The sequence below is a fragment of the Salinisphaera shabanensis E1L3A genome, from assembly GCF_000215955.2.
Lineage (GTDB): Bacteria > Pseudomonadota > Gammaproteobacteria > Nevskiales > Salinisphaeraceae > Salinisphaera > Salinisphaera shabanensis.
In genome coordinates, this window is sequence record NZ_AFNV02000001.1 from 1 (window position 1) to 230,686 (window position 230,686).

The following is a 230,686-nucleotide window of genomic DNA, read 5'->3' on the forward strand; positions in this document are numbered from 1 at the left end:
CCAATTTACAGAACGAATGGTGCACTCCCCATTACCGACCACCTCGAGGCCAAGACCGAGCGTTACTACAGCGAATTTCGTATTCGGGCCAAAACGGGTGTCTGGGTCTGGTATGCCAATTACGGCAAGATCCTCGACCGCGAAGGCGCCGAACCCGGCCATCGCTTCTGCGGGGTGAGCTTCAACCTCGATATCAAGAAACGCCAGGAACAAGAGCTACAGGCGCTCAATGCCAAGCTGCGTGAGCAGAACGCGCTGCTCGAACGCATGAATGCGGAACTACACACGCTGGCCACCAGCGACTCGCTCACCGGTATTCACAACCGTCGCCATCTATTGAAAGCCGGAGAAGATGAGTTTCTTCGCGCGCGCCGTCTCAAGCATGAACTGGCGCTGTTGCTGATCGATATCGTTTGGTTCAAACGCGTTAACGATACGCTGGGACATGTGGCCGGCGACCAGGTCATTTGTGCGGTCGCGGCTTGCTGCGCGCGTAGCACGCGTGCCCATATCGACACGGTCGGACGTATCGGCGGCGAAGAATTCGCGATCGTGCTGCCGGAGGTCGGCCTCGATGAAGCACTCGATCTGGCCGATCGGCTGCGACGCGAAGTTGCACAAAGCCGGTTGCCGTATCGGCCGATCACACGGTTGATGTCACGATCAGCACCGGCGTCGCGACGCTATCGCCGACATGCCAATCGTTTCATGACCTGATGGTGCTCAGCGACCGCGCGCTCTATCGCGCCAAGGACGCAGGCCGCAACACCGTCCGCGCACCCGCGGCCTGAACCGGTCTGCATCCTATCGGCCCCGGGTTGCCGCCCGAGCACAGACTATCGTCGAGGCTGAGCGGATAGCGTCGCGGCCAGCACAATTCAGCCAATCAGCACGAGCCAAAGCGGTAACGTCAGCATCGCAAGGGCAGTCTGTACGGTGATCAGAGCGGCCATGAGTTCTGCGTCGCCACCGAGCTGACGAGCGAGAATATACGACGAAGTCGCCGTGGAGACGCCAGTAAATAACAGCGTGACATCGCGGCTCACGGCATCCAGCCCGCATACGAGCGCAAGTACCATTGCAATCGCCGGCACGACCGCGAGCTTGACCAGGCTCGTTAGCCAAAGGGCACGCCCGCCTCGAAACAGATGCCAGGGGCGTAATGCAACGCCGACTGCAATGAGCCCCAGCGGCAATGCCGGGCGCCCGATCAGGGCCAGTATCGGGTCACTCCAACCCGGCAGGCCGATACCGGTACCATTGAGCGTGATGCCAACGATGCACGCCAGAATCAACGGATTGCGCAGCAGTTCGAACAGGCTGCGCGCGAGACTCGTTCGACCCAGCGCGCCCACGCCGATGAAACAGGCCACGCTCAGCAGATTGACCGTGGGCACGAGCAAGGCGATGACCACCGCCGCTGTGGCAACACCCGCTTGCCCGTGCAACGCACCGGCGCCGGCAATCGATACATAGGTATTGAAACGCAGCGCCCCCTGAAATACCGAGGTGAACGCGGCGTCGTCGCTTGCAAAGAGATATCGCGTCAGCCATAACCCGATCGCCACGGCAACAGTCGCACCAAGACACACGACCGCCAACCGCACCAGCGGCACATCGGCGACATCTGCCGTGGCCAGCGTATGCACCAGCAGCGCCGGAAAGAATACGTAATAGACGAAACGCTCTGCGCGTGGCCAGAAATCACCGCCCGGATAGTTGATCCGGCCCAGCACAGCGCCGAACAAAATCAGTGCAAACAAAGGGCCGAGTGCATTCTGGATCGCGAGCATGGCGCGTAGCCTAATTCAAAACGGCTGGTGTCGCGTCGTGTCTGTAGGCCACGCGAGCGCGAGGCCACCATTCGGTTGTCGCTTGCCTGCTTACTCTGCGCCCAGCCATTGCTGCGCGAACACATCGGCCGGCGCCGGCATGCCGAGATGAAAACCCTGAACGCAGTGCACCGGGTATTGTTTTAGCGCCGCAAGCTGCGATGCCTCCTCGACCCCTTCGGCAACCACTTTCAACCCGAGTTCGTGGGCCAGGCCGCTGATCGCGGCCACGATTGCTCGGCTGCCGTGTGCGGTCTGCATACGCGCAATAAAGCTGCGATCGATCTTCAACGTGGTGACCGGCAGATCCTGCAAGTAGCGTAGCGACGAGTAACCGGTGCCGAAGTCGTCGATCGCCACGCCGCACCCCAGTTCACGCAATGCCTGCAGTATGCCGGTCGCCTCCTGGCTTTCGTCGAGCAGCGTACTCTCGGTCAGTTCGACATCGATCAGACCCGCGGGCAGATCGTGCTCGGAGAGTATGGTCTTCAGGCGTGTTGCCAGATCGTTCTGCCAGAACTGCTTTGCGGACAGATTCACGGCAACCGGTACGACCTGCCGACCGGCTGCAAGCCAATGCTGCTGCTGAGCGGCGACCGCACGAATCAGGCGACGTCCGAGCGGCAGAATGAGGCCCGAACGCTCCGCCACCGGGATGAAATCCACTGGCGCGACGTGGCCGAAATGCGGGTTATACCAGCGTAGCAGCGCCTCGGCACCGCGTAGCTCGCCGCTTTGCGTATCGAAGATGGGTTGATAGTGCACATCGAGCCCGTCGCCGGTTTCCGCGGTATCGCGCAGCGCGCTTTCCATCGCCAGGTGATGGTTCTCCTGGACGTGCGTTTTCGAGTTGAACAGGCGGTAGGTATTACGCCCTTCCTGCTTGGCGCGATACATCGCGGCGTCTGCATTGCGCATCAAATCGTCGATGGTTGCAGCGTCGTCCGGATAGAAACTGATGCCGAGGCTGCAGCCCACACGGAATTCGTGGCCATCGATCTTGAACGGCGTACTGATGGCGCCGATCAAACGCCCGGCGATGAGTGTGGCCTCGCCCGGCTCGTCCAGACCCGGCAACAGCGCGATGAATTCGTCGCCGCCCAGACGGGCAAGCGTATCGTCCTCACGCATGTGCACGGCCAGACGCTGCGAGACTTCCAGCAACAGCTCGTCCCCGATGGCATGGCCCAGCGAATCGTTGACCTGTTTGAAGTGATCCAGATCGATGAAGATGACCGCCAGCCGTCGCTGCTGCCGGTGGGCATGGCGCATGGATAGCGACATCCGATCCTCGAGCAGCCGGCGATTGGGCAGACGCGTCAACGCGTCGTAGTACGCCAGACGCCGGACCTGCTCTTCGTTTTCGCGGATATGGGTGATGTCGCTGAACAAGGCCGCATAGTTGGTGGTCTCGCCGGCCTCGTCGCGGATGGCGGTAATAGTAAGCAGCTCGAGATACAACTGACCGTTCTTGCGCCGGTTCCATATCTCACCGCGCCAGTAGCCGTTGTTCTGCAGCGAGTGCCACATACGGTCGTAGAAGTCTGCGTCATGGCGCCCGGACGAGAGCACCGCGGGCGTATAGCCGATCACCTCTTCCGGGCGATAACCGGTCATATGAGTAAAGGCCGGATTGACGAATTCGATCTGAGTTTGCGCATCGGTGATGATGATGCCTTCGAGCGAGGCATCGATGACCCGCTCCGCCAGCTCCAGATTAAAGCGCGACTGCGACAGGGCCCGATCGCGTTGATCGAGCGCTTGACGCAAGTCCTCAAGATAAAACTGCTCGTTACCATCGAGCATCTCGCGAAAGCCCAGCAAGCCGATGACCTGTTCGGCTTTGTCGACGACCGCTAGATGACGCACGCGATGTGTTATCAGATAGTCGCGCGCATGAATCAGCGTGTCGTGCGGCCCGACGCTCAATAACGGCCGCGTGGCCAGTTCTCCTATCGTGGCCTGCCCGGGATGGCCGGCAACAAAGCGCACGAGATCCCGTTCGGTGATGATGCCCAGCGGCTGACCCGGCTGGGTGATCACGGCCGCATCGCTTTGGCTAAAACGCATGCGTGACGCCAGTTCGCTGAGTGTGAGCGTGCCCGGTAGAACAAGCGGTGTGGTGGACATCGCATGATGCACCTCGCGCAGCCGTAAATAGCTTTCGAGACCCTGATTGAGTACGGCATCGCTTCGTGACAGTACGCCCAGCGGCGCCCCGTCGCCCCCGACCACCAGAAAATGATGGCGATTTTCGGCTGTGAAGCGCATGACGGCTTCGCTGACCGGCGTATCTTCAGCAATCTTGGCGATCGCCCCGCTCATGAGTTCGCCAATCGGCTGGCGCAGAGCGCCCGGATCGGCGAAGTCGAGATACAGGCAATCATGCTCTGTCCATATGCCCACCGCTTCGCCGTTTTCGATCACCAGCATCGAACTGCAACGGCGTTCGGCCATGCGTGCGGCGGCAACGTCCAACGGCGTATACCGGTCGCAGGCCAGAAGCCCCGTCTGCATGATGCGTCCTACGGGCAAGTCTTGGTTCATCGTCAATGGGTTTGAATCGAGGCGTGATAAGTCATAGCGCCGTGGGTTGAACAATACGTCGGCCGCGCATCGTCAGACCGCACTACCAGTACCGGCCGGCGTGCGAATTTCTGAAATGGCACACGCGCGTATACCGGCCTGGTGAGGTCACTCAGCTGCGTATTATCGGCACCGTGAGGGTTCGGTGCGTGTCCTGGATCAAAGCCGACGCGTCAGTGACCGCTTCAGCCGGGCGAAATGCGCCACGCGAGCGCAGCCGCGCGTGGAGCCAGCAGGTGCGATATTGCGCTATCACGACCGATCACCGCGGACGGGCCGCCATCGCGTAGATCAGCGATGCACGATATCCAGTTGCTTGAATGCCCCAAGCGCGTGATCGGCACGAAACATCTCGTGATCACGACGTACACGATCAGCCGCTTCCATCGCGAACTCGACCATGTCGTGGGCGAACAGATCCGGCGGGCCGATGGCATTCATGATGGCCGGCTCAATATCGTAATCAATCTTGCCGGATTCGTCGGACAGCGCATGCACGCGCGCCAAGACACGCCCGCAGATGCCGGCGTAATCCTTCCATTCGCTCTTGGAGAGATCGTCCAGATCGATATCGTCGCGAAATGGCGCGCGCTCACGCGACATATAGCTCAGGCCATCGAACTCGATATGGCCGTAGAAAACGTCGCCACGTACCAACTGTACGGTCTGGGCGTGGCTGATGCGGGCCGCCCGTTCGTCCATCTCATAGGCCGAGGGGGGAACCAACCCCGCCAGCGCCGAACGCCGTGCCTGCTTGTACTCGATAATCAGATCGTCGGAGCCATCGGCCTGCGGACCTTCGATAAGCACGTAGTAGCGATTGAGCCCGAGGGAGGCGGTCCCCTGGCCGCGACGTATCGCGACATCCTTGACCCGCATACCGGTCGCACGATGCGGCACCTCGATCTCGTTCTGCTTGACCAGCCGATCGGTGATCGCCTGGAAATCGTCGCGCCGCGACGAGATTGGCACCAGTTCTTCGGTGGACCGAAAACCGCTTTTCGTTTCGTCCAGGTAATCGTCCATGAGCCACTCGGCACGCTCTTCGTGGGCATCCTTGAAGAGCTTGCGAATGAGCTTCGGCGCGTTGTCGAACCGCATTTCCTCGTTCTGTTCCGTACCTTCCTTGGCCAGTCGCTGCATATCTTCGATATAGCCTTCAACGAAACGGCGCACGATCTTGATCTGGTGTTTGCGCTTGAGTTCGCCTTCGGCGCCTGCCGCGATCATGAAACCCACCGCGCCGCGTTTGATGTCCCAGGTAAACGGGGCGTAATACGCCTCGTCAAAATCATTGACCGAAAAAATCGGCACGTTGTTGACATTGGGCATCACGCCGAAATTTTCAGGATGCACATCGCCGAGCGTGAGCACGGTCGGCATCCATGCGTCTTCACCCGCCATATCGCGATAGAACAACAAAGCGGTGCCGCGAAAGAACGAGTACAACGAGTCCGATAACTCATCGAACTTGATGGCCGCATCTTCCGACGAATCCGCGATACGCGTTTCGTGATCTTCACGCAGACATTGGCGCACGTGGCGACGCCGATCGTGTCCGGTCAGGATCCGCGGGCGCAGTACGAACTCGCCGGCGGCCACCGACTCGGCCAGCCGCCGGAACGCATCGAAACGCGTGGCCACCACGGGGTGCCCATCCTCGAAAGACTCCCGTTCAAGGGCCGCGGCCAGTTCGGCTTTGCTCATGGACGAGCGTCCTGCGATGTCCTGTTGCTGTGCCTGCTCGTACAACGCTTTGTGCGTTTGCTGCGATTCTTCCGTCATAGCGACCCCTCGCCTGATTGGATGGCGCTCGAAATGCCGATGAATACTGAGACGTTCAGCATGCCCGACTCGCTGGCCCGGCGCATGCCCGCACAGAATTCGTTGCCCTCGTTATACCAAGCAACGATCGGGCCGCCCCGTTCAAGCGCACAACGCCAGCTCGGCAACAGCCCGCGCCGAAACCAAAACAGGCGCCAACGCGTATCAACACACTGGCCTGGATCGTTCGCACGCCTGCGTCGGCGTCGGTCGCCGACGGGGCAACGCGCGACAGAGCGCGGCCTGTACACGAGCGATTACATCTTCGGCACCGTTCATGCGATCGGTATAAATACTTTATTCACGGCTCGCCACGGCGACTAGACTGACTTGAACAGATCCCGCGTTGGGAGAGCGCCGGCAACCTCGCTGGCCTCCCGATGCCCTAAAGGAGTTTGCTTTGACCACGACTGCTGCACGACCGTACCGCAGCGGGATTCACCCGCTGCACGGATTACTTCTATCCGGAAGCTTCCCACTATTTCTCGGCGCTGCGCTAAGCGACTACGCCTATGCCACGTCCTATCTCGTCCAATGGAGCACCTTCGCATCCTGGCTGATCGCCGGCGCGCTCGTGTTCACGGGCTTTGCCATGCTGTGCGCGCTGATCGGCCTGTTCCGTGCCGAGCACCGCGCCCCCTATGCCATTTACTTTGGTGTGCTGCTGGTCACGTGGGTGATCGGTTTCGTCAACGCCCTGATTCATGCCCGAGACGTTTGGGCCATGATGCCGACCGGTCTTGTGCTATCGGTCATCGTTGCGGTGCTCGCATGTGTTGCAACGCTGCTGGGTTTTTCCCGTCTCGGCGCCGGAGGCCGGTCATGAAAAAACAAAGCATTCTTTACGCCAGCGCCGTCTCGATAGCACTGGTTGCCAGTGGCGCCCATGCGGCAGATGCCGAACAGCAATTCGGCGCCAACCCGAACCTGCCGGAGCCGCAGCGCGGGCTGCTGCCGAACATGACGATTCCCGAGCCCGCACCGTGGGACGGCGAAAAACCCACCGTGCCCGACGGCTACACGATCACCGCGATTGCCACCGACCTGAAGGTGCCGCGGCAGACGCTGGTGCTGCCGAACGGCGATATTCTGGTCGCCGAAGGCAAAGGTGGCAGCAAGGCGCCCAAGAAACGCCCGAAGGACTTCATTGCCGGCGTAATCAAATCGCGGGGCACCACCTCGGTCAAAAGCGGCGATCGGCTCACACTGCTGCGTGATGCCGATGGCGACGGCACCTATGAGCAACAGACGGTCTTCGCCGAAAATCTCAACGCACCTTACGGCCTCGCCCTGATCGACAACAATCTCTACGTGGCCAATCAGGACGCCCTGGTGCGCTTCGATTACGAAGAAGGCCAGACGCAGGCCGACGGCGCGCCTGACGTGGTCACGCCGCTACCTGCCGAGATCAATCATCACTGGACCAAGGCGATGACCGCGAGCGCGGATGGCGAGCATCTCTATGTCGGCATCGGCTCCAACAGCAATATCACCGAACGCGGCATGGAAGCGGAAGTCGACCGCGCCGAGATATGGGAAATCGACCCGGAAACCGGCGCACATCGTGCCTATGCCACCGGCCTGCGCAACCCCACAGCGCTGACCATTCAGCCCGGCACCGATCAGCTTTGGGCGGTCGTTAACGAACGCGACGAACTCGGCCCGAACCTGGTGCCCGACTACCTCACCACCGTGCGCGAAGGCGCCTTCTATGGCTGGCCGTACAGCTACTGGGGCCAGAACGTCGATCCGCGTGTGCGGCCCAGGAATCCGGAGAAGGTGGAATCGGCGATTGCGCCCGACTACAGCCTCGGCTCACATCACGCCCCGCTTGGCATCGCCTTCTCGAACGATCAGGTCGGCGGCGAGTTCACGAACGGCGTGTTCGTGGGCGAGCATGGCAGCTGGAATCGCGGTGATCCCGTCGGCTATAAAGTGGTGTTCGTTGCCTTCGAGAACGGCCAGCCGGCCGGCGATCCGGTTGACTTCGTCTCCGGCTTTCTCACCGAGGACAGCAAAACCCGAGGCCGCCCTGTCGGTGTAAGCATAACCCCGGACGGTTCGGTGATTGTCGCCGACGATCTGACCAACGCCATCTGGCGGATCACGCGTGATGCCGCAGAGCCACGGCCTGCTTCTACCGAATCCGACCCGGCAGCCGACAGCTAGCCGTCGCGGCCTTTGCCGCTTCGTGCCCATGTCCCGGCCACCTCGGCCGGGATATGGGGTTTCACCGCGGCAAGCCGATCTGCCTGCCGCCCCGTTGAGTCAGGCTTTGACACTCTGCATAGAGCGATGTCTGGCCCGCCAGGTATATATATTCACCGCGATGTCCCGCGCCAACCCCGCTATTGGCCTCGACTAACGCTCGATCGTCGCTGAAGCATCTCTTCGGTTTGATTTAGATCAAACACACCGCCCACACATGCCACTAGCGTAAAAATTACGTACTTCCTAAAAAGGAATCGGCATGTACCGCTTTTATACTCACATGATCAGCACGGCGCTCTTACTGGCCAGCGGCGCCAGCGCTTGGGCGGCAGAAGACACCGAGCAGCTGCGCCGCGACGCCAACCGGCTGTTCGATCCGATTCCGACACAGCATCCGCGTATTGAAGACGGAGAGATAACGTCAGCGCAGATCGAACTGGGACGAAAGCTCTTCTTCGACCCCCGCCTGTCGCGCAGTCAGATCATCAGCTGTAACAGTTGTCACAACGTCGGGACCGGCGGCGCGGACAACGTGCCAACGTCGATCGGTCACGGCTGGCAAAAGGGTCCGCGCAATTCGCCCACGGTGTTGAACGCCGTATTCAACGTCGCCCAGTTTTGGGATGGGCGCGCCCAGGATCTCGCCGCCCAGGCCAAAGGCCCGGTTCAGGCCAGCGTCGAGATGAACAATACGCCGGAACGCGTAGAACAAACCCTGGAAAGCATGCCCGAATACGTGGATGCGTTTGACCAGGCTTTTCCCGACAGCGATGCGCCAGTGAGCTTCGACCATATGGCGAGCGCTATCGAGGCGTTCGAAACCACCCTGGTTACACCGAACGCGCGCTTCGACCGGTTCCTGCGCGGCGAAGACACCCTCGACGCCGAAGAGCAGGAAGGCTTGTCGCTGTTCATGAGTTCCGGTTGCGCGGCCTGCCATAACGGGATGAATGTCGGCGGGCAGGCGTACTATCCTTTCGGTGTCGTTGAGAGACCAGGCGCCGATATTCTGCCCGAAGACGATAAGGGCCGCTTCGCCGTCACCCAGACCGCAACCGACGAATACGTCTTCCGTGCCGGGCCGCTACGCAACATCGCGCGCACCGCACCGTATTTTCATAGCGGCCAAGTCTGGGATCTCGAACAGGCCGTGGCGATCATGGGCAGCAGCCAGCTCGGTGTCGAACTCGACGATTCGCAGGTATCGGCTATCACCGCGTTCCTGCATACGTTAACCGGCGAACAACCCGAAGTGGCCGTCCCCATACTACCGGCGAGCACGCAGGATACGCCGAGGCCTGAGTAATCGCGCCAGTTAACGCCACGCCCAGGATCCGGTGAAACAGGGCTTCCTGCGAATCGACGGCCAGGCCACGACCGGTCGGCGCACCTTCGCGCCCCGCGAGTAAGCGACCAAGCTAAACGGGTTTTAGCTTGGTCGCCTTCGCATGTATCGGCTCACCCCACCCTTCAACGGGTTTTCTTTTTTCGATGATCTACAAAAGATCAGGGGTTCTGGAAAATTCGTAGCCCCTTTGCACAACCGCGCCGGGAGTGCGGCCTGTCCAAAGAACAGGCGTGAAAAACCACCACTCAGTTTTGATCGGATAAGACCGCCGCCCTACATCGCAGCTGCTCGATAGAGGCCGCTCCTTTCATTGCAGCTGAATGTTTTCGTGTCGGCGAGCCACCTCGGCAGAACGCCGCCCAAACGCCACCCAGTGGTCGCGCGCTTTTACACCGCAACGCGGCCTGCGTTCTGTCCTGACGGGCTCCCGGTGCCACATCGCACGCATGGCCTCGAACGATCGTTAAAGAACCGGCGGGCCGGGCCGATTTTCACCAAGACTCTTATATAGAACCCCGTCGACTTCGCGCCGCGCTGAGGCGGCGTCGAAAACGCGTTGAGGAAATAGGCCCACTAGAGGGTTGAGTGCCACCAGCGGACGCCAACGCCGTATCAACTCAGCGGAGGCAATGTGCTTACCCGCCGGAACGGCCATGACCGAGACGCAAACCGCTACCGCATTCAATTCCGTGCAGCTAACGCCCCAGGACGCCGACATTGTGCGTGGTCGCGAGATTCACGCAGCCGAGCAGAATATCGAGCGGGCGCTCACCAGTTTTTTTGTTCCTGCCATCGTTACGGCGCTTTTGTTCTATCGGGACTGGGGCATCGTCGCGCTTGTATGGGGTGTGAGCGTCATTACGACGTGCACCATCCGTGTGTTTTTCGCCCGCTGTACAACCCAGCGACCGCCCGCGCCGATGCCGGCCCGAAGTATTCGGCCATTGATCGCATGGAGTGTGGTCAACGCGATCGTGCTCACCAGCTTTCCGGCCTGGGTCACGCTGAATGCAAACGGCTTTTCGCTGGCTTACATGATCGCGCTTTACATCGGTACGTTCTGGTCGGCATCGTTTGCACAAGCGCCGGTTTTCCCGACCGCGGTTTTATTCATGCTCACCCAGTTCAGCCTTACCGCGGCATTTGCCGCGCTACTCGGCCTGAACTGGGAGCGCACAGCGCTTCTTGCGCTATATGCCAGCGGCGTCGCTGCGGCACTGCATATCGTCCGTCAGCATTCAGCGCTATTCCGCGAATCCGTCGTTCAAAAACTCGATCTGGAAAGGAAAACCGAAACGATCGGCCTGCTCTTGAAAGAGCACGAGAACCAGTCGAGCGACTGGCTCTGGCAAACCGCCGCCACGCTACATATTGTCGAGCCTTCACCACGCTTTGCGGAAGCAATTGACCTAGGCGAACAGGCCCTGGCGGGAAAGACAATCGTCGAAATCCTCGCGGATCGAACCGTGGAGGGCAATGCCGAGGTGCTGGCCCAAGTGGAAGACAAGCTCGCCCGGCGGCGCTCGTTTCGCGACATCGCCATCCCACTGTCGGTTGCCTCGCAAACCGTCTGGTTCTCGATCTCGGGCCGACCACTCTACGACCGCAAGAACCGTTTTGCCGGTTATCGCGGCGTGATGGCGGATATTACCGAAGCAAGACTCGCCCAGGCGCGCGCCGCACACCTGGCCCATCATGACGCGCTCACCGACCTGCCCAATCGTGCGAAGTTTGGCATCTTGCTACGCCGGTCGTTGGCCCGCGGCCGGTCTTTCGCACTGCTGAGTATCGATCTCGACGGGTTCAAAGCGGTTAACGATGGGTTCGGGCACGCCACCGGCGATGCAATGCTCGTGGAAATTGCGCGGCGGCTGCAGGAGGGCATCGACTCGAAGGATGTCGTAGCTCGTCTCGGCGACGACGAGTTCGTCGTTCAGACATGGCGATTGGAGATGGCGTCGGTAGAAACGCTGTGCCGTCAACTGATCGAAGCGGCAAGCCAGCCCATGTTCGCCGGTAATGAACCGGTGGTTGTCGGTGCAAGTATTGGCGTTGCGTTTGCGCCCGCCGACGGCGCGACAAGCGCCGACATCTTGAACAGCGCGGATGCGGCACTCTACCGCGCCAAGAATGATGGCCGTGGCACGTTCCGATTCTTCTCACCCGCGATGGATCGCAAGCTTCAGGTCCGACAACGGCTGGTACAGGGTCTACGCACCGCACTCGCCCGCGACGAAATGATCCTGCATTACCAACCCGTTATTGACGCGAAAAGCGGCGCAATCACCGGCTGCGAAGCGCTGCTCCGTTGGCAACACAGCGAACGCGGCATGATCTCACCCGCCGAGTTCATACCCGTGGCCGAAGAAAGCGGGCTGATCGTGCCGATTGGCAACTGGGTCATCGAGCATGCCTGCCACGTAGCCACAAGCTGGCACAAGGAACGGCGCATATCGGTCAACGTCTCACCGATGCAGTTCAGCAACGGCAACCTCCACGGCCACATTAATTCGGTGCTCAAAAAGACCGGGCTTGCTCCCAACCGGCTGGAGATCGAAGTCACCGAAACCGTGCTGGTAAAAGATCCGCATGTGGCCCTCGATACATTGCGCCGGATACGCGCGCTCGGCGTCCGCGTCGCACTGGACGATTTCGGCACCGGCTATTCATCGTTGAGCTACCTGCGGCTTTTCCCTTTCGATCGAATCAAGATCGACCGCTCGTTCGTGCAAGACCTCGGGCAACGTCAGGACAGCCAGGTGATTGTGCATGCCATCGTCGATATTGCAGCCGGACTCGGCATGACAATTACCGCAGAAGGCATCGAGACAACCGAACAAGCAACGTATCTGCGCCAAATCGGCTGCCACGAATTTCAGGGCTTTCTGTTCGCGCGCCCCGCGCCGGCAAACCAGTTGGTGGGCGTCAAAGAGGAAGCCCTCGCCGACAACGCCACAGATCGGCGCCGCCTGTATCGACGCTCCTCACTTGACGTATGACGCAAGCCCCAATCCAGCGCTGAGCGTTATTTCACAAGCTATCCAGGCCCTAACCTCTGGCAGCGAAGCAGTAGTAATTCGAAGTGCCGGAGCCGACTACGTGCTGTTCGTCAAGCAGGTTGCGGACGTTGACCCCCAAGTCGATTCCTTCGGCGATGGCGTAGGTGAACGCGGCGTCGAACAACGTGGCCGCATCGCTTTCCGACGTGTTGTCGGCGTCGAAGTAGTAGGAGCCGATATAACGAGCGCCCAGACCGACGCTCATGTCCAGGCTCGGAAAACTGTAATAGGTCCACAGCGACGCGGTATGTTCCGGCGCCACGGTGAATTCCTTGCCTTCGAGTGATGTGCCGTCGCGGAGCGTGCCGCGGACCACTTCCGAATCGAGATACGAGTAACCGCCGGTCAGGCTCAGATTGGGGGTCAACTCGGCCTTGGCTTCGAGATCCAGACCACGCACGCGGGATTCCCCGATGGTTTCGCGCTCGATCGTGCCGTTGTCCTGAACGACGGCGATGGTGACGTCTTCCTTGTTGAGATCGTAGATCGCGGCAGAGAACAGCGCGTTCATGCCGGCCGGCGCGTATACTGCTCGCCGCGTTCGGGCTTCACCCCGATCGACGGCGGCGCGACCGATTCGACCTGGCTGATATAGGTCGAAATTTCGTCGTTGACGATATAGGTCAGCGCACCCCGGACCGAGGTTTCGGAAAAGTCGTCGGACTCGGTAACGCCTGTTATGTCCGTGCTGGACAGATCCAGCGAGTCGTTGCGTACACCGGCGGTCACGACGAATCGATCGTAGAAGGACAGGTTCTGGGTCAGGAAAACCGACTTGGTCTCGTAATCCTGGTCATTACCCATGTAGACATTCAAACTGCTCGGCGCCCCACTGTAGTCCGGGTTGGCGATATCGATCGGGGCAGCATCGCCGTAAAAGGAGCTGTCATCGCTCGACGCGTCCCGGTACTCGACACCCGCCAGCGTACTGCTATCGATGTGATCGAAACTCATGTCGTATTGCAGAATCGCGTTGCCGATCAGTTCCTGGGCTTCGCTGTCGGTGCCGAAATAATCGCGATCCACCACCGTACCGGCTCGGGCGGGCGAATCCGTCAGGTACACGTAACCGAAGTCATCGGTCAGATCGCTATAGCGTGTGTTCGCTGCAGGGTCAGACCGTTATCGAAATCGTGTGTCAGCAGGCCGGTGATACTGGTGCGCTCGACATCGTGATAATTGAAATCGGGCTCACCGAAGAAGTCGCTGCGATCGTATTCCCGGTCGAGCGGATAGCCTCCGCTATTGGGGGTGTTGTCCTGGTCCAGGTAGTCGAAGATCAGGGTCGCTGCCGTATAGGCCGTGGGCTCCCATGTGAGCCCGCCCAGAACGAACTGATCGTCGTCTCTGGAGTAATCGTATTCGCGCTCGCTGTCCTTGAATTTGCCGACGAAGCGATAGGCCAGCGTCTCGTCTTCATCCAGCGTGTCGCCCACATCGACACCGGCCTCGACATGGTGAGACGAGCCATACGACAAATAGCCTTCGCCGAAGCGCTCGAACTTCGGTCGTTTGCTCACGAAATTTACCGAACCGCCGGGGTCGGCCGGGCCGAACAGGGTCGAGTTCGCGCCACGTAGCACCTCGACGCGCTCATACGCATAAGGCTCCTCTCGAACGCCTCGCATCGAGCCCAGCGTCAGGCCGTCACGGTAGGTTGTGGCCTGAAAACCGCGAATCTTGAAATAGTCGTTGCGGTCATCGGTGCCGTAGTAGTCGGTGATGACGCCCGGCGTATATTGAAGAATCTCTTCGGTGGTGTCGGCGTCGCGCTGCTCGATTTCCTTTTCCGTGATGACGGACACAGACGCAGGAGTGTCGAGAATGCTGGTGGCGACCTTGCCCCCCCATCCAGAGCTCGCGCGCCACAGTAGTCGCCGAGTTGTCGTCCGGCGCTGCTTGCGCGTTGACAATGACGGGCGCGAGCCGATACATCGACTGATCGCTGTCGTTCTTATCGTTCGCCGGCTGGGCATGCCCGCTCATGGGCACGGCAATCAGCGCCGTGCCATAAATAAGCGCAGTCGTGCTTCGCGGCCAGCGCGCCCATAACGACTTGAGCGCCGTCTTATCTTCAGCCATACCAGACATCCTCCATGGTTCGAAATCTCGTTTAACCGGGGGATGAGCGAGCAGCGGTCAGTGGCGGTCTACACACGACGCGCCGAGGCATGTCCTTTCGCAAGGCTCCCTGACTCTGCATCGAGCACGCGTGCCCCCAAGGCTCGATGGTGTCGTGAACTATAGGTAGCGGATTTCTCGATTGCAATACTAATGCGAACTATTCGCATTACCGTGCATATGTTTTCGCATCGCTGCTCTCAGTCCGACTAGGGCAATCAAGCCGGTACGCCTCCAGCCCGCCGGCACCGATGTGCACGGCTGCACCTTGCATCTGCCCCTGCTCACGCTCGCGCATGTCGATGAAGCCGAATGCACGGCGCTGATTGCGCACGAGCTATCGCATGTCGCCAACGCCGACATCGAACAGGCCCGGGCGCTCGGCGCCGAACAACGCGCCATCGCCCACAGCTATGATGCGCTTCAACACACTGCGGCCCGCGCCCAGCTGAACGGCCTGCTCACGCAACCGGTGTTCTGTATTACCGAAAGTGTGATGGCGGCGCTGGATCGCGCCGTAGCTCGGGATCGGCGCACGGCGGAATACCGCGCCGACCGGGCCGCCGCCGATGCAAGCTCGGCGTCGATTGCCGCCGCGACCATCCTGCGTGCAGCCGCCAGTCAGGATGTGGCGCAGCAGGCGGTCGTCGCCGGCCAGAATCGAACAGGCACCGCTACCGCGCTGTCGGCGTATCACTCTCGGCGCCGCGCAGTGCCTTCCGCGTTCGCAGCACGTGGTGCTGAAGTTTGGCCCGTTACGCACCGCAGCCGGCCGCCTTACGCACGAACGCTTCGCCGAACGTTTCACCGCGGCGATTCAGGGCCGGGCCTCGGGCGTCGTACTCGATACGCTCGCCGCTGAAAACGACAAAAGCATTCGATGAACCGCGACCACCGGCGTCGACGAATAGGCGTAACTCGTGACCGGTCGCCTGGCGGTATATGAACAACGGATCGCCGCAACAGGCGGCACGTCATAACCTGACTGCAAGCGCCGACGCGCGAGCACCGCGCCAGAGGGTCTTCACCACAAGCGCTTGGCTGAACGGTTCACTACAACAATTCTGCCCTGCAATAGGGCGGTACTCGATACGCACGCGTCGAAGCAGACAGTCGTGATTCAAATCGCGGCCTCGACGCAACTATGCTCGGGCGATGGATCTTCCGCCTCTGCAGAGCCCACTCCGGCGCAGCTAAACGTCGAATTCGCCACGGGCTATACACACTGCAAGCCCTCGTATGTTGAAGATGCCGCGCGGGCATTGGGGAGAGACCATGTTTTCAATCGCTCAAATGGACGAGCCTACGGACTGGCGCAAAGCACATGTAGTCTGGCTTCTATTGTCCATCGGACGCCATGCCGACCCGCGTACTGGACAACCGCGGCGGCTACCGACAGGCTAGCTGGAACGGGTCCTGCGCCGCTAAAGCTATTATCGAAATACGCGCCAAAGCAGCACCGCTCGACTTAAAAGCAATCGCGTCTGAACGCGATCAATAAAAAGGAGCAGCCATGACCGAGGAGATAGGGCAAGTTGCGATCATCGGCGCCGGGCCGTCCGGTATCGCCGCGGGCAAGAACTGCAAACAGACCGGGCTGGATTTTGTAATCTTCGACCAGAACAGCGCGGTCGGTGGCAACTGGCTCTTCAGCGAGGACGAAGGGCACTCGAGTGTGTACGAGGCCAGCCACATCATCAGTTCCAAGACCTGGTCACAATACGAAGACTTTCCGATGCCCGCGGACTACCCGGATTATCCGTCGCATCGACAACTGCAACGGTATTTCGCCGACTACGCCGATCATTTCGGCGTGACCCCGCATATCCGCTTCCGGCACTACATCAGCCACGTGCAGCGACGCGACGACGGGCTCTGGCAGATCGATTACAGCGACGCCGAGGGCGCCCCCCACAGCGAGGTCTACAAATACCTCATGGTCGCCAACGGCCACCACTGGGCGCCGAACATGCCGGAATACCCCGGCACCTTCGACGGCCGGCTGATGCACTCACACCAGTTCAAGCGTCTTGACGAGAGCTTTCGCGACAAGCGGGTGCTGGTGATCGGCGCCGGCAATTCCGCCTGCGATGTGGCCGTGGAGACTGGACGCATATCCGCCAAGACCTGCCTGAGCGTACGCAGCGGCCAGTGGTTCTTTCCCAAGTTCATCATGGGCCTGCCCGGCGATCTACTGGTCGCCAAGATGCGCAGGCTACCGGTCAAACTGCAGCAGAAGATGTTCAAATGGACACTGTTGCTGCTACAAGGCCGCAACAACAACTATGGCCTGCCCGAACCCAAGAGCGACCCGCTGGCGCACCATCCGACGCTCAACAGCGAACTGTTCTATTTCATTCGCCACGGGCGCATTTCGGCGCGCCCGGCGGTCGAGCGTTTCGACGGCGACAGCGTGGTGTTCGCCGATGGCACCCGCGAGGCATTCGATATCGTAATCGCGGCCACCGGCTATCGCACGATCTTTCCCTTCTTCGACCGCTCGTTCATCGATTTCGAACATGCGCGCAAGGTGCCGCTGTATCGCAAGATGATGCATGCCGACTACGACAAGCTGTATTTCATTGGCCTGTTCCAGCCGATCGGCTGTATCTGGCCGATGTCGGATTTTCAGGCACGGCTGGCCTGCGAAGAAATCCGTGGCAACTACCAGCGGCCGGCCGATATGCAGGCTGCGATCCAACACGAAATTGACAATCCGCATGTCAATTTCGAAGGCGGGGCCCGACACGCAGTCGAGGTCGACTACCACAAATTCCGCAAGGAGCTGTCAGATGAACTGCGCAGCGCTGGGGTGGATATGGGCAAGGCGCCGCCCGATCGTAAGGGCTTTCGCTATGTCCCGCCGCCCCGCGTTGATATGAAGAACAGCGCATGAGCACGCAGCACCCGGTGGTGATGATCCACGGTATGTGGAGCAGCCCGCAGGTATGGGACAACTTCCGCTCCGCCTACACAGCGCGCGGCTATACCGTGCATACGCCCACGCTGCGTCATCACGACATCGCCCCCGGTGACAAGCCCGACCAGGCGCTGGGCACGACGGGCCTGGGCGACTACTACGCCGACTTGGTGGCTTTCATCAACACGCTGGATTCCACGCCGATACTGGTGGGCCATTCGATGGGCGGCCTGCTCGCCCAGATGCTGACCGCTCAGGGCCACGCCCGCGCGGCCGTACTCCTTTGCAGCGCCTGTCCGCGCTGTGTGTTTCCGATGCGCCCCATCATGCTGCCGGGCACCGCACGCATATTCAGCACGCCGGGCTTCTGGAAAAAAGCCAATCGGCTGACCGCCTGGGAGGCCCGCTACCTGCTCTTCAACCGTTTGCCGGAGACCGAAGCCGCACAACAAACCCGACAACTACTTTGGGAGTCGGGACGGGCCGCATCGGAGATCGTATTCGCCGCCGCCATGCCCAATGGGCCGGCTACCATCGACTTTCAGGCCAACGATATCCCGCTGCTGAGCCTGGCCGGCGACGCCGACCGGATCGTGCCGGCCGGGGTGTGTGCCGCCAACGCCCAACGCTATGGTCGACGCTGCGATTATCGCGCCTATCCCGATCATGCCCACTGGATAATCGGCGAGCCCGGCTGGGAACAGATCGCCGCCGACAGCCTCGACTGGCTGGCCGACCCGTCTTTCAATCCGAGACCTGACGCCTAGGCGCCAGGCCGACAGATCGAGGGCGCCGCCGCGCGCATTGGGAACCAGCCATGTTTTAAATCACTCAAGTCGGCGAGCCCACAGACTAACGCCGAGAAAAGCTGGTCTGCTTCCTATTCTTCATGGCATCGGTCAGTCGACCGATGCCGATCAACTCGTGCAACGCCTACCGTGGCGGCTTAGCGGCAAAGTGCGAGTCGTTGGGCCGAGTAGCCAGCTGCCCGCCTCCAATGGCAAGGCTTCGACTCTTGAGGCACAACGCAAGGTCTGGCCGTCACTGTCTTTCAATCGAGTGATGCCATCGGCGTACGTACACCCGCAGGCCCGCCCGCCAATACTCATTCAAGAAATTGATACCGATGTGCTGTCGTGCGCATATCTAGTGGGTGGCATGCCGACGTGGCGCGTGAAGGCAACGCTGAAGGTGCTGGCCGAACTGTAGCCGACGCGCTCGGCAACATCCGTAATACGGCTCTGCTCGTCTCTCAGCAGCCGCTTGGCCAAGGCCATGCGCCACGCCAGCAGATACGCCATCGGCGCAAGGCCGACCGTTCGATTGAATCGCTCGAAGAAAGCCGAACGGGACATCGCAGCCTGACTCGCCAGTTCGGCGACTGTCCATGCGCGCGTCGGCTCGGCGTGCATGGCGCGTATGGCACTGGCCAGGCGACTATCCGCCAGCCCGCGTACCAGACCAGACGAGGCGGCCGTTTCGCCGCTGGCACGCAGGGCTTCGATCATCAGCACCTCAAGCAGCCGCGAGAGCACCATGTCGCGCGCCGGCCGATCGGCACGGGATTCCTCCCCGAGGAGTTCGACCAACATCGCTAGCCGCTGCTGACCACGCACATGCACGCGTTGCGGCAACAGCGAAATCAGCAATGCCGCGTCGGGCGATTCGAAATGGCAATGGCCGATCAGCATGCGCACATCGGGCGCTGCATCCGCCGCCCCGAGCCGGAACGCGCCGCCGCCGAGTGCCACCGGCAGGTCCTCGACATCAGCTGGGGGTGGCGGCTGGCTCGACGCCACGATATGCCGCGCCATCGGCGCCAGCAGAAAATCGCCGGCCGTGAGACGGATCGGTTCACCGGCGCCGGGCGAGTTCAAGCACTCGCCTTCCAACACCACGCAATAGAACAGATCGCCGGGGTCGCTACGATGCACGCGCCAAGGCCCCGCGCCGACGATCAGCTTGGAGAACCGCATGCTGGGCTGCAAAAGCGAAACAACCTCGGCCAGCGGATCGATCAAGGCCGGACTCTCGCGAATGAAATAAGGACTTTCTATTGTAGCGAGTTCATCCAACCATTCGAGCTAACCGAGCCAGACCTGGCGCGAACACTGTTCGAGACGAATACCCTCGGCACGATGGCGATGACGCAGGCCGTACTGCCGCAATTTAGGGCCCAGGGCGCCGGCACCATCGTCAACATCACGTCGAGCGTAACGTTCAAGGCGCTGCCGCTGGTCTCGATGTATACGGCCAGCAAGGCGGCAGTAAATGCGTTCACGGCCTCCCTGGCGATTGAGCTGGCACCGTTCGGCATCAACGTGCGCATTGTGTTGCCCGACCGTTCGCTAAAGACGCGTTTCAGCGCTAACGCGAAGCGCGCCGGCCTGGACAATGCGGACTACGCCGACATGATCCAGCAGACGGTGACGCAAATGACCGACGAATCCGGCCCGGTGACAAATGCCGCGGATGTGGCCGAAGCGGTGTGGCGTGCTGCGACCGACCCGACCGCGCCGATACGTATTCCGGCCGGTGCCGATGCTATCGAATGGGCACAGGAGGCGGGCTTGTGGGCCTGACGACGGGTCGTCTCGCCACGCTTATCGCTATCTCAAGAGACAGCAGGTATCGAACAAAGCCGGCATCACTCGCAGCAGGCGTGTACCAGCCATTTACCCGACCAGCGACCTCGGCGAGCACGGCCAGAAACGGGAGACGACCCCCATCGTCTTCGTAGGTCGCTCCCTGGCCATAACGCGTGCGGTGCCGGTACACGCCAGCGAATTCGAGACGTAACGGACGGGCCGTAGCTCTCCTTCCGTTGCGATCTCGAATTGAGTTTGACCGGGCTATGCACCGTGCAAGATCTAACCCTCGCATCCGTACGCACCCCGAGCGCCTGTTTTGACACCGCAACGCCTTGGCCATAGGCTCTAATAGGCTAATACCCGCGATAACCGCATCTTGAGCCCATGCCGCAGGCGTGTGGATCGGTGCCGGCGCGGCCATTTATTTTTACGGGGGTGCCAATGGATACGGGCAAACGGGTCGACGAACTCGAAGAGCGCTACGATTTTGATTACGAGGTGGGCGAAGACAATATCCACCCGTGGGGGCTGGAGCTACACAATCCTGTCTTCATCTGGAGTGCCGTGCTGATACTGATCTTCGTGATCGGCTCGATGCTCTACCCCGATATTGCCAAAAGCGGCTTATCCGGCGCAAAGACCTGGGTCATCAACAGCTTTGACTGGCTGTTTCTCAGTGCCGGCAACGTATTCGTCCTGTTCAGCCTCGCCCTGATCTTTCTCCCCCATGGCCGCATTCGCCTGGGCGGCGAAGATGCGGTGCCCTCGTTTTCGCGTCTATCCTGGTTTGCCATGCTCTTCGCGGCCGGTATGGGCATCGGGCTCATGTTCTGGAGCGTGGCCGAGCCGGTGGGCTATTTCACGGAATGGTCCGGCACGCCGCTTAATACACCAGGCGGCGACGAGGCCTCCAAGACCGCGGCCATGGGCGCGGTGATGTACCACTGGGCGCTGCATCCGTGGGCCATCTACGGCGTGGTCGCACTTTCGCTCGCATTCTTCGCCTACAACAAGGGTATGCCGCTGTCGATCCGCTCGACCTTCTACCCGCTGTTCGGCGAGCGCGTCTGGGGCACTTTGGGCGACGTCATCGATACGTTGGCCGTTGTGGCCACCATCTTCGGGCTGGCCACCTCGCTTGGCTTCGGCGCCCAACAGGCGGCAGGCGGCATCGAGTTCCTGTTCGATATTCCGTCCAACCTGCCGCTTCAGATCGGCATTGTCGCCGGCGTGACCGCAGTCGCGCTGGTGTCGGTCATCCGCGGTATCGACGGCGGCGTCAAACTGCTCAGCAATATCAACATGGGCCTGGCAGGTCTGTTGTTGCTGTTCGTCATTGTCGCGGGTTCGATCGTCGCATTCGCGGGCAACCTGCTGACCACTTATACCGGCTATGGCGAGTATCTGCTGCCGCTGAGTAACCCGTTCGGCCGTAACGACGAAACCTTCTACCACTCCTGGACCATCTTCTACTGGGCCTGGTGGATTTCCTGGTCGCCGTTCGTGGGCATGTTCATCGCCCGCGTCTCACGTGGCCGTACCGTGCGGGAATTCCTCACCGCAGTTCTCATCGTGCCTACCGTGGTCACCGGCATCTGGATGAGCGCATTCGGCGGCGTCGGCGTGGACCAGGCCTTGAACGGCGTCGGTTCGCTGGCCGGCGGTATTCAGGATTCGTCGCTCACCCTGTTCCGCATGCTCGAGAACCTGCCGCTCACCAGCATCACCTCGTTTCTCGCGATCGTACTGGTCCTGGTGTTCTTCGTGACATCGTCCGACTCGGGCTCGCTGGTCATCGACACGATCACCGCCGGCGGCAAGACCGAAGCCCCCACCTCGCAGCGCGTCTTCTGGTGCGCCGCCGAAGGCTTCATCGCCGCGGCGCTGCTGGTGGTCGGCGGCTCCGACGCACTCAGCGCGCTCCAGTCCGCCGCCGTCACCACCGGCCTGCCCTTCACGCTCATCCTGTTGCTCATGTGCTATTCCGTACTCAAAGGCCTCAACCACGAGTACAAGCTGCTCAAGCTCAAGGACGCGGAAACGGCGACCGGCTGAAGCTTGCACGCCAAGGTGAAATGAAAAACGGGGCAGGTGCTTAGCGCATCTGCCCCGTTTTAGTTTGTAGCTCTGTCACCGTTCGAACTATGTCGAATGCGAGCGCTGGCCCTGGAGCCCGTTCTGCGGCATCGCGATGAGCATACTGTCACCTGATCCGCGTCACCTGATCCCCACCTGATACCGCTAGTAGTGCGCCTATTAGTACGACGCATTTTGCGCGCTTCCAGCGCATACCCGTCTCCGGCACTCTGCGTTACGACCGAATTGTGGGGCCGAGTGATTAAAGCAACAAATCACTGCCATTTACAGGAATCTTGCGAGACGACCACAGAAATCGTTTTCCTATTTTTATCGAAGCGCATGAAATTTAAAATTTTTACGCGCGCCCTCTTTTTCTGCTGCAAACCAGAACGAACTAGCACATCGCTCATTTGGTGGACTCGCTAACAACTCAACCGAAAATTAATTTATAAATCTTCTTGCCATGCCTGAATCGCCATGGCAGCTTTTTAAACAACAAAAATAAGAAACGGCAGTCGTCATGCTTTTCATCACGAATCGCTTTCCGACCCAAAGTATTCGCACTCGAAAGGGGCGACGCTTTACCTTCGATTTGTCGAATAACGCCCCCAGCAATTCGGTGTTCTTTTGTGAGCGAATTGCTGCCGAAGAGCACGAAGAAATCGGCGGGCTCGCGTTATTGCAACGCTTGAAAGAGGCCGAGTACCGGCAAGTGATCGTCTATATCCACGGCTTTTCGAATCTGCCGGAAGACGTGTTTGCAGGGGCCGAAGAACTGCAAAGACTCTGCGACGAGGCCAAAGCGAAAGAAGCCATTGTGCTGCCAATTATCTGGCCCTGCGATGACGACAGGGGCATAGTCCAGGACTACTGGGACGACCAGAAAGCCGCCGATATGAGCGCGGCCTCCATCGCCCGCGTACTCGACATCTTTGTCCAGTGGCGTAACTCCGAACAAGCCAATCCGGTCAATGCGCCCTGCCTGAAGCGCGTCAATATCCTCGCGCACTCCATGGGCAACCGCGTGCTGCGTGCCGCGCTGGCCCACTGGCGACGCTACGACATGCCCGGCGGACTGCCGTTGCTGTTCCGGAACACGTTTTTGGTGGCCGCCGATATCGTCAACGAATCCCTAGAATTCGGGCACGAAGGCGAACACATCTGCAACGCCTCGCGAAACGTCGCGGTCTACTACGCATCCGACGACTTGGCGCTACGTGCAAGCAAAGCCGCCAATCTGCGGGCAAGAATCGCCTCTCGCCGCCTCGGCCATACCGGCCCGGAAGATCTCGACGCGACGCCGAAGAATGTCTATTCGCTGGACTGCGACGACCTCAATACGCGTTACGACTACCCCAAAGGACATACCTACTTCCGATCGGCCGAGGACGGTGTACGGCCCGGCGTTGTGTTCAACCACATTTTTAACGCGATCCTGACCGGCCGAATATTTCCGGGGGACGAGTTTCGGCGACAAGCGATACTAACGGACGAGTTCAGGCCTAGCTAAGCGCTCAACCGAGCTCGCCATTGAAGGACACACTCCGTTTTTGAGTACTCGAAAGGACCGACCCACCGACTAACGCGAAGAAAACCTAGTCTGTCTCCTATTATCGCGCAAATGCTGTTTCAGCTGTGCATTGGCAGAGGTATTAGTAATGGGGCATTTCTCCAAAAACACGCCTTTTTGGGCGGCTGCCTTGTTGGCTTTAATCGGCGTCTTCGGCCAGTTGGCTGGCGTTTGGGAGGCATTGGTCGATTGGATCCGAAGCCAGCAACAGCGAGAGTACTACCAACTTCAAAGACTCGACGGGGACCGAACAGTTCAGGTAAACCAAAATGCCTCGTTCGTAGCAGTAATAAACCAAACCACCTCAACGAATGCGATTACCTATCGCTGGATGCTAAAAAAGCCGTCAGGAGATTTCGAACCCCTCCTTGATAACAATAGTTCTATTTCTATTAACTTACCATGTTCGTCATTTTCACCGGGAACCTATGCAATAAAGGTTGAGACGACACTATCTGGCGGCTCGAACTCGCAGGAGAAATCGGTTCAGTTTCGGGTTGATCCATACCCCAGCGACCAGAATGAAAATTCTGCTTGGAATATCAATGATCCGTGTGCAAACGTAAAATTGCCCAAGAATGTCGTTGTCGGTGAAACAGGGTTAAATATAGTCGCAGCTCGAGTGTCCGCTCATGTGGAGGGAACACATATTTCCGCACGCAATGACATGTCTGCTCGCGCACCTGATGGAGAAAATGGTTCTCGAGGTATTAGCTACAACTCGAAAGCTGGCCGGGGCGATCACGGGCACGCTGGTGGGGATGGCAGCGACGGTCTGCCTGGAACTCAAGGCGCAACTGCTCCCGATGCGAGTATTAGCGCGACGACGCTCTCCGGCGCTTTTAGTTTTGATTTGCGTGGCCAAAACGGGGGGTATGGCGGGGCTGGAGGTGCCGGTGGAAACGGGCAAGACGGGGGTGATGGGCGCAATGGCGTAAGTGGCGCTTTAGGCTGCAACAGAGGGCCTCAATCAGGCCGCAACGGCGGTCTTGGCGGAAGCGGCGGAAATGGCGGTGCTGGCGGGCCCGGCGGAAACGCTGGAGATGTCCTCATAGAGGTGGGTACTTTAGCCGACGTATTCTCAATTGAGGCAGATCTTGAAGGGGGCAGAGGCGGTTTTGGCGGTCCTGGTGGGCCAGCGGGTACTGGCGGCGCGGGCGGCGCTCGAGGCTCAGCACCGGGACATTGCGATTCCGGCGGCCGCGGATCTGGCAGTCCAGGCAGTGCTGGTCAACGCGGTACAGATCATAGCGCTCAAAGGGCGGAAGATGGCATAGGTGGCAGTTGTAAAATCAGAACTCAATCTGGTGTGGTTACTTCCTGCCACGAGGAAAACATCGGCTTTCCAGAAACGAAAGCGGGAAGATAAGGGATCGACATAAATGGGCAAAAATCCGGGAGCAGTATCAGGTGTCCCGGCTATTTCCCAATACCCGGCCCTGACGTATCTCAGGATCTGGCGGTTGAGTTACGTGTCACTGATAACAGGACCAACTCAGTTCGGCCATTATAGCCCGATCCTGAGCTTTCCTAGAGTAAGCCTTGCCTGAGGGTCAGAAGCGTCTATGGAGCGGGCGAGTCCAGCCTGACCCCAAAATCACCTGCTATTGCCATCTAATCTATGCTCAGGAATGAGCCTCCCGAGTAAATCCTGACAGTATTCTTCAACAAATTTCGTCCCCTCGACACAGAAGCCCTCCTCTTCCCTCAACGACATATTCAAATCGCCTTTGAAGGAAAGCCAGTTGAAACTCGTTGAAACTGCGAATTTTCTATCGCTAACGAGCACTTTTGCATGCACCTTATTGTGGCGAATGAGACGAAAATTCGGATACTGAGTATCTAGACGCTCTAATGACTCGCGGGCGTACTCGTCGTGTTCCCTTTCGCCGCGATCCTTTCCAAAACCAAAGACAATAGTGACGCTTACACCCTTTTTCGCGAGCGTCTCTAGATTGCCCAAGAATTCATGATCCACCACTTTTGCCCGAATCCACACAGATACGATGACCAAACGCTGCTCAGATTCAATAATCGCCCTTTGCAGCAGAGCCGGATGCTTGCACAAATTAGGGTCAGGTCTTGCATGGTGCGCAAAATGCAAGACCTGATCCAATCCGGCCAGACCCAGTACCGACACGCTGCGCTTATGGACGTTCCGCAATGACGTGTTCGGTTCCGTTGGAAGCTGAATCCAAGTTTCCAAAGCTAGAAAGTTTGCTCTGTCATCTCACCCAGCGCCGCACCTATAATCGGTACACGCCATTCGGGTCCTGCTGAAGCTGTCCAAGGCCGACCAGCGTGTCCAGAATTTCGGCTACGCGATTGCGGCGGGCGCCCTTGAACGCGGCGGCCACGCCTTCGGTCTTCGCGCCCTCTGGCATCTGCGCCAGCGCGGCGCGCACGGCGGCGAAACGCCCGGGTAGGTCGTCCGGCAGTTTCTGTTTGCTGGTTTTCGCGGCGTCGGCTTGCACGGCGACTGCAATCTCGGCCTGCGCTCCCTGGCTCTTGCCGTCCGGGTTCTGATAATCCGGGCGCAGCCAGCGGATATGTCCGGCGCGTTCCTCCGCCGCGCGTTCCAGATTCAGCGCCAGCAGGCGTTCCAGAATCTGTTCATCTGTCAGATCGGCCGGCCAGCCGTAGGCATCGGCCACGGCGGCATCCAGTTCGTCGTGCAGTTCGGCCAGTACCGACACCAGCCCCTGTTCGTGGATGGTCTTGTCCTTCGCCGTCAGCGTCTCGCCGGCGCGCAGTTTTTCCAGCACGTTGTACATGCCGGTGAGCGTGAGCTTCGGGTGCGCGGCCAGCTGTTTCTTGCGATGGGCATCGAGCTGCTCGGCCAGCTCGCCGATGCGCTGTTTCTGGCTGTCGGTGGGAGCGGGGAAGGGGAATGTTTCGAAGCTCTTAGACTTAACGTAGGTGGGATCATTACCGACCCCTAGTTTCGAACCAGACGCAAGAGCCCAAATGCAGTGAATATTGGACGATAGGATACCCAGAAAATGAGGCGTGCTGAGACCAAATACAATTAGTTTGCTATCTGGCAGCGTTTTACTATGAAGCGAAACGAAGGTTCGATGCTTTGAAGTTTTAACGGTCACAAAGTAGCTTTCGAGGCCCTCAAGGAAATTCCGCAATTCGGTATTTCGTCTTCCGAATTTCCACCAGAATTTTTTTCTCTCAGGAGTTCGATTCTGCTCTCTTGCTGGTTTGACGTGTGCTGAAAGGTGCTGAAACAAGCTCGGAAAATCGGCGCGAAGAGATTCGAGGCTTAGGTTGTCAACGTCAATGATCGCCAAGTTGCGATTGCGTTGGTTGATGTCAGCGCCATTTCGATACGGTCGTATCCGCGCACCCGCTGCGTCATGAGGATAGGTCGTAAGTGTCGTTTTAGTAGCACTATCAACAAGAAAGCCCTTGCCATGAGGTTTTATGCCTTCAGCCGACAGTCCGCTGTTGGCGATGAGTGGTACCGCTGAATCAATGTCTAACCCAGCGCTCAAATTGGCGTGCAATTTACCCAGTTCATCGGTGAAGGCAAAAGTACGTAATCCGTTTTCATCCTTTCTCTCATTCGCCACTGTTTTAAGTCGGCCGTGATGTTCTCCGCCGGCGCCCACAGTCATCGAAATCCGCACGGCCGCGCCTTCGCCGGCATCGACCCAGGGATGATCGGGAATTGCCCAGAGGATCGACAGCGGTTTCTTGTGCGCCAGATGCGGTTCGATCACGCGACGGTTGAAGGTCTGGCGTAGTGAGTTGGTGGCGATGAAGCCGAAGCGGCGGATATCGCCGTTCCGGGCGAGTTCGGCGGCCTTGTGCCACCAGTACATGACGAAATCGCAGGACTCCGGCAGCGCTTTATAAGTCGCGCGTACGGCTTCGGTATAGCCGTCGCCGAGCGCGGCGCGCATCCGCGAAGTACCAATGAACGGCGGATTGCCAATGATGAAATCCGCCGCCGGCCATTCGGCCTGGCGCACGCCGATATAACGCTGTTCGGGCCGGCGCGCGGTTTCGTCCGGCACTTCCTTGCCGGTGACCGGGTGCGGTTTGGTGGTGCGGCCGTCCCAGTGGGTGACTGGCTTGCCGTTTTCGTCGAGCACGGGCTCGACCGCGTCCCATTCGATCAGCGCGTCGCGGTGCTGGATATTGTGGAAGTTCTTGAGCACCGGCTCGGGCGGCAACACGTTGCCGTGGGTGCGGAAATGCCATTGCAGATAGCCGATCCAGAGCACGATATCGGCAATGGCGACGGCGCGCGGGTTGATCTCCAAACCGAGCAACTGGTGCGGGTCGACGGTGACGCCGGCCATTTCGAAGCTGGTCTGGGTCGCGCCCAGGCCGTCGAGCGCGTCCAGCACTTCGCCTTCCAGACGCTTGAGATGTTCGAGTGTGACGTACAGGAAGTTGCCGCTGCCGCAGGCCGGGTCGAGCACGCGGATCTGGGTGAGGCGCTTGAGGAAATCCTCGACGGTGGCGACAGCCTGTTTGGTATCGCCGGCGTCTTCGAGCTGGCTGGCCGCGGCTTCGACGTTGGCCCAGTCTTCGCGCAGCGGCTGAACAATCGTAGGCAGCACGAGGCGTTCCACGTATTCGCGCGGGGTGTAGTGGGCGCCGAGCTTGTGGCGTTCGGCCGGGTCCAGCGCGCGTTCAAGCAGGGTGCCGAAGATAGCGGGCTCGACGTTCGTCCAGTCCGCCTGGGCGGATTCGATCAGCAGTTCCAGCTGGTCGCGGTTGAGCGGGAGCGCGTTCTGTTCGGCGAACAGACCGCCGTTGAAGCGCAGCAGCTTCTTCTTGAGCTGGATGGAGTTGCCGCCGGCGTCCATGGTCTTCCAGAGTTGTTCCAGGCTGGGCGGCAGGAAGTCCAGATCGTCGCGCAGCGAAGTGAGCAGGTCGGTGAAGCTGCGGTGCGGCAGCAAGCCGACGTCTTCGCTGAACATGGTGAACAGGCAGCGCATCAGGAAACTGGCCACCGCTTCGGGCGCGTGGCCGTCGCGTTCCAGCGAGCGCGCGAGGCGGCCGAGTTTTTCGGCGATATCGCGGGTGATCGCTGCGCTGATGCGGGCCGGGTCGAGCGAGAGCGGATCGGTCCAGATCGCCCGCAGGCGCTCGCGAATGCCTTCGTCGCGCAAGTCTTCCAATCGGATGCGATGGCCGCGCACGTCAGGATAGGGCGTGTAGTTGCCGCCGGTACGGGTGAATTCGGCATACACCTCGATCACGTGGCCGACGTCCACTACCAGCAGGAACGGCGGACGGCCTTCGCGCGCAGGCAGGGCGCGGATATAGCGTTCGCCCTGGCCTCGGGCGCGTTTCATCATCTTGTTCCAGGCCGGCGTGCCGCGTTTGCCGTGGCCTTGTTTCAGGTATTTCGCCTGTTCTTCACCCACGCGCGAGAGCAGATCCTGGCCGCCGGGCTGCTCGACGCCCTGCTTGGTCTCGCAGACGAAACAGTCGCGTTTGTAGAGATCGATGAAGTTGGTGGTCTGCGCGCCTTCGCTGTCCGTGAAGCGTAGGCTGCGCTCGAAGACATAGGCGTTTTCCAGATTGTCCGGCCTGGCGGGATCGGGACGCGGCACGTCGAGCAGGTCGCACAGCTCGGCGAGAAACGACTGGTAGTTGGCTCGCTCGGAGCCCCCGGAAACGCTCCAGCGCTCGATGAATTGTTCTACTTCGGGCTGCGAGGGATAGGACATTGATCTCAAGTGCTCGATATTCAACCGAGACACTGTATCGCACCCTCTTCCGGCTCCGAGCACCTTTCTTGGAAAGCAACAGCCTCGAGGTACGGGCCTCGCCTTAGAGCATTGCCTCAGTCGCGTACCCGACATACCGCGCGGCCTGATCAGCCAGGAAGTCGACCTGTTGGGGCGTTCCGGGGGCGTTCCGGGGACAGTATACCTATCTCGCGTGCATTGCTTGCTACACTCGCGGTTCTCGCTGTGACGTTTTGCATTGCCACATCTGCATTGTTTCTCGACAGAATTTCAGCTCATTGGATCGTCGATCGAGTAACCGCTTTCCCGCTGATGCCGTATCGACAGAATGGCGACCAAGTCCCGTACCGGAAGAAAGCGGTACAACGCGACATAGCCGGTTCGGCCTCGGGAGATAACGAGTTCGCGAACATCTGCCGAATAGGCCCGCCCGATTAATGGGTGATCTTCGAGCGTTTCAATTGCCGTCGTGATAAGGCCGATCGTTTCCACCGCCGCGGCCGGCTCGGTGTCGAGAAGAAATTCGGTCACGCGCTCGAGATCGGCTAATGCCCTTGCGGCGTAGATTATTCGCGCCACGGTTTCGGCTGCGGCCGTTCTAGCGATTCACCGCGCGCACGAGCCTGGATGTAGCGATGCACGTCGCCGGCCTCATAGCCTTCTCCGCTTTCGCACATCTGTTCGTATGCGGTTTCCGCATCCGCTAGAAAAGCCAGCTGCTGTTCGGCCGCCACTACCGCATTCTGGAGAGACTCAACCATAAACGCATGGGCACTGGTATGGCGCGCTTCGGCAACCGAGCGTAGCCGCGCTTTGAGCTCATCCGGCAGTTTCAACGAGGTGGTGGACATGGCTGACACCATAGAACGCGTGGTGCTAATAAAGTAACACCGCAGTGCGTACTCGTCAGTACCGCCCTTGCCGATTCGCGAGCCCATAGGCCATCAAATCGTCCAACTAATCCGGCAGCACTTCGACCAGTTCGGCGTTATCGACCGCTTCGCGCACGTCGGCAATCGCGCTTTCGAGCGCTGCCGTCGCACTTTCAGCCTCGCGCGCAAACGCAAGCGCCAACCTCCCCGATTGGCCGATGCCCGGTAGTGCATCATCGCAGCCGGCCTCGAACAACCGATAGATTAGCGCTTCTTCATCACCGTCGTGGTCGTACAACCGGTATTTGAGCGTGAAGGTGTATTCCATGGCCGACTCCGCTGAGTTAGTCCGCCCCGCGCGTGCATTCATCGACGGCGCGACGAATCTGGGGGCATGAGCGTTCGGGTTTCTCGGCATGCTCAAAAACCTGAGTGATTAACGCAAACCGCGATTAATACGTCGAGATCACTTTTCCACCAAACTACCGGCTATCAAAAAGATACTCTTCCGGCGTCACAGCGGGTACCAGTGAGTCACGGAAATCTCGGACGTTCCGAGTCACGATATTCGTGCAAGAAGACGACTCCGCAGCTGCAGCAACAACCGCGTCTTCGAAATCATGCCAATCCAACGTTCTAGCTCTTTTCAACTCGCGATCGGTAGTGCCGGCGACCTCGAAATATCGGAGCAGCCAATCCACTACGCGGTTGGCAATCGCTGCGGTTTGGTGTCGCGACACCAGATAATGAAGCGTGGTGAAAGCGTGAGCCGGCAGGCACGCAACAACGCGGCCGTCCGTCACTCGGCCGATCACGGTCGCCGATGCTCTATAGTGCGGTTCCCTCTTCTGTACCACGTCGAGTACGACGTTCAGATCGATAAGGATCACTGGCCGTGCTTGGTCGATTGGCGCTCACGCATTTCGGCCTCTGCATCCATATCCGCCGGTAGCAGGCCCGTTATTTCATCCAGGGCGGCCGGCAGCTCTTCTTCATCCAGCAACCGCATACGCCGCAGGTAGCGATCGATGACTTCGGTCACACTCAGGCCGTTGGCTTTCGCATACCGTTTGACGAATTTCACGTCCTCGACCGGCAATCGAATCGTGAGCTTGGATGTTTCTATAGCCATCGCAAATTCCGTACGGCCTATGTCAATAAACTGTACGGCATTCCGTAATGCGATGAAACTCAGTGCGAGTTCGAGGACGAACTTCTTGCTGGCTAGTCCCGGGACTGAAAGCCCGAATATCGCTCCTCACAAAGAAACCGATTTTTAACAGGAGCGCCTTCGGGTTAACCGCCGGATAGCCCGCCTACTCCCACTCAATCGTCCCCGGCGGCTTGCCGGTCACGTCGTAGACCACCCGCGAGATGCCGCTCACCTCGTTCACGATTCGCGAGGAGACGTGTTCGAGCAGTTCGTACGGCAGATGGGCCCAGCGTGCGGTCATGAAGTCGATGGTTTCGACGGCGCGCAGGGCGATGACGTGTTCGTAGCGGCGGCCGTCGCCGGTCACGCCGACGCTGGAGACGGGCAGATAGACGGCGAAGGCCTGGCTGACCTTGTCGTACCAGCCGGATTCGCGCAGTTCGTGAATGAAGATGGCGTCTGCCTTGCGAAGCTTGTCGGCGTATTCCTTCTTCACCTCGGCGAGGATGCGCACGCCGAGGCCCGGGCCGGGGAACGGGTGGCGCATGAGCATGTCGCGCGGCAGGCCGAGGGCCAGGCCCAGCTCACGGACTTCGTCCTTGAACAGTTCACGTAGCGGCTCGACCAGGCCGAGCTTCATGTCTTCCGGCAGGCCGCCCACGTTGTGGTGGCTTTTGATGACATGGGCCTTGCCGGTCGCGGAGCCGGCGGATTCGATGACGTCCGGGTAGATGGTGCCCTGGGCGAGCCAGTCGATATTGGTGAGTTCGGCGGCGTGGGCGTCGAAGACTTCGATGAAGGTATTGCCGATGATCTTGCGCTTGGCTTCCGGGTCGGTCACGCCTTGCAGCTTGCCCAGGAATTCGTCTTCGGCGTCGGCACGGATGACGTTCAGGCCCATGTGCTCGGCGAAGGTGGCCATGACTTCGTCGCCTTCGTTGAGGCGCAGCAGGCCGTTGTCGACAAACACGCAGATGAGGTTTTTGCCGATCGCTTCATGGATGAGCGCGGCGGTGACGGAGCTATCGACCCCGCCGGACAGGCCGAGCAGCACGCGCTGGTCGCCCACCTGGTCGCGGATACGCTCGACCAGATCTTCGATGATGTGTTCGCTGGTCCAGAGTTCGCCACAACCGCAGATGTCGTGCACGAAGCGCGAGAGGATGCGCTTGCCCTGGGTGGTGTGGGTGACCTCCGGATGGAACTGGATGCCGTAGTAGCCGCGGTCTTCGCCGGCCATGCCGGCCAGCGGCGCGCCGTCGGTCGTGGCGATCACCTTGAAGCCGTCAGGCAGCGTTTTTACACGGTCGCCGTGGCTCATCCAGACGTCGAGCAGGCCGTGGCCTTCGTCGTTGACGTGGTCCTGAATATCGGTGAACAGCCTGGAATGGCCGCGAGCGCGTACGCGCGCATAGCCGAATTCCTTCACCTCGGAGGTTTCTACCTCGCCGCCGAGCTGGGCGGCCATGGTCTGCATGCCGTAGCAGATACCCAGCACCGGCACGCCCAGTTCCCATACCGCGGCCGGCGCACGCGGGCCGTCCTCGGCCGTGGCGGATTCCGGCCCGCCGGACATAATGACGCCGTTGGGGTTGAAGTCGCGCACGTAGTGATCGGCCACGTCCCAGGCATAGATTTCGCAGTAGACGTTGGCCTCGCGTACACGACGGGCGATGAGCTGGGTGTACTGACTGCCGAAGTCGAGGATGAGGATTTTCTCGGCGTGGATATCCTGGGTCATGCGCGGTATCGGGCTCGGCTGATGGGCGGGAGGTACGACCATTGTTTCAAGGTGCGCAGGATACCGAATCGTCGCCCGCTCGGCAGCGCTCGCACGCCTGCACGGCAGCCCGCTAGAATGACCGCCTGATGACAGGCGGCTTGTGAGCGACGCCTTCGCTGCTTGGCCGGCCGCTCGGTCACGCCAGCGCAAGAAGCTGCGCAATCCAACGACACCCAATCCGACGGTAAACGCGCGCCTTACACGGGACGCCTGCGCCGCCATTTAAACCACGCCCACGGAACGATCCATGGCCGATCCCGATTCCACCACCGCAGACGCCAATACGCGCAGCGGTTTCGATTACCGTTCGTTTCTGCGCTTTGCGATTCCCTCGCTTCTGGGCGTGCTCGCGTTTCTGACGCCCATTGTCGATGACGGCGAAATCACGATCGGGCTGGCTATTCTTTCGAACGCGCTGGCATCGCTGCTGGACGGCTGGCTGGGCCCCATCGCTGGCGTGGTGCTGAGCGTGTCGGCTGTGCTGACGCTGGTCACCAGCCTCACGCGTACCGCGCCGGACGAGCCCGGCCTGTTCGATCAGCTGTTCAACGTGGGCATGGGTTATGCACTGCTGCGCGTGGTGGGCGCCGTGTTTGCGTTGATGACGCTGTTCGGCGTGGGGCCGGAATTCGTCATCAGCGAAGACACGGGCCAGATCGTGCTGTTCGACGTGATCGCCGCGCTCGTGGCGTTCTTTTTCTTTGCTTCGTTCCTGTTGCCCCTGCTGACTGATTTCGGCGGTATGGAATTCGTGGGCACCCTGCTCCATCGCTTCTTTCGCAAGGTCTTTGGCCTGCCCGGCCGTTCGGCGGTGGATGCCACGGCGTCATGGCTGGGCGATGGCACGGTAGGCGTGGTGATCACCTCGCGCCAGTATGAAAAAGGCTATTACTCGGCGCGCGAGTCCGCGGTGATTGCGACCAACTTTTCGATTGTTTCCATCACCTTTGCATTGCTGGTGGCCAACTTCACCGAGATTGGCCATCTGTTCATTCCGTTCTATCTCACTGTAACCGTGGCCGGGCTGATTGCGGCTGTCATCGTGCCCCGCCTGCCGCCGCTATCGCGCAAGGTGGATAGCTACTGGCCGGAAAGCGGCCGTCAGGCGCCGGCCGATGAACCCGGCGAACGATCGCTGTTCCGATGGGGGCTGGATAGCGCCATGCAGCGAGCGGCCCACGCGCCGAGCCTGGGTCGACTGCTACGCGACGGCGCCACCACCTATGCCGAAATTCTGTTCGGCCTGCTGCCGCTGATCATGGCCATTGGCACCACCGGCATCGCCATTGCGGAATACACGCCCATCTTCAATTGGCTCACCTTCCCACTCGTGCCCGTGCTGGAAGCCATGCAGGTACCGGAAGCCGCCAAGGCCGCGCCCGCCCTGCTGGCCGGCTTTGCCGATATGTTCCTGCCGTCGATTCTGGCCAGCTCGATCGAAAGCGAATTCACCCGCTTCGTGATTGCTGCCCTATCGGTCACACAGCTGATTTATATGTCCGAAGTGGGCGCGGTTATTCTCAAGTCGAAAGTGCCGCTCAATATCTTCGAACTGGGCGCGATCTTTTTGATTCGTACGGTGGTGACGTTTCCGATCATCGTGGCGATCGCGCATCTGTTTGTGTTCTAGATTTGGGCGGAAGATCTGGGCTGCCTCGATTGCAAGCTCGGATGGTTTGAATCTTGAGGCCTTGGCGGGCTCGCGAGTTTGTCGAACCTTTGGTTTCGCGCTGCTGCACGACCCACTTTCGTTTGCTTTTCCAAACGAAAGTGGGCAAAGGAAAAGACGCCCGGGTTACGCGTCGGCTGGCGCCGTGCCGTACGAGGCGAGAAGCGGGGCCTTACCAGCGCAGCTGGGATGCGCCCCGAGGCGACAACTCGTACGATTCGCCGCGCGAACGGGACTTCAATACAGGCACGCGGTTTCGAACGCCGAGTCGACGTGAGTGCGCAAGCAATAGGAAGACAGTCGCCTGCGTTCCTGTCGGCTTACGCTTCGCTAAGCCGACCTGCGAAAGATGTGATCTTGAGCGAGCGACAGCGACGCTTGCCTGTATTCACCCCCTTGGGCGTAGCGCCGAGCAGTGGAGGCGGCAAGCGGAATAGACAGCCGGATGTTTGAGCGAAGCGAGTTTCCGGCTGGCCCGCTTGACGCCGGAGCCGCGCAGGGCATCGGCGCGCAGCGTCGACGCAAGACAGGGCGCCCTTTGTGTTGGGTACTCATATTTGGGCGAGCAAATATAAGTACCTCGCACATCAGTGCGAAACCCCAGGCGCAAATCAACCCGCATAGTTGATTCAAAAACTCAAATGGTTTGAACCATCGGGCTTTCGAAGCTCACGAGCATGTCGGACCTTCTGTTTCGCGCAGCAGCGCGAAACCCCAAGCTTAAATTCGCCTGCACCGTCGATTCTGAATACGCCAGCACCAACGCCAAATCAAGCCGAACGCCCTATCCCGTCGACATCGTTCCCAACACCCGCAGACTTAACCTGCCGGATGCCGAGGCCGCCGAGCCGCGTGGATCAATCCACGCGGTAGTTCGGCGCTTCCTTGACGATATGCACGTCGTGGACGTGCGATTCCTTCACACCGGCCGAGGTGATCTGCACGAAGGTCGGCTGGGTCCGCATCTCCGTGATGTTGTGACAGCCCGTGTACCCCATGGAGGCGCGCAACCCGCCGATGAGCTGGTGCACGATGCCGCCGAGCGGACCCTTGTAGGGCACGCGGCCTTCGATGCCCTCGGGCACGAGCTTCTGGATCTCTTCGGAAGGGTCCTGGAAGTAACGGTCGGCCGAGCCGGAATCGCCGCTCATCGCACCCAGCGACCCCATACCGCGATAGGCCTTGTAGGAACGGCCCTGGTAGAGCTCGATATCGCCCGGCGCTTCTTCGGTGCCGGCGAACATGCCGCCGATCATCACTGCATAGGCGCCCGCGGCAATCGCCTTGGCGACATCGCCCGAGTAGCGAATACCGCCATCGGCAATCAGAGGTACGCCAGTGCCTTCCAGCGCGGCAGCCACGTTGGCAACGGCGGAAATCTGCGGTACGCCAATACCGGCGACGATACGCGTGGTGCAGATCGAACCCGGGCCGATGCCCACCTTGACCGCATCCACGCCGGCTTCCACCAGCGCTTTGGCGCCTTCGGCCGTGCCCACATTGCCACCGATGATCTGCAGATCGCCGAAGCGCTGCTTGAGCTGGCGTACGGTATCGAGCACACCGGAGGAATGGCCGTGGGCAGTATCCACCACCACGACATCCACGCCGGCTTCGGCCAGCGCCTGAACGCGGGCGAACGTTTCCGGGCCGGGGCCGACCGCCGCGCCCACGCGCAGACTGCCCTGGGCATCCTTGCAGGCGTTGGGAAAGTCAGAGGACTTCTGGATGTCCTTCACGGTGATCATGCCACGCAGCTCGAAGGCGTCGTTGACCACGAGCACCTTCTCGATACGGTGCTCATGGAACAAGCCGAGGATCTCTTCGCGGCCCGCGCCTTCGCGTACCGTAATCAGCTGCTCCTTGGGCGTCATCACGCTGGTCACGGGCGCATCGAAACGCGTTTCGAAACGCAGGTCGCGGCTGGTGACAATGCCGACGGGCACCCCTTTGTCCACCACCGGCACGCCGGAGATGCGGCTGCGACGGGTCAGTTCCAGCACTTCGCGGATGGTGGCATCGGGACCGGTGGTGATCGGGTCCGAGATGACACCGGATTCGTATTTCTTGACCGTACGGACGTGCTGCGCCTGTACTTCCGGCGGCATCGATTTATGGATGATGCCAATTCCGCCTTCCTGGGCCAGCGCGATCGCCAGGCCTGCCTCGGTGACCGTATCCATCGCTGCCGAGATCAACGGTAGATTCAGCGTGATGTCGCGCGTAAGGCGCGTAGACAGGTCGACGTGGCGCGGTAGAACGTCGGAGTAGGCGGGCTGGAGCAGGACGTCGTCGAACGTCAGGGCTTGCTCGCTGATTCTCAGGGTCATAGGCTCGCCGGCAGTGGGCGGCTTTACGTGACCCGTATCGCCGCCGCAAAGACTGCGGATTATAAAGCAAGACCTGCGCCTTTCATACACGCGGGCGCCCGAGCGATGCCTGTATGAAGGTGCTGGCGCCAGGCGTCGAACGGTTGGCCAGATGCGCGATGAGCGGTGTAACGTCGCGTTGTCTTGCGCACAATGAACCCGAGCCGCGACGTGCGGTCCATGCCCTAACCCGGATAATCGATATTTCATGAGCCGCCCCGATTCCGATTCGCGCATCGTGTTCAGTGTCAGCGAGCTGAATGCCTCGGTACGCCAGCTGCTGGAACACAGTTACGGGCTGCTCTGGGTCGAAGGCGAGATCTCGAATCTGGCACGGCCACGCTCGGGGCATCTGTATTTCAGCCTCAAGGACGGCGACGCCCAGGTCCGCGCGGCACTGTTTCGTGGCAAGGCCCGTCTGATGCGCACGCCGCTGGCCGACGGCGATCAGGTGCGCGTACGGGCACGCGTGAGCCTGTACGCAGCGCGCGGCGACTACCAACTGATCGTCGAGCATGTCGAGCCGGCCGGCGATGGCGCCCTGCGCCGCGCCTTCGAGCAGCTCAAGGCCCGGCTCGACGCAGAAGGGCTATTCGCCGTCGAACGCAAACGCGCCCTGCCCGCGGCACCGGCACGTATCGGCGTGATCACGTCGGCCACCGGCGCGGCGATCCGCGATGTGCTCAGCGTGGTGTCGCGACGGTTTCCACTGGGTGCGGTACGAATCTATCCCGTACCGGTTCAGGGCGATGCAGCACCGCCAGCCATCGTGAAGGCGCTCACGCTCGCTAGCGCGCGCGCCGATTGTGATGTGCTGCTACTCGTACGCGGCGGCGGCTCGCTGGAAGATCTCTGGGCATTCAACGACGAAAACGTGGCGCGTGCGATCGTGGCGAGCCGCGTACCGGTGATTTCCGGCGTCGGCCACGAAGTGGACGTCACGATTGCCGATTTCGCTGCCGACGTACGTGCGGCCACGCCTTCGGCCGCGGCCGAACTGGTCTGCCCGGACCTGGGCGCCCGCGCGCAGGCACTGCCGCGACTGGCCAACCAGCTCAACCGCCGCATGGCCGCCCGCCTGCAGCATGCGGGTCAGCGTCTGGCCACGCTCGATGCGCGGCTCGCGCGCCAGCATCCGCGACGCCGCCTGGAAGTGCCCATGCAGCGGCTGGACGTGGCAGACCAGCGCCTGCAGCGCGCGCTGCGCCAGCGCCTCGGCCTGGCCCGGAATCGGCTGTCGGCACTCACCCAACGCCTGCAACTGGCCTCACCGCAACGGCATCTCGTCGCCCATGAACATGCGCATGATCAGCGTGTAAAACGCCTGCAACGCGCCATGCATAAACGTCTCGAACAGGCGAATCTTCAGCTGCGCAATGCCGGGCGCGCCCTGCATGCAGTCAGCCCGCTACAGACGCTCGAACGCGGGTATGCTATCGCCCGCGACGACCATAACCATATTGTTCGATCGGCCGATACAGTCACCGCGGGCGATGCGATCCATGTGGTTCTGGCCCGGGGTCGACTGGACTGCGAAATACGCGAAATCCATACCGACTCGGGAGAACGTTCTACCTGAGCCATGCCGCACTGCCGGCGGCGCGTGACGCGAGGGGTACGTGCAAGCCGGCATCTCTCATAACGACCCAATACCAAGAAGGGGTTCTCGATATATGCTGCTACCTTCGCAAGCCGCCATCCGCGGCCGATCCATCGTTCTTGCTGCGTTTGTCGCGGCGCTATTCCTGCTGGGCGGCTGTGCCATCGGCCCGCGGGTTGTCACCCCCGAACCACCGCCGATCCCCGAAGGCGGCGATGCCGTACCGGAACAAAACGAAATCGTACTCACCGACGGTACACAGCTCGTGGCCAACGCGCCCTGGGGCCGCATCAAGATCGAAGCCGGGCCCGGTCTACGCCGTGTGTACACCTGGCGAGACAACCGTCGCGGTGTAATCCTCGAGCCCCGTAACGAGCGCTTTGCCGGCAGCATGGGCATTCATTACGAAGGCAAACCGCCGGTCTGGGAGGCTGCCGAAGGCATTACCCAGGTGGATCTCGAAGAAGGCCAGCGCCGCTTCGAAACCGTCGATGACGCCATGATCTGGATGCAGATTCGGCGCCTGCGCTACAGCTACACCAACGACGGCCTCGTCGTCGGCTGGAAGCCCAAGGGCGATACGCTGGTTGTGGAGCTCTGGCAGTTCTATATCGACGGCAAGAAGCCCACCAGCCTGCCCGGCGCCGAGGACTCGCGTTTCGCCCTGGGCCCGGTGGAAGTCGTGCCGCAGCGCATGAGCCCGGTGCTGGTGTACTCGGACGGCCGTACCGAACCTTATATTCCGCCCACCACGCCCACGAGCGACGGCAACGACGACAGCTCGCGCACCGCTTCTTCATCGCAGGCGAGCAACTGCAACTGGTTCAAGAACCTGTTCGGCAACTGTGCCGATGACGCCAGCGCTACCGATGCCGCCGACAGCGTGACCGCACAGGGCGACAGCGAAGCGGCGTCGCAGGCAGCCACTGCTGCGGCGGCCCCCCACCCCCGCTGCCGCCAGTGCGGATGCAAACAGCGCGGAGGCCGCCGAACAGGAAGCCGCCGAAGCAGAAGACAAGGCCCCGAAGGCCGAGATCTCGGCCAAGGTCGTCAACGTGCGTAGCGGCCCGGGCACCAGCAATGATGTGGTCACCCAGGGCAAGCAAGGCGATAGCGTTGTCATTCGCGACGAAGATGGCGATTGGCGCTACGTCGAGTTCTCGGACGGCCGCAAGGGCTGGATAGCCGACTTCCTGCTCGACCACGAGGACTAACGGCCTGCTGGATCGCGCCGCGATCCCACGTCGTACAAGACCAGGAGCCGGGCCTATGCCCGGCTCTTTTCGTTTCAGGTATGCCTGACAGCGGACGAAAGCCGGATGGCCACGGCCTTAAGACCGTTGTGTTATCTGCCGGATGGGCGTTGGCCCAGCACAGAGTGCGGGATACCCAAGTCGACCCTACCGTTGGAGGTGAAATAGCCGATCTCAGCCTGAGCTTGCGAAACGCTTGGGCTTTGCCAAACCGTCGCCTGGCGCAACATCGCGGGCACGCCCATGAAATGGAATGGCCAAGCAAGCCGAGAGCGTCGCCGCCCTGCCCTATGACAGCAGGGCGCTGGCATACCGAAAGCCGCGACCCAAAGGCCGGGCGGCCGTTTTCTCAGGAATGGGTATCAGCGCAAACAGCGCTGCCACGGCTGCGCCGCTACGAGCGGCGCTTGCGTGATTTGCCGACGTAGGGGTTGTCGCTGTTCTTGAACACCAGATGGATGGGCGTGCCGAACAGGTCGAACTTCTCGCGAAAACGGCGCATGAGATAGCGCTTGTATTCGTCGGATACACGCTGGGTCTGATTGCCGTGAATGACGATCGTCGGCGGATTGCGGCCGCCCTGATGGGCATAGCGCAGCTTGATACGTCGACCATGAATCGCAGGCGGCGAATGGCCGTCCACGGCGTCTTCCAGCGTGCGCGAGAGCGCATTCGTGCTCAACTCGGCAAACGCGGCCTTGTGCGACGCCTGGATGGCGTCCATCAGATCGCGAAGCCCCGAGCCGTGTAGTGCGGATATGAACAACAGCGGCAGATAATCGAACGCGCCGATGCGCTTGACCAGTTCGGCATGCAGTTTTTCGCGCTGCTTGCCCTCGAGGCCATCCCACTTATTGACCGCGATCACCACGGCGCGGCCGCGTTCGACCGCCATGTTCAACAGACGAATGTCCTGCGCCGACAGGCCGCTGGCCGCGTCGAGCATGACGATGACCACCTGCGCGGCTTCCATCGCCTGCATCGCCTTGACGACACTGACCTTTTCCACATCGTCGTCGATACGCGCACGCCGGCGTATACCGGCGGTATCGACAATGACATAGGGTTTGTCGTCGAAGCTGAATTCGCTGGCCACGGCATCGCGCGTGGTGCCGGGCGCATCCTGCGTGAGCATGCGGGTTTCGCCCAACAGACGATTGACCAGCGTGGACTTGCCGGCATTCGGCCGGCCAAGCAACGCCAGACGGATCGCGCCGCGCTGGTGCGGCAATACCTGCGCACGCGGTGCCGGCAGATGCTCGAACACATGCGCGAGAAGAATGGAAATACGATCGCCGTGTATCGCCGAGACGGCCCAGGGGTCGCCGAACGCCAGCGCATGAAACTCGGCCACGGCCGTCGCGCCTACCTGGCCTTCGCTCTTGTTCACCACGACGTGGACGGGGCGATCGATACGCCGCAGCTGTTCGGCGATCATCTCGTCGCCGCCCATGAGGCCCTGGCGCGAGTCGACCACGAACAGCACCACGTCGGCCTCTTCGAGCGCGGCGCGGGTCTGTGCTAGTGCCTGGCTGTCGATGTCTTCATCATCCTGGCCGATACCGCCGGTATCGACCACGATATAGCGCTGACCGTCGTAGCTGGCAAAGCCGTAGTGCCGGTCGCGGGTGACACCCGGCTGATCGGCCACCAACGCATCGCGCGTACGCGTCAGGCGATTGAACAGTGTGGACTTGCCCACGTTGGGCCGGCCCACGAGCGCAAGCACCGGCAACACCGTTGGCGTTACCGGCTCGTTTGCGCTCTCGAAATCGGACGCGTCTGTATTGATGGCTAGCGCTCGTCGCTTGGCGTGAAGCGCAGTGCCGCGACTTCGCCGTAAGCACCGACCACGATGACACGATCGCCCACGATCAGCGGCTGGGAGCGGATCGGCTCGTCGAACGGCCGGCCGCGCGCGATAACACTGCCGTCATCGGCGGAAAGCCAGTGCACATAGCCGTCGTAATCGCCGACTACGAGATCCCCGGCCAACAGGGCCGGACCGCTGAGCTTGCGATACTTGAGACCGTCCTGCTGCCAGCGTTCACTGCCGGTCAGACGATTGACCGCCCAGGCCACGCTGTCGCGGTCGACGGCATAGACATTACGGTCGTCCAGCGCGAGCGCTTTTTCGGACGCCAGTTCATGCCGCCAGCGCACGCGCCCGGACGTGGTCGCCAGCGAAGCCAGCTGTCCGCCCGCGCTCACGGCATACAATTCGTTATTTACGACGAGCGGATCGGCATCGATATCGACAATACGTTCGAGTTCGGAGCGCCCGCTCGGAAAGGCGACGGTCTGCGACCAGCGCTCTTCGCCGGTGGCGAGATCCAGCGACAGTACATTGCCGTTGTCGAGGCCGGCATAGACCGTATCGCCGACGATCACCGGCGACGACGTCCCGCGCAGGGTCAACGTCGGGACGTTGCGTTCGATCGTCCAACGCCGCTGGCCGTTGGCCATATCGAGTGCGACCAGACGACCGTCGAGCGTGCGCGCGACCGCAATCTCATCATTGGCCGCCGGGGCCGCGATGATTTCGCTCGATAGCGAGGCCGTCCATTCACGCTCGCCGGTTTGCGCCGACAGCGCCACGACCTGACCGTCGCGCGAACCGAGCAGCAACAGACCGCCGGCCAGAGCCGGCCCCGAGATCAATCGGTCGCCGGTACGCGAACGCCAGATCTTGCGGCCCGTGGCCAGATCCAGCGCCATCACATAGCCGTCGCTGTTGCCGACATAGACGCGTTCGCCGTCGATGATCGGCTTGAAACCGCTGACATATTCGCCCGCGCCCTCGCCTGCGTCGGTCTTCCAGACCGTTTGCATGCGATAGGCCGGCGATTCGAGCGTGGTCAGCGGTGTGGGCTCGGCAACATTCGCTGCGCCGCCACAGGCGGTGAGTACCGCACTACTGGCGGCCAGCAGAATCGCGGCACCGGTGGCCCGAAAGAACGGTTTGTTTCGTTGATTCATGATGAAGCGCTGTTCGAGTCGGTCGGCGCGTCGGCGGCATCGGCCGGCGCGTTGTCGGCAATCTTGGTTTCGAGCGCGCGGCTGGCAATATCTGGCGGCAGGCTTTCCAGAGCTACCTGATAGGCCTTGTAGGCGCCTTCGCGATCACCGCGGGCCGCCAGGATATCGCCACGCGTTTCTGCGTAAAGCGCATCGAACGCCGGTGGATGATCGGTATCCAGCAGGCTCAATGCTTCGTCGGGCTTGTCCTGGGTCCAGAGCAGACGCGCTGCCCGCACCCTTGCGATATGGCCCACGCCCTCGTTGGCGGCGTTGTCGCTTACCCAGACCAGCTGCTCGCGGGCCTTGTCGTAATCCTGCTGTTCGACGTAGTAGCCGGCCAGGCGCAGCGCTGCGTCGGCGGCATACGGCGTACCGGAATAATCGTTCTTCAGGCGGTCGACGGTTGCGAGTACGTTGTCGTCAACGCTGTCGCCGGCCATGCCCTGTTCGACCTGCTGGTAGATATCGGCGGCCTGGACGGCCTGACGGTTCTGATACCAGTTCCAACCTTGCCAACCGATGATCACGGCCAGCCCGACGATCACACCGATCACCAGCGCCGAACCGTTCCCCTCCCACCATCGTTTGAGGCGGCTCATCTCGTCGTTATCGAATTCGGCCATGCGTTGCGCTTTGCGTTGTTATTGATCGAAAAGATGGAAATACAGACTGCGAATCGGCCGCGTCGTTCCCGTCTAGGGTTCCAGCAGTGCCGCGATACGCCCTGCAGCGGCCTCGATGGCGACGCGTTCTTGTTCGCGCGCGTCGGTCAGCGGCTTGATCTGGATCTCATCCGCGGCGGCTTCATCGTCGCCGAATATCAGAGCCAGCGTGGCGCCGCTCTTATCGGCCCGTTTGAACTGGGATTTCATGCTGCCACCGCCGGCATGCACACGCAGGCGCAGATCCGGCAGCGCATCACGCAGCGCCTCGGCCAGCGCCGGCACGCGCGCACCGGTCGTATCGCCGGTGTGGATCAGATAGACCTGCGGCTTGAGATCGTCCAGGGGCACGTTCTGGTCGAGCATGAGCGCAATCAGGCGCTCCACGCCGAGCGCGAACCCCATGGCCGGCGTAGCGCTTCCACCCAGCTGTTCAACCAGGCCGTCGAAACGCCCGCCCGAACAGACGGCGTCCTGCGCGCCGAGATCGGATGTGATCCACTCGAAAACCGTGCGCGTGTAATAGTCCAGGCCGCGCACGAGCCGCGGGTTGATCGTGTAATCGATGCCCAGGGCATCGAGACCGCGGCACAGCCCATCGAAATGGGCCGACGACTCGGCGCCAAGATATTCGCGCAGCGTCGGTGCACCGGCGACCAGATCGGCCATGGCCGGGTTCTTGGTATCCAGAATGCGTAGCGGGTTGCGATCCAGCCGGCGCTTGCTGTCCTCGTCGAGCGTCTCGGGATGGGCGCTGAAATAGGCATGCAGCGCGTCGCGATAATCCGCGCGTTCGTCCGGCGTGCCGAGCGTGTTGATCTCCAGCCGCATTCCGGTCACGCCGAGTGCGGCGAACAGGCGTGCTGCCATGGCGATCTGCTCGATATCGACATCCGGGCCGGTCTGGCCGAACGCTTCGACGCCGAACTGGTGGAACTGACGATAACGGCCTTTCTGCGGGCGCTCGTAACGGAACATCGGCCCGGTATACCAGAGCCGCTGCGTGGCGTTATGCAACAGACCGTGCTCGATACCGGCACGCACTGCGCCGGCCGTACCTTCCGGGCGCAGCGACAGCGACTCGCCGCCGCGATCCTCGAACGTATACATCTCTTTTTCGACGATGTCGGTCACTTCGCCGACGGCGCGCTTGAACAGCCCCGTGCGCTCCATGATCGGCAACCGGATCTGTTCGTAACCATAGCCGGCGAACACGCGCGCGGCGACACGCTCGAGCGTGGCCCAGGCGGCGTTGTCGGCCGGGAGGATGTCGTTCATCCCGCGGATGGACTGAATACGCTGGCTCATGAATCGAAACGAACTTCTTAGCTGTCGCGGGCTTCGACCGTCAGTCGGGCGGTGCTGTTGCTGGTGGTCTGGGCCTGGATATCGACATCTTCGCCGCCGATGGTCATGGACACACCCGGCGCATAGCCGAGCGTGATGCGATACGGCGCCTCGGCATCGAATTCGCGGCTGTCGCCGGCATCGTAAATACCGGTGAGCAGACGCGAGCCGTTGGCATCACGAATATCCACCCAGGAGCGGTCGGTAAAGGTCACGACCAGATGATTGGCGGCCACCTGCGGCTCTGGCGGCGCTGCCGCTTCTTCGCGCCGCTCGCGTTGCGCCTCGCGGTCGATACCCAACGTATCGTTGACGTTGCGCCCGCCCATGCGCTGGCCTGTGCCGGAAGCAGCGCTCGCGCCAGTACCGGCGCCGTTGCTGGCGTCGCCGGATCCGCCCGGCGATACGCGCAGACTGGTGCCGGAATCGCGTGAGTTGCGCGTGGCCGCCACCCCGCCGCCGGTCGCGCTGCTGTTTCCGCTGCCGATGGTCGGACTACCGGCGCTATCGGAAATGCCGGCCGTGCCCGTGCCGGCGGCGGCACCGTTTTCGTCGGGCAGATCGGCATCGGGCATGAATACGAATACAGCGCCAATCACCGCGAGCAGCACGACCAGACCGATCGCACCGAACGCACGCCAGTTCGGTGGTGTCACGTCCTGCGGCACCACTTCCACCGCCGCCGGCTGCGCCGTCGGCGATGATGTTTTCTTGCCACCCCAGGCAGCGTACGCAGCCATCATGCGTTCGGTGTCGATATCCAGCACCTTGGCGCACTGGCGGTAATAGCCACCGGCAAAAATCGGCTGCGAAAGCTCGTCGAACTGGTTGTTTTCCAGCGCGTGAACGGCTTTCTCGGAGAGCTTGGTCTCGGCGCACAGGTCCTCGACGGACCAATCATGCGCTATACGCCCCTCACGCAGGATCTCGCCGGGCGACTGCATGTCCGAACGGCTACGGCCGGCGCGCTCACCAATGCGTTCTTCAGAAGACTGTGTCGATTCGTTCATCAGCGCGATTGCTCCAGTTGGCGCAGCGACAACGTCGCACTCGGTTCGCGGGCGTTATGGCGCTCGACATAGGCAGCGGCCGCATCGCGATCGCCCAGTGCCAGTTCGATACGGGCGCCCAGCAGAAGCTGATCGGCATTGAGCTGGGCCACGGAATCGGCGCGCTGGTTGAATGCGCGCGCGCGCAGGAAATCACCCTGCTCGAATTTCAGCCGGGCCATGCCCGTGAGCGCGGTCAATTGGCTGGAATCCATCGCGAGCGCCTGACGGTAATGCTCCTCGGCGCTGTCTACCTGTCCTGCACGATGCAGACACAGGCCGGCATTGGCCATTGCGTCGCTACGCCCGGGATAGCGCTCGTCGTTTGCCGCACGTTCGAAATACCGAACCGCCCGGTCGACATCGCCTTCCTTGCAGAGAAAGGCGGCATAGCTGTTGTAGATCGCGGCGCTCGGCTGAAGATTGATCGTCTTCTCGTAGTAACGGCGTGCGTCCTCGACTTCGCCGAGTCGATCGCTAACTACTGCCATGCCCCAGTTCGCCGTCGTATTGCTGCTGTCGTAATCCAGAGCACGGCGAAACCGCGACAACGCATTTTCGTTATCTTCCTTGCGCAGGAAATCGGCGCCGAGATTGGCGTTGGCTTCGGCCGCGCGCTGATTGTCGACTGCGTTGGCGCCACCGGCACAGCCAGCCAGACCCACAAGCACGGACAGCAGCAGTAAAACCGCCCCCCAACGCAGCGTGCTCATACCGGTGTGGCCCGCTTGCTCTCGACCCGAATGGGCACTTCGCGAAAGTGTCGCTTCTGTTTGCTGCGTACCCGCCCGACCAGTTGGCCACAGGCGGCGTCGATATCGTCACCACGGGTGCGTCGCACCGTGGTACGCAGACCCTTGTTGTGCAGGATATCCTGAAACTGGCGAATGCGTGCTTCGTCGGGGCGCGTATAACCGCTACCGTCGAACGCATTGAACGGAATGAGGTTGATCTTCGCCGGCCGGTCAGCCAGCAGTTTGACCAGACCCCGTGCCTGTTCGGGATTGTCATTCACGCCGTTGAGCAGGACATACTCGTAGACGACATGCGCACGGCGCTGCTTGCCTTCCACGTAGCGATCGCAGGCGCCCATGAGTTCCGCTAGCGGATACTTACGGTTGATCGGCACGAGTTCGTCGCGCAGATCGTCGGTGGGCGCGTGCAGCGACACGGCCAGGGCGACATCGACTTCTTCTCGCAGGCGATCCATGAACGGAACCATACCCGAAGTCGAGACCGTAACCCGCCGTTTCGACAGGCCAAACCCATAATCGTCGAGCAGGATACGAATCGCCGGCACCACCGCCCGGTAGTTGGCCAGCGGCTCGCCCATACCCATGAACACGATATTGGACAGCGCCCGTTCGCCGTGGACGAGACCTTGCGCGCGCAAGTCGTGCTCGGCCATCCAGACCTGACCGACGATCTCGGCCGTGGTCAGATTGCGGTTCAGCCCCTGCTTGCCGGTGGCACAGAAGGAGCAATCCAGCGCGCAGCCGATCTGCGACGAAATACACAGCGTCGCGCGATCAGCTTCCGGGATATATACCGCTTCGATCGCGTTGTCCGGGTCCAGATCCTCGGTGACCGCGAGCAGCCACTTGCGCGTGCCGTCACTGGCTTTCTGCTCGCGGATCTTGGCCGGCGGGCGAATCTCGGCGATATCCGGCAGGCGCTCACGCAGCGCTTTCGACAGATCGGTCATCGCCGAGAAGTCGGTCACGCCGCGGGCATAGATCCACTGCATGACCTGCTTGGCCCGAAACGCCGATTCGCCATGCTCACGAAAGAAGGCCGACATGGCCTCGCGATCCAGGCCGAACAGGTTCACGCGCGCGGTTTTAGCCGGCGTTGTGGCAGATTCGGGGGTGTCGCTGACGATCGTGCTCATGAGCGAATAATGCGGTTGCGAACTAGCGCGGGCAGAGGCCGTCCTGCCCGAAGAAGAAAGCGATTTCCTGCTCGGCGGTTTCCGGCGCATCCGAGCCATGAACGGCATTGGCGTCGATGGATTCGGCGAAGTCACCGCGGATGGTGCCGGCTTCAGCTTCCTTGGGATTGGTCGCGCCCATCAGGTCACGGTTCTTGGCGATGGCGTTCTCGCCCTCGAGCGCCTGGACCATGACCGGGCCGGAGATCATGAAGGAGACCAGATCGTTGAAGAACGGGCGCTCCGAGTGCACGGCATAGAATTTTTCGGCGTCCTCGCGGGACAGCTGAACCATGCGCGCGCCGATGATGCGCAGGTCGGCCTTTTCGAACCGGCTGAGGATCTCGCCGATTACATTCTTGGCGACGGCATCAGGCTTGATGATGGACAGGGTGCGCTCAACGGCCATGGGTTCTCCCTACTGGAAACTTCGAAATCGTTAAAAAAGAGTCACACCAGCAACACGCTGGTGCGATAGCTAACCTCCCATTGTAGCGGTTCGAAGCGCGCCTTGTCAGTGGCAAGGCGTACCAGCGTGCTAGACCGTGAACGACTCGCCGCAGCCGCACGAGTTCTTCGCATGCGGATTTTCAAAGCGGAACATGCGGTTAAGCCCTTCCGAACGGAAGTCCAGCGTCGTGCCTTTAAGCACGGCCATATGCTTGCGATTCACCACGACTTTGGCGCCGTAGCCTTCGAAGACATCATCTTCAGCGTCGACTTCGTCCGCATAGTCCATGGTGTACATATAACCGCTACAACCGGACTTGCGCACACCGACGCGCAGACCGATGCCGCTGCCACGCTTGGACAGCTGAGCCTTGATACGCTCGGCGGCGGCCGGCGTAAGCGTTATCTCTTCGGGTTCGACTAGCGTTTCACTCATGACGTCATCATCCCAGATAAACGAAGCGTTGTTCTAGTGCGGCCAGCGCGCCAGCGCATCGGCGAGCGCATCAAGCACTAGAAGTGCCGCATAGCGCTCGGCCGGTGCCAGGCACAACGCCTGTTCGAAATCTCTACTACTGAGACTTCGTGCCGCTTCGATCGTTCGGCCCTGCAACCATTCACAGGCCCAGTCCGCACTGGCGATCGCGACCGGCGGGCCGAATACCGCAAATGCGGCCTTGTCGATACGCGCCTCATGCGTATCACCATCGACTGCCAGATACAGCCGACACCGCGCGTCCGCGCCCGGCGTGTCTGCGCCGCCCTGACCTTGCCATTGCATGATGGCACAATCCGCCAGCGCGTGCCCGGGGGCGAGAAAACGCCGTTGCCACACCGGCGACATGTGCGTCATGCCGCATCCGCAATAGCGCGCAGGCGCGAGACTTCGCTGACGAATCGATCCGCGGCGGCATCGATCTGTGCGGCCGTGGTCCCAGCCCCCAGCGAAAAACGAATACTGGCACCGGCTTCGCGCGGGCTTCGCCCCATCGCGCGCAGCACGTACGACGATTGGCCTTTCGCTGCGCTGCAGGCCGCTCCGGACGAGACCGCCAGTGCAGGCGCGCCGTCTGTCAGCCCCTTCAACAACGCATCGCCGTGCACACCGGCAACACTGACGTTGAGAAACGGCGCCGCCGTATGCACGGGCCCGCCATTACGCATCACTCTATCAGCGCGGGCAAGCGCGTCCGACAGATGGTCGCGCAGTACTGCCAGACGCTTTTGTTCGCTATCACGTATCGCAGCCATATGGGCGGCCGCGGCACCGAAACCGGCGATTTGATGCGTCGCCAGCGTGCCGGAGCGCAAGCCGCGCTGCTGGCCGCCGCCATGCAACTGCGCCGCCAGGCCGGTACGCGGGCGCACATAAAGCGCGCCAACACCCTTGGGCCCGCCGATCTTGTGCGCCGATAGAGAAAGCAACGCGATCTGCATGCGTTCCACATCGAGCGCAAGCCGGCCGAGGCTTTGTGCAGCGTCCACGTGCAAATCCACGCCATGGGCGGCACAGCGCTCGCCGATGGCCGCAATGTCCTGGATGACACCGGTTTCGTTATTCACGTGCATGATCGAAACCAGCGTCGCATTGTCGGCAAGCGCCGATTCCAGATCACCGAGATCGATACGTCCGTCGCTATCGACCGGCAGCCGCGTTACCCGCGTGCCGTATTTCTCGAGCCAGGCCAGCGTATCGAGCGTGGCGCTGTGCTCGGTCACCACGCTGACGATATGCGCATCGGTGCCAGCAAAAGCGACGACGCCCTTAAGCGCCAGATTGATCGATTCGGTCGCGCCCGAAGTCCAGATCAGATCCTTCTCGCGCGCGTTGATCAGTTGCGCCACCTCTGCGGCTGCGGTGTCGATCAGACGGGCGGCTTCGCGCCCGGGGCCGTGCAGCGATGCCGGGTTCGCATCGGTCGCCATCAGCGCATGCTGCATGACCTCCATCACACCCGGCGCCAACGGCGCGGTGGCCGCATAATCGAGATAGATTGTCTCGCTGGCCGCGTTCATCCCAGCACGGAAGCGCTGATGCTGCCCGGCATGGCGCCGCCGCCGTTGGACAAACGACCGAGTACCAGCAGGAACTGCTGAATCTCTTCGAGGGTGTTCTGCGGCCCCAGGCTGACCCGAATCGCACCCTGGGCGACGGCGGGGTCGACACCCATCGCCAGCAACACGGGGCTCGGTTCGCCGGTACCGGCCGCACAGGCCGAGCCCGACGACACCGCAATATCTTCGCGGTCGAGCAGCATGAGCAGCCCTTCGCCGTCGTACCCGGCCACCGCGAACTGACTGGTATTGGGCAGGCGTTCGGCCTGGGCGGAAAAACGGGTGATGCCGGGCGTCGCATCGAGGCCGGTTTCCAGCTGATCGCGAAGTCTGCGCATATGTTCGATTTCAGCATCGCGATGCGCCATCAAACGCTTCGCCGCCGCACCAAAGCCGACGATACCGGCCACATTGTAGCTACCCGAACGCAGCCCCTGCTCGTGGCCGCCACCGTGAACGATAGGCGCCATGTCCATATGCTTGTCGACGATCAACGCGCCCACACCTTTCGGGCCTTGAATCTTGTGCGAGGACAGACTCGCGCAGTGCGCACCGCTGGCTGCGAAATCGAAATCCAGCTTGCCCATCGCCTGAACGGCATCGGTATGCAACCACACACCGGCAGCGCGCACGATACCTGAGATCGCGCGCATATCCTGCAATACGCCGGTTTCGTTGTTGGCGGCCATGATGGATACCACCGCCACATCGCCTGATGCGAGCTGGCGTTCGAGATCCTCCAGATCGATACGCCCCTGATCGTCGACAGCTACACGATCGATTCGCCAACCGCTGCGTTCGAGTGCGCTAGCCGTATCGGTGATCGCCGGATGCTCGATCGGCGAAATCAACATACGGGCCGGCGTGCGTGTCGCCGCCACGCCCTTGAGCGCCATATTGTCGGCTTCGGTGCCGCCGGCGGTGAAGACGATCTGCGATGGATGCGCATTCACACATTCGGCCACCTGTGCACGCGCGGCATCGATCGCCGCCCGCGCTTCGCGTCCAGCCCGATGCAACGAAGAGGCATTGCCGTGGCGTTCGGTCAGCCACGGCCGCATCGCCTCGAACACCTCAGGGTGCATCGGGGTGGTCGCGTTGTGGTCGAAATAGATCGTCATGACGGGGCTCGCGGCCTCTGCCGCGGTTGCACGTGAAGCGGTTTCGCCTTTCAGGCCTTGTCGGTCTGATGCTCGGCGAGTTGCTCGGATAAACGCTTGGTGAGCGATTCCAGCTCGTCCTGGCGACGCTCGAGCGAATCGATATGGTCGAGCATGGCATCGATGCCCGTGGCCACCGGATCCGGCATATCCTGGGATACACCGTAAGTCGAGAACCCGATTCGATCCGCCGTTTCGCGACGCCGGTCGGCCGGCGTGCCGTTCTTGCACTTCACCAGCTTGGCCGGCACGCCGACGGCGGTGCAGCCGGGCGGCACTTCCTTGACCACAACGGCATTGGAGCCGATGCGCGCACCGACCCCGACCGTGAACGGCCCCAGCACTTTCGCACCCGCGCCGACGACGACATCGTTCTCCAGGGTGGGATGGCGTTTGCCGGGGTTCCAGCTTGTGCCGCCGAGCGTTACGCCCTGATAGAGCGTGACATCGTCGCCGATGATCGTCGTTTCACCGATGACCACGCCGAAGCCGTGATCGATGAAAAACCGACGACCGATGGTCACGCCCGGATGAATTTCGATACCGGTGAGCCAGCGCGAGATATGCGATACGAAACGCCCCAGCCAGGTCAGCCGATGCGTCCAGCACCAGTGCGCCACGCGATGCCACCACAGCGCATGCAGGCCCGGATAGGAAAAGATCACTTCCCAGACGCTGCGTGCCGCCGGGTCGCGTTCGAAGATGGTGCGGATGTCCTCACGCATGCGCGAGATCATGAGATGCTCCGCGCCCCGTAGCGCCCGTGCGTGTGTTGATGTCGATGCATGCCGAACTCCTCGTGCCGGTCGAGCATTATTCCTGTGATATGCACTATTTCGGGTTTATCCGCTACGGATCAAGTCCCGAGTCGTGAGTTGTCTCATCGTCTCTACGCATGGCGCCGCGTAGCGGTTGTCGGCGCGGGTCGAGCGAACGCAACGCACCGCGCAAGATATTCACTTCGATTCGATCCGGCGATGCCCGATTGAACAGCCGGCGCAGGCGCCGCATGAGATGGCCCGGATTGGCCGTATCCAGAAAGCCGCTGGCGCCGAGGACGTCCTGCCAGTGGCTGAACAGGCCTTCCATATCTGCCGTCGTCACGGGTTCGTGGGCCGGCTCGGCTTCCGGCGTATCACCGGCAGCCATACGCAGCTCATAAGCCACCACCTGAACCGCGGCGGCCAGATTGAGCGAGCGATAGGCCGGGTTCGTCGGCACCTGCAGATGCAGCTGACACAGATCCAGTTCCGCGTTTTCGAGACCGCTGCGCTCGCGCCCGAACACGAGCGCAACGTTCTGATCGTGTGCGAGTTCGATCGCCCGTGTCGCCGCGGTACGCGCATCGACGAGCGGCCAGCGCATGTGGCGACGGCGCGCACTGGCACCAATGGCGAGTACGCAGTCGCCGATGGCCTCTTCCAGCGTGTCGAACACACCGGCGTTTTCGAGCACGTCGTCTGCGCCCGAGGCGCGTGCCACGGCTTCCGGATCCGGATAGCGTTCGGGCGCGACCAGCGCGAGGTCGTGCAGCCCCATGACTTTCATCGCACGCGCTGCCGCGCCGATATTGCCCGGATGCTGGGCGCCGACGAGCACGATGCGTAGGCGTGCCAGGCGGGATTCGTCAAATACGGCGGTTTCGTCAGGCGCAGCCGGGTCGCTCATGGTCGACTCTCGTATCAATACGGCGTGCAGATGGTACGCTACCCGGCTTTTCAAGGCTCGCCCGACGCGCTCGCGCCGGGTTCGACAAGGACTGTCCGATGCAACCGTTGACCAATGTCGCCGTTACCGCCGCCCGCCGGGCCGGCGGGGTAATTCTGGAATACTACCGGCGCGGCGATACCGGTGAAGTCACGGCCAAGAGCGGCCGCAACGATTTCGTGACCGAGGCCGACCAGCGCGCCGAGAACACGATCATCGACACGATCAGCCGCGCGTATCCCGACCATGCCTTCATGGCCGAGGAATCCGGTGAAACCGGCGAGTCCGATACGGTCTGGATCATCGATCCGATCGACGGCACCGCCAATTTCATGGCCGGCATCCCGCATTTCTGTGTCTCGATCGCCTGTCAGATCAACGGCGTGATCGAACATGCCGTGATCTACGATCCGGTCAAGGACGAGCTGTTCACGGCCGATCGCGGCGCCGGCGCCAGCCTGGACGGCAAGCGGATTCGCGTGACCCGCACCACCCGCCTGCGTCAGGCGTTGCTGGCCACCGGCTTTGCCTATCGCAAGAAGCAGGACATCGCCACCCATATGCCGGTATTCAATCGCTTGCTGTCGTCGAGCGCGGATATCCGTCGTGCCGGCTCGGCCGCGCTCGATCTGGCTTACGTAGCCGCCGGTCGCCTGGACGGCTTCTGGGAAATGGGCCTGTCGCCCTGGGACATGGCTGCCGGCCTGCTGCTGGTACGCGGCGCGGGCGGCATCGCCGGCGATATCAAGGATCAGGACCCGCTGAAAACCGGCAACGTGATCGCGGCCAACCCCAAGCTCTATCCGCAACTCATCGAGAAGATCGAGCGCACCCCGCAAGGCGGTAGCTAGCTCGAGCGCGCCGATGAGCGCATGATCGAACGCGACTGAACAGCTAAAGGCTGTCTTATGCGTTTCGGTTTCCTGATATTTGACGGCGTCGAAGAACTGGACCTGCTCGGCCCATGGGAACTCGTCGGCGTGTGGAGCGAACGTTTCGGCGGCCCGGGCGAACGCCTGCTCGTAGCTGCCCAACCCGGCGCGGCTCGCTGCGCCAAGGGCCTGACCCTGACACCCGACGTCTGTTTCGACGATTGCCCGGCGCTCGACGTATTGCTCGTGCCCGGTGGACGCGGCACGCGCCAGGTTGTCGACGACGCCGACACGATCGCCTTCATCGGCCGTTGTGCCGGCCAATGCGAGGCGCTGTTGTCGGTGTGTACCGGCGCATTTCTACTGCATCGCGCTGGCTTGCTGACCGGTCAACCCGCCACCACCCACTGGGCATCGCTCGATCGCTTGCACGCGCTAGGCGATGTCGATGTGCGAGAAACACGCTATACGCATAGCGGCAGAATCTGGACTTCGGCCGGCGTTTCCGCCGGCATGGACATGGTCCTTGCGTATATTGCGGACACCGCAGGCGAACAAACAGCCGGCGAAGTGCAACGCTGGGCTGAATACTATCCGGACGACCGACGCTACGGCGATGCGCATCGCGCCAACGAATTGCCGGCCTATATAAAGGATTTCAAAGACGAGGAATAAATCGCGCGGTGTGCAGCCACGATTCTCCCGCAAGCCGTCATCAAACATATCTTGTGGTCGTAGAGCGATACATCTGCGGCTAACATCGCGAGCCAGACTCCCTGTGTTGTCGGGGCGCGCTGCCGTCAGAGGACCACTCTTCCGACGTAATCGCGTAGCGCTCGTGGTCGCGCCATTCGCCGTCGATCTTCAGATAGCGCGGCGAATAGCCTTCCAATCGGAAACCCAGTGACGTGACCAGGCCGATAGAGCGCTCGTTTGCGGGTTGGATGTTGGCCTCCAGTCGATGCAGCGCGTCGACGGCAAAACTACGCGACACCACGGCGGCCAAGGCCTTTTTTCATGAGCCCCCTGCCCTGGTGCGGGCTGAATGCGTAGTAGCCGAGGTAGGCGGATTGCAGCGCGCCGCGGACGATTTCGTTCAGGTTGATACAGCCCACCAGCGTGCCGGCCTGCGTCATGGCCAGATAGCTTTGGTGCGTATCGGCTGAATATCGATGTAGATACGCGGCGTATTTCTCGGGCGTATCGGGCGGCGAAACCCAGCGATTCAGGCCAGGCTGGCTGCGCCGGACAGCAGCCAGGAACGCCGCCAGGTGTTCTGCGCCCGGTTGAAAGACTTCGATATCCATTTGGTTACTTCTCTCGGGCAAGCAGGAGAAGTCACTCGCACAGCAGTGCGAACCCCAAGCCGAAATACACCCGCGCAGTTGATTCAGAACGGGCGAGCCTGTAACCGTCGACTAACGCGTAACCCGCGAGGCCTTCTCGGCGTCCTCTTCCTTGGGCGGGAACAGGTCCTGACTGGTGATCTTGAGCCGCAGGGCGAGCGCACTGGCGACGAAGATCGAGGAATAGGTACCGATGAAGATACCGATCAACAACGCGGTCGCGAAGCCGTGAATGACTTCGCCGCCCAGGAAGAACAGCGCCAGCAGTGTGAGGATCGTGGTGCCCGAAGTCATCAACGTACGCGACAACGTCTGGTTGATCGAAGCATTAACCACCTCGACAGGCGTTGCCTTGCGCATGCGCCGGAAATTCTCGCGAATACGATCGAACACCACGATCGTGTCGTTGAGCGAGTAACCGATCACAGCGAGCAGCGCAGCGAGCACGGTCAGGTCGAAATCCAGATGGAACAGCGAGAACACACCCAGCGTGATCAGCACGTCGTGCACGAGCGCGGCGACCGCGCCGGCGGCCAGCTTCCAGTGAAAGCGCACGATCACGTAGATCAGAATCGCGATCACGGTATAGAGCAGTGCCAGACCGCCCTTGTTGATCAACTCGTCACCGACCTGTGGGCCGACGAATTCCACGCGCCGCAGTTCGGCCGCACTGTTGTCGGCGTGTAGGGACTGCATTACCTGGGTGCTGACTTCGGAACTCTCCGCGCCCTCTTCGCTGGCCAGCCGAATCATCACGGCATCGGACGAGCCGAAATGCTGGACCGTCGCGCCCGGGTACCCCCCTTCGTCAAGCGCGCCGCGGACTTCGTCGAGCGCGACCGCGTCCGGATAGCCGACCTCGACCACCACGCCGCCGGTGAAATCCACGCCGAACGATAGCTTCTCCATCGAAAACGATACGAACGACATCAGAATCAGCAACGCCGAAAAAATGATGGCGTACTTGCCGTAGCTGATGAAGTCGATCGAGGTGTTGGATTTGATCAGGCGCATTCGAGACTCGACATAAGGGCAAAACGCAGACGTGGGTAACGCATGCTAGATCGACAGTTTCTGTAGCCGGCGCTTGCGACCGTAGACGAGGTTGGCGATCGCACGGGTGCCGACGATGGCCGTGAACATCGAGGTGATGATGCCCAGCGACAGCGTCACGGCAAAGCCCTTGATCGGACCGGTACCGAAACCGAACAGCACGATCGCTGCAATCAGCGTCGTCACGTTGGCATCGGCGATCGACGAAAACGCCTTGTCGTAGCCCGACTTGATGGCCGACTGCGGCGTATTCCCGGCACCCAGCTCCTCGCGTATTCGCTCGAAGATGAGCACATTGGCGTCGACCGCCATACCCACCGTGAGCACGATACCGGCAATGCCGGGCAGCGTAAGCGTTGCCTGCAGCAATGAAAGCAGCGCGACGATGAGCACGAGATTCATCAACAGCGCCGCGTTGGCGAACAGACCGAAACCTCGGTAATAGATCGCCATGAACGCGATCACCAGCACGAAGCCAACGATAACGGCCAGACGCCCCTGGGCGATATTATCCGCCCCCAGGCTCGGGCCGATGGTTCGTTCTTCGACGATGTTGACCGGCGCAGCCAGGGCACCCGCACGTAGCAACAGCGCCAGATCGTGCGCCTCGCCACGTTCCAGACCGGTGGTCTGAAAACGCTTGCCGAAGGCGCTACGAATATTCGCCACGCTGATAACTTCTTCGACCTTCTTGCGCTCGCGGATCTCTTCGCCGTTCTCGTAGCGCGTATCGATACGGTTTTCGATGAACAACACCGCCATCGGATCACCGACGTGGGCCGACGTCGTATCGAACATCTTGCTGGCGGCCTGGCCATCCAGCGTAACGAATACGGCCGGGCTACCGGACTGCTGATCGAAACCCGAGGAGGCATCGACAAGCTGATCGCCCGAGGCGATGACATCCTGTTCCAGCAGAATCGGGCGGCCATCGCGGGTTTTATACAACTCGGTACCGGCCGGGACGTTGCCGCTCCGCTCGGCCGCCTGCGCATCCTGGCCTTGGGCGACCAGTCGATATTCCAGCGTCGCCGTTTTACCGAGCAGACGCTTGGCTTCGGCGGTGTCCTGTACACCCGGAAGCTCGACGACGATACGCGACTCGCCCTGGCGCTGAACCAGCGGTTCCGCCACGCCCAACTCGTTCACACGATTGCGTAGCGTGGTGAGGTTTTGCTGGAGCGCGAAGTCGGTGATTCGCTGCTGCTCGGTCTCGGTCAGCGTCGCGACCAGCGTGTTGTCGGCGTCGGGCGCTTCGTTGAAGCGCAATACGTCGAACTCGCCACCCAGCGCATCCTGGGCTTCGTTCAGGCCCTGGGCGTTCGGGAACTGCAACCGTACCGAGTCGCCTTCACGTGATGCACGGCTGTAGCGAATGGATTCGTCGCGCAAGAACCGCGGGATATCGCGGGCATAGCGATCATAGGTCTCGTTGAAGACCGTTTCCATATCCACTTCGAGCAGGAAATGCACGCCACCGCGCAGATCCAGCCCCAGGGCCATGGGCTCCGCGCCTACTGCACGCAACCAGTCCGGCGTGCTCGGCGCCAGGTTGAGCGCCACGGTGTAGTCGTTGCCCAACTGGCGCTTGAGCACACCCGCCGCACGCAGCTGCGCTTCAGTGCTCTTGTAAAGCGCGAGCAGACGGCCTTCTTCGAGCGTGATGTCTTCGGGCGCCGCATCGGCGTCGGTCAGCGTGCTGCGTACGCGTTGGACCAGCGCCTGGGTTGCGGCATCACCGCCGGCGTTGGAAACCTGAACCGCCGGCTGCTCACCGTATAGGTTGGGCAGCGCATACAGCACGCCGGCTGCCAGCACGAACAGCAGCAGCAGATATTTCCATAGTGGATAGCGATTCATAGGGCCCCGATCGACGGTCTACAGTGGCACCGGCCGCGCCTCGTCACGCGCCGGTGCAGCCGCGAAGATTACGCTTACAGCGAGTCCAGCGTGCCCTTGGGCACCACACTGGCCACCGCATTCTTCTGAATACGGATCTCGACGCCTTCGGACACTTCCACAACGATGAAGTTTTCGCCCACCTGGCGAATCTTGCCGGCCACGCCGCCGGAGGTGACCACTTCGACGCCCTTGTCCAGGCTTTCGAGCAGCTTCTTGTGTTCCTTCTGACGCTTCATCTGCGGCCGGATGATCATGAAATACATGAACACGAAGAACAGACCGACCATGATCAGCGTCGGCATGATGCCGCCTGCCTGGCCGCCCGCCTGCGCATAGGCCGGCGAAATCAGAAAATCCATAATTTACCTCGATTGAAAACTGGGGCTGGCACGCGTGCGCGCCCGACCAAGCGGCGTAGTATGCCACAGCATTCGGGCACTTCCGGGCACACGCGCCCGAAGCCGGCAAGGCTACACGCCATAGCCGAAATACGCGGCCTGCGCCGTGCCGGCGCCTTCCGGGCCGCTGAAGAACTCGCGCATGAATTCGCTGTAGCGATCCGTCTCGATCGCTTCGCGTATACGCTGCATGAGCCGCTGGTAGTAAAACAGGTTGTGCCAGGTGTTCAGCCGTGCAGCCAGAATCTCGCCGCAGCGATACAAATGATGCAGATAGGCGCGGCTGTAGTTCCGACAGGTCGGACAGCCGCAGTTCGCATCCAGCGGCCCGGTATCGTGCTTGTGCACCGCGTTCTTGATCTTGACCACGCCCTCGGAGGTGAACAGATAGCCGTTGCGGGCGTTACGCGTGGGCATCACACAATCGAACATATCGATACCGAACGACACCGCGGCCACCAGATCCGAGGGCGTGCCCACACCCATGAGATAGCGCGGATAATCGGCGGGCGTGACCGGCAACACGCCTTCGAGCACGGCGGCCTTGTCGGCCCAGGCCTCGCCCACCGATACGCCGCCAATGGCATAGCCGTCGAAACCGATATCCACGAGCGCGGCCATCGATTCCGCGCGCAGATCGGCAAAGACACTGCCCTGGTTGATGCCGAACAGCAGGTTCTGGCTGTCGCCGTGGGCGGTACGACAGCGCTCGGCCCAGCGCATGGATAGCTGCATCGAGGCGGCTGCGTCCTGCTTGGGCACCGGATAATCGGTGCATTCGTCCAGGCACATGACGATGTCGGAGTTCAGCGCATGCTGGACCTCGATCGAACGCTCCGGCGAAAGATACTGGCGCGAACCGTCGAGCGGCGAGCGAAACGCCACACCGTCTTCGGTGAGTTTGCGCATCTCGGCCAGACTCCACACCTGAAAGCCGCCCGAATCGGTGAGAATCGGCTTGTGCCAATGCATGAAGTCATGCAGGCCACCATGCTGACCGATAATCTCGGTTCCCGGGCGCAACATCAGATGATAGGTGTTGCCGAGCACGATCTGTGCGCCCAGGCTTTCCAGTTCCTCGGGCGTCATGCCCTTGACCGTGCCGTAGGTACCGACCGGCATGAAGGTGGGCGTATCGACGACACCGTGCGGCAGAGTCAGGCGCGCGCGGCGCGCGTCGCCCGAGTTACTGATATGTTCGAGATGCATGGCCGCGCAGTTTAGACACGCCGGCGCACCGCGTCGACGGGCAGGATCATGGTAATCGTGAAATTGAGTCCGTACCCGCGCTGGCCCTACACTGGCCGCTTTCGCCGCGCGCTCAGGGATAAGATGCTCATCGTTCGTCAATCGGCCCGACGCCGGCCGCGAGCCGGCGTGGTGTTCGCAACCACGCTGGCTATGTCTATATTGTGCTTGGCCGTGCCGGCCAGCGCGGCATCCTATCTCGACTCGTTGCGCACGCTATCGCGCAATGCCAACGTCAGCGCCATGGTCATTCGTCTCGATGACATGTCGATCATCGACGAGATCAATCCCGATCAGCGACTGACGCCGGCCTCCGTCAGCAAGCTGTATGCCGCGGGTGCGGCACTCGAGCAGTTCGGCCCCGCGCATCGCTTCACCAGCCGATTCACCACCAGCGGCAGCGTGTCGGGCAATACCCTCAACGGTAATCTCGTATTCGTCGGCGGGGGCGACCCCGCGCTCGATAATGCCCGCCTGTGGACCTTGATTAACGGTCTGCGTGAACGCGGCGTTTCGCGCATAAACGGCGATCTGGTCGTCGACGATGGTCTGTTCGGCAACGTCCCATGCCTGACCAAGGATCGCTGCAACGCGCAGCGCGTGGCGTCGCATGCCTATAGTGCACCGCTGTCGTCCGCTGGCGTAAACTTCGCCACCATCCAGACCAACGTCTACGCGGGCGAGCGCGCCGGCGACCCGGCCCGTGTCGAACTGCTGCCGCGCGGCCTATCCGGCTATCTCGTGGCCAACGATGTCAGTACCGGGCTGCCCAGCACCCGCCCGAGCCTGAGCGTGTGGCGCACCTACGACAACGGCCAGTCCACACTCCACCTGCGCGGTTCGCTTCCGATGGGCACCGGGCCCTACAAGATCCATCGCGCCGTAACCGGCCCGGCCGAAGATACGGCGCGCGTGCTGGCCGCGATGCTAGACGATATGGGTATCGCGGTAACCGGCAGCGTGCGCGTACAGGGCAACATCGGCGGCGGTAACACGCTGGCACGCGTGGAAAGCGATACGCTGGCCGAACAGCTGATCCCGCTCATGGCGTATTCGAACAACTACATGGCGGATACGCTCACGCTCGATCTCGCTGCCGACAGCGGCTATAACCGGCCACTCACCCTGCCGCTGGCCTCGCAGGCGCTGGAAGCGCTCGCCGATCGCGCCCTGCGCGAGAACTTTCCCATGCAGGCGATCGCCGGCAACGGCGCGGTGCTCGACAGCGGCAGCGGTCTAGCCGTGAGCAACAAGCTATCGGCGCGCGATCTGGTCGCGCTGTTGTCGTATATGTACCGGCAGCCTTCTTTGTTTCCGGCCTTCTACGGCAGCATTCCCGTGCCCCTGTCCGCGCCTTCGCGCACGCTCAAACAGGGCAATTTCGACTGGCTCACCCGCATCAATGGCAAGACGGGCACGCTCAGCGAACCGGTCACGGTGCGCGCGCTGGCCGGGTATTTCCGGCTTCAGAACGGCGGCTACGGCGCGTTCGCATTCGTGATTAACGGCACGTCGTCGCGGCCGTCGCTGAGTTATCGCCAGACCGTGACCGCCTATCAGACCGATATGGAGTCGATTCTCGCCGATTATTGAGCGGTTTCGAGCCGCTATGCATTGGTCAGATGCGGCGACAGCGGTATACTGCGCGCCGATCACCTGCCCGGGTGGCGGAACTGGTAGACGCGCCGGATTCAAAATCCGGTTCTGGCAACAGAGTGCGAGTTCGATTCTCGCCCCGGGCACCATCATCGCTTCCGAGCGGTTCCCAAGAGAGCCACGAATCAGCCCGCAACCATTGGCCTAGCGGGCTTTTTTGTGCCTATACCGTCCAACAGCGTCTATTGCCATCCGGGGGTACGTGGGGGTACTTTCGGGGGTACTTGCCCAGCGGGCGCCACGAAGTACCCCCAACGCCATGCCCCTTACTGCCGTCCAAGCCAAGCAGGCCAAGCCTAGAGCCAAACAGTACAAGATCGCGGACGGCGGCGGCCTGTACTTGCTGGTGAAGCCTAACGGCGGCAAATACTGGCGAATGAAATACCGCGTTCACGGCAAGGAAAAGACCTTAGCCTTTGGCACCCTCGCGGATGTAACGCTCGCCGACGCACGCACCCGACGGGAGCAAGCCCGCAAGCAGCTAGGCGCCGGTCAAGACCCGATGGAAGTAAAACGGCTGCGAGACGAAGCCGCTAAAGCTAACGCGGCTAACTCCTTTAAAGCCGTGGCGCTGGAATGGCACGAACACAAGCGGCCTCGCTGGAGTGAGAAGCACGCCGCCAAGGTGCTGCGCTCACTAGACGCCGATGTATTCCCGCATATCGGCAAACGCCCCGTCGCCGAAATCACCGCGCCCGAACTGCTGCGCGTGATACGTCGCATAGAAAAGCGCGACGCCCTGGACTATTCGCACCGCGTGCTACAACGCATTGGCATGGTGTTCCGGTACGCCATCGTCACCAGCAAGGCAACGTATAACCCCAGCGCCGATCTGGTCGGCGCGCTCAAGACGCGCAAGACCAAGAACCACGCTGCCCTGTCACGCGACGACCTGCCCGCTTTTCTGCGAAGCCTCGACAGCTACGACGGCCACCTGCTGACACGCTACGGCTTGCAGCTAATCGCCCTCACCTTTCTACGCACCGCCGAGCTACGCACCGCCGAATGGCACGAGATCGACTTCGACCGGGCCGAATGGCGCGTGCCTGCCGAACGCATGAAGATGGGCAGCGAACATATCGTGCCGCTATCCACGCAGGCCATCGACGTGCTGAACGCCCTCCAACCGATCACCGGGTATTACCGCTATATCTTCACCGGACGGAACAGCACGACCCGGCCAATGAGCGAAAACACGCTGCTCTACGCCCTCTACCGCATGGGCTACAAGCGACAGGCGACCGTCCACGGCTTCCGGGCGACGGCTTCAACAATTCTCAATGAGAGCGGCTTCCATCGAGACGCCATCGAGCGGCAGCTAGCGCACGCTGAAAAAGACAAAGTACGCGCCGCTTACCACCGATCCGAATATTTGGAGGAACGCCGAACGATGATGCAGTGGTGGGCCGACTATCTAAGCGGGTTGAAGCCGAGGAGCAGCGCTGTGTCGATGAAGGGTTAACTCATGTGCAGTATTGAGCGTTCAATAAAAGCGGATTCGTTACCCGTGCCCGATGTTCCCGAAGAATACGCGCTCGAAGTTCGAGACCGAATAATCGAGGATCGACAAGCGACAGAAGATATCGACCGGATCGGCGCGGTGGGCAGTAGGATGCGCCACGAATACGAGATAGCGGCTCGTTTATTTTTTGATCAACGAATGCGGAATTTTTGGACACAAGCCCGAAAAAAGGGGCCGACAGATAGGTACCTAGAATATCTCGATGAACAAGAGAAGGCCGAAGAAGAAAATTACGGGAAGCCGCTCCGCTCCAGGCAACTACTGCACGAGAAACCCCTTGAGGTCGCGCTCAAGAACTTGGCTATATACATCCAAGTCTTAACTTATCCGCTACCTCGACATCTCAACGGTGATACGAAAACGCGAAAACGTGAACTCGATCGAGTTATCGGCAGCCTTCGTAACGCGTCGCAGGCACTGCGTGGGTCGCCGTATTACGACGTGCCTGTCTTAGGCTACGTCCGCACGCCCCACCTTCGGCACTACGTAAGTCGCGAAATTGAGAACTACAGAGACCAATTCATAGAGGTCTTTAATCCGTCTTTAGCGCTTAAAATAAATCAAATCGATAACGCGATACCCGTACCAGTCAATCCGACGGACGAAGCGATGGACGATTGGTTGGACAAGCGATACGCGGCATCAGATAGCTTGATTGCACTCGAAGGAGGAACACTCGACGAAGACGATATAAATACGCTTTTCGAACAGATCACAGACTCTATAACCGGCAACTTCAATAAGAACGCAGATCGAGCTTTCAAACTCCGAAAACTTGGCGACGACGAAGCCCCGGAATCGCTTTCAGAGTTTCTAGACAATATAAGCGACAAGCTGAACTCGGTATCAGAAAGCATCCAGATAGACCCAGACAACCCAAGACCAAACGAGAAGAATGCCAGTTTAAGAGCTTTCTGCCGCAGACTTGATTCGTTTCTACGTGAGGCGTTTCAGGTTAGCTCTCCTACGCAGGTAGCGATATGTGCAAACGTGGTACTCGGTGCGACGGTAGACGCGGATAAAGTAAAGAGCTGGCGAATCGATAGTTAAAGGGGTTGCTTCGGACAAAAGCCTTCCCAAAACCCACCTGTAACCGTTTAGAGCATGATTCCAATATAAGCGTACGCCATCCTCACAGACCCAAGGACGTACGCTATGCCAAAGCCTTCTCTGCTACGACTCCCAACTGTAAAAGCCCGTACCGGGCAATCGCGTAGTGCAATCTATGCCGCTATCCAACGCGGCGAGTTTCCCAAGCCCGTACCCATAGGCGCGCGGGCAGTCGCTTGGGTCGAATCCGAGATAGACGAGTACATCGAGCGCCAGATTCAGCGCCGGGGTGCGGCATGAACGCCCCAGCCTGGAAGCTCGAACTGCTCGCGCTCGCCTACCGTTACACCGAAACCGGAGTGCAGTACGACCTGGCCGCCATGAATGACGCAGAGCAATACGCCGCGTTGTCTTGGCTGCGCCGATATGCGGAGGGCCGGGCATGAAATCGCTACGCCAGCCCATCGACGCCAAGTGTAAGGACTGCATTTACGACCCGGGCAGCGGCCTGGGTACGTGGCGCGAACAGATTGCCCAATGCGCCGCGTTCGCCTGCCCCCTATGGCCTGTCCGCACCGGGCCGGAGTCCGGGCCATACCAACGCCCCGCCATCGACGCCGAACTGCGCCAAGCCGCCGACAAGCGGCGACGAGCGCGCCTGCCCGGCAATAGCGGCATGGAGGGCACACCATGAAACGGCGACAAGATAGCCCCGGCTACGTCAATAGCCGAGGCCGCGAGGCAAGCCCGCTTTACTGCACCGCGATTCAATCGCAACCGGGCCGGAATGTCTACAAATGCCAACATCGCGGACGGGCGCAGCCATGAGCGGCGGCGATACCAGCACGCTCGATCTGGCAGCGGCAGCAACGTTCTTGAAGCGTCTAGCGCCCGATGGAAAGCTGACGTTTCAGACCTTTGACGACACGCGCGCTAAGCGGCGGCATCTTAACCGTGTACTCCACGGCTCGCTGGATCGTCATGCTTGCGAACTGACACGCTTGAACGCGGCGGGCGCAGGTGTGTTCGTCATGGTCAACCGAGGCGATCTAAAGGCCCGTACCACCAAGAGCGTAACGCAGGTTCGGGCGCTGTTTCTCGACCTGGACGGCGCCCCACTAGAGCCTGTCCGAAGCGCGGCCGTTGCGCCACATCTTGTAACGGAAACAAGTCCGGGGCGGTTCCATGCCTATTGGTGCGTAGATACCCTAGCGCTCGGCCAATTCAAGGCGATGCAGCAAGCCCTGGCTGAAGCCTTCGGCGGCGATCCGAAGGTGTGCGACCTGCCCCGCGTCATGCGCCTGCCCGGCTTCTACCATCGAAAGCGTAGCGCCTTCATGGTGAGATTGATCGAGTGTACCGGCGGCCCGCCACGCAGCGGCCACGAACTGCTTGAACAGCTAGGCGCAGATACCCCTACCATTCGCCCGGATTACCAGCACGGCCACGGCACGCCGCCATCACGGCAGTTTGCCAAGCTCGACTACGTGCATCTGGAGCACGAGAACTATCTGCGCCTAAGCCCGCTAGCACGCACGCTGCTGCTCGAACTGGTCAAGCAGTACAACGGCTTCAATAACGGCGATCTGACGCTTGCGCCCGCTACGCTCAAGCAGCGCGGCCTGGAACTCGGCAAGCGCACGATCTGGCGGGCACGCGATGAGCTGCTGGCTTGCGGCTGGGTCGTCTACACCCGAACACGCCCCCGGCAGTGTTATCTGCTCGCTCTAACGTTCAAGCCTATAGACGCCTGCAACGGCAAGCACGATGCAGTGCCTACCAGCATCGCGCCCGATCTATGGAAGCAGCCACCGGATGAAAGCAGGTGCAGTCTCGACACCAGCCTGGTGCGCTCACATCACCAGCACCGGCAATCCGACCGCCACGATGAAGCAGCGTAAGAGCGTAACTGATTGATTCACGGTCGCGGGATCGGCGCTCGCTGGTGCTTTCCATGTACCCCTATATACATCTGCCAGTCCTAGGGTGCTGGTGTGTGTGATTGGAGGGGTTAAGGCCGACGATCGAACGCAATGAGCCGAGGCGATAACAGACGATGAGCCAGATTAAACACGCAGTACGCACGCGCCCGTACTATCTAGCCCGACAGACCGCGCTAGATGCCCGCATCGAACGAACGCGAACGTTAACAAAAGCTAACAGGGTTGCTTGTGGGGCGAAGCGTCGGAGCGACGGCGAGCCTTGCGAGGCACCGAGCGTACCGGGCAAACGGCGTTGCAAATGGCATGGCGGATGCTCGACCGGGCCACGGACTCCCGAAGGCAAGGCGCGAGTGGCGGAAAACCTAAACCACAGGCGATAGGAAAATCGCTGATATATCTTGATTCTTAATCAAAAAATGAAGCTGACTGGTAGCCAGATTGCCGCCCGATCACGCAAAAAGTATCCAGCTTTAGCATCTAGCAATTGGTCGAGCGATCTACGTAGCAAACCGCCGAACTTTAGAGGCCGCCCCCAGCTAGTCCTATGCTTCATAGCCGCCCGGGCCGGAGTTTTTCCCGCCCATAACGCGCGCGCACGGGCGCGAATGACTTTGGCGCTACGAGTCTATTTTCGTCTACTTTAGTAAAAATTATCGTCGCGGCCACGGTCGATCATCGCCGCCGTGCAACCGAGGCCAACGGCAGCGCAGCAACGATTTTTGGGGGTACTTTTGGGGGTACTTTGTCGCCATATATCGCGATAAACGCTTTTATTACATATATATATGACTTGAATATGGTAGCCGCCCCGGCACCATTCGTGATCTGGCCGCGGGCAAGACGCACCACGGCGCGGCAGGCTTCTATCGATGCCTCGACGCCGCAGGCCGCGACGTGATCGCGAAGGCCGACAGTCCGCTCGCGGCTGGCTATTGCGCGGACTGGGCACGAATCTGCTCACCCCCAAGGTGGGCTTGTTCTACGTCAGCTTTCTGCCGCAGTTCATTCCGGCCAACGTCAACGTCATCGCGTTCAGCACGCTATTGGCCGCGATTCATGCCGGACTCACTCTGCCCTGGTTCGTTCTGCTCATATCGGCCACCCGGCCGTTTGCCGGTGCACTCGGCCGCCCGGCAGTCACACGCACGCTCGATGGCATAACCGGCACGGTGCTCATCGGCTTCGGTCTGCGCCTCGCGCTCTTACCCCACGCACGCTAACAGCGTGCTTAAACCGCGAGGTCCGCGGCAGCACGATTCGGCGTTCTGTCGTCATCGGCTCGCGGGAACAAGGCCACACCGACCGTAATCGGGCCCAACCGGCCAACAAACATCATGGCGATGACGATCCACTTGCCTGCCACGCTCAACTCGGCGGTCGCGCCAAGGCTCAGGCCGACGGTGCCTATTGCCGAGGCCGATTCGAACATCAGCATCGCAAAATCCTGATCCTCGACCAGCATGAGCGCGGCCATGCCCACGACCAACGTACCGATATAAAACCCCGTCGCGGCCATGGCCATATGAATACGCCGCGAACTGATCGTCTGGCCCAGCAGACGGACCGTTTCACGCCCGGCCAGCGCGCCGCGCACTGCACCGTAGAAGATCGCTACCGTTGTCGACTTGATGCCGCCCCCGGTACCCGAGGGTGATGCACCCATCACCATCGCGACCAGCAGCAATAGAATCGATGCCGAGCCGAGGTTCGCGATCGGCACCGTGTCGAAGCCGACGGTGGTCATGGCGGTCATGACTTGAAAGAACGCAGCGAGCAGCCGCTCCGGCCAGGCCATCTGGGCCAGATGCGCATCGGTGAGCGCGATCGACACGGTGCCGATCACGGCAAGCCAGAAAGTCACTCGAAGAATGATGCGCGACGTCAGCGAGGGCGCACGCCGACGGGCGACCCAGCGCCACCAGTCACTCATGACGATAAAGCCAATGGCACCGAGATAACTCAACGCCGCAACCACGAGCACGATGCCGGCATTCGCACGGTACGCTTCGAGACTGGTATCGAACAGGCTGAAACCCGCGGTACAGAATGCCGACACGGAATGAAAAACGCCGTTCCAGAGCGCATCCGGCGTGCCGGCACGCGCGAAAAATAGCGTCAGCAACAGGGCCCCGACGAACTCGATGGCCAGCGTGAATACAATCACTGCGCGAATGAAAGCCGCGATATTCATATCGCGCGGCAGCACAAAGGCGCTGCGCGTAACGCCGCGGTGTACGGCATTGAGGCGATGCCGTAATGCGAGCATCACGAACGAGCCCAGCGTCATGTAGCCGATCCCGCCGAGCTGAATCAGGCCGAGAATAATCAGTTCGCCGAAGAAACTATAGCTGCCCGACGGGCTGATCGAGACCAGGCCCGTGGTCGAAACCGCCGAGGTCGCGGTGAACAAATGATCGAGCCATGCCAGCCCGGCGCGCTCGTGCGCAAACGGCAGGCACAGCAATGCAAAGCCACAGGCAACATAGAACGCGTAGCCCCATAGGACCAGCGTAACCGGGCGTCGGCGGCGAACAATGCCGGAAAGCCGTAACCGCCAGAGCTTCAAGAAAAAAAGCGACCGAAGTGAGCGAACGCCGATAATTGATCACAAACGATGAATGCGCGCTAGTCGCCCGTGTTCGCGCCGCCCCTAATGCAGATAGAGCATGTAATACACGCCAAAGCCGGCCGCCACGAGCGCCAGCACAATCCAGAAATACTTGTTCGAGATGAAGGCGAAGATAAACATCACGGTCACTACCGCGAAGCCCGCCATCAACAGGCCTGACCACCCGCCGCCTTGAATGACATCGATCCAACTTCTGATTGCGTCCATTGATCCCCCGATGAACTACGGCCCCGATACGGCCGGTTGCGCCTCGCCAATCTTATACAATGACGCCCCCGGCGCCGATAGCGCCGATCGTTTTCGTACCGCAAGGCCTACGCCGATGCATATCAACGATCAACTACTCGCCGATTGCCATGTGCTGGGCGCCCTAGAGCACGCAAGCGTTCTACTTCACCGCAACGCCGCGGTCGGCTGGTTCATCCTGGTGGTGGATACGCCCGCGGTCGACTGGCACCAGCTCGACGACGCAGAGCATGCTCGCGTGAGCGCTCAGATCCGTGCGCTCTCGCGCTTCGTCGCAAACGAATTCGAAGCCGATAAGCTCAACGTCGCAACGCTGGGCAATCAGGTCGCACAAATGCATATACATATCATCGCCCGACACAAAAACGATGCCTGCTGGCCGCGACCGGTCTGGGGCAATCTCGAAGAATCGAACAACTATAGTCCGACAATGATCGCTGCACTGCGTGATCGTCTTGTCGCCGACCTCGGACTGGTCGCCGGCGGTATGGCATGAGCGAATCGAGCATCGAAACGCTGGAGATGCGTATCGCCTATCAGGACGCAACCATCGAACAGCTCAGCGACCTGGTCTATGCACAAAGCCGCGACATCGATCGGCTCAACGAACGCTATACGCAACTGCAATCGCGTATCGAATCTTTGTCCGAAGGCGGCGACGTCCAGGAACTGGACGAAACGCCGCCGCACTATTAGAACCGGTTGCTCATTTGCCGGGCAGCGCTGCGATCCACGGCAAGGCGATCGCAGGCGCCGATCGCGCCCGCGTGACTAGAACTGAATACGACCGCCGCCGCCCTGCTGGCCACCGCCGCCATAACCGCCCTGGCCCGGCACCTGGATCTGCTGGCTTTGCTGGCGCTGCATTTCCTTGAGTTCCTCGATCGCGCGTTCGGCCGCGGCATTGACCGCATCCGGGAACTGATCGATCGCGCCGGAGAGCGTGTCGGCTTCGAGCTCGAACGACAGGGGCAGATTGCCGGCGGGCGTCATCAAGCTGGCGGAGCCTTCGTAGCGGGTTTCGCGCGAACTATCGTCTTCGCCTTCCTTGGTCACGGGAATCAGCCGGCGGATACTGCCCACCTTCAGATCCGTAAACGACTCCTCGCGATAGAGGCTGTCGGCATCGACCTTGATTTCGGGCATTTCGTTTTCGGCCATGACGGTTTCCTTGAACGTCAAAAACAATGACCGCAAGGATAACAGCGTGCAGCCGCGAGGCTAAGCGCCTCGCCTGTACGCAGTGCTACTTGAGCGCTTCGGCGTTCTGGAACGCCGAGTTGATACGCGCCTGTAGCTCTTGCTTGAACGCTGCACGCAACTGTTCACGGGCACGGGTCACGTCGGGACCTTGAACCAGTGTTTGTTGCAAGCCGTTGTAGATAGAAAAGGTCTGAACGCCACCATCGCCTTCGTTGGCCGTACGCAGCAGTTCGGTTGACGCGGCGACCGCCGCGGTCACGCCGGTTTCGTCTTCCTGCTGGTGCACGATATACATGATGCGCAACACACGTACGCCCGTCGGCAGCTCCTGCCCGGCCATGCGAATCGTGGCCTGGCGCGCGCCGGACAACGCCTCGCGTGCGAGCGATGTCACCAGTTCCTCGGTCAGCATGGAGTAACGCGCATCCGCGACCGGCACGATATCCAGATAGACCGGCCGCTGCGGACGTTCACGGACTGGCTCGGCTGCTGTGCCTCCCTGCTGCGTCTGCGCGAACGCGCTCGGGGCAAGCAGGCAAGCCAACAGCGCTAGCCAGACAGCGCCTCGCGGAAAAAGAAGAAACCGAGCATTCATGGTGTTGATCTCACTATCGATAACGCGAAACGACGTCAGCCCGTATTGCGCATGCCGGCAGCGATCGCGTTGATCGAGCGCAACACCGGATCCAGCCATACACGATCGCCGCCTTCACGATAGCGCGTGAGCGCGGTGATCTGAATATGGTTGAGCGGATCGAGATACGGCCGACGCCGATCCAGCGAGCGTTTGAGCACGGCATCGTCGTCAAGCAGCGCGGTCTCTCCGGTAATCGCGAGTATACGCTCGACGGCGCGCTCGTACTCGGCCTTGATGGATTCGAAAATCGCGTTCTGTGCCGGTGCAAGCTCGGCATACGTTGCCGCGATGCGCAGGTCTGCCTTGGCCAGCGACATCTGCACGCTGTCGATAATGGTGCGGAAATACGGCCAGTCGCGATAGAGCGCTACCAGCTCGTCGTTGTCGATACCGGCGTCGTTGAGCGCCGTGCCCACGCCGAGCCAGCCGGGCAAGGTATGGCGCGACTGTGCCCAGGCGAAAACCCAGGAAATCGCCCGAATCGAGGACTTGCCGCGTACCGCCTTGCGATGGCCGGGCCGCGAACCGATATTCAGCGCGCCAATTTCGGCCGTGGGCGTGGCCGCATAGAAATAATCGAAAAAGCCGTCGGTGTCTTCGGTCAGACGCCGATAGAACGCCTCGCCGGTATCCGATAGTGCGCTGGCGATACGGGAATGATCGGTATCGTCGGTGGCAAAACCGCTGGCCTTGAGCGTGCCGGTGATACCGAGCGTGAGCTCGTGCACGGCGGTTTCCGGATTGCTGTACTTGGCGAAGATCATTTCGCCCTGCTCGGTGAACTTGATCCGCGAACGCACCGTGCCCGGCGGCTGCGACACGATCGCCTGATGGGTCGGCCCGCCACCACGGCCGACGGTGCCGCCACGACCATGAAACAGCAGACTGTCGACCTCGTGCTTATCGCACACCGCGACCGCCAGCTGCTGGGCTTTATACAGCTGCCAGCGCGAGGCCATGATGCCGCCGTCCTTGCAGGAATCCGAATAGCCGAGCATGACTTCCTGTCGGCGCGTGCCGTCGCCCTGGGCTTCGAGGAATGCGCGATAGGCCGGCTGACCCAGCAGGCCGTCGAGCACCGGTTCGATATGCTCGAGATCGGCCACGGTTTCGAACAACGGCGCGATCGCCAGCGGCGGCGTAACCGCCCCCGGCTCATAGACGCCGGTTGCACGCATCAGCCATAGCAGCGCGAGCATGTCCGAAACGTTGTGCGTCATCGAAATCACGTAACTGCCAAAGGCATCAACACCCAGTGTGCGGGTGAATTCGCGTACCACCGCAAGGCTGTCGAGCGTATCGCCCACGTCACCGGACACATCCACCCGTGCCACGTCGGGCACCTCGTCGCGCGCGAGCTGCGCGGCCAGTATCTCGGTACGTGCGGCGTCGTCGAGCGATTCGTAGTCTTCGCAGATGTCGAGCGCGGCAAACAGCTCGTGAATGCACCGGGTATGACGGGTGGATTCTTCGCGCAGATCCAGCCGCGCGAGATGAAAACCGAATGTCTGTACCAGACGCTGCAGATCTTTGATTTCATCCTCGGCGATCGCCTCATCGCCGTGCCCGGCCAGCGATTCGCGCATGATCCGGATTTCGTCGACCAGTTCGGCGGCGCTGTTATAGGCGACCGGGCTGCGTTCGCTGCGCTCGGCGCGCAGGCGCAACTCGGTCTGCAGCTGATCGACCATCGCGGAGATGCGCTGGCGCATGAGATAGAGCTTGCGCCGATAGGGTTCGGCCGCAAAGCGTTCGGCGCGTACGCCGGTATGCGCGGCAATCCGTTGTTCGTCGTCGGCCAGTGACTGCCAGAACGCATCGCTGGGATTGCACCAACGTGCCGAAAACGACAGCCGGCTGGCCAGATGATCGATCCGCCGCAAATATTCGGAAAGCACCTCGCGCGCCTGCATGCGCAATGCATAACGGGTCTCGCGCGCGGTGACGTACGGGTTGCCGTCGCGATCGCCGCCAATCCAGGAGCCGAAATCCAGCACGGTCGGCGGCTCCACGCGTTCGCCGTAGGCATTGGACAAGGCGCGTTCGAGGTTGCGATAGATCACCGGCACGCTGGAAAACAGCGATGCACGGAAGTAATAGAGGCCGTTGCGGATCTCGTCCGCGACGGTCGGGCGCGAGCCACGCAGTTCTTCGGTTTTCCAGAGCACTTGAATGTTCTGGCGAATGTGTTCCTCGATCTCGGCGTGGCGGCGCTCATCGGGCGTATCGAAGGCCAGTTCGCGAAACCACTCGAACAGACGCCGCAATGCGTCGAGCACCGCACGCGGTTTGGCTTCAGTGGGGTGCGCGGTAAACACCGGCATGAATGACAGCCGCTCAAGCCGCGCAAGCGCCTGCTCCAGACTCACCCCCTCGTCGGCCAGATCGGTAAAACTGCGATTGAACGAACCGATCCACTGCGGGTTGCCATTGGCCGCCAGCGCGCGTCGGGTGCGATGCGCATGCAGTTCTTCGAGCAGGTTGGCGAGATTGAAATAGATCGCGAAGGCCCGGGTGACCTCGGTCATCGTCTCGGCCGGCAGACCGGCAACCAGCGCCTGCAGCTCGGCACGCTTTTGCGCGTCGTCTTGTTCGCGTAGCGCGATATAGCCGCGCCTCAGGATTTCCACGGTATCGAAGACGCCCTCGCGCGCCTGCGAGCGCAATACGTCGCCCAGCAATGTACCGGCTGCGCGGACTTGCGCGCGCAGCGCTTCATCGTGGGCAGCGACGTCGGTCGTGCTCATCGCCGGGTGTTTTTCATTGATCGACGGATTCATGTCTCAGCCGTTTGCATGGTTCGTGCCGACTCGCAGAATAGCAGCGCACGGATCGCCACTCGTTGTCTGCTAATCTTGCGCGATGCCGAAACCCATGACGTACTGCCCCAACTGCGGCGCGCCGACCGAGTTCAAGATCCCGGCAGGCGATGACCGCAAGCGCAATATCTGCACCGCCACCGGCGAGATCTTTTACGACAACCCGCGCAACGTGGTGGGCTGTATTGTCGAGCATGAAGACAAGATCCTCATGTGCCGGCGTGCGATCGAGCCGCGGCTGGGTTTCTGGACGTTGCCGGCCGGTTTTCTGGAGCTGGGCGAAACGATCTATCAGGGTGCGGCGCGCGAAACCCGCGAAGAAGCCCAGGCCGAAGTCCGCGACGCCGAGCTGTTCGCGATGATCGACGTGACCCATATCGGGCAGGTGCATATCTTCTATCGTGCAAAACTGGCCGGCAGCCACTACGGCGCAGGTCAGGAAAGCCAGATTGCCCTCCTGCAAAGCGAAGACGAGATCGAATGGTCGCAGCTGGCCTTTCCGACCATTCATCGGGCGCTGAGCCATTATTTCGCCGACCGCGCGCGCGGGCGCTTCGAGCTGCATACCGACGATCTTGGCGCCGACGACTGGCGACAGATGAATCTCGATCGCGTCGCCAGAACGGCCGACGAGCAATCCTAACAACCAAGGTGCGCCTGACCCAGATCAAGGCGTGACGCGGTGTTGCGGGGTTCAATAGACGTGCGGGTTGCATTCTCCATAGCGCGCATTCGCAGTGCGTATGGAATGACGTCGACGCGCGGGCTCGCGGACGGCGACTCGCGCGCGTCGGACAGCTGATAAACTGTCGCCTATCTAAGGTTTTTGTTACGAGGCTCGACCACGATGACGTTCGTTGTCACCGAGAACTGCATCAAGTGCAAGTACACCGACTGCGTGGAAGTCTGCCCGGTCGATTGTTTCCACGAAGGCCCGAACTTCCTGGCCATCGACCCGGAAGAGTGCATCGACTGCACGCTTTGTGAGCCCGAGTGCCCGGTCGAGGCGATTCTGTCGGAAGACGATCTGCCTGCAGACCAGGCGCACTTCCTGGAGCTCAACGCAGAACTGTCCGCCAAGTGGCCGGTGATCACCGAGATCAAGGACGCGCCGGCCGATGCCGACGAATGGGCCGACAAGCCGGACAAGCTCAAACTACTCGAGCGCTAGGACGCGGGTTGCGCTGACGCGCCCTGCGTTTCGATGAGATCGATATAGGCACCTTCGACGAGGGCTGAATCGTCGATGCCGAGCTCTCGCATGAGCTGTTCGGCTTCGTCGTGGCCGGTTCCAATCGGCTCGTCGGCCAGTACCACTTCCAGTTCCATGTAGTCGCCCAGGCCGGCGACATGGTCGAGGTGGATGCGCGTGCGCCTGGCCATGAACAATGTCCGGGTTTTGATCACCTCGCCGCGCAGTCCGTTGGCCATTTCTAGCAAACGTCTCATGGCATCCGGATCAGCCACCGCATTGCGCTCGTATTCACAGGCTTTCGGTCCGCTCGCATCCGGACGGCGATAGAAGATCAGCTCACCCTCGCCGTTGCCGAAACGACGCAGCTTGAGCCGGCCGTTCGCGCAATGGAAAAAAATATCGTGCTGCTCGATCAGCCACGGGCCGTCATCGGCGAGTTCGGCAACGCGCGTTCTCAGCGCTTGCGCATCGGCTACCGCTGCCTTGATTTCGATATTGCGTGCCATCAGCCGCGCGGATGATGTTCGGCGTGGAGTGCGGTCAGACGTGCACGCGCAACGTGGGTATAAATCTGCGTAGTCGACAGGTCGGCATGCCCCAGCAGCATCTGTACGGCTCTCAAATCGGCGCCGTGATTGAGCAGGTGAGTCGCAAACGCATGGCGCAGCGCATGCGGCGATACGTCGTTGCGAATGCCTGCCTGCTCGGCATAACCGCGAATCCGATGCCAGACGTTCTGGCGCGTCATGCCGCCACCGCGCCCGGTGACGAACAGCGCATCGCTTTGTTTCGCCCCGAGCAGGATGCCGCGCGCTTCGCGCATGTACTGTTCCAGCCATTCGACCGCGGCCAGACCCAGCGGAACCAGGCGTTCGCGCCCGCCCTTGCCGGTCACGCGAATCACGCCCTGGCGTGTGTTGACCTGGGCACGGGTCGCACCGACCAGCTCGGATACACGTAAACCGGCGGCATACATGAGTTCGAGCATGGCGCGATCGCGCAGGCCGATGTCGCTATCGGTATCGGGTGCGTTGAGTAGCGCTTCGACATCGGCCTCGGTCAGCGTTTTCGGCAGGCGCCGGCCCTGGGTCGGCATTTCGATCAGCGCAGTCGGGTCTTCGTCGATGGCGTTGGCGCGCAGCTGATAGCGATAGAACTGGCGCAGACTCGACAGCAGACGCGCCGCGCTGCGCGGGCTCGAACCGGGGGTGTTGCGCGCGGCAAGATAGGCCTGAAGATCCGCCCGTTTGGCCTGTATGAGCGCGACGCGCCGGTCCAGCCATTTGGCGAAATGGGCGAGATCGTTACGATAGGCGCCGAGCGTGGCATCGGATAGCCCGCGCTCGGCCCAGAGTCCGTCAATGAAGGATTCGATCACCCGCGCGGTGTCGTCATCCAGAGCGTCGATAGCGGCCATGGCGAGCAGCGTATAATAAACGGGTTTTAAAGCACGAGAGTTTGCATGGCCGATTCCGCCCAGAGCGCCGCGGGCCCCCGCGCACGCTACGACGCCGATCTCGAGCGCGACGATTTCGTGCGCGATCCCGCCCAGGAAAAAGCGGTCGACGCGCTACAGTCGATCCACGAGGCTCTGCTCGATAACCCCACCAGCAAGTCGCTGTTCGGCAAGAGCAAGCGGGAACCGGTCAAGGGTCTCTATCTCTGGGGCGGCGTGGGCCGCGGCAAGACTTATCTGATGGATTGTTTCTTCGAGAATCTGCCGTTCGAGGAAAAATCGCGGCTGCATTTTCATCGCTTCATGCAAAAGGTGCACGAGGCACGCAAGAAATATGCGAACAAGTCTGATCCGCTCAAGCTCATCGCCAAGGAATGGGCCAGCGATCGCGTGCTGTGTTTCGACGAGTTCTTCGTTTCCGACGTGGCCGATGCGATGATCCTGGCCCGACTCACCGAAGAGCTGTTCGAACGCGGCGTCACGCTTGTCACGACATCCAACGTGGACCCGGACGATCTCTACAAGGACGGTCTGCAGCGCGAACGTTTCAAGCCGGCGATCGAGCGTATCAAGCAATACTGCACGGTGATGCATCTCGACGACGGCACCGACTATCGTCTGGATCGCATCGACGAAGCGGCTACCTACCAAACGCCAACCGGCGAAGAGGCCGATGCGGTACTCGCCAGCCATTTCGAGCGCATGGCCACCGGACGCGATGTCGAAGGCGGCAACGTCAAGATTCTGGACCGCAAGATTCCGGTACGCCGACGTGCCGATAGTGCCGTGTGGTTCGAGTTCGAGGATCTGTGCCGCGGCAATCGCTCGGCCAACGACTATATCGAGATGGCACGCGAATACTCGACCATCATGGTGTCGAACGTGCCGGTGTTCGACGATAACGAAAACAACGCCGCGCGGCGCTTCATCAATGCCGTGGATGAATTCTACGATCGCCGCGTGAACCTGTTCTGTACCGCCGAAGCCGAGCCGGACGATCTCTACCAGGGCACACGCCTGGGGTTCGAGTTCGAGCGCACCGCCAGCCGTCTGCACGAGATGAGTTCGAGCGAGTATCTGGGCGAGCCGCACCGCACATAGCGGTCGGCCTGCTGCACCCGGCTGGCCATGCTCAGCCGGGTTCGCGTCGCGCCATCATCGAGGTGGACACAAAACTCATCACCACCACACCGTCCTGATTGCGAGTTTCGATCTCGAACTGCACCAGCCCCATTTCGGGCCGTGATTCAGATAGCCGTTTGCTCGCTACGGTAACGAGCGCGGTGAGTTGATCGTCCGGATAGACCGGCTTGCGCCAGCGCAGGTTCTCGAAACCCGGTGAGCCAAGACTGGCCAACGGTTCGTCGCGGCCGGTCATCATGAGCCGCATGGTCAACGCGGCCGTATGCCAACCGGAAGCGGCCAGCCGCCCGAAATAGGTATCCGCCGCGCCCTCATCACTTAGATGAAACGGCTGCGGATCGTAGCGCTTGGCGAAGGCGATCATTTCTTCGGCGCTGGCGCTGGTCGGGCCCAGTTCGACGGTGTCGCCCACCGTCAGATCTTCGTAGTGAATCATGCTGAGCCTCGCGCGGCGTCGCGTCGGGCGAACAAGCCGTTCGAAGCGATATCACAGACAACTTCGTCGTGCTGATTGAGCACCTCGAAGCGGTTTTTGACCAGGCCCATTTCCGGCCGACTTTCCAGCACACGCTTGCCCAAGGCTTCCTGGCGCAGCGATAACGTATCGCCCGCGTACACGGGCTTGAGCCAACGCACCGCATCCACGCCCGGCGAACCGAGCGATGCCGCGTCAAGCAACAGATGATCGACAAGCAGCCGCATGAAGATCGCACAGGTCAGAAGCCCCGGCGCAGTGAGCGCGCCGTAGGGACTGTCCTTCGCCGCTTCCGGGTCGGTATGAAATGGCAGCGGGTCGTAGGCCTCGGCGAACTCGATGATCTCGGCCTCGGTCACCGCATAGGCGCCGTAGCGTTCGACCTCACCGACCTCGAAATCCTCCCAGTAGCGCATGCGCAGTCTCTTGTTGAGTTCATGCGCCGCACTATAACCCGGCGCGTATCCCGGACGCCGTTAGCGCACCGCTTCCAGCAGAGCGCTGCTTGAAATATGCGCACCGAACACGCCGCCCTCACGCTCGATGCCGGCAAGCGTGGCTGCGTGCAGCGCGGACGTCGCCGCGCAACAGGCATCCGAGATCAGCAGCACGTCATAACCACGGTCGTTGGCTTCGCGCATGGTCGAGGAGACACAGACATCGGTAGTCACACCCACCAGCCAAAGATTTCGAATACCGTTCGCACGCAGAACCTGGTCGAGATCGGTGGCATGAAAGGCACCGTTTCCACACTTATCGATCACGATCTCGTCATCGACAGGCGCCATTTCGGCGATAGAGTCCCAGCCCGGCTCGCCGCGTACCAGCAGCCGACCGAGCGGACCGGGACCACCTATGGGCGCGCCCATAGCCAGCGCGCGGGCACGCTTGGTGTCGTTGAGATCGGCCAGATCGGGCCGATGGCCTTCCCGAGTATGAATCACGCGCATGCCCAGACGCCGCGCCAGGGCAAGCACCTTCGCGGCGGGCCCGACCGCTTCGCGCAGTTCGCTCGCGTTCTCCCCGAGGGCGGCGAAATAGCCGTCCGGATCGAGGAAGTCGCGCTGCATGTCGATTACCAGCAACGCGGTGTCTGCCACGCGCCAGTCGCCCGTCACCGGCCATGCATACGGGCAAGCGCTTGCCAAAGACTGAAATGCGGGATTCACGGGGCGCTTTCCTCGGATGCGTCGCTCAGCCATTGCTTGCGAAAACGCAGGCGCACGTTGTCGGCGTTGCCGATGATATCGCCACGCCCGTTTTCGATACCGATGAAATCGGCGCTCGGCAGCCCGTCGCCCAACAGGCCGTGCTTGAACGCAAACTCGGCGATCCGGCGCTGCGTGGCGCCGAAATCCTCACGCTGAATCAGATCGATGGCCTGGGTCGGCGTAAAGAAGTCGATGGTCGCCAGCTGGCTGCGCACACTGTCGATATCGGTACTCAAGGTATCCGCCGCGATTTCGAGCAGGCGCTGGTGCCCGGGATGCGCCGGATCGAGCGCGGCGGCGGCCTCGAACCAGGCCCCAGCGAGCGCCATGGCGAATTCGGGGTGTTCGTCGAGCTTGTCGGTCGGTGCGATCACCACATCGATGATCTCGCCGTAAATATCGGACGAGTCGTAAACCAGATGGGTATTGTCGTACTGGTCGAGAATAGTCGTGAGCTGGGGCTTCCATGTGACCACGGCCTGGGCCGACGAATCCTCCATGACCGCACCGATATCAGCGTCCGACGTATTGATCACGGTCACATCCGGCTCGGCAAGGCCGACCGAATCCAGCGCGCGGGCCAGCAGGTAGTGCGAGCCGGACAAGGCCACGAGATTGATCTGCTTGCCTTTGAGATCGGCGAGCTGCGGATCGTCGCCGCGCATGATCAGGCCGTCGCTGCCGGCCGATGTGCTCAACGGCGCGATCACCGACGTATCCATGCCGGAAGCCGCCGGAATGGTGAGCGCATCCAGCGACATGCAGATCACGGCATCGAACTGGCCGAGCGAAAATTGCGTGACCGCTTCGATGTAAGCGTTGATCTGAACGGCTTCGATATCGATACCGTAGCGATCCGCCCATTCATCGAGTAGCCCGGTCTGCTCGGCATAGACCAGCGGCACCGAACCGGCATAGATCGTCCATGCCACGCGATAGGTGGGCTCGGCGCGGGCGGCGCTCGGTTGGCAGAAGATGGCGACAAGCACGCCCAGCAAGAGTAAACGGCGCATGGATTCAACCCGATTTTAATAGGGAGTTTCACGTTAGCGCGCGCGCCGACACGCTTACATGACGCATCATGCAGGTTCGCGTGTACTGCCGGCACGTTCGGTGAGATGCGCTAGAAATTCGGTCACGATCGCACGTGATGCGCTATCGCGATGAATCGCCACCTTGAGCGTGGACCGGCGCGAATAGCGTGTGGGATCGATACGCTGCAACGCGCCTGTTTCGACCCACGGCCGGGCGTAATGTGCCGGCATGAACCCACATATTGGCCGGTCAGGATCAAGGCCAGCAATGCTTCCAGATTGCTGGCATGGCTGACCCTGGCAAGCTTCCCGAGGCCGAGCAACGCCCGTTCCGCATCATCGAGAAAACTGCGCGACGCAAAGCGTGAGGCCGACAACACCGCCGCTAGCGTTGCCGTGTCGTGGCCTGCGTCGCTGGCCGGGTGTGCGGCTGCAGCATAGAGATGATCGGTTTCGTCGTAGAGCGGTGTGTACTCGAGCAGCTCATGCGGCGACTCGAACACGCCCAGCGCCAGATCGATGCGCTTGTCGAACAGCTGCCGCTCCATGGCCTCGGGCGTGAGCACGGTCAGGCTGTAATCGATATCGCGGCCCGTCTGTGGCTGCATGAAATCACGCAGTGCCGCCACCAGCGGACAATGGCAATCGGCGATCACATTATCGATGGTGGCCAGCCGTAGCGTACCGCCACCAATACCGCGCACACTTTCCACGGTCTGCTCGAAGCCGCGCAGCGACATGAACAGCTCTCTCGCCTTGGCGTGCACGGCCCTGCCCTCGGGCGTGAGTGCGAAACCCTGCCGCCCCCGCTCGCACAGACGCAGCTGCAGGCGTTCTTCGAGCTGGGTGAGCGCCCGGCTTATCGTCGATGCATCCTTGTTGAGTACGCCCTGTGCATTGGCAATACCGTTGGCCTGAACGATCGCGAAAAAAAACGCGCAGCTTTTCCAGATCGCCGCTGTTGAGATTCATCGATTCGCCTGGCTTGTATGAGAGTGCTCCCGCACATGCCAAGCCCGTGCCAGTTGCTTAGCCGTTTGACGCTGCCTGGCCTGGAACCGCCTCCAATCCACGTGTGCCGGTCAACTCGGCACCGGCAAAATCGGTGTCCTCCAGATTGGCGCCGGTGAAATCGGCGTTGGCGAGCGCGGCATCGACAAACGCCGCACCGCTCAGATCGGCATGGCTGAAATTGGCCGAGCCAAGCCGTGCTGTAGCCAACTGCGCCTGGCTGAACGTGGCCCCCGAGAGATTCGCATTGGAAAGATCCGCGCCGTTAAGCCAGGCGCTATCGAGATGGGCGCCGATCAAGCTTGCGCCTTCCAGGCGCGTATTTTCCAGCCGGGCATTACTGAGATCCGCACCAGCCAGGTTGGCACCCGCCAGGTCCATGTCGGACAGATCGAGATAACGCAGATCGTGACCGGAAAAATCAGCCGGCTGTTCCGGTGTGGCGGCATCGAGTTCGGCCTGTATTTCATCGACGGTGAGTTCGCCGGCCATCACGCCGCCGGCGTGACCGATCGCAAGTGCTGCCGAAAACAACACGGACAATAGACGTTTATTCATCGCCATACCCCTTTTCGATATTGGATCGAGCACTACGCGTTTCGCGCAGACAATCGATATATCCCGAGACTACGCTGGAGTACGTATGGCAGCTGAACAGGTCGCCGTGTTCCGTGGCGATCAATTAAAACCCTGTTTCACACGGCATAAGAGCATGCAAGGTAATATTTATTACTATGCATGATGGGGCCGGGTTACTGGTATAGACCAACGAATATGGACGATACGACTATGCCAATGCGATGCTCGGCGCTGGTTAATAGAACAACGCCTTACACCGGCAACAACCCATGTTAGAGGAGATCCCATGCAATCCACGATGATGGACCGCCCGCTGCTACTCGACGATATTCTCGAGCGCGCGAGCACCCAGTTCGGCGATGTGGAAATCGTGACCCACATGCCCGACAAGAGCCTGCACCGCTACACCTATGCGGATATGGTCAAGCGCGCCAAGCAGTTGGCACAGGCGCTGACTGACGCTGGTATCAAGCACGGCGATCGCGTGGCGACATTCTCCTGGAATACGCACGCGCATCTGGAAGCCTATTTCGGCATCCCGATCACCGGCGCGGTGCTACACACGCTCAATCTGCGCCTGCCGCCGGACGACGTGGCCTGGATCGTGAACCATGCCGAAGACCGTATCCTGATCATCGACGATGTTCTGCTGCCGCTCTACGAGAAATTCGCCGACCAGGTGAACTTCGAGAAGATCGTCGTCGTACCACTGGCCGGCAAACCCGTGCCTGAAGGCATGATCAGCTACGACGACTTCCTGGCCTCGGCCTCGGGCGAATTCGAATACCCCGAGAAGAGTGAATACGACGCTTGCGGCATGTGCTACACCTCGGGCACCACCGGCAAGCCCAAGGGCGTGGTCTATTCGCACCGCTCCAGCGTGCTGCATGCCATGGCTTCGGCCACCCCCGATACCCTGAATCTGTCATACAACGACGTGATTCTGCCCGTGGTGCCGATGTTCCACGTCAACGCCTGGGGCCTGCCCTATGTCTCCACGCTGACCGGCGCGAAGCAGGTCTTCCCCGGCCCGCATATGGATGCAGAAAGCCTGCTCAAGGTTTACGAGTCCGAAAACGTCAACGTCACGGCCGGCGTGCCGACGATCTGGATGGGCATCATCAACGCCCTGGATGCCGAGCCGAACCGCTGGAAGCTGCATCCGGAAATGCGCATGACGGTCGGCGGCTCGGCCGTGCCGGAGGCCATGATCCGTCGCTTCGACAAGTACGGGCTGACCGTGATTCAGGCCTGGGGCATGACCGAGACCTCGCCGCTGGCCGCCGCCGCCCGCTTGAAGCCGAATATCCAGCAGCGCTCAGAAGATGAGCAGTACGCCATCCGTGCGACCGCGGGTACGCCGGTCCCGTTCGTGGATACCCGCATCGTCGGCGATGAGGGCGAACCGCTGCCATGGAACGGCAAGGAGATGGGCGAGATTCAGGTCCGCGGACCATGGATCACGGGCAGCTACTATCGTCTCGAGAACAGCGAAGACAAGTTCACCGCCGATGGCTGGCTGCGTACCGGCGATATCGCCACGATCGACGAAGATGGCTATATCAATATCACTGACCGCACCAAAGACGTGATCAAGTCCGGCGGCGAGTGGATTTCCTCGGTCCAGCTGGAAAACGCCATCATGGGCCACGACGACGTCGCCGAAGCTGCTGTCGTCGCCCAGCCCGACGAAAAATGGGGCGAACGCCCGCTTGCTGCTGTGGTAATCCGTGAAGGCCGCGAGCTCTCGGCCGAAGACTTGGCTGCCTTCCTGCGCGAGCGCATGGAGAAATGGATGGTGCCGGAGAACTACGTGTTCGTGGATGAAATTCCGCGCACCTCGACTGGCAAGTTCAGCAAACTGGATCTGCGCAAGCAGTTGCTCGACAACGCCTGATCAGCGCCCGGCGATACAAGCCCGGCCCTGCATTGCAGGCCGGGCTTTTTTTCACGCGACTTGCCGCAACGGCGACGACGCGGCCGACGTTAAGGCTCGAATCGCACGCCACCCTATAACCTGCTTCATCGGTCGCGCCCAGCGCTTGTGCGAGCGCGTACGATAACCAGACCGGACGTAAGCGTACCCGCCGCGTGTTACGCCTTGCGGCTGCCATACCGCGCGCGCGATCACGTGCGGGCCCCCGTCTAGGTTACGGTAAGGCTTCTATCGGCTTATTTGTCGGCTGATTATTACTTCTTTGCTCTCTGGAGCGTTTACTACATGCGTGTATTCGCCAATCCTGTCGGCTCGGGCTCGCTCTGGTTCGACAACCTCACCACGGCCGAAGGCACACCCGTGGCCTACGACCCGCAGGCCCGGGCTTTCGTGCCGATGCCGCCTTTCTGTATCAACCGCGAGGTGATCGGCTGCAACTGGATCGCCCCCGAACAAGGCGCCTTCTGTCGTTCCTGTGCCATGACCGCGCTCGCCCCGGACCCAGACGTCGCGGGCGCCATGGCGAACTGGGCAGAAACCGAAGCGGCCAAGCGCTGGGCGCTGGACAACCTCGGCCGCTGGCACTGGTTCCGCCCGGAAGACCCGGGCACCCGGCCGGTATTTCATATGATTGCCGAAGACTGGGCGCCCGTGGCCATGGGCCACGTCGACGGCGTGGTCACGATCAGCGTGACCGAGGCCGACGCGGTCGTACGCGTTACCCGCAGCCAGGCCCTGCAGGAGCGCTACCGGACCATGATCGGTCATATGCGCCACGAGATCGCGCATATGCTGTGGTGGCGGCTGAGCCTGCGCGACGATTTTCTCGATGCGTTTCGCGACATGTTCGGCGACGAACGCGCCGATTACCGCGCGGCCCTGCAGCGCCACTACGAGAACGGCCCGCCGCCGGACTGGTCGCTGCGGTTTCTGACCACCTATGCGTCAGCGCATCCGCACGAGGACTGGGCCGAAACCGTGGCCCATCTGCTGCATCTGACCGATATCACCGACAGTTTCGTAGCGGCCGGTTTATCGTCACCGGATCTGCCCGACCGCGGCTGGGACCCCTACGCCGAGCCGGATTCCGAGCGTCTTATTCATGTCGCCGCGTCGCTTGCGACGGGTGTGAACCACGTCAATCGGTCCATGGGGCTGTCGGATCTTTATCCGTTCGTGCTCTCGGATGCCGCACGCCGCAAGCTGGCGTTCGTGCATGGCTGGCTACGGCGCGGCGCGCAGGGTCTTTGACCTGTCCGGGCGCGGCGCCCGGCTGACTTGGTTCGCCGGCCAGAGCCGCATGCGCAGGGCTGAGGTACGGCGACCCGCAACTAACGTTGACGTGATCGCCGCGCGGGCACGGCGGCCCTGTATTGACGCATTCGAAAATTCATATATTCTATTTTTCATATATACGAATTATCGAATACCATGGACGATCGGGCTGAACGACTGGTTGCCGAAGACTTCTTTCAAGCGCTCGCGGACAATACGCGGCTGCGTTGTCTCATGCTTGTTGCCGCTCACGACGAGCTATGCGTGTGCGAGCTGGTACACGCGCTTGAGCTGTCGCAGCCCAAGATTTCACGCCATCTGAAATTGCTGCGCGATGCCGGCGTGGTGGACGATCGACGTGAGCGTAACTGGGTGCATTACCGCATCGCCGAGGAGCTGCCCAGCTGGGCCCGCCGGGTCATCGACGCGACCCGCGAGGCCAACGCGAAGTGCGAGCCTTTCATCAGCGATACACAAAGACTGGCCACTATGGCCGGTCGGCCCGGCGATCGTTGTGCCAGCTAACCCGCAAATCGATTTCGCATGAATATTCTCTATATATGCACCGGCAATAGCTGTCGCTCACAGATGGCCGAAGGCTGGACCCGGCATCTGGGCGGCGAACGCGTAGCCGTGCGCTCGGCCGGGCTCGAAGCCCACGGGCTCAACCCCAATGCGGTCGCCACCATGCAAGCCGCCGGCGTCGATATTTCCACCCAGCGCTCGTCGATTCTCGACAAGTCGGATATCGATTGGGCGGATATCGTCGTCACCGTCTGTGGCCATGCCGATGAGCACTGCCCGCTGTTGCCGGCCGGCACGCGCAAGCTGCACTGGGGGCTGGCAGATCCGGCCCGTGCCGAGGGTAGTCGCGAAGAACTCGAGAAAGTGTTTATCAGCACCCGCGATGCGATTCGAGAGCGCGTCCAAGCCTTGCTTGCTGACTTGCCGGCTGCCTGATTCTGGCGACCCCCCTTACGAAAGCATCATGCCCTACGGCGTGACTGGCTTGTCTGCCGCATAAACCTCGTTATGACCATTCTCGCCATTCTCATATTCGTTGCCACGCTTACGCTGGTGATCTGGCAGCCACGCGGGCTAGGCATTGGTTGGAGCGCGTCGGCCGGCGCCCTGGTCGCGCTTGCGACCGGCGTGGTCGATATCGGCGATATCGCTACCGTGTGGGGGATCGTCTGGAATGCGACGTTCACTTTCGTCGCCATCATTCTGATCAGTCTGGTGCTCGACGAAGCCGGCTTTTTCGAATGGGCTGCCCTGCATGTGGCGCGGCTCGGCGGCGGTCGCGGGCCACGACTACTGGTGCTGGTGATGCTGCTCGGCGCCCTGGTATCCGCCGTGTTCGCCAACGACGGTGCCGCACTCATTCTCACGCCGATCGTGTTCGAGATGCTGTTGGCGCTGGGGTTTTCTGCGGGCGCGACGCTGGCGTTCGTCATGGCCGCCGGCTTCATTGCCGATACCGCCAGTCTGCCGCTGGTGATTTCGAACCTGGTGAATATCGTCTCGGCCGATTTCTTCGGTCTTGGTTTCGGCTCATACGCGGCGGTCATGGCGCCAGTTTATGTCGTGTCTGTCGCGGTTTCGATAGCGGTCGTATTCTGGTATTTCCGCCGCGCAATTCCCGCACGCTTCGATCCCGGCGAGCTACGCGAGCCGCGAGACGCCATCAAGGATAGCGCCGTATTCAAAGCGGGCTGGTGGGTGCTCGCACTGCTGTTCGTCGGTCTGTTCGCGGCCGAGCTTGTTGGCGTGCCCGTCTGCGTGGTTGCCGGCCTCGGGGCTAGCGTACTGCTTGCGATCGCCCAGCGCGGTACGGTCGTCGACAACATTAAGGTGATCCGCGGCGCACCCTGGGATATCGTTGTGTTCTCGCTGGGCATGTATCTCGTGGTCTATGGCCTTCAGAACGTGGGCCTGACCCACTACCTGGCCGGCCTGCTAGATATGCTCGGCCAGCAATCGCTCTGGGTGGCAACGGTCGGCACGGGATTCTTGGCCGCCTTCCTGTCGTCTGTGATGAACAACATGCCCACGGTGCTGGTCGTCGCCCTGTCGATCGACGCGAGCCAGGTATCCGGGCTGGCGCATCACGCGATGGTCTATGCGAACGTGGTCGGCAGCGATCTCGGGCCCAAGATCACGCCGATCGGCAGCCTGGCCACGCTCTTGTGGCTGCACGTGCTATCGCGCAAAGGCCTGGCCATCGGCTGGGGCCAGTATTTTCGGATCGGCATCGTGCTCACCGTACCGGTTCTACTGGTCACGCTCACAGCACTGGCCGGCTGGCTCGCCTTTCTGGGGCCGTGATTTCAATGTTTGGGAGCGCTTGTCATGACTGATGCCGACTTAACCGATCTGCCCAACCTGCAAGGCGAACACCTGACGGTGCGCCCGCAGACGGCGGGCCATGCGCCCCGTATTCTGCTGCTCTACGGATCGCTACGCGAGCGCTCGTACAGCCGTCTACTGATCGAAGAAGCCGCGCGGCTGCTCGAGGCATTCGGCGCCGAAACCCGTATCTTCGACCCGCACGGCCTGCCGTTGCCGGACGACGGCGACGCCGACCATCCGAAGGTGGCCGAGCTGCGCGAGCTATCGTTCTGGTCGGAGGGTCAGGTCTGGTGCAGCCCGGAACGCCACGGCAATATCACCGGCGTATTCAAAAGCCAGATCGACTGGCTGCCGCTCTCGATTGGCGGCATGCGCCCGACCCAGGGCCGCACGCTGGCCGTGATGCAGGTCTGCGGGGGTTCGCAGTCGTTCAACGTGGTCAATAACCTGCGCATTCTCGGGCGCTGGATGCGCATGGTCACCATTCCAAACCAGTCTTCGGTGCCGAAAGCCTTCAACGAATTCGACGAATCCGGCCGCATGAAAGCCTCGCCGTTCTACGACCGTGTCGTCGACGTAATGGAAGAGCTGATGAAGTTCACGCTGCTGCTGCGCGATCAGAACGACTATCTGACCGATCGGTACTCTGAACGAGTGGAAAGCCCGCAAGCGCTATCGAGCCGGGTAAACCAGCGTTCCATTTAACTGGAAGCAACAGCGCGTTCTCAACCGAGCAGCCCACGCTGCGACAGGACTATAGAAACGTCTTGACCAGCATGAAGACCGCAATCGCGATCATCGCCAGGGCAAAAATGAACTGAAGCGCCGGGCCGGCCAGATAGCGTGACAACGACCGCCCACCGGCCATGCCGATCAAGCCACCGAGGATGAATAACGCGGTCAGCGCCCAGTCCATATCGCGCCCGGCAAATACCGCCGAGGCCAGGCCGGACAAACCCACGAGCGTGATAACCAATAGCGATGTCGACACCGCACGGTGAATGCCCATTTCGGTGATCAGCATAAGCGCGGGCACGATGAGAAACCCGCCGCCGACCCCGAAAAAGCCGGACATCACACCCACGACGAGTCCGGCAGCAACCAACGCTGCACTGCATGGTGCATTAAGACGCAGCCGGCCGTCGCGGCTGTAATGGCAGACCGTGCCCGGATCGTTGTGGGCATTGGCTGCCGGACGGGCGCGAACGACGCGGGTGTCGTCGCCGGCTCGCCGTGCGCTGACGAACATACGCGCCGCCACGACAACCATTACCGCCGCAAACAACGACACGATCAACGTATCGCTGACCCGATCGCCCAGCTGAACCCCGAGCGGTGCGCTCACCACACCCGCCACCGCAAAGATCAACCCGGCACGCAGCTCGATCAGACCACGCCATCCGGCCTCGACCGCACCGAATGCGGCCGTCAATGCAACGGCACCCAACGAGACCGCAACCGCTTCGGGCGCCGGCAAGCCAAGGCCGTAGATCAGCAGCGGAACCGCGAAGATCGAGCCGCCGCCCCCCGTCAGGCCCAGCGCCAGCCCGATGAGAACACCGAAGAACACGCTCAGCACGCTTGCTCCATTAATGCGCTTGAGTTCGCATTATAACTTTATCGACTATGTTTATAGTTTAAAGAAATATAAGCACGGCTTGGTCGCGGCGTCGTCTATCCGGTCAGGCGGATCGGCCAAGCCGAGATGGTTCAAAACGCGTTGAGCGGGATCTTCAGATAGGCGGTGCCGTTATCTTCCGGCTCGGGCAGCTGTCCGCCGCGGGTATTGATTTGCAGTGCAGCGAGCATGAGGGCCGGGAGGGGCAGTTCGGCATCGCGCGCCTTACGCAAGGCGACATAGGCGTTTTCGTCGACCCCTTGCAGGTGCGGGTTGTGCGCGCGCTGCTCGCCCACCGTGGATTGCCAGCGCGGCGCCCGGCCGTCGGGCATGTAGTCATGGCCGGTAAACAAGCGGGTCTCGTCCGGCAGTTCGAGTATCTGCTGAATCGAGCGATACAGTGTCGCCGCATCGCCGCCAGGGAAGTCTGCGCGCGCCGTGCCGAAATCGGGCATGAACAAGGTGTCGTGCACGAATGCCGCATCCCCTACCACATAAGTGATCGACGCCAGCGTATGGCCGGGCGAGCACATAACCTGCGCTTCGAGCTCACCGATCTTGAACCGATCGCCCGCCGCGAACAGGCGATCCCACTGGCGGCCGTCCGTGGCGAAGTCGTCGCCGAAATTGTAGATCTTCTTCCAGAGTTTCTGGACTTCAACAACACGCTCGCCGATCGCTCGCGGCGCATCGAAGTGTTGCTGGAGATAGATCGCAGCCGAGAGATGATCGGCATGCGGATGGGTATCGAGAATCCAGTCCACCGTGAGTCCGCGTGCCGCAATGAACTCGATGATTTCGTCGGCCGAGTCGGTACGCGTACGGCCTGCATTCTCGTCGTAGTCGAGCACCGGGTCGATGATCGCGCAGCGGTTGTTCACGCGATCGATACAGACATATTGAACGCTGAACGTCTTGTGATCGAAAAAACCCACGACTTCGGGTTGATCTATATCCATTGAATATCTCGTCTCGCTGATAACATTCCGGCGCTTTAAAGCCATTATTAATAACTTTAAAGAATTTACTAATAACTCAAACGCGGGGATTGTATCTCGATGCAGCCCGTACATCAGAAGACTCCAGCCATGACCGATCCCTCGAATGCCACCACGACCCATCATCGCGTTCTCATCGCCGGCGGCGGCACCGCCGGTCTTTCGGTAGCGTCCGCATTGCTGCGCCGCCACCCCGATCTCGACGTCAGCGTGATCGAACCCAGCACCGATCATTACTACCAGCCGGGCTGGACACTGGTGGGTGGTGGCGATATGCCGCAACAGCACACGCGCCGGGCGCAGGCCGATGTGATGCCCGAGGGCGCCGAGTGGATCCGCGACTCGGTGGCACGTCTCGAGCCCGATTCGAACCAGGTGGTGGTGGCCGGCGGTACAACGCACAGCTATGACGTTTTAGTGGTTGCCCTCGGTCTGCAACTGAACTGGGATGCGATCGACGGGCTTGTGGAAACGCTCGGGCGCAACGGCGTGACATCGAACTATCATTATGATCACGCGCCCTACACGCACGAACTGGCGAGTACCCTCGCTGGCGGGCGGGCGCTGTTCACTCAGCCGGCCATGCCCATCAAATGCGCCGGCGCACCGCAGAAGGCGCTATACCTGACCGCCGACACGCTGCGCCGCCGTGGTGTGAACGCCACGCTTGAGTTCTACAACCAGGGCGCGAGCATGTTCGGGGTGCCGGTTTATGCCCGCGAACTCGACAAGGTGATTGCCGGCTACGGGGCGACGCCCTATTTCGGCCACGATCTGATCGCCGTCGACGGCGACCGGGGCCAGGCCGTCTTCGCAACCGCCGAAGGCGATATCACCCGCGACTTCGACATGCTCCACGTCGTGCCGCCGCAGTCGGCGCCGGACGTGATTCGCAACAGCCCGCTCGCTGGCGCCGCCGGCTGGGTCAGCGTGGACCGACACCGTTTGGCACATACGACCTACGACAACGTGTTCGGGCTCGGCGATTGCACGGATACGCCCAATGCCAAGACCATGGCCGCCGTGCGCCGCCAGGTACCGACCGTTGTCGACGGCGTTCTGAACAAGCTCGATATGGGCAAAGCCGCGCCGCTATACGACGGCTACGGCGCCTGCCCGTTGACTGTCGAGCACGGCCGCGTGCTGCTGGCCGAATTCCGCTACGACCAGGAAGTGGTCTCCAGTTTTCCGCTCGACCCGCGCCAGCCGCGACGCCTGCACTGGCTGTTCAAGCGTCACATCTTCCCGATGATGTACTGGCAGATGATGCTGCATGGCCACGACTGGCGGCGGCCGCATCCGCGCCCGCTGCCCGAACTCACCCAGTAGCGCCAGGCCCTAGAGGTGGCGCTCTGCGTCGACGCAGTCGATCACGTCCGGCCCGCCTTCGACCATCGCCGCATAGCCACGGGCCTTGGGCAGGATCTGGCGCACATAGAAACGGGCACATGCCTGACGGGCTTCGTAGAAGTCGGGCTCGTCGGTGCCGCTGTCCAGCGCCTTCTTGGCCACGTCCGCGATCCGCGCGGCATACCAACCGCCGAAGACGGTGCCGCAGAGCATGAGATAGTTGAAGGCATTGGCCATGGCGGCGTCGCGCCCGGCTTCGAGCAGAGTATTGGTCGCGGTTTCAAGCAGGTCCAGGGCGTCGGACAAGGCCGGATGCTCGTTCGCGCCCTCGGCGCTGCCGTCGGCGGTGGCACGGATATCGGCAATCAGCGCACGCATGCCCCGGCCTTCGTCGCGAATGAGCTTGCGCCCGACCAGGTCGATAGCCTGAATACCGTTGGTGCCTTCATAGATGGGCGCGATACGCGCATCGCGCAGGTACTGGGCCGCACCCGTTTCCTCCACGAAGCCCATGCCGCCGTGCACCTGAATGCCGGTATTGGCGATATCCACGCCCAGTTCCGTGCCCCAGGCCTTGACCACCGGGATCATCACATCGGCTCGGGCCTGGGCCGCGGCGCGCTCGTCTTCGTTATCGCTGCGTTCGGCAATATCCAGAGCGCTGGCCGAATCCAGGCACATGGCCCGCAGCACGTCGGTCTGCGCGCGCATGGACAGCAACATGCGTTTGACGTCGCCGTGTTCGACGATCGCGCGCCCGCCCTGCTGCCGATCGCGGGCATAGGCCAGCGCGCGCTGGTAGGCGCGGTCGGCAATGCCCAGGCCCTGGACGCCCATGGCATGACGGGCGGCGTTCATCATCGTGAACATATGCGCCAGCCCCTTGTTCTCCTCGCCCACGAGATAGCCGAGCGCGCCCTGGCCGTCCTCGCCGTAGGTCATGGTGCAAGTCGGGCAGGCATGAATGCCGAGCTTGTGCTCGACCGAGGCACAACGCATGTCGTTGCGCTCGCCGGGATTGCCGTTGTCGTCGAGAATGTATTTGGGCACCAGAAACAGCGAGATGCCTTTCACCCCGGCCGGCGCGTCGGGCAGACGCGCGAGCACGAAATGGATGATGTTATCGGCCATGTCGTGCTCGCCCCAGGTGATATAGATCTTCTGGCCGAACAGACGATAGGCGTCGCCGTCGGGTTCAGCCTTGCTGCGCACCTGGGCGAGATCGGAGCCGGCCTGGGGCTCGGTCAGATCCATACAGCCGGTCCATTCACCGGTGACGAGCTTGTCGAGATAGGTCTGTTTGAGTTCGTCGCTGCCGTGGTTTTCCAATGCTTCCACCGCGCTGGCGGTCAACAACGGACACAGCGCGAACGACATATTGGCGGCGTTCCACATCTCCATGGCCGCGGCACCGAGCACGCGCGGCATGCCCATGCCGCCATGGTCGGCCGAGCCGGTCAGGCCGTTCCAGCCGCCTTCGACATACTGGCCGTAGGCTGCACCAAAGCCTTGGGCGGCCACGATGCCGTCCTCGCTCCAGTGCACGCCTTCGGAATCGCCGGGCCGGTTGAGCGGTGAGAGCACATCCGACGCGAAGCGCGCGGCTTCGTCGAGCACTGCGGAGACGGTCTCCGGCTCGTAGTCGTCATAGCCGGGCAGGTCGCGAATGCGTTGATCATCCAGCACTTCGTTGAGCACAAAGAGCATATCGCGGGTGGGTGCACGGTATTCGGCCATAGTGGGTCTCGCGGTTGAAACGAAGTAGGCGGCACGCGGACCGCCTAACAGGCCCCGTATTTTAGGGGAAAGCAGCGTTACGGGCAGCTTGGTCGATAAGCCCACCGCCTATTCTGTTGCCTAAACGCCGACAGTAATATTTATTTACGAAAACAGATCGACCCGCACATGGCGCGTCGACTTGCTGCGAACTATCGTGTTTGCGCTAAGCTACACGTATTCGAACGTTTCGTTCGAGGCACGAGCGGGGATCAAGACAGAGCGCGCGTCGAGCGCGTGTTCGGCTGTGCGGGCACGACTCTCGCTCAGCGTGTCGCTATTAATAATCCGCGGCCGCCGATTATCGGCGGCGTTGCCATGAGGCTGTGCCTTGCCCCGTAAAAGAACAATCGCCATTTCGCTCGGCCTTGCGCTGCTGCTTTACTTCACGCTGATCACCGGTATCGACGCCGAGCGTACCTTCGCGGCCATGCGCAAGCTCGAATTGCACTGGTGGCTGGCGATTCTGGCGCTGTCACTGTTCAATTACGCCCTGCGTTTCGCGCGCTGGCACGGCTATCTGTATTGGTTGGGCGATCGCGTGGGTGTGCTGCGCGACGGCTTCATCTATATCGCCGGTTTCGCGCTGACTACAACGCCCGGCAAGGCCGGCGAAGGCATGCGCTCACTCTATCTGGTGCGCCACGGCGTGTCGTACGCACACAGCCTGGCGGCTTTCTTTGCCGAACGCTTCATCGACTTGCTGGCCATCGCCCTGCTTTCGATGCTCGTGCTCATCGCGTTTTCGAACTATATCTGGTGGGTGGTCGTGCCCCTGGCCGCACTCGCGGCGCTGCTGTTCGCGATCCGCCAGCGCCGTTTGCTCGTAAAAATGCAACAGCGCACGGCCAACCCGCAGGGCAAACTTCAAAACCTGATGCACGGTGCGGTCTCCGCCTGGGATAAGGCATTTGCCCTGCTCGGACGCAAACCCCTCTATGCCGGTCTGGCCGTTGGCGTTGTGGCCTGGGCGGCGGAAGGCGTCTCGCTGTATGTAATCGCGCACGGGCTGGATATCGAACTCGCGTTTTTCACCGCGATCGGCATCTATGCAGTGAGCATGCTCGTGGGCGCGCTGTCGTTCATTCCCGGGGGCCTGGGCAGTACCGAAGCCGTCATGGTGCTGCTGCTCAAACTCTCTGGCGTCGATGCCACCACCGCGCTTGCCATTACCTTGATTGCACGCGTGGCAACGCTGTGGTTTGCGGTCGTACTCGGGCTGATCAGTCTGGCCGCGATCGAACTTGATCGCCGTCGCGCGGTCTTGCCTAGCTGATATGCCAAGCGCTTCACTTCTTACAGGTTCTTTCGAATGAGTTCGCAGGTCTCTTCTGTATCGTCCGCCGAGACGCACATCGCCGATATACCGCTGGTCGTCGATATCGACGGCACCCTGGTGCATTCCGACCTGCTGGTGGAATCGGCATTCGTGCTGGCCAAGAGCTCGCCGCAGAGCCTGGTCCGGCTGCCGGGTTGGCTGCGCGCCGGCCGCGCCACGCTCAAGGCGGAAATCGCCAATCGTGCCGATCTCCGCATCGAGCATCTGCCTTATAACGAGCCCCTGATCGCCTATCTGAAAGAAGAAAAAGCCAAGGGCCGGCAATTGATCCTGGCCACCGCGGCCAACGAGAAATACGCCCATCAGGTGGCAGACCATCTGCAGCTGTTCGACGTGGTGCTCGCCAGTGACGCCCGGACCAACCTCTCCGGCAAGGACAAACTGGCCGCGATTCGCAACCAAGTCGGTGACAAGCCGTTCGATTACGCCGGCGATCACGAAGTCGACAACGCGATCTGGACACATGCACGCAAGGCCGTGCTGGTCAATGCCAGCGACAAGCTCGAGCGCAGCGCGAACGAATCCTACGACGTGGACGCGAGCTTTCCGCCGGAAAAGACCACCTGGCGCACTTGGACCAAGGCACTGCGCGTGCACCAATGGGCCAAGAACGTACTGATCTTCGTACCGCTACTGGCGGCACACCAGTACGCGGATCTGGCCATGATCGCGATGGCGGTTCTGGCCTTCGTCGCCTACAGCCTGCTCGCATCGAGCGTGTATATCCTCAACGATCTGGTGGATCTGGGCGACGATCGCCAGCATCCGCGCAAGCGTGAGCGCCCCTTCGCCTCGGGGCGTATTCCTATCGCCCAGGGCGTGATGGCGATTCCGATCCTGCTGGGGGCGGCCATCGTAATTGCTGCGTTTCTGCCACCGTTCTTCTGGCTGGTACTGGGCTGTTATTACCTGGTCACTCTGGCCTATTCGCTGGGCCTGAAACAGCTGGCTTTGATCGACGTGCTCACGCTGGCCGCGCTTTATACGCTGCGCATCATCGCCGGCGGCGCGGCCACCGGCATTCCGTTGTCGTTCTGGCTGCTCGCGCTGTCGATGTCGATCTTCTTGAGCCTGGCCATGGCCAAGCGCTGCACCGAGCTGCTGGTGATGGAAAAACACAGCGGCGATGCGCCGCTGGGGCGCGGGTATATCGCCGACGATCTGGCGCCACTACGCAGCCTGGGCACGGCCGCCGGCTACACCGCCGTTGTGATCCTGGCGCTGTATATCAACAGCCCGGATATCACCAATCATTACGAACACCCGGCCCGTATCTGGCTGCTGTGTCCCGTGGTGCTGTACTGGATCAGCCGTATCTGGCTCAAGACGCTGCGCGGCCAGATGCACGACGACCCGATCGTGTTCGCGGCCAAGGACAACGGCAGTCGGATCTGCGTGCTCCTGGGCGCGCTGATCATGTTTTCGGCGATCTGATCGATGTATAGGCTAGCGACATGACCGCACCGAGCCATCCATCCTGGGGTCGCTACCCCGCCAGCCAGCCCGCGCGGGTCCAGCGCCCGGGCGCGCGGCCCTCGGCCCTGCCCGCTTCGGATACGCCGGTGCTGGCCTACGGCAACGGCCGCAGCTATGGCGACAGCTGTCTGAACAACGACGGCATGTTGCTCGACATGGGCAGCCTCGATCGGTTCATTGCCTTCGACCCGGCCACGGGTGTGATCGAATGCGAGGCCGGCGTGTTGCTGGCCGATATTCTCGAACTCGTGGTGCCGCAGGGCTGGTTTCTGCCGGTTACACCGGGCACCCAGTTCGTGTCGGTGGGCGGGGCCATCGCCAACGATGTGCATGGCAAGAATCACCACGTCGCCGGCACCTTTGGTTGTCATGTGCGCGAGCTGGAACTACTGCGCTCGAATGGCCAAACGGTGGTGTGTACGCCGGAACAAAACGCCGACCTGTTCGCGGCTACCGTCGGTGGGCTGGGCCTGACCGGCCTGCTCACGCGGGCCACGATCGCGCTCAAGCGTATCGAAGGCCCGTATATGGACGTGGACACGCTGCGCTTTGCCAATCTGGACGAGTTCTTCGATATTTCCGCGGCCTCCGATCGCGACTACGAATACACCGTGGCCTGGGTGGATTGCAGCGCGCGCGGGACGAATCTCGGTCGGGGCTGGTTCATGCGGGCCAATCACAAACCTGCGCTCGGCCAACAGCCGGACCCGCGCAAGCGCGGTGGGCCGACGTTTCCCTTCGTTACCCCGGTGTCGATGATCAACCCGGTCACGCTGCGACCGCTCAACACGCTCTACTTTCGGCGCAAGTTCAAGGCGCGCAGCCGCGATACCCAGCACTATCAGCCCTATTTCTATCCGCTGGACGGTATCAAGCACTGGAACCGCGCCTACGGGCCCAACGGTTTCCTGCAGTATCAGTGCGTGGTGCCGCATGCCGATGCACGCACCGCCGTCGCCGAGCTGCTGGAACGCATCGCCGCGGCCGGCGCGGGGTCGTTCCTGTCGGTACTCAAGGTATTCGGCGATGTGCAATCGCCGGGGCTGATGTCGTTTCCACGCCCTGGCGTCACACTGGCGCTGGATTTCCCCAACCGTGGGCGCGAGACGTTCGAACTGCTCGACGCGCTGGACGACATCGTGCGCGCGGCCGGCGGGGCGGTTTATCCGGCCAAGGACGCACGCATGAGTGCCGCTGCGTTCCGCGAGTATTTCCCCAATCTGGAACGCTTCCAGGGATTCGTCGACCCGGCGTTTTCCTCGAATTTCTGGCGACGCGTGACGTCGACAACAACGAGCCCCTCATGAGAAAGATCCTGATCGTCGGCGCGACTTCGACCATCGCCGAACAGACCGCCCGTCGTTTTGCTGCCAACGGCGATGCGCTGTTTCTGACCGGGCGCAACGAAGCCCGGCTGACGGCTATTGCCGACGACCTGAAAGTGCGCGGCGCATCCACCGTGGCCACGCAGGTCATGGACGCCGACGACCTCAAAGCTCATGCGCCGATGATCGATGCCGCCGAGGCCGCGCTCGGCGGGCTGGATACGGTGCTGATCGCCTACGGCACCCTGCCCGATCAAGACAGTTGTACCGCTGATCCGGCCGCCGCCGTTGCCGCCTGGCATACCAATGCGGTCAGCGTGATCGCGCTGCTTACCGATATCGGCAACCGCTTCGAGCGACAAGGTCATGGCACGATCGCGGCGATTTCGTCGGTGGCCGGCGATCGCGGCCGCGCCAGCAATTATGTGTACGGCAGCGCCAAGGCAGGTCTGAATGCGTTCCTGGACGGGCTGCGCCATCGCCTGTTCAAGGCGGGCGTTCAGGTCGTGACCATCCGCCCCGGCATGGTCGATACCCCCATGACCGCGGATTTCGACAAGGGCCCGCTCTTTGCCAGCCCCGAGAAAGTCGGCGCCGATATTCACAAGGCCATCGAGAAAGGTACGGCCGTGTGCTACACGCCAGGCTTCTGGCGTTTGATCATGACCGTCATCACGTCGCTGCCGCGGGCGATATTTCATCGCACTGGCCTATGACGCGTGCCATGAAAAAAGACGAGCTCCGTTACCCGGGCGCCCATCCGGCGGTCTGGCTGATCGGCCTGTATATCCTGTCTCGGCTTTGTTTCTTCGCTGCGGGCGTGCGCTTCGATCTGGAACCGATCGCGACCTCATGGCAGATTCTCGATCCGGTATTGCTGCGCGAGAACCTGGCCGAGAGCCTGTTCTATATGCCGGGCCAACCGCCGCTGTACAACCTGATCATCGGGTGGGTGCTCAAACTCGGCAACGATCCGCTTACGCTGACCATCGCATTTCGTACACTCTATAGCGCGATGGCGATTACCAGCGTTTTGCTGCTCTACTCGCTGGTACACAAGCTTACAGACAGCGTAAAACTGGCCTTCGGCGTGGCCACGCTGTTCATGCTCACACCCGCGCTCGTGCTCTACGAGGCGATCCCCTATTACACGCTGATGATCCTTTCACTGCTGGGCACGATCGCCTGGCTGTTTCATCTGTGCATGGAGCGTTTCACATTTGCCCGTGCATTCGCGATGTTTCTCGCCATGGCGGCGCTGATCTATACGCGCTCGATGTTCCAGTGGCAGTGGTTCGTCGTACTCGCCCTGTTCTGTGCGCTGGTGCTGCCCGGCTATCGCAAGGCCGTGTTCGCGGCGGCCGTAATTCCGCTGGCGCTGGTGTTCGCGCTCTATGGCAAGAACGTGATGGTGACCGGTCATTTCGCCACATCGGACTGGATGGGCATGAGCCTGTCCAAACTCACCACGCTGGCCATCGACAAACCCGAACGCCAGCGCCTGGTCGACGCCGGCGAACTCTCCGACATGGCGCTGATGGATTTTCCGTTCAACACGCCCGAGGCATACGCCGACATCTTCGACGATGTCGAGCCTACGGGCATCACGGTACTCGACCAGAAACGCAAATCCACCGGCCACGTGAACTACAACCATCTCGCCTACGCGGATGTATCCGAACAGGCGCTGGAAGACGCGATCGCGTCGGTGCGTATCCACCCCGAGGTCTATCTGCAATCCATGGGCACGGCCTGGTTGATGTTCATGCGCCCCTCCAGCGATTACCCGTTCCTGCAGGACAACCGGGCCGCAATCGAACCCTACAGCCGCGTGTTTTCGCTGCTTCTGGCCGGCCAGCCCAAATACCCGACGGAGCCGAAATTCGATCTCGAAGCCGGCCAGATCGGCATCCTGGTAGCGATCGGCTATACGCTGGCGGTGCTCTATGGACTGTATCTGCTTATTCGCTGCGCGATTAAACGTCGCGTAAGTGCGGTGGAGGCCACGCTAATCTTTCTGTGGCTGAACATCATGTATGTCAGCGTGATCGGCAACGCCTTCGAAGTGGACGAGAACCAGCGTTTTCGCTTTTCGGTGAATCCATTTATCGCCGCCACGCTGGCGGTTATGGCCACGCGTGCACTCAACCGGGTGCGCGGACGCGACTCGCTCTAGTTCAATATCTCGCGAGTACGAGAGAACACCGGCTTCAAACGGTCGTACAGACCGACGAATATCTCGCGATAGAGTTCGTCGTAAGTAGCCACCGCTGCAGGGTTGGGTTCAAAACGGGTTCCTTCGTGCACCATCACCTGTGCCGCGCTCGCATGATCGGCATACCAGCCCAGCCCCACGGCGGCGTTGATCGCCGCCCCCAGACCGCTGGTTTCATGCGTGTGCGCACGCTCGGCGGGTAGCGCAAACACATCGGCGAGTATCTGCATGGCCTGATCGGACTGGGAACCACCGCCGGATACGCGCAGCCGCGTGATCGGCGTCTTCGTACGCTTTTCGATACGTTCGCGGCCCTCACGCAACGCGAACGCCAGGCCTTCGAGAATCGACCGATAGACATGCGCACGGGTGTGAATATCGGTAAAACCGACCATTGCGCCGCGCGCTTCCGGGCCAGGTATACGTACCCCGGGCGACCAGGTCGGCAGCACGAACAAGCCGTCGCTACCCGGCGCAATCGGCGCGATACGTTCATCGAGCAACGCCTCGGCAGCGCGCTGTTCGCGAGCCGCGGCATCGATCGTATCCAGCGCGAATTCGTGCTTGAACCACGACACCAGCCAGAAGCCGCGATAGATCTGGATCTCGTCGGTGAAACGGGCGGGCATGGCCGCCGGATAGGCGGGCACGAAGCGCGTGACTTCACGATAGACATCACGGCAGGTGTTGATCGTGGCCGTCGTGCCCAGCGATACACAGGCGGTTTCCGGCGTGATCGCGCCGCAGCCGAGAACTTCACAGGCCTTGTCCGCGCCGGCGCTGAATACGGGTAGATCGCGAGCCAGACCCAGCGCTTCGGCGGCTGAGGCCGTGAGCGCACCGAGCGGTTCGCCCGGCTCGACCAGATCGGGCAGCTGCTTTCGTTCGATGGCGACCGCACGCCATTTCCAGTCGAATCGCGATGCCCAGCGTCGGCGTTTGTAGTCGAACGGCAAATACCCGACCTGGGCACTCACGCTATCGCGCCATACGCCGGTGAGCCGATGCACCAGATAGCCGGACAGCAACACCGCGCGGCGGGTGCGCCGATGCGCATCGGGCGCGTGCGCGGCGCGCCAGTTCGCCGGCGCGGCACGCTGGAAGGTATCGATCGTCGTGGTCAGTCCAAGGCCGGCAAACAACGTGCGCCATAGCCGTGGCAGCGCGGGCACCGTGCCGGCGCGACGTTGGTCGAGCCAGGAAATTACCGGGCCGATGGGTTCATCCTCAGCGTCGACAAAAACGCTGGTCGCCCGTTGTGCGGTCAGCGCGAGGCCCGCGATCCGCTGACCCAGTGCGGGCTCGTTCTCGTGCAGCCGGCGGCATGCCGAGGCCATGGCAAGCCAGAACACGTTGGCATCTTGTTCAGCATACCCCGGCTCGGGCGCGTGATACGGCGGCTCGATCGGCACCTGCACGCGCGCATGCAGCATGCCCTCCCGATCGAACACCAGCGCCCGAACGCTCTGGGTGCCGATATCGATGGCCAGCAGCCGGTCGAGCTCGGTCATACCGGTGCGTGGACCTGTTGCCAGTGCGCGCGATAGCGATCGACTTCCTGTGTCCAACGTGTGGCGTCCCAGCCGAGCGCATCGCAAACGATGGGCTCGAGCGCGGCCAGTTCGGCCAGACCGCCCTGTTCGAGCAGCAGGCCTGCGCGGGTACGCCGCAGCATCAGGTCGTCGAGGTGGGCAACCGCCTCATGCGCGAGCGCGAAACGCAGCTCGCGTCGGCAATAGTCGGTGGTGCCGAGCGCGATATCGTCGTCCGCCTGGCGATCCATTGCAGCGAACGCCGGGCCATGGCGCACTACGCCGCGCGTCTGTCCACCGACCGGCACGCCGTGGATGATCGGTGCCTTCTCGTTGCGCTCGAAATGTCGGTCAAGCGCGTTGCCGATTTGTTCGAGCACATCGTTGGCGGTCACACGAAAAGTGGTCAACTTGCCGCCGGTGACAGTGATCAAGCCTTTTTCGTTCTCGATCGACGATTCGCGCGATTCTTCGGAAGCCGATGCGCCCGCCGCGCCTCGCACGATCGGCCGCACGCCGGCAAAGCTGGATAGCGCCCGGGCTGCCTGCATATCGCAGGCCGGAAAATAATGGCGCGCCGCGGCAATCAGATACTCGGACTCGGCGACGCTCATACGCGGCGCTTCGTCGATCGACTGTTCATGATCAAGATCGGTCGTGCCAAACACGGTCGCCCCCTGCCAGGGAATCGCAAACAGCGGCCGGCGATCGTCGGGATGAAACAACGTGATCGCGCGCCCAACCGGCAGCACATGGAACGGGAAAACGAAGTGTGATCCGCGCAGCGGTCGCAGCTGGGCCGTACCATCGACCTGGGCACGCAGGCGATCGCTCCAGGGCCCGGTCGCGTTCACCACCACACGCGCACGAATATCGAACGACCGTCCGGTTTCGCTATCGGTCACTCGGGCGCCGGCGACCGTATCGCCCTCGAACAGCAACTGCTCGGCCCGGACATAGTTGGCCGCCAGCGCGCCGTGGCTGTGCGCTTCGATGAGCACACGCAGGGTCAGGCGTACATCGTCGGTGAGCGCATCGCGATAGACGAAGCCGCCCTTGAGGCCTTCGGTGTTCAGGTATGGCATATGGCCGAGAAAGTCGGCCTGCTTCATGTAGTGCGAGTAACGTTTGCGTGCCATCAGGTCGTAGGCACCCAGCGCGGCATGCAATGCCCAGCGCCCCGGTTTGTCGTGCGCGTAGACCGGCAGCATGAAGTCCAGTGGCGATACCAGACCGGGCAGGTCACGCATCAGACGTTGGCGTTCCTGTACCGACTCGCGCGTGAGCCGCCAGTCGCCGCTGGCCAGATAACGCAGGCCACCGTGTACGAGCTTGGACGACCAGCTCGAGGTACCGGACGCGAAATCGTTCTGCTCGATAAGCGCTACACGAAGACCGGCACGCGCCGCCTCCAGCGCGACACCCGCGCCGGTAATGCCGCCGCCGACGATGAGCACATCGAATGCCTGTTCGGCGGCCGCTTCGAAACGCGATCGCCAGTCTTGAGTCCACATAAGCTAGGCCTGTTTCGCGATCAGTTTGTGCGGATTCATCATGCCCTGCGGGTCGAGCTCGGCGAGCGCGGCGCGGATCAGGCCGATCCCGGCCTCGCCCTTCTCGTCTGCCAGATACGGGGCATGATCCACGCCCACGCCGTGCTGGTGGCTGATGGTGCCGCCGCAAGTGACGATCGCCCGGCTCACCGCGCCCTTGAGTGCACGCCAGCGGGCCATGTCGGTGGCGTAATCGGCGCCGCGGCGCCAGACCACGGTCATGTAGATACTGCAGCCCGCGCCGTAGACATGGGATAGGTGTGCGAACGCCAACGCGCGCTCGTCGAACGCATGCAGCGCCACGTGGGCCGCCTGCTGCATGGCGCTCATGGTGGCCGAGGCTTGCGACCACGGCACGGCGGTTTCCATGGTGTCGACCGCAAAACCGGCATCCCACAGGCCGTTGCGCAGATAGGCGCCGGCAAAGCGATTCTTCGCCCAGATCCGGCCCATGGCCGTACCGACGTGGACGCCGCCCGCACGACGGGTCAGCGCCAGCGTATCGGCCCGTAGCCGATGCGTCTGGCGGCGGCTGCCGGTCGCGCCGATCATCATCATGGCCGGCCGATTGCCGATACCGCGAACGCCAAGATAGCGCCGCAGCCAGGCAATCGCCGACTCGTGGCCTGCGATACGCAGCTGGGTATCGGTTTCTTCTTCGTTGGAGACTCGCAGCATCGATACCGGCAAACCGGCCTGGGTGATTGCGCGCGCGGCGGCGAGTGCGGCGGGCCAGTCGGTAAAGAACACCGCATGAAACGACTCGCGCTCGGCCACCGGCGAAATATGTACCGCGGCTTCGGTGACGATACCCAGCCGGCCTTCGCTGCCGAGCACGAGTTCGCGCAGATCCGGCCCGGCCGAGGAGGCAACCTGCCCGCCCGCGTCGAAATCCGTTCGCGGGCAGACCAGCCGAGCGCTGTGCAGCAGGTTCTCGATACGCCCGTAACGACGCGACTGTTGCCCGGCCGAGCGCGTGACCACCCAGCCGCCAAGCGTGGAATAGTCGAACGATTGCGGATAGTGGCCAAGCACGAAGCCATGCGCGCGCAGCTGGGCTTCGACGACCGGGCCGGCCGCACCGGCACCGATCCGTGCGATGCGGTCATGGGGGTCGAGATCGAGCAGGCGAGCATTACGGCTCATATCGACGCTGACGACGGGCCGGCCATCATCGACGACTTTCAAATGGCCAACCACGCTGGTTCCCCCACCGTAGGGAATGACGACGGCACCGGCTTTACGCGCAGCGTCGAGCACCGCTCGCGTCTCGTCATGTGTTTGCGGACAGGCCACCGCATCCGGAAACGGGCCGACATGGCCATGACGTAGGGCAGCCCAGTCGGCAAAACTCTGGCCGTGGGCATGACGCAACCGTGCCTCGGCCGAGCGGTCGAAACCCGTGCGCGCCTCCAGGCGCGATTTGGGTACCTGGGCACAGGCGTTGGCCAGGCTTTCATCGGGTAGCACCTGGCCGCGCCCAAGCCGCGACTCCAGAAAAGCACGCGCCGTCGCCGGCAGCGTCTTGTCGAAGGTGTCGTCGCCCCAGCCGTTCCATCGCCGCATGCGTATCGTGATCGTGTTCGATTGATGCATCGAAAGTAGCGAAACTTAGAGTCAAAAAAATTGACTCAGTACGCAATCGCGAGACAATAACGACGCGTACACCGGGCCGGATATCGTATGCAAGCCACTGTTGCCGCATCATTGATCAGCGCCCTGCTCGACTATCTGCAAACACAGGGGCTCAAGCGGTCGACGCTGCTGCAACAGGCCGGGCTCGATTCAGCCGCACTCGCCTTACCACAACGCACTATCGAAGCCGTGCACTACGAACGGCTTCTGGCCGCGGGCATCGCCCATCTACACAACCCGCTGCTCGGCCTCGAATTCGGCACCACGGCCCAACCCGAGCGCTGGGGCCGCCTGGGCTTTCTGCTACGGCATAGCGCCACGCTCGGTGAGGCCTTGTCCTACCAGGCACGGTTTGCGCATCTGGTGAACTCGATCGGGGAAGGCCGTTTTGTCGAACGTTCCGATGATGTGGCGATCGAATGGCATAGTGCGGACGTCGTCATGCCCGCCGTCATCGAAGAAGCGTTCGCCGCGTGGCTGTGTTTCGCGCGATGGGCAAGCGGACGCAATGAGTCGCCGCAATGCGTCGAATTCAGCCATCGTGCCCAGGGTGACCCGGCCATCTATCGCGAATTCTTCCAATGCGACGTACGGTTTTCTTGTACCACCAGCCAATTATGTTTCGACCCCGGCCTGCTCGAACTGCCTTTGCACGGCGCCGATGCGCAGCTGACCGCCTATGTCAGCGCCGAATTCGACCAGAAAGCACGCCGCGCGCCGTCGCTCGAGACGCTGCGACAATTACAGGCGTGGTTGCTGGCCACCCTATGCGCCCCGCCGCCAACCCTGACTGACGCTGCTGAAGCTCTCCAGATCAACGACCGCACTCTGCAACATCGGCTCCAAACACAGAACACCACCTTCCGACAGAGCCTGGACAATGCGCGCCATACGCTAGCTCTTCGGCTTCTGGTCGATGCCGGCCTGTCCATTGGCGATATCAGCCATCGGCTCGGTTTCTCCGAGCAGAGCGCGTTTCAGCGTGCCTTCAAGCGCTGGACCGGCGTGACGCCGCTCGCCTGGCGTCGCATGCGCTATGAACGCACCGGCTTGTTGAACGAATAAGCGGCACAACTCATCCGAGCCAGAGCGGCAGCAGATGAACGCTACCCAGTGGGCCGAGCAGCACCACGCCTACCAGGAGTAGATAAAAAACGCGCGGACACGCGACGCCGAGCCCGGCGAAACGGCCCTCAAGCACTTGTGTGGTTACGACCGTCAACGCCAGGATGGCAATCAGCCCCAGCCAGCGCGCGTAATCGATGCCGAAAAAGAACAGCGGTATAACGGCCAGTGGCGACACGACAAAAACATCGGGCCGGCGGCCATGGGCGAACGATATCCCGATCAAAGCGGCGACGATGCCCAGAACCAGGCCGCCGATCGCCAGGAGTTCGGGGGTGCCGAATAACCCGTGCCCCAAGCGACCGATGACATATTCCGGGTTATCCATCCCGCTGCGGAGCCACACATTGAGCGCATTGTGGTTCGGATCACCCAGGCGGCTACCCAGACTTTGAACGAGCGATGAGCGGCCTGCTTCATAGCGACCCGCAAACGCAATAGCGCTCAGCGTTGCCAGTGCGGCAACCAACGGCCAGAACAGAACGCGCGCGCTCGTCGACGATGGCACTGCGCGGTATCGAACCCAGGCATACGCCAGCACCGGTGCCAGGCCATAGAACAGATAGGCCTCGTGAATCAGCAGCCCAGTGGCACTGATCAAGGCCAACGCGAGACCGTGGCCTCGGTAGACCAGGCACAGGCTCAACGCGAGTAGCAACAGGTTGAGCTGATCCAGGCGCGCGAAATCGTAGCCGAAATTAAGAAACGTAAAGGGCGCGGCGATCCAGAGCACGGCCAGCAGCCAGCATTGATCACGTGGCAGGCGCGCGCGCAGGGCATGGAGCAGCCAGACAACGACCAGTGCGAGCGCGACAACTAAGGCCCAGCCGAAACCGATGATTGCAACCGTGCGCCAGGCATCGGGAACGACCTGAAAAACAGTACCCACAAGCGCACGCCGCACGAAACCGTGATCGAGATAGTTGATTTCAAAGTGCAGCGCGTTGAACGTGCTGAACCCGATCGCCGAGGCCGATTGCGTCGTTTGCACTGCAAACCCAGCAGCCACCAGGGCGAGCATCGCGCCCAGCGCGACGCCGCCACCTGACCACCCACGGGTGCGCCTCGCCTCGCGATTACGCCGCTCGAGAGCCCGGGCGGTGTCCGCCTCGCTCAGGCGGCGCCCCCCAGACTGGTCGGCTGGGGCGTGGCCAGGCGCGCCATATCGCGTACTGCAACCGTGAGATGCGCATGACCGGGCTGATCGATCGCCTTGAGTTCATCCATACGCGCTACGATGAACGAGAGCGTGCGCTCGTGTCGGACGCGCCATTCTGCCAGCGGGTCGTCGCCGGCCACGTCCAAGACCTGCGCCACGATCTGTTGGTGAATACGATAGCTGTCGCCGCGCAGGCTGGTCCGGGCAAGCGCGGCCCAGCGCCCATCCGCAGGCAGGGCATGAATCGCGCCCTGCAGCCAGTCCACCGACAGTACATCGCCGACGGCGAAATAAAGTGCAGCGACCGACTCGATATCGTGCCCGCGCTCATCGGCAAGTGATACGACATCCATGATGCCGCCGCCCGCATTGGCGCTGGCGATCTGACAGGCAAAAGCCTCGTCGAGCCCGGCTTCAACCCAGGCGGCACGGTCGGCCTGCCAGCGCTCGGCATAGCCGCCAACCAAATAATCCGGAAGATGCGCCAGCAACAGCCGTGCATCCCGCTGATAGCGTTCGACCAACGACGACAGATCGCCTTGAATACCCGGCGTGCCCAGCCACCAGCTCATCGCATGCTTGAGCAGACCGATCACGATCTTGTGCAGTTCGTACTGGTGCGCCGTGGCCAGACGATTGTCGAGCGACTCGATTTCGGTAAACAGCGCTTCGCCGCCCAGCCATGCATCGGTCAAGACGTAGGCGCGCACGGCAGAATCCATGCGTGCACCGAAGCCGGCCGGCAGCCGATGGGCGGTGGCGATACCCAGGCGGTCCACCATCTGATTGGTGATCAGCGTGGTGATCAGCTCGCGTTTGAGGCGATGGTCGAGTACCGCCTCGGGGAACTGCTCGACCATTGCGCGCGGAAAGCCCGCCTCGAGCAGGTGGGCAAACCACGGGTCGTCGGGCAGGTCGCCCGCCAGCACGCTGTCGGCCAGTGCGATCTTGCTATAGGAAATGAGCACCGCCAGTTCCGGGCGTGTAAGCCCTTGTCGATTGCGCGCGCGCTCTTCAATGGTTTCGTCATCGGGCAGGCGTTCCAGACGACGGTCGAGGCGGCCTTCGCGTTCGAGCGCGCGCATGAAGCTGACCTGTTCATCGAAACGCGTGAGCCCTTCGGCTTCCATGAGGCTAATTTGCTGAGTCTGCAGATAATTGGTCGCCAGCACGAGATCGATCACGTCCGGCGTCATCGATGCCAGCAGCGTATTGCGATCCTCACGCGTGAGCGTGCCGGCTGCCTCGACCGTGCCGAGCGCGATCTTGATATTGACCTCGAGGTCGGATGAATCGACACCGCCCGAGTTGTCGATGGCGTCGGTGTTCAGCCGGCCACCGGCCAGGGCATATTCGATACGCCCGGCCTGGGTCAGACCGAGATTGCCGCCCTCGCCGACCGCGGCACAGCGCAGATCGCGGCCGTTCACGCGCAGTCCGTCGTTCGCCCGATCGCCGACCTTGGCATGGGATTCGGTTCTTGCCTTTACATACGTGCCGATACCGCCGTTCCAGAGCAGATCCACCGGCGCCTTGAGAATACGGTTGATCAGTTCCAGCGGGCTCAGACGCGCAGCCTGGATATCGAGTGCGGTCCGTGCTTCGTCGGACAGCTCGATCGTCTTTGCGCTGCGATCGAATACGCCGCCGCCGGACGAAATCAGCGTGCTGTCGTAGTCGCTCCACGCCGAACGCGGCAGCTCGAACAACCGCTTGCGCTCAGCAAAACTCACCGCCGGATCCGGGTTCGGATCGATGAAGATATGCATATGGTTGAAGGCGGCAACCAATTTGATCTGCTCCGAGAGCAGCATGCCGTTGCCAAACACGTCGCCGCCCATATCGCCGATCCCGACGACGGTAAACGGCTCGCTCTGGATATCGCGCCCCATTTCACGGAAATGGCGCTTCACGCCTTCCCAGGCGCCACGCGCGGTAATACCCATGGCCTTGTGATCGTAGCCGGCCGAGCCGCCCGAGGCAAAGGCATCGTCGAGCCAGAAACCGTAGGCCTGCGACAGGCCGTTGGCGATATCGGAGAACGTGGCCGTGCCCTTGTCGGCAGCCACCACCAGATACGGGTCGTCGCCGTCACGACGTACCACATCATGCGGCGGCTCGATGGCCGAACCGACGCGGTTGTCGGTGATATCCAGCAGCCCGCGGATGAATATCTTGTAGCAGGCAATACCACGGGCCTGGCGCATCTCGCGCGATTCATCGGCCGGCGCGTTCTTGACCACGAAGCCGCCCTTGGCGCCGACCGGCACGATCACCGCGTTCTTGACCATCTGGGCTTTCATCAAGCCCAGTACTTCGGTGCGGAAATCCTCGCGTCGGTCGGACCAGCGCAGCCCGCCGCGGGCGACCTTGCCGCCACGCAGATGCACGCCTTCGACCTCGGGCGCATAGACGAAGGTTTCGAACATCGGCAGCGGCCGGGGCAGTTCCGGCATCGCCGCGGGATCGAGCTTGATGCTCACATAAGGCTTGAACGCACCCTCGTCGTCGCGCTGGTAGTAGTTGGTGCGCAGGGTCGCCTGTACCACGCCGTAGAACGCACGCAGGACGCGATCCGCATCGAGACTGGCGACCTCGTCGAGCAGTGCGTCGATCTCGTGCTGTTGTGTCGTGTCGTCGGCAACGCCGCTCTCGGGGTCGAAACGTCCTTCAAACAGCCGCACGAAGCGTTCCACGAGTTCGGCATGGCCGGCGAGCTGTTCCTGAATATAGTCCGGCGAAAACGGCAGCTCGGTCTGCAGCAGATAGCGCGTGATCGTGCGCACCAGCACGACCTGTCGCGGTGAAAAACCAGCGCTTACGATCAGGCGATTGAGGCCGTCGTTTTCAGCCGCGCCCGACATCACTGCAGCAAAGGCCTCGGCCACGTTGGCGCCACAGCCGTTTTCGATCAGCGCTTGCGCATCCGGATGATCGGCTTCGTATTCATGGATCCATTGCGGATCCTGGCCCGCGCGCTCGACGCGATAAGGGCGTTGCGTATGCACCGACAGGCCGAAATTCTCGAGAATCGGCATGGTCGCCGACAACGGCGTTTCTTCGCCGCTGCCATACAGCTTGAGCTGAACGGTTTCCGAAGCCACGCCAACAACACGCAGCGCTGGCGATGCACCCAGATCCACCGTCGACAGCAACGTCGCATCGTCTACCGCGGTCTGTGCCGAGAAACGATCACGGTAGGCGCTATCGAAGGCCCGCGCATAGGCCGGCATGATCAGCCCCTGCGCTTCGGCCACGGCCGCGAAACGATCCGGCCAGGCGCGCGTGGCAGCGATCAGGGTCTGTTCGAGCGTACGTGCATCGGGCGTATCGACCGCCTCGGCTTCGATCGCGATCTGATAATGGATACGCACCAGCGCGCCGCGCAAGAACTGCGCGTCCGACTCCTGCGCACGTCCGTGCAGGCTACGTTCGAGCTCGGCCTGAATCTGTTCGCGCAGGCGCAGCGTGTAGCGCTCGCGCGGCACATACACCAGGCAGGAATGAAACCGGGCATAACGGTCGCGGCGGACGAACAGCCGCAGCCGCTCGGTTTCGCGCATGCCGAGCACGCCCATGACGGTGTTGTAGAGCTCGTCTTCGGAGGACTGGAACAACTCGTCGCGCGGGAAGGTTTCGAGGATATAGCGCAGGCTCTTGGCACTGTGCGAGCGCGGACGCAGCGCCGCACGCGCGGCCACATCGCGCACTTTCTGGCGCAACAGCGGGATCTGGCGCGGGCTCATGGCATAGGCATCGCCCGAGAACAGCCCCAGAAAACGGTGGGCGCCGATCACGTTGCCCATGTCGTCCATACGCTTGATGGCGATTACGTCCATGGTTTCGGCGTGGTGAATCCACGAGCGCCGATTGGCCTTGGCAACCACGAGTATTCGCGGCGACTGGCTGTACTTGTCCAATGCGGCGGCCGGGGCGACATAGCCGTCCGGGTCGATATCGTCACGATCCTCGCGTAACAGCCCCAGGCTGGTGCCCGGCATGTCGACCATCATGTCGGCATCGTCTTCGCCGATGTGGATCTCGCGCTGGCGATAACCAAGCAACGTGAAGTGATCGTCGGCCAGCCAGCGCAGGAACGCCTGTGTCTGCTCACATTCGTCGATATCCATTCCGCTGGGTACGGTATCGAGCTCGGCCACGACTTTCTGTAACTGGCGCCGCATGGCCTGCCAGTCGCCCACCACACGCGCCAGATCCGAGAGATTGCGACGCACGCGCTCAATGAGTGCTTCCCGGTCGAGCCCGGCGGGTGCGGCAAACTCAAGGCGCAGCAACGATTCCTCGTCGCCGTGCTCGGCGCTGTCGGAGGCACTGCGAATATCGGTGGGCTTGCCTGCCGCGTCTCGGCTGACACGCAGGATGGGATGCATCATCCAGTCGATGTCGGCCCCGGCTTCGCGCACCGCCATACTGACGGTGTCGACGATGAAGCTCATGTCGTCGGCCAGCACCAGCAGCGCCGTATCGCAAGGGCCTTCACTGCCATCGAGATCACGAGTGTGAACCGCAAGCTCTGCGCTATGCCGCGGCTTGCACAACAATTCGAACTGGTCGCACACCGCGGCATAAAGTGCGTCGACCGAACGCGCGGCGAGTGCATCGAGTGTTATGCCCTCGAACCAGGCATCCACAAACCGCAATAACAGGTCGCGTTGCTCGGCCGGCTCGAAACTGCTCGCTCTTGCCCGCACATCTGCAACTATCGTGGCTATCGTGCTCATCACCCGCCGCCTGGCCAAATGCGTTATCGATGCCGCCACCCTAGACCGGGGCATGCGACATTAACAAGCACCGTAACGGGAGTAGCCACGGCCGCATTACACAGCGCAGCATGACCGGCAATAATCAACGGCGTCGGTTAATACCTCGGCACGCGGGTGCCGATGCGATATTAGCGGGTATCGGCCTGGTTATCCGGGTCGGCGGCCTGGAACGCAGCCAGCGTCATGCAGGCACGATAGACGCGGCGAATGGTCGGATAGTCGCTGAGGTTCACGTCGTAGCGCGCCGCCATGGACACCTGCGGTACCAGACACACATCGGCCAGGCTCGGCTTGTCGGTGAAACAGTAGCTTTGCTCGTCGTGCTCACGGGCATGGTTGGCGAGGATGGATTCCATCGGCGCGAAAGCCTTGTGGATCCAGTGCTCGAACCATTCACGACGTTTTTCGTAGGGCACATTCATGCCGTCGCGCAGATAGCGCAACACGCGCAGGTTGTTCAACGGATGGGTATCCGCGATCGCGATCTGGGCAAACGAGCGGATTCGCGCCCGTTCGGCGATATCCCCATGCAGCAGAGGCCGTTCAGGATAGCGCTCTTCTAGATATTCTAGAATGGCAGACGACTGGGAAATGACCAGATCATCTTCCGCCCAGAGTGCGGGGATGAGCCCCTGCGGATTGACGTTGAGATAACTCAACCGATCGCCGCGGGCATGATCCATGTCGGTGAATATCGACTTATAGGACACGCCCTTGTAGTTGAGCGCGATGCGTACACGATGCGCGGACACACTGCGATGGTGCGTGAACAGTTGAAGCATGCCGATTCCGGACGTTGAGCGTCTTGATAGGTCACGATTCTAGCAAACAGGAATCGCCAAACCGCGCTCTTTCATCAACTCATGTACAACCGGGCCGCCTCATGAGCCACGAAATCGACAACACGGGCGTCAGTCGCCGCGAACTCGAGCGCAATGTGCTGCTCGTGACGTATGTTCTATACGGGCTCGGCTTCTTTTCCGGGATCACCGCGATTGCCGGCGTCATTATCAATCACGTGAAGATGAACGATTGTCGCGATCGCATCGCCTATAGCCACCACCGCTGGCTGATGCGCACCTTCTGGTTCACGGTGCTGTGGTCATTGGTTTGTCTAGTGCTCACGCCCGTGATGATCGGCTTTCTGGGTTACGCGATTCTGTGGATATGGGGCGTCTATCGCTTTATTCGCGGCGTGCTCGCCTTTGCAGAACATCGCGCCATGCCGGGCATGGCGCCGTGAACACGGCGCCTGTCGAACAAAGCGGCGGGGTAACGGCAGGCTATATCGCGGCCGGCGCCATTGTGGCCGCACTCTGGCTAGGGGTGGGCATCCTGCTGATTCCAGTCATGGCGGTCATCGCCTTGCTGCACTGGTGGGCTGCCGCCGGACAGAGCGCGCTCGTCGCCTCGCATCACCGCTGGCTCGGGCGCCACCATGCGATATCGGCAACGGCTTTGGTGCTCGTGCTTGTAGCCCCGCTCGCCGCCCTGCCAACCCTTTTAACCAGTGCGATGACCGTGCTCAACACGCTGGCGTATGCGCCGAATCCTGTGGAGACGCTGGCTGTGGCCTGGCCCGAACTGGGCATCGGCACGCTCATGCTGGCCGTATTCGTGGCGACCGCGGGCTGGATACTGGTCACGCTCTGGCTGAGCATACGTCTCGTGCGTCGGTGGCTGCGCTGGGCCGATCGACGCCCGGCATAGGGTCTGTTTGGCCTAAGGCCCGATCACCTGCAAGGCCGTGGCTGCCGCGGCAGCACGCGTCTCCACACCGAGCTTCGGAAAGATGTGCTCGAGATGCTTGTTCACAGTGCGCGGTTTCATATCGAGAATTTCGCCGATATCGCGATTGGTCTTGCCGCGCGATACCCATAGCAGCACCTCGGCCTGGCGCGGCGTCAACTCGAAGCGCTCGACGAAATCGTTGATGGAGGCTTCATCGTCGAACTCCACGAGTGTCAGTATCCAGCCGTCAGCCCCCGCCGGCCCGGCCAGGCGAATTGAAAGCCGCGCCTGACCCTGAGCGATTTCGTAAGGCCGTGATGACGGTTCGGCCTGGCGCATCCAGCGCACCAGGGCGCCGGGTAATACGCCGGGCTGATCGCCATCGAGATAACGTTCAAGATAAGCCGCCGCGCGCGAGCTGTGCCAGCGTACCTGGCCGTCGCTGTCGGCGATGATGGCGGCACGCCCGCCCGCATTGACCACCATGTCGGCACGACGCTGTGCCTGGGCGCGCTTGAGATGCGCTTCCACGCGTACGCAGACCTCGTCCGGCTTCACCGGCTTGGTGACATAGTCCGCGCCGCCGGCGCGGAAACCTTTGACGATATGTTCGCTTTCGGTCAAACCGGTCATGAAGATAACCGGCACACCGGCAAGCGAGGCATCGGCACTCATGCGCAGACAGACTTCGAAGCCGTCCATGCCCGGCATGCGCGCATCAAGCAGCACCAGATCCGGCGTGATCATACGTGCTCGTTCGAGTGCAGATCGCCCGTCGACCGCGACGATCACGGTATAGCCTTCGTTGCCCAGAACCTCGGACAACAACGCCAGCGTTTCCGGCTGGTCGTCGACGACGAGCACCACCCCGCGAACGAGCGGCGCGGTTTCTGCCATTGATCGATCCCGGTTGTCGTAGGCCAAGTTCATGCCCTTTCTCCCTGGTCAGGCGCCGCGGATGCCGCAGTCAATAGCCGGCGCAGGCGATCGAACTCGAAGCGGCGGGCCGCATCACGCAATTCGTTCAGCTGGCCTGCCTGCGCCGGGTGCGCGCGTTCGATATCGTCGATGACCGCCTCGACACCGGCCATGACGCCGGTCTCGAGCGCGGCCGACAGGCGTTGAACAAGTCGTTGCGGTAGCTCGTCCAGTAGCGGCGACGCCGTATCGACCGTTCCGGTCGGCTCGGCAGGCGCGGTCGTTTGTCCCTCGTGCGTCCATTCCAGATGCAATAACGTTGCCAGCGTTGTCTGCAGCCGGGGGATATCGACCGGTTTGGGCAGAAACGCATCACAGCCGGCGGCTTCGCTACGGGCCACGTCCTCGCCGTAGGCATTGGCGGATACCACCAGAATCGGTGCCTCGCTCAACCTGCGAGCGCGCATCATGCGCGCGGTCTCGAAGCCGTCCATGCCCGGCATCGCAACGTCCATGATGATGGCATCGGTACGTTCGGTCGCCAGCCAGTGCAGCGCGCTGGGGCCATCGCTGCATTCGTCGATCGTGAAACCCAGCGGTTCGAGAAAATCGCGCAGGATCGCGCGCTGATCAGCCAGATCGTCCACCAGCAATATATGGCGTCGCGGCCCGCTGTAGCCGGCGACCGTCTGGGCGGCGTCGCGACCTGCGGCTGCGTCGCCCTTTTTGCGCCGTGCCAGAAACAGTCGCAGCGTGAAATGGGTGCCGCCACCCTCGGCGCCCTTGACCGCGAGCTCGCCGCCCATGAACTGGGTCAGCAACTGACAGATGGTCAGGCCCAGGCCGGTGCCGCTGGTCAGGCCACTCAGGTCGGCGTCGAGCCGTTCGAAGGGCAGGAAAATCTGTTCAAGCTTGTCTTCGGCGATACCGGGGCCGGTATCGATGACCTCGAATGTGGCGACTTCCCATGCATAGCCGATACGCAGACGCACCAGACCGGTGCGTGTAAAGCGAATGGCGTTGCCCACCAGGTTGATCAGAATCTGACGCAGCCGCTGTTCGTCGCCCCGCACGACTTCTGGAATACGGCCGACGCGTTCGATACGGAAATCCAGTCCCTTGGCATAGGCCTGCGGCGCGAACATCGCATCGATCTGATCCAGCAGGGCCGTCGTATGAATCTCGCCGATATTGAGATTGATACGGCCGGCCTCGATACGCGCGATATCCAGCAACCCGTCAACGAGTGCCAGCAGGTGCTCACCGCTGCGTTGAATCGTGGCCAGCTTGGCCGACTGTGCCTCATCCAGGCGCGTATCCCGCTGCAACAGCTGGGTATAGCCGAGTACGTTGTTGAGCGGCGTACGCAGCTCGTGACTCAGACCGGATACATAACGACTCTTGGCACGATTGGCGGCTTCGGCCTCGGAAGACGCTTTCTGCAGCTTGGCATCGGTTTCCTTATGGGCCCGAATTTCGCGCATCAGCAACTGCGTCTGGCGTGAGGTCTCCTGCTGGGCCACCGTGCGTGCTTCGCGCGTGAGCACCAGCCACCAGGCCAGCACCCCGGTGAGCGCTGTCATCAACAAGAAGGTACGAATGAATATCTCGAACAACAGACCGGTATCCGCGGCCGACACCAGTGGTGCGACCTGGGCATATACCGCCACCAGCGCGCCGAACAGCACCACGCTGAGCAGGCACAGCACCGCGCCGTATCGCATCAGCCGCGTATATAAATGCGGCAGGACCGACCTGGGCAATGCCCGACGTACCACCGCCGCGGCCTGTGCAGACGCCGTAGCCTGTGGCCGACACAGGTCGCCACAACGCATGTCCAGACTGCAGCACAGCGAGCAGATCGTGCCGCGATACGCCGGGCACAGGGCCATATCGTCCACTTCGAAATGGTTGCCACACAGCACACAGCGCGACTGGGCGCTACCGTCCGGCGCCAGCTGTGCCGGGCTGGCCGGCGTTCGGGCCAGATAGAAGCGCCCACGCGTGAGCCAGGCGATCAGAGGCGCAGCCAGAAACGCGCCGCCCAGTGCCAGCAACGGCGCGGCCGCCCGTGCCGCGTGGCCGAACAGGCCGGTATAGGCCGCCAGCGACAGCACGCTTGCGATGGCGAGCGCGCCGATGCCCACGGGGTTGATGTCGTATAGATGGGCACGCTTGAATTCGATGCCCTTGGGCGACAGCCCCAGCGGTTTGTTGATGACCAGATCGGCCGCCAGCGCGCCGATCCAGGCGGCCGCCACGTTCGCATAAAGTCCAAGCACCCGCTCGATCGCCGAAAACACCCCGACCTCGAGCAAAATCAGCGCGATCAGCACGTTGAACACCAGCCACACCACCCGCCCCGGATGGCTGCGCGTGACCCGGGCAAAGAAGTTCGACCAGGCCAGCGACCCCGCATAGGCATTGGTGACGTTGATCTTGACCTGCGACACGACCACGAAAGCAACGGTGGTGGCCAGCACGACCCCGGGCGAGTCGAACACATAGCCGAAGGCAACCTGATACATATGGGTCGGCTCGGTTGCCTGGCCGAACGGTAACTGATGCTGCATGGCCAGAAACGCCAGCAGTGCCCCGCCGAACATCTTCAGCCCGCCGAACAGCACCCAGCCCGGGCCGGCGGCGAGTACGGCCAGCCACCAGCGAACACGGTTCGCGCGCTTTTTCTCGGGCAGAAAACGCAGGTAATCGACCTGCTCGCCGATCTGGCCGATCAGCGCCAGTGCGACCCCACAGGCAGCGCCAAACGCGCCCCAGCTGAAACTGCCGTCATGCTGGCGGCCCACGAAACCGACGAAATCGGTAAACGTCTCGGGCCGTTTGAGCGCCACACAGATATAGGGCAACACGAGCAGCACCAGCCAGATCGGCTGGGTGAACCACTGCAGGCGATTGATGGCAGTAATACCGAAGGTCACCAGCGGAATCACCGCCAGCGCGCTGATCAGATACGCCACCGGCAGCGAGACCCCGAAATACATCGAGATCGCCTGGCCCATGATCGCGGCTTCCAATGCAAAGAAAAGGAACGTGAAGCTCGCATAGATCAACGACGTGAACGTGGAACCGAGATAGCCAAAGCCCGCGCCACGGGTGAGCAGGTCGATATCCACGCCGTAGCGGGCCGCGTAATAACTGATCGGCAGACCCACCAGGAAGATGGCGGTGCATACCGCGCCTATCGCCCAGGCGGCATTGGTGAAGCCGTAGCTCATCATCAACACCGCACCGATCGCCTCCAGCGCGAGAAACGAAATGCCGCCCAGCGCGGTATTGGCGATACGCAGTTCCGACCACTTGCGAAAGGTACGCGCGGTAAAGCGCAGGGCGTAGTCCTCGAGCGTTTCGTCGCCGACCCAGCGGTTGTAGGCGCGGCGAATCTTGACGATGCGTTGGGGGCCGTTGTCCATGAAGCGAGTCGGTCGGAAGCAGGCGGGTATGCAGCCCGGATGGTAATGACTCGCCCTTGCAGGAAACGCGCCAGCGCCTACGTCAAATGACGTATGCCGGTGCGTTGATCGGCGTATGGGCGGCTTCGATGAGACACGCCAGTCTGGATAGCGAGCGAGGCAACCGGCACGGGCCCACTGCTTTGCAGGGCTGCTAGCGCACCCGTTTCGTTATCCAAAGGGAGACCATCGATGAATTTGCTTACCCCGGGGCGACGCCCCTTGAGCCGATCGTGGCTTGCCGGCCTCGCGGCCGTGACACTGGGCGCCTCTGCCCTGTTCGGCCCGGCCCATGCCGCCGCACCTGCCACCGACGAAGTCATGACCACGGGTCTGGCGGTAACCGACGATACCGTCAACGTCGGCATTCTGCATTCGCTGACCGGCACCATGGCGATCAGCGAAACCGGCTCGATCCAGGCCGAAAAACTCGCCATCAAGCAGATCAACGAACAGGGCGGCATTCTCGGCCGTCAGATCGAGTACACCGTGGAGGACGGTGCGAGCGATTGGCCGACCTTCGCCGAAAAAGCCCGCAAGCTGCTTCAGGGCGACAAGGTCGCCACCGTATTCGGCTGCTGGACCTCGGCATCGCGCAAGGCCGTACTGCCGGTGTTCGAGCAGAACAACGGCCTGCTCTACTACCCGACGTTCTATGAAGGGCTGGAACAGTCCAAGAACGTGTTCTATACCGGCCAGGAAGCGACCCAGCAGATTCTTGCAGCCCTGAACTGGGCGAATGAAGAACTCGGCGCCAAGAGCTTTTATCTGGTTGGCTCCGACTATATCTGGCCGCGTACCTCGATGAAGATCGCGCGTACCCATATCGAGAAGCATCTCGGTGGCCGTGTGGTCGGCGAAGACTACTATCCGCTGGGCAACACGCAGTTCGGTTCGCTGATCAACAAGATCAAACTCAAGCGTCCGGACCTGGTGTTCGCAGCCGTAGTCGGCGGCTCCAACGTGGCCTGGTTCAAGCAGCTCAAGGCCGCCGGCATGACCGCCAAACGCCAGCCCATGCTCACCATTTCCGTCACCGAGGACGAAGTGCTGGGTATCGGCAAGCAGAACGTCGAAGGCTTCTATTCGTCGATGAAGTATTTCCAGAGCCTCGACATTCCGTCGAACAAGGAATTCGTGGAAGCGTTCAAGGCCGAGTATGGCGATGATGCCGTCATCGGTGACGTGACCGAATCCGCTTACCTGGGCCCGTGGCTGTGGAAGCGTGCGGTCGAGAAGGCCGGCAGCTTCGATGTCGACAAGGTGGTCGCTGCCTCCGACAACATGGAATGGAAGGAAGGCATGCCGCACGGCTATACCAAGGTCGATCCCAACCACCACCTGTGGATGCGCACCCGTATCGGCCAGTGGCAGAACGACGGTCAGGCCAAAGTGGTCTGGGAATCCGACGTGATCGAGCCGAACCCGTTCCCGGAAGGCTACTAAGCCGACCCTTAACCGCTAAGCGAAATATGCGATTGCCGGGGCCGTACGGTCCCGGCAATCGTCAAGGGAGCAGACCATGGGCGACTTCACCGCACAGGAATTGACCGCGATCTTCGTGATGCAGGGCTTTTCGGGCCTGAGCCTGTTCTGCGTCTTTCTTCTCATGGCCCTGGGGCTGGCGATCATCTTCGGCCAGATGGGCGTAATCAACATGGCCCACGGCGAATTCCTAACCCTGGGCGCCTATATCACCTATCTCGTGTCGTATCAGGCATCGGAATGGGGCGCGACTGCCCTCACCTGGTACTTCCCGGTCGCGATCGTCGCGGCTTTCGCGGGCACGTTCGCGCTCGGCTATCTGGTCGAGCGGTTCATGATCCGCTATCTCTACAACCGGCCCCTGGACACGCTGCTGGCGACCTGGGGTCTCGGCCTGATTCTTCAGCAGGTCTATCGCTCGACCTTCGGCCCGCGCGAAAAGACCGTGACCATGCCGGACTGGCTGCTGGGCTCCTACCGCGCCACCGACATGATCGATATTCCGCTCAACGGGCTGTTCATTCTCGTGATCACGCTCGTACTCACCGTCGCCCTGTTCGCGCTGCTGTATCGCTCGCGCTGGGGCATCAAGGTGCGCGCCACCACCCAGAACCGCAGCATGGCCAACGCCGCCGGCATCAATACCGACCGCGTCGATCGCCTGACCTTCGCGCTGGGCTGCGGCATCGCCGGCGTGGCCGGGGCCGCCTTCACCACCATCGCCTCCACCGGGCCGACCACCGGCTCGCTGTATATCGTCGATACCTTCCTGGTGGTCGTGTTCGGCGGCGCGGCCAGTCTGCTGGGCACCGTGGTTTCGGCATTCGGCATCGCCCAGTCTCAGTCGATCCTGTCGTTCTTCTGGTCGGGTTCGATGGCCAAGGTCTTCACCCTGCTTACCGTGGTCGTGACCCTCATGCTGCGTCCGCAGGGCCTGTTCGCCAGCAAGGTGCGCCGCTAGGCGGCCCGGGAGAGTCATCGTGCAACGTCTCATCAAGGCATTCGGCGGTACATCGGCATTGATCCAGATTGCGGTGATCGCCGCGATACTGATGGTGCTGCTGCCCGCCACCACCGAAATCTTTCGTCTGAATCTGTTCGGCAAGTATCTGACCTATGCCTTCGTGGCCGTCGGTCTGGTGCTGTGCTGGGGCTATGGCGGCATTCTGAGTCTCGGCCAGGGCGTGTTCTTCGGCCTCGGCGGCTACTGCATGGCCATGTTTCTCAAGCTCGAGGCCTCCACCCCCGAAGCCACCAAGATCCAGACCACGCCGGGCATTCCCGACTTCATGGACTGGAACCAGCTCACCGAGCTGCCCTGGTTCTGGGAACCCTTCCACAGCTTCACATTTACCGTTTTCGCGGTGATCGCCGTACCGGCCTTCTTTGCCTGGCTGATCGGCTATGCCATGTTCAAACGCCGCGTGGGCGGCGTGTACTTCGCCATCATCACCCAGGCAATCGCGGTGATCCTGACCATTCTCATCGTCGGTCAGCAGGGCTATACCGGCGGTATCAACGGCATCACCGACCTGCGCACGCTGCTCGGCTGGGACATCCGTACCGACGGCGCCAAGTACATCCTCTACTACGCCTGCTGTATTGCCCTGCTGCTGTGCCTGCTGGTGGGCAATTTCATCATCAACAGCCGCTTCGGGCGCCTGCTCATCGCCATGCGCGATCAGGAAGACCGGGTACGCTTTTCCGGCTACGACGTGGCCAACATGAAGGTGTTCGTGTTCGTCATGGCCTCCGTATTCGCAGCGATTGGCGGCGCGTTTTTCACCCTGCAGGTGGGTTTCATGTCCCCGACCTTCATCGGCGCGGTCGCCTCTATCGAGATGGTGGTGTTCTGTGCGGTGGGCGGGCGCCTGTCGATCGTCGGTGCGGCCTGCGGCGCGTTCATCGTCAGCTGGGCCAAGACCTCGCTATCCGACAGCTTCCCGCAGATCTGGCCGGTGGTCATGGGGGCGTTGTTCATCGGCGTGGTCATGTTCTTTCCGCGCGGACTGGCCGGTCTCGTGTCGGACTATGGCTCGAAGCTCATGCCCGGCCGTAGATCTCAATCCAAACCATCGACCGACAAGCCGGACACGGCCAGCCGGACCTCTTCCAACGCGACCCCGCAGGAGCAAGCCTGATGAGCAACGCCATGATTCTCGAGGTCGAGGACCTCGGCGTGTCCTTCGACGGCTTCAAGGCCATCGATGCACTGAACTTCTATGTCGAACGCAACGAACTGCGGGTGGTCATCGGCCCGAATGGGGCCGGCAAGACCACCCTGCTCGATCTGATCTGCGGCAAGACCCGTGCAACCACCGGCAAGATCAAGTTCAAGAACAAGGACCTGACCAAGCTCTCGGAACATCAGATCGTGCATGCCGGCGTGGGCCGCAAGTTCCAGACGCCATCGATCTACGAAAACCTGACGGTGCGCCAGAACCTGGAGCTATCCTCGCCCGGCGGCCGCACGGTGCTCTCCAGTCTGTTCTTCCGGCGCACACCCAAGCTCGTCGCCCGTATTCAGGAAATTGCCGAGACCATCTATCTGGTCGACGAACTCGATATGAGCGCGGGCCTGCTCAGCCACGGCCAGAAGCAGTGGCTGGAAATCGGCATGTTGCTCATCCAGGACCCGGAGCTGCTCATGCTCGACGAGCCGGTGGCCGGCATGAGCGTGCCCGAGCGCGAGGCGACTGCCGCCCTGCTCAACCGCATCAAGGAAAACCGTGCCGTGATCGTGATCGAGCACGACATGGATTTCGTCAAGGACATCGGTCGCAAGGTCACCGTACTGCATCAGGGCAAGATCCTCGCCGAGGGCCCGATGGAGAAGGTGCAGTCCGATGAGCGCGTCATCGAAGTCTATCTAGGCCACTGAGGAAACCATCATGCTCAGCACTCAGGATCTACGCGTCAGCTATGGCATGAGCGAGGTCATCCACGGTATTTCCTTTACCGTCGGCGAAACCGAAACCGTGGCCATCATGGGCCGCAACGGCATGGGCAAGACCACGCTGTTCAAATCGCTTATCGGCATCATGCCGGCCCAAGGCACCATTCGTATCGGCGCGGAAGACGTCGGCAAGCGCCAAGCCTATGAACGCGTCAAACGCGGGCTGGCCTATGTGCCCCAGGGCCGGCTCGTATTCGGCACGCTCACCGTCGAGGAGAACATCGCCGCCGGCCTGGAAGCCACCGGCCGGCGCAAGATTCCCGGCGATATCTACGACCTGTTCCCCGTCCTGCGCGATATGCGCCGACGCAAGGCCGGCAATCTCTCCGGCGGCCAGCAACAACAGCTGGCCATCGCCCGGGCGCTGGCCGCCGACCCCAAGGTGCTGTTGCTCGACGAACCGACCGAAGGCATCCAGCCATCGATCATCAAGGATCTGGCCAAGACGCTCAACGAGATCAAACGCACGCGCCAGATCAGCATCGTGGTGTCCGAACAGGTGTTGAGCTTTGCCACCGCGATCGCCGACCGGATGCTTGTACTCGACAAGGGCAAGATTGCCCACGAGGCCGCCGGTGATGAGATCGACGCCAAGCAGATCAGCCGCTACCTGACTGTTTGACCCCCGTTTGTACCGGACGGCTTTACGTCATCCGACGTATTGCCGCTACCGCGACCACAATCAAGACTGATTCCCGACCCGCGCGAGCCGCGCTCGCCACGCTGAAAACCGTTCGCAGGAGAACAACGCCATGACCGATACGCTTATCAAGGTCGATCTCGACACCCCGGCCACCCAGAACGAAAAGGTGCACAACCGCTGGCATCCGGATATCCCCATGGCCTGCTGGGTGAATCCGGGCGACGACTTCATTCTCGAAACCTACGACTGGACCGCGGGCGCGATCGCCAACGATGACGATGCCTCCGACGTGCGCGACGTGGATCTGTCGACCGTGCATTACCTGTCCGGGCCCGTAGGCGTGAAAGGCGCCGAAGCCGGCGATCTGCTCGTGGTCGACATTCTCGATATCGGTGCCCTGCCCGGCGCGGAATGGGGCTTCAACGGTTTCTTCTCCAAGCAAAACGGCGGCGGCTTTCTCACCGAACATTTTCCGCATGCCCAGAAATCGATCTGGGATTTCCACGGGCTCTACACCACATCGCGGCACGTACCGGGCGTGAACTTCGCCGGCCTCGTGCATCCGGGCCTGATCGGCTGCCTGCCCAGTCAGGATCTGCTCGATACCTGGAACACGCGCGAACTCGAGCTCATCGCCACCGATCCCGAACGCGTGCCGCCGCTGGCCAATCCGCCGGTGGCCGATACCGCGCACATGGGCGCGCTCTCCGGTGACGCCCGCGACAAGGCCGCGGCCGAAGGCGCACGCACCGTGCCGCCGCGCGAGCATGGCGGCAACTGCGATATCAAGGATCTGTCGCGCGGCTCGAAGGTCTATTTCCCGGTCTATGTCGACGGCGCCGGCCTGTCGGTGGGCGATCTGCACTTCAGCCAGGGCGACGGTGAAATCACCTTCTGCGGCGCCATCGAAATGGCCGGCGGCTGGGTGCACATGAAAGTCGAGCTGATCAAGGACGGCATGAAGAAATACGGGATCAAGAACCCGATCTTCAAACCCAGCCCGATCGTGCCGACCTATAACGACTACCTCATATTCGAAGGCATCTCGGTCGACGAATCCGGCAAGCAGCACTATCTGGATGCCAACGTCGCCTACCGCCAGGCCTGTCTGAACGCGATCGAATACCTCAAGAAGTTCGGTTATTCCGGCGCCCAGGCCTATTCGATTCTCGGCGTAGCACCCGTGCAGGGGCATTTGAGCGGCGTGGTGGACATCCCCAACTCCTGCGCGACGCTGTGGATTCCGTCGGAAATCTTCGACTTCGATATCCAGCCCGGCGCCGACGGGCCGACGAAGTTCCTCGACGGCAGCGTCGACATGCCCATCGCCTACGACCAGTAGGAGATTCGTCATGCCGATGTACGAATACGCCTGTCACGACTGCGGCACCTTCCGCGCCATGCGTCGCATGGCCGAATGCAGCCAGCCCGCCGACTGCCCCGACTGCGGGGCAGCGTCGGCACGCATCATCTCGGCGCCACGCCTGTCGCTGATCTCAAGCCACGCCCGCGTGGCGCACGAGACCAACGAACGCAGCGCCGATCGGCCGCATACGTCCAAGACCTATGACAAGCGCCATCCCGCGGGTTGTGGCTGTTGTTCGAGCAGCAGCCGCAAGGCCAGCAACACGGGCGCCCCACCGGCGATCAAGACCAAGACCGGGCCCCGACCCTGGATGATCAGCCACTAGGGCCTGGCACAACGATTGCTCCCGGCGGCGTCGACCGTTTCCGAACGGCGGCGTCGCCACCTTTTCAGATCCGCGTCGCTAGAACCGGCGCGGTCAACCGGAGAACCGAATGCGACACGGAGATATTTCCAGCAGCGCCGATACCGTCGGCGTCGCCGTGGTCAACTACAAGATGCCGCGCCTGCATACCCGCGCCGACGTGCTCGACAACGCAAACAAGATCGCGGACATGATCCAGGGCATGAAGATTGGCCTGCCCGGCATGGACCTGGTGGTCTTCCCCGAATACAGCACAATGGGGATCATGTACGACCCGGACGAAATGATGGACACCGCTGCCACCATTCCGGGCGACGAAACCGCCGTATTTTCCGAAGCCTGCCGCCAGGCCAATACCTGGGGCGTGTTCTCGATCACCGGCGAGCGCCATGAGGATCACCCCAACAAGGCGCCCTACAACACGCTGATTCTGATCGATAACAAAGGCGAAGTCGTTCAGAAATACCGTAAGTGCATTCCCTGGTGTCCGATCGAAGGCTGGTACCCGGGCGACAAGACCTATGTGGTCGAAGGCCCCAAGGGGCTCAAGATCAGCCTGATCATCTGCGATGACGGCAACTACCCGGAAATCTGGCGCGACTGTGCCATGAAAGGCGCCGAGCTGATCGTGCGCTGCCAGGGGTATATGTACCCGGCCAAGGAACAGCAGGTGATGATGTCCAAGTGCATGGCCTGGGCCAACAACTGCTACGTGGCCGTGGCCAATGCGGCCGGCTTCGACGGCGTTTATTCCTATTTCGGCCATTCGTCGGTGATCGGGTTCGACGGCCGTACGCTCGGCGAATGCGGCACCGAGGAAAACGGCATTCAGTACGCCCAGCTCTCGGTATCGGCCATTCGCGATGCACGCGCCAACGACCAATCACAAAACCATCTGTTCAAGCTGCTCCATCGCGGCTACAGCGGCACGAACGATTCCGGCGAAGGCGACAAGGGCATCGCGGACTGCCCGTTCGAGTTCTATCGCACCTGGGTCATGGATGCGAAAAAAGCCCAGGAAGACGTGGAGGCTATGACGCGCAGCACCGCCACCACCGCCGACTGCCCGGTGGGCACGCTATCGCACCCGCAGGCCGAAAAAGAAGCCGGCGCCTGATCGATCGAGAATACGTCGGCGTACCACCGTGACCTGCGATGGTGCGCCGGCCCGGACCGAGGGGCGTCATGCCGTTCATTAATGACATGCTCGCCGAGCGCAACCATCGGTGCGCACCAGAACCAGCTAACGCTCAAACCCCGCCACCGCCCAACCGTACATCGCGGTTTCATTTCGAGCCGTCGGCGGTCATGGGCTTGCTACGCGAGCGTATCGTCGGCCAGCCGCAGGCACTGGATACCGTCGAGGCTACACTCAAGATCATCAAGGCCGATATCGGCGATCCCCAGCGACCACTGCATGTCGGCCTGCTGCTCGGCCCCACCGGCGTGGGCAAGACCGAGTTGGTGCGCGTTCTAGCCGAAGCCATACACGGCCAGCGCGATGCCGTATGCCGTATCGATATGAACACGCTCGCCCAGGAACACTATGCCGCCGCGCTGACCGGCGCACCGCCGGGTTATGTCGGCAGCAAGGAAGGCACCACGCTGCTCGATGCCGACCGCATTGCCGGCAGTTTCGGCGCGCCGGGCATCGTCTTGTTCGACGAGATCGAAAAAGCCAGCACCGAAGTCTCGCGCGCCCTGCTCAACGTCTTCGATAACGGCCAGCTCACACTCACCTCGGGCGCCAAGACCATCGATTTTCGAAATACGATGATCTTCATGACCAGCAACCTCGGCGCGCGCGAGATCGAGCGCTACCTGGCGCGTCTGAACAGAGGCTGGCAGCGATTGTGGCCGACGTCCGAACAGCGCCAGCGCCGCGGTCTGCACCAAATCGTCGACCATGCCCTGCACGAGCAATTCGATCCCGAATTCGTCAATCGCATCGATACCGTCAGTCTGTTCAACTGGATCGAGCACGACATGCTCGACGCGCTTATCGATATCGAACTGCAGAAATTGAACAGCCGGTTGGCCCGAATCGGGCGTCGAGCCACGCTGGATACCTCGGCGCGCGCGCTATTGCACAAAGAAGGCTTCGATCGCCGCTACGGCGCCCGCGCCATGGGCCGTGCATTCCGTCGCCATGTCGAACTGCCATTGGCCGAAGCATTGGCCGACGCAGACCTGCGTAAACGCGACCCTGACGATGTGCAGGTCATGCACGCCCATGTCGACGCACATAAGCGACTGTATTTTTCGAAAGACTAAGTTCAGACACGGTTGTCGGCCGGCCACAAAACCGGCAAGCCAGCCCAAAACATCGGGCGCCTGGTCAATTGCGCTATCGCGATTGCCTGACTTCTTTCTACGCCTTGGATTGCCTCTCGGTAACGTTTCGCTGCGTCATTTGACTTATATCAGCGCCTTCGCGCGTTGCGATATTAAAAATTTATGGCGCATTTCGTGCTTTTTAATCCACGGGGAAACCCGTTTTCGGATACTCAATCCATAAACCCTGTAGGGAGAGATATGAAAAATAAAGTCATGACCACGATGCCCTGCCTTGTGGCATCGTTACTCTGCGGAGCAAGCCCGCTCGCATTTGCACAAATGGCCGATGAATCGACCCGCAGTGCGCCCAACAGCGATTCACCCTCGCAAGTCCAGTACGAGTCGAGTGAGCCGTCTGGTCCGGCAGACAAGATCTATGGCTCGGTCGGCCTGGACTTTGCCTCGCACTTCGTTTCCTACGGCGGAGACGTCTGGGGCGGCGGGCATGACTTTTACGGGTCGCAGTCCACCAAATTCGCCTATATCGACCTCGGCGCCGATCTGCCGAACGGTTTTGCACTGACCTTCGGCGCGTGGAGCGATATCAACAACAACGCCGACGAAGACACCATCGGCGGCAACATTCAGGAAATCGACGTCTATGGTGGTCTGACCTATACCGCAGGTGCTGTAACCCTGGGCGCGATCTACCAGCAGTGGTACTACGGCGGCGACACCGAGCGTGTGCTGGATCTGAGCGTCGGTTATGACGACAGCGCCTTGTGGGGCGGCGACTTTGCGCTCAACCCGAGCTTTCTGACCCATATCCGTGTGAACGGGCAGGAAGGCCAGGACGATGGCGCTGTCTTCGTCGGCGCTATCGAACCGGCGTTCGATCTTGTAGACAGCCCGACCACCCCGGTGAGTCTGTCGATTCCAATGAGTGTCGGCTTCATGACCGACGAGTTTCAGGGTGGCGACAGCGGCTTCGGCTATGCCTCGATCGGCGCCACGGCCAGTATGGGTTTGGGCTTCATCCCGGCCGGCTACGGCGACTGGTCGCTCGCAGTCAATACGACCTATTACCACACTGACGAAGATGTGATTCCGGGCAACCCGGAAGACGATTTCCTGACCGGCACGGTCAGCATCGGCATGGCGTTCTAGCCGTCGATATCCAACCGCAGCCGGCCGCAATGGCCGGCTGTTCGACTCTGCGATCACGTGCCGACACAGGCGCTTGCTGGTCGCAAAAGCCACGCCGGCACGTAGCCCCTGCACGGCAGCTGCTTTAGAAGCGGGTATTTCCGGCCGATAACCACGGCATAGCCCCATGTGGCGATCACATAGGGCGAGAGCTGCGCTGTGTTAACGTCCACCCTTTAATTTGAACGGGCATACGACCGATTCACACTATTGACCGTCGCAAAAGTGTGTCCATGGCACGCAAACGACGGGACCACGAGCACAATTCGTTGCCCGATTGCGATGGCCGCTACGGCTATCAAGTTCACTGGAGGGCATTCATGGCCCAACTCAAAGTGGGCGGCCTGGCCGACCCAAACCGTCTCGCAAAAGATTTCGAACAGGTTCTCGAGCGCCTCGAAGCCGCGCGCTCCTTCGGCAAGGCCATGCAACAGCAACAGCTGCTGGCTCGCGCCCAGAAGTTGCTGAGAAGCCCGGAAGGTATCGCCCATCTTTACGCCTATGCACCGCGTTTCGATGCGGCCGGCGTATTCGCCAATGGCGACTGGGAAGCGCCGGAGGCACTGCAGCCGGCTCTGGTCAGCACGACACTGCGGGCTGGCGGTATCAACGCAACGCTGGAGTGCCTGAGCGAGCTGCGTATGCTCGCTATCGCCGAGCGTCTGACCGAAGCCAGCGGCATGACGGCCGAGGAAGCCCGTCGTTTTCTTCAACAGATTCTGGCCAGCAACCTCGATCTGCTTTTCCCGGTCGCGACCGAAGAAACACGTGAAGCGGATCCTGCCGCCGCCGAACGGGTCAAGAACCTGTTCGAATTCATACTGGAGCGACTCGGCGCGGCCGCGATTCTGGATGCCCTCGTCTACGAAGCCGAGCGTGTCCTACTGCAGCGCCCGATCATGGTGCAGCGTGTCGAGGCTCTGCTACGCGCCGCCGATCGTGCAACCGCCGAGCTACCGGACGATGACCCGTCTGTTGCCCGCGCGCGGGAATGGATGCATGCGCTCAATGGCCCGACACCGCTGTCCCGTATCGGTAAGCGCGAGGACTATGCCGCCGCGCTATGCGAGCTGGATATCAACGCGCTCGCCGAGGAAGCCAACAATTTCGGCCAGGCCATGTCGCGTACCGGCCTGGTGTCGGCCCAGCATGCGGATCTGCTGCGTCATCTGGTCGATAATGCCCCCGAACTGGTCGGCCCGGCGCTGGCGCTCAACGCCGTCGGCAAGGTGAGCCTGGGTGCGCATCAAACGCTGATATCCGACATCATCCGGTTCGCCATCTGGCGCGAGACGGCGCGCTCGATCTATGGCCTGTCGAAACTGCTCGAACAGGGCATGACGTTCATACGCCCTGTGTTGCCAGGTCTGCGCCGCCTGATGGTGCTGGCCATTCACCCATCCGTGGCTGAAAATTTGCGCGCCTCCAGCGAGTGGCAGGACCCGCCCGATGCGAACGTACTACTGCTCGCCGGCACGTTGTCCGTGCTCGGTCAGCCGCGCGGCGTCGACCAGGGCCATAACCCGACCTGCCAGGCAGCCCGGGCGATCAGCCTATGGGCACAGAACGATGTCGGCTATCTACTGGAGCTGATCGCCTTTGCGGCCCGCGAAAACGAATTGCTGATGCATTTCGAGGGGCAGTCGATCCGTTCAAGCGAGCTATCGTTTGGACTGGCGACCACCTTGCACACCGAGTTGGATCCGGTATCGCTGCTACTCACGCCGCATCTAGACCGTATTTACATGGAGATGAGCCGACATACGATCGGCCGTGTGGGCGACGGTCACCGCTGGGTGAATCCCGAATTGCACGGCTGGTGGGTCCATCGCGGCTTTGGCGAGCTGCTGGACACGGCCACCGGCGGTGTCCACGGCTTCGATTCGTTCATCCGCGATTTCTATGCGTCCTACCACCCGCTGTACAACGGCGGTCGTGATCTGGTCTATGCCCAGCCCTGTGGTATCGCCACCACCAACTTCAACGCCGAACTGGTGGGGTGGCACGCTCTGTCGATCCAGCGTGTCGCCTACGACCCGGCTGGCGAATGGCGGGTCTATTTCTTCAATCCGAACCGCGACAAGGGCCAGAACTGGGGCCAGGAGATCGTCACATCCACCCATAGCCACGGCGAACTGGAAGGCGAGTCTTCGCTGCCGTTCGAGCAGTTCGCCTCGCGGCTTTATGTCTATCACTATAAAAGCCGGGAAATCGGCGATGCCAGCGCCGTGCCCGATGAGGCGGTCGCACGTATTCGCACGCTGGTAGCCGAGGGCTGGGCAGCCGATCGGGCCTGGGAGGACTGAGCGCGACCTCGAAAAAGCACGCTTACCATAATCTAGACGCACTAAAAAAGGCCGCATCGGATCACCGATGCGGCCTTCTCGTTTGCGACGCGAAGTCGTAACGATTTACCAGCGACTAGACGTAGAAGTCGAGTTCTTCCTGGTGCTTGAGCAGATCACGCAGCTGATGCGGATTGTCGCCAAAGAAGAACACCAGCCCCCAATGGGTACCAAAAGCGGTCCGCTTGGTGACCGTATCCTGCAATGGTGCGGCCAGCTCGTGGAAATCGAAGTACGGATGTTCTTCGGTTTCTTTCGGGATTTCGAGCTTGCTGACCACACGTTTACGCGGGTATACGCCGAAGCAGCCAGCATAGCCTTGCGCATCCTTGACCGGTTCCGGGAAGAACGCATCGATCTCTTCCTGCTTGGTCTTCGGGTCCATGACCAGAATCGTGGCCTGATAGGCATTAAAGCCATAGGCACGTTCGATCAGCTCAAAGGCCTTGAAGCCCGGCGGGCGATAGGCCACTTCGCCGAAGTACATGGTGCCATCGGAGGTCACGAAGTATTCCGGGTGAATCTGGCCGAACTTGATATCGAAGGTCTTGATGAGCTTCTCGATCTGTTCGGTGATGGCCGTACGCCAGCTCTCGAGTTCCGGCGTGGCCGGCACGAACACGGAGTAGCCGAGCGTGACGTATTCCGAAATATTCAGGAACTGGATCTTGCCGTCCCAGATCCATGCTTCGACCGCGAATTCCCAGCCATCGAGATGGCTTTCCATGAGCAGCGGGTATTCGCTGTCCGGGATCGAGTCGATTTCCTCGGCCGACTTGATCATGCGATGACCGAGGCAACCGGCCTTGTCGAAGGCCTTGAGATGGATCGGATCTTCCGGATCGCCGTCGAGCTTGAGCAGCGTCTGGTTCACGCGCTTGAAGAAACGATAGACATCGTCCTTCTCGTGCGCTTCTTCAAAAATACCGACACGGATACCACCAAGCTGCGCACGACGCTTCATCAGCGCCTTATCGCGGAACAGAACCGCCTGACCATGCAGGCGCGGGTTGTCCATGAGCACGGCGTTGATCGCGCCCGCCCATTCGACCGTTTCCTCGAACAACGGAATGGCGACGTCGACACCCTCGTCCTTCAGCTTCTCGGCGATTTCCATCGAACGATCATTCAACCGCTCGAAATTCCAAGGAATATACGGAATATCGTGCTGTTTACAGTAGTCTTCTGCCCAATCCGGGGCAACGACCACATAGCGCCGATCGAAACGATCTGCCGCTTCGACCGCGCCCAGCGACCAACCCAACAGGGCGACGTAACCCTTTTCGGGATTCTTTTCGGCCATAACCACTCCTCATAAGGAAAATACGCCGTTGACTCTAGCATACCGGCTGATCGAGTCCGCGCTGCATGGCCTGCACAGCCGTTGTTTTCGCGATTCTCGCGGGCCTTGACAGATATCGGGACAGCGCCGGCCTAACGCACCTTGTACTCCACATTTTGAAATTTGTATCGCGTACCGCTATCGCGATCGGGCCATCCGGCCCTGAGTCGTCGCTAAGCGATTGTTGGCACACGCCTAGGCGGCTTTGACAGCGTGTTGGAACGTCCGACTCCGCCGGGCAACAGAACGGTTTACGAGTGAAAGCGCGCTTATTGTCCGGCTTCGAACCGAACACGACTTGGCTGTTAGCCTTCCACCAAAGATGACGATTCAGCTCATCGCTATGTCGGTTCGGTCTCAAGCGGCCAGAGACGGGCCGCGCCGCGTACGCCCGAGGCGTCGCCATGCGCAGCCGCAATCAACGGCGTATCGATATGATCGGCAAAGGCATGCTGCGCCCATATCTTGGGCACTTCGCTATACAGCCAGCGAATCTGCGACAGCCCCCCACCGACCACGATCACGTCGGGGTCGAGAATATTGACGATCATCGCCATCGCACGAGCCACGCGTTGCAACCAGACCTTGAGCGTTGCCCCGGCCAGACGCTCACCGGCTTCGGCACGTTCGACGATATCCCGGGCCGGGATATCGTAGCCACCGCGGCGTACATGATCGGCCGTCATGCCCGGCCCGGAAATCCAGGCCTCGAGGCAGCTATCGAGACCACACCAGCATCGTGGCGGCTGACGCATCTCGGCAGAACTCGGCCACGGCAGACAGGTATGACCCCACTCCCCAGCCAGGCCGTTACGACCGGTGATCAACTGCTTGTCGATCACCAAGCCACCGCCTACACCGGTACCGAGGATCACACCGAAAACGTTGCGATGTTCTGCCGCTGCGCCGTCACGGGCTTCTGAGAGCGCGAGACAGTCCGCATCGTTGGCCAGACGCACCTCGCGAGACAGTGCTCGTTCGAGATCGGCCCCCAGCGTCTTGCCGTTCAGGCACTGGGAATTGGCATTGCGCAGGCGCCCCGTGGCAGGCAGCACGCTGCCGGGCGTACCAACGCCCAGTCGCAGTCCGCTCTCGCCGATATCGCTTTCCAGCGCCATTACCAGATCGATAATCGCTTCCAGCGTCGCGTTGTAGCCGTTTTCGGGTGTATCTACCCGGCGCTCCGCGCATACCCGGGCTTCGCCGTCGAGCACGATGCCGGCGATCTTGGTGCCCCCCAGGTCGATGCCCAGTCGCAGATCGGCGTTTTCTTTGGCGTCGCTCATGTCACGCTCGCGTCACAACACAGGTTCAGACTCGCGATCACGAGGCCGGGTGAAACGACACGCACATTCGGAGATAGACTCATGGTTCGCCAGCAACTCAGATTTGTCGGCTATGTTATCGCGACACGGCTGGTCGTGGGCGCCGTACCGTTCGGCCGTGTAGACGCCATGCCGGACTTGCGCCGCTGAACGACCGGAGGCAGCGCTCTCAGGCGATTGCGTCCGTTAGCAGCGCGGCGCAGTCATCATCGAGCTTGCGTGTGATCAGATCGTCCGCGCGCGTGCGGCCATGATTGATCGCCATGATGGGCAATCCGCGCACGGCGGCCTCGCGCACAAAGCGAAAGCCTGACCACACCATTAGCGATGAGCCGACCACGAGCACGGCCTCGGCCCGCGCAAGCCCGGTCCAGGCACGCGCCACCGTCTTTTTCGGCACCGCCCCGCCGAAAAAGACCACGTCCGGCTTGAGAATGCCGCCACAAACGGGGCAATCGGGGACCACGAAGCGTTCGTAGTCCACATCACCGAGCTCGATATCACCGTCGGGGCGTATGGCGTCGCTATCGTGCAGCCAACCCGCATTATGGTCGATGAGCATTTCCTGTACCCGATGGCGCGACAGCCGCGTGTCGCAATCCAGGCAAACCACGCGATCAAGCCGGCCATGCAGATCGATCACACCACGATTGCCTGCGGCTTGATGCAACCCGTCCACGTTCTGGGTCACCAGGGTGCCGATATGCCCGGCTCTGCCGAGTCGGTGCAACGCATGATGTGCGGCATTCGGCCGGGCACGCGCAACGGCCGGCCAGCCGGCCATGCTGCGCGCCCAGTAGCGCCTACGCTTAGACAGCTGCCCAACGAATGCCTGGTGCTGGATGGGCGTGGCACCTTTCCAGCCGCCGTCGCGATCGCGATAGTCGGGAATGCCCGAACGCGTGCTAATGCCGGCGCCAGTGAGTACAAACAGGCGCCGGTTCGCACCAAGAAACTTGCGTAGCGCGGCGACATGATCGGCTCTTGGCGCCGCGCCCTCGTCAGATTGGGCAAGCAGCTCGTCTGGAACTTTCATGCTGTCGCCACCACGCCGTGTGCGGCCAAATCGGCTGTGAGACGATCGATATTTTCGAAGCGCAGCGCCTGCCAGCCTGCCGCAATAGCGCCATCGACGTTGATCTGACGATCGTCGATCAGCATGCACGCGCCGGGGCGGGCACCAAGCGCATGGGCCACGTGCGCAAACCCGCGTGCGTCCGGCTTCGCGAAACCGATCTCCTGCGAGGCAAACGCGCGTTCCAGCACCTCGAAAAAACGGAAATTTTGTTGCATATAACGCCAGTGGACAGCGTTGGTATTACTGAAACAGGCGATATGGTGATACTTGGCCAGGTCTTTCATGAGCGCAACCATGGCGGGACGTTCACCCAGAAGCATCGCTTCCAACTCACCCGTGAGTATCTCGGACTCCAGTGGATCGACCAGCGTCTGATTCAGCGCGTCGTGAAAAACGGCCTCATCGAGCGCCCCGATCTGAAACCGTTCTGCGATCGAGAACGGTTCGGTCGTGAAACGCTCGCGCAGCGCCTCGCCGAGCAGCGCCGGCGACGTACGAGTACGGCGAGCAAGTTCGCCGATAGTGACGTCAGCTGCCTGGACATCCACGACCACGCCGCCGAGGTCGAACACCAACCAGTCGATGGGATCATTCATGGGCAGCAGTTTACGCAAACCAGTGTGACATCGATGCGTCGCACTGCCGAAACCCAATTTCTACGCTGCGTATCATCCGCCGCAATCCGATCCGGCGGCCGGTTGAGCTGGCCCTGCCGGCCTGCATTTATACAAAGCGCCGAGCTCGAATAATACGGCTCGGCCGCTTTGTTTCTACGCGCCTGCCTAGGCCATCGGAGCCTCGGCAGGCGCCGCGGAACTCGCCTTAACTATCGGCGTCGAGCAGCGAATTGACCTTGTCGATATACGCCTGCATCGCAGTATCGGCATCCATGCCTTCGAGCTTGGTCCAGGCATCGTACTTGGCGCGGCCCTTGAAATCGGTCATGCCCGGGCGCTTGCCTTCGACATCGCCCGCAGTGGCCTGCTTATAGTGCGCGTAGAGCGCAAGCAGATCGTCGTTTTTGGGTCGCGACGAGAGCGTCTCGACATCTTTCTGGGCCTGCTCGAAACGCGACTTGAGGTCTTCTGCCATGGTTATCTCCTTAAGGCCTGCGGCTATTAGCGGTGAAACCGCGCCAACGCCTGCGCGATGACCGTGCAAAGCGCCGCGAACGCGGTCATCCAATGCTACACGAGCCGCCGCTCCGGCCGTACACATGCGTCGAGCCCATTGAAACGACTCACCCGGCCCTACCCGACGAGCACACACTAACCGCCGCGGTATCGCCATCGCACACGACCTGATCGCCGCATGCCCTGCGTTTACGGCGTTGCGAACACGGCCTTATGAAAACTCGGCCGTATATGCTGGGTCGAACTCGAGCCGGCTAGGCGCGACTACGCCGCTGCCAGGTCATGAAGCGATGGGCCGGCACATCACCTGTGGCCGGCACGCATTGCTCATAAACCAGCTGCCAGGCCTCCCACTCGATTGCCGGGAACCAGGTATCGCCGGTATAGGCGGCGTCAATACGCGTGAGCTGCAGCGTGTGGGCGCGCTCAAGTGTCAGCCCGTAAATCTGTGCGCCGCCAATCACCATCAGCTCGGCAGCGCCATCGGCCGCGGCGATATCGATCGCCTGCTGGACATCGGCCACTCGTTCGACGCCGTCGGCCATGAAGTTCGAATCACGCGTCAGCACCAGGTTCCGACGCTTGGGCAAAGCTCGTCCAATGGATTCAAACGTACGCCGCCCCATGAGAATCGGCTTGTTCAGCGTCTGTTGCTTGAACCAGCGTAGATCATCGGGGATATGCCAGGGCATGCCTCCCTCTGCGCCGATCACGCCATTCTGATCCATGGCGGCGATTAAACTCAGCCTGACATCCGCCGGCGATAGAACATTTGCTGTGGACATCTCGTACTCGATCGAATTTCGAAATGGATAGCGTTGTGCAACGCGACCCGCGCTCAATCGCTCTCGGCGCCGGACTCGTCGGGCAGGTCGTTGAGCTCCAGAATAAAACGGGTGCCGGTTTCGTCGGTCCGCTCGATACGCAAATCGCCACCATGGCGACGACAGATGCGCCGACATAGCGACAAACCGATGCCGGTCCCCTGTGTGTCGCTGGCGCCTGCGTCTCGCCGAAATGGCTGAAACGCCAGCTCCGGGGAATCGATTCCGCGCGCGTTGTCGTCGTAGTAAACGATTTTCGACCCTGTGCCTGCGTGGTCAGAATCGGCCGTAATACGAATCGCGGGTGCGGCGTCGACGCGGCGGTAGCGAATGGTATTGTCGATAAGATTCTGGAACAGTGCCCGCAGCTGAGCCCCATCGCCGCGTATCACCCCCAGTTTCTGTACTTCGAATTGCGCCTGGTGTTCCTCGATTAGAAGCGCCAGATCGACGCGCACTTCATCGACCAATGTATTCAGATCAAGACTTTCAACAGCGACCGTGCCGGTATCGATACGCGCCAGACGCAGCATGCCACCAATCATGTTCTGCATGCGATCCGCCGCCGAACGTAACGCCGCAAGATGATTGCGGCCGTCGTCGCTCATACGCGGCGCTTCGGTGGTCTGAAGCTGACGTGCGTTGTGCTGCATCTTGCGCAGAGGTTCGCGCAGATCGTGGGCCGCCGCGAGCACACCGGCACGATCGCTGGCCCGGTCGAGGGGCAGGCGCGGCGTAGCCGTGGCGGTTTCCGGCAAACGCGTTGCGTCGAAGGCCTCGATGAGCAATGTGAATCCGTTCAACCGGCCTTCCGCGCTACGCAGCGGCAATAGACGCGCCGTACGTACCGGCGTATCCGCGTCGGCGCCAGCCGGCGAAACACTCAGGCTGATCGGTGCAGCCGAGCGCACGGCACGATGCAGCACCACCGGCCAGCTCGGCTCCTTGCGCAGTTCGATACAGACTTGAATATTGCGTCCGAGCGTATCTTCGGTATCGCAACCCAGCCAACGGGCCGCGCTCTCACCCAGACCGGCAATCCGGCCGGCCAGATCGATACCCATCCACGCTGGCTCGTCTGTGGCACGGGTCAGGTTGAGCCGATGTGCGGCAACGAGGTTTTCGTTTGCGCTGACCGCGTCGGCGGCACGGCGCGGCCCGGTCGCGCGTAACAGCACAAGAAAACCGATGACGTCGTCGTGCCCATCCGTACGCGGCGTGAGATCGAGCGTACAAAGCCGGCGTTGGCCGGCACGCGTTATTAATGCAGCTTCGAAACGCGCACGACCGCGTGCGCTGGCTTCGAACAACGCACGCGGCAACTCGGCTTCGAAACGCCGTTCTTCCGGCAGGAGTGTCTCCAGCCGCTGTCCTTCCACCTGGGCGGCGATATGGCCGAGTAACATTTCCGCACTGGGATGCCACTGTTCGATCGTACCCGCGCTATCGAGCAGGCACAGTGCAGCGTCCGGCATCTGTTCGAGCAGTAATGCCAGAGCGGCCGCGCCCAGCGACTGCGCATGCGAATCCGTTTCGCCAGCTCCTGCCAGACTCACGCGGCACCCACCTTGTACGCGGGGATCTCGCTAGTGATAAAGCGCGCTGGCTGGCATTGCGTGCTGGAGCAGACGCGTGCAATCGGCGACCGCCAATCCGGGCGCGTAGAAAAAGCCCTGACCGAATACGCACTTGTTATCCATGAGGAACTGACGTTGATCGCTGGTTTCCACGCCCTCGGCGACCACCCGTAGGCCCAGACTGGCGCCCAAGGCGATAATCGCCCGCGCCATTGCACGATCGCGGCTGTTGTCGGATACGCCATGTAAAAAGCTCAAGTCGATCTTGAGTGAGTCCACCGGCAACCGGGTGAGATAACTCAAGGAAGAGTAACCTTTCCCGAAGTCGTCTATAACGACCTGAACCCCCAATCGCTTGAGCTGTTCGACCAGCGGGTTGGTATCGTCGGGCCCGAGAATCAACGCGTTCTCGGTGAATTCGAGTTCCAGCAGCTCGGCCGGCATGGCGAGCGTCTCGATGAGTTGACGCACCATGGGCAGGAAATCTTCATCGCGCGCGTGCTGTGATGAGACGTTGACCGCGAGCACGACATCGCTATCCAGCACGCCGGCATCCCGCCAGTTCAAATACTGGCGACAGGCGGTCGTAAGCGCCCAGCGAGTAAATGCCCGAATACAGCCGCGGGATTCGGCCATCGGCACGAACTCCTCAGGTGAAATAGGGCCGAGCCTTGGGTGGTTCCAGCGGGCGAGCGCTTCCAGACCCACGACCCGGCCCGATCCGAGATCGAACTGTGGCTGGTAGACCAGATGTAGTTCGTTGGCCTCGATCGCGGCATGCAGCTCGTTGTCTAGCCCGCGGCGAGCACGCGAACGCCCATCATTCTCGCCGTCGAACCAGTGCACGGTATCGCGCCCGCCCTGCTTGGCCAGATACATTGCCGCGTCGGCGTTGTTGATTAACGTACCGGCGTCATCGCCATTGCGCGGATACATCGCGACGCCGATCGAAATAGTGACGAAAATACGATGTGTGTCGATCACGATCGGCTGGCGGAAGATCCGTAGCACTTCGGCGACAAGCGCTTCGATTTCGGACTTGTCGTCACTGTCGATGACCGCAACGAATTCGTCGCCGCCGAGACGCGCGAGTAGCGGATGCGCTTCACAAACGCTTTTCAAGCGGCTTGCCGAGGTATAGAGCGCCCGATCACCGATGCCATGGCCAAGACTGTCGTTAATCGACTTGAACCCGTCCAGATCGAAATAGATCACGGCAAAGGGATGGCGTTCCCGCACCGGGCGTTCGAGCATGTACTGCAAGCGTTCAAGCAGCACGGCACGATTGAACAGCCCGGTTACCTGATCATGGCGTGCGAGATAAGTGAACTTGCGCTGACTTTCGTAGTGCTGGAGCGAATAGCGGATCGTGCGTTCGAGCAGCGTGGCGTTGATTTCGCCCTTGGGCAGGAACTCGGCAGCACCTGCCTCCATCACGGCGACATCGATCTCGTAATCGTCATGTCCGGTAAGCACGACGATCGGTGCATGCAAGCCGGCGGCAGCCGGGCTACGCAAAAGGTCCAGTCCGGTTCGCCCGCCCAGTTCATAGTCGAGCAGACAGATATCGAAACCGCCCTTGCTGAGCGCTGCCAAACCTTCATCGTAGCTACCCGCCATGGTCAAGGCATAGCGATGCCGTGGACCAGAATGCAGCAGATTGGCGAGTAATGCGCGATCCTCGGGATCGTTATCGATGAGGAGCACACGTACGGTTCGAGATCGAGGCATTGATGCACGCACCAGTCAACCAAGGTGGGCGCAGTCTAGCGCACAAACCTAGGGATTTACCGGCGTTTCGGGCACGATTAAATGACGCTATAGGCATCCATCGGCGGCGCGTTTCCCAGCCGCAGCCTAGTCGTCGTCGAAGGCTTTGACAAACTATACTCTTGATTTATTTTAATTTTATACCAGAAGAAACGTATCGCCCCTAGCTATCAACAACAGATCGAAGGCAAACGTCGGACGGCAGACAGCCCATTCTTAGACACATCCGATTATCTCGCGGGCATACCCGGTTGGGCTGCCAGGCGCCTATACCGCCACCGGCGCGCTGATCCGCGCGTGGCTTTCATAGCCCTCGAGCCGAATATCGTCGAACGTGAATTCAAACAGATCGTTTATGTCGGGATTGAGCCACAACCGCGGCGGCGCATATGGGACGCGTGCAAGCTGCTCGTCGGTCTGTTCGAGATGGTTCAGATACAGATGCGCATCGCCCAGCGTATGTACGAAATCCCCCACCTGTAATCCGCAGACCTGCGCGACCATGTGGGTAAGCAACGCATAAGAGGCGATATTGAAAGGCACGCCCAGGAAGATATCGGCGCTGCGCTGGTAGAGCTGGCAGGATAACCGCCCCTCGGCCACATAGAACTGGAACAACAGATGGCACGGAGGCAGCGCCATGTCATCCACCTGGGCTGGATTCCAGGCGGTTACGATATGCCGGCGTGAATCCGGATTGTGCTTGATCGAGTCGATCACTCTCGCCAGCTGATCGACCGACTCGCCGCCAGGCGTAGGCCAACTACGCCATTGGTAGCCGTAGACCGGCCCGAGATCGCCGTTTTCGTCGGCCCACTCATCCCAGATACGAACACGATTATCCTTGAGATAACCGATATTGGTATCGCCGGCGATGAACCACAGCAGCTCATGGATGATCGCGCGCAGGTAGAGTTTCTTGGTAGTGAGCACCGGAAACCCGCGCGACAGATCGAAGCGCATCTGGCGTCCGAAGACCGACAGCGTGCCGGTGCCGGTGCGATCGGCCTTGCGCGTACCGTGCTCACGCACCTCGCGCATGAGATCGAGATAAGGCTGCTCGAGCGGCGCGGTATCCGGCGCGCTCATGGCGTCACCGTATTGCGCTTATAGGCCAATGCCAGCAGCAGAATGCCGCCAAGAATCATCGGGGTGCACAGCACCTGCCCCATGGTCATCCAGTCGAAAGCGACGAAGCCGAGAAACGAGTCCGGCTGACGGAAGAATTCGGCAAAGAAACGCAGGCAGCCATAGCCGATCAGAAACAGACCGGACACCGCCATACGCGGACGCGGCTTGCGGGCAAACCACCAAAGAATGGCGAACAACAGCAGACCTTCCAGTCCGGCTTCATAAAGCTCGGAGGGATGGCGCGGTGCCATATCGACACGCGGATAGATCATCGCCCAGGGCACGTCCGTAACCCGCCCGATCAGCTCGCCGTTGATAAAATTCGCAATACGGCCAAAGAACAGGCCGATCGGCACGATGGGCGCGACGAAATCGGTGATATCGAAAAATGCCCGCTGCGTGCTGCGCGCAAACCAGCCGGCTGCTGCAAACACACCGAGCATGCCGCCATGAAAGGACATGCCGCCCTGCCAGATATAGAACAGCTGAAGCGGATTTTCCAGCAGCAGGCCCGGCTGATAGAACAGCATGTAGCCCACACGCCCGCCTACGACTACGCCGAGCACCACATAGAACAGCAGGTCGCCGACTTCCTCACGCTGCCACTGGATATGCGCCTGCTTCGTGCGCACGATCCCGAGCCCCCAGCCGATGAGAAAGCTCAGCAGATACATCAGCCCGTACCAGTGCACGGCAAGCGGGCCGATGGCTACGGCGACGGGATCGATATCGGGATGCACGAACATGGCGACGGATTCTAGCAGGAAGAACGAGGCGCATCGCGCCGGGGTCGATGCGTATCAGCGCGTCCAGGCATACATGAATACATCACGTGGCGCACTGTCGCTGTCGAGTTGATTTGGCCGCGGCGACCAGCGATGTAGCCGCCCTTCGTAGGCCATACCCAATGCTTCGAGGATGCGTATTGAGGCCACGTTCTCGGTATCGCAAGTCGCCCAGATTCGATAGAGGTCGTCTATTTGCTGGGCCGCATCGAAGACCGCAGCAGAAGCCTCGCGGGCGAAACCCTCGCCCCAGGCTGAACGCGCCAGTACATAACCGATTTCTGCACCGTGTTCGCTAAACGAACAGGCCACCGTTCCGATGGCCCCTTGCTCGGCGTGCTCGATAAGCCAGCAATAATCCTCACCGGACGACCAGCCAGCGGCCACATCTTCAAGAAAGTCGCGGCTGTCGTCGAGATCGACATGCTGCGCCCACGTCATGAATCGCGTGACCGCCGGGTCGCTGGCAAAGGCAAAGATCGCCTCGGCGTCACCGCTATTCGGTTCACGCAGAGTCAAGCTCGGTGTGGTTAACCGCTGCGGCATGCTGATCATAGTGGTATCGGTCAGCCGTATTCAGGCAAGTTCACGCTCGAACTCTTCCTTGTAGCGCGCCTTGAACTGATCCATCGTGAAACGGTGATTCTGGGTGCCGGGGCGTTCGATCTTGATTGTGCCCATGAGCGAGGCCACACGGCCAATGGTCGGCCAGTCCAGCCCCTGCTGAAGACCCCAGATCAAGCCCGCCCGAAATGCGTCGCCGCAACCGGTCGGATCGGCCAGCGCGGTCGGCGAACCAGCCGGGATTTTGATCTGTTCGCCATCGGCGTGGATGACCGATCCTTCCCCGCCTTTGGTCACGATCATGGCCTTAAGCTGTTTGGCCATATCAGACACCGACAAGCCGGTACGATCGCTCATCAGCTCGGCTTCGTAATCGTTGACCGCCACATAGGCCGCCTGACCGAGGAAGCGCTTGAGCTCTTCACCGTTGAACATGGGCAGGCCCTGGCCCGGATCGAAGATGAAATCGATACCGGCTTCGGCGAACTGGGCCGCGTGCTGGACCATGCCGTCCTTGCCGTCGGGCGAGACAATGCCCAGCGTAATGCCCGCATCGACGGGCACCTGCTGTTCATGGGCATAGTTCATCGCACCCGGATGAAACGCCGTGATCTGGTTGTCGTCCAGATCGGTGGTGATATAGGCCTGTGCCGTGTAAGCCTCGTCGACGCCCTTGATATAGTCGCGGCTGATGCCGTGCTCATCCATCCAGGCGGCATAGTCGTCGAAATCGGTGCCCACGGTGCCCATCGGTACGCCGTCACCGCCCAGCAGCTTCAGCGAATAGGCGATATTGCCGGCACAGCCGCCGAACTCGCGCCGCATTTCCGGCACCAGAAACGACACGTTCAGCATATGCACGCGATCCGGCAGGATCTCGTTTTTGAAGTGGCCGGTATAGACCATGATCGTGTCGTAGGCGAAGGATCCGCAGATCAGAGCTGACATAGCTTGTCCTTTGTTCGATGAGACTCAGCGCGCGCCGTGGGCGCGGCACTTCGAGATCAGCCGCGCATCATGCCATAGTGCGGTTATGCGACCGGAACGCGCACGGCTGGCAGCGTTTGGCTCAGGCGCCGATCGCCGTGGCCGAATCGTGTTTGAGATCGAGATTCTTGGCCGCCGCAACCTCGTCAAGACGCCGTACCGGAAGATTAACCGGCGCGTTTTTCAACGTTGTGGCATCGGCTTTGGCCTCGTCCCAGATGGCAATCATGGCATCGACGAAGGCATCCAGCGTTTCCTTGGATTCGCTTTCGGTCGGCTCGATGAGAAAACATTCCGGCACGAGTAGCGGAAAATAGATCGTTGGCGCATGAAAGCCGTAATCGAGCAACCGCTTGGCCACATCGGTCGCACTGACATCGAGCTGCTGCTTCTGGCGCTTGAGCGTAACGATGAACTCGTGGCTGGCGCGGCGATCGGGGAACGCGAGATCGAAACCCGCTTCCCGTAAACGTGTCATCAGATAATTGGAATTGAGCGTGGCGAACTCGGCGACCCGGGTCATGCCCTCGGCGCCCAGCAGGCGCGCGTAAACATAAGCACGCAGCAGCACGCCCGAATTGCCCATGAACGCCGACAGCCGGCCGATGGTGTGCGGAATGTCCTTTTCCGTAAGCCAGCGATAAGTCGCACCATCGCCCTCGCCGTCACGGCCGACGACCGGAATCGGCATGAAGTCGCGCAAACGCTTGCCTACGCCGACCGCGCCGGAACCCGGCCCGCCGCCGCCGTGGGGCGTCGAAAACGTCTTGTGCAGATTCATGTGAATGACGTCGAAGCCCATGTCACCCGGGCGAACCTTGCCAAGAATCGCATTGAGATTCGCGCCGTCGTAATACAGCAGCCCGCCCGCGCCGTGCACGATCTCGGCGATTTCGAGAATGTCCTGTTCGAACACGCCCAAGGTCGACGGATTGGTGAGCATGATGCCGGCAGTACGCTCGGACACGGCATCGCGCAGCGCGGCAGTATCTACATCACCATCGGCGTCGGTGGGGATTTCCACGACCTTGCAGCCGCACATTACCGCAGTCGCCGGGTTGGTACCGTGGGCCGCATCGGGCACGAGAATTTCATCACGCGCGCTATCGCCGCGCGACTCGTGATAGGCCTTGATCATGGCCACACCCGTGAACTCACCCTGCGCGCCGGCCATTGGTGTGAGCGATACGGCTTCCATGCCGGTCACGGCCGTGAGCATTTCCTGAAGCTCGTACAGGCAGGCCAATAAGCCCTGGCCATGGCTGGTCGGCGCAAGCGGATGCCGATTCAGAAACCCAGGCAGCGAAGCCAACGTGTTACAGGCGCGCGGGTTGTGCTTCATGGTGCACGAGCCGAGCGGATAGAAATGCGTATCGATCGAAAAATTCAGCTGCGACAGGCGAGTGTAATGACGCACCACATCCATTTCAGACGCTTGCGGCAGGCCCACCGGCGATTCGCGCCGCAAGGCGGCCGGGATATCGTCGATGGCGGGTGCCTCGGCTGGCGCCTGCGCCAACGCACGGCGGCCAGGACGGCTGTATTCAAAGATGAGTTTTTCGGTCATGAGGTTACAGCTTCAGTTCTTACTGATGACTTGGGGCGTTCAACAGTCGATTCTTATGCAGACGGCCCGGCAACGACCGCGCCCCAGAACGCTGGCGCGGTCACGTGTTCATGTGCTTGATCTGCGCTTGTCTACAAACAGTTCGTCACGGATCAGACCTTGAGAGCCGCCAGCGCGTCGTCGTAATTCGGTTCGTCGGCGATCTCGGACACGAGTTCGCTATGCAGCACCGTGCCCTGTTCGTCAGCCACGATCACTGCCCGCGCGCACAGCCCGGCCATGGGGCCATTGGCGATGAGCACGCCGTAGTCCTTGGCGAAACGCTTGTCGCGCATCATCGACAGAGTGGTGCCGTTTTCCAGCCCTTCCGCGGCACAGAAACGCGCATGGGCGAACGGCAGATCAGCCGAAATCTGCAGCAGGGCGATATTGTCGAGCGCATCGGCTTCGGCATTGAAGCGCTTGACCGACAACGCACAGGTCGGCGTATCCATGCTCGGAAAAATATTGAAGATCTTGCGCTTGCCGGCGAATGCCTCGAGCGCGACATCGCGCAGGTTGGCGCCGGTGAGGCTGAAATCGGGCAGCGTATCGCCGGGTGCCGGCAACGTGCCTTCGACATCGACCGGATTGCCTTTGAGCGTGATCTGCTGGGTCATCGTCTGTCCTTGGATACAAATGGTAGAAATCGGCCGGCAAAGCCGTCGATCACGCCGCTTCGGCCTGTTCGGCGAGCACGGCGCGTAGCGCCTGGGCATAGATATCGAGGTCGGCTTCGGTCTTGGTTTCGGTGGCGCACACCAGCACGGTGTTGTCGAGTCCGTCATAGAAATCGGCCAGCGCCAGACCGCCGAACACGCCCCGCTCAGCGAGGATATTGAGTACCGCACCGGCGTCTGCCGGCAAGCGCAGCACGGTTTCATGAAAGGCCGTGCCGTCGAATACCGACTCGACCCCGTCGATCTCGGTGAGCTTGGCCACCAGTGACCGGGTATTGGCGATACAGGTCGCCGCCGTATTTTCCAGGCCCTGTGCGCCCAGCAGGCTCATATGAATAGTCGCGGCGGTCACCAGCAGGCCCTGGTTGGTGCAGATATTGGAAGTCGCCTTGGAGCGACGAATATGCTGCTCGCGCGGTTGCAGCGTGAGCACATAGCCGTTACGCCCATCCATATCCTGGGTACGGCCGACCACACGGCCGGGCATCTGGCGCACATGCTTCTTGCGACAGCACAAAATGCCGAAATACGGCCCACCGGAAGCCAACGGCGCGCCTAGCGGCTGGCCTTCGCCGACCACGATATCCGCGCCTTCGCCGGTGCCCCAACGGCCCGGTTCCTTGAGCACCGCCAACGACAACGGGTTGACCACGCCGATCGCCAGCGCGCCGTTGCTCTGAGCCCAGTCGGTGAGCGTATCCACCTCTTCGAGCACACCGAAGAAATTCGGCTGCGGAATGACCAGCGCGGTCACGTCCTCGCCGGCCCAGCGTTCGAGAGCGTGCGTATCGATACGGCCCGTGGTGCGATCGTAGTCAATCGCTTCGAACGTAATGCCCTGATTCGCACAGATATTATGGGCAACCTGGCGATAGAACGGATGTACGCTTGCCGGCATGAGGATGCGTGATGCCTTGGATTTGCGGTTGGCGCGCACCGCCATGAGCACGGCTTCGGCCAACGCCGAAGCCCCGTCATAGAGCGAGGCATTGGCGACGTCCATACCCGTCAGCCCCGTCATCATGGTCTGATATTCGTAGACCACCTGAAGCGTGCCCTGACTGGCTTCCGGCTGGTATGGCGTATAGGCGCTATAGAACTCGCCTCGCGTAGTCAGCTCCCACACCGCTGCCGGGATATGGTGCTCGTAGGCACCGGCCCCGATGAAACACAGCCCGCCGGCATCGCGGGCCGCACGCTCGCCCATCAGACGCGTCACCGCCTGCTCGCTGGCGCGCGCCGGTATCGTGTCCAGACTGACATCGCGCAGACTGGGATCGATTTCGTCGAACAGATCGTCGATCGTATCGACGCCGATGGTGGCCAGCATCGACTGGATATCGTCTTCGGTATGGGGAATGAAGGGCATGAATCCTCGCAGAACTTGAACGCAGTCACCGCGCCACCGGCGCCGAGCGTACCCGGCGGCGGGGCATGGATCGCTAGTCTTCTTCTTCGTCGACGATGCCTTCATAGGCATCGGCATCGAGCAGTTTGTCGACTTGTTCCGGATCGGAGACGGTCATCTTGAACAACCAGCCTTCACCGAACGGATCTTCGTTGACCAGCTCGGGCGAGTCCTCAAGCTGTTCGTTGATCTCGGCGATCTCGCCGTCGAGCGGCGCATAGATATCGGAGGCTGCCTTGACCGATTCGACCACGGCCACGGCATCGCCTGCGCCGACCTTGGTGCCGGCTTCCGGCAGTTCGACGAACACCAGATCGCCGAGCGAAGACTGTGCGTAATCGGTGATACCGACCGTGCACGTGCCATCGCCGTCGTAGTCGATCCATTCGTGGGTCTTGGTATAGGACAGATCCTTGGGTACTTCGCTCATGGGGCTCCCCTTGCAGCAGGTTGGCGCAGTGCGCGTTATGGTTCGGTGGATAAAGGCTACTGAGAAAAACGCTCAGTCGTCGATACGGCTCTTGCCATGACGCACGAAGGGATAGCGCACGATGCGCGCGCGCTGCCACTTGCCGCGCAAACACACCTCGACGCTTTCTTCCCAATCGACCGGCACCCGCGCAAGCGCGATCGAGCACGATAAGGTGGGCGAGTAGCTGCCGCTGGTGATTTCGCCTTCGGCTTCTTTTTCTTCAACATCGCTATCGGCGGCGCGTACCGCCGTCTCGCTGCGCATCACGCCGCGGCCTTCCAGCACCAGACCGACGAGCTTTTCCGCGACGCCCTCGGCGCGCATGTGTTCTAGCGCGGAACGGCCGACGAAATCGCGTTCTTCGGGCTCGAATGCCACCGTCCAGGCCAGCCCCGATTCCAGCGGCGTACGGTCTTCGTCCATATCCTGGCCATACAGATTCAGACCGGCTTCCAGGCGCAACGTATCGCGCGCGCCGAGGCCGATCGGCGCCACACCCTTGTCACGCAGCGTTTTCCACGCGCTTACGGCCTCGTCGGCAGGCAATACGAGTTCGAAACCGTCTTCGCCGGTATAGCCGGTACGGCCGATGGATCGATCATCCTGTACCGCCACGCGAAACGGCTTGAGCTTGAGCGCCGCCTGCTTGAACTCGTCGTCGAACAGTTCGGCGGCGATGTCGCGTCCACGCGGGCCCTGGACAGCAATGATGGCCAGATCCTGACGATGGTTGATCGCCACGTCGTAGTCACGGGACTGGCTATCGATCCAGGCCAGATCCTTCTCGGTGGTCGCCGCATTGACGACGATGCGATACAGGTTGCCCGACAGATGATAGACGATAAGATCGTCGATCACGCCGCCGCGGGTATTGAGCATGCAGGTATAAAGCGCGCGCCCGGCTTCGTCGATCTTGGCAACGTCATTGGCCAGCAGCCAGCGCAGGAACTCGCGCACTTCACCACCGCTGATATCGGCGACGGCCATATGCGAGACATCGAACATGCCCACGCTTTCACGCACGGCGTTGTGTTCAGAAATCTGGGAGCCGTAGTCGATCGGCATGTCCCAGCCGGCAAAATCCACCAGCTTGGCACCGTCGGCGACATGCGCCTCGTAGAGCGGGGTTTGTTTGGCCATCGCAATCTCTCCGGAAAAATCTACAGAACACGGGCCGGCCCGGGCTTTCGCCTGCCGCCCCTCTGTCCTGGCACCTGAGAGATTCGCCCCTTCGGTGAGCCGCGGTATCCACGGCTGCTCTCCAGAGTCGATCACGTCGGCGAATCATGCTGCCGACGAGCACGTGGTTCGGGTACCTGAGCGTTTCCGGGCGGAAATTTGCGCCTTCGGTGACGAGCGATTGCCCGTTCTCTCCCACGCGGTTATTGACCGTGAAACCGACTATACCGGCGCGACCGACACAGGCCAAGCGCCCGCATGAGCGTTACCATTTAGCTGCAGAATACAGCAGATCGTCTTTATTGCAGCAGTCGCGGGCCGCTGGACGACAAACCGACGGCATGATGGATCATGATCTGGCGTATCGGCGCGAGGTTCGCCGCCACACCGATCGCGCTCTGGCGCAGCGTACGCAGCAATGGATTGGTACTGCCATAGACACGTTTGAAGGCATCGGTTGCGCCCAGCATCATCAGGTTTTCGGCCATGCGCGCGCGCTGGTAACGGCGCAGATACGTCATGTCGCCCGCGTCGCGGCCCGCGTCACGGCCCGCCTCAAGCGCGTCCGTCATGCCGGCCACGTCCAACAGGCCAAGATTCACGCCCTGCCCGGCCATGGGATGGACCACGTGCGCGGCATCGCCCACGAGCGCGACGCGAGGACGGCAATATTCACGCGCGTGTTGCAGCTTGAGCGGAAACGATGCGCGCTGATTCATATGTTCAATCTCACCCAGCACCCCGCCACTGGCCGCGGTCAATCGTTCACAGAACGTGTCGTGATCGAGTTCGGCCAGCTCCGCCGCAAGCGCATCATCAGCGTGCCACGCCAGCGAACAGCGGCCATCGGATAACGGTAGAAACGCCACCGGCCCGGTCTCGGTGAACCGCTGCCAGGCAATATGCCGATGGTGACGTGCCGGTGTGACCGTGCCGACCGTGCACCGCTGGCCATAGGCCCAACCGGTGGTTTCAATACCCGCAGCGGCCCGAACCGGCGAATTCGCCCCCTCGGCGCCGACTACGAGCGCCGCACTCACCACCGAACCGTCATCCAGGCACAGGCGTGCGGCATCGGTATCGAACGCCAGGCTTTCCATCTTTGCCGGGCAATATATATCGACGTCGGTGAGCGCCTGCCAAGCGCTATCGACGATCAGATGGTTCTCCACGATATGACCCAACTCAGGCAGGCCGACCGCGGTATGTTCGAGAAACAGCTCGCTCGCGCCACCGGCCTCCCAGACCTTCATGCCGGTAAACGCACAGCAGCGACGGCGCTCGACCGATGCCCACAAGCCGAGGTTCTCGAGCACGCGGCGCGTACCGGGCGCAATTGCAGATACTCGCAGCCCGTAGTCTTCGTTGCTATCGAAGCGCGTGGGGCGCTTCGCTTCGACGAGCGCTACCGAGAAATCGGCGCGCGACAGCGCGACCGCAAGCACGGCGCCGACCATGCCGCCACCCACGATGGCCACGTCATAACGAGGGGTGCGACTACTCATGACGATGCCTCGCGAATACGCGCCGGTGCCAGGGCCAGCCCCATGCTGCGTCGGGCCATGTCGTCACGAATCGACGGCAGCAGCGACAGACCGAACAAACCCGCGCCGCGGGCGTGATCGAGCATGGGAATACGATTGGAAAATAGACGCACGATAGTGTCGGTGAAATTGGCCACGCGATGCTGATCGGGCCGACGGGCTTCGGCCCAGCCGGACAACAGGTCGGCATCCCCCGGGTCGAAGGCACTATCGGCCGCCAGACGCTCGCGCAGCATCGCGGCCAGCAGCAGCGCGTCGCGAATGGCGAGATTGAACCCTTGCGCGGCGGCCGGATGTAGCGCATGGCCGGCATTGCCGATCAACACCGCGCGATCGACCGCCGCGCGGTCGCAAAGCACGCGCGCCAGCGGATAGCTGCCCCGCGGCCCGGCCAGCTTGAGTGCGCCCAGACGCTGGCCGAACGCCGCCTGCAGTTCATCCATGAATTCGTCTTCGTCGACCGCGCACATCCGTTCGGCACGTTCGCTGGGCAGCGTCCACACCGCGGCACAGCTGGCCCGTGTGCACGGCAGCAGAGCGACCGGGCCGTCCGGCGTAAAACGTTCATAGGCGCAGCCGCCGTGCGCACGTTCGGGCTCGACGAACGTCACGATGGCGCGCTGATGGTAATCGTCGATATGGGCGCCGATACCCAGCGCACTCCGCACCGACGAGTTGGCGCCATCGGCGCCCACCAGCAAACGCGTACGCAGAATTTCGCTCGCGCCATCCTTGCTGGCGCAGGTCAGTTCGATGCGTTCGCCGGCGGCGTCGCGCGTAAGCGACTCGAAGCGTGCCGGCGCAATCACGTCGACCTGAGGCATCTGCGCCAGCCGCGCGCGTAACACCTCGATCATGGTGACGTTGTGTAGAACATAGCCGAGTGCGCTGAGATCGTAGTCTGCGGCATTCACCCGCACACTGCCGAACCGTCCCTGCTGGGATACGTGCAGCCGCTTGATCGGCGCGGCGTCGTGCGCCATGTCGGCCCAGAGGTCGAGTTCTTCGAACATGGCACGTGTACCAGCCGCGATCGCGGTCGTGCGTGCTTTCATGTTTTCGTCGGCCGGCGCATCGAAGGCCACGGCCTCGACGAGCGCGATCGACAGGCCCGTGTCGGCCAGCGCGCAGGCAAACGTTGCGCCAGCCAGTCCACCACCCACCACGGCAATATCGTAGTCGCGACTCATGCGATTTCGCTCCGGTAGGGTTTGGCCATCAGTGCCTCGATCTCATCGGCGTCCTTGGGCACATCGGCCGTCAGCACCTCGCAGCCGGTTTCCGTGATCACGATATCGTCCTCGACCCGAATACCGATATTGGCAAAGCGCGATGACGGATTGTCCTCGGCACGGACATACAGCCCGGGCTCGACGGTGAGCGCCATGCCCGGCTCGAGCAGACGCCATTCACCCTCGATTTTATAGTCGCCGACATCATGCACGTCCATGCCCAGCCAGTGACTGGTGCCGTGCATGAAATAAGCGCGGTAGCTTTCTTCGGCGATCGCCTCGTCGACCGTGCCTTCGAGCAGGCCGACATCGATCAGGCCGGCAACGAGCACTTCGAGCGCGGCCTGATGAACGGCGTTCATCGGCTGGCCCGGCTTCGCGGCTTCGATCGCCGCGCGGTTGGCCGCGAGCACGATATCGTAGAGCTCGCGCTGGGCAGCAGAGAAGCGCCCATTGACCGGAAAAGTGCGCGTGATATCACCGGCATAGCCACGATATTCGGCGCCGGCATCGATCAGCACCAGGTCGCCGTCGGCCATGGGCGCACTGTTTTCAATATAGTGCAGCACGCAGGCGTTCTCGCCGGCACCGACGATGCTCGGATAGGCCCGGTGCATACCATCGCTTTCGAAGGTGTAATGCAGGATCGCGGCGAGCTGGTATTCATACATGCCAGGACGCACCGACTGCATCGCCGCCGCGTGCGCGCGCGCGGAAGTCGCCGCCGCCTGGCGCATGAGAGCGATCTCGGACTCGGATTTGCGAAGCCGCATTTCATGCAGCAGCACGTCGAGCGCCAGGACTTCGCGCGGTGGAACACTGCCTCGTCCCTGACTGCGCAACGCGCCCAGGTGATCGAGTACGCTCTGTTCAAATTCGGGATGCCCACCGAACGTAAGATAGAGCGTGCGACGGCCATCGAGCAGACGGCCGATCCAGTCTTCGAATTCGTCGATGGCATACGCCCGATCCGCACCGTAATCGGCCATCGCGCCCTCCGGTCCGGCACGCCGGCCGATCCAGATTTCCTGATCGGCGTTGCGTGCCCGGCAGAACAGCAGGTAATCGCCTTCATCGAAACCAGGCGCAATCACGGCAATCGCTTCAGGTTCGCAGAACCCGGTCAGATAGCGAAAATCGCTGTTCGGCCGGTACGGATAGTCGACATCGTTATTGCGATTGCGCTCGGGCGTGGCGGCGATGATCGCAACGCCCTCGGCGCCAACGATATTGGCCACACGGGCGCGGCGTTCGGCATGATCCGCCGGATCGTCGGTATGACGTAGATGCCGTTGATCTCTCATCCGATCCCTCATCCAGAAAAAGTCTGCCTTTGGCCTGTCAGCTATGCGTCTAGTGCAGCGATTCGCGCCGGGTCGGACCTTCGCGCTTGGGTTGCAGCTCGAGGAAAACCATCTGTACGCCGACACGTACATACTCGACCAGCTCGGCATAATCGGCCTCGGCCGATTCATTGTCCGCATCTTCGGCGGTCAGCCCCGCACGCGAGAGCTCGGTGAGATCGTTGACTACCTCGCCGACTTCGCCCGAGAGGTTGTTGATATCGAACGTGCCGTCGGCGCTCAGGCCATACAGAAAACCGGCGCACCAACGCGCCAGCGCCTGCACGCGCCGCTCCAGCTCGACATCGTCGGCTGGCAGTAGCGGCTGAAAACTCAGGTCGGGATCGAACAGGCCTTCGAGCGTCATCTCGCGCAGCGCGTCGAGCGCGCCGTCGATCTTGTTGTTCTTGACGTCCTCGACTGCACGCGCGCCGCTGATTTCGTTATCCACACACAGCATGCCCGTCAGGGTGCCGTGCACTTCACCCGGCGTCTGTACCGATTCGGCCTGGGTCAGCCCCACCTGCAGGGCTTCGAAAATATTGTTCTGGCTGTTGCCTTGGCTCATGTCGCGCTGCTCGTTTGCAATACGCCATGGTAGCAAAGCCCATTGTCGAGCCGGGACAAAAAAAGACGCCGGCAAGACGGTTTTTCAGTGCCTTCAAACAACTTTGATCGAGGCTATCGGGTGTTCGTTTCCACGGATCACGCCCCCCCGGGGCACAACACGCCTCCTGTTCGCTTAATCAACCCGACGCACCCGCAGTAAAGCTCAAACAGCACAGATAGGCCGCGTTATAGAAAGCATGCACGCTCACCGGTATCCAAAGCCGCTCATGGCGTTCCCAGAGCGCACCAAACACCAGTGCCGGCAAAAACGTCGCCAGCGCCCACATCGGCGGGTGCGCAAGCAGATGGGCGAACGCAAACAGGGCCGCTGTCAGCCCATTGGCCGCGCTCACTGGCCCAACACGTCCCGACATGCGCTCGCGCAGAAAGTCATGCACGCCGAGCCGGAAGACGATCTCTTCGAGCCATGGCAGCAGAACAACCGCCATGCCGAAAGTCATCGCGCCGGGCCAGCGCAGAGTCAGATGCGCTGGCGTGATCGCTACGATCACGCCGAGCGCCGGCACCGCGGCTACAAACGCCGCCGCATATGCCGGGTCGTGCCAGGGCGCACGCCGGGCGCGTCTAGATGACGCGGCGACGGCGACAGACCCCGGCCGCGGCTGCAGCCAGCAACAACACCCATAGCGGCTCGAAACGGCCCTCGCCGGTGAGCGTACAGCCGCCGCCGCTGCTGCCGCCATCGTCACTGCTGCCACCCGAGGTCGCCGCACCGCCATCATCCGTAGCGGGTTGCGCCGCCGGATCTTCCGGCGTCTCGTTTTCGTCTCGGCCAGCGACCGCCTGATCCACTTCATCAGGGCAGCGCGTACCGTTGGCCAGCGTCCAGCCGATGTCTTCGAGCAGACAGGCAGACAAGCCAATGCCGTCATCGACGTTGTCGTTGCCGGTGGCAAACGGTTCCATGATCTGATCCGGATCGAGCGATATGTCCCAGTGCGAGATCGAGCTGCCAGGCCGGATGCTCGACGGCGCATAAAGCATTACCCGCCCTTCTTTCAGGCCGCGGCTGTCGGTAAGGATACTGGCCGCCCGGCTGCCGGTATTGATATCACTCCACACCACGTCCGGGCCGTTGGTCAACGACTCGGCACGCTGCTCGTCGGTGAGTTCGGTCCAGAGCGGGTCGCCGGGGAAGGACAAATCCTGGATGAAGGTGCTGTAGATATCAGGAAAGCGTGCGCCCCCGTTGCTCGTCTGCGGAAACTGTCCGGCGCGCGAGGTGGCGTTGTCCGTGAGCGCGACCAGCGACACGAAGCCCACGCCATGGGTCAGCTCGTGCTCGACCGTACTTACAAAGCTCGGCCGGCCGGCCGGCGTTGCCCCATCGACGCCGTAATACCAACTCGCCCCGCCGAGACAGTCGGTGCCCTCGTCGAGATTCGGGTTGAATGTCGCACGAATATCGTTATCGGTATCGGCTACCCGTGAGGCAAGTAATGCGTTGGCCAGCGCCAACGGGTAGAACACGTTTTGTTCGACCCGGTCGTCGTCGGAAAAGTTGGCGACATAGCTCAGCGGTCCGGCCGCGCCCAGCGTCGCGCTGTCGCGTTCGCAGGCCAGGCCTGGGTTAAAGCCAGCCAGAATCCGAATGGGCACGCTGCTGTCGATACGGCTACCCAGAATATCGGCCGCATATTGAAAAGCGATCCGCCGTTGCGCGCCCAGCGTGACCCCGGTGTTGCCGCCTTCCGGCGCGACCGGCGTGGCGTCGTTGAAGCCACTGTCTGCACCGTCGTTGACCACCAGCACCATGTCGGCCGCCTGCACAGCCGAGCCGCCGGCCAAGAACATGGCGATACCGAGAGCACCCGCGCCTATCGATCGTGTGCAGCGCATAACGCCTCCGTATCGTCGCGGGCCGCATCGTGAGCGGCATGGCCCATACGCAGACTGCCGTCGGGACAACGCACCGCGCGCGTGCTTGGCGCAGACTCGAAACTGGGCGTGAGCATTTGCGCGCCTTCGCTGTTCTTCCAGGCTTTCGGCTCGGCGCCGCCGGCCTGCTGTCCAGCCTCGCCGGGCGGCGTATCTTGAGCTTGTTCGGCCGGCGGCTGAATGATGTCGCCGGTTTCCGGGTCAATGAACACTTTCTGTTCGGCGGCGAACACGGCCGTGGAACCCGCGATGCCGAGGCTTGCAGCAATCAGCCATGCCACAACCGGTGTTTTCAAAAATCGCATTGGCTTCATCATGGTTGCATGACCCTCATACCTGAATGTTCGACCTGGCTTACGCCACTCACTGTCATCAAGTTTCGGCGGCCGGTATACCATGACGTATTCCGACGACACCCAAGTCGGCGCAGGCCGACGCTACAAACCGCATATGGCAATACTGGACTGGCAAGACACCCTCACGACATTAATCCGTCATCGCACGATCAGCAGCGACAATCCGACGCTGGATTGCGGCAATCGCGACGCGGTCGAGGATCTGGCCGATCAACTCGAACAGGCCGGTTTCGCCTGCACGATTACGCCCATGCCAAGCCGCGACGACAAGGTGAACCTGATCGCACGCCTGGGTACGGCCGAACATGCAAGCGAAAAAGGGCTCGTTTTCGCCGGTCATATCGATACCGTCCCTTACGACGATAACGGCTGGGAAAATGATCCCTTTAGCCTTATCGAGCGTGACGGCAAGCTGTACGGCCTGGGCACCTGCGATATGAAAGGCTTTATAGCGATCGCCGCTGCCGTCGCCAGCGAATATGCGGCGCACGACCTGACCGCACCCGTCAGCCTGCTCGTGTCCGCCGACGAGGAATGCGGCATGGACGGCGCCCGCGCCCTGCTCGATGCCCATCGCGAACACGGCCAGCGCCCCGGCCGCTTCTGCGTGATTGGCGAACCGACCAATCTGGTCCCGATCCGCCAGCACAAGGGCATCTTCATGGAGACCGTCGAAGTGCACGGCGCGTCCGGCCATTCCAGCAACCCTGCGCTCGGCGCAAACGCCATCGAGGGAATGTATCGGGCGCTGACAGCGATTCGCGAGCTTCGCGACGAACTGGCCGAACGCCAGCGTATTGCCGGCTTTCCCGTGCCCCATGCCACGCTCAATCTCGGCGCGATCTCGGGCGGCGACAATGCCAATCGTATTCCGGCGCGCTGTCGGCTCGACATGGACCTGCGTTTTCTGCCCGGCATGACCATCGACAGCCTGCGCGCGGAACTGCACGAACGCGTCGATGCCGCGCTCGCCGACAGCGATTGCACGGTGCATTTTCGGGAACTGTTCACCGGCACGCCGGCGTTCGAAACCGCAGGCGATTCGCCGATCGTTACCGCCTGCGAGGCGCTGTCCGGCCATCAAGCCGCGGCCGTCGATTTCGGCACCGAAGGTTCGTTCTACAACGCCATGGGCATGGACAGCGTAGTGCTCGGCCCGGGCGATATCGCCCAGGCGCATCAGCCGAACGAATATCTGGCGCTAGAGCGTGTGGCGCCGATGCAGCGCATTCTGCACGGGCTCATCGAGCGTTTCTGCCTCGCCCGCTAGGCATCACATCCGCATAATAAGCGGATGAACACGCCGAATACTGCCCAGCAATCCGGGGCGCCCGCGCGCGACGCCGATTCGAACCATCCGGACATGGTCGCCTCGCTTCGCGCGAGCGCGCCCTATGTGCATGCCCACCGCGGGCGTACGTTCGTGATCCATGTGCCGGGCGAGGCCGCCGCATCGAGCGCGTTTACCGATCTCATCTACGACATCGCCCTACTCGCCAGCCTGGGCGTACGGTTGGTGATCGTATTCGGCGCACGCCCGCAGATCGATACAGCACTCGCCGATGCCGGCCTGGCAACCCGTTTCGTCGACGGCGTCCGGGTGACCGACAGCGCGGCCCTTGCCTGCGTGAAACGCGCGGTCGGCAGCCTGCAGATGGATATCGAAGCGCTGCTGTCAACAAGCCTCGCGAGCACACCCATGGGTGGTGCCCGTATCGTCACCGCCAGCGGCAACCTGGTGACCGCTCGGCCAGTGGGTATCGCTGGCGGCGTCGATCACGGCCATACCGGCGAAGTCCGGCGTATCGATGTAGCCAGCATCAACGACCATCTGGAACGCGGCGCGATCGTGCTGATGTCCTGTGTGGGTTATTCGCCGTCGGGCGAAATCTTCAACCTGTATGCCGAAGAGGTGGCGACCGCGGCCGCCACGGCCCTGGCGGCCGACAAGTTCGTGGTGCTCCACCCCGGTGCGTCGCTGCATGAACGCTTTGCCGATACCCCGGCCGAACTGGATACCCAGACCGCACGGCGCTTACTGGCGGCCGAATCCGCGCCGCTGGAAACAGCCGACCGGGCCCGCCTGCAGGCGGCCATCAATGCCTGCCAGGCCGGCGTGGCCCGTGCCCATCTGGTGAGTTTCGATACCGATGGCGCGCTGCTGCGCGAGCTGTATTCGCGCGACGGCGCCGGCACCATGATTGCCGCCGACACCTACGACATCACCCGAGCGGCCACCGCCGACGATCTCGGCGGCGTGCTCGCGCTTATCGAGCCGTTGGCCGATGCCGGCATTCTGGTGGCCCGTTCACGAGAACAGATCGAGCTCGATATCGGCCACTATCTGGTACTCGAACGCGACGGCCTGATCACAGCCTGCTGTTCGCTCATGCCCTACGCCGAGGAGGGCGTGGGCGAGCTGGCTTGTGTCGCCGTGCATCCGGATTATCGTGGCCAGGACCGGGCCGAACGCCTGCTCGTGGAAGCCGAGCGGCGCGCGCGTGTGGCCGGGCTGCAACGCATTTTCGTGCTCACCACCAAGACCCCGCACTGGTTTGTGGAGCACGGCTTTGCCCCGGCCGATCTGGATGCCCTGCCCCTTGCCAAGCGCGCGCTCTACAACTACCAGCGCAACTCGGCGGTACTGATCAAGAAACTGGCATGAGCCGGCGTGGCCACATACCGCGCGTGTTCGTCGATAGCGCGCTTTACGTCGATCAGACCCTCGAACTGGCCGAGGCCAAGCGTCATCATCTGGCCACCGTACTGCGCCTGGGCGTCGACGCACCGGTCACGCTGTTCAACGGCGACGGCCACGAATACGGCGCGCGTATCGTTCAGGCCGATCGCAAGCGCATGACGCTCGCCGTGGAAACCCGGCATTCGCCAGAGCGCGAATCGTCGCTGTCGATCACGCTCTATCAAGCCATTGCACGCGGCGATCGCATGGATTTCGCGCTGGCCAAGGCGGTAGAGCTCGGCGTGAGCGCTATTCGGCCTGTATTCACCGAGCGCGGCAAGGTCAAACTCGAGGGCGAGCGGCTTACGAAAAAACAGGCGCACTGGCAGGCGGTGGTCGAATCTGCCGCGGAACAGAGCGGGCGCCTGGTCTGCCCGGCACTTCATACGGCCGCACGCCTGTCGACCTGCCTCGATAGCGATCGCGACCATCTGCGCCTGATGCTGGCCCCGACGGCGCCCGCCGGTCTGGCCTCAACGACACCGCACAAGCATGTCGCGTTGCTCATCGGTCCCGAATCCGGCCTATCGGAGCCGGAAATCGATACCGCCGCCACGGCCGGCTGGCAGCCCATTACGCTGGGCCCGCGCATTCTGCGTACCGAAACCGCCGGCATGGCGGCCCTGGCTGCCCTGCAATCGCTCTGGGGTGACCTCGGCGGCTAACGCGGTACCGGCGCAACGCGCCTGTTGGACGTATCGATTGCAACCGATTGCGTAGCGTCTGGATAGGATTCAGCGGCCAGGAGATTCCGCATGGGCTTTGCTAATCGCAACGCCCGGCCGAGTGCCGCCCATTCAAACACCGCACCATCCTGGCGCCCCGTGCGTGCCAACTCGCGCCACGGGCGATCTTCGGCTGCGCAGGAATCCTTCGTCTACGCGCAACAAGCGGCATAGCAGCGGCGAGCCACGCCGGTTGAACAACCACTAGGATTTGACCGATGTAAAACGATCATTTTACCCTTCGTTAATGGATATTGATACACAGCTGCTTAGCGCCGCCGAGCGCCTTTTCGATCACGACGGTTTCAATGCAACCGGGATGGGCCGTGTCGTTAACGAAACGCGTCTGTCGAGCCGTACCGTCTACAAGCACGTGGGCAGCAAGAACGCGCTGATGGCCCGCGTGCTGGCCGAACGCCGGAAACGTTTTTTCGAACACACCGATTTCACGACCACGACCGCGCTTTTTGCGTCGTTGCAACGCTGGGCCGATGCCGAGGGCGTACGCGGCTGCCTGTTCTTTCGCGTTCAGGCGGAGACCGGCGGCAGCATCCCGGAAATCGCCGCCCAGGTGGCGGCCTATCAGGCGCAGCTGCGCACCCGCATCGCCGATCTCGTTGCAAGCGAAGCCGGCGTGGTCGACGAGCAATTGACCGATCAGATTCTTGCCCTGTTCGAGGGTGCAACAACGGCCGCGACTTACCGTGGCACAGCGGTGATCGGGGCCGCGCACGCCTGCGCCCTTGAACTGGTGCGCAAGCGGGCACAGCAATGACGCCCGCGATACGGGTCGGCGCAACCGGATTCGGACTCATCGCGGTCTGCTACGGCTTTGCACGGTTCGCTTTCGGCCTGTTTTTGCCGCAGATGCGCGCGGATCTCGAATTCTCATCCACTCTGGCCGGTGGCATATCGGGCGGGGCGTTTGCAGCTTATTGTGTTGCGATCATCATTTCGGCCCGCCTTTCAGAGCGTTTCGGCCCGCGTGCCGTCGCTGTGTGTGCCGCCGTAATCGCGGCTGCCGGATTATTTGGCATCGCGCTTTGCAGCTCGTCGGCATGGCTTGCGTTCTTCGTCATCCTGGCAGGCACGAGCACTGGCCTGGCCTCACCGCCGATGGCCGATGCGGTCTCGCATGCGGTCGCACCCGCGCGTCGGGACCTTACCAATACGATCATCAACGCAGGCACGAGTGCGGGGGTAGGTTTATCCGGCCCGTTCGCATTGGCACTCGGTGACGACTGGCGGCTCGTTTTCATGATTTTTGCGGGGACCGCGTCTGCGCTGGGTATGGCCGCGTTTGTGGCCTTGCCCGCAGCCAAGACGGGCGGCGCACGAACCCGCGGTCAGGGCCTGCCACGGCTGAATCCCAACCTGGCGCGGTTGATTGCCGCGGCGTTTCTCATGGGCACGGCAAGCACGGCGCTGTGGTCGTTTGGCGGCGAGATCGCCCAGGCCCGGCTCGACTGGTCGACCGGTCGTATCGGCATGCTGTGGATCGCGATCGGTACGGCAGGCATTGTCGGCGCGAGCGCGGGCTGGCTGACCACACGCCTTGGCATCAACACGGTCCATCGCATTTTCCTGGTCGCCCTGAGCGCGAGCATCGCGATCACCGGGCTGTCGTTCACGACGCCGCGCCTTACCTTGATCGGTGGTGCCCTGTTTGGCGCGGCCTACGTCATGCTCACCGGTGTCTATCTCGTATGGGGGACGAAAACCCTGCCCAACCGCCCCGGCACCGGCTTGATGGTGGGTTTTTTAACTATTGCCGTGGGCCAGACCGCCGGCGCGCCGCTGTTCGGGCTACTCATGAGCCAGATATCCTTACAGACCGCTGTGGTCGTATTTGCCGGCCTGGGTCTGGCACCCCGACTTTTCCTATTTCGTCCAGCCGCGGACTCAAAAATCGCCTGCCGCAAGCGCTTCGGATAGCCCTTGCGAAGGCCATTGCGCCGGCCTATTGAACTGCCACAGAAATTTAATTTCTCAACTCCTTCAGAAGTGCTTGCAAGCGCCGTAATATAACGCTTCAAAGCCCACTCGGCGGTCGTCGAGTGCTATCCATCAGCCTTAAGTAGTCGCCGTGAAAGCGCTGATTTCCCTCGGATTTGCCCTTCGTCGCGAGTATGCGTCGGGATATGTACGTCTGGCACGCCTGCGCGCAGCGCTCGCATGGTGGTGGATGTTGCGTTCCAGACGCTACATCGTGCTGCGTAATCTCATCGTTCAGACGCCGAGCGCGATCATCCACCTCGGGCTGGTGGTCGTGAGCACACGCGGGCTGTTCATCGTCGAACCGCTTGATGCCGGGATCGCCCACGACCTGGGCACCACGGACTGGACACAGCGCGCCACGGAGCTTTCCGCCGCCAACGACGACCCGGTAAGCCGCTGTGAACACCAGGCCCAGGAGCTGGCTGAGCTGCTTGAAGAAAACCGCAGTTTCGTCAGCCCCGTGCTTGTGACCGTCGGCAGCCTTCCGGCCGAGCGGCCGGCCAATGTCGTGCATGGCGCGGCACTGGTGGATTACATCCGCAGCTATCGGGTTGAAGTGTTCTCCCATCGCCGGCTCGAGCAGATCGTCACGCAGATTTCGGCGCACGCGCCGGCGCAGCTACAGGCGGCCGCCTGATCACCACGGGCGGCCTCAGGCCACGTTTTCTCACGGCTGACTCACGCGCCTAGCGCGAGCCGCGACCTGCCTGCGCTACCATGCGCGCTTATCGACAATTGTTGTGGCGCGGCACTGACGCGCGCCCTATTTCAGGAGCTGCGGCATGACGACCCGTCTCGGCGTCGTGATGGACCCCATCGCGGATATCACCCCTTACAAGGACACCACCCTGGCATTGCTGCTCGAAGCCATGCGCCGCGAGTACGAAATCATCTATTTCGAGATGTCCGATCTGTTCGTGCGCGATGGCGTGGGCTACGGCACGGGCCGCCGCCTCGAAGTGTTCGATGACAACGTTGACTGGTATCGCTTCACCGGCGAATCCGAAATCCTGCCGCTGGCCGAGCTGGATACGATCCTCATGCGCAAGGATCCGCCGTTCGATACCGAATACATCTATGCGACCTATATCCTCGAGCTGGCCGAAAACGAGGGCACGCTCGTAGTCAATCGCTGCGACGCGCTGCGCGACGTCAACGAAAAGATGTCGATCAACCGCTTCGCCCACCTCACCGCGCCCACGCTGGTGGCCCGACGCAGCGCCGACTTCAAGCGCTTCATTGGCGAGCACGGCGATGCCGTGATCAAACCGCTCGATGGCATGGGCGGTTCGCGAATCTTCCGCGTGAAGACTGGTGACGACAATATTTCGGTGGTGCTGGAAGTGCTCACCGAGCACGGCACGCGCTATGCGATGGCCCAAGCGTATCTGCCGGCGATCAAGGACGGCGACAAGCGCATCCTCGTGGTCGACGGCAAGCCGGTGGATTACGCCCTGGCCCGCGTTCCGGCCGAAGGCGAGCTGCGCGGCAACCTGGCCGCCGGCGGGCGCGGTGTCGGCCGACCGCTGACCGACACCGATCGCGCCATTGCCGAGGAGATCGGCCCGTACGTGCGGGAGAAAGGCCTGCTGTTCGTCGGCCTGGACGTGATCGGCGACAAGCTCACCGAAATCAACGTCACCAGCCCCACCTGCGTACGCGAGCTCGACAAGCAGTTCGATATCAATATCGCGGCGCTGCTGTTCGACGCAATCGAGCGCCGGTTGGCCTGATCAGCCGATGTCGAGCGTTCGCGCGCGTTTTTGCTTCTGCCTCGCGATCGCGCTGATCTTGCATGCAGCGCTACTGGGCTGGTCGAACGAGTCGTCGCAGTCTGAGGATGGCCGCTTGCTCGCGGCTACGCGCACTGTGGCCGACGCGGCCGAGGCCGCACCGGAGACCGCGATACGCGCGACACGGAATCAGCAAGGCGACGACCGAAGCTCGCAGCATGCATTGGCGGCCAGCCCGCCTGTTGAGCCACGTCCGGATGCACGTTTGCAGCCGGATGGGGCACGTACGATCACGCGCTTCGTCATGGTCGCCGAACCCGTCATCGAACAGCGCGACGAAGCGCCCGATACGCCCAGCCCGCCAGTCGAGGTCATACGCGAACCGCAGCCCGCGCAGATTTCGGCGGCAGCACAGGATGCACGCGCCGAATATCTGGCGGCCTGGCAAGAGCGTATTGAAACGCGCGGCAGCCGCCGGTACCCGCGCGCACTGCTGGATGCCGAGCATCCCCGCCGGCTGACCATGGCCGTGCGCGTGCGCGCCGGCGGCACACTGCTTGCCGTGCGCGTGTTGCGATCGTCGGGCAACGACGCGCTCGACAATGCCGCGCTGGCAATCGTGCGCGGTGCCGCACCCTACCCGCCTTTCGACGAACCGTTGATCGCCCTCACCGATGAATTGAGCTTCGCATACGACTGGCTGTTCGAACCCGGCGGTTCGGGCCAGATCAGCCGCAACGACTGAACGGGCAATACGCTCATTTGCCCGCATGCAAGCCGTCAGCGGATAATGACGTCATGACACATGGAATATTCCGCAACCAGTTCCTGCTTGCCATGCCGGGCCGTGTCGGGGGCGATTTCGCCGACAGCGTGACCTTCATCGCCGAGCACAACGACGACGGTGCCATGGGGCTGGTCATCAACAAGCCCAGCGATCTCACCGTGCGCGACATGCTCGCGCATATGGATATCGAAGCCCATGTACCGGCCGAGCAGCCGGTCTACTGGGGCGGCCCGGTTCAGACCGAGCGCGGTTTCGTGCTGCATCGCGATGAAGGCCGCTGGGAGTCCACGCTCAAGGTGGGCGGCGGTCTCGCGCTGACGACGTCGCGCGACGTGCTCGAAGCCATCGGTAACGGCTTCGGTCCCAGCGAGTATCTGATCACGCTCGGCTATGCCGGCTGGGGCGAAGGCCAGCTCGAAGACGAAATGCTGGCCAACAGCTGGCTCAACACGCCCGCCAGCGACCAGATCATCTTTTCCACGCCGGTAGAAACACGCTGGGCTGCGGCAGCGCGCCTGCTTGGGCTCGAAGTTCATCAGCTGTCCGGACTGGTCGGGCATGCCTAGTACTGAACTGAAGGAGCAAGGCCATGGCCGGTGATGCCAACGTCATGCTGGGCTTCGATTTCGGCACCAAGCGCATCGGTATCGCCGTGGGCAATGCCATCACCGGCAATGCCCAGGCGCTGACCACCTTGCATCACAGCAACTCCGGCGGCGGGCCCGACTGGCAAGGTCTGACGCGCATCGTGGCTGAATGGCGCCCCGGCGCGCTGATCGTCGGTCTGCCCCTGGCCAGGGATGGGTCCAGCCAACCCATGACCGAAAACGCACAAAAGTTCATGCGTCAGCTCGGCGAGCATTTCGATATTCCCGTGCATGCCATGGACGAACGCTTTTCCACCATCGAAGCCGTGGAGCGCCTGCGTACCGCACGCGCAAGCGGCAGCCGCGGCAAGCGCCTGTCCAAGGGCGACTCCGACTCCATGGCCGCCCAGGTCATACTAGAAGGCTGGCTCGCGAACAGCGGCCCCTAGCGACACGACACTTGCCGATCGCCCGTTACCCGATGCCGAGAGCCATGCCATGAATACCCGTGATACCACTCCAAGCCAGACCCTGGATGTCGATGCTGCACTCGCGACACTCGAATCGGCACTGGCGCCGCTGGTCGCCGCCGACCCGGACGCGGTGATGATCGGCATCGAAACCGGTGGCGCGTGGATCGCCGAGCGCTTGCATGCCCATTTCGCCCTGGCCGCGCCGCTGGGCTCGCTCAATATCAGCTTCTACCGCGACGATTTCTCGACTATCGGTCTGCACCCCAGCGTCGGCCCGTCGCGTATCGACGCCGATATCGATGGCAAAACGGTGATTCTGGTCGACGACGTGCTTTATACCGGCCGTACCGTACGCGCCGCGCTCAACGAGCTGTTCGACTACGGCCGCCCTGCTGCGGTCAAACTCGCGGTGCTAGTGGATCGCGGCGCGCGCGAACTGCCCTTTGCGCCCGATGCGGTAGGCATGCAGCTGGATATTGCCGACGGCGAACGCATCAAACTCACCGGCCCCGAGCCGCTGTGTCTTGTCATGCAGTGAGCCCGGCAGCGGCCGACGCAAACGAAGGCGAACACGATCTCGCCACGCTGCTGGGCACGCTTCGCCCCGAGCGCCGGGACGGAGTCTATCGATTCGCCACGCTGGCGAGCACCGACAAGATCGACTTCGAGCGCGTGCTGTGCGCCATGCACGAACCCGAGGGTGTCTCGATAGTCGCGCGCGAATCCGAGCTACCGGCCAATGCAGCGCCCAGCGCGCTGCGCTGCTGCTGGATCACGCTACGGGTACGGTCGTCGCTGGCCGCGGTCGGTCTCACTGCGACCGTAGCCGGTACGCTCGCCCAGGCCGGAATCGCCTGCAACGTGGTTGCCGGCACGCGCCACGACCATCTGTTCGTGCCCCTGGCCGACGCTGACCGGGCGATGGCCTTGCTTGCAGCACTGCAACGCTCATCCGACACCGTCCCTGACCACGGAACCAGCCCATGACCGACAATATTCAGCTCGCCCCGGACGGCGGTTTGCGTCATCTGATTACCACCGAGGGCCTGCCGCGCACGCTGGTCGAACAGATTCTGGATACGGCCGAAACATTTGTGCCCGCGCCCGGCACCTCGCCGAAGAAAGTCCCGCTGCTGCGCGGCAAGACCGTGTTCAACCTGTTCTTCGAGAACTCCACGCGCACGCGCACCACCTTCGAGCTCGCGGCCAAGCGGCTTTCGGCCGACGTCATCAACATGGACGTCGCCCATTCGTCGCGCTCCAAGGGCGAGGACGATCTGGACACGCTCTACACCCTGCAAGCCATGGGTGCCGACATATTCGCCATCCGCCATCCGGAAAACGGCGCCGCCGCACGCTTCGCCGCTCATGCAGCCGACAACGTGGCCATCATCAACGCAGGCGATGGCAGTCATGCCCATCCCACCCAGGCGCTGCTCGACGTGTTCACCATTCGTCGCCATCGGCCGGATTTTGCCAACCTGCGCGTGGCCATCGTGGGCGACGTACGCCACTCGCGCGTGGCCCATTCCACCATCCGTGCGCTGCGCACGCTCGGCACGACCGATATCCGCGTGATCGGGCCCGATCGCTTCCTGCCCGAGAACCCGCAAGCCCTTGGCGTGCAGAGCAGCGACGATATCGCCGCCGGCCTCGCCGGGGCCGACGTGGTCATGGGCCTGCGTATTCAGCGCGAGCGCATCAATGGCGACGCGCTCGAAGGCGTGGCCGACTACCACCAACAATTCGGCCTGACCACGGCCAATCTTGCGCACGCAAAAAGCGATGCCCTGATCATGCACCCCGGCCCCATTAACCGCGGCGTCGAAATCAATGCCGATATTGCCTATGGCAACCAATCGGTGATTCTCGAACAGGTCACCAACGGCATTGCGATTCGCATGGCCGTGATGGCGATTATCGCGGGCAACCGTAACGCGCGCTAAGTCGCACGCTCACCGTGCAACGCGTCTTATCGACGCCACGATAGCGCTCGGCAACCATGCTCAAAGCGTGCGCCACATCGCGATGCCCGGCGAGTCTAGGTTTTCACGAATGACACCCAAGGCCCGTTCGAGTGCCGCGCGATCCGCGGCCGCGCTGATACAGATTCTAACCGCCTGCGGCGCCGGCTCGCTGCCCACGCAGAACGGCTCGGCGGGGGTTACAAGCACACCGCGCTCGGCAAGCGCTTCCACAAACGTATTCGCACGCCGACCGGCGGGCAGCCGAAGCCAGATATAAAAGCCCTCGGCACCGCCACTATAGTCGTAGCCGCCCAAATACGCCTGTACCAGCGCGTGGCGGGCCGCCATTTCCTCGCTTTGCCATGCCAGCAAGCGATCCGCATGACCGCTTTCGATCCAGCGACATACCAGACTGGCGATCAGCGGCGGCGGCATCCAGCTTTGATTACGCAACGCAGCGGCAATTCGAGGTCGTACCGATGCCGGTGCGCGAATCACGCCCGAACGCATGCCGCCGCCCAGGATCTTGGCAACCGAAAACAGGTAGACCGTACGTTCCGGTGCGAGCTGATACAACGGAGTGGCGCGCTCGCCCATGTACTGCACACCGTCTTCGATCAACCAGAAATCGCGTTCGCGCGCGAGGGCAACGAGCGCATGGCGGCGCGACTCGGGCAACGATACCGTGGTCGGGTTGTGATGCTCGGGCATGACGTAAAGTGCGGCAAAGGGCTGGCGTTCGTGACGCATGGCCAGGGCATCGATATCGATGCCCTGCGCGTCATGCTCGATCGCGACGGTGCGGATACCCAGCTGCTGGGCCACGCTGATCAAACCGGGATAGGTCAGCATCTCCGCGGCCAGCCGTTCACCCGGCGCCAGCAACGTCGACAGACTGAGGAAAATGCCGTTCATGCCGCCCTGGTCGATGAGCAGTTCCTCGGCCGCCATGGGCAGACCCAGACGATCCAACCACTGGGCATAGAGGCGCCGATGTCTATCGAGCCCGCCTTCGGGCTGATAATCCATGGCGTGTGCAAGCGCCGGCCGATCGTTCTGTAGCGCGGCCATGGCATGCGCCAGACCGTCGGCGCGCTGCTCGCTTGGTGGCGGCAAGGACAACGACAGGTCGACTTGCTGGGCGTCGCCCGGCGCGCTGACATGGGTAAACGGGTTCGTGGTCGAAGCACACACGTAGGTGCCGCTCCCTACCCGGGCTTCGACCCAGCCCTTGCGTTCCACCTCGGCGTACGCGCGCGTGACCGTGCCGGTGGTCACACCCAGCGCATACGCAAGCCGACGCTGCGGGGGCAGCTTATCGCCCTCGCCCAGCTCACCCGACTCGATCGCAGCCACGATCGCCTCGGCAAGCTGACGGTAGCGCGGGCCCGAGCCTGAAAGCTCTGGAAGCCAGATTGTCATGGTGACAATAAAAACATTGACGGTAGATCGAGAGTTCTTAGAGTACAAAAACCGGTACAAACGAATCGTTCTTATTTTTTTTGTACCCATACAATTAATCAGAAGTCATGCTCGAACGCAATATCCGTCGAAAAAACACATCTATCCCGCGTGGCGAGGTCAGGTCATGATGTCGGCAAGCTGGTTACTCTCGATCACGATGTTCAGCGTGGCGATGTCCGGCACGCCGGGGCCGAACAACATGATGTTGACGGCGTCGGGCGCACGCTATGGCTATCGGCGTACGTTGCCGCATATTGCCGGCATTCTCGGCGGCTGCGTGGTGCTGTTCGTTGCCATCGCGCTGGGGCTCGGCGCCGTGTTCGAGCGCTACGAGAGCGTGCAGTGGGCCTTGCGCCTGGCGGGGAGCGCGTATTTGCTCTATCTGGCCTGGCGCATTGCCACCGCACCGCCACCGAACCTGGATGACGCCCAGGCTGCACGCCCGCTCAATATCTGGGAAGCCGCGGCATTTCAGTTTGCCAACCCCAAGGCCTGGATCATGGGACTGACGCTGACGGCTTCGTTCTTGCCCGCGAACGGCTCGCTGATGCTCAACGCCCTGCTGCTGGCGCTGCTGATGGAAGCGGCTGCCTTTCCCTGTATTTCCTTCTGGGCACTGTTCGGTCGCACGTTGGGCAGCCGCCTGCGCTCGGCCCGCTCCTGGCAGGTGTTCAACGTGCTGATGGGGGCGTTGACCGCCGCCTGCGTGGTGTTGATTTTCAGCGATTAGCAAACTGCCGTTGCGGTGCCAAGGCCGGCGTACAAGACGGCCGCACGCCCGTGAACGGCTGGATCGAAGCTCTTCTAGACGATGGGCGGTTCGCCCGATTCACCGCGGTCGTCGAAATCGTCTGGCTCGTTGTCGGACTGATAGGCCTCGACGCGGCTGGCCAGCTTCTGGGCCCCCTTGACGCGTGCCACGTGGTACAGCGCATCGCCGGCATGGGCCAGCGGCAGATAAGAGCGCCCGATCACGATGCCGGCATGCTCCGAGGTCACCGCGACTTCGGTTTCGCCGAACGGGTCGGCGATATAGGCAAGCGTCTGATCCTTGCTGACATATTCACCCAGCTCGACCAGCGAGCGCAGAATGCCGGACTCGGGCGCGCGCTCCCAGTTCGAGTCGAGCGCGACCACCGACTTGTGCGGGGTTCGCTTGCCGCGTTTGGGCAGCATCCCCAGCTCTCGCATCACGCCGGACACCCCGCGCACGCCGGCACGAATGGAGAACTCGTCAAAACGCAGGGCTTCGCCGGCTTCATAAAGCAGCAGCGGCACGCCTTTTTCGTTGGCGTGTTCGCGCAGCGAACCTTCGCGAAGACCGGCATCGATGAGCAGCGGGCAGCCGAAGGCCTCTGCCAACCGACGTGTTTCGTCGTTGGATAGATCGGCACGAATCTGAGGCAGATTGGCGCGATGAATAGCGCCGGTGTGCAGATCGATGCCGTAATCGGCCTTGGCCAGGATTTCGTCGACGAATACCTTGGCCAAGCGCGAGGCCACCGAGCCTTTGGATGTGCCCGGGAACGAGCGGTTGAGATCACGCCGGTCGGGCAGATAGCGCGAGTGACGCAAAAACCCGTGCACGTTGACGATCGGCACAGCGATCAACGTACCGCGTAGTTGCTTGAGACCGCGCAGCTTGAGCAGACGACGAATGATTTCCACGCCGTTGAGTTCGTCGCCGTGTACGGCCGCAGAAACGAACAGCGTCGGCCCGGGGCGCTTCCCGCGGATGACGTTGACCGGCATGGTGAGTTTGGCATGCGTATACAGATCGGCCACCGGCAGGTCGACGCTTGTACGTGTACCGGGCTCGATGGTCTGGCCGCCGATTTCAAGCGGTTTGAAAGAGCGATGCGCATCGGCGTAAGCAGGTTTTTCGTTGTAATCGTCGCTCATATGCAGTGTCGGTCTCGAATACCAGGAGAAGTGCAAAGAAAAACGGCAGCGCCAAAGACGCTGCCGTTTTCAGTATAGCCGTTTGCTACGCGCCAAAAATCAGCCCCCGCCGCGTGTCCGGGTCTTGCCGCGCTTCGAGTAGGTTTCGATGAAGCCGATGATCTGGCCGGCCACGTCCTTGCCGGTCGCGGTTTCGATACCTTCCAGGCCCGGCGAGGAATTGACTTCCATGACCACCGGCCCGTGATTGGAACGCAGCAGATCCACACCGGCGACATTCAGACCCATGATCTTGGCCGCGCGCACTGCGGTCGAGCGCTCTTCAGGGGTGATCTTGATCACCGAGGCGCTACCGCCGCGATGCAGATTGGAACGGAACTCACCTTCCTTGCCCTGGCGTTTCATGGAGGCCACAACCTTGTCACCAATCACGAAACAACGGATATCCGCGCCCTTGGCTTCCTTGACGAATTCCTGAACCAGAAAATGGGCATCCAGGCCGCGAAAGGCATCGATCACCGATTCCGCCGCGCCACGGGTTTCGGTGAGCACCACGCCCTTGCCCTGCGTGCCTTCGGTGAGCTTGATCACGTACTGATTGCCGCCCACCAGTTCGAGCAGATCGTCGGTGTCGTCAGGCGAGTGGGCAAAGCCGGTCACCGGCAGGCCGATGCCCTTGCGCGAAAGCAGCTGCATGGATCTCAGCTTGTCGCGCGAGCGCGAAATCGCGACCGACTCATTGAGCGGATAGACACCGATCATCTCGAACTGGCGCAGTACGGCCGTCGCGTAGAACGTGATCGATGCGCCGATACGGGGAATGATCGCATCGAAACCTTCCAGCCGCTTGCCCTTGTAATGAATCTCGGGCGCGTGCGGCACGATGTTCATATAGCAGCGCAACGGATCAATGACCGTTACTTCGTGGCCACGTGCCTTGGCGGCCTCCACCATGCGACGCGTGGAATAGAGATTGCGATTACGCGACAGAATTGCGATTTGCATAGCGATCAGGCCTCCGGCGGACGGCCGGTGAGAAAGGAAGCGAGCGGGTCGACTCGAAGAGAACGCATGGCCGTACGACCGAGCAGCATGCGAAACAGCATTGTATCGCGCGCGGTCAACGTAATCTCGATTGGCCATTCACGCTGCGCCAAACGTACCGGCGTTTCTATCACGAATCGCCATTCCTGATGCCCGCCGGAATCGCGCACGCTGCGCTCATCGACCACGGGTGCGTGGCACCAGCTAATGGTGTCGTTGTCGCGCTGAAACGGATGCACGCCGAAGCGCGCGACCTTGGCCCCGTGTTCATGCGCTACATCGAGTTGGAATGTATGCAGCGCCGAGGTTCGGGCGCCGGTATCGATCTTGGCCTTGACCCAGTCGATACCCAATGCCGGCAGGCTCACCCATTCGCGCCAACCGATCACGGCCGGGCTGGCCATGGCGCCTGGGGTTTCAGGCGATGCGCCGCTGTCGGGCGATTGCGAACTCATCCACCGTCCAATTGAAAAAGGAACCGCAATCCTCGCCGCAATGGGGCCGTTCTGGCAAGGCAGAGTCGGCAATCCGGTTGCTACAGATGTTCGAATACCATACGGCTTTGCAGATTCTCGCGCGAATCGGCATAGGCCAGAGCCTGCTCCTGGGTAATCTGCCTCTCGCGCACCAGGGTCAGAAGCGAATCGTCGAAAGTCGCCATGCCTTCGCCGCCATCCCCTTCCGACATCGCTTCGCGCACGGAATCGATACGCCCCTGGCGGATGAGATCGGCGATATAGGGCGTATTGAGCAGGATCTCGAAGGCGGCTACGCGTTTGCCACCCACGCCACGTACCAGCCGCTGCGAGATGATCGCGCGCAGGTTCAGCGACAAGTCCATGAATAGCGCTTCACGCGCGAATTCCGGGAACAGCGCAATCAGGCGTTGCAGCGCCTGATAGGCGTTGTTGCCGTGCAGGGTGGTCAGCGCCAGATGACCGGTGCCGGCAAGCTGAATCGCGGCCTCGGCGGTTGCCAGATCGCGGGTTTCACCAATCTGTACGACATCGGGCGCCTCGCGCATGGCGCTACGCACTGCGCGTGCGAAATCCAGCGTATCGGTGCCCAGCTCGCGCTGGTTCACGATCGAACGCTTGTGGCGATACATGAACTCGATCGGATCCTCGATGGTGAGGATATGGCCGTTCGCGTTCTCGCTGCGATGGTTGATCATCGCAGCCAGCGTGGTCGACTTACCCGAACCGGTCGCGCCCACGACCATGATCAGGCCGCGCTTTTGCATGGACAAGCGCTTGAGAACGGGCGGCATATCGAACGTGTCGAAGTTGGGCACGTTGCCGATATTGCGCAGCACCATCGCCGCAGAGCCACGCTGGCGAAACGCGTTCACACGAAAGCGGCCCTGTAGCCCGAAGCGATAGGCAAAGTCGACTTCATGATCGCGCTCGAAACTGGCCTTCTGCTCTTCGGTCATGATGCTCAGCGCCAATGCCTCGACCCGATCCGGCGTCAATGGCTCGCGCGTTTTACTCTTGACCGGATAAATCTCGCCCTCGACACGGAGCATCACCGGCGCGTGCGTGGTGAAGTACAAATCGGAGGCGTTCTTGTCGATCGCCAGTTGGAGATAAGGCTCGACTGCCTCCGTGGCATTCGCACTATCGTTCGCGCTATCGCTCATGGGGGAACAACCCTTCGTCGTTGGCCTCTTCGTCTTCTTCATCGTCGTGCACGGACAGCGAATTCACGTCGGCGTCGTCGGCAAGATTCTGGCGCGCGCGCTTGCTGTTGAGCTTGATGTTCAGACGCAGTTCGTTCTGCGAATCCGCGTGACGCAATGCCTCGGCGTAATCGATTTCGCCGGATTCGAAGAGTTTGAACAGGCTCTGATCGAAGGTGATCATGCCTTGCTCGTTGCCGCGGCTCATGACTTCCTTGAGCTCGCCGACCTTGCCCTTGAAGATCATGTCGGCGACATGCGGGGTGTTGAGCAGAATCTCCATCGCCGCACAACGCCCGCCGCCTTCCTTGCGCACCAGACGCTGTGAAAGCAGCGCGCGCAGATTCAGCGACAGATCCATGAGCAGCTGTTCGCGCTTGGCTTCGTCGAAGAAGTTGATGATGCGATCGAGCGCCTGGTTCGACGAGTTCGCATGCAGCGTACACAACACCAGGTGACCGGTTTCCGCGAAGTTAATCGCGTACTCCATGGTTTCGCGGGTTCGCACTTCGCCCACCAGAATCACGTTCGGCGCCTGACGCAACGTGTTCTTGAGCGCGTTGTCCCAGGACTGGGTATCCACGCCCACCTCACGCTGGGTCACGATCGATTTCTTGTGCGGGTGCACGAACTCGATCGGGTCCTCGATGGTGATGATATGGCCAGCCGCGTTGTTGTTGCGATGGCCGAGCATGGCTGCCAGCGAGGTCGATTTACCCGAACCGGTCGCGCCGGCCATGATCACCAGGCCGCGCTCGCTCATGACTACGTCCTTGAGCACGGGCGGCAGACCGAGTTCGTCGAAATCCGGGATTTCGGTATTGATCACTCGCATGACCGCGCCAACCCGACCCTGCTGCACGAACGCAGATACACGAAAACGCCCGGAAGGCGGCGCGATCGCGAACTGACATTCCTTGTATTCGTCGAACTCGCGCGCCTGGCGATCGTTCATGATCGAGCGCACGATCAGCGAAGATTGTTCATGTGTAAGCGGGCGATCCATCAACGGCGAAATCTGGCCGTCGTGCTTGATCGCTGGCGGAAAGCCGGCCGTAATGAACAGATCCGAACCGCCTTCGGCAACGAGCCGTTCAAGCAGTACGGTGAGAAGTTTGGTCGCCTGTGCGCGGTCCATGGATATACCCTCAGCTACTGCCCAGCGACTCGCGACTGACGGCCTTGCGGCCGGCTTCATCGCGTGTGACGACACCACGGCGCAACAGATCCTGCAGACACTGATCGAGCGTCTGCATGCCGGCCGACTGCCCGGTCTGGATCGCCGAATACATCTGCGCGATCTTGCCTTCGCGAATGAGATTACGAATGGCCGGCGTGCCCATCATGATTTCGTGGGCGGCCACACGACCACCGGCCTTTTTCTTAAGCAGGGTCTGCGAAATCACGGCCCGTAGCGATTCGGACAGCATCGCGCGCACCATGTCCTTCTCGGCGCCCGGAAAGACGTCGATGATACGGTCGATGGTCTTGGCCGCCGAGGACGTATGCAGGGTGCCAAAGACCAGATGGCCGGTTTCCGCCGCGGTCAGTGCCAGGCGAATGGTTTCCAGGTCGCGCAGCTCGCCGACCAAAATGGTGTCCGGATCTTCACGCAGCGCACTGCGCAGTGCGGCCGCGAAGGAATGGGTATCCCGCTCGACTTCACGCTGGTTGACCAGGCATTTCTGCGAGGCGTGCACGAACTCGATCGGGTCCTCGATGGTCAGGATATGGCCGAGTTCGGTTTCGTTCTTGTGGTTGACCATCGCCGCGAGCGTGGTCGATTTACCCGAGCCAGTCGGCCCGGTGACCAGCACGAGTCCGCGCGGCAGCCCCGATATGTCGCGAAAAACCTTCGGCGCATCCAACTCCTCGAGCGTAAGCACCTCGGATGGAATGGTACGAAATACGGCCGCCGCGCCACGGTTCTGGTTGAACACGTTGACACGAAACCGCGCCAGATTCGGGATCTCGAACGAGAAGTCCGTCTCCAGATGCTCGTCGTAGGCCTTGCGCTGCCGATCATTCATGATGTCGTAGATGAGATCGAACACTTCCTTGTGTTCCAGCGGCGGCAGATTGATGCGCCGCATATCCCCATCGACACGGATCATCGGCGGCAAACCACCCGACAAATGCAGATCCGAGGCATTCTGCTTGACCGAAAAGGCCAGTAACTGGGAAATATCCATATGTCCCCGACGTGCTCCCTGCTAGGCCGGCCGCGTTATCCTAATCCTAACCCAACGCAGCCGAACGAAAACTGTTTCCATGCCGAACGATACAACCCCTTCCATCGCCGACGCGCTCGATAAGGTCCGCAATCGCATTGCCCTGGCCGCCCACGCTGCAAACCGCGATCCGGCGGATATCACGCTTGTCGCGGTATCCAAGACCAAACCCGTCGCACTTGTGCGCGATGCGCTCGATCACGGCCAGCGCGATTTCGGCGAAAACTACCTGCAAGACGCCCTCGCCAAGATCGATGCGCTGACCGAACGCGAACCTCTCTGGCACTTTATCGGCGACATTCAGTCGAACAAGACCCGTGATATCGCATCCAATTTCTCCTGGGCACATGCCATCGACCGTTTCAAGATCGCGCGGCGGCTATCCGACCAGCGCCCAGAAGGCTACGCGCCACTGAATCTGTGTATTCAGGTCAATATCGACGGCGAAGCCAGCAAGTCCGGTATCGCGCCCAGTGACGTGGCCGAACTGGCGGATCAGATCGTCGAACTCGAACACGTCAAACTGCGCGGGCTCATGACCATCCCCGCCCCCAGCACCGACGAAGCCAGCCAGCGCAAACCCTTCGCCGCACTGCGCGAACTCATGCAACGCCTCAACGACCGCGGCCACGACCTCGATACCCTGTCGATGGGCATGAGCGCCGATCTCGAGGCCGCCATCGCTGAAGGCGCGACCCATGTTCGCGTCGGTACCGATATATTCGGCGCGCGCGACGCTTAAAATTCATTTCGACATTCCAGCAGGAAAGCTTTAATGGGCAAACAGGACGATCTCAAGCGAGCCGCGGCCGAAGCCGCCTACGAATACGTCAACGACGGCGAATATCTTGGTGTGGGCACAGGGTCGACGGTCAATCATTTCATTGACGTGCTCGCCGAGCGCAAGCCGTACATCCCTGGCTGCGTTTCCAGCTCCAAAGCCAGCACCGAGCGCCTGCGCACGGCCGGTTTCGATGTGATCGATCTCAACAGCGCCGGCGAACTGGGCGTTTATATCGATGGCGCGGACGAGACCAACGAACATCTGGAACTGATCAAGGGCGGCGGCGGTGCGCTAACCCGCGAAAAGATCATCGCCAGCGCGTCGCGCACGTTCATCTGCATGGTGGATGGTTCCAAGCAGGTGGATCTGCTCGGGCGTTTCCCGTTGCCGGTCGAGGTGATCGAAATGGGCCGCTCAAGCGTGGCCCGTGCGCTGGTCAAACTCGGCGGCGAGCCTGAGCTGCGCAACGGTTTCGTATCCGACAATGGGAATCCGATTCTCGATGTTTACAACCTCGAAATCATGAACCCGATCGAACTCGAGGATACGATCAACGCCATCCCCGGGGTGGTGACCGTGGGTCTGTTCGCGCGTCGCCCGGCCGATGTTCTGATTGTCGCCGCCGAGGGCGGCGTGCAGACGCACAAACGCTAAGACGTCAGCGCGCCTGACGATTTCGGTAACGTCAGGCGCGCCGAAAGACCGCCGAGTTCGGCACGGTCGAGTACCAGTTCTCCTGCGTAGGCCTCGGCCAGGTCGCTGACGATCGCGAGGCCCAACCCGGAACCGGGCACGGCTTCATCGAAACGCTGGCCGGGCCGGATCGCCTGCGCACGCTGTTCCGGTGTCAAGCCCGGGCCGTCGTCGTTAACCCACAACGCGAGCGATTCCGCCTGCGCATCAACGTGCACCTCGACGACCCCGCGTGCCCACTTGCAGGCGTTTTCCATCAGATTGCCAAGCATCTGTTCCAGATCGCGCTGCTCGCCCGCAAAGTAAATATCGTCGGGCGAGTCGATATCGATCACCAGTCCGCTATCACCATAGAGCCGTTGCAAGGTGCGCTGCAGCCGCGCGACGACGTCGGCGACCGCCGTCGCCTGACGGCTGCCTGCCCGTCCGGCAATACGCGTACGCGCAAGATGCCAATCGATATGACGCTGCATCGCGGCCACTTCATGTTGCAGGCGCGCGGCGCGGCGCGTCTCGCCGGCTGTGGCCATACGCGTTGCCTCATTGCCAATGACCGAGAGCGGCGTTTTCAATGCGTGCGCAAGATTGCCGGCCTGGCGGCGCGCGCGCTCGATCAACGTTTCGTTATGTGCGAGCACGCTGTTGAGATCGGACACCAGGGGTGCGACCTCGGCCGGGTAATCGCCCGACAGGCGTGTCGCCCGCGAATTACGAATGGTCGCCAGCTCGCGGCGCAGTTTACCCAACGGCCGTAGGCCCAGACGCACCTGCAGCGCCGCGGCCAGAATCAGGCCTGTCGCCAGCACGCCGAGTGCGATCAGCGTGGTGCGCCGGAACTCGGCTACGGCATCGTTAACCGGCGCGAGACTTGCGGCCACGGTCAATCGTAACGGTTCGGCCACATTCGGTACCGTGATATCGCGCACTACGGCCAATAGCGGCACGCCGCGCGGGCCGGTCAATCGCACCAGCTCGCCGGAAACCTGCGGACCGATCGCAATGGTCGCATCCCAGAGCGAGCGCGAATGCAGGCTCACGACACCGCCGCGCTCGATCTGCCAATAGCGGCCGGAAAGTACGCGCTGATATAGCGGGTCGCTCATGGCAACCGAATGCAGTAGACGTCCCTGCGCATCCACATCGAACTGGGACACAAGTTGGAGAAAATCCGCGTCCAGACGCCGTGCGAGATCGTTTTCCAGGTGGTTTCGAAACAGTACCGATAGCAGCAGCGCGGTCGTCACAAGCGCCAGTACGATCCAGATCGCCGCGCCCACGAACAGGCGCCGTTGTAGCGACGTGCGCGCCACGGTCAGCCGCTTGCGCGGCGCGTGTGCGCATCGAAACGATAGCCAAAGCCACGCACGGTAACGATCGCGTCGTTGTCGAGTTTCTGGCGCAGACGCCGGATAAAAACCTCGATCGTATTCGAATCGCGATCGAAATCCTGTGCATAGATATGCTCGATGAGCTCGCTGCGCGACACCACTTCGTCGGCGTGGTGCATTAGATACGCCAACACCCGGTACTCGTGGCCCGTCAGCTTGACCGGCCGCCCGGCTACCGACACGCGCGCACTGCGCGTGTCCAGACTGACATCCCCCACTTCGAGCACCGGTGAGGCCATGCCGCTCGCGCGACGAATCAGCGCGCGCAACCGGGCCAGCAACTCTTCCATGCGAAAGGGTTTGGCCAGATAGTCGTCGGCACCGGCGTCCATGCCGTCGACCTTTTCATGCCATTCGCCCCGCGCGGTGAGTATCAGCACGGGCACGCTCACGCCCTCGGCGCGCCAGCCGCGCAGTACGCTCAAGCCGTCGAGACGCGGCAACCCCAGGTCAAGCACGATCGCGTCATACGGTTCGGTGGCACCGCGGTAGGCACCGTCCTCGCCGTCGCCAGCGATATCGACAGCGTAACCGGCCTCGGTCAACGCTTCGACAAGCTGTTCGCACAGCGTGGGTTCGTCTTCGACAACCAGCAATCTCATAGGCGATCTATTTCGAATCAGTCAGGCGTACCGGGCGGTACGCATTCGAGCGCGTCCAGGTGCTGCCCCTCGGCTTCAAGCAAACGCAGGTCGGCGGCATCGTATTCCAGTTCGGCGACATCGCCGCGCGGACCGATGAGCTTGATCTCATAGGTCCATTGGCCGTCGTCTTCATCCAGCTCCATTTCCACGAAGCGGCCGCGACACTCGCGCTCGACCTTGTCGAACAGGTGCTGCAGCGGGACGATCTTACCGGCATCGCGCGCACGCCGGGCGCCGTCGGCGTCGACATCATCCGCGCGCAGCGTCGCGCTCGAGCCGATCAGAAAAACGGCAACGCATAAGCAAGACGAAAAAGTAATCAACCAGCGCGACATAGCGCCATTGTCCGTGCCGCGGCGATGAATTGGCGATGAACACACTATTCACAACGTATTCGTCCGGCCACGACCACAATCGGCACCGAACTCAACCCAAGGAGGACACATGTCCCACTTCAACAGCCGTATCGCTACCCTCGCCCTGGCCACCGCACTGACCGTCGGCCCGGCCGTCGCCTTCGCACAGAACGACGTCAGCACGGGCGCCGACGCCAACATGAAGTCCATCGCGGATGTCGTGCAGATGCTCGAAAGCCAGGACTACACCCAGATCGACGAAATCGATCGCGATATGGACCGCTATGATGTCGAGGCCACCGACCCGGCCGGCCAGCGCGTCGAGCTCACGATCGACGCCAACAGCGGCGAGATTCTGCGCAGCGAACGCGACGACGACTGATCGTCCCACGATCGGTTTATAAACCGGTCCGCCGCATAGCGGCATCGAAGCCCGTCTGTTTCCAGGCGGGCTTTTTTTGCATCATCCGGGCCGGTAGAAACAGCGCGGCTGGCTGTTTAATGGTCGCACGGCGACATCGACACGCGGATATCGGTAAGCGTACCCGTGCAGTAAAAACATCCTGCCCAGCCGTGGATTTAAGCTCCAGAGTTCTGGATCAACCGGGCGTAAGTGCTGTGAGACTCGCGACTCGAACCTACGCAGTTCGGCATTAACTGCGCGGGCGAATTTAGGTTCGGGGTTTCGCACTGTTGAGCGACGCGAGTTCCGGTCGCATCTCCTCGTCGCGAGCATCGAAGTGCACCGGCGCAAGCCGGCGCTGTGGCGGGTGTCTTTTCCTTTGCCCCCTTCGTTTGCACAAGCAAACGAAAGGGGGGTCGCGCTGCAGCGCGAAACCAAAGGTCAGCCGAACTCGCGAGCGCGCAAAGACTCGCAGCTCAATTTACGAGCATCCCAACCCGCCGATATTAAGAGTTCAAGCTCAAGACAAGCCGCCCGAAAACACACCACTGCACAATACAACGTTAGAATCCGCCTCCTTTCCCAACGCCGCTATCCTAGTGACGAACGAAAACACCGAACTCATCCCATCGGCGCCACTGGCGTGGTTGATGGCCGTGGCCTGCGGGCTGTCAGTCGCCAATATCTACTACGCCCAGCCACTGCTCGACCTGCTCACCCGCAGTTTCGATATCTCCTCGGCGGGCGCAACCACAATCATCACCGTGACCCAACTCGGCTACGCTGCGGGGCTGGTGTTCATCGTTCCGGTCGGCGATTTCTTCAACCGCCGTCGCCTGATAGGCGTTGTGTGCCTGATTACCGCACTGGCGCTCGCCGCCGCAGCGCTGTCGCCGGCATTCGGCTATTTCGTGCTCGCCAGTTTCGTGGTCGGCCTGTCGGCCACAACGGCGCAGATCATGGTGCCGATGGCGGCGACACTGGCCGCACCGGCACAGCGTGGCGCGGTTGTTGGGCGCGTAATGAGTGGTCTATTGATCGGGATTCTGCTGGCGCGCGCCTTTTCCGGGATCGTGGCTGATATCGCCGGCTGGCGCGCCGTATTCGGTTGTGCTGCTGTTGCGATGCTCGCCCAGACCGTTCTTCTTTGGCGGGTGTTGCCTAACAACGGCCCACCGGCAAATGCCATGCGCTATGGTCAGGTACTGCGTTCGGTGGGCGCGCTACTCGTCGACGAGCCGTTGCTGCGCCGGCGCATCGTCTACGGCGCCTTTGGCTTTGCCGGGTTCACGATCACCTGGACCGTGCTGCCTTTCCTGCTCGCAGGCGCCCCCTATAACTACAGCGAAACCACCATCGGCCTGTTCAGCCTGTTCGGCGCGGCCGGCGCGCTGGGCGCTTCGCTGGCCGGTCGTTTTCACGATGCGGGCCACGGGCGTTGGGCAACCGGCGGTTTTCTGTTGCTTGCCTGTGCGTCCTTCGTATTCATGGACTTCAACGCGCACAGCCTGACCGCGATTATCATCGGCCTGCTGCTCATGGATCTGGGCGTTCAAGGCGTACAGATTCTCAACCAGAGCACGATCTATACATTGCGTCCCGATGCACGCAGCCGTATTACCACGGCTTATATGGGCTGTTTCTTTCTATTCGGCGCGCTGGGCTCTCTAGTGGCCGGCATAGCATACGAGGCCGGCGGCTGGCCGGGCGCGCTTGCCGTGGCGGCCGTACTTGAAGGTTGTGCCCTGGCGTTCTGGTGCACCGAAGCGCGCAGCCCGCGCAGCGCAGCCACCGAGCGTTGAGCACGTCACAACAGCATGGGTGCTGAGGTTCCGGCGCATTGCTCGTACAGCTGTCAGACTCTAGCCTTGCCTATTCCGTTACAGGCCGTGACCCGATTATGAGCGATTCGATTACCGTCCACGCCGAATGCTTTGGCGAGCTTGCGTCCTTGATGGGGGCCGATACAGTCGCCATTCAATTCGATGCGCCGTTTACGCCTGCACGGCTAATCACTAGCGCCCAAGAGCAGCATCCAGGCGCCGCCGATCTGCTCTCGCGCACCGCCTGCGCGCGCGGCGATACGCTGCTGGCCGCCGATACGCCGCTGGGCGACGGCGATACGATCGCACTGATCCCACCGGTATCCGGCGGCCAGCCGAATACGCGCCCTCATCTCACCGCCGAGCGCTTGGATCTCGACGCCCTCCTGGCCGAAACAGAAGACGATAGCTGCGGCGCGCTGGTCGTCTTTGGCGGCACTGTGCGTCTGACCAATGCGGGGAGACAAGTCGAATCCATGGACTATTCGGCCTATGGGCCGCTCGCGTCCAAGACGCTGGCCGATATCCAGGCCGAGGCGGTCGAGAAATTCGATGCCCATGCCTGTCGGATTCAGCACCGCACCGGTCGTCTCGGCCTGGGCGAAGTCAGCGTCTATGTGGTGGTTCGCGCGGTGCATCGCGACGCCGCCTTCGAGGCCGCCCGCTATGCGCTCGAAGAACTCAAGGCGCGCGTGGCGGTATGGAAGAACGAATACTATGCCGATGGCAGCAGTGCCTATCTCGAAGGCACGGAAGTGCCCCGCCCCGAACGCCCCCGCGGCGCAGACGACGCACGCGAACCAGGACCGCAATCATGAAAGATGTCGGCATGAAGCCCGAGACACTGCGCTCGGCCACCGCCACCACGAGTTTTTATGCCCCTGGTCATTGCCTGGCACGGATCGCGGAGCGCGATACCGAAAAAGGCGACCCGCAGGCCAGCGCGCGTATCGCCGGCATTCTTGCCGCCAAGCGCACCGATGAGCTGCTGCCGCTGTGTCACCCCTTGCCTATCCATGCCGCCGAGGTGCATTTCACGGTCGAAGCCGAACGCGTCCTCATCGAAGCCGAAGTGCATACGATCGGCCCGACTGGGGTGGAAATGGAAGCGCTTACGGCAGCAAGCATGGCCGCACTCACGCTCTACGATATGCTCAAGCCTTATGCCGAGCCAGAAGAGCTGGCCATCGGCGACACCCGTCTGCTCGACAAGACAGGCGGCAAGAGCCATTTCAAGCGCACGCTCAAAAAGCCGTTGTCGGCCTGTGTGCTGATGGTGTCCGACCCGGTGGCCGACGGCCACAAACCGGATACCGCCGGCCGTAAGGTGGCCGAGGGTCTGGAGAAAGCCGGCTTCGAGCCGCTGAACTACCAGGCTCTACCCGACGATGAAGCCCGTGTAGGCGAAGCGCTCGACACGGCGATCGCCAGCGGTACGCACTTGATCATCACCGTCGGTGGCACCGGCATCGGGCCGAAAGATCGGGTGGTGGAAACGGTCGAACCGCTTTTGACTACGCCCATGCCGGGTCTGATGGAAGCCGCGCGCGCTTTCGGCCAGCGGCGCACGCCCTATGCCGTGTTATCGCGCGGCGTTTCCGGGTTTGCGAACAATTCGTTGGCGCTGACGTTTCCGGGCAGCCGTACGGGGGCACAAGAGACACTCGCAGCACTCTTGCCGAGCATTGTGCACGTGCTGGAAATCCACCAGCGTTTTGCCAGTCACGCCGGCTGAACCCGACGAACCGCCGGGCACGCGCGGTGCCCGGCGATTGATAGCTCACGTGTTATCCAATCTGTTTTACCCGATCAGGCTTCGGGCTCCATCGGAACCCAGCTCAATGCCCCGGTGCCGGCATTCTTGTCCATTTTGCAGACATACGGCTTTTCATTCATTTTGACCACCGCGCCAGCACTGTAGATATCGCTTCGCTGAAGACAGACTTTGTCGAGCGGCAGATCGGACGCTTTGGCTGCATCCGCCGATTTCGAGCTCATCGTCTCCGACTGCTGCGCAAGCACCGGTGCCGACACCGATGCTGCGAGCAGGACCGCACCCGTAAAAAAGAACCCTTTCTTCATTATTTTCTCCGTGAGAAGACAGGCGTCTTGAATCTAGCAGAAAGTTCGCACTAGATACTGCCCAGCCGCTCCCACGCCTGTTCGGCCAGGGCAAGACTCTTGATCACGGCATGAATCGTCTGCCCCGGGGCCAGTGCAAGCGCCTCGGCCGAACGCTGTGTGATGCGCGCTTCGAGCGCCTGTTCGCCCACCTGCATATGAACATTCACGGCATAGTCGCCGTCGGCGACCAGACTCTCGATACGTGCTTCGAGCACGTTCAAGGCACTGATATCGGTCGGACGCTGGCGTGCGAGCATGACGTCGCGTGCGCGCACATGCAGCGTGATTGCAGCCCCGGCCGGGTGGGCCACATGGGGCACGTACAACGACTGCGCGCCACAGGTTAGCTCCGAGAGACCGTGCTCGGGCAGATGCGTGACCACCTCGCCGCGTAGCAGCACACCGGCATCCCGTGCCTGTTCGGCGCCCAGCAGTGAAGGCCGCGCCAGAAACTCTGCGGTCGGTCCGCTGAATGTCACACGCCCATCGCGGACTGCAACCACTCGGCGGTTGGCCAGGCGCAGCAGTTCGTCGAGCTGATGGCTCACGAATACGATCGGCAGCTCGGACTGTGCGCTCAGCCGTTCGATATACGGCAGCACTTCCTGGCGCCGGGCGACATCCAGCGATGCCAGCGGTTCGTCGAGCAGCAGTACTGCGGGATTCGACAACAGCGCCCGCCCGATTGCGACACGCTGCTGTTCACCGCCCGATAGTCCGGTAACACGACGATCGAGCAACGGGCCGATGTCGAGCATGTCGACCACTTGCTCGAAGCGCGCACGACCCGGTTTTTCGCGGGCGAACCAGGCGCCATAGCCGAGGTTGTGGCGCACGTTCAGGTGCGCGAACAGGCGCGCGCGCTGAAACACGTAACCGATACGGCGCTTGTGCGCCGGCACCTGCAAACGCCGAGCGCTGTCGAACACACAGCGCCCGGCCAGCTCGATCCGGCCTCGGTCCGGTCGCACCAGACCGGCGATGATACGCAGCAGGCTGCTCTTGCCGGCGCCCGACGGCCCGAACAGGCCGGTTACACGTGCATCGCTATCGAAAGCACATTCGAGCGTGAAGTCACCCTGACGGTGTGTGATATCGATAGAGAGCACTACGCCGCCGCCTGTAGTCGCTTGACCCGGCGCGCGATCAGTTCGGAGGCGACCAGCGCGGCCAGCGACACCGCGATCGATACGAGAATGAGCTGTGCGGCCCGGCTCTCGCCGCCGGGCACCTGGATGAACGTATAGATCGCGATCGGCAGCGTGCGTGTCTCGCCCGGAATGTTCGAGGCAAAGGTAATCGTTGCGCCGAATTCCCCGAGCGCACGGGCGAATGCGAGCACCAATCCCGCGATCACGCCCGGCAACGCAAGCGGCAGTGTCACGGTTAGCGCCACCCACATGGGCGAAGCGCCAAGGGTGGCCGCTGCAGATTCCACCCGGCTATCGATGGCTTCCAGCGACAGGCGAATCGGTCGCACGAGCAGAGGAAAACCCATGATCGCACCGGCAAGAGCCGCACCGGTCCACTTGAAGGCGAACACGAGGCCGAAGGTATCCGCCAGCCAGCCGCCCACGACACTGTTACGCCCAAGCCCCACGAGTAGCAGATAACCGGTTACCACCGGCGGCATGACCAACGGCAGATGCACGAGCGCATCGACCACCATCTTGCCGCGCCAACGTGAGCGCGCCAGAAACCAGGCGACCGCCAATGCCAACGGCAGGCTGATCACGACCGCGGTCGTCGCAACCCACAGGCTTAGCGATAGAACCTCCAGCGTGGTGGTATCGAACATTGGCGCGCTTCAGTCGGTTGCGACGACTTCAAAACCCCAGCGTGCAAAAATTTCGGCGGCCTTGTCTGTACGCATGAACGCCAACAGGTTCTCGGCTGCAGGATTATCGATACCGTCGAGAAGTGCCGCGGGATAGACGATCGGGTCGTGGCTGTCGTTGGCGAATTTCGCCACCACGCGCACGTTCTTCTCGGCGACCGCGTCGCTGGCATAGACCACGCCCAGCGGCGCCTCGCCGCGAGCCACCAGCGCGAGCGCCGCGCGCACGTCCTCCGCCTGGGCGATATGGCCTTGCAGAGATTGCCAGAGACCCAGCGTCTGCAATGCCTGCCGACCATAAACTCCGGCCGGCACCGCGTCGGTGTTGGCCATGGCCAGATACCCCTGCTCGCCGAGCACGGATCGTATATCCGTAGCGCGATTCAGCTCCAGCGCGGTATCGCTATCGCGGGGCGCAACCAGCACGAGTGCGTTGCGCAGCAGATCGAACCGCGAAGCGGGCTGGATATCACCGCCGTCTTCCAGACGATCCATCCAGCTCTGATTGGCCGAAACATACAGATCGGCCGGCGCGCCCTGCTCGATCTGGCGAGCGAGCGTGGAGCTGCCCGCATAACTCACACGAACATCCGTATCGTGATCCTGCGCGTATACGTCCACTACGCCGTCCATCGCATTCTTCAGACTGGCCGCAGCAAAAACCAGAATATGATCATTCTTGGCAAACGCACTGGCAGGCAACGCCGCGAGCACGATCGACAACAATAGACCGAGAACGGTTTTATGCAGCCGGCGGTTCGATTTCATGAGACCTCTCTTCGGGGCTGAGCTCATCGATAGAGCGCTGCTCGGCAATGTGTGTTACCGCCCATCAAATCTCGTATCCTATTTCGGTACAACTATTTCCACACGGCCGAAGATATACAGCCTCGATATCTTGTCGCTGCGTGTAATTGCGGATGTCGCGGCGCCAACAGCATCGCTAGTATCCGGGCAGTCGCTGCGTAAAGGCGCTGGCGCTGTTCAGTCGCCGTTCGAAAAATCGTCTATACGCTGCTTTCCCAGACACTCATTTTCAGTCCGGGAAAGGACATCAAAAGGAGTTGCATTATGCGTTCCATCAAGAATTTTACCCCGTCTGTACTCACCGCGCTTGTGGTCGCCGGCGTTGTCACGCTAACGCCTGCCGCGTTCGCTGCGGGAACGAGCGGTAGCACGGGCGCCAGCACATCGGGTAGCGCGGATAGCAGCATCGCCACTGAAGCGGGCATGAGCAGCGACAGCGACATGGCCGTCGAAAGCGGCGTATCCAGCGATACCAGCACGAGCGGCCAGAGCGGCGCAGGCGACGATAGCTACGGCAGCACCGAGGGCCAGCAGAGCAGCGAGGACTACAACGCCGATCAGTCTAACGAAGGCACCTTGTCGAACGACAACGGCATGCAGGGCCAGGGCTCGATGTCCAATGACAGCTCGATGGGCAGCCAGGATACGATGTCCGGCGGCAACACCATGGGCGACGGCAACAGCGTCGGCGGCGAAACCGGCATGAGCCAGAGCGGCACGACCAGTGCGGACGAGCTTAACCAGCAGGACGATTCGAACATGTAATCGACCGGCTCGATGATCGATCGCGATCATTCCTGCAAAGGGCAGCCACGGGCTGCCCTTTTTTATGGCCGTGATAACGAGGCAAACGCCGATGCCGGTCGTGCCAATGCAACCGAATTGCCGATCATTACGTTGAGTATTAGATAGCGTCCGTATTGAACATCTATCCGGATTGCTACACGCAGCACTCGCTGCGGCGCCGCACGATCATTAAAACCATCGCGGCGTTATCGTTAACGAGGAGATAGAAGATGACCCAATTCTCGAACCGCGCTATCCGCTGGACCGGCGTACTGCTTTTCGCCTGTTCGCTGGGCTGGACCGCCAACGCGCTCGCCGCGGAAGACGACACCATGGCCCACGACAACGGCGCCATGTCACATGACAGTGAAATGAATCACGACCCGGCCATGAGCGACGACAACATGGCAGCCAACCCGGGCGCAGACGGCCCCCAGGGCGATTCCACCTACCAGAACCAGCTCGATCCGGCGCATGACAAGTCACACGACGACATGAGCCACGATACCGATATGGAAGCCGATGAAACGCATCACCAGGGCGATGACAGCGATATGTAGGGTCGCCCGCCTTATCTGTCTCGCATCTACCGACCCCACTCGGCAGATGCGTTTCGCTATCGAGCGCTCGGGAATGAAGATCTCAACAGGCACTACAAACACGCAGATCGTACGACGCCACAGCCTGTTCACCCGGCTCTGGCACTGGATTACGGTGGCCTGCCTGATCGTGCTCATGATGAGTGGCCTGCAGATTTTCAACGCGCATCCGGCGCTCTATTGGGGCCAGGACTCGAATTTCAGCGCCCCGGCATTGGAAATTACAGCGCGCCGCGGCGATGACGGCGCACCGCAAGGCATCGTGCGTATCGGCGATCATGTGTTCGATACCACTGGCGCCCTGGGTTTGTCACGTCGCGATGGCAGACTCGAACAGCGCGCCTTTCCTGCATGGTCGACCCTGCCCGGCCCACAGTGGCTGGCCATGGGCCGCTATTGGCATTTTGCCGCCGCCTGGCTGTTTGCGCCGTTGCTGATCCTTTATTTGATCTACACGCCGGCGCGCCGCGAGCGCCGCCGGCAGATTTGGCCTAGCATCGCGCAGTGGCAGGCCCTGCCAAGAACCATAGCGGAGCACGCTCGCTTCAGATTCGACCAGAGCCGCGATTACAACGGTCTGCAGAAGCTGACTTATCTGGTCGTACTGTTCGCCCTGCTGCCGCTGATGGTGCTGACCGGGCTGACCATGTCGCCGACCATGAACGCCGCCTGGCCATGGTTACTGGATATCTTCGGTGGCCGCCAAAGTGCGCGCACGCTGCATTTCATCGTGGCGTTTTCGCTGCTCGTCTTCTTCTTTGTGCACACGGCACTCGTGCTGGTTTCCGGTGTATTCAACAATCTGCGCTCGATGGTCACCGGTGGCTATCGCATAGACAAGGCCGCCTCGGACACTTCGGCCGATCGCCATGCCTGATTCGAAACTGATCCTTCCCGATCGCAGGCGCCGTCAGCTTCTCACCGGTCTCGGCGCGCTCGGCGCCAGCGCTGCACTGACCGGCTGCGACAACCTTTCGCGCAACGAAACCGTGCAGAACGTACTCGGCGCGACCGACCGCCTTACGCGCGCTGCACAACGACTCGTGGCCTCGCGCCAATCGCTGGCTCGCGAATACAGCCCGGCAGATATTGCCGATACCTTCCGCCCCAATGGCACGACCAACCCGGACAACGACGCTTACCAGCGTCTGGCGGCCAACCGTTTTGCCGACTGGCGCCTGCATGTTGATGGCCTGGTGCGTCGCCCGGGCGATTTCTCGCTGGATGCGTTACGTGCCCTGCCTTCGCGTACACAGATCACCCGCCACGATTGTGTCGAAGGCTGGAGCTGTATCGGGCAGTGGACCGGCGTGCCGCTTGGCGACGTGCTTGACCGCGTACGCCCCACCGACAACGCTCGATTCGTGGTGTTTCACTGCGCTGACAATATCTACGGCGGACCGGTCAAATATTATGAAAGCCTGGATATGGTCGAGGCTTATCATCCGCAAACACTGCTCGCCTACGCTTTGAACGGTGCCCCACTCCCAGTCGCCAACGGCGCACCGCTGCGGCTACGCGCCGAGCGCCAGCTTGGCTACAAGATGGCGAAATACGTAATGCGTATCGAACTGGTCGACAGTTTTGCTTCGATTCAGGGCGGCAATGGCGGCTACTGGGAAGACCGCGGCTATGAATGGTGGGCGGGCATCTAGCTTTTTTCGGGTTCGATCGCGGCGATAAAGCGCGTATTGCGGCTGGCCGGTTGTATGCTGAAGCGACACGGCGCGCCTGCATTCGTTCGCTGTACTGTGGTGTAATTCAGCTGCGTCGATGCGGGGGGCGGCAATCGCTTGAACGGCGTTTGCATCGCCGCGGGTCCGACGACGAAACGAGACAACCGATGCACTCCGACGAAAACCCGCTCCGTGTGCTGATCATTCTTGCCCATCCGCGCCGGGATTCACTTTGCGGCGCCTTGGCTACGGCCTATCGCGATGGCGCACAAAACACCGGCGTCGAGTTACGCTCGCTCGTACTCAGCGAGCTGGAATTCGCGCGCGATGTCAGTACCGATTCCCCCGAAAACCAGACACTGGAACCCGATCTGCTTGCTGCGCGCGATGATCTGGTCTGGGCCGATCACCTGGTGTTCGTGTATCCGACGTGGTGGGGCACCATGCCCGCACTGCTCAAGAGCTTTCTCGACCGGGTGGTGATGCCGGGCCTGGCGTTCCGATTCTATGGCCCGGGGGCCGCCGATTGGGAAGGTCTATGGCGCGGCAAATCGGCCCAACTGATTACCACGATGGATACGCCGCCGCCGGTTTATAGATGGCTGTTCAAAGCGCCCGGCCACAATGCCATGGCCCGAGCCACGTTGGGTTTTTGCGGCGTGCGTCCAACAAAAATCCTGTGTTTCGGCCCGGTACGCACCTCCACCCCCGATAAGCGCGCACGCTGGCTGGAAAAAGCGCGCCGGGCGGGCTTTGCGCTGCGTACCGGCGTACAGTCGCCTGTATCGCGTGGCTGGCACCGCATCAAGCCCTGGCTGACGGCACTGCGGCTACAGTTCTATCCCATGAGCTGGGCGGCTTATAGCCTGGGGGCCGTCGCCACCCGTTCAGCGCTGGATTGGAGCATATTCATGTGGGGGCTCGTATGCGTTGCCCTGCTGGAAGCGGCCACCGTATTCAGCAACGAACGCCTGGATCTGGCCACCGACCGTGCCAATGCAAACTACGGCCCGTTCACGGGTGGTTCACGCGTCGCCGTGGAGGGCGCGATCCGCCCCTCTCAACTACGTTTTGCCACGGGTCTCCTGCTCATCGGCGTACTGGGCGCAGGCGTGGCGACGTTGACCCTGGCGCCCGCGCCTTTGATCACAGCGCTATGGCTGCTGATTGCGGTCATCACCACGCTCGGCTACACCATGGCTCCACTCAAACTCAGCTATCGCAGCCTGGGCGAAATCGACGTCGCCTTCACGCATAGCGCGCTGGTAATTGTCCTTGGTGGACTACTACAAGGCGGGGCCGTATTCGAGCCAATCCTGTGGCTGCTCTCGGCACCGCTCGCACTGGCAATCCTGTGTTCGATCATTCTTGCCGGCGTGCCGGATCGCGCCGCGGATGCCAGTGTAGGCAAGCATACGTTGGCAGAGCGCTTTGGCAGTATGACGGCTTTCAAGCTTTCCGCGGCGAGCGTTATAGCGTCAGCGACGATAGCCGTCGTTTTCGAACGGCTGCAATGGGCGAACGACGCCTTCGACGGGATACGCTGGTTCGTCTTGCCACATGCAGCACTCGGCCTGGGCCTGTTGTGGTGGTACGGACACAAGCCGAGGCAACGTCTTTGCCGTATCGACGGCCTGCTCATCGCCATGCTGACCTATATGCTGTGGTTCGTACTCATTCCCTGGATCAATCTCGCGTAAACGTGGATCACGCGAGCAACGTACGAGAGCGCCAATGAACGAGCCGAACCGTCATATACCTGCGCCCTGGCAGCTCACCGGCCGGGGTTATGTCATCGCCCTGTCCTGCTCGCGGAGCTTCGGTGAACAATGCGGGGCGCACATACCCGAGTTGGCCGGTCGCGCCCGGGGCGGGCTGGGCGCATTGATGATGGTCGACTACGCCAGCTCGAACGTCGGTCCCTACCGGGAACTGTTGCTGTGCCCGGGCCGGTTCGATTTCGGTGATAGAGAGGCGGCCACGATCACGCATATCTGGGTATCCACCCAGGCGAGCGTAGACAACGGCCAGCGCAACTGGGGGCTACCCAAACGTCTGGCATCTTTCGAGACCATCGAGCATAACGACAATAGCGAGGGCTTTCGTGTTCAGCTGCCAGACCATGCACCGCTGACGTTGTCTTTCAGTCGACGCGGGCCACGCCTGCCATTGAGTACCGGCGTTCTGCCCCAAGCCTGGCGCACGCTCGAACAACCCTGGCAGGGGTACGACTACCGCACCGTTATTGGCGCGAAAACACGCTCTCGACTCGCGCGCCTCGACGACATCGATAATCCTGCAGACAGCGGCTTTCCGGACATCGCCGATCAGAAAGCCAGAATCGGCCTGTATGCAGATCGTTTCGACCTGCATTTCCCGCCGGCAACGCGCCGGCCTGGCGATACCGCCAAACGCGCCGAATAACGCACCATTAACGCGGCCAGCGCGTGCTCACAATGGCACGAGCCTTGCTGAATTTCGGCTCGCCTTGTAACTCGGGGATAATACCGACCGGTTTGCGCCGTCCTGGTGCAGGCCGGGTTGTCGTGCTTGCTCGCAGTGCGCCGTATTTCCTCGCCAACTGAATCGCCTACCGATGTCCCATACCGAACACGATTTTCAGGATTACGAATTTTCCGCCGTTCCGGCAAGCGCGCGCCGTGGCTTCTGGACCATGCTCGCGGTCATGCTTGGCTTTACGTTCTTTTCGGCGAGCATGTGGGCCGGCGGTACGCTCGGCAAAGGCCTGACGCTGTTCGAATTCGCCTGGGTCGTGCTCGCGGGCAATCTCGTATTGGGCCTGTATGCCGTACTACTGGCCTTCATTGCCAGTCGGACCGGCCTGTCTACGCATCTGCTCAGCCGTTATGCCTTTGGTGTGCGTGGCTCATGGCTGCCCTCGTTTCTGCTAGGCGGCACCCAGGTCGGCTGGTTCGGCGTCGGCGTGGTGATGTTCGCACTGCCGATCGAGGCGGCCACCGGAACCAATATCTATCTGTTGATCGCAATCGGCGGCGTGCTCATGACCACCACCGCCTGGGTCGGCTTCAAGGCACTCACGATTCTGAGCTTCATCGCCGTACCGGCGATTTTCGTGCTCGGCAACATGTCGGTGGCGATGGCGGTCGGCGAAGCCGGCGGCATCAATGCGCTGGCCGCGATCACACCGGATGACCCGATCACGCTCGCCGTCGCGCTGACCGCCTGTATCGGCTCCTTCATCAGCGGCGCCACGCTGACCCCGGATTTCGTGCGCTTCGCTCGCAGCCCGAAGGTCGGCGTGAGCACGACGCTGATCGCATTCTTTCTCGGCAATTCGCTCATGTTCACTTTTGGTGCAGTGGGCGCACTCGTCTATAGCGAAGCCGACATATCTCAGGTCATGTTCGCCCAGGGGCTGATCCTGCCCGCCATTCTCGTACTCGGGCTCAATATCTGGACGACCAATGACAACGCGCTTTATGCCGCGTCGCTGGGCTTTGCCAATATCACGCGCCTGCCCAAGCACTGGATCGTGATCTTCAACGGCCTGGTCGGCACGCTGGCTTCCATGTGGCTGTACAACAATTTCGTCGGCTGGCTGTCATTTCTCAGTTCGGCCCTGCCGCCCATCGGCGCGATTCTGATCGCCGATTTCTTCATCGTCGCGCGTCGACACTACCCAATGCTCGAACAGGCTGCGCTCAAGCAGGTGAACTGGATCGCGGTGGGCGCCTGGGCCGTCGGTTTTGCCGCGGCGAATCTGTTACCCGGCATCCCGCCGCTCAACGCCGTGCTGAGCGCTTTCGTCGTTTATCTCGTGGCCAGCCGGGTCATGGGCGGCGCCAGCGCACGGCGTACGATCGCGGCCGACTCATGAATTCCCTGTTGATCTGCAATGCCCGTCTGCCTGATCGAGAAGGCCTGTTCGATCTGCGCCTGGAAGGCCAGCAGATCGCGGCCATCGACACAGCCGGCAGCCGCAACGATGAGGCTGTCGAGCGCCTCGACGCCCACGGCGGGCTGGCGGTGCCGCCATTTGTCGAGCCGCACTGCCACCTCGACTATGCACTCACCGCCGGTGAGCCGCGCTGGAACGCCAGTGGCACGCTGTTCGAGGCCATCGATATCTGGGCAGAACGCAAACGCGAGCTCAGCGTGGAGGACGTCAAACACCGCGCGCGTACGGCCATCGAATGGCAGATCGCGCAAGGCATTCAGTATGTGCGCACGCATGTCGATATCGGCGATCCGCAACTGCGCTCGTTGGATGCCTTGCTGGCGCTACGCGACGAATTCGCGCGCTTCATCGATATTCAGATCGTCGCGTTCCCACAGGACGGCATTCTTACCTACGCCGAAGGCCCGACCCAGCTTGAACGCGCCATGGAGCGCGGTGCCGATGCGGTGGGCGGCATTCCGCATGTCGAGTTCACCCGCGAAGATGCCGTGGCCTCGCTCGAGATCGTATTCGATCTAGCCGAACGTTATGGGCGCATGATCGATATCCACTGCGACGAGATCGACGACGATCAGGCGCGCAATCTGGAAGTCGTGGCTGCCCTGGCTTACCGACGCGGCCTTGGCGCGCGCGTGACCGCGAGCCATACCTGTGCGCTGTCGAGCTATAACAACGCCTACGCCAACAAGCTGATGGGGCTGCTGGTGAAATCCGGCATCAATTTCGTGGCCAACCCGTTCGTGAATACGCACCTGCAGGGCCGCTACGACAGCCACCCTGTCCGCCGTGGCCTGACCCGTGTACGCGAACTACGCGATGCCGGGCTCGCGGTCGCTTTCGGGCACGACAATCTGGCCGATCCCTTTTACCCGCTGGTGCATACCAACGTACTGCAAATCCTGCAGATGGGCCTGCACGTTACGCATCTCACCGGCTATGACGATATCGCCGGCGCACTCGCATTCGTAACCGACAACGGTGCTGCGGTCATGCAGCTGGGCAACGAATACGGCCTGGCCGAAGGCAAGCCGGCGCGCCTGAATATACTGGCCGCCGACAGTGTCTACGATGCCGTCAGGCGGGTCGCGCCGGTGCGCTATGCGATTCGCGACGCCGGCATGATCGCCGAGACCCAGCCGGCGACGAGCACGATCTTTCTAGACCACGAAAAGCCAATCGATTTCAGCTTCTAGCGGCGTTACGCGAGCCGTCTGACGACAAACTTGCCCGGCGTGGTGGCTGTGTCCGCAACTATACGTTGCATCGCCACATACCTGCCCAAACACGGAATCGAACGCGAATCCGTACCGCCGGCCTGAAAAGCGCATCAACGCTATCGGACGACCGAACGACGCATCGGACGGTCACAACCGGCAGGCTGCGCCAGCCGGCCCTTGGCTTACGCGGACAGGAACCGACCTATTTCCTGGTAGGTTTGTACACAGGCGTCGGGCACCAACGCTTCCAGGTTCAGGTAGGCATGGATCATGTCGGCGAAATGGCGATGGTGGTGCGGCACGCCGCTGGCGGCCAGGCGTTCGACATAGGCCAGTGCTTCGTCGCGTAGCGGACAGTAACCGGCGCTGATCACCAGCGTGGGCGGCAGGTTGGGCGTTATCGGCATGTACAAGGGAGAAGCCGCATGCCGATCTTCGTATCGCTGGAAATAATGATCGAAATACCAGGCCATACGCGCCTGCTCCAGCAGGTAGCCCTGGCCATTCTCGCGAACGGACGCGTGATCCAGCGTGTAATCGAGGCTCGGGTAGATGAGCACCTGGCTATCGATATTCAGCAATGAGTCGTGCTGAGCGCTGGCGCTGATCGTCGCGGCCAACGCGCCGCCACCCGAGTCTCCGATGAGGGCGAGGCGACGTGTGAACAGGCGATGCTCGGCTTCCAGCAAAGGCCAAACATGTCGAGCCACATGCAGACAGTCGGCCAAACCTTGCGGGTAGGGATGTTCAGGGGTGAGGCGATATTCGACCGACACAATCAGCCAACCACTGGCCTCGGCGATGCGTCGACAGATCGGATCGTAGACAGCAACGCTTCCGGCCATATGACCGCCACCGTGCAGAAACAGGGCCACCGGCTTCGAGCGCTCAGGCGCCGGATCGTACAACCGAACGCTCACCGACTTGCCCTGTGCGTCGACGGTACGGTCTTCGACCCACGGTAACGACGGCCCGGCGCTTACGAACTGAGCCGTCATGGTTTCCAGGCTGCTGCGCACGACCGCCGGATCGGCCACGACATCGTTCGCGGCCAAATCCAGTTTTTGCTGGTTCACCTGTTCCAGCCAGGCCTTGAGTTGGGCGTTTAGCATCCGATCAGCACGCAAACAGAACCAGCGCGCGGCCGGCACAGATCGTGCGCCCGTCGCTGCCGGTGCATGTGGTATCCAGATCGACGAGTGCCTTGTCGCGACGCAGGCGGCTGATGCGCACCTCCACGGTGAGCGTTTCGCCGATACGGCCCATGTCCTCGAATTGCATATCCTGCTTGAGATAGTTCGTGCCGTGGCCCGGCAGCTGCTCTCCCAACAAATACGAAAACAAGGCGGCGACAAGTGGCTCGGGCACCTGCGCGGGCGCTTGATCGAGCGACATCATGTCGCACCACTGCGCCATGTCTGTCGCACTGAAACAGCGAGTCGTCGTCGCACGATCGCCCACGGCCAGGGCATCGAAGCGCGGCATCTGTTCGCTCATCGGCTGTCCTTTGTCGACGGCAACACCTGGCATAGGCCGTCCAGACACAGCTGCCCGTCCGTCTTCAAAACGCGTGTCGAAAGCTCCAGAACACCGGCGTCGGCATGGCCCTCGCTGACGAGTTCGATCCGCAGCGGCTCATCGGCATAGGCGGGCGCCGGAAACTTGAGCGTCTGTGCCTGCAACCGACCGTCCGCACATAGAGAGTCGACGAAAACACGTACCGCGCTGAACAAAAGCATGCCGTGCGATACGGTAGCGCCAAAGCGGCTGTGTGCCGCATAAGCCGGATCGACATGGATCGGATTATGGTCGCCGCTCAATTCGGCGAACTTATCGAAGTCCGCCTGTGTGAGCACAAGCTCGCGCTCGAACCGCCGACCGGCATATAAATCGGCGCGAGCCTGATTGCTCACGTTGTCACGTATTTTCACGTAGCACCTGTTTGGTGACCTTGCCGAGGGCATTGCGTGGCAGTGCGTCCACCTGCGTGAACGTCTTGGGTACCTTGTAAGCGGCAAGACGATCACGACAGAACGCGCGCAGCGTATCCGCATCCGGTATCGGTCCATCCGGCCTTACACCATAGAAGGCGGCGCCAACCTCGCCCCATCGCTCGTCGGACGCCGCGACCACCGCGACTTCCGTGATCGCCTCGTGCTGGCCGAGCACATACTCAACTTCTGCGGGATATACGTTTTCACCGCCGGAGATATACATATCCTTCAAGCGATCGACGATGAAATAGTCGCCATCCGCATCGCAGCGGGCGATATCGCCGCTATGAAGCCAGCCCTGTTCGTCGATAGCCTGTGCGGTCGCGTCAGGCTGGCCCCAGTAGCCGGGGGTGATATTCGGCCCGCGAATCCATAGTTCCCCCGCCTCACCAGCGTCGACATCGTCCCCGGCCAGATCGACGACCCTAACTTCGGTCAGCAGCTGCGGGCGGCCAACCGAGCCGATCTTTTCGATCACCTTGTCTTCGTCGAGCAGAAAGACGGTCGGGCCGGTTTCGGTCATACCCATGCCGGTACGCACATGAATGCCCGCCTCCACATACTGTTTGGCGACAGCCAAAGACAGCGCTGCGCCACCACAGGCCCAGGAGCGCACACGCTTGAGCCGCTCACCACTGAAGCCGGGTTGGGCCAGAAGGGTCTGATAGACCGCGGGCACGCCGAAGAAAACCGTGGCCCTTTCCTCGAGCGCCTGTAGTGCCTGCTCGGGCTCGAAGCTGCGTGGCACCAGCACGCAGCCGCCGGCCAGAAATACCGCCGACGAATAGAGATTGATACCGGCGGTATGAAACAGAGGCAACACGTTGAGCAACACGTCTCTGCTGGTGAGCTCTACCGCCAGGCCGATATTGAAATAGTTGGCCATCATCATGCGGAAGGTCTGAATCACGCCCTTGGGCTTGCCCGTGGTGCCCGAGGTGTAGAGCAGATACCAGGGCGTGTCGGGATCTTTATCCGGGTGGGCGCTCAAATCCGGATCAACATTAGCCAGGTCGCGCTGATAGTCGCGCTGATCGCCCGCTGCCGCGTCCAGAGCGACCAGGGTCAAACCAGGCTGGTCTTGCGCCAGCGTGGTAGCCGCATCGTTGAACTCCGTACCGAAAATCAATGCACGCGGCTCGCAGTCTGCGAGCAGCACAGCCAGCTCCGGCACGGCCAGACGCCAGTTCAATGGCACGAGGATCAGGCCAGCCTTGGCACAGCCGAACAACATGGCGAAGAACTCTGCCCGGCTGTGCCCCAGATAGGCCAGCCGGTCGCCTTCTGCAAGGCCCCAGTGCTGACGCGCAGCTGCGGCCAGACGCGCCGCCCGCTCGTTCAAGCCGGCATAGTCGTAGCGTTCGCCGCTGTCCAGATCCTCCAACGCGGGCCGATCCGGCGTTACCCGCGCCCGATGGGCAAGCAGATCGAACATCTGCATTGGTGCCTCCTTTTTCTTTCTTTACGCCTCCGCGCCCACGGCCGACTCTTCGGCAAGGCGTACAGAACAGTCATCGCTTCAGAAAGGCAGCCATGCCCTGGTCTGCCTCGTCGCTATCGATCTGTTCGAGGAAATGCTGATATTCAGCTTCCAGGCCCACCACCACCGTGGTTCTGTTCGGGCGGGTCAGCGCAAGCGTATGGCCGACGCTGGCCGGACGCGCGTCACGCACGGTACGCGCCACATCCAAGGCGCGTGTGCCCGTGTCGTCGGCGCCCGCTCGGTACTGCGCCAGCCCCAGGCGGTAGGCCTCGTCTGCGTCCACGACACGATTGGTAAGCTGGATATCCAGCGCCCGCGCGCGGCCGATGCGTTCCGGCATCAGCGTCGTCCAGCCCCCGTCCGGGCTAAAGCCCACCACGGTATACCAGGGCGCGAAGCGGGCCCCGTCGCCTACCACGGCGATATCGCAGGCCAACACCAGCCCTACCGAGCCACCGGTAACCAGGCCGTGTACGGCGGCCACGGTGGGTATCGGCATATCGAGCAAATCCAGCAGTGCAGCGTTGAGCTCACCGACCACACGCTGCGCATAGCGCTTTCGGTCTGAACGATCCGTATCGTAGAAGCCGGCCACGTCCCCACCGGTAGAAAAAGAGGGGCCGCTGCCTTCCAGGATCAGCACTGTGGCGTCGGATTCGCGAATTTCGGCCAGCCCGTCTCGTATGGCACGAAGCAGTTCCGGCACGAGTGCGTTGTGGCGTTCCGGACGATTGAGCGTCAGGTGCGCGATACGGTCTTCGATACGAATACGCACCGCACTCATGGCTTTCTTTCCTGGCCATCAATGGCCAGGCCATGACGAAACAGATCGGAAATGGTGGCCACGACATCGTCGAAAGGCACGTCGCCCTCCCACAATGCATAGCGCAATCCCAGAAAGTTCGACATGCCCATCAAGGCCCAGACCCGGACTTCGTTGTTACCCGAACGGATCTCGCCCTTGCGGGTAGCATCGGCGAGCATGCGCAGGTAGCCGCGACCGAAGGCCTCATAATATTCGCGGTAAATCGACTCATCCACGAACTGCGCCTCCTGCAGCACGCGATACAGGTACGGGTTCTCGTGCAGGTATTCGAGAAATGCACGAAGCCCTTTTTCTTCCGCCTCCAGGCGGTCGCGTGCACCGACAACTTCCGCGGCCAGCCGGGCACGCACCTGATGGCCCATATCTCGGACCAGTTCGCGAAGAATCTCTTCCTTGCCTGCGAAGTAGTTATAAAACGTCCCTTGTGCGACCCCGGCCTCACGCGTGATGTCGCTGATGCCGGCACGGTGATACCCCATCGCGCCGAAGGTCGATTCCGCCGCCTTGAGTACGCGAGCGCGCGTACGCGCACCGCGCGCTGTTTTCGGCGCGCCCGGGCCTGGGTGGGCCGCGGCACTGGCATAGCGGTTAGACATCGGCGATAACCTTTAGTGAATTATGACTCACTCGTCACTTATAACGTAGGCCAGCGAGTCTAGCTACGTCAATAATTTACCACCGCCACGCCAGAACGTCGCCATCGTATATACATAAGGTTTTGATATTAATATATTTTAAATCAAATCGCGGCGCATGAGCTGCCCTACACGGCAGGCGTGAAAACCGCTTGATCAAACGTGACTGAGGTGTCATATTCAGTTTCAACGCTTTTCGATACAACACAGCGCCCTGGCGGGGCCAATAAATTAAGGAGATCCGATGAAGCGTTCCATAACAGCGATTGCGTTCGCCTTCGCCTCGATCGTCGCCACGCCGGCGGCGCTGGCAGCCGATTCCATTCGTATTGCCCATGTCACCGGCTTTACCGGTCCGTTATCGGCTTATGCAGAACAGCTTCGTGTAGGCATGAAGATGGGCTTCGAATATGCCACCGACGGCTCGATGGAAATCGAGGGGCGTTCGATCGAGATCATCGACAAGGACACACAGCTCGACCCGGCTCGCGCCCGTGCGCTCGTTGAAGAAGCCTATGCCGAAGATGATGCGCATATCGTCGTCGGGCCGGTGTCCTCCGGTGTGGCTCTGGCCACGCTGCCGATCGCGCAGATGTACGAGCGCGTGATCATGCCGGAAGGCGTCGCCGACGCGATTACCGGTAAGGACTGGAATCGCTATGTGTTCCGGGTGGGCCGCAACTCGTCGCAGGACGCGGTCTCCAATGCGGTTGCACTCGGCGCGCCGGGCGTGTGTGTTGCAACGATCGCGCAGGACTACGCATTCGGACGCGACGGCGTCGCCGCCTACAAGGAAGCCATGGAAGCCCAGGGCGGCCAGGTCGTGCACGAAGAGTATATGCCCACGGATGCGACCGATTTCACAGCGGCCGCACAACGCCTGTTCGGTGCACTGAAAGATCGCGACGGCTGCGACGAAGGCAAATACATCTTTGCAATCTGGGCCGGCAGTGCGAACCCGCTCAGTCGTATTCAGGATCTCAAGCCGGGCCGCTTCGGCATCAAGCTCGCGACGGGCGGCAATATCCTGCCGGCGCTGGTGAGTTACGCCGAATTCCCTGGCATGGAAGGTGCCGGCTTCTATTATTTCGAATCACCGGATAACAAGATCAACGACTGGTTCGTCGACGAGCATATGAAGCGCTTCGATGCCGCCCCGGATTTCTTTACCGCCCAGGGTTTTGCCCAGGCCATGGCCATCACCGCCGCAATCCGTAAAACAAACGGATCCACCGAAACCGAAGACCTCATCGAGGCACTGGAAGGCCTGGGCTTCGACACGCCGAAGGGCCCGATGAACATCCGTTCTGCCGACCATCAGGCCATGCAACAGATGTATCACTTCCGGATCGACGTGGAAGAGCGCGACGACTGGTTGGCCGATCGCACGGTCGAGGCGGGTGTCCCCACTCTGGTGCGCATTATCGATACCGACGAAATGGATATCCCGGTGCGCAACAGTCGCTGAATCAGTACAGCAACGGCGAACCAGCGAAGGCGCCATGGCGCCTTCGCTTTGCGACACCGCTATCGGCAGGCCAGGCATGCAACGAAACGATCTTGACGTGGCGACCGACACATCCACTGTCGACTCGCGAGCCGAGCCGGCGAACCGGTCCGGCCTCGAAATTCGCGATCTCAGCATCACGTTTGGCGGGCATACCGCAGTCGATCGGGTGTCCTGTGCTTTTCATGCCGGTACGCTGACATCGATCGTCGGCCCGAACGGCGCCGGCAAGACCACCCTGTTCAATCTCATCTCCGGCCAGCTGAACGCCACTGCGGGCAGCGTCAGGCTCTTTGATGAAGACATCACGGCACTCGGCGCACCCGCACGGGCCGACAAGGGCCTGGGACGCGCGTTCCAGCTTACGAATCTGTTCCCGGGTCTGACCGCCTTGGAGAACGTACGCCTGGCGGTGGCATCGCGTTACCGCATCGGCCATATCTTCTGGCAGATGGCTGCCCGACGACGCGATATCAGTGATCGCGCCGCCGCCTATCTCGAACAGGTGAACCTGGGTAAACGCGCCGACACGCCGGTCGCCAATCTTCCCCACGGTGATCAACGCAAGCTGGAAGTCGCACTGCTGCTCGCACTCGAACCGGAAGTATTCATGTTCGATGAGCCCACAGCCGGCATGAGCGTCGACGAGGTGCCGGTCATTCTCGACTTGATTGCCGACATCAAGAAACACCAGAACAAGATCATCCTGCTGGTCGAACACAAGATGGACGTGGTGCGTTCGTTATCGGACCGCATCGTGGTGCTGCATAACGGCGAACTGGTCGCCGACGGCGAACCTGCACAGGTGATCGCCTCGCCCGTCGTGCAGCAGGTCTATCTGGGCACCAGTCCGGACCAACCCGCCGCAGCCGGGAGCGCTGTGTCATGAGCGAAGCCCTGCTTTCTTTGACACGGGTCTGCGCGGATATCGACCAGTACCATATCCTGCACGGCGTCGATCTCGCCGTGCCCAAAGGCGAGTTGACGATGCTGCTCGGCCGCAACGGGGCCGGCAAGAGTACGACGCTGCGCACGATCATGGGGCTGACCACCGTCACCGGCGGCGATATCCGCTTCCAGGGCCAGCCCATCACCGGCCAGAGCACGCCGCGTATCGTGCGCCGCGGCATTGCCTTCGTGCCGGAAAACATGGGCATCTTCAGCCTGCTTACGGTACGCGAGAACATGGTTCTTGCGGCGATCGGCGGCACCATGGACCCGGCCCGGCTCGAATGGATTGTCGATCTGTTTCCGCCGCTGAAGCGGTTCTGGGACAAACCGGCCGGCAATCTGTCCGGGGGTCAGAAACAGATGCTCGCAATCGCCCGCGCCATCATCGAGCCGCGGGAACTGCTGTTGATCGATGAGCCCACCAAGGGGCTCGCACCCGCGATCATCGACGACCTCGCCGACGCGTTCGAACAGCTCAAGCGCCAGCAGGTGACCATTCTGCTGGTGGAACAGAACTTCAACTTCTCGCGCCGGCTCGGGCAATCGGCCGCGGTCATGAACGACGGTCGCGTGGTCTGGTCCGGCTCGATGACCGAACTCGCGCAAGACGACAATCTGCAGCATCAGCTATTGGGGCTGGGCATGGGCGAACATCAATGAAGACAGGAGCCTAGGCATGGCGGCTGACGACGCGCGCATCGACGAACCCACCGGCCGCGCGGGCCCCATCGCCCGCTTTCATGCCTTTCGACGCGACAAACCGCATATTTTCGTTCTGCTGACGATGATGCTCGCGGCCCTCGCGATGATGGAACCGAGAATCTGGGTTGTGCTCACCATCAGCGGCCTGGCCATGGGCGCCATGGTCTTTCTCATGGCGTCCGGCATGACGCTCACCTTCGGCCTGATGAATGTGCTCAATCTGGCCCACGGCGCCTTTATTTCGCTGGGCGCATTCGCCGGCGCGAGCGTGCTGCTGTGGCTGAGCACACAGGCCAATCAGCCGTCGCTATGGACGAACCTGATCGCGATCCTGCCGGCGTTCTGTTTTGCGCTGCTTGTAGCGGGCCTGCTCGGGCTGGTGTTCGAGCGCCTGATCATCCGGCCGGTCTACGGCGATCATCTCAAGCAGATCCTGGTCACGGTGGGCGGCTCGATCATCATCATGGAGTTGATCCAGGTCGTCTGGGGCCCGAACGAACTGCCTGTCCCACGCCCCGACGCGCTCAAGGGCGCGGTGTTCCTGCCGGAATGGCTGCCGGTGGCCGGCGGTATTGCCCTGGAGAAATACCGCCTGATCGCGGTCGTGCTCGGTCTGGCCATTTATGGACTGTTGAGCTGGATCATCGAACGCACGCGTGTGGGCATTCTCATTCGTGCCGGCGTGGAAAGTCGCGAGATGGTTGAAATTCAGGGCTATCGCATTCGCCTGCTGTTTCTTGGCGTATTCATCGCCGGCTCTGCCCTGGCCGGCCTGGGCGGCACCCTGTGGGCGATGTATCGCGAAATCATCACCGCGCATATGGGAGATGAACTGATGATATCCGTGATCGTCGTCATCATTCTCGGCGGGCTGGGCTCGATCAAGGGGTGTTTCTACGGCTCCGTGCTCGTCGGGCTGATCAACCTCTATGTCGGTTATCTCGAGCCCCGTCTTGCGGCCGTCGCAACAGTGGCGCTGATGGTCGCCGTGTTGATGTGGCGCCCGCAAGGCCTGATCCCGGTCATCAAACTCTAGAGGAGCCGCCGTTTTGAACCGCTTGTTTTCCGGCGACTACCCGCGCAGCCGGCTGCTCAGCGCGGCACTGCTGCTCATATTTCTCGCCCTGGCTCTGGGGCCATTCCTGTTCGACGGCATTCGCACATTTTCCATGCTGGGCATGATGTGCGTGTTCATCATCGTCGTCGCATCCTACGACCTGATGCTCGGCTATACCCATATCGTATCGTTCGCCCATACGATGTTCTTCGGCATCGGCGCCTACGGCATCGCGATTGCCAGCGATCATTACGGCAGCGGCTATGGCGCACTCTTCGCAGGCATCGTCGGCGCGCTGCTGGCAAGCGTGCTGCTATCGCTTCTGCTGGGCCTGTTGTCGTTGCGCGTGAAAGCCATTTTCTTCGCGCTGGTGACGCTTGCCGTGGCATTCGCGTTTCTGAGCCTGGTGACCCAGCTCTATAACGTGACCGGCGGTGAAGATGGTCTGGCGGTACGCAGCCCGCGCGAACTGGGGCCGGCGTTCCGCCCGTTCGATTTCCAGGTGCCCGGATTCAATATCTTTGGCTTTCTCGTCGCCGCTGTTTCCAGCCCGGGCGAGATCGGCCAGGCGTTCCAAGAGGCGCTGTTCAGCGTGCGACTCAGCGGGCGACATCTGACCTACTACATCACGTTCGTGACCATGGTCGCGATATTCTTCTTCCTGCTGCGCATGGTCAATTCGCCGTTCGGTCGGGTACTTCAGGCGATTCGCGAGAACGAATTCCGGGCCCAGGCGCTGGGCTATCGCACCGTGTTGTACCGAACCGCCGTTGTCGTCGTTTCAGCCCTGCTGGCCACTGTGGCCGGCATACTTTTCGCGTTGCTGAACCGCTACGTGAACCCGGAGAACACGCTCAATTTCGAGCTGATGATCTTCATTCTCCTGATGTGTGTCATCGGCGGCATGGGCACGCTTTATGGCGCAGTCATTGGCACGGTGCTCTTCCTGCTGGCCCAGAACTACCTCCAGGACCTGCTCAAGCAGCTCGATGCGCTCGTACCTGCCGATACGCTCATCGCCGAACTCATCAACCCGGATCGCTGGCTGCTGTGGTTCGGGCTGCTGTTCATCCTCAGCGTCTATTTCTTCCCGTCGGGTATCGTCGGCCAATTGCGGATCTGGTCCGCGAAGCGATCGTCGGGCCAAGACTGAACACAGACGATGCCCAGTCGCCAAAGCAGGCGCAGTGTTCGCAGATCAACCCGCGCCTGAAAAAAGGCCGGGCGCTTTTGCAGCGCCCGGCTTTCCCTCTCTTCCCCCCCCGCCCCCAAGGCGAACGCGTTAGAACTTGATCACGATACGGCCGTCGACCCGCCCGTGCTCGAGATCCTCGAAGATGCTGTTGATGTCTTCCAGGCGCTTTTCGTGCAAATGCGTCTTGACCTTGCCCTCGGCGGCAAAGGCGAGCGCTTCGCTCAAATCCTTGCGACTACCGACGATCGAGCCGCGCAAGGTGATGCGCTTGAGCACCACATCGAAGATCGGCGTGGGAAATTCGCCCGGCGGCAGGCCGACCATGGCGACCGTGCCCTTGCGTCGCACCATATGCAGCGCCTGCGAAAATGCGGGCGGCGAAACAGCCGTCACCAGCATGCCGTGCGCGCCGCCGCCGGTGGCAGCCATGACCTGTTCCACGGCGTCTTCATCGCGGGCGTTGATGGCCACGTCGGCGCCCAGTTCGCGCGCCAGGGCCAGCTTGTCAGCCGCCACATCGAGTGCCACCACCTTGAAGCCCATCGCCTTGGCGTATTGCACGGCGACATGGCCGAGCCCGCCGATACCGGAAATGGCAACCCATTCGCCGGGTTTGGCATCGGTTTCCTTGAGGCCTTTGTAGGTGGTCACGCCCGCACACAGAATCGGCGCGATCTGTACATAGTCTACGTTGTCGGGTAGGCGCCCTACATAATCGGCATGGCCGATTGCGTATTCGGCAAAGCTGCCGTTGACGCTATAGCCACTGTCGTTCTGCTGTTCGCAGAGCGTTTCCCACCCGGTGATGCAGTATTCGCAAGCGCCACAGGCATCGTGCAGCCAGGCAATACCAACCGAATCCCCTTCCTTGAGATGGGTGACGCCTTCACCGACCTTAACGACCACGCCCGCACCTTCATGACCTGGAATCAACGGCAGGTTCGGCTTGACCGGCCAGTCGCCATTGGCGGCGTGTAGATCGGTATGGCACACGCCGGTCGCCTTGATCTGAACCAGGACCTCGTCGCGACCCGGGGTGGGGATATCGACCTCTTCAATCGTCAAAGGCTCGCCAAAGCGGTGAACAACAGCTGCTTTCATTTTCTGGGTCATGACTTTGCCTTTCGGATTCGAAACATAGCTTCGAATCTAACGTGCTCACATACAGGCACCATGATCTATATCAACTACTCCGCCCTTCGGGCTGCGCGATAGTCATGATTGCCTGTTCGTGCCACCACACCGATCAGTAACCGGTATGTAGTGCACGAATCATCTACAGCCTCGGAGTGAAGTCATGGACGAAAAAGTCGATCCCAGCGCATTGGAAAGCCATAGCTTGCGTAGCCGCTACGACAACTTCATCGGTGGCGAATGGCGCGCGCCGACACAAGGCCGATACTTCAGCAACAAGAGCCCGATCGACGAAAGCGTGCTCTGCGAAGTCGCCCAGTCCGATGCCAGCGATGTCGAACGTGCACTCGACGCGGCCCACGGCGCACGCGAGGCGTGGGCACGCACGTCGCCGGCAGAGCGTGCGGAACTGCTCTACAAGATCGCCCAGCGTATCGACGACAACCTCGAGCTGCTCGCGCGCGTGGAAACCCGCGATAACGGCAAGCCGATTCGCGAAACGCTGGGCGCGGACATACCGCTGGCAGCAGATCATTTCCGTTATTTCGCCGGCTGCATACGTGCCGAGGAAGGCTCGATCGGCGAAATCGACCACGATACGGTGGCTTATCACTTTCGCGAGCCGTTGGGCGTGGTCGGCCAGATTATCCCCTGGAACTTCCCGCTGCTGATGGGCGCCTGGAAACTCGCACCGGCGCTGGCCGCAGGCAACTGCGTGGTCATCAAACCGGCATCGAATACGCCAATGAGCCTGGCCGTACTCATGGATCTGGTCGGCGACCTGTTGCCGGCGGGCGTGCTCAACGTGGTGTTCGGCCCCGGTGGCGAGGTAGGCAATGCGTTGGCCGCCAGCCCGCGTATCGCCAAGATCGCGTTTACCGGCGAAACCACCACCGGCCGCCGCATCATGCACGCCGCGGCGGACAACCTCATCCCACAGACCATGGAGCTGGGCGGCAAATCGCCGAACATCTTCTTCGCCGATGTAATGGACGCCGACGACGACTTCCTCGACAAGGCACTGGAAGGCCTCGCGCTGTTCGCCTTCAACAAGGGCGAAGTCTGTACCTGCCCATCGCGCGCGCTGGTACAGGAATCGATCTTTGATGCGTTCATGGAGCGTGCGGTCGAACGCGTGGCCAATATCCGTGTGGGCGATCCGCTGGATCCCGAAACCCAGATGGGGCCGCAGTGCTCGAGCAGCCAGTACCACAAGATTCTCGAATATATCGATATCGGCAACAACGAAGGCGCCCAATGCCTGACCGGCGGCGAGCGCGCACAGCTCGACGGCCATCTGGAAAACGGCTATTTCCTGCAGCCGACGGTGTTCTCCGGCAATAACAAGATGCGTGTCTTCCAGGAAGAGATCTTCGGGCCGGTGCTATCGGTGACCACCTTCAAGGACATCGATGAAGCCATCGAAATCGGCAACGACACGCCCTATGGCCTCGGCGCCGGCGTATGGTCACGCAGCGTTCACAACACCTATCGCGTAGGCCGCGCCATTCAGGCCGGGCGCGTCTGGACGAACTGCTATCACCAGTACCCGGCCCATGCGGCCTTCGGCGGCTACAAGGAATCCGGCTTTGGGCGCGAGACCCACAAGATGATTCTGGACCACTACCAGCAGACCAAGAACCTGTTGGTGAGCTATTCGACCCAGGCCCAGGGCCTGTTCTAGTCCTTAGCACGACCGGGTGCGATCGAGCGTAGCCACCGCGCTCGATCGCACCCCGGCCCGCGGCTGAGCACTGCCGAGGAGGGCCGAACCCGCGACGGCTGCCGACACAACGACCATACGCTAGACTGGCGCGCCTTTCGCAACCCGGCGCCTTGTCGCCCCGTTCGCCCATGTTTGGTCTGTTCGAACGCCTGGTCGCACCCTTTCCGGACGACGGCCGTACGCCGCCACGCGACAGCCTGCTGCGTTATATCGCTTTCTATGCAAAGCCCGTATGGCCGCTACTTTTGGCCATGGCTCTGCTGACTGCAGCGATTTCCGTGATCGAAGTGTCGCTGTTCGCCTTTCTCGGCCATATCATCGACTGGTTCGCGACATCGCCGCGCGAGACGTTCGTCTCCGACAACGCCCTGGCGCTGACCTGCATGGCGCTGGTGATACTGGTCGTACTGCCGCTGCTGGTATTTATTGAAGGGCTGGTGACGTTTCAGGCGCTCTCGGGCAACTTCCCGATGCGTTTTCGCTGGTCGGTGCATCGCTGGCTGTTGAGCCAGTCGCTGACGTTCTTTCAGGATGAATTCGCCGGTCGGATTGCCACCAAGCTCATGCAGACCGCGCTCGCCGTGCGTGAGACGGTGATGAAGTTTCTGGACGTCATGCTCTACGTGGCGGTGTATTTCACCGGCATCGTGGTGCTTGTCGCCGGTGCCGACTGGCGTCTGGCGGTACCGTTCATGTTCTGGCTGGTGGGCTATATCGCCCTGCTTCGCTATTTCGTGCCACGGCTGGGCAGGGTGGCCGAACGCCAGGCCGATGCACGTGCAGCGATGACCGGGCGTGTGGTGGATGCCTATACCAATATCGCCACCGTGAAGCTGTTCGCCCATACCGAACGCGAAGGCGATTACGCCCGCCAGAGCATGCAGGCGTTCCTGAGCACCGTGTATGCGCAGATGCGCAAGGTGAACGGCTTTTATGCCAGCCTGTATCTGCTCAATTCATTACTGCTGATCGCGGTGGCCGCCCTCGGCATCACGCTGTGGCAATCGAGCCTGATCAGCGCCGGCGCAATTGCGGCCGCCCTCGGGCTGGTGCTGCGTATCAACGGCATGGCGCAATGGATCATGTGGGAAGTCTCGCAGCTGTTCGAGAATATCGGCACGCTGCGTGACGGCATGGGCACCTTCTCCAAAACCCAGGCGCTGGTGGACGCGCCCGACGCAACGCGTCTCGCCGTCCCCAAGGGCGCAATTGCCTTCGACAACATCGGCTTTCACTACGGCCGCGGCGCGGGCGTGATCGAGAATTTTTCTTTGCAGATCGCACCCGGCGAAAAGATCGGCCTGGTCGGGCGCTCGGGTGCTGGCAAGTCCACGCTGCTGTCGCTACTGCTGCGTTTTCACGATGTGGAATCCGGCACGATCACGATCGACGGCCAGAACATCGCCCAGGTCACCCAGTCGTCGCTGCGTGAAAACATCGGCATGGTCACCCAGGACACGGCCCTGCTGCACCGCTCGGTCGGCGACAATGTCCGTTATGGCCGGCCCGACGCCAGCGACGCCGAGGTCGAAGCGGCGCTGACCGCTGCGCATGCACGTGCTTTCATCGACGATCTGGTCGATGCCCAGGGCCAGCGCGGGCTCGATGCCATGGTCGGCGAGCGCGGGGTGAAGCTCTCCGGCGGCCAACGCCAGCGTATTGCGCTGGCACGCGTCATGCTCAAGAACGCGCCGATTCTGCTGCTCGACGAGGCCACCTCGGCGCTGGATTCCGAAGTCGAGGCCGCGATCACCGAAAATCTGCAGCAGCTTATGCAGAACAAGACGGTGATCGCGATCGCCCATCGGCTGTCCACCATCGCCGAACTGGATCGGCTGATCGTGATCGATGAAGGCGCCATCGTGGAGGCCGGCACGCACGCCGAACTCATCGCCGCAGACGGTCTTTATGCCCGCCTCTGGCGGATGCAGTCCGGCGGTTTTCTGGCCGACGCGCCAGCGCCGACAAGCCACAAACAAAGCGCCGGCTGATGCAGCGCGCTGCCTCCAAGGCCGCGCTCGCCTACCCGCTGCTGGTTGCCACCACGCTGGCCTGGGGGCTGAATGCGGTCGCCGGCAAATTCGCGGTGGGCCATATCAGCCCGCTGCTGCTCACGCATCTACGCTGGGGCGGCGCATTTCTGGCGGCACTGCCGTTTGCCTGGCCCTATCTCAAACAGGACTGGCCCGTCATTCGTCGCCATGCGCCACTGCTGATCGCCTATGGCGCGATCGGTTTTTCCGGCTTCAACGCGGCTCTTTACAGCGCGCTCAATCATACGAGTGCGATCAATGTGGTGATCGAACAGGCCGGCATGCCGGGCGTGATCTTCGCGCTCAATTTTCTTGTGCTGCGTGAGTACATCACGGCGCGCCAGCTGTTGGGATTTGTCATCACGGTGGCCGGCGTCGCGCTGATCGTATCCGGCGGCCAGCTCTCCCGCCTGCTCGCGCTCGATCTCAATCGCGGCGATGCGCTGATGCTGGTCGCCATCACCTGCTACGGCGGCTATACCGCGGCGCTGCGGATCAAGCCGCCCATGCACTGGCTGAGCTTCATCGCCGTGATTTCGTTTACCGCCTGGCTCGGCTCGTTTCCATTCGCTGCCTGGGAATATGCCAGCGATACGATCATCTGGCCGGATGCGATCGGCCTGTCCGTGGTCGGGTTTGCTGCCCTGGTGCCCGGCCTGATCGCGCAGACCGCTTTCATCCGCGGCAACGAACTGATTGGCGGCAACCGGGCCGGCATATTCCTGAACCTGGTACCCATCTTTGGCACGTTACTGTCGGTCGTGTTGCTTGGCGAAACCTTGCACCTCTTTCATGTGGTAGCGCTAACACTGGTGCTTGGCGGCATCGCACTGGCCGAACGTGGCGGTCGTTGACCCCGATGCGACCGATTGTCGCAGCGACGGCGTTCAACCGGCGCGACCGTTATCCTGACCTGGCGATTCGATCGACCTGAACGCATGCAGGCTGTTTTCCGACTGACGCCAATCCGGCTACTCACCTGGCTCTACTGGCTGCGCTGGGCCACGATTGCCTGCGTCTTGCTAGCCGTGGCAGCCGCACCGGCTTTATCGAGCATCACGCTGGCCACGCGCACGCTGCTCGCCGTGACCGTAATCGTGGCAGCAATCAACGCCTTGATCGGCTGGAGTCTGCGCCGGGCGCGCCCCGCCACGGAGGTGGAGCTGCTCGCACATCTGGTACTGGATGTCGCCGCACTCACGGCATGGCTTGCCTGTACCGGCGGTTCGGCCAGCGCTTTCGTATCCATGTACCTGCTGCCGATCGCGATCGCCGCAGCCGCACTGCCGCGCGCCCAGGCGTGGCTGGTCGCAGCGCTGGCCGGCGGTGCGTATACGGCGCTGTTGCTGCGTTTTCTCTATCCGCGGCCGATGGGCCACCACGGCGATTTCGCCCTGCATGTGCTCGGCATGTGGGCGACGTTCATCGTCAGCGCTGCCCTGCTGGTGGTATTCGTCGGCAGCATGGCGTCGGCGGTACGCCGGCGAGATCGTTCGCTGGCAGCCGCACGCGAGCAGATGCTGCGAAACGAACAGATCACCGCGATCGGCGCGCTCGCCGCAGGCGCTGCTCACGAACTGAGCACGCCGTTATCGACCATGTCGGTGATCGTATCCGAACTGCGTGACACCGAGCCGCCGGATACGCCGTTACAAGCCGATCTTGCTGTGCTGAATCAACAACTGGCCCTCTGTGCGCATCAAATCGATCAGCTCCTAGGCGCTGCCGAACCCACTGGTACGGCGCAAACGCCGGTTTCCGTGGTCGACGCCTTGCATCAGATCGTTTCACGCTGGCGGCTGATGCGCCCGGATATCCATGCCTCGGTGAGTGTCGATCCCGCCCTGGAGACGGCGAGTCTCGAAGACGAGGTTGCCTTCGGCCAGGCGCTGACGAACGTGCTCAACAATGCGGCCGATGCGTCCCTGAGCAACGACAGCGACCGGGTCGACATCGCCGCTCAGCGATACGATGACCGTCTGGATATAACCATCGACGATGCCGGCACCGGGATTGCGGATGCCGATACCGCCCGCGCCGGCCGTTTGCGATTTTCGACCAAGCGCGAGGGGCGCGGGCTGGGGCTGATCGTGTCGCACGTGAGCCTCGATCGACTGGGCGGCGAAATCAGCCTCAAACGCCGGCCCGAGGGCGGCACGCGCACGCGCGTTGTCGTACCGCTTTCGCCCCAATGAGCAAGTCCATGCGCGTACTGCTTATCGACGACGATCCGGTTTTTGCTGCCACCCTCGCCCGCGCCCTGGGCCGTCGCCGTATCGATACCGCCCTCGCCCACAACGCCGACACCGCGCTCGAGCAAGCCGTACAGTGGCAACCCAGCCATGTGCTGCTGGACCTGAATCTTGGCGGCGATATATCTGGCCTGGATCTGATCGCACCGCTATGCGAGCGCGTCGCCGATGTTCGCATCACCGTGCTGACCGGCTATGCCAGTATCGCCACGACCGTGACCGCCATGCAGCGCGGCGCCGTCGGCTATCTGGCCAAACCGGTCGACGCGCCCACCGTGCTGGCGGCACTAGCCGGCGAGAACGACAGCACGGCAAGCGACACGCCCGGCAAGCGTATGTCGCTCAAACGGCTGGAGTGGGAACATATCCAGCGCGTACTCGCCGAACACGACGGCAATATCTCGGAAGCCGCGCGCAGCCTGGGGCTGCATCGGCGCACGCTCCAGCGCAAGCTCGACAAGAAACCCGTGAAGTTCTAGATACGAACCGCGCGCAACGTCTGCAGCAGCCAATCCGCAACTAGAGCCACGAGCAAACTGACACCGGCCAGCGGAAACACGATCGCCATGGCAATGACGATTACACCCAGATATCGCATACGCAGTGGCGCGCGCCGTGGCGGTGCGCCCAGCCTGCCGGCCGGGCGTCGACGCCACCACATCACGAAGCCGGTGAGCACGAGCAGCGCAATCGCGATACAAGTCGCCAGCATGACCAGTTGATTGGCCAGACCGAAATAATTGCCCATATGCAAAGCAACGCCTAGCTCGATAGTCTTGCCGGCCACGCCGTAATCGTCGAATGCGATATCGCGCAGTACCGCCCCGCTATAACGGTCGATAAACAAGGTGCGCTGGCCTTGCGGGCGATCGGGGTAAGTCTGGGCCTTGTACACACCCGTCGCGCCGACTGGCAGCATGAGCCAGTAATCCTCGGCCAGGCCCTGTTGGGCGATGATCCGACGAACCCGATCCACGCCGATATCGGGCGCGGGCAGCGCGCTTTCGTCACGGGAGGCGCTAGCGCCGTGATGGGCATGCCCGGCCGATGAATTCGGCGGCGCGACGTTTTCCAGCGCCCAGGGTGTACCGCGGCCCCGTTCGGCCGGCGTCGTCAGGGGCGCTTTGGCCACCGACGCCGGCGGCGTACGTGCGCCCGAATAACCCAGTCCCAGCGCTTCGACGGCGGGCGTAAACAACTGTCCGCCCCAGATACCGGCCCACGGCAAGCCGGTGAAGATCAGAAACAGAATAAGCGCCGCCGCGTAGATGCCGGTAATGGCATGCACATCCCGCCAGAAGCGCCGGCCACGAGCAGCAAGCCGGGGATACCACACGCCGGCTTTGCCCGACCGGCGCGGCCACCATAGATAGAGACCGGTCACGATCAGAATCGCGGCCCAGCAGGCGGCAAGCTCTACGACCGCATCGCCGATCCAGCCCAGCATCAGCGACCCATGGACGGTATCGGCGATACCGACCAGCGTGCGTTCATAAACGAACGAACCCAGCACGGCAGCGCTCGCGGGGTCTACAAACACACGCCGCGGCATGCCCTGCTCGGGCGTAACGAACAGCATGGCGCTGCGTCCGGCATCGGTCGGCATATTGATACGCGTGACCGTGGCATCAGGGAATGCCTGTTCAGCGCTGGCCACCCAACGGCTGGCCGGCACGGCCGGGCCAGCGCTGTCGACGAACATCAGATCGGGATAGATGATGTCGTTGAGTTCGGTATTGAACAGATAGATCGCGCCGGTCACGGCCAGGATCAACAGGAACGGCGCCACCACCAGGCCGGCATAGAAATGCCAGCGCCAGACGGTCGCATACCAGCGCCCCGCCGGACGCACTTTGGACGCGGTCACGGCCCCATCGTGCTGGTCGGTCGCGCTCAAAAGGCCCCCGTCCATGCCAGTTCCGCGCGCCGGGGCGCACCGATATAGATCTGGCTGGAACTGTAGCCCGACCAGTCGCCATAGAACTCGTCGGTCAGATTACGACCGCGCAGCGTGAGCGTGCCTTCAGCCCCGGCCATGTTCAGGGGCATGCTCACCCACGCACCGAACACCGTATGGCCATCGACCCGAATCGTGTTGGCCTGGTCGGTATAGAAATCGCCGGCATGCTGCGCGTCCGCACCCAGCGTGAACGGCAACTGCGCGAGTGTGTAATAACTGCTCAGATTGGCCACCCGTTCCGGTACGTTCACGGGCGTATTGCCCGACAGATTGCGTCCACTGCGATCGACAAGTGTGGCGTACTCGGCATCGAGCACAGCCAGATTGGCGTCCACTTGCCAGCGCTCGGTCAACGCCAGGCCCAGATCGAGTTCGACACCGCGCGATTGCAGGCTACCGCCCTGTCGCGTCTGCTGTGGATTGGCCGGGTCCTGCGTCAGAATGTCGTTCTGTTTGATCTGGTAGAGCGACGTGGTCAGCGTGGCGCGGTCGTCCCAGAAGCGATTACGCATGCCGATCTCGATGGCATCGCCTTCGGACAGATCAAACTCGGCGCGCGCGGTATTCGACAGCAACAGACTGCCGACAGGCGATACCGCATGATTGAACTGGGCATAGACCTGATCGCTGGCGCTGAGTTCATACACCGCGCCCACGCGCCAGGACACCGGATCGAACGAGCGGCCGAACCTGGTACGCGTATTGGCCACGAGATCGTCGATACGGCGATCCAGATCGATATGCTCGTAGCGCGCGCCGGCCACCACAATGAAGTCGTCCGTGAGGTTGAGCGCATTCTCGGCAAACACGCCGACGGTATCGACCTGGCTATCGTAGTTCACCCGGGTGCTGAAGTTTGCCGGGGTATCGTCCGGTACACGGCCACGATCCGGATTGGCCACCGTGACCGAGGTGGCACTGCCAAAGCGCCGGGGCGTAGCGAAGTTGCTGTGCTTGTATTCGCCGCCGAGGGTGAACCGGTTGCGATGACCCGCCAACTCGCCATCGAAATGCGTATAGGCCCGCTCGCTGACGAAATCCTGATCGTGGGCGATACGGCCGGTTGAACGATCAAGCAGCCCGGTCGCCGGATTGAACGTATAACTGTCGGTTTCCACCCAGTTACGGTCGGCGCTGTAATAGGACAGTTCGTTGATGAACTCCCACTGATCGCTCAGCGTGTAGGCAAGCCGAGTGCGGAGCCAGTGGCTGTCGGACTCCATCAGCGCGTTGCGCGGGTTGTAGTTGGTATCGCGTTCGGCCTTGTCGAGTACGAGATCACCCGGCGCACTAACGATGTTCGACGGGTCACGCGCCGCTGAGCGAGCCACCAACGGTGCGCCGTAATAAGTCGCTGCATAGTTGTCGCGAAAATAATCATAGGACGCCGACAGCGACAGACGATCCGTGGCTTCGAAGAGAACGCCGGTGGTGAGCTGGGTGGTCCGCGAATCGTTGTCGTCGATGAAGCCGTCCGAACGGCGATGCGACAGATCCGCCCGTACCGCCACCCGATCCGAGAGCACGCGATTGCCGCCAATGCCGGCACGCAGCGTATTGAAACGGCCCACGCTCGCTAGCCCTTCTGCCGAGTTGCCCTCGAGCGAGGGTTTCTTGGTCACCAGATTTACCGTGCCAGCCAAACCGCCGTCGCCGTGCAGTACCGAAGCCGGCCCCTTCAGGATTTCGATGCGTTCGAAGTTGAAGGTGTCGAAATCACGGATGACCAGTTCTGAATCGGCCGCGCGCATGCCGTCGAAAAGATAGTTCACGTTGCCGCGCGGAAAGCCGCGCATCGACAAGGACGCAGGCGAACCCGGAATATTGCCGCCGGTCACCCCCGGCAGCGTGCGTGCGGCCTCGGTAAAAGTCCCCAGCCCGCGCCGCTGCATGGTCTCGCTGCTGAGCGTTTCGACCGTGGCGGGCAACTCCTTGGGCGCGAGATTCAATCGATTGCTGACCTCGGTTTCGCCAGCGATCGCCGGCACGAGCGCGCTGTCTTCGATGGTCAACGGCGCCAGCGTTTCGCGTGCATCGCCGCCCGGTTGGGCCATACTCGGCGCGGCAACGAAAGACAGGCCGATGGCCATGAAACCGGCACGCGGCAGTGCCGCGACAATACGAATCCGCATGAATCATTCCCCTGAGCAAGCGTTGGCAAGCTTAGGGGCGGCGCGGGCCGTTGCCCATGAGACAAATTGTCGCAGGCATGCCCCAAACAACTGACACGGCTCGAAAAAATGACGCCGAGTCGGCGTGTGCCCGTCAGCCGTGCGGTGCGATACCGCTTTCGCCCAAGGTAACGACATCGGTGATCCGGGCGCCGTCCCAGATATAGCCGAAGTGCTGGCCCTGTACGGCAGGCGACAGCACCCGCGCGCGCATCGCCGCCACGCATTCACCTCCCGGATCGCGCACGCTGGGATAAACGATACCGCTCTCGCCGGCCGCATACACCTGCACGCCGTAGCGTTGCGAGGCGGCATAGTTTTGGGCGTCGAGCAGCGGCTGTGCGGCCACCGAATCGTCACGCAAATCACGCAGATCGCCGTCGAGCTCGACCTGATAGACGCGCATTTCGATCGTCATCGGCGGCTGCTGGCTGTCGGCAAGAAAGCGCTCGCGATGAAACACCGTCTCGCGCACCGCGGTGGCTTCGCTTTTCGCGGCATAGAACACGCCGAAACTGCCGTCGGAAAACCGCGATCCGGCGGGATTGACGTGGGTGAACGCCGCCATCACCGGCGTCGCGCCCGGGCCTGTCATACGCTCGTCGACCGGCACTCGCGACAGCTCGCCAACTTCGTCGCGCAGACGGTCGTTGGTGAGCGACTCGACCGCGAAAGTGGCCTCCAGATCGGCTGCGTCGGCTACACGATCGAACAATCCGCGCGGCGGAAAACGCGAGGGCACGAGCCGATAGCTGGGCTGCCAGCGCACAGGTCGGCGCGCAAAATCGTCGACAGCCAGCCCACTCATGCCCAACCGCCCCGCTCGGCATCGAGATGGCGCCGCACCACCGACAGATCTTCGATATGGCCGGCCAGCATGCGTTCCAGCGGTGTCTTGCCGCCGAAAAGCGGATTGCTGTTGGGCTGCTTGATCCAGCCGTCGGCCGCATCGGCGCGCGGCAGGAGCATTTCCAGGCTTTTATAGACACCCAGCAGCAGCGACAAACGCTCCATCTGCCCCACATCGAGGGTGATATTCGGCGCGCGTTTCCAGCGCCGGTATGTGCTCACCGGCGTACCCAGCAAACGCGCGGCCTGAATATCGGTCAGTCCCCACTGGCGGGCGATACCGAACCAGGTACGTAACGCACCCGGACTGATCCGGCGCCGCAGTTCGGCGTCGTGAATATCCGCACGAGCATCCTGTTGGGCGGCAGCAGCTGATGTCATGACTGGCTCCAGGTAATCATATGATCACTTTAAACTATTTTACGATCATTTGATAATTAGTAAGATTGGACACTCGTTTGGCCTGCGTCGATCGCTGCCCGATAATGCGCCATCGTTGTATGAGCCAAGCAGTAGTTATGACCGCCAACACTATCCAGATCGACGCCCCCGATGGCAGCCGTTTCAGCGCCTATCGCGCCCTGCCGGAAGCCGGCAATGGGCCGGCGGTGATCGTGCTGCAGGAAATCTTCGGCGTGAACCGGCATATCCGTGAGGTGTGCGATTTCTATGCCGAGGAAGGCTATATCGCGATCGCGCCCGATCTGTTTCATCAGTTCAAGCCGGGTATCGAGCTTGGCTATGAACCCGAAGACTTCGAGCAGGCCTTCGGCTATTTCCAGAATCTGGATATCGACCGCACGATGGCCGATATCGGCGCGACCGTAGCCGCCGCGCGGGCCATGGATGAAGTCGTGGCCGAACCCAAACGCGGCGATGTGGGCGTCGTCGGTTTCTGCCTGGGCGGCAAGCTCGCCTATCTGGCCGCGGCGCAATGCGACGTGGACTGCGCAGTCGGCTATTACGGCGTGGGTATCGACGAATCATTGGATCTCGCCGACGCCATCGATTGCCCCATGGCGCTGCATTTCGGCGGCCTGGACAAGTTCTCGCCGCCCGAAACCATCGAAAAGATTCGCAGCGTCTTTGCCGGCAACCCCGACGTGCAGGTGTTCGTCTACGACAACGCCGATCATGCCTTCAACCGCTGGGGCAACGATCACTACAACCCCGGCGCCGCCCGGCTGGCCCACACGCGCACGCTGGCCGTACTGCGCGGCGCACTCGGCCCGCGCTACGATCTGGCAGCCATTGCCGACCACCACTTCGAGCTGGAATTCGCGGCCCGCGATGTCGACGCAACCATGACGACCATGGTCGCCGAGCCCTATGTGAATCATGTGCCGACTATGACCGGCGGCACCGGCCACGACTATCTCAAACGCTTCTACAAGCACCACTTCATTCCGAAGAACCCGGCCGATCTTCAGATGAAGCCGATTTCGCGCACGGTCGGCGTGGACCGCATGGTCGACGAATTCGTGCTGTGCTTTACCCACGACTGCGAAATCGACTGGCTGCTGCCGGGCATCGAGCCCACCGGAAAATACGTCGAGATTCCTTTCGTGGCGATCGTGACCTTTCGTGGCAACAAGCTCTACAACGAGCATATCTACTGGGATCAGGCCTCGCTGCTGGTCCAGATCGGCAAGCTCGACCCCACCGGCCTGCCCGTCGCCGGCGTCGAAACTGCCCAGAAACTGCTGGACAAGAACCAGCCCAGCAACGACCTGATGCGCAATTGGGCCACCAGCGCCGATCTCGACTGATGACGACGTGCCGTCGACGACGCCACCGTAGCAACATCGCGCCAGGCCTGCCGTGATGCTGGCGCGTGCGCTGCCGCTGTTCTTCGTGCTTATCTGGTCAACCGGCTTCATCGCCGCGCGTCTGGTTACGCCCTACGCCGATCCGCTGACGTTTCTGTGTTATCGCTACCTGCTGACGGCCGCCGCATTCGTAGTCATCGCGATCGCGGTGGGCGCGCCCTGGCCGCACGGCCTACGCGCGTGGACGAATGCGCTGGTCGCCGGCGTGCTGCTGCAGGGAATTTATCTCGGCGGTGTCTTCTGGGCGGTCAACGAGGGCCTGCCCGCCGGCGTGGCCGCCCTCGTGGTCGGCCTGCAGCCGCTGCTCACCGCGGCGCTGGCGTTCCCCCTGCTCGGTGAAACGGTGGGCACACGCAAGTGGGTGGGCATTGCTCTGGGCTTTGGCGGTGCCATGCTGGTACTCGAACCGCGCCTGGCCGTGGATATGGCCGAGCTCAGCCCGGGCCCGCTGCTGGCAGTGTTTGCCGCCATGCTCGGCATCACCCTGGGCACGATCTGGCAGAAACGCACCGGCGCGGCGGCCGATATTCGCACGAATGCCGCCGTGCAGTTCATTGGCGCGGCCCTCATGACTACGCCTGTCGCGCTATGGCTCGAAAGCGGACGTTTCGAGACGACCTGGCAAGCCTGGACCGGCTTGCTGTGGTCGTCGCTGGGTTTATCGGTGGGCGCGATTTCGCTGCTGCTTTTTCTCATTCGCCGCGGCTCGGTGGCCAGCGTGGCATCGCTGTTCTATCTGGTGCCGCCGGTTGTCGCTGTCTTCGCGTATCTGTTGTTCAACGAAACGCTCAATACGCTGCAGATCATCGGCATGGGCGTGGCGGTGGCGGGCGTGGCCATAGCCAGCCGAACCGGACGCGCGGCGGTCGCGTAGCAGCCTCACTGCGAATCGGACCACCGCCGCTCAAAGCCATTGCATTATGCACATGATATCGTGTCGTGCTTTTATGACGTTGATCCGGAGCGATCCATGAAAACAGCCTTTCTCGGGCTCGGCACGATGGGCGCGCCCATGGCGAGAAATCTTGTCGCCGGCGGCGTCGATCTCACGGTCTGGAACCGGTCCAGACAAACGGTCGACTCGCTGTGTGAGGCCGGTGCGCACGCGGCGGATTCACCTGAAGCCGCGGTGGCGGACGCCGATGTGGTGTTCTCGATACTCGCCGACGATGCTGTCAGCGAGAAGGTGGTCGTCGAATCCGGCGCGCTTGCCAGGATGAAGCGCGGCGCTATTCACGTGAACATGGCGACGGTGTCCGTACCCTTTGCCCAACGCATGGCCGCCCTGCACGCCGAACATGGCGTGCAGTACGTGGCCGCGCCGGTGATGGGCCGTGCCGATGTCGCGGCAGCGGCCAAGCTCAATATCCTCGCCGCCGGCGACGATCACGCGATTGAAACCGTCACCCCGCTGCTTGAAAATATGGGCCAGAAAGTGTGGCCGGTAGGCGCGTCGGCCGAGATGGCCAACGTGGTCAAGATCCAGGTCAACTTCATGCTGGCCGTGGCGATCGAATCCATGGGCGAAGCCTGTGCGCTGGGCGAGGTGTACGGCATCGAAACCGGCAAGTTCCTGGATATCGTTACCAATACCCTGTTCGCCTGCCTCGGCTATCAAAGCTACGCCAGGCTGATTCGCGAATCCCGATACAAGCCTGCGAACATGCCGGCGACACTGGGCAACAAGGATGTGGGCCTGGCGTTATCGGCGGCCAACGACCGCCAGGTGCCGCTGCCGCTGGGTGGCGTGCTGCGCGACAGCCTGAACGAGATCATTGCCAACGGCGACGGCGACAAGGACTGGGGTGCGCTGGCCGAATACGCGGCCAAACGCGCGCGTATCGACCGCTCGCGGGAGCGTTCTTAACTCGCCAAGAAATAGCGTTAATTGTGTATGAGGTCGGCCGCGTTCATACAAGCATGCTGTCCGCAAATGAACGCCAAGAAGCGCAAATAAGGCATCAAAACGCGAGATCGAAGTAACTGAAATCGGCGTCGCGGACCTGGTGCCGGACTTTGTACATCAGAAATGACGCTGCGGTGCCTGATTGTTAAGGCGTGCGCGATTACGAGCGAGCGCGAAGCAGACGCTCGAGCAACCGGTCGGCCTCGGCCTGTAGCGCGGCGCGCTGGCCGGCCAGCTGGCGCCGCTCGGCTTCGTCTTCGAGCCCGTCGATGTTGGTATCCACGTTGATCAACACCATCGACAGGCCGGCATGGACGAGCCGCGCGCCGGCACGGGCATCGCTTTGCAGGGCCGGCTTGATGTCGCCCATGGCCTGCTCGGTGTATTCGAGTGGCTCAAGACAGCAACGCGCCGTCTCCAACGGCACCTGATTGATGCGTTCGACGGCGCGATCCAGCCGCTTGTCCGCATCGTTTTCGTCTGCGTGTTTCTTCGCGGCCAGATAGGCCTTGAAGGCGGCGATATCTTCGTCCGCATAGCCACTGAGCTGGGTTACCAACTGCTGGGCCTGCGCGATCAAACGCGCACAGCGCGTATCCTGATCTTTCGACTGCGTGAGCCGCAGTCCCTTGAGTACCAGTGCAAGCCCGTCGGCGGCGGCGTTGGCGGCCACCGCCCCGCAGCCGGGCATGGCGCGGGATTGGATATCGTCGCGAAACGCGCCCAGCGTCATTTGCGTGGTGCTTGGTGTGGCCATGCCAATCGGCTCGTGTCGAATCAGATCGCCGAGTGTCGCACGGGCGGCCCGGCGCACCTCGCCCCGTGTCATCGAAACGCCGGCCATCTCTGATAGCGTGACGGTTCATTTCGAAACCGTAGAGCTACACGATGCTGCGTATTGCCCCGTTCAAGCCCGATGTCGACTACGTCGTGCCCATCGAAATCGACGGCGAAATCAACGCCCGCGATTTTTCGAACGTGTTGTCGAAGATGGAAGAACAGCTCGCCAAACACGACAAGCTACGCCTTTATATCGACATCAAGTCGCTGGGCGGCATGTCGGCTTCGACCGTGTTCAACGAGCTCAAGGACGCGATCAAGCACTGGGAGCGCTTCGACAAGCTGGCCGTGGTCTCGGATGTGGAAGGTATTCGTACCGCCACCACTGTGATCGACAAGCTCTCGCCGAATACCGAATGCGAAACCTTCCGCGCGGCCGATCGCGACTCGGCCCAGGCCTGGGTGGCCTAGGCCAACTGCGCGCAGGCGCCGCGGCCGGATTTCAGCCTGGCCGTGGCGCAATCGGATTGACCAGCGTACCCGCAAACTGCAGATTGCCGGCCGGATCGTCGAGGTCAATCATCTGGGCGTTGTTGCGCAGCTGCAGTCGGTTCAGGCAGGAGCGCTTGAACTCGGGCGCGAACAGGTCGTAGCGCGCGAACTTGTCGGCGAATTCCGGATGGGCGACCTGATAATTACGTACACAGTCGGCCACCTGCTGCCAGAACGCCTGCTGCGAATAGCCGCGTTCGGTGTGCAGACTCGCGCCGATATACCGAAAGATCAGATCGAACAGATCGGTAAACAGGCTGAGCACCTTCAGCTCTTCGGGCACCTCCACCGATAACCGGGCAACCTCACCGGGCAGCTCGATCTCGGTATTCATGATGCCGACCTCTTCGGCGATATCCTTCATGATCGCGCGTACCGGCACGTTGTCTTCCAGCACCAGAATGATGTTCTCGCCGTGCGGCATGAACACCAGATCGTGGGCGTAGAAACAGTGCAGCAGCGGGCTCATGTAGGCGTCCAGATAGCGCGCCAGCCAGCTGTCGATATCCAGCGGTGAGGCATCGATGAGCGCGCCGATCACGGACGCATCACTGGCGTCGCGATGCAGCAGCGCGGCCATGGTCATCAGGCGCTGACCTTTCTCGATCTGGTTGATCGGGCTTTCCCGCCAGAGCGCGGCCAGCATCTTGTTGTAGGCGTCGGTTTTGGGTGCTGCGGCTTCGAACTGCGGATGCCGATAACCGATCGACGCGACCTCACGCAGAATAGAAAACCCCTTGTTCTGCAGATAGGCATCACCACGAATGAGCTGGTCTATCCAATCGTTGATTTCCGGCGTGCCACGCATGTAGTAAGGCGATAGCCCGCGGGTAAAGCCCATATTGAGGATCGACAGCGCCATCTTCACGTAGCAGCGCTCAGTGTTGTCACGATTGAACAGCGTACGGATGGACTGCTGAGCCTGATAGGTGTCCTGGCCAAAACCGAGATACACCAGATGCTGGGACGCGATCTCGCCCGCGAACAAATAGACAAGCTTGTTGTGCCATTGCCACGGATGAACCGGCATGAACAGATAGTCGGCGGGATCGAGGCCTTGTGCGACCAGACGATCGATAAATGCCTCGTGATTCGCCCCGTCCAACTCGGCGGTAATATGTTCGCCGTAGCTGCGGTCGGCGCTGCAGGCGAACTCGGCTCGATCAATGTGTGCGGCCACCCACACCAACCGGATGGGCGCGGCGGCTTCGGGTGTATAGGCACGATAGTCGACGCTATCGAAACCGATACGCCCGCTGTTGGCCACAAAAGCCGGATGGCCTTCCATCATCGCCGCTTCGATCTGCTGGAAATCGCCGTCGACGAAATTCGCGGCTGCGGGGCCGCCGTGAGCGAGCTTGTAGGCCATGCTGTAAAGCGTGGCCGTAATTTCCTCCAGATAGATCGGCAGCGCGGCGGGACCGATGCCGAGCACCTCACGCAGCTCGGTGATCAGGGTGACCGCATCCAGTGGCGCAGGCGCGCCGCCAACGGTTCTTTCCAGCGTACCGGCCTCGATATGCCAATGCTCGAGTTCGAGCACACGCGCGGCAAAGCGATAGCGCACGCCGTGATCGAGCGACAGCGTATAGACGTTATCGTCGCCGCCGTCTTTCACGGGGGTGATCAACAATTCATGGCTGAACTCGCTGATCATCTTCGTGACCATACGGGTATTCGCCGCGGCCCAGGTTCGGGCATCGAGATGGGCAACGGCCTGTTCGGTCGCGCTGATGGGCATACGGGTCATCAAGCAGAATCCTTTGCTATGGCATCGCGAAGCGCGGCGTCGTAATCGACCCGCGTACAGGTTGCAAACCAGGCGGTCTTGCCGGGCAGCTCGATCTGACGGTGATAGACAAAGCCGGCGCGGCGGTTGATCGGATGAATCGCATCGTTGCTTACATCCGGCTCGACCACGACACGCTCGACGCGCTCGTCGCTGAACAGAAAATCCATGATCTGGACGAACACGGCCCAGGTGAAACCGGGGATACGTTTGTCGGCCGGGGCGACCAGCACGTGCATGCCCACGTCGCCCGGCTGCACATCGTAGTGATCGCCAATGGCCTCTGCGGTCGGCGCATAACGCTCGATCAGAAACGTGGGTCGGTCGTCGTGCAGGCCGATGAAGGCATCGAAATCGGGCGACGCGGCAAGTTCGGTGAAGTAGTCATGGATCTGGCCGGCACTGAACGACTGCATGCCCCAGAAGTGGGCATGGTCGCTGCGCAGCCAGGCGTGGGCTGTGGCGACGTGACGCTCGATATCCAACGGCGTGATCGCCAGTTCGCCGATACCGGGAATCATGCGTGCCTGAAGCACAGGTCTAGCGTTCAAAGTGATGTCCTTGTCGAAAAATAAAGACGCTTTTCAGGCTGAGGTGCGTTGTTGCCGGGCGGCGGATGGTGCCGATTCGTCGACCGCGAAATGCTGAAAGGCGATCCGCCGCTCGATCTTGTAGTGCTCGATGCCAGTCAGCGCACGCAGAATGCAGGCGTTGCGATAACAGGCCATGCCCAGATCGGGGGTCGCGAAGCCGTGGGTATGAATCTCGGCGTTCTGCACGAAGATATCGGCGTTGTCGTGATCCACGGCGTAATAACGCGAGGCATCGAAGCGACCCTGCGCATCCCAACGAATACGCTCGGCAATTCCCTCGATATAGTCCGGCACGCGGTAGGCGAACCCGGTGGCCAGTACCACTGACGCACTGCGATGGGTGAAGCCAGCGCCCTGCTCGTGCTGGAAAAAATCCAGTTCGATGGCGTCTGCGCTCTGACGAGCATCGCGCAGCTCAACGTTCGCCTGTAGGCCGACATCGAGCGTACCCGCCACGTCACGCTCGTACATGAGATCGTAGATGGCGTTGATCAACGACTCGTCGATACCTTTGTAGAGTGCCTTGTGCTCCTCTCCAAGTTTGTGCCGTCGATGTTCCGAGAGCCCGTGAAAATAGTCGACATACTCGGGCGAGGTCATCTCCAGCGTGAGCTTGTCGTAGTTGAGCGCGAAAAAACGCGGAGAACGGGTGAACCAGTCCAGCCGATAGCCGTGGCGTTCCTGGTCGAGCAATAGCTCGTGGAAGACCTCGGCCGCACTTTGGCCACTGCCGACCACGGTGATCGAAGCGCTGGCCTGTATTGCGTTGCGGGCATGGGCGAATTCGCAGGCATGGATGGCACGATCGCCGAGGTCGCGACAACAGTCCGGCACATACATACTCGGCCCGCTGCCCAGCACCAGTGCGCGGGCGCGTAGTTCGCGCTGGGCGCCGCTGGCCGTGTCTTCGAGCGTAAGCACATAGAACCCGGCGGATTCATCGTAGTCCGTGGCCACGACTCGCGTGCCGAATACGAGGCTGTCCAGACGTTCTGCCACCCAGCGGCAGTACTGGTTGTATTCACGCCGCAGCATGAAAAAGTTCTCGCGGATATAGAACGCGTAGATACGACCCGTCTGCTTGAGGTAGTTGAGAAAGCTGTATTCGCTGGTGGGATCGGCCAGCGTGACCAGATCGGCCATGAACGGAGTTTGTAACGTCGCACCGTCCAACAGCAGGCCTGGATGCCAGTCGAATCGGTCGTTTTCGTCGATGAATACGGCGTCGAGATCGTCGATCGGCGCGGCGAGTGCGGCCAGCCCGAGATTGAACGGCCCAATGCCGATGCCGGCCACGTCGTGAATAGGCAGCGCGCGCTTATCCATGATGACGATACGTCCGGTTCGCGGCCGGAGCCGCGGCAATCGATTGCCAACTACAGTGGTTGGCCACGCCATATGCAACGATCAAATCCACAATCTCGCCCATCTGTTCGACCGTGGTCGCCGGGTTGAGCAGGGTAAACTTGAGATAGCGGCTGCCATCGACTCGGGTCGCCGCGATCATGGCTTCGCCGTCGCGGGCAAGCTGTGAACGGATCGCCGTATTGAGCGTATCCAGCTCGTCTTCCGGGGTTGTCAGACAGGGCCGGTAGCGAAACACGATGGTGCTCAATGCCGGTCGGTGCAGCAATTCCAGACGTGGCTCGGCCAGCATGAGCTCGTAGGTCGCACGCGCAAGCGCGACCGCGCCATCGAAAGCCTCGCCGATCGCCTCGGCGCCGATGGTGCGTAGCGTCAGCCACAGCTTGAGCGCATCGAAACGCTTGGTGGTCTGCAACGACTTGTTGACCTGATCCGGCGTGCCGGCGGCCGCCGCCTCGCGGGGGTTGAGATAATCCGCGTGATGGGTAATCAGCCCCAAATCGGCGCCGCGACGCACGATAAACGCACTGCAGCTGACCGGCTGAAAGAATGACTTGTGATAATCCACGGTCAGCGAATCGGCGTTCTCGATGCCGGCCAGCTTGTGCGCATGACGGTTCGACACCAGCAACCCGCATCCATAGGCGGCATCGACATGCATCCACAGCTGTTCGGCGCGACAGACAGCACCGATGGCGTGCATGTCGTCGACGCTACCGAAGTCGGTCGTGCCACAGGTCGCAGCCACGGCAATCGGAATATTGCCGTTGGCACGACAATCAGCGATCGCCGCGCTCAAGGCAGCGATATCCATGCGCTTGGCCTTGTCACAGGCCACGCCCACGATCGCATCGTGGCCTAGCCCCAACAGCGCTGCCGCCTTGGACAGACTGAAATGGCTGATTTCGGACACGAACACCCTTAGCTTCGAGGCCTCCGCCGGCAGGCCTTGCTTTTGTACCGTGCCGTGACCGTATTCGCGGGCACACCAGGCATCGCGCATGAGCAGCATCGCCATCAGGTTCGACTGCGTTCCACCACTGGTAAATACGCCGTCGGCGGCGGCACCCAACCCGGCACGTTGTGCGGTCCAGGCAATCAACTTCTGTTCGATGAACGTGGCACCCGCGCTTTGATCCCAGGTATCCAGTGACGAATTGATCGCGCTTAGCACGACCTCGGCCGCGATCGACGGCACCAGGACCGGACAGTTCAGATGCGCCGCATAGCACGGGTGATGAAAATATACCGCGTGGTCGAGATAGAGCCGGCGCAGCTCGGCCAACGCCTCGGGCATATCGCCGCAAGCATCATCAAGATCGATGGCTTCGAATTCCGGTGCGAGTTCGCTGGGCCGCACCCCGCTATGTACGCGTTTGGCCCGCCGTATCGCCGCGGCGACCGCATCGACAGCCTGATCGACCTGATCCCGATACAGATCGAGATTGTGCTCGTTGAACAGCTGCGCCCGGCGGGCGATGTCGATGCTATCGCCCGGCGCATCGCCGTATAAGGCCGCGGCCTGGTTCGAGGTGCGCATGGCGCAATCCTCCTTTTCGAGATAAAACGCATTGCCCCGCGCACGCCCGTGCGCGGACTCTTTCCCCTCGCTTTTATTTCGATTCCTCAACGACCCGTCGTCGCTGAAACAACGGGCCGAACGCAATAGCTTCTAGAACTGATAGTCGAGCGTCGCGATCACCTCACGCGAATAGCCGTAGTAGCAGTTGTTGGTACTGAAGCAGGCCTCGACGTATTCCTTGTCGAACACGTTGTTGGCATTCAGGCGCAGCGTCGCGCCGTCCAGCGACGGCGCGAACTCGCCCAGTTTCACGCTGACCATGGCGTCGGCCAAGGTGTAGTCCGGCACTTCGACGGTATTCGCGGCGTCGGCGTAGCTTTCGCCGACATAGCGCACGCCCGCGCCCACGTCGATGGCGGACGTGAGGTCGTATTTCGCCCAGGCCGAGGCCAGCTGATCCGGCGTACGCGTGAAGGTATTGCCTTCGATCACGCCCTGAGCCGGAAAGTTGTCCTGATATTCGACATCGCTGTTCGAATAGGACGCGATCACGTTGAGGCGATCAGTGATATCCGCCCGTGCAGACAACTCGATGCCGGTCGATTCCACGTCGCCCACGCTGTCGAAGCGCGCCGGCCTCACGCCGAATCGCTGGAGAACGTTTTCTTGAGTGAGATCGTAGACGGCCAGCGTGAACATCGCATCCACGCCGGGCGGCTGGTATTTCAAGCCGGCTTCGTACTGATGGCTTTCGACCGGCGGCGCGACTTCACCACTGGCATCACCTTCAGCATCGGTATACGCGGTGGGATTGAAGCCCTCGCTATACGAAACATAGGGCGATAGACCGAAACGGGACTGATACAGCAGCGCCGCGCGGCCGGTGAACGCGCTGTCGCTGCGATCGGCCTGGTCACCAGTGGTGCCGTTCGTGTACTCGCGCTTGAGATAGTCCTGACGCCCGCCCAGCACCAGATGGAAACGATTCCATTCCATCTGATCCTGCAGGTAGAACCCCACCTGGCGGGTCTGGCGGTTGTTGGGCGCCAGTAGGCTATCGTCATCAAGAATGGGATCGCCGCCATAATTTGGATCGAAGGCCTCGAGAGGCGTCGCCAGATACCCGCCGGCGTAGCGCACCGAATTGTCGCGCTCTTCGTAACCGAAGCCGGCGACCATGCGATGCTCGATAGCGCCGGTATCGAAACCGAACTCGGCGTAATTGTCGAAGGTCAACGCGGTGAGGTTCTCTTCGGCCCGCGAATAGAACCGATCGAGCGCGTTGGGGGAAAACTGGTCGTAGTAGCCCGTCGGGATGCCCGGCGACTGCTCGCGGAAATCGATGGTCGCCTGCGGTACATCGGCAAGAAAACCGTTCTGGTAAACCTGTTTGAGCGAGGTGTCGACGTCGGCATAACGGCCTTTCGAGGTGAGCCTGACGTTGTCGTTCACTTCGTGATCGAGCTGGTACGAGAACAGGTTGATATCGCGGTCGAACTCTTCGTAGTTACGCGCGCTGTCCACCCATTCATCATCGACCGTACGACGGAATCGATCGCCGTTCACACTGATGTCGTAGGGCACCGAACCGTGGAAACCGCCTTCGGGATCACGCTGGACATAGGCCTGCAACAGCAGCGAGGTATCGTCGGCGAGATTGAAGCTCACCTGCGGCATGATCGTGAAACGTTCGCGCTCGACCACGTCGTACTGGGTATCGCTGGTCTCGCCGCTGACCGTGACGCGATAGTTGCCGATCTCCGGGTCGGGCAAGGGCCCGGTTACGTCCAGCCCAGCGCCATAGGTACCAAAGCTGCCGCCATAGACACTGACCATCCGTCGCGGCTCGTCGAGCGGCTTCTTGGTCACGTAATTGACCAACCCGCCCGGCTGCGCGCGGCCATAGAGCGCCGACAGCGCACCCTTGATCACGTCGATGCGTTCGATGAAAAACGGGTCGATCTGAATATTGGAATAGCCACCCGGGTCGTTGGCCAGACGCAGGCCGTCCATGAAGGTGTTGTTCACGTCGCCACCCGGAAAACCACGCAGCGCGATGGTCGTCTGTCGCGACGAGGAACCAGCGAGGCCGGTGAACACGCCCGGCGTATAGCGCAACGCGTTGTTGACAGTACGCGCGCCTTGGTCTTCGACTTGCTCACGCGGCACGACGTCGATGGCCTGCGGCGTGGTGATCAGCGGCGTGTCGGTCTTGGTGGCCGCACGCGTGGCGTCGGCAGAATAACCCACGGTCGGTGCGTCCGCACTGTTGATCGCCTCACCTTCCACCATCAGCGGCGCGAGTGTCTGCGAGCCGAGGCGCTCGTTACGCTGAGGCGCGGAGCTGCCCGCATCGATCGCGGGCAGCGCTTCGGCGCGCTGGCCTGCGTCTTGTGAGTCGGCAGACTGGGCGAACACGATCGCCGGCAGCCAAGACATGCTCAACCCCAGCGCACTGCATACCCCGATACGCGTCAAAACACGACTGCTAGCGCCTGCGCGCGCTCGATTGAATTCAAACTTCGACATTCCCCACCTATTTCCCTGATGAAATTAAAGCCCGCCGCGCATGAATCGGCTCGACTCTGCTCCTGAATGAGAATGATTGTCATTTATATTCGCCAAAGGGTCAATCGGTTTTAGCAACCGATGTCGTGCGACGCTTGAAACAAAAAAGCCCGGCACACGTCGCGCGTGCCGGGCTTTCGGTTGATACCGGTTCTGGTGTCAGGCGCAATCGATAAAGCGCCCGGGCGAGGGCGGATCAGGTGTTGAGAATCACCCCACCGTTGAGGTGTAGCGTCTGGCCACTCATGTAGGACGACTCCTCACAGGCGAGATACACATACGCCGGGCCGATCTCGCTGGGCTGGGCGGGCCGGTCCATGGGCGCCTGGCCGCCGAAGTGCGCCGTTTTCTCCTTATCGAAACTGGCCGGGATCAGCGGCGTCCAGACCGGCCCAGGCGCGACCGCGTTGACACGAATGCCGCGCCCCACGAGCGATTGCGCCAGCGAGCGAACCAGCCCCTGTATCGCTCCCTTGGTGGCCGAATAATCGATGAGCGTGTCGTTGCCCTTGAACGCATTCACCGACGAGGTGGCGATGATCGTGTCGCCCTCGCCCATCTGTGCCGACAACGCCTTGCACAGGTAGAAATGGCTGAAGATGTTGGTCTGGAACGTGCGCTCGAGCTGGTCGTCCGGGATCTCGGTGATGTCGTCCCAGTCGTATTGCTCGGCGGCGTTGTTGACCAGAATATTGACGCGGCCGAACGCGGCGAGCACATCGTCGGCCATCTGGTAACAGAACGTGGGATCTCCCACATCGCCCGCATAGACCTCGCAGCGCGCACCACGCTCTTCGACCAGTCGTTTCGTCTCGGCGGCGTCGTCGTGTTCCTCGAGATGCGCGATCGCCACATCCGCGCCTTCGGCGGCATAGTGCACCGCCACCGCGCGGCCGATGCCGCTATCTCCGCCGGTAATGAGCGCGACCTTGCCCTTGAGCCGGTCCGTCGCGCGATAACTGTCGCGGATGTATTCCGGCTCGGGGCGCATGGCCGATTCATCGCCGGGCTGTTCGGACTGGGATTGCTTGGGTTGTTTCTGATCACTCATGGCGGCAGAACTCCTTCGGAATAGACGCTCCCGACTCTAGTTCCGCCGCCCGCCTGCAACCATCCGGTTAAATGCCGAGACCTGGCGCCTGACCCAACGCGTAGTTAGTGGAAGATCGCGACGTTCTGGCGCCCGACCACGATCGGCTGCCCCGCGCGGTTCCACACGCGCATCGCCTGCGAGGAATAACCGTCGCCGCTATGCTCGGCCACGCTCTGGCTTAGC

Annotated in this window: 211 protein-coding genes, 1 tRNA gene, 7 pseudogenes and 2 riboswitches (1 of these 221 cut by a window edge); of the genes and pseudogenes, 102 read left to right on the top strand and 117 right to left on the bottom strand. The window is 61.7% G+C overall.

What is annotated here, in order from left to right:
- Positions 1-267: 267 nt before the first annotated feature.
- A pseudogene (locus SSPSH_RS19775) lies at positions 268-791 on the top strand (GGDEF domain-containing protein).
- Positions 792-878: 87 nt separating this feature from the next.
- On the opposite strand, the gene SSPSH_RS00010 reads toward SSPSH_RS19775, so the two are convergent.
- The 3 genes from SSPSH_RS00010 to SSPSH_RS00020 all read right to left on the bottom strand — a co-directional run bounded on the left by SSPSH_RS00010 (position 879) and on the right by SSPSH_RS00020 (position 6,203).
- Positions 879-1,793 (bottom strand): AEC family transporter, encoded by a 915-nt coding sequence (locus SSPSH_RS00010; RefSeq protein ID WP_006913419.1) that lies wholly within the window; start codon positions 1,791-1,793, stop codon positions 879-881.
- A 90-nt stretch (positions 1,794-1,883) separates the two neighbouring features.
- Positions 1,884-4,349 carry an EAL domain-containing protein gene (locus SSPSH_RS00015; protein ID WP_006913418.1) on the bottom strand — a complete coding sequence of 822 codons (2,466 nt, stop codon included), beginning with the start codon at positions 4,347-4,349 and terminating at the stop codon, positions 1,884-1,886.
- Between the two features lie 360 nt (positions 4,350-4,709).
- Positions 4,710-6,203, bottom strand: a complete 1,494-nt coding sequence (locus tag SSPSH_RS00020) for a DUF2252 domain-containing protein (protein ID WP_006913417.1) — start codon at positions 6,201-6,203, stop codon at positions 4,710-4,712.
- A gap of 439 nt (positions 6,204-6,642) precedes the next feature.
- Between SSPSH_RS00020 and SSPSH_RS00030 the strand changes: the two genes are divergently transcribed.
- The 4 genes from SSPSH_RS00030 (at position 6,643) to SSPSH_RS00045 (ending at position 12,800) form a co-directional block, all read left to right on the top strand.
- The gene (locus tag SSPSH_RS00030; protein WP_006913415.1) at positions 6,643-7,068 is read left to right on the top strand and encodes a DUF2231 domain-containing protein; all 426 of its coding nucleotides are present in this window, start codon (positions 6,643-6,645) and stop codon (positions 7,066-7,068) included.
- Entirely contained in the window at positions 7,065-8,411 is a 1,347-nt protein-coding gene (locus SSPSH_RS00035) for a PQQ-dependent sugar dehydrogenase (RefSeq protein ID WP_006913414.1), read from the top strand. Before SSPSH_RS00030 ends, SSPSH_RS00035 begins: the two co-directional genes overlap by 4 nt.
- A 301-nt stretch (positions 8,412-8,712) precedes the next feature.
- Positions 8,713-9,759 carry a cytochrome-c peroxidase gene (locus tag SSPSH_RS00040; RefSeq protein WP_006913413.1) on the top strand — a complete coding sequence of 349 codons (1,047 nt, stop codon included), beginning with the start codon at positions 8,713-8,715 and terminating at the stop codon, positions 9,757-9,759.
- A 695-nt stretch (positions 9,760-10,454) separates the two neighbouring features.
- Positions 10,455-12,800, top strand: coding sequence for a putative bifunctional diguanylate cyclase/phosphodiesterase (locus SSPSH_RS00045; protein ID WP_006913412.1), 2,346 nt, complete (start codon positions 10,455-10,457; stop codon positions 12,798-12,800).
- A gap of 49 nt (positions 12,801-12,849) precedes the next feature.
- On the opposite strand, the pseudogene SSPSH_RS19780 reads toward SSPSH_RS00045, so the two are convergent.
- Positions 12,850-14,942 (bottom strand): annotated as a pseudogene (locus SSPSH_RS19780) (TonB-dependent siderophore receptor).
- 292 nt (positions 14,943-15,234) lie between these two features.
- On the opposite strand from SSPSH_RS19780, the pseudogene SSPSH_RS19785 reads away from it, so the two are divergent.
- From SSPSH_RS19785 to SSPSH_RS00070, 4 genes and pseudogenes are all read left to right on the top strand, one after another.
- Positions 15,235-15,513, top strand: a pseudogene (locus SSPSH_RS19785) (M48 family metalloprotease); the annotation flags it as partial.
- 202 nt (positions 15,514-15,715) lie between these two features.
- Positions 15,716-15,865 carry a hypothetical protein gene (locus SSPSH_RS19330; RefSeq protein WP_244263477.1) on the top strand — a complete coding sequence of 50 codons (150 nt, stop codon included), beginning with the start codon at positions 15,716-15,718 and terminating at the stop codon, positions 15,863-15,865.
- A gap of 629 nt (positions 15,866-16,494) precedes the next feature.
- Positions 16,495-17,877, top strand: coding sequence for a flavin-containing monooxygenase (locus tag SSPSH_RS00065; protein WP_006913410.1), 1,383 nt, complete (start codon positions 16,495-16,497; stop codon positions 17,875-17,877).
- Positions 17,874-18,668, top strand: a complete 795-nt coding sequence (locus tag SSPSH_RS00070; RefSeq protein ID WP_006913409.1) for an alpha/beta hydrolase — start codon at positions 17,874-17,876, stop codon at positions 18,666-18,668. Before SSPSH_RS00065 ends, SSPSH_RS00070 begins: the two co-directional genes overlap by 4 nt.
- Before the next feature lie 342 nt (positions 18,669-19,010).
- On the opposite strand, the gene SSPSH_RS00075 is transcribed toward SSPSH_RS00070, so the two are convergent.
- The gene (locus SSPSH_RS00075; protein ID WP_006913408.1) at positions 19,011-19,922 is read right to left on the bottom strand and encodes an AraC family transcriptional regulator; all 912 of its coding nucleotides are present in this window, start codon (positions 19,920-19,922) and stop codon (positions 19,011-19,013) included.
- A gap of 54 nt (positions 19,923-19,976) precedes the next feature.
- Here SSPSH_RS00075 and SSPSH_RS00080 point away from each other — a divergent pair.
- The 4 genes and pseudogenes from SSPSH_RS00080 to SSPSH_RS19615 all read left to right on the top strand — a co-directional run.
- A pseudogene (locus SSPSH_RS00080) lies at positions 19,977-20,483 on the top strand (SDR family NAD(P)-dependent oxidoreductase); the annotation flags it as partial.
- 450 nt (positions 20,484-20,933) lie between these two features.
- Positions 20,934-22,547 (top strand): BCCT family transporter, encoded by a 1,614-nt coding sequence (locus tag SSPSH_RS00085; RefSeq protein ID WP_006913406.1) that lies wholly within the window; start codon positions 20,934-20,936, stop codon positions 22,545-22,547.
- 544 nt (positions 22,548-23,091) lie between these two features.
- The gene (locus tag SSPSH_RS00090; protein ID WP_006913405.1) at positions 23,092-24,081 is read left to right on the top strand and encodes an alpha/beta hydrolase; all 990 of its coding nucleotides are present in this window, start codon (positions 23,092-23,094) and stop codon (positions 24,079-24,081) included.
- Between the two features lie 148 nt (positions 24,082-24,229).
- Positions 24,230-25,510: a hypothetical protein gene (locus SSPSH_RS19615; protein ID WP_021031229.1), complete on the top strand. Its 1,281-nt coding sequence runs from the start codon at positions 24,230-24,232 to the stop codon at positions 25,508-25,510.
- A 228-nt stretch (positions 25,511-25,738) separates the two neighbouring features.
- Here SSPSH_RS19615 and SSPSH_RS00100 read toward each other — a convergent pair whose 3' ends face one another.
- From SSPSH_RS00100 to guaA, 9 genes and pseudogenes are all read right to left on the bottom strand, one after another.
- Positions 25,739-26,281 carry a phospholipase D-like domain-containing protein gene (locus tag SSPSH_RS00100; protein ID WP_161627786.1) on the bottom strand — a complete coding sequence of 181 codons (543 nt, stop codon included), beginning with the start codon at positions 26,279-26,281 and terminating at the stop codon, positions 25,739-25,741.
- Positions 26,282-26,387: 106 nt separating this feature from the next.
- A complete protein-coding gene (locus SSPSH_RS00105) occupies positions 26,388-29,117 on the bottom strand; it encodes a class I SAM-dependent DNA methyltransferase (RefSeq protein ID WP_202962098.1) in 2,730 nt (909 codons plus the stop codon).
- A 78-nt stretch (positions 29,118-29,195) separates the two neighbouring features.
- Positions 29,196-29,975: pseudogene (locus SSPSH_RS19790) on the bottom strand (type IIL restriction-modification enzyme MmeI); the annotation flags it as partial.
- 156 nt (positions 29,976-30,131) lie between these two features.
- Complete coding sequence (locus SSPSH_RS00110) at positions 30,132-30,392, bottom strand: type II toxin-antitoxin system RelE/ParE family toxin (RefSeq protein ID WP_006913400.1); 261 nt, start codon at positions 30,390-30,392, stop codon at positions 30,132-30,134.
- Positions 30,393-30,427: 35 nt separating this feature from the next.
- Positions 30,428-30,712 (bottom strand): hypothetical protein, encoded by a 285-nt coding sequence (locus SSPSH_RS00115; protein WP_040607167.1) that lies wholly within the window; start codon positions 30,710-30,712, stop codon positions 30,428-30,430.
- Between the two features lie 109 nt (positions 30,713-30,821).
- Positions 30,822-31,061 (bottom strand): annotated as a pseudogene (locus tag SSPSH_RS00120) (hypothetical protein); the annotation flags it as partial.
- A 154-nt stretch (positions 31,062-31,215) separates the two neighbouring features.
- Complete coding sequence (locus tag SSPSH_RS00125) at positions 31,216-31,623, bottom strand: type II toxin-antitoxin system VapC family toxin (protein ID WP_006913397.1); 408 nt, start codon at positions 31,621-31,623, stop codon at positions 31,216-31,218.
- Complete coding sequence (locus tag SSPSH_RS00130; protein WP_006913396.1) at positions 31,620-31,865, bottom strand: DUF6364 family protein; 246 nt, start codon at positions 31,863-31,865, stop codon at positions 31,620-31,622. Before SSPSH_RS00130 ends, SSPSH_RS00125 begins: the two co-directional genes overlap by 4 nt.
- A gap of 184 nt (positions 31,866-32,049) precedes the next feature.
- Positions 32,050-33,627 (bottom strand): glutamine-hydrolyzing GMP synthase, encoded by a 1,578-nt coding sequence (gene guaA, locus SSPSH_RS00135; protein WP_021031231.1) that lies wholly within the window; start codon positions 33,625-33,627, stop codon positions 32,050-32,052.
- A 289-nt stretch (positions 33,628-33,916) separates the two neighbouring features.
- Here guaA and SSPSH_RS00140 point away from each other — a divergent pair, with 289 nt between their 5' ends.
- Positions 33,917-35,299, top strand: coding sequence for a YjiH family protein (locus tag SSPSH_RS00140; RefSeq protein ID WP_006913393.1), 1,383 nt, complete (start codon positions 33,917-33,919; stop codon positions 35,297-35,299).
- Between the two features lie 896 nt (positions 35,300-36,195).
- Here SSPSH_RS00140 and guaB read toward each other — a convergent pair.
- Positions 36,196-37,662, bottom strand: a complete 1,467-nt coding sequence (gene guaB / locus SSPSH_RS00145) for an IMP dehydrogenase (protein WP_040607168.1) — start codon at positions 37,660-37,662, stop codon at positions 36,196-36,198.
- 253 nt (positions 37,663-37,915) lie between these two features.
- Here guaB and xseA point away from each other — a divergent pair, with 253 nt between their 5' ends.
- From xseA to SSPSH_RS18895, 3 genes are all read left to right on the top strand, one after another.
- Complete coding sequence (gene xseA, locus SSPSH_RS00150) at positions 37,916-39,286, top strand: exodeoxyribonuclease VII large subunit (protein ID WP_021031232.1); 1,371 nt, start codon at positions 37,916-37,918, stop codon at positions 39,284-39,286.
- 94 nt (positions 39,287-39,380) lie between these two features.
- Positions 39,381-40,370, top strand: a complete 990-nt coding sequence (locus SSPSH_RS18890; protein WP_021031233.1) for a hypothetical protein — start codon at positions 39,381-39,383, stop codon at positions 40,368-40,370.
- A complete protein-coding gene (locus SSPSH_RS18895; RefSeq protein WP_006913389.1) occupies positions 40,363-40,521 on the top strand; it encodes an SH3 domain-containing protein in 159 nt (52 codons plus the stop codon). The genes SSPSH_RS18890 and SSPSH_RS18895 overlap by 8 nt, the downstream gene beginning before the upstream one ends.
- Before the next feature lie 433 nt (positions 40,522-40,954).
- Here SSPSH_RS18895 and der read toward each other — a convergent pair whose 3' ends face one another.
- The 14 genes from der to SSPSH_RS00230 all read right to left on the bottom strand — a co-directional run bounded on the left by der (position 40,955) and on the right by SSPSH_RS00230 (position 53,902).
- Positions 40,955-42,289, bottom strand: a complete 1,335-nt coding sequence (gene der, locus SSPSH_RS00165; protein WP_161627787.1) for a ribosome biogenesis GTPase Der — start codon at positions 42,287-42,289, stop codon at positions 40,955-40,957.
- A gap of 65 nt (positions 42,290-42,354) precedes the next feature.
- Positions 42,355-43,539 carry an outer membrane protein assembly factor BamB gene (gene bamB, locus SSPSH_RS00170; protein WP_006913387.1) on the bottom strand — a complete coding sequence of 395 codons (1,185 nt, stop codon included), beginning with the start codon at positions 43,537-43,539 and terminating at the stop codon, positions 42,355-42,357.
- Positions 43,536-44,204, bottom strand: a complete 669-nt coding sequence (locus tag SSPSH_RS00175; protein ID WP_006913386.1) for a YfgM family protein — start codon at positions 44,202-44,204, stop codon at positions 43,536-43,538. The genes bamB and SSPSH_RS00175 overlap by 4 nt, the downstream gene beginning before the upstream one ends.
- A 72-nt stretch (positions 44,205-44,276) precedes the next feature.
- Complete coding sequence (hisS, locus tag SSPSH_RS00180; RefSeq protein WP_006913385.1) at positions 44,277-45,551, bottom strand: histidine--tRNA ligase; 1,275 nt, start codon at positions 45,549-45,551, stop codon at positions 44,277-44,279.
- 17 nt (positions 45,552-45,568) lie between these two features.
- Positions 45,569-46,600 (bottom strand): helix-turn-helix domain-containing protein, encoded by a 1,032-nt coding sequence (locus tag SSPSH_RS00185; RefSeq protein WP_006913384.1) that lies wholly within the window; start codon positions 46,598-46,600, stop codon positions 45,569-45,571.
- Positions 46,600-47,352, bottom strand: coding sequence for a type IV pilus biogenesis/stability protein PilW (pilW, locus tag SSPSH_RS00190; protein ID WP_006913383.1), 753 nt, complete (start codon positions 47,350-47,352; stop codon positions 46,600-46,602). Before pilW ends, SSPSH_RS00185 begins: the two co-directional genes overlap by 1 nt.
- Positions 47,349-48,530 (bottom strand): dual-specificity RNA methyltransferase RlmN, encoded by a 1,182-nt coding sequence (gene rlmN, locus SSPSH_RS00195; RefSeq protein WP_006913382.1) that lies wholly within the window; start codon positions 48,528-48,530, stop codon positions 47,349-47,351. Before rlmN ends, pilW begins: the two co-directional genes overlap by 4 nt.
- Positions 48,531-48,552: 22 nt before the next feature.
- A complete protein-coding gene (gene ndk / locus SSPSH_RS00200; RefSeq protein WP_006913381.1) occupies positions 48,553-48,978 on the bottom strand; it encodes a nucleoside-diphosphate kinase in 426 nt (141 codons plus the stop codon).
- Positions 48,979-49,107: 129 nt separating this feature from the next.
- Positions 49,108-49,455 carry a HesB/IscA family protein gene (locus SSPSH_RS00205; protein ID WP_006913380.1) on the bottom strand — a complete coding sequence of 116 codons (348 nt, stop codon included), beginning with the start codon at positions 49,453-49,455 and terminating at the stop codon, positions 49,108-49,110.
- Between the two features lie 33 nt (positions 49,456-49,488).
- Positions 49,489-49,872 (bottom strand): iron-sulfur cluster scaffold-like protein, encoded by a 384-nt coding sequence (locus SSPSH_RS00210; protein ID WP_006913379.1) that lies wholly within the window; start codon positions 49,870-49,872, stop codon positions 49,489-49,491.
- Complete coding sequence (locus SSPSH_RS00215; protein WP_006913378.1) at positions 49,869-51,035, bottom strand: cysteine desulfurase family protein; 1,167 nt, start codon at positions 51,033-51,035, stop codon at positions 49,869-49,871. The genes SSPSH_RS00210 and SSPSH_RS00215 overlap by 4 nt, the downstream gene beginning before the upstream one ends.
- Positions 51,032-52,195 (bottom strand): cysteine desulfurase family protein, encoded by a 1,164-nt coding sequence (locus SSPSH_RS00220; protein ID WP_006913377.1) that lies wholly within the window; start codon positions 52,193-52,195, stop codon positions 51,032-51,034. Before SSPSH_RS00220 ends, SSPSH_RS00215 begins: the two co-directional genes overlap by 4 nt.
- Before the next feature lie 50 nt (positions 52,196-52,245).
- Positions 52,246-52,971, bottom strand: a complete 726-nt coding sequence (gene cysE, locus SSPSH_RS00225) for a serine O-acetyltransferase (protein WP_006913376.1) — start codon at positions 52,969-52,971, stop codon at positions 52,246-52,248.
- A gap of 112 nt (positions 52,972-53,083) precedes the next feature.
- Entirely contained in the window at positions 53,084-53,902 is an 819-nt protein-coding gene (locus tag SSPSH_RS00230) for an RNA methyltransferase (RefSeq protein ID WP_006913375.1), read from the bottom strand.
- A 98-nt stretch (positions 53,903-54,000) separates the two neighbouring features.
- On the opposite strand from SSPSH_RS00230, the gene SSPSH_RS00235 reads away from it, so the two are divergent.
- Positions 54,001-54,792, top strand: coding sequence for an inositol monophosphatase family protein (locus SSPSH_RS00235; protein WP_006913374.1), 792 nt, complete (start codon positions 54,001-54,003; stop codon positions 54,790-54,792).
- A gap of 57 nt (positions 54,793-54,849) precedes the next feature.
- Positions 54,850-55,488, top strand: coding sequence for a DJ-1/PfpI family protein (locus tag SSPSH_RS00240; RefSeq protein ID WP_006913373.1), 639 nt, complete (start codon positions 54,850-54,852; stop codon positions 55,486-55,488).
- A gap of 79 nt (positions 55,489-55,567) precedes the next feature.
- Here the strand turns inward: SSPSH_RS00240 and SSPSH_RS00245 are convergent, their stop codons facing one another.
- The 6 genes from SSPSH_RS00245 to tgt form a co-directional block, all read right to left on the bottom strand.
- Positions 55,568-55,810 (bottom strand): GNAT family protein, encoded by a 243-nt coding sequence (locus SSPSH_RS00245; protein ID WP_006913372.1) that lies wholly within the window; start codon positions 55,808-55,810, stop codon positions 55,568-55,570.
- Positions 55,797-56,120: a GNAT family N-acetyltransferase gene (locus SSPSH_RS00250; RefSeq protein ID WP_006913371.1), complete on the bottom strand. Its 324-nt coding sequence runs from the start codon at positions 56,118-56,120 to the stop codon at positions 55,797-55,799. Before SSPSH_RS00250 ends, SSPSH_RS00245 begins: the two co-directional genes overlap by 14 nt.
- Before the next feature lie 111 nt (positions 56,121-56,231).
- Positions 56,232-57,173: a protein translocase subunit SecF gene (gene secF, locus SSPSH_RS00255; RefSeq protein WP_006913370.1), complete on the bottom strand. Its 942-nt coding sequence runs from the start codon at positions 57,171-57,173 to the stop codon at positions 56,232-56,234.
- 45 nt (positions 57,174-57,218) lie between these two features.
- Positions 57,219-59,072, bottom strand: coding sequence for a protein translocase subunit SecD (secD, locus tag SSPSH_RS00260; protein ID WP_006913369.1), 1,854 nt, complete (start codon positions 59,070-59,072; stop codon positions 57,219-57,221).
- A gap of 74 nt (positions 59,073-59,146) precedes the next feature.
- Positions 59,147-59,473 carry a preprotein translocase subunit YajC gene (gene yajC / locus SSPSH_RS00265; protein WP_006913368.1) on the bottom strand — a complete coding sequence of 109 codons (327 nt, stop codon included), beginning with the start codon at positions 59,471-59,473 and terminating at the stop codon, positions 59,147-59,149.
- A gap of 111 nt (positions 59,474-59,584) precedes the next feature.
- Positions 59,585-60,721, bottom strand: a complete 1,137-nt coding sequence (gene tgt, locus SSPSH_RS00270; protein ID WP_006913367.1) for a tRNA guanosine(34) transglycosylase Tgt — start codon at positions 60,719-60,721, stop codon at positions 59,585-59,587.
- Between the two features lie 192 nt (positions 60,722-60,913).
- Between tgt and dacB the strand changes: the two genes are divergently transcribed.
- The 10 genes from dacB (at position 60,914) to SSPSH_RS00315 (ending at position 68,151) form a co-directional block, all read left to right on the top strand.
- Positions 60,914-62,353, top strand: coding sequence for a D-alanyl-D-alanine carboxypeptidase/D-alanyl-D-alanine endopeptidase (gene dacB, locus SSPSH_RS00275; protein WP_161627788.1), 1,440 nt, complete (start codon positions 60,914-60,916; stop codon positions 62,351-62,353).
- 65 nt (positions 62,354-62,418) lie between these two features.
- Positions 62,419-62,505 (top strand) — tRNA-Leu (locus tag SSPSH_RS00280).
- A gap of 170 nt (positions 62,506-62,675) precedes the next feature.
- The gene (locus SSPSH_RS00285) at positions 62,676-63,878 is read left to right on the top strand and encodes a tyrosine-type recombinase/integrase (protein WP_006913365.1); all 1,203 of its coding nucleotides are present in this window, start codon (positions 62,676-62,678) and stop codon (positions 63,876-63,878) included.
- Positions 63,879-63,881: 3 nt separating this feature from the next.
- Entirely contained in the window at positions 63,882-64,988 is a 1,107-nt protein-coding gene (locus SSPSH_RS00290) for a hypothetical protein (protein ID WP_021031235.1), read from the top strand.
- Positions 64,989-65,093: 105 nt separating this feature from the next.
- Positions 65,094-65,288, top strand: a complete 195-nt coding sequence (locus SSPSH_RS18240) for a helix-turn-helix transcriptional regulator (RefSeq protein WP_006913363.1) — start codon at positions 65,094-65,096, stop codon at positions 65,286-65,288.
- A complete protein-coding gene (locus SSPSH_RS18825) occupies positions 65,285-65,434 on the top strand; it encodes a hypothetical protein (protein WP_006913362.1) in 150 nt (49 codons plus the stop codon). Before SSPSH_RS18240 ends, SSPSH_RS18825 begins: the two co-directional genes overlap by 4 nt.
- Positions 65,431-65,682, top strand: a complete 252-nt coding sequence (locus SSPSH_RS19050) for a hypothetical protein (RefSeq protein ID WP_006913361.1) — start codon at positions 65,431-65,433, stop codon at positions 65,680-65,682. Before SSPSH_RS18825 ends, SSPSH_RS19050 begins: the two co-directional genes overlap by 4 nt.
- 130 nt (positions 65,683-65,812) lie before the next feature.
- Positions 65,813-66,889: a DNA-primase RepB domain-containing protein gene (locus SSPSH_RS17595; RefSeq protein WP_006913360.1), complete on the top strand. Its 1,077-nt coding sequence runs from the start codon at positions 65,813-65,815 to the stop codon at positions 66,887-66,889.
- Between the two features lie 155 nt (positions 66,890-67,044).
- On the top strand, positions 67,045-67,311 hold the full coding sequence (locus SSPSH_RS19795) for an HGGxSTG domain-containing protein (RefSeq protein ID WP_420852591.1): 267 nt from the start codon (positions 67,045-67,047) through the stop codon (positions 67,309-67,311).
- Between the two features lie 489 nt (positions 67,312-67,800).
- Entirely contained in the window at positions 67,801-68,151 is a 351-nt protein-coding gene (locus SSPSH_RS00315; RefSeq protein WP_021031236.1) for a LysE family translocator, read from the top strand.
- Positions 68,152-68,159: 8 nt separating this feature from the next.
- Here the strand turns inward: SSPSH_RS00315 and SSPSH_RS00320 are convergent, their stop codons facing one another.
- Entirely contained in the window at positions 68,160-69,497 is a 1,338-nt protein-coding gene (locus SSPSH_RS00320) for a TrkH family potassium uptake protein (RefSeq protein WP_006913358.1), read from the bottom strand.
- Between the two features lie 84 nt (positions 69,498-69,581).
- Positions 69,582-69,767: a hypothetical protein gene (locus SSPSH_RS18900; RefSeq protein ID WP_021031237.1), complete on the bottom strand. Its 186-nt coding sequence runs from the start codon at positions 69,765-69,767 to the stop codon at positions 69,582-69,584.
- Positions 69,768-69,882: 115 nt separating this feature from the next.
- Here SSPSH_RS18900 and SSPSH_RS00325 point away from each other — a divergent pair, with 115 nt between their 5' ends.
- Positions 69,883-70,302, top strand: a complete 420-nt coding sequence (locus SSPSH_RS00325; RefSeq protein ID WP_021031238.1) for an HIT domain-containing protein — start codon at positions 69,883-69,885, stop codon at positions 70,300-70,302.
- Complete coding sequence (locus tag SSPSH_RS00330) at positions 70,299-70,502, top strand: SlyX family protein (protein ID WP_006913355.1); 204 nt, start codon at positions 70,299-70,301, stop codon at positions 70,500-70,502. The genes SSPSH_RS00325 and SSPSH_RS00330 overlap by 4 nt, the downstream gene beginning before the upstream one ends.
- A 75-nt stretch (positions 70,503-70,577) precedes the next feature.
- Here the strand turns inward: SSPSH_RS00330 and SSPSH_RS00335 are convergent, their stop codons facing one another.
- The 3 genes from SSPSH_RS00335 to ppc all read right to left on the bottom strand — a co-directional run bounded on the left by SSPSH_RS00335 (position 70,578) and on the right by ppc (position 74,426).
- On the bottom strand, positions 70,578-70,967 hold the full coding sequence (locus tag SSPSH_RS00335) for a hypothetical protein (protein ID WP_006913354.1): 390 nt from the start codon (positions 70,965-70,967) through the stop codon (positions 70,578-70,580).
- An 85-nt stretch (positions 70,968-71,052) separates the two neighbouring features.
- A complete protein-coding gene (locus SSPSH_RS00340) occupies positions 71,053-71,703 on the bottom strand; it encodes a hypothetical protein (protein WP_006913353.1) in 651 nt (216 codons plus the stop codon).
- Positions 71,640-74,426 (bottom strand): phosphoenolpyruvate carboxylase, encoded by a 2,787-nt coding sequence (ppc, locus tag SSPSH_RS00345; protein WP_006913352.1) that lies wholly within the window; start codon positions 74,424-74,426, stop codon positions 71,640-71,642. The genes SSPSH_RS00340 and ppc overlap by 64 nt, the downstream gene beginning before the upstream one ends.
- 94 nt (positions 74,427-74,520) lie before the next feature.
- On the opposite strand from ppc, the gene SSPSH_RS00350 reads away from it, so the two are divergent.
- Both SSPSH_RS00350 and fdxA read left to right on the top strand, forming a co-directional pair.
- Complete coding sequence (locus SSPSH_RS00350) at positions 74,521-75,108, top strand: NUDIX hydrolase (RefSeq protein WP_006913351.1); 588 nt, start codon at positions 74,521-74,523, stop codon at positions 75,106-75,108.
- Between the two features lie 204 nt (positions 75,109-75,312).
- Positions 75,313-75,636, top strand: coding sequence for a ferredoxin FdxA (gene fdxA / locus SSPSH_RS00355; protein WP_006913350.1), 324 nt, complete (start codon positions 75,313-75,315; stop codon positions 75,634-75,636).
- On the opposite strand, the gene SSPSH_RS00360 is transcribed toward fdxA, so the two are convergent.
- Entirely contained in the window at positions 75,633-76,166 is a 534-nt protein-coding gene (locus tag SSPSH_RS00360; RefSeq protein WP_006913349.1) for a class IV adenylate cyclase, read from the bottom strand. The genes fdxA and SSPSH_RS00360 overlap by 4 nt on opposite strands.
- The gene (gene xerD / locus SSPSH_RS00365) at positions 76,166-77,077 is read right to left on the bottom strand and encodes a site-specific tyrosine recombinase XerD (protein WP_006913348.1); all 912 of its coding nucleotides are present in this window, start codon (positions 77,075-77,077) and stop codon (positions 76,166-76,168) included. Before xerD ends, SSPSH_RS00360 begins: the two co-directional genes overlap by 1 nt.
- A 45-nt stretch (positions 77,078-77,122) precedes the next feature.
- Here xerD and zapE point away from each other — a divergent pair, with 45 nt between their 5' ends.
- Positions 77,123-78,217: a cell division protein ZapE gene (zapE, locus tag SSPSH_RS00370; RefSeq protein ID WP_006913347.1), complete on the top strand. Its 1,095-nt coding sequence runs from the start codon at positions 77,123-77,125 to the stop codon at positions 78,215-78,217.
- Between the two features lie 31 nt (positions 78,218-78,248).
- Here zapE and SSPSH_RS00375 read toward each other — a convergent pair whose 3' ends face one another.
- From SSPSH_RS00375 to SSPSH_RS00400, 7 genes and pseudogenes are all read right to left on the bottom strand, one after another.
- Positions 78,249-78,695, bottom strand: a complete 447-nt coding sequence (locus tag SSPSH_RS00375; protein ID WP_006913346.1) for a MaoC family dehydratase — start codon at positions 78,693-78,695, stop codon at positions 78,249-78,251.
- The gene (locus SSPSH_RS00380; RefSeq protein ID WP_006913345.1) at positions 78,692-79,150 is read right to left on the bottom strand and encodes a MaoC family dehydratase; all 459 of its coding nucleotides are present in this window, start codon (positions 79,148-79,150) and stop codon (positions 78,692-78,694) included. The genes SSPSH_RS00375 and SSPSH_RS00380 overlap by 4 nt, the downstream gene beginning before the upstream one ends.
- Before the next feature lie 60 nt (positions 79,151-79,210).
- Positions 79,211-79,903, bottom strand: coding sequence for a cysteine hydrolase family protein (locus SSPSH_RS00385; RefSeq protein ID WP_021031240.1), 693 nt, complete (start codon positions 79,901-79,903; stop codon positions 79,211-79,213).
- Positions 79,900-80,958, bottom strand: coding sequence for a putative urea ABC transporter substrate-binding protein (locus tag SSPSH_RS00390; protein WP_006913343.1), 1,059 nt, complete (start codon positions 80,956-80,958; stop codon positions 79,900-79,902). Before SSPSH_RS00390 ends, SSPSH_RS00385 begins: the two co-directional genes overlap by 4 nt.
- 122 nt (positions 80,959-81,080) lie before the next feature.
- Positions 81,081-81,719: a LysR substrate-binding domain-containing protein gene (locus SSPSH_RS00395; RefSeq protein WP_006913342.1), complete on the bottom strand. Its 639-nt coding sequence runs from the start codon at positions 81,717-81,719 to the stop codon at positions 81,081-81,083.
- 42 nt (positions 81,720-81,761) lie between these two features.
- Positions 81,762-81,947 (bottom strand): annotated as a pseudogene (locus tag SSPSH_RS19800) (helix-turn-helix domain-containing protein); the annotation flags it as partial.
- Between the two features lie 61 nt (positions 81,948-82,008).
- Positions 82,009-82,548: a pentapeptide repeat-containing protein gene (locus tag SSPSH_RS00400; RefSeq protein ID WP_021031242.1), complete on the bottom strand. Its 540-nt coding sequence runs from the start codon at positions 82,546-82,548 to the stop codon at positions 82,009-82,011.
- Between the two features lie 307 nt (positions 82,549-82,855).
- Here SSPSH_RS00400 and SSPSH_RS00405 point away from each other — a divergent pair, with 307 nt between their 5' ends.
- From SSPSH_RS00405 to arsH, 6 genes are all read left to right on the top strand, one after another.
- Entirely contained in the window at positions 82,856-84,466 is a 1,611-nt protein-coding gene (locus SSPSH_RS00405) for a long-chain fatty acid--CoA ligase (protein ID WP_006913340.1), read from the top strand.
- A 324-nt stretch (positions 84,467-84,790) separates the two neighbouring features.
- Entirely contained in the window at positions 84,791-85,756 is a 966-nt protein-coding gene (locus SSPSH_RS00410; RefSeq protein WP_006913339.1) for a zinc-binding metallopeptidase family protein, read from the top strand.
- Between the two features lie 180 nt (positions 85,757-85,936).
- Positions 85,937-86,305, top strand: coding sequence for a metalloregulator ArsR/SmtB family transcription factor (locus tag SSPSH_RS00415; protein WP_006913338.1), 369 nt, complete (start codon positions 85,937-85,939; stop codon positions 86,303-86,305).
- A gap of 18 nt (positions 86,306-86,323) precedes the next feature.
- Positions 86,324-86,740, top strand: a complete 417-nt coding sequence (locus SSPSH_RS00420; protein ID WP_006913337.1) for an arsenate reductase ArsC — start codon at positions 86,324-86,326, stop codon at positions 86,738-86,740.
- 72 nt (positions 86,741-86,812) lie between these two features.
- Positions 86,813-88,108, top strand: coding sequence for an arsenic transporter (locus SSPSH_RS00425; RefSeq protein ID WP_006913336.1), 1,296 nt, complete (start codon positions 86,813-86,815; stop codon positions 88,106-88,108).
- Positions 88,109-88,132: 24 nt separating this feature from the next.
- Complete coding sequence (gene arsH / locus SSPSH_RS00430; protein WP_006913335.1) at positions 88,133-88,837, top strand: arsenical resistance protein ArsH; 705 nt, start codon at positions 88,133-88,135, stop codon at positions 88,835-88,837.
- Positions 88,838-88,886: 49 nt separating this feature from the next.
- On the opposite strand, the gene SSPSH_RS00435 is transcribed toward arsH, so the two are convergent.
- Both SSPSH_RS00435 and SSPSH_RS00440 read right to left on the bottom strand, forming a co-directional pair.
- Complete coding sequence (locus SSPSH_RS00435) at positions 88,887-89,711, bottom strand: sulfite exporter TauE/SafE family protein (RefSeq protein WP_006913334.1); 825 nt, start codon at positions 89,709-89,711, stop codon at positions 88,887-88,889.
- A gap of 131 nt (positions 89,712-89,842) precedes the next feature.
- Positions 89,843-90,709, bottom strand: coding sequence for an MBL fold metallo-hydrolase (locus tag SSPSH_RS00440; RefSeq protein WP_006913333.1), 867 nt, complete (start codon positions 90,707-90,709; stop codon positions 89,843-89,845).
- 129 nt (positions 90,710-90,838) lie between these two features.
- On the opposite strand from SSPSH_RS00440, the gene SSPSH_RS00445 reads away from it, so the two are divergent.
- Positions 90,839-92,077, top strand: coding sequence for an NAD(P)/FAD-dependent oxidoreductase (locus SSPSH_RS00445; RefSeq protein ID WP_006913332.1), 1,239 nt, complete (start codon positions 90,839-90,841; stop codon positions 92,075-92,077).
- 9 nt (positions 92,078-92,086) lie between these two features.
- Here SSPSH_RS00445 and SSPSH_RS00450 read toward each other — a convergent pair whose 3' ends face one another.
- The gene (locus SSPSH_RS00450) at positions 92,087-93,835 is read right to left on the bottom strand and encodes an acyl-CoA dehydrogenase (RefSeq protein ID WP_006913331.1); all 1,749 of its coding nucleotides are present in this window, start codon (positions 93,833-93,835) and stop codon (positions 92,087-92,089) included.
- Between the two features lie 370 nt (positions 93,836-94,205).
- On the opposite strand from SSPSH_RS00450, the gene SSPSH_RS00455 reads away from it, so the two are divergent.
- From SSPSH_RS00455 to SSPSH_RS00475, 5 genes are read left to right on the top strand one after another with little or no spacing between them, the layout of a single operon-like run.
- Positions 94,206-95,150, top strand: coding sequence for a lysylphosphatidylglycerol synthase transmembrane domain-containing protein (locus SSPSH_RS00455; protein ID WP_006913330.1), 945 nt, complete (start codon positions 94,206-94,208; stop codon positions 95,148-95,150).
- Positions 95,151-95,186: 36 nt separating this feature from the next.
- Positions 95,187-96,647 carry a UbiA family prenyltransferase gene (locus tag SSPSH_RS00460; protein ID WP_006913329.1) on the top strand — a complete coding sequence of 487 codons (1,461 nt, stop codon included), beginning with the start codon at positions 95,187-95,189 and terminating at the stop codon, positions 96,645-96,647.
- A gap of 20 nt (positions 96,648-96,667) precedes the next feature.
- Positions 96,668-97,996: an FAD-binding oxidoreductase gene (locus tag SSPSH_RS00465; protein WP_006913328.1), complete on the top strand. Its 1,329-nt coding sequence runs from the start codon at positions 96,668-96,670 to the stop codon at positions 97,994-97,996.
- Entirely contained in the window at positions 97,993-98,730 is a 738-nt protein-coding gene (locus SSPSH_RS00470; protein WP_006913327.1) for an SDR family oxidoreductase, read from the top strand. Before SSPSH_RS00465 ends, SSPSH_RS00470 begins: the two co-directional genes overlap by 4 nt.
- 8 nt (positions 98,731-98,738) lie before the next feature.
- Complete coding sequence (locus SSPSH_RS00475; protein ID WP_152522696.1) at positions 98,739-100,190, top strand: hypothetical protein; 1,452 nt, start codon at positions 98,739-98,741, stop codon at positions 100,188-100,190.
- On the opposite strand, the gene SSPSH_RS00480 is transcribed toward SSPSH_RS00475, so the two are convergent.
- From SSPSH_RS00480 to SSPSH_RS00490, 3 genes are read right to left on the bottom strand one after another with little or no spacing between them, the layout of a single operon-like run.
- The gene (locus SSPSH_RS00480) at positions 100,187-101,740 is read right to left on the bottom strand and encodes an FGGY-family carbohydrate kinase (protein WP_006913325.1); all 1,554 of its coding nucleotides are present in this window, start codon (positions 101,738-101,740) and stop codon (positions 100,187-100,189) included. The two genes, SSPSH_RS00475 and SSPSH_RS00480, sit on opposite strands and share 4 nt — an antisense overlap.
- A complete protein-coding gene (locus SSPSH_RS00485) occupies positions 101,737-103,275 on the bottom strand; it encodes a glycerol-3-phosphate dehydrogenase/oxidase (protein ID WP_006913324.1) in 1,539 nt (512 codons plus the stop codon). The genes SSPSH_RS00480 and SSPSH_RS00485 overlap by 4 nt, the downstream gene beginning before the upstream one ends.
- 3 nt (positions 103,276-103,278) lie before the next feature.
- The gene (locus tag SSPSH_RS00490) at positions 103,279-104,880 is read right to left on the bottom strand and encodes an FAD-binding oxidoreductase (RefSeq protein WP_006913323.1); all 1,602 of its coding nucleotides are present in this window, start codon (positions 104,878-104,880) and stop codon (positions 103,279-103,281) included.
- 117 nt (positions 104,881-104,997) lie between these two features.
- Between SSPSH_RS00490 and SSPSH_RS00495 the strand changes: the two genes are divergently transcribed.
- Positions 104,998-106,014 (top strand): AraC family transcriptional regulator, encoded by a 1,017-nt coding sequence (locus SSPSH_RS00495; protein ID WP_006913322.1) that lies wholly within the window; start codon positions 104,998-105,000, stop codon positions 106,012-106,014.
- Positions 106,015-106,024: 10 nt separating this feature from the next.
- Here the strand turns inward: SSPSH_RS00495 and SSPSH_RS00500 are convergent, their stop codons facing one another.
- The 3 genes from SSPSH_RS00500 to maiA form a co-directional block, all read right to left on the bottom strand.
- Positions 106,025-107,065 carry a hypothetical protein gene (locus SSPSH_RS00500; protein WP_152522697.1) on the bottom strand — a complete coding sequence of 347 codons (1,041 nt, stop codon included), beginning with the start codon at positions 107,063-107,065 and terminating at the stop codon, positions 106,025-106,027.
- 122 nt (positions 107,066-107,187) lie between these two features.
- Positions 107,188-111,975, bottom strand: a complete 4,788-nt coding sequence (locus SSPSH_RS00505; RefSeq protein WP_006913320.1) for an NAD-glutamate dehydrogenase — start codon at positions 111,973-111,975, stop codon at positions 107,188-107,190.
- Positions 111,976-112,145: 170 nt separating this feature from the next.
- Positions 112,146-112,799 carry a maleylacetoacetate isomerase gene (gene maiA / locus SSPSH_RS00510; RefSeq protein ID WP_006913319.1) on the bottom strand — a complete coding sequence of 218 codons (654 nt, stop codon included), beginning with the start codon at positions 112,797-112,799 and terminating at the stop codon, positions 112,146-112,148.
- Positions 112,800-112,900: 101 nt separating this feature from the next.
- On the opposite strand from maiA, the gene SSPSH_RS00515 reads away from it, so the two are divergent.
- Entirely contained in the window at positions 112,901-113,260 is a 360-nt protein-coding gene (locus tag SSPSH_RS00515; RefSeq protein WP_006913318.1) for a DUF4870 family protein, read from the top strand.
- Positions 113,257-113,727, top strand: coding sequence for a hypothetical protein (locus SSPSH_RS00520; protein WP_006913317.1), 471 nt, complete (start codon positions 113,257-113,259; stop codon positions 113,725-113,727). The genes SSPSH_RS00515 and SSPSH_RS00520 overlap by 4 nt, the downstream gene beginning before the upstream one ends.
- A 12-nt stretch (positions 113,728-113,739) precedes the next feature.
- On the opposite strand, the gene SSPSH_RS00525 is transcribed toward SSPSH_RS00520, so the two are convergent.
- Both SSPSH_RS00525 and SSPSH_RS00530 read right to left on the bottom strand, forming a co-directional pair.
- Positions 113,740-114,678 (bottom strand): response regulator transcription factor, encoded by a 939-nt coding sequence (locus SSPSH_RS00525; RefSeq protein ID WP_006913316.1) that lies wholly within the window; start codon positions 114,676-114,678, stop codon positions 113,740-113,742.
- Positions 114,675-118,097: an ATP-binding protein gene (locus SSPSH_RS00530; RefSeq protein ID WP_006913315.1), complete on the bottom strand. Its 3,423-nt coding sequence runs from the start codon at positions 118,095-118,097 to the stop codon at positions 114,675-114,677. The genes SSPSH_RS00525 and SSPSH_RS00530 overlap by 4 nt, the downstream gene beginning before the upstream one ends.
- Positions 118,098-118,328: 231 nt before the next feature.
- Here SSPSH_RS00530 and urtA point away from each other — a divergent pair, with 231 nt between their 5' ends.
- From urtA to SSPSH_RS00585, 11 genes are all read left to right on the top strand, one after another.
- The gene (gene urtA / locus SSPSH_RS00535; protein ID WP_006913314.1) at positions 118,329-119,582 is read left to right on the top strand and encodes an urea ABC transporter substrate-binding protein; all 1,254 of its coding nucleotides are present in this window, start codon (positions 118,329-118,331) and stop codon (positions 119,580-119,582) included.
- Positions 119,583-119,658: 76 nt separating this feature from the next.
- On the top strand, positions 119,659-120,582 hold the full coding sequence (gene urtB / locus SSPSH_RS00540; protein ID WP_006913313.1) for an urea ABC transporter permease subunit UrtB: 924 nt from the start codon (positions 119,659-119,661) through the stop codon (positions 120,580-120,582).
- Between the two features lie 16 nt (positions 120,583-120,598).
- The gene (gene urtC, locus SSPSH_RS00545) at positions 120,599-121,762 is read left to right on the top strand and encodes an urea ABC transporter permease subunit UrtC (protein ID WP_051339705.1); all 1,164 of its coding nucleotides are present in this window, start codon (positions 120,599-120,601) and stop codon (positions 121,760-121,762) included.
- Positions 121,762-122,502 (top strand): urea ABC transporter ATP-binding protein UrtD, encoded by a 741-nt coding sequence (urtD, locus tag SSPSH_RS00550; RefSeq protein ID WP_006913311.1) that lies wholly within the window; start codon positions 121,762-121,764, stop codon positions 122,500-122,502. Before urtC ends, urtD begins: the two co-directional genes overlap by 1 nt.
- 10 nt (positions 122,503-122,512) lie before the next feature.
- A complete protein-coding gene (gene urtE / locus SSPSH_RS00555; RefSeq protein WP_006913310.1) occupies positions 122,513-123,199 on the top strand; it encodes an urea ABC transporter ATP-binding subunit UrtE in 687 nt (228 codons plus the stop codon).
- Positions 123,200-123,329: 130 nt separating this feature from the next.
- Positions 123,330-124,562, top strand: coding sequence for a formamidase (gene fmdA / locus SSPSH_RS00560; protein ID WP_006913309.1), 1,233 nt, complete (start codon positions 123,330-123,332; stop codon positions 124,560-124,562).
- Between the two features lie 10 nt (positions 124,563-124,572).
- Positions 124,573-124,911 carry an FmdB family zinc ribbon protein gene (locus SSPSH_RS00565; RefSeq protein ID WP_006913308.1) on the top strand — a complete coding sequence of 113 codons (339 nt, stop codon included), beginning with the start codon at positions 124,573-124,575 and terminating at the stop codon, positions 124,909-124,911.
- Between the two features lie 109 nt (positions 124,912-125,020).
- The gene (locus SSPSH_RS00570) at positions 125,021-126,067 is read left to right on the top strand and encodes an aliphatic amidase (RefSeq protein ID WP_006913307.1); all 1,047 of its coding nucleotides are present in this window, start codon (positions 125,021-125,023) and stop codon (positions 126,065-126,067) included.
- 68 nt (positions 126,068-126,135) lie between these two features.
- Positions 126,136-127,224, top strand: a complete 1,089-nt coding sequence (locus tag SSPSH_RS00575) for an AAA family ATPase (protein WP_021031246.1) — start codon at positions 126,136-126,138, stop codon at positions 127,222-127,224.
- Positions 127,225-127,566: 342 nt separating this feature from the next.
- The gene (locus tag SSPSH_RS00580) at positions 127,567-128,394 is read left to right on the top strand and encodes a hypothetical protein (protein ID WP_006913305.1); all 828 of its coding nucleotides are present in this window, start codon (positions 127,567-127,569) and stop codon (positions 128,392-128,394) included.
- A 359-nt stretch (positions 128,395-128,753) separates the two neighbouring features.
- Positions 128,754-130,739: a hypothetical protein gene (locus tag SSPSH_RS00585; RefSeq protein WP_006913304.1), complete on the top strand. Its 1,986-nt coding sequence runs from the start codon at positions 128,754-128,756 to the stop codon at positions 130,737-130,739.
- Positions 130,740-130,854: 115 nt separating this feature from the next.
- Here the strand turns inward: SSPSH_RS00585 and SSPSH_RS00590 are convergent, their stop codons facing one another.
- The 24 genes from SSPSH_RS00590 to SSPSH_RS00705 form a co-directional block, all read right to left on the bottom strand.
- Complete coding sequence (locus tag SSPSH_RS00590) at positions 130,855-132,081, bottom strand: ATP-grasp domain-containing protein (RefSeq protein WP_006913303.1); 1,227 nt, start codon at positions 132,079-132,081, stop codon at positions 130,855-130,857.
- A 380-nt stretch (positions 132,082-132,461) separates the two neighbouring features.
- A complete protein-coding gene (locus tag SSPSH_RS00595) occupies positions 132,462-133,406 on the bottom strand; it encodes an ROK family protein (RefSeq protein WP_006913302.1) in 945 nt (314 codons plus the stop codon).
- 208 nt (positions 133,407-133,614) lie between these two features.
- Positions 133,615-134,481 carry an NAD-dependent protein deacetylase gene (locus tag SSPSH_RS00600; RefSeq protein ID WP_006913300.1) on the bottom strand — a complete coding sequence of 289 codons (867 nt, stop codon included), beginning with the start codon at positions 134,479-134,481 and terminating at the stop codon, positions 133,615-133,617.
- Positions 134,478-135,119 (bottom strand): HAD-IA family hydrolase, encoded by a 642-nt coding sequence (locus tag SSPSH_RS00605; protein WP_021031248.1) that lies wholly within the window; start codon positions 135,117-135,119, stop codon positions 134,478-134,480. The genes SSPSH_RS00600 and SSPSH_RS00605 overlap by 4 nt, the downstream gene beginning before the upstream one ends.
- 226 nt (positions 135,120-135,345) lie before the next feature.
- Entirely contained in the window at positions 135,346-135,615 is a 270-nt protein-coding gene (locus SSPSH_RS00610) for an acyl-CoA-binding protein (protein WP_006913298.1), read from the bottom strand.
- Between the two features lie 295 nt (positions 135,616-135,910).
- Entirely contained in the window at positions 135,911-136,441 is a 531-nt protein-coding gene (locus tag SSPSH_RS00615; protein WP_021031249.1) for a dihydrofolate reductase, read from the bottom strand.
- Between the two features lie 53 nt (positions 136,442-136,494).
- On the bottom strand, positions 136,495-138,036 hold the full coding sequence (locus SSPSH_RS00620) for a sensor histidine kinase (RefSeq protein WP_006913296.1): 1,542 nt from the start codon (positions 138,034-138,036) through the stop codon (positions 136,495-136,497).
- A gap of 30 nt (positions 138,037-138,066) precedes the next feature.
- Positions 138,067-139,788, bottom strand: a complete 1,722-nt coding sequence (locus SSPSH_RS00625) for an EAL domain-containing response regulator (RefSeq protein ID WP_021031250.1) — start codon at positions 139,786-139,788, stop codon at positions 138,067-138,069.
- A gap of 306 nt (positions 139,789-140,094) precedes the next feature.
- Positions 140,095-140,916 (bottom strand): thymidylate synthase, encoded by an 822-nt coding sequence (locus tag SSPSH_RS00630; RefSeq protein WP_006913294.1) that lies wholly within the window; start codon positions 140,914-140,916, stop codon positions 140,095-140,097.
- The gene (lgt, locus tag SSPSH_RS00635; RefSeq protein WP_006913293.1) at positions 140,913-141,704 is read right to left on the bottom strand and encodes a prolipoprotein diacylglyceryl transferase; all 792 of its coding nucleotides are present in this window, start codon (positions 141,702-141,704) and stop codon (positions 140,913-140,915) included. The genes SSPSH_RS00630 and lgt overlap by 4 nt, the downstream gene beginning before the upstream one ends.
- A gap of 54 nt (positions 141,705-141,758) precedes the next feature.
- Positions 141,759-142,298 (bottom strand): GNAT family N-acetyltransferase, encoded by a 540-nt coding sequence (locus SSPSH_RS00640; protein WP_006913292.1) that lies wholly within the window; start codon positions 142,296-142,298, stop codon positions 141,759-141,761.
- A 21-nt stretch (positions 142,299-142,319) separates the two neighbouring features.
- Positions 142,320-143,255, bottom strand: a complete 936-nt coding sequence (locus SSPSH_RS00645; RefSeq protein ID WP_006913291.1) for a carbohydrate kinase family protein — start codon at positions 143,253-143,255, stop codon at positions 142,320-142,322.
- A 121-nt stretch (positions 143,256-143,376) separates the two neighbouring features.
- Positions 143,377-144,861, bottom strand: coding sequence for an aminomethyl-transferring glycine dehydrogenase subunit GcvPB (gene gcvPB, locus SSPSH_RS00650; protein WP_006913290.1), 1,485 nt, complete (start codon positions 144,859-144,861; stop codon positions 143,377-143,379).
- 152 nt (positions 144,862-145,013) lie between these two features.
- Positions 145,014-145,520 (bottom strand): thiol peroxidase, encoded by a 507-nt coding sequence (gene tpx, locus SSPSH_RS00655; protein ID WP_006913289.1) that lies wholly within the window; start codon positions 145,518-145,520, stop codon positions 145,014-145,016.
- A 49-nt stretch (positions 145,521-145,569) separates the two neighbouring features.
- A complete protein-coding gene (gene gcvPA, locus SSPSH_RS00660) occupies positions 145,570-146,949 on the bottom strand; it encodes an aminomethyl-transferring glycine dehydrogenase subunit GcvPA (RefSeq protein ID WP_006913288.1) in 1,380 nt (459 codons plus the stop codon).
- A 73-nt stretch (positions 146,950-147,022) separates the two neighbouring features.
- On the bottom strand, positions 147,023-147,418 hold the full coding sequence (gene gcvH, locus SSPSH_RS00665) for a glycine cleavage system protein GcvH (protein ID WP_006913287.1): 396 nt from the start codon (positions 147,416-147,418) through the stop codon (positions 147,023-147,025).
- A 72-nt stretch (positions 147,419-147,490) separates the two neighbouring features.
- Positions 147,491-148,600 (bottom strand): glycine cleavage system aminomethyltransferase GcvT, encoded by a 1,110-nt coding sequence (gcvT, locus tag SSPSH_RS00670; protein WP_006913286.1) that lies wholly within the window; start codon positions 148,598-148,600, stop codon positions 147,491-147,493.
- A 52-nt stretch (positions 148,601-148,652) separates the two neighbouring features.
- Positions 148,653-148,735, bottom strand: a riboswitch (glycine riboswitch).
- Positions 148,736-148,754: 19 nt separating this feature from the next.
- Positions 148,755-148,847: riboswitch (glycine riboswitch) on the bottom strand.
- Positions 148,848-148,938: 91 nt separating this feature from the next.
- Positions 148,939-150,144 (bottom strand): UbiH/UbiF/VisC/COQ6 family ubiquinone biosynthesis hydroxylase, encoded by a 1,206-nt coding sequence (locus tag SSPSH_RS00675; RefSeq protein WP_006913285.1) that lies wholly within the window; start codon positions 150,142-150,144, stop codon positions 148,939-148,941.
- Complete coding sequence (gene ubiH / locus SSPSH_RS00680; protein ID WP_006913284.1) at positions 150,141-151,373, bottom strand: 2-octaprenyl-6-methoxyphenyl hydroxylase; 1,233 nt, start codon at positions 151,371-151,373, stop codon at positions 150,141-150,143. The genes SSPSH_RS00675 and ubiH overlap by 4 nt, the downstream gene beginning before the upstream one ends.
- Positions 151,370-152,719, bottom strand: coding sequence for a Xaa-Pro aminopeptidase (gene pepP, locus SSPSH_RS00685; RefSeq protein WP_006913283.1), 1,350 nt, complete (start codon positions 152,717-152,719; stop codon positions 151,370-151,372). Before pepP ends, ubiH begins: the two co-directional genes overlap by 4 nt.
- Positions 152,720-152,768: 49 nt before the next feature.
- Positions 152,769-153,326, bottom strand: coding sequence for a UPF0149 family protein (locus SSPSH_RS00690; protein ID WP_006913282.1), 558 nt, complete (start codon positions 153,324-153,326; stop codon positions 152,769-152,771).
- A gap of 178 nt (positions 153,327-153,504) precedes the next feature.
- A complete protein-coding gene (gene mrtJ, locus SSPSH_RS18905) occupies positions 153,505-153,879 on the bottom strand; it encodes a JDVT-CTERM system glutamic-type intramembrane protease MrtJ (RefSeq protein ID WP_161627789.1) in 375 nt (124 codons plus the stop codon).
- A gap of 73 nt (positions 153,880-153,952) precedes the next feature.
- Positions 153,953-155,182 carry a JDVT-CTERM domain-containing protein gene (locus SSPSH_RS18910; RefSeq protein WP_051339707.1) on the bottom strand — a complete coding sequence of 410 codons (1,230 nt, stop codon included), beginning with the start codon at positions 155,180-155,182 and terminating at the stop codon, positions 153,953-153,955.
- Positions 155,183-155,205: 23 nt separating this feature from the next.
- Positions 155,206-155,571 (bottom strand): hypothetical protein, encoded by a 366-nt coding sequence (locus SSPSH_RS00705; protein ID WP_006913279.1) that lies wholly within the window; start codon positions 155,569-155,571, stop codon positions 155,206-155,208.
- A 91-nt stretch (positions 155,572-155,662) separates the two neighbouring features.
- On the opposite strand from SSPSH_RS00705, the gene argE reads away from it, so the two are divergent.
- The 13 genes from argE (at position 155,663) to SSPSH_RS00770 (ending at position 166,611) form a co-directional block, all read left to right on the top strand.
- Positions 155,663-156,892 (top strand): acetylornithine deacetylase, encoded by a 1,230-nt coding sequence (gene argE / locus SSPSH_RS00710; protein WP_006913278.1) that lies wholly within the window; start codon positions 155,663-155,665, stop codon positions 156,890-156,892.
- A 24-nt stretch (positions 156,893-156,916) separates the two neighbouring features.
- Positions 156,917-158,287, top strand: coding sequence for an amino-acid N-acetyltransferase (argA, locus tag SSPSH_RS00715; protein ID WP_006913277.1), 1,371 nt, complete (start codon positions 156,917-156,919; stop codon positions 158,285-158,287).
- Positions 158,284-159,027, top strand: coding sequence for a 16S rRNA (uracil(1498)-N(3))-methyltransferase (locus SSPSH_RS00720; RefSeq protein ID WP_006913276.1), 744 nt, complete (start codon positions 158,284-158,286; stop codon positions 159,025-159,027). Before argA ends, SSPSH_RS00720 begins: the two co-directional genes overlap by 4 nt.
- A gap of 307 nt (positions 159,028-159,334) precedes the next feature.
- Positions 159,335-159,862 (top strand): TetR/AcrR family transcriptional regulator, encoded by a 528-nt coding sequence (locus SSPSH_RS00725; protein WP_006913275.1) that lies wholly within the window; start codon positions 159,335-159,337, stop codon positions 159,860-159,862.
- On the top strand, positions 159,859-161,022 hold the full coding sequence (locus SSPSH_RS00730; protein ID WP_006913274.1) for an MFS transporter: 1,164 nt from the start codon (positions 159,859-159,861) through the stop codon (positions 161,020-161,022). Before SSPSH_RS00725 ends, SSPSH_RS00730 begins: the two co-directional genes overlap by 4 nt.
- A gap of 151 nt (positions 161,023-161,173) precedes the next feature.
- The gene (locus tag SSPSH_RS00735; protein WP_006913273.1) at positions 161,174-161,722 is read left to right on the top strand and encodes a nuclease-related domain-containing protein; all 549 of its coding nucleotides are present in this window, start codon (positions 161,174-161,176) and stop codon (positions 161,720-161,722) included.
- Positions 161,723-161,867: 145 nt separating this feature from the next.
- Positions 161,868-162,818: a glutathione synthase gene (gshB, locus tag SSPSH_RS00740; RefSeq protein WP_006913272.1), complete on the top strand. Its 951-nt coding sequence runs from the start codon at positions 161,868-161,870 to the stop codon at positions 162,816-162,818.
- A 7-nt stretch (positions 162,819-162,825) separates the two neighbouring features.
- On the top strand, positions 162,826-163,563 hold the full coding sequence (locus SSPSH_RS17610) for an energy transducer TonB (protein WP_006913271.1): 738 nt from the start codon (positions 162,826-162,828) through the stop codon (positions 163,561-163,563).
- Between the two features lie 53 nt (positions 163,564-163,616).
- Complete coding sequence (locus SSPSH_RS00750) at positions 163,617-164,171, top strand: YqgE/AlgH family protein (RefSeq protein ID WP_021031253.1); 555 nt, start codon at positions 163,617-163,619, stop codon at positions 164,169-164,171.
- A 23-nt stretch (positions 164,172-164,194) separates the two neighbouring features.
- A complete protein-coding gene (ruvX, locus tag SSPSH_RS00755) occupies positions 164,195-164,641 on the top strand; it encodes a Holliday junction resolvase RuvX (RefSeq protein WP_006913269.1) in 447 nt (148 codons plus the stop codon).
- Between the two features lie 49 nt (positions 164,642-164,690).
- Complete coding sequence (gene pyrR / locus SSPSH_RS00760; protein WP_006913268.1) at positions 164,691-165,203, top strand: bifunctional pyr operon transcriptional regulator/uracil phosphoribosyltransferase PyrR; 513 nt, start codon at positions 164,691-164,693, stop codon at positions 165,201-165,203.
- Positions 165,185-165,652: an ACT domain-containing protein gene (locus tag SSPSH_RS00765; protein WP_021031254.1), complete on the top strand. Its 468-nt coding sequence runs from the start codon at positions 165,185-165,187 to the stop codon at positions 165,650-165,652. The genes pyrR and SSPSH_RS00765 overlap by 19 nt, the downstream gene beginning before the upstream one ends.
- The gene (locus SSPSH_RS00770) at positions 165,649-166,611 is read left to right on the top strand and encodes an aspartate carbamoyltransferase catalytic subunit (protein ID WP_006913266.1); all 963 of its coding nucleotides are present in this window, start codon (positions 165,649-165,651) and stop codon (positions 166,609-166,611) included. The genes SSPSH_RS00765 and SSPSH_RS00770 overlap by 4 nt, the downstream gene beginning before the upstream one ends.
- A 60-nt stretch (positions 166,612-166,671) precedes the next feature.
- Here the strand turns inward: SSPSH_RS00770 and SSPSH_RS00775 are convergent, their stop codons facing one another.
- On the bottom strand, positions 166,672-168,054 hold the full coding sequence (locus SSPSH_RS00775; RefSeq protein WP_006913265.1) for an aminotransferase-like domain-containing protein: 1,383 nt from the start codon (positions 168,052-168,054) through the stop codon (positions 166,672-166,674).
- A 169-nt stretch (positions 168,055-168,223) separates the two neighbouring features.
- Between SSPSH_RS00775 and SSPSH_RS00780 the strand changes: the two genes are divergently transcribed.
- Positions 168,224-168,826 carry a LysE family translocator gene (locus tag SSPSH_RS00780; RefSeq protein ID WP_420852592.1) on the top strand — a complete coding sequence of 201 codons (603 nt, stop codon included), beginning with the start codon at positions 168,224-168,226 and terminating at the stop codon, positions 168,824-168,826.
- A gap of 74 nt (positions 168,827-168,900) precedes the next feature.
- Here the strand turns inward: SSPSH_RS00780 and SSPSH_RS00785 are convergent, their stop codons facing one another.
- The 6 genes from SSPSH_RS00785 to SSPSH_RS00810 all read right to left on the bottom strand — a co-directional run bounded on the left by SSPSH_RS00785 (position 168,901) and on the right by SSPSH_RS00810 (position 174,915).
- A complete protein-coding gene (locus tag SSPSH_RS00785; RefSeq protein WP_006913263.1) occupies positions 168,901-169,998 on the bottom strand; it encodes a succinylglutamate desuccinylase/aspartoacylase family protein in 1,098 nt (365 codons plus the stop codon).
- Positions 169,999-170,097: 99 nt separating this feature from the next.
- Positions 170,098-171,003 carry a 30S ribosomal protein S6--L-glutamate ligase gene (gene rimK, locus SSPSH_RS00790; RefSeq protein ID WP_006913262.1) on the bottom strand — a complete coding sequence of 302 codons (906 nt, stop codon included), beginning with the start codon at positions 171,001-171,003 and terminating at the stop codon, positions 170,098-170,100.
- A 5-nt stretch (positions 171,004-171,008) separates the two neighbouring features.
- Positions 171,009-171,497, bottom strand: a complete 489-nt coding sequence (locus SSPSH_RS00795; RefSeq protein ID WP_021031257.1) for an ATP-dependent zinc protease family protein — start codon at positions 171,495-171,497, stop codon at positions 171,009-171,011.
- 80 nt (positions 171,498-171,577) lie between these two features.
- Positions 171,578-172,684, bottom strand: coding sequence for a PilT/PilU family type 4a pilus ATPase (locus tag SSPSH_RS00800; protein ID WP_006913260.1), 1,107 nt, complete (start codon positions 172,682-172,684; stop codon positions 171,578-171,580).
- Entirely contained in the window at positions 172,674-173,861 is a 1,188-nt protein-coding gene (locus SSPSH_RS00805) for a PilT/PilU family type 4a pilus ATPase (protein ID WP_006913259.1), read from the bottom strand. Before SSPSH_RS00805 ends, SSPSH_RS00800 begins: the two co-directional genes overlap by 11 nt.
- Positions 173,862-173,871: 10 nt before the next feature.
- A complete protein-coding gene (locus SSPSH_RS00810) occupies positions 173,872-174,915 on the bottom strand; it encodes a type IV pilus twitching motility protein PilT (RefSeq protein WP_006913258.1) in 1,044 nt (347 codons plus the stop codon).
- 79 nt (positions 174,916-174,994) lie between these two features.
- On the opposite strand from SSPSH_RS00810, the gene SSPSH_RS00815 reads away from it, so the two are divergent.
- Positions 174,995-175,696: a YggS family pyridoxal phosphate-dependent enzyme gene (locus SSPSH_RS00815; protein WP_006913257.1), complete on the top strand. Its 702-nt coding sequence runs from the start codon at positions 174,995-174,997 to the stop codon at positions 175,694-175,696.
- 33 nt (positions 175,697-175,729) lie between these two features.
- A complete protein-coding gene (gene rpiA, locus SSPSH_RS00820; RefSeq protein ID WP_006913256.1) occupies positions 175,730-176,392 on the top strand; it encodes a ribose-5-phosphate isomerase RpiA in 663 nt (220 codons plus the stop codon).
- On the opposite strand, the gene SSPSH_RS00825 is transcribed toward rpiA, so the two are convergent.
- The 3 genes from SSPSH_RS00825 to SSPSH_RS00835 are packed head-to-tail and all read right to left on the bottom strand — an operon-like array spanning position 176,389 to position 178,798.
- On the bottom strand, positions 176,389-177,741 hold the full coding sequence (locus tag SSPSH_RS00825) for a sensor histidine kinase (RefSeq protein WP_006913255.1): 1,353 nt from the start codon (positions 177,739-177,741) through the stop codon (positions 176,389-176,391). The two genes, rpiA and SSPSH_RS00825, sit on opposite strands and share 4 nt — an antisense overlap.
- Before the next feature lie 2 nt (positions 177,742-177,743).
- A complete protein-coding gene (locus SSPSH_RS00830; protein ID WP_006913254.1) occupies positions 177,744-178,421 on the bottom strand; it encodes a response regulator transcription factor in 678 nt (225 codons plus the stop codon).
- A 17-nt stretch (positions 178,422-178,438) separates the two neighbouring features.
- Entirely contained in the window at positions 178,439-178,798 is a 360-nt protein-coding gene (locus SSPSH_RS00835) for a PepSY domain-containing protein (RefSeq protein ID WP_006913253.1), read from the bottom strand.
- A gap of 109 nt (positions 178,799-178,907) precedes the next feature.
- On the opposite strand from SSPSH_RS00835, the gene SSPSH_RS00840 reads away from it, so the two are divergent.
- The 4 genes from SSPSH_RS00840 to moaCB all read left to right on the top strand — a co-directional run bounded on the left by SSPSH_RS00840 (position 178,908) and on the right by moaCB (position 182,780).
- The gene (locus SSPSH_RS00840) at positions 178,908-179,201 is read left to right on the top strand and encodes a PepSY domain-containing protein (protein WP_006913252.1); all 294 of its coding nucleotides are present in this window, start codon (positions 178,908-178,910) and stop codon (positions 179,199-179,201) included.
- A gap of 620 nt (positions 179,202-179,821) precedes the next feature.
- The gene (locus SSPSH_RS00845; RefSeq protein ID WP_006913251.1) at positions 179,822-181,024 is read left to right on the top strand and encodes an MFS transporter; all 1,203 of its coding nucleotides are present in this window, start codon (positions 179,822-179,824) and stop codon (positions 181,022-181,024) included.
- A 98-nt stretch (positions 181,025-181,122) separates the two neighbouring features.
- Positions 181,123-181,863, top strand: coding sequence for a molybdenum cofactor biosynthesis protein (locus SSPSH_RS00850; RefSeq protein ID WP_006913250.1), 741 nt, complete (start codon positions 181,123-181,125; stop codon positions 181,861-181,863).
- Positions 181,860-182,780 carry a bifunctional molybdenum cofactor biosynthesis protein MoaC/MoaB gene (moaCB, locus tag SSPSH_RS00855; RefSeq protein WP_006913249.1) on the top strand — a complete coding sequence of 307 codons (921 nt, stop codon included), beginning with the start codon at positions 181,860-181,862 and terminating at the stop codon, positions 182,778-182,780. The genes SSPSH_RS00850 and moaCB overlap by 4 nt, the downstream gene beginning before the upstream one ends.
- Before the next feature lie 74 nt (positions 182,781-182,854).
- Here moaCB and SSPSH_RS00860 read toward each other — a convergent pair whose 3' ends face one another.
- Genes SSPSH_RS00860 through modA form a run of 4 tightly spaced genes read right to left on the bottom strand, consistent with a single transcriptional unit; the run spans position 182,855 to position 185,774 of the window.
- On the bottom strand, positions 182,855-183,127 hold the full coding sequence (locus SSPSH_RS00860; RefSeq protein WP_006913248.1) for a DUF1496 domain-containing protein: 273 nt from the start codon (positions 183,125-183,127) through the stop codon (positions 182,855-182,857).
- 50 nt (positions 183,128-183,177) lie between these two features.
- A complete protein-coding gene (gene modC / locus SSPSH_RS00865; protein WP_006913247.1) occupies positions 183,178-184,278 on the bottom strand; it encodes a molybdenum ABC transporter ATP-binding protein in 1,101 nt (366 codons plus the stop codon).
- Positions 184,278-184,967: a molybdate ABC transporter permease subunit gene (modB, locus tag SSPSH_RS00870; RefSeq protein WP_006913246.1), complete on the bottom strand. Its 690-nt coding sequence runs from the start codon at positions 184,965-184,967 to the stop codon at positions 184,278-184,280. Before modB ends, modC begins: the two co-directional genes overlap by 1 nt.
- Positions 184,968-184,976: 9 nt before the next feature.
- Entirely contained in the window at positions 184,977-185,774 is a 798-nt protein-coding gene (gene modA, locus SSPSH_RS00875) for a molybdate ABC transporter substrate-binding protein (RefSeq protein WP_006913245.1), read from the bottom strand.
- 303 nt (positions 185,775-186,077) lie between these two features.
- On the opposite strand from modA, the gene SSPSH_RS00885 reads away from it, so the two are divergent.
- The 8 genes from SSPSH_RS00885 to codA all read left to right on the top strand — a co-directional run bounded on the left by SSPSH_RS00885 (position 186,078) and on the right by codA (position 194,007).
- On the top strand, positions 186,078-186,578 hold the full coding sequence (locus SSPSH_RS00885) for a hypothetical protein (RefSeq protein WP_006913244.1): 501 nt from the start codon (positions 186,078-186,080) through the stop codon (positions 186,576-186,578).
- 251 nt (positions 186,579-186,829) lie between these two features.
- Positions 186,830-187,159: a hypothetical protein gene (locus SSPSH_RS00890; protein WP_006913242.1), complete on the top strand. Its 330-nt coding sequence runs from the start codon at positions 186,830-186,832 to the stop codon at positions 187,157-187,159.
- 73 nt (positions 187,160-187,232) lie between these two features.
- Complete coding sequence (locus tag SSPSH_RS00895; RefSeq protein WP_006913241.1) at positions 187,233-188,075, top strand: cytochrome b/b6 domain-containing protein; 843 nt, start codon at positions 187,233-187,235, stop codon at positions 188,073-188,075.
- On the top strand, positions 188,068-188,853 hold the full coding sequence (locus SSPSH_RS00900; RefSeq protein ID WP_006913240.1) for a molybdopterin-binding protein: 786 nt from the start codon (positions 188,068-188,070) through the stop codon (positions 188,851-188,853). The genes SSPSH_RS00895 and SSPSH_RS00900 overlap by 8 nt, the downstream gene beginning before the upstream one ends.
- A 188-nt stretch (positions 188,854-189,041) precedes the next feature.
- Positions 189,042-190,574, top strand: coding sequence for an NAD(P)H-dependent oxidoreductase (locus tag SSPSH_RS00905; protein ID WP_021031260.1), 1,533 nt, complete (start codon positions 189,042-189,044; stop codon positions 190,572-190,574).
- Positions 190,575-190,608: 34 nt separating this feature from the next.
- The gene (locus tag SSPSH_RS17615; RefSeq protein WP_006913238.1) at positions 190,609-191,298 is read left to right on the top strand and encodes an acetoacetate decarboxylase family protein; all 690 of its coding nucleotides are present in this window, start codon (positions 190,609-190,611) and stop codon (positions 191,296-191,298) included.
- A gap of 172 nt (positions 191,299-191,470) precedes the next feature.
- Positions 191,471-192,733: a cytosine permease gene (gene codB, locus SSPSH_RS00915; protein WP_006913237.1), complete on the top strand. Its 1,263-nt coding sequence runs from the start codon at positions 191,471-191,473 to the stop codon at positions 192,731-192,733.
- Positions 192,730-194,007, top strand: a complete 1,278-nt coding sequence (gene codA, locus SSPSH_RS00920; RefSeq protein ID WP_006913236.1) for a cytosine deaminase — start codon at positions 192,730-192,732, stop codon at positions 194,005-194,007. Before codB ends, codA begins: the two co-directional genes overlap by 4 nt.
- 206 nt (positions 194,008-194,213) lie before the next feature.
- On the opposite strand, the gene SSPSH_RS00925 is transcribed toward codA, so the two are convergent.
- The 6 genes from SSPSH_RS00925 to SSPSH_RS00950 all read right to left on the bottom strand — a co-directional run bounded on the left by SSPSH_RS00925 (position 194,214) and on the right by SSPSH_RS00950 (position 198,930).
- A complete protein-coding gene (locus SSPSH_RS00925) occupies positions 194,214-195,143 on the bottom strand; it encodes an alpha/beta hydrolase (protein ID WP_021031261.1) in 930 nt (309 codons plus the stop codon).
- A gap of 4 nt (positions 195,144-195,147) precedes the next feature.
- Positions 195,148-195,528, bottom strand: coding sequence for a hotdog family protein (locus SSPSH_RS00930; protein WP_006913234.1), 381 nt, complete (start codon positions 195,526-195,528; stop codon positions 195,148-195,150).
- A complete protein-coding gene (locus SSPSH_RS00935) occupies positions 195,525-195,962 on the bottom strand; it encodes a MaoC/PaaZ C-terminal domain-containing protein (RefSeq protein WP_006913233.1) in 438 nt (145 codons plus the stop codon). Before SSPSH_RS00935 ends, SSPSH_RS00930 begins: the two co-directional genes overlap by 4 nt.
- Entirely contained in the window at positions 195,949-197,466 is a 1,518-nt protein-coding gene (locus SSPSH_RS00940; RefSeq protein WP_006913232.1) for an AMP-binding protein, read from the bottom strand. The genes SSPSH_RS00935 and SSPSH_RS00940 overlap by 14 nt, the downstream gene beginning before the upstream one ends.
- Positions 197,467-197,536: 70 nt before the next feature.
- Positions 197,537-198,292 carry an enoyl-CoA hydratase/isomerase family protein gene (locus tag SSPSH_RS00945; RefSeq protein WP_006913231.1) on the bottom strand — a complete coding sequence of 252 codons (756 nt, stop codon included), beginning with the start codon at positions 198,290-198,292 and terminating at the stop codon, positions 197,537-197,539.
- Entirely contained in the window at positions 198,289-198,930 is a 642-nt protein-coding gene (locus SSPSH_RS00950; protein WP_006913230.1) for a TetR/AcrR family transcriptional regulator, read from the bottom strand. The genes SSPSH_RS00945 and SSPSH_RS00950 overlap by 4 nt, the downstream gene beginning before the upstream one ends.
- Before the next feature lie 283 nt (positions 198,931-199,213).
- Between SSPSH_RS00950 and SSPSH_RS00955 the strand changes: the two genes are divergently transcribed.
- The 5 genes from SSPSH_RS00955 (at position 199,214) to SSPSH_RS00975 (ending at position 204,339) form a co-directional block, all read left to right on the top strand.
- The gene (locus tag SSPSH_RS00955) at positions 199,214-200,437 is read left to right on the top strand and encodes a substrate-binding domain-containing protein (protein WP_006913229.1); all 1,224 of its coding nucleotides are present in this window, start codon (positions 199,214-199,216) and stop codon (positions 200,435-200,437) included.
- A gap of 76 nt (positions 200,438-200,513) precedes the next feature.
- Positions 200,514-201,365 (top strand): ABC transporter ATP-binding protein, encoded by an 852-nt coding sequence (locus SSPSH_RS00960; RefSeq protein WP_006913228.1) that lies wholly within the window; start codon positions 200,514-200,516, stop codon positions 201,363-201,365.
- Positions 201,362-202,087: an ABC transporter ATP-binding protein gene (locus SSPSH_RS00965; protein WP_006913227.1), complete on the top strand. Its 726-nt coding sequence runs from the start codon at positions 201,362-201,364 to the stop codon at positions 202,085-202,087. Before SSPSH_RS00960 ends, SSPSH_RS00965 begins: the two co-directional genes overlap by 4 nt.
- A 16-nt stretch (positions 202,088-202,103) precedes the next feature.
- Positions 202,104-203,165: a branched-chain amino acid ABC transporter permease gene (locus SSPSH_RS00970; RefSeq protein WP_006913226.1), complete on the top strand. Its 1,062-nt coding sequence runs from the start codon at positions 202,104-202,106 to the stop codon at positions 203,163-203,165.
- Positions 203,166-203,178: 13 nt separating this feature from the next.
- Positions 203,179-204,339 (top strand): branched-chain amino acid ABC transporter permease, encoded by a 1,161-nt coding sequence (locus tag SSPSH_RS00975; protein WP_006913225.1) that lies wholly within the window; start codon positions 203,179-203,181, stop codon positions 204,337-204,339.
- A gap of 129 nt (positions 204,340-204,468) precedes the next feature.
- Here SSPSH_RS00975 and adhP read toward each other — a convergent pair whose 3' ends face one another.
- Positions 204,469-205,494 (bottom strand): alcohol dehydrogenase AdhP, encoded by a 1,026-nt coding sequence (adhP, locus tag SSPSH_RS00980; protein WP_006913224.1) that lies wholly within the window; start codon positions 205,492-205,494, stop codon positions 204,469-204,471.
- Between the two features lie 184 nt (positions 205,495-205,678).
- On the opposite strand from adhP, the gene SSPSH_RS00985 reads away from it, so the two are divergent.
- The 5 genes from SSPSH_RS00985 to SSPSH_RS01005 all read left to right on the top strand — a co-directional run bounded on the left by SSPSH_RS00985 (position 205,679) and on the right by SSPSH_RS01005 (position 212,005).
- Entirely contained in the window at positions 205,679-207,199 is a 1,521-nt protein-coding gene (locus tag SSPSH_RS00985; protein ID WP_006913223.1) for an aldehyde dehydrogenase family protein, read from the top strand.
- A gap of 170 nt (positions 207,200-207,369) precedes the next feature.
- Positions 207,370-209,232 carry an ABC transporter ATP-binding protein gene (locus tag SSPSH_RS00990; protein ID WP_006913222.1) on the top strand — a complete coding sequence of 621 codons (1,863 nt, stop codon included), beginning with the start codon at positions 207,370-207,372 and terminating at the stop codon, positions 209,230-209,232.
- Positions 209,232-210,128 (top strand): DMT family transporter, encoded by an 897-nt coding sequence (locus tag SSPSH_RS00995; protein WP_006913221.1) that lies wholly within the window; start codon positions 209,232-209,234, stop codon positions 210,126-210,128. Before SSPSH_RS00990 ends, SSPSH_RS00995 begins: the two co-directional genes overlap by 1 nt.
- Before the next feature lie 84 nt (positions 210,129-210,212).
- Positions 210,213-211,469, top strand: coding sequence for a sensor histidine kinase (locus tag SSPSH_RS01000; protein WP_006913220.1), 1,257 nt, complete (start codon positions 210,213-210,215; stop codon positions 211,467-211,469).
- Positions 211,466-212,005: a response regulator transcription factor gene (locus SSPSH_RS01005; protein WP_040607155.1), complete on the top strand. Its 540-nt coding sequence runs from the start codon at positions 211,466-211,468 to the stop codon at positions 212,003-212,005. The genes SSPSH_RS01000 and SSPSH_RS01005 overlap by 4 nt, the downstream gene beginning before the upstream one ends.
- On the opposite strand, the gene SSPSH_RS01010 is transcribed toward SSPSH_RS01005, so the two are convergent.
- The 4 genes from SSPSH_RS01010 to SSPSH_RS01025 all read right to left on the bottom strand — a co-directional run bounded on the left by SSPSH_RS01010 (position 212,002) and on the right by SSPSH_RS01025 (position 216,887).
- Positions 212,002-213,393 carry a PepSY-associated TM helix domain-containing protein gene (locus SSPSH_RS01010; protein ID WP_051339717.1) on the bottom strand — a complete coding sequence of 464 codons (1,392 nt, stop codon included), beginning with the start codon at positions 213,391-213,393 and terminating at the stop codon, positions 212,002-212,004. The genes SSPSH_RS01005 and SSPSH_RS01010 overlap by 4 nt on opposite strands.
- Positions 213,394-213,419: 26 nt before the next feature.
- The gene (locus SSPSH_RS01015; RefSeq protein WP_006913217.1) at positions 213,420-215,618 is read right to left on the bottom strand and encodes a TonB-dependent receptor; all 2,199 of its coding nucleotides are present in this window, start codon (positions 215,616-215,618) and stop codon (positions 213,420-213,422) included.
- A 133-nt stretch (positions 215,619-215,751) separates the two neighbouring features.
- Positions 215,752-216,465 (bottom strand): RES family NAD+ phosphorylase, encoded by a 714-nt coding sequence (locus SSPSH_RS01020; RefSeq protein ID WP_006913216.1) that lies wholly within the window; start codon positions 216,463-216,465, stop codon positions 215,752-215,754.
- Complete coding sequence (locus tag SSPSH_RS01025; protein ID WP_006913215.1) at positions 216,462-216,887, bottom strand: MbcA/ParS/Xre antitoxin family protein; 426 nt, start codon at positions 216,885-216,887, stop codon at positions 216,462-216,464. The genes SSPSH_RS01020 and SSPSH_RS01025 overlap by 4 nt, the downstream gene beginning before the upstream one ends.
- Positions 216,888-217,024: 137 nt before the next feature.
- Between SSPSH_RS01025 and SSPSH_RS01030 the strand changes: the two genes are divergently transcribed.
- The 3 genes from SSPSH_RS01030 (at position 217,025) to SSPSH_RS01040 (ending at position 220,202) form a co-directional block, all read left to right on the top strand.
- Positions 217,025-218,275, top strand: coding sequence for a dienelactone hydrolase family protein (locus SSPSH_RS01030; RefSeq protein ID WP_006913214.1), 1,251 nt, complete (start codon positions 217,025-217,027; stop codon positions 218,273-218,275).
- Positions 218,276-218,330: 55 nt separating this feature from the next.
- Entirely contained in the window at positions 218,331-219,209 is an 879-nt protein-coding gene (locus tag SSPSH_RS01035; protein WP_006913213.1) for a DMT family transporter, read from the top strand.
- A 96-nt stretch (positions 219,210-219,305) separates the two neighbouring features.
- Complete coding sequence (locus SSPSH_RS01040; RefSeq protein WP_006913212.1) at positions 219,306-220,202, top strand: NAD(P)-dependent oxidoreductase; 897 nt, start codon at positions 219,306-219,308, stop codon at positions 220,200-220,202.
- 199 nt (positions 220,203-220,401) lie between these two features.
- On the opposite strand, the gene SSPSH_RS01045 is transcribed toward SSPSH_RS01040, so the two are convergent.
- Positions 220,402-221,085, bottom strand: a complete 684-nt coding sequence (locus tag SSPSH_RS01045; RefSeq protein ID WP_006913211.1) for a cyclodeaminase/cyclohydrolase family protein — start codon at positions 221,083-221,085, stop codon at positions 220,402-220,404.
- A gap of 44 nt (positions 221,086-221,129) precedes the next feature.
- Here SSPSH_RS01045 and SSPSH_RS01050 point away from each other — a divergent pair, with 44 nt between their 5' ends.
- Positions 221,130-221,492: a SpoIIAA family protein gene (locus SSPSH_RS01050; protein ID WP_006913210.1), complete on the top strand. Its 363-nt coding sequence runs from the start codon at positions 221,130-221,132 to the stop codon at positions 221,490-221,492.
- Between the two features lie 31 nt (positions 221,493-221,523).
- Here SSPSH_RS01050 and SSPSH_RS01055 read toward each other — a convergent pair whose 3' ends face one another.
- From SSPSH_RS01055 to SSPSH_RS01085, 7 genes are all read right to left on the bottom strand, one after another.
- A complete protein-coding gene (locus SSPSH_RS01055) occupies positions 221,524-223,323 on the bottom strand; it encodes an IucA/IucC family protein (protein ID WP_006913209.1) in 1,800 nt (599 codons plus the stop codon).
- Positions 223,323-223,913, bottom strand: a complete 591-nt coding sequence (locus SSPSH_RS01060) for a GNAT family N-acetyltransferase (protein WP_021031263.1) — start codon at positions 223,911-223,913, stop codon at positions 223,323-223,325. Before SSPSH_RS01060 ends, SSPSH_RS01055 begins: the two co-directional genes overlap by 1 nt.
- Before the next feature lie 33 nt (positions 223,914-223,946).
- Complete coding sequence (locus tag SSPSH_RS01065) at positions 223,947-225,281, bottom strand: lysine N(6)-hydroxylase/L-ornithine N(5)-oxygenase family protein (protein ID WP_006913207.1); 1,335 nt, start codon at positions 225,279-225,281, stop codon at positions 223,947-223,949.
- A complete protein-coding gene (locus tag SSPSH_RS01070) occupies positions 225,274-226,860 on the bottom strand; it encodes a pyridoxal phosphate-dependent decarboxylase family protein (protein WP_006913206.1) in 1,587 nt (528 codons plus the stop codon). Before SSPSH_RS01070 ends, SSPSH_RS01065 begins: the two co-directional genes overlap by 8 nt.
- Positions 226,861-226,992: 132 nt before the next feature.
- Positions 226,993-229,281, bottom strand: coding sequence for a TonB-dependent siderophore receptor (locus SSPSH_RS01075; protein ID WP_161627790.1), 2,289 nt, complete (start codon positions 229,279-229,281; stop codon positions 226,993-226,995).
- Positions 229,282-229,606: 325 nt separating this feature from the next.
- Positions 229,607-230,461: an SDR family oxidoreductase gene (locus tag SSPSH_RS01080; RefSeq protein WP_006913204.1), complete on the bottom strand. Its 855-nt coding sequence runs from the start codon at positions 230,459-230,461 to the stop codon at positions 229,607-229,609.
- 104 nt (positions 230,462-230,565) lie between these two features.
- A protein-coding gene (locus tag SSPSH_RS01085) for a thioesterase family protein (RefSeq protein WP_006913203.1) crosses the window boundary here: on the bottom strand, positions 230,566-230,686 show its end. 695 nt of this gene lie beyond the right edge of the window; 121 of the gene's 816 nt are visible here — the last part of the coding sequence; its start codon lies off the right edge, out of view — the gene reads right to left on this strand; its stop codon occupies positions 230,566-230,568.

Excerpts from the sequence above, each read along its gene's own strand:
- SSPSH_RS00010 (WP_006913419.1), bottom strand. The coding sequence starts at position 1,793 with ATGCTCGCGATCCAGAATGCACTCGGCCCTTTGTTTGCACTGATTTTG.
- SSPSH_RS00015 (WP_006913418.1), bottom strand. The coding sequence starts at position 4,349 with ATGCAGACGGGGCTTCTGGCCTGCGACCGGTATACGCCGTTGGACGTT.
- SSPSH_RS00020 (WP_006913417.1), bottom strand. The coding sequence starts at position 6,203 with ATGACGGAAGAATCGCAGCAAACGCACAAAGCGTTGTACGAGCAGGCA.
- SSPSH_RS00035 (WP_006913414.1), top strand. The coding sequence starts at position 7,065 with ATGAAAAAACAAAGCATTCTTTACGCCAGCGCCGTCTCGATAGCACTG.
- SSPSH_RS00040 (WP_006913413.1), top strand. The coding sequence starts at position 8,713 with ATGTACCGCTTTTATACTCACATGATCAGCACGGCGCTCTTACTGGCC.
- SSPSH_RS00045 (WP_006913412.1), top strand. The coding sequence starts at position 10,455 with ATGACCGAGACGCAAACCGCTACCGCATTCAATTCCGTGCAGCTAACG.
- SSPSH_RS00065 (WP_006913410.1), top strand. The coding sequence starts at position 16,495 with ATGACCGAGGAGATAGGGCAAGTTGCGATCATCGGCGCCGGGCCGTCC.
- SSPSH_RS00070 (WP_006913409.1), top strand. The coding sequence starts at position 17,874 with ATGAGCACGCAGCACCCGGTGGTGATGATCCACGGTATGTGGAGCAGC.
- SSPSH_RS00085 (WP_006913406.1), top strand. The coding sequence starts at position 20,934 with ATGGATACGGGCAAACGGGTCGACGAACTCGAAGAGCGCTACGATTTT.
- SSPSH_RS00090 (WP_006913405.1), top strand. The coding sequence starts at position 23,092 with ATGCTTTTCATCACGAATCGCTTTCCGACCCAAAGTATTCGCACTCGA.
- SSPSH_RS19615 (WP_021031229.1), top strand. The coding sequence starts at position 24,230 with ATGGGGCATTTCTCCAAAAACACGCCTTTTTGGGCGGCTGCCTTGTTG.
- SSPSH_RS00115 (WP_040607167.1), bottom strand. The coding sequence starts at position 30,712 with ATGTCCACCACCTCGTTGAAACTGCCGGATGAGCTCAAAGCGCGGCTA.
- SSPSH_RS00130 (WP_006913396.1), bottom strand. The coding sequence starts at position 31,865 with ATGGCTATAGAAACATCCAAGCTCACGATTCGATTGCCGGTCGAGGAC.
- guaA (WP_021031231.1), bottom strand. The coding sequence starts at position 33,627 with ATGACCCAGGATATCCACGCCGAGAAAATCCTCATCCTCGACTTCGGC.
- SSPSH_RS00140 (WP_006913393.1), top strand. The coding sequence starts at position 33,917 with ATGGCCGATCCCGATTCCACCACCGCAGACGCCAATACGCGCAGCGGT.
- xseA (WP_021031232.1), top strand. The coding sequence starts at position 37,916 with ATGAGCCGCCCCGATTCCGATTCGCGCATCGTGTTCAGTGTCAGCGAG.
- SSPSH_RS18890 (WP_021031233.1), top strand. The coding sequence starts at position 39,381 with ATGCTGCTACCTTCGCAAGCCGCCATCCGCGGCCGATCCATCGTTCTT.
- bamB (WP_006913387.1), bottom strand. The coding sequence starts at position 43,539 with ATGAATCAACGAAACAAACCGTTCTTTCGGGCCACCGGTGCCGCGATT.
- SSPSH_RS00175 (WP_006913386.1), bottom strand. The coding sequence starts at position 44,204 with ATGGCCGAATTCGATAACGACGAGATGAGCCGCCTCAAACGATGGTGG.
- hisS (WP_006913385.1), bottom strand. The coding sequence starts at position 45,551 with ATGAGCCAGCGTATTCAGTCCATCCGCGGGATGAACGACATCCTCCCG.
- SSPSH_RS00185 (WP_006913384.1), bottom strand. The coding sequence starts at position 46,600 with ATGAACGAATCGACACAGTCTTCTGAAGAACGCATTGGTGAGCGCGCC.
- pilW (WP_006913383.1), bottom strand. The coding sequence starts at position 47,352 with ATGAGCACGCTGCGTTGGGGGGCGGTTTTACTGCTGCTGTCCGTGCTT.
- rlmN (WP_006913382.1), bottom strand. The coding sequence starts at position 48,530 with ATGAGCACGATCGTCAGCGACACCCCCGAATCTGCCACAACGCCGGCT.
- ndk (WP_006913381.1), bottom strand. The coding sequence starts at position 48,978 with ATGGCCGTTGAGCGCACCCTGTCCATCATCAAGCCTGATGCCGTCGCC.
- SSPSH_RS00205 (WP_006913380.1), bottom strand. The coding sequence starts at position 49,455 with ATGAGTGAAACGCTAGTCGAACCCGAAGAGATAACGCTTACGCCGGCC.
- SSPSH_RS00210 (WP_006913379.1), bottom strand. The coding sequence starts at position 49,872 with ATGACGCACATGTCGCCGGTGTGGCAACGGCGTTTTCTCGCCCCCGGG.
- SSPSH_RS00215 (WP_006913378.1), bottom strand. The coding sequence starts at position 51,035 with ATGAACGCGGCCAGCGAGACAATCTATCTCGATTATGCGGCCACCGCG.
- SSPSH_RS00220 (WP_006913377.1), bottom strand. The coding sequence starts at position 52,195 with ATGACGATCTATTTCGACCACAACGCGACCACCCCGATGCACCCTGAG.
- cysE (WP_006913376.1), bottom strand. The coding sequence starts at position 52,971 with ATGATCTCGCGCATGCGTGAGGACATCCGCACCATCTTCGAACGCGAC.
- SSPSH_RS00230 (WP_006913375.1), bottom strand. The coding sequence starts at position 53,902 with ATGAGCGACCCGGCTGCGCCTGACGAAACCGCCGTATTTGACGAATCC.
- SSPSH_RS00235 (WP_006913374.1), top strand. The coding sequence starts at position 54,001 with ATGCAACCGTTGACCAATGTCGCCGTTACCGCCGCCCGCCGGGCCGGC.
- SSPSH_RS00240 (WP_006913373.1), top strand. The coding sequence starts at position 54,850 with ATGCGTTTCGGTTTCCTGATATTTGACGGCGTCGAAGAACTGGACCTG.
- SSPSH_RS00250 (WP_006913371.1), bottom strand. The coding sequence starts at position 56,120 with ATGGATATCGAAGTCTTTCAACCGGGCGCAGAACACCTGGCGGCGTTC.
- secF (WP_006913370.1), bottom strand. The coding sequence starts at position 57,173 with ATGCGCCTGATCAAATCCAACACCTCGATCGACTTCATCAGCTACGGC.
- secD (WP_006913369.1), bottom strand. The coding sequence starts at position 59,072 with ATGAATCGCTATCCACTATGGAAATATCTGCTGCTGCTGTTCGTGCTG.
- yajC (WP_006913368.1), bottom strand. The coding sequence starts at position 59,473 with ATGGATTTTCTGATTTCGCCGGCCTATGCGCAGGCGGGCGGCCAGGCA.
- tgt (WP_006913367.1), bottom strand. The coding sequence starts at position 60,721 with ATGCATCTCGAACATATCAGTAACTCGGGCGACGCGCGCCGCGCGCGC.
- dacB (WP_161627788.1), top strand. The coding sequence starts at position 60,914 with ATGTCTATATTGTGCTTGGCCGTGCCGGCCAGCGCGGCATCCTATCTC.
- SSPSH_RS00285 (WP_006913365.1), top strand. The coding sequence starts at position 62,676 with ATGCCCCTTACTGCCGTCCAAGCCAAGCAGGCCAAGCCTAGAGCCAAA.
- SSPSH_RS00290 (WP_021031235.1), top strand. The coding sequence starts at position 63,882 with ATGTGCAGTATTGAGCGTTCAATAAAAGCGGATTCGTTACCCGTGCCC.
- SSPSH_RS18240 (WP_006913363.1), top strand. The coding sequence starts at position 65,094 with ATGCCAAAGCCTTCTCTGCTACGACTCCCAACTGTAAAAGCCCGTACC.
- SSPSH_RS18825 (WP_006913362.1), top strand. The coding sequence starts at position 65,285 with ATGAACGCCCCAGCCTGGAAGCTCGAACTGCTCGCGCTCGCCTACCGT.
- SSPSH_RS19050 (WP_006913361.1), top strand. The coding sequence starts at position 65,431 with ATGAAATCGCTACGCCAGCCCATCGACGCCAAGTGTAAGGACTGCATT.
- SSPSH_RS17595 (WP_006913360.1), top strand. The coding sequence starts at position 65,813 with ATGAGCGGCGGCGATACCAGCACGCTCGATCTGGCAGCGGCAGCAACG.
- SSPSH_RS19795 (WP_420852591.1), top strand. The coding sequence starts at position 67,045 with ATGAGCCAGATTAAACACGCAGTACGCACGCGCCCGTACTATCTAGCC.
- SSPSH_RS00315 (WP_021031236.1), top strand. The coding sequence starts at position 67,801 with ATGCCTCGACGCCGCAGGCCGCGACGTGATCGCGAAGGCCGACAGTCC.
- SSPSH_RS18900 (WP_021031237.1), bottom strand. The coding sequence starts at position 69,767 with ATGGACGCAATCAGAAGTTGGATCGATGTCATTCAAGGCGGCGGGTGG.
- SSPSH_RS00325 (WP_021031238.1), top strand. The coding sequence starts at position 69,883 with ATGCATATCAACGATCAACTACTCGCCGATTGCCATGTGCTGGGCGCC.
- SSPSH_RS00330 (WP_006913355.1), top strand. The coding sequence starts at position 70,299 with ATGAGCGAATCGAGCATCGAAACGCTGGAGATGCGTATCGCCTATCAG.
- SSPSH_RS00335 (WP_006913354.1), bottom strand. The coding sequence starts at position 70,967 with ATGGCCGAAAACGAAATGCCCGAAATCAAGGTCGATGCCGACAGCCTC.
- SSPSH_RS00340 (WP_006913353.1), bottom strand. The coding sequence starts at position 71,703 with ATGGCTGGATCCGGTGTTGCGCTCGATCAACGCGATCGCTGCCGGCAT.
- ppc (WP_006913352.1), bottom strand. The coding sequence starts at position 74,426 with ATGAATCCGTCGATCAATGAAAAACACCCGGCGATGAGCACGACCGAC.
- SSPSH_RS00350 (WP_006913351.1), top strand. The coding sequence starts at position 74,521 with ATGACGTACTGCCCCAACTGCGGCGCGCCGACCGAGTTCAAGATCCCG.
- fdxA (WP_006913350.1), top strand. The coding sequence starts at position 75,313 with ATGACGTTCGTTGTCACCGAGAACTGCATCAAGTGCAAGTACACCGAC.
- SSPSH_RS00360 (WP_006913349.1), bottom strand. The coding sequence starts at position 76,166 with ATGGCACGCAATATCGAAATCAAGGCAGCGGTAGCCGATGCGCAAGCG.
- xerD (WP_006913348.1), bottom strand. The coding sequence starts at position 77,077 with ATGGCCGCTATCGACGCTCTGGATGACGACACCGCGCGGGTGATCGAA.
- zapE (WP_006913347.1), top strand. The coding sequence starts at position 77,123 with ATGGCCGATTCCGCCCAGAGCGCCGCGGGCCCCCGCGCACGCTACGAC.
- SSPSH_RS00375 (WP_006913346.1), bottom strand. The coding sequence starts at position 78,695 with ATGATTCACTACGAAGATCTGACGGTGGGCGACACCGTCGAACTGGGC.
- SSPSH_RS00380 (WP_006913345.1), bottom strand. The coding sequence starts at position 79,150 with ATGCGCTACTGGGAGGATTTCGAGGTCGGTGAGGTCGAACGCTACGGC.
- SSPSH_RS00390 (WP_006913343.1), bottom strand. The coding sequence starts at position 80,958 with ATGCGCCGTTTACTCTTGCTGGGCGTGCTTGTCGCCATCTTCTGCCAA.
- SSPSH_RS00395 (WP_006913342.1), bottom strand. The coding sequence starts at position 81,719 with ATGTCGCTGCGCGGCTTCGAGCAGACCGTGGAAAGTGTGCGCGGTATT.
- SSPSH_RS00400 (WP_021031242.1), bottom strand. The coding sequence starts at position 82,548 with ATGAATAAACGTCTATTGTCCGTGTTGTTTTCGGCAGCACTTGCGATC.
- SSPSH_RS00405 (WP_006913340.1), top strand. The coding sequence starts at position 82,856 with ATGCAATCCACGATGATGGACCGCCCGCTGCTACTCGACGATATTCTC.
- SSPSH_RS00410 (WP_006913339.1), top strand. The coding sequence starts at position 84,791 with ATGCGTGTATTCGCCAATCCTGTCGGCTCGGGCTCGCTCTGGTTCGAC.
- SSPSH_RS00415 (WP_006913338.1), top strand. The coding sequence starts at position 85,937 with ATGGACGATCGGGCTGAACGACTGGTTGCCGAAGACTTCTTTCAAGCG.
- SSPSH_RS00420 (WP_006913337.1), top strand. The coding sequence starts at position 86,324 with ATGAATATTCTCTATATATGCACCGGCAATAGCTGTCGCTCACAGATG.
- SSPSH_RS00425 (WP_006913336.1), top strand. The coding sequence starts at position 86,813 with ATGACCATTCTCGCCATTCTCATATTCGTTGCCACGCTTACGCTGGTG.
- arsH (WP_006913335.1), top strand. The coding sequence starts at position 88,133 with ATGACTGATGCCGACTTAACCGATCTGCCCAACCTGCAAGGCGAACAC.
- SSPSH_RS00440 (WP_006913333.1), bottom strand. The coding sequence starts at position 90,709 with ATGGATATAGATCAACCCGAAGTCGTGGGTTTTTTCGATCACAAGACG.
- SSPSH_RS00445 (WP_006913332.1), top strand. The coding sequence starts at position 90,839 with ATGACCGATCCCTCGAATGCCACCACGACCCATCATCGCGTTCTCATC.
- SSPSH_RS00450 (WP_006913331.1), bottom strand. The coding sequence starts at position 93,835 with ATGGCCGAATACCGTGCACCCACCCGCGATATGCTCTTTGTGCTCAAC.
- SSPSH_RS00460 (WP_006913329.1), top strand. The coding sequence starts at position 95,187 with ATGAGTTCGCAGGTCTCTTCTGTATCGTCCGCCGAGACGCACATCGCC.
- SSPSH_RS00465 (WP_006913328.1), top strand. The coding sequence starts at position 96,668 with ATGACCGCACCGAGCCATCCATCCTGGGGTCGCTACCCCGCCAGCCAG.
- SSPSH_RS00470 (WP_006913327.1), top strand. The coding sequence starts at position 97,993 with ATGAGAAAGATCCTGATCGTCGGCGCGACTTCGACCATCGCCGAACAG.
- SSPSH_RS00475 (WP_152522696.1), top strand. The coding sequence starts at position 98,739 with ATGAAAAAAGACGAGCTCCGTTACCCGGGCGCCCATCCGGCGGTCTGG.
- SSPSH_RS00480 (WP_006913325.1), bottom strand. The coding sequence starts at position 101,740 with ATGACCGAGCTCGACCGGCTGCTGGCCATCGATATCGGCACCCAGAGC.
- SSPSH_RS00485 (WP_006913324.1), bottom strand. The coding sequence starts at position 103,275 with ATGTGGACTCAAGACTGGCGATCGCGTTTCGAAGCGGCCGCCGAACAG.
- SSPSH_RS00490 (WP_006913323.1), bottom strand. The coding sequence starts at position 104,880 with ATGCGGCGATGGAACGGCTGGGGCGACGACACCTTCGACAAGACGCTG.
- SSPSH_RS00495 (WP_006913322.1), top strand. The coding sequence starts at position 104,998 with ATGCAAGCCACTGTTGCCGCATCATTGATCAGCGCCCTGCTCGACTAT.
- SSPSH_RS00505 (WP_006913320.1), bottom strand. The coding sequence starts at position 111,975 with ATGAGCACGATAGCCACGATAGTTGCAGATGTGCGGGCAAGAGCGAGC.
- maiA (WP_006913319.1), bottom strand. The coding sequence starts at position 112,799 with ATGCTTCAACTGTTCACGCACCATCGCAGTGTGTCCGCGCATCGTGTA.
- SSPSH_RS00515 (WP_006913318.1), top strand. The coding sequence starts at position 112,901 with ATGAGCCACGAAATCGACAACACGGGCGTCAGTCGCCGCGAACTCGAG.
- SSPSH_RS00525 (WP_006913316.1), bottom strand. The coding sequence starts at position 114,678 with ATGAACTTGGCCTACGACAACCGGGATCGATCAATGGCAGAAACCGCG.
- SSPSH_RS00530 (WP_006913315.1), bottom strand. The coding sequence starts at position 118,097 with ATGGACAACGGCCCCCAACGCATCGTCAAGATTCGCCGCGCCTACAAC.
- urtA (WP_006913314.1), top strand. The coding sequence starts at position 118,329 with ATGAATTTGCTTACCCCGGGGCGACGCCCCTTGAGCCGATCGTGGCTT.
- urtB (WP_006913313.1), top strand. The coding sequence starts at position 119,659 with ATGGGCGACTTCACCGCACAGGAATTGACCGCGATCTTCGTGATGCAG.
- urtD (WP_006913311.1), top strand. The coding sequence starts at position 121,762 with ATGAGCAACGCCATGATTCTCGAGGTCGAGGACCTCGGCGTGTCCTTC.
- urtE (WP_006913310.1), top strand. The coding sequence starts at position 122,513 with ATGCTCAGCACTCAGGATCTACGCGTCAGCTATGGCATGAGCGAGGTC.
- fmdA (WP_006913309.1), top strand. The coding sequence starts at position 123,330 with ATGACCGATACGCTTATCAAGGTCGATCTCGACACCCCGGCCACCCAG.
- SSPSH_RS00565 (WP_006913308.1), top strand. The coding sequence starts at position 124,573 with ATGCCGATGTACGAATACGCCTGTCACGACTGCGGCACCTTCCGCGCC.
- SSPSH_RS00570 (WP_006913307.1), top strand. The coding sequence starts at position 125,021 with ATGCGACACGGAGATATTTCCAGCAGCGCCGATACCGTCGGCGTCGCC.
- SSPSH_RS00575 (WP_021031246.1), top strand. The coding sequence starts at position 126,136 with ATGCCGTTCATTAATGACATGCTCGCCGAGCGCAACCATCGGTGCGCA.
- SSPSH_RS00580 (WP_006913305.1), top strand. The coding sequence starts at position 127,567 with ATGGCCGATGAATCGACCCGCAGTGCGCCCAACAGCGATTCACCCTCG.
- SSPSH_RS00585 (WP_006913304.1), top strand. The coding sequence starts at position 128,754 with ATGGCCCAACTCAAAGTGGGCGGCCTGGCCGACCCAAACCGTCTCGCA.
- SSPSH_RS00590 (WP_006913303.1), bottom strand. The coding sequence starts at position 132,081 with ATGGCCGAAAAGAATCCCGAAAAGGGTTACGTCGCCCTGTTGGGTTGG.
- SSPSH_RS00595 (WP_006913302.1), bottom strand. The coding sequence starts at position 133,406 with ATGAGCGACGCCAAAGAAAACGCCGATCTGCGACTGGGCATCGACCTG.
- SSPSH_RS00600 (WP_006913300.1), bottom strand. The coding sequence starts at position 134,481 with ATGAAAGTTCCAGACGAGCTGCTTGCCCAATCTGACGAGGGCGCGGCG.
- SSPSH_RS00605 (WP_021031248.1), bottom strand. The coding sequence starts at position 135,119 with ATGAATGATCCCATCGACTGGTTGGTGTTCGACCTCGGCGGCGTGGTC.
- SSPSH_RS00610 (WP_006913298.1), bottom strand. The coding sequence starts at position 135,615 with ATGGCAGAAGACCTCAAGTCGCGTTTCGAGCAGGCCCAGAAAGATGTC.
- SSPSH_RS00615 (WP_021031249.1), bottom strand. The coding sequence starts at position 136,441 with ATGTCCACAGCAAATGTTCTATCGCCGGCGGATGTCAGGCTGAGTTTA.
- SSPSH_RS00625 (WP_021031250.1), bottom strand. The coding sequence starts at position 139,788 with ATGCCTCGATCTCGAACCGTACGTGTGCTCCTCATCGATAACGATCCC.
- SSPSH_RS00630 (WP_006913294.1), bottom strand. The coding sequence starts at position 140,916 with ATGAGCGCGCCGGATACCGCGCCGCTCGAGCAGCCTTATCTCGATCTC.
- lgt (WP_006913293.1), bottom strand. The coding sequence starts at position 141,704 with ATGTTCGTGCATCCCGATATCGATCCCGTCGCCGTAGCCATCGGCCCG.
- SSPSH_RS00640 (WP_006913292.1), bottom strand. The coding sequence starts at position 142,298 with ATGATCAGCATGCCGCAGCGGTTAACCACACCGAGCTTGACTCTGCGT.
- SSPSH_RS00645 (WP_006913291.1), bottom strand. The coding sequence starts at position 143,255 with ATGTCAGCTCTGATCTGCGGATCCTTCGCCTACGACACGATCATGGTC.
- gcvPB (WP_006913290.1), bottom strand. The coding sequence starts at position 144,861 with ATGACCGAAAAACTCATCTTTGAATACAGCCGTCCTGGCCGCCGTGCG.
- tpx (WP_006913289.1), bottom strand. The coding sequence starts at position 145,520 with ATGACCCAGCAGATCACGCTCAAAGGCAATCCGGTCGATGTCGAAGGC.
- gcvPA (WP_006913288.1), bottom strand. The coding sequence starts at position 146,949 with ATGCCCTTCATTCCCCATACCGAAGACGATATCCAGTCGATGCTGGCC.
- gcvH (WP_006913287.1), bottom strand. The coding sequence starts at position 147,418 with ATGAGCGAAGTACCCAAGGATCTGTCCTATACCAAGACCCACGAATGG.
- gcvT (WP_006913286.1), bottom strand. The coding sequence starts at position 148,600 with ATGGCCAAACAAACCCCGCTCTACGAGGCGCATGTCGCCGACGGTGCC.
- SSPSH_RS00675 (WP_006913285.1), bottom strand. The coding sequence starts at position 150,144 with ATGAGTAGTCGCACCCCTCGTTATGACGTGGCCATCGTGGGTGGCGGC.
- ubiH (WP_006913284.1), bottom strand. The coding sequence starts at position 151,373 with ATGAGTCGCGACTACGATATTGCCGTGGTGGGTGGTGGACTGGCTGGC.
- pepP (WP_006913283.1), bottom strand. The coding sequence starts at position 152,719 with ATGAGAGATCAACGGCATCTACGTCATACCGACGATCCGGCGGATCAT.
- SSPSH_RS00690 (WP_006913282.1), bottom strand. The coding sequence starts at position 153,326 with ATGAGCCAAGGCAACAGCCAGAACAATATTTTCGAAGCCCTGCAGGTG.
- SSPSH_RS18910 (WP_051339707.1), bottom strand. The coding sequence starts at position 155,182 with ATGTTCTTGGCCGGCGGCTCGGCTGTGCAGGCGGCCGACATGGTGCTG.
- SSPSH_RS00705 (WP_006913279.1), bottom strand. The coding sequence starts at position 155,571 with ATGCGATTTTTGAAAACACCGGTTGTGGCATGGCTGATTGCTGCAAGC.
- argE (WP_006913278.1), top strand. The coding sequence starts at position 155,663 with ATGACGTATTCCGACGACACCCAAGTCGGCGCAGGCCGACGCTACAAA.
- argA (WP_006913277.1), top strand. The coding sequence starts at position 156,917 with ATGAACACGCCGAATACTGCCCAGCAATCCGGGGCGCCCGCGCGCGAC.
- SSPSH_RS00720 (WP_006913276.1), top strand. The coding sequence starts at position 158,284 with ATGAGCCGGCGTGGCCACATACCGCGCGTGTTCGTCGATAGCGCGCTT.
- SSPSH_RS00725 (WP_006913275.1), top strand. The coding sequence starts at position 159,335 with ATGGATATTGATACACAGCTGCTTAGCGCCGCCGAGCGCCTTTTCGAT.
- SSPSH_RS00730 (WP_006913274.1), top strand. The coding sequence starts at position 159,859 with ATGACGCCCGCGATACGGGTCGGCGCAACCGGATTCGGACTCATCGCG.
- gshB (WP_006913272.1), top strand. The coding sequence starts at position 161,868 with ATGACGACCCGTCTCGGCGTCGTGATGGACCCCATCGCGGATATCACC.
- SSPSH_RS17610 (WP_006913271.1), top strand. The coding sequence starts at position 162,826 with ATGTCGAGCGTTCGCGCGCGTTTTTGCTTCTGCCTCGCGATCGCGCTG.
- SSPSH_RS00750 (WP_021031253.1), top strand. The coding sequence starts at position 163,617 with ATGACACATGGAATATTCCGCAACCAGTTCCTGCTTGCCATGCCGGGC.
- ruvX (WP_006913269.1), top strand. The coding sequence starts at position 164,195 with ATGGCCGGTGATGCCAACGTCATGCTGGGCTTCGATTTCGGCACCAAG.
- pyrR (WP_006913268.1), top strand. The coding sequence starts at position 164,691 with ATGAATACCCGTGATACCACTCCAAGCCAGACCCTGGATGTCGATGCT.
- SSPSH_RS00770 (WP_006913266.1), top strand. The coding sequence starts at position 165,649 with ATGACCGACAATATTCAGCTCGCCCCGGACGGCGGTTTGCGTCATCTG.
- SSPSH_RS00775 (WP_006913265.1), bottom strand. The coding sequence starts at position 168,054 with ATGACAATCTGGCTTCCAGAGCTTTCAGGCTCGGGCCCGCGCTACCGT.
- SSPSH_RS00780 (WP_420852592.1), top strand. The coding sequence starts at position 168,224 with ATGTCGGCAAGCTGGTTACTCTCGATCACGATGTTCAGCGTGGCGATG.
- SSPSH_RS00785 (WP_006913263.1), bottom strand. The coding sequence starts at position 169,998 with ATGAGCGACGATTACAACGAAAAACCTGCTTACGCCGATGCGCATCGC.
- rimK (WP_006913262.1), bottom strand. The coding sequence starts at position 171,003 with ATGCAAATCGCAATTCTGTCGCGTAATCGCAATCTCTATTCCACGCGT.
- SSPSH_RS00795 (WP_021031257.1), bottom strand. The coding sequence starts at position 171,497 with ATGAGTTCGCAATCGCCCGACAGCGGCGCATCGCCTGAAACCCCAGGC.
- SSPSH_RS00800 (WP_006913260.1), bottom strand. The coding sequence starts at position 172,684 with ATGAGCGATAGCGCGAACGATAGTGCGAATGCCACGGAGGCAGTCGAG.
- SSPSH_RS00805 (WP_006913259.1), bottom strand. The coding sequence starts at position 173,861 with ATGGACCGCGCACAGGCGACCAAACTTCTCACCGTACTGCTTGAACGG.
- SSPSH_RS00810 (WP_006913258.1), bottom strand. The coding sequence starts at position 174,915 with ATGGATATTTCCCAGTTACTGGCCTTTTCGGTCAAGCAGAATGCCTCG.
- SSPSH_RS00815 (WP_006913257.1), top strand. The coding sequence starts at position 174,995 with ATGCCGAACGATACAACCCCTTCCATCGCCGACGCGCTCGATAAGGTC.
- rpiA (WP_006913256.1), top strand. The coding sequence starts at position 175,730 with ATGGGCAAACAGGACGATCTCAAGCGAGCCGCGGCCGAAGCCGCCTAC.
- SSPSH_RS00830 (WP_006913254.1), bottom strand. The coding sequence starts at position 178,421 with ATGAGATTGCTGGTTGTCGAAGACGAACCCACGCTGTGCGAACAGCTT.
- SSPSH_RS00835 (WP_006913253.1), bottom strand. The coding sequence starts at position 178,798 with ATGTCGCGCTGGTTGATTACTTTTTCGTCTTGCTTATGCGTTGCCGTT.
- SSPSH_RS00840 (WP_006913252.1), top strand. The coding sequence starts at position 178,908 with ATGTCCCACTTCAACAGCCGTATCGCTACCCTCGCCCTGGCCACCGCA.
- SSPSH_RS00850 (WP_006913250.1), top strand. The coding sequence starts at position 181,123 with ATGAGCGATTCGATTACCGTCCACGCCGAATGCTTTGGCGAGCTTGCG.
- moaCB (WP_006913249.1), top strand. The coding sequence starts at position 181,860 with ATGAAAGATGTCGGCATGAAGCCCGAGACACTGCGCTCGGCCACCGCC.
- SSPSH_RS00860 (WP_006913248.1), bottom strand. The coding sequence starts at position 183,127 with ATGAAGAAAGGGTTCTTTTTTACGGGTGCGGTCCTGCTCGCAGCATCG.
- modB (WP_006913246.1), bottom strand. The coding sequence starts at position 184,967 with ATGTTCGATACCACCACGCTGGAGGTTCTATCGCTAAGCCTGTGGGTT.
- modA (WP_006913245.1), bottom strand. The coding sequence starts at position 185,774 with ATGAAATCGAACCGCCGGCTGCATAAAACCGTTCTCGGTCTATTGTTG.
- SSPSH_RS00885 (WP_006913244.1), top strand. The coding sequence starts at position 186,078 with ATGCGTTCCATCAAGAATTTTACCCCGTCTGTACTCACCGCGCTTGTG.
- SSPSH_RS00890 (WP_006913242.1), top strand. The coding sequence starts at position 186,830 with ATGACCCAATTCTCGAACCGCGCTATCCGCTGGACCGGCGTACTGCTT.
- SSPSH_RS00895 (WP_006913241.1), top strand. The coding sequence starts at position 187,233 with ATGAAGATCTCAACAGGCACTACAAACACGCAGATCGTACGACGCCAC.
- SSPSH_RS00900 (WP_006913240.1), top strand. The coding sequence starts at position 188,068 with ATGCCTGATTCGAAACTGATCCTTCCCGATCGCAGGCGCCGTCAGCTT.
- SSPSH_RS00905 (WP_021031260.1), top strand. The coding sequence starts at position 189,042 with ATGCACTCCGACGAAAACCCGCTCCGTGTGCTGATCATTCTTGCCCAT.
- SSPSH_RS17615 (WP_006913238.1), top strand. The coding sequence starts at position 190,609 with ATGAACGAGCCGAACCGTCATATACCTGCGCCCTGGCAGCTCACCGGC.
- codB (WP_006913237.1), top strand. The coding sequence starts at position 191,471 with ATGTCCCATACCGAACACGATTTTCAGGATTACGAATTTTCCGCCGTT.
- codA (WP_006913236.1), top strand. The coding sequence starts at position 192,730 with ATGAATTCCCTGTTGATCTGCAATGCCCGTCTGCCTGATCGAGAAGGC.
- SSPSH_RS00925 (WP_021031261.1), bottom strand. The coding sequence starts at position 195,143 with ATGCTAAACGCCCAACTCAAGGCCTGGCTGGAACAGGTGAACCAGCAA.
- SSPSH_RS00930 (WP_006913234.1), bottom strand. The coding sequence starts at position 195,528 with ATGAGCGAACAGATGCCGCGCTTCGATGCCCTGGCCGTGGGCGATCGT.
- SSPSH_RS00940 (WP_006913232.1), bottom strand. The coding sequence starts at position 197,466 with ATGCAGATGTTCGATCTGCTTGCCCATCGGGCGCGGGTAACGCCGGAT.
- SSPSH_RS00945 (WP_006913231.1), bottom strand. The coding sequence starts at position 198,292 with ATGAGTGCGGTGCGTATTCGTATCGAAGACCGTATCGCGCACCTGACG.
- SSPSH_RS00950 (WP_006913230.1), bottom strand. The coding sequence starts at position 198,930 with ATGTCTAACCGCTATGCCAGTGCCGCGGCCCACCCAGGCCCGGGCGCG.
- SSPSH_RS00955 (WP_006913229.1), top strand. The coding sequence starts at position 199,214 with ATGAAGCGTTCCATAACAGCGATTGCGTTCGCCTTCGCCTCGATCGTC.
- SSPSH_RS00960 (WP_006913228.1), top strand. The coding sequence starts at position 200,514 with ATGCAACGAAACGATCTTGACGTGGCGACCGACACATCCACTGTCGAC.
- SSPSH_RS00965 (WP_006913227.1), top strand. The coding sequence starts at position 201,362 with ATGAGCGAAGCCCTGCTTTCTTTGACACGGGTCTGCGCGGATATCGAC.
- SSPSH_RS00970 (WP_006913226.1), top strand. The coding sequence starts at position 202,104 with ATGGCGGCTGACGACGCGCGCATCGACGAACCCACCGGCCGCGCGGGC.
- adhP (WP_006913224.1), bottom strand. The coding sequence starts at position 205,494 with ATGACCCAGAAAATGAAAGCAGCTGTTGTTCACCGCTTTGGCGAGCCT.
- SSPSH_RS00985 (WP_006913223.1), top strand. The coding sequence starts at position 205,679 with ATGGACGAAAAAGTCGATCCCAGCGCATTGGAAAGCCATAGCTTGCGT.
- SSPSH_RS00990 (WP_006913222.1), top strand. The coding sequence starts at position 207,370 with ATGTTTGGTCTGTTCGAACGCCTGGTCGCACCCTTTCCGGACGACGGC.
- SSPSH_RS00995 (WP_006913221.1), top strand. The coding sequence starts at position 209,232 with ATGCAGCGCGCTGCCTCCAAGGCCGCGCTCGCCTACCCGCTGCTGGTT.
- SSPSH_RS01000 (WP_006913220.1), top strand. The coding sequence starts at position 210,213 with ATGCAGGCTGTTTTCCGACTGACGCCAATCCGGCTACTCACCTGGCTC.
- SSPSH_RS01005 (WP_040607155.1), top strand. The coding sequence starts at position 211,466 with ATGAGCAAGTCCATGCGCGTACTGCTTATCGACGACGATCCGGTTTTT.
- SSPSH_RS01015 (WP_006913217.1), bottom strand. The coding sequence starts at position 215,618 with ATGCGGATTCGTATTGTCGCGGCACTGCCGCGTGCCGGTTTCATGGCC.
- SSPSH_RS01020 (WP_006913216.1), bottom strand. The coding sequence starts at position 216,465 with ATGAGTGGGCTGGCTGTCGACGATTTTGCGCGCCGACCTGTGCGCTGG.
- SSPSH_RS01025 (WP_006913215.1), bottom strand. The coding sequence starts at position 216,887 with ATGACATCAGCTGCTGCCGCCCAACAGGATGCTCGTGCGGATATTCAC.
- SSPSH_RS01030 (WP_006913214.1), top strand. The coding sequence starts at position 217,025 with ATGACCGCCAACACTATCCAGATCGACGCCCCCGATGGCAGCCGTTTC.
- SSPSH_RS01035 (WP_006913213.1), top strand. The coding sequence starts at position 218,331 with ATGCTGGCGCGTGCGCTGCCGCTGTTCTTCGTGCTTATCTGGTCAACC.
- SSPSH_RS01040 (WP_006913212.1), top strand. The coding sequence starts at position 219,306 with ATGAAAACAGCCTTTCTCGGGCTCGGCACGATGGGCGCGCCCATGGCG.
- SSPSH_RS01045 (WP_006913211.1), bottom strand. The coding sequence starts at position 221,085 with ATGGCCGGCGTTTCGATGACACGGGGCGAGGTGCGCCGGGCCGCCCGT.
- SSPSH_RS01050 (WP_006913210.1), top strand. The coding sequence starts at position 221,130 with ATGCTGCGTATTGCCCCGTTCAAGCCCGATGTCGACTACGTCGTGCCC.
- SSPSH_RS01055 (WP_006913209.1), bottom strand. The coding sequence starts at position 223,323 with ATGACCCGTATGCCCATCAGCGCGACCGAACAGGCCGTTGCCCATCTC.
- SSPSH_RS01065 (WP_006913207.1), bottom strand. The coding sequence starts at position 225,281 with ATGGATAAGCGCGCGCTGCCTATTCACGACGTGGCCGGCATCGGCATT.
- SSPSH_RS01070 (WP_006913206.1), bottom strand. The coding sequence starts at position 226,860 with ATGCGCACCTCGAACCAGGCCGCGGCCTTATACGGCGATGCGCCGGGC.
- SSPSH_RS01075 (WP_161627790.1), bottom strand. The coding sequence starts at position 229,281 with ATGTCTTGGCTGCCGGCGATCGTGTTCGCCCAGTCTGCCGACTCACAA.
- SSPSH_RS01080 (WP_006913204.1), bottom strand. The coding sequence starts at position 230,461 with ATGAGTGATCAGAAACAACCCAAGCAATCCCAGTCCGAACAGCCCGGC.